Genomic DNA, 230,686 nt, shown 5'->3' on the forward strand with positions numbered 1-230,686 from the left:
ATCGCATCGGAGCTAAAGGTGGCGTCGAGGCCTTGATACTGCAGGCGCAGGGTGGGCTTGTGGCCGGCCGGGATCTCCGTCCACTCGGTGACGGCGACCACGGTGTCCTGGTATGGCAGGCTGGTCTGGCGCAACGTCCTGCCGTCGTGGGGGACGATGCTGGTACCGCCGACGACATCCTCCAGCGCTGCGGTCGGCAGATTGGCCCGCAGGTAGTTCGTCAGGGTGGTGGCATAGGCGGTCAGATTGGCGCGGATGACGTTACGGTTGAGCGCCTGGACCGACGACGCGGTCACGGTCGCGCCGCTCTTGGCCTGGGTCAGGTAGGTGGCGGCGTTGTAGCCGCTGGCCGCTGCCAGATCGATCCCGGCCTTGCTCGTGTGGGGTTTGAAGCTGGGGTCGAAATAGTAATTGGTGCCCCCGATGTTCGCCTTGACCCAGAGGTGATCGATCTTGATGCTGACCAGCGCCGCGGCCGAGCCTGGACAGCTACCCGCGGCGGTGGCCGTCACGGCTGCGATCGGCACCTGACCCTGGGCCAACAGGTTGATGACGGCGCAGACCTTGGCGGTATCGACCCCCAGCCAATCACGGACCTGGGCCGCGGTCAGGTTGATCCGCCCCTTGACATAGTTGGCGGTATAGCCCGCCTGGCGCAGCAGCGACACCATCAGGGCCGCCTGGTCGAAGGCGGTGCCCCGGTTGTCGAGCACCGCCCCCAAGGCGCCCTTCTGGGCGCCCCAGATGGGGTAGTAGTCGATCCCGTTGCGCACGTACTCGTAGATCAGGTCGGGGTCGTTGCGCAGTGCCCGCGCCAACTCGACGATGGACGCGGGGCCGGCGGGCGCCTCCTGGCCTGCCAGGCCCATCGGTCCCACGGCGGTCGCGGCACCTGGCACGGACCTTGCCGTGGGCACCGTGAGGTTCAGGTCAGCGGGGATCAGGCGGGCGGCGATAGCCTGCTCGGACTCAAAGGGCGTCACCGGCGCCAGGATGGCCCGGTTGACGCCCGGCACCGCCGCGACCGGGGACGTGAGGCCGCGCATCGCCTGGAGTGCGGCTGGACTCGCGGACGGACTGACGGACGACCCCGAGGTCACCACCGGCGTATCAGACCAAAAGGCGACATTGCCTTCCGCCCGGACGGTGGCCGAGAACCATGCGATGAGCAGCCCCAGGGCCGCACCAACCCACCCACGCTTTGAAGACATCGCTATCCCTTCCTCGAAATTAAGATGGGGACATCCAAGACCACCCGCACTGGCAGGTGGTCCGGCAGACCGCTCGCTTGCGCTTAGCGCCGGCCCTCGATACGCAAACCCCAGACATTGCGATTCGTCGAATTCCCGGCGTGTTCAACGGAGAGCACGGCGGGTAATCCGGCCGGCAATGGGATGGCCCAGGGCAGGCCCCAAGCGCCCGCGCCGGTAAGGGCGACCGGTGCCTGGAGGGCGCCGTCGAGCCGCACCCGGAGTTCATTGCCGTAGGTCACATCGAAAAAGCGCAAGTCCAACTCCGTCGGCACCTTGGTCGGCGGCAGCAGCACGCTCAGGGCATCGTGGCGCTGCCGAGCGGTCGCCTGGTCGGGCAGCCCATCGCCCAGGGCCGTGTCCCCGGGGAGCACCCGGTCGATCCGCAGGCCCCAGGGCTCCAGCGGGCCGAACCGATTGCCAATCAGCAAACGGTTGTCACCGGGCGCCAGTCGTTCCGGGGCGAGCCAGAGGTGGTAGGGCGCGCCCCAACTGCGATCACCGCCGCGCGGCAGGTCGACCAAAGGCTCATCATCAAGGGTGATGGCGATTTCCCCGTCACTATTGGCGTCCCAGCCCGCCAGTTCGATCAGGTACCCGGCCGCCTGGCCCCGTCCGTCACTGCCGAGGTGCAGTTCGATGCCATCGGGATGGGTCAGGTCGCCGCCGGGCAGTCCGTATTGATTGCCCCAGACGCTGCCAAAGGCGTAAAGCCCGAGGCGGGTAACGCCCCAGACGGCGCTCGCGTCGCGGGGCGCGAGCGTGACGGCGTTCTCCGCGGGAATCTGCAACGCGGCCGGGAGCAGCCACAGGCTCGGGGTGCCCCAGGTCCCATCGCGGGCTTCACTGAGATAGCCGAGCAGCGTGCCATTGAGCCAGAGGCCGACCTCGTCGGCCGCGTCAATGGCATAGCCCTGGACATGCAGCAGACGGTCGTGACCGTCACCGATAAAGGTCGCGGTGAGCGCGCGCTCCAAGTGCTCGCTGCGGTCGTTCCAGCCGTAGATGCCGGGGTCTTCGCCGACGGCGGGAAGGCGCACGGTGCCGGTCGCCGCCTCGACGATGCCCGTTGCCGTGGCGGTTGCGCTCGGGCTCGCCCGCTGAGTAGTCGCGGGTGCGGGCACTGCCGCCTTCATCGCGACGGCCGCCGCACCGGTCACCGCCATGCTGGAACGATTACCCGCGGCGTCATACACATACGCGATGACGGCACCGTTGGTATAGGCGACCCTGGTCAGGCGCCCCAGGGTGTCGTAGGTGTAGGCGGCAGACCCGGCCGACACCGGACCGGCGAGGGACACGAGGATCAACCCCATGGAGCGAAGCCCCCTGTTGCGCAAGGCGCCCGATGGAACCTGCTTTCGTTGCGTGTGCGGGGACAGCGAAGTTGATAAGCCCATTGTCATCCTCCGCTCGGTGCAGGCGTGCGCTTCGTCAGGTGCCGAGATCAGGGTCGGACTTGGGTGGCAGGCAAATGCGCCACAGCCGACGGACTTGCCGACGCTGCCGCAAGGAGGCCAGTCGCACTTTCACGACCTTTGAGGGATGTTATCGCGAGTCAACAGGCGTTGTAAAGTTCCCGCAGGTCTGGATAACGTTGATTGACGATTGTTTTTCCACCCCTTGGCGGAGTCCGACCGAATCCGGGCAGCGCGCGGCGGCGTGCGAGACCGGCAAGCAGAAAGCGATCCCGGCAGCCTGTCGGACCTTCCCGCTGCCGGGTGGCGCGGGTCCCGGTACAATTGGGCCATCACTCTTGAGGGCCGGTGCCGATGAGCCACGTCCGAGCGATCGACCGCGACCTGGACCTCCTGCGGCCGCCTTCGGTATAGGACTACTCCGCAACCGGGTAGGGTGCGCCGGCCGTCCCGGCCGTCATACAGGCGCCGCTGCCTTGAATGTAGTCCAGGCGCCGCTCCAATTCCGCCAGGCGCGCCCGCGCCACGATGAGATCGTTGGCAGCGTCCAGCGGGAGCCCCCCGAAGAGTTCCCGCACGATACGGGTCTGCAGGTCGCGCGCCGCGGCCACCTGACCGGGCAGACACCACTGCGCGCCCCGCAGTACCAGGGTCTCCAGGTGCCCCTGGGCCAGTTGGCGCTGGGTGTCGAGTTCCTGCCAGGTCGGGTCCGGGGGTCGCAGACACCCGGTGCATTTCGGCCGGTCGGGACGGTGCCGTTCCGCCATGCCGCCGCTGCCGGGCGGGGGCCACCAGGTGCAGCCCGACAGGATGCAGGCGGTCAGGGTCCAGGACAGCAGCACCTGGATCGGGACCCGCGCCCGGACCCGGACGCGGCCCCTCAAGCACGCTCCTCCGGCGGCTCCGGCCGGACCACCACCCGCTGGTTGACCGGTATGACATTGGTGATGCGCAGCAGCGCCAACAGGTCATGGGGTTGACCGGTCACGCCGATCAGCTCCAGCGTCCGCTTCAGGCCCACCAGCCGTTTGTGCAGGAACACCAGGGCCCCGGCGCCGGAGGAGTCCATGAAGGTCACGCCGCTCAAGTCGACGACCACGTCCCCGCCGCCTTCCGTCAGGACCCTCTCGAATTCAGTGCGGGTGACGGGGGCGCTTACCGCGTCGAACTCGCCCTCCAGCACCACCACCGCGACATCACCGGGTTGTTTGTATATGTTGATTTTCAATTCACTACTCCAAGTCGACCAGGGGCGGGGCCAGGGCCCCGGATCACCGAACGGGTCTCACCCAAGGACAGGCCCCGGATGACCCGACGCCGCCGCCCGGCGCACGCGCGCGGCCGCTTCGCACCCATCAGGCCCGCGTCCCGCACCTCAGGTCCCCGGCGTCTCGGGGGCCGGGGTGGCGAGCGCCAGGTTGGCCCGGCGCCAGCGCCCGCGCTCCAACCCCAACAGATAACGGACCGAGCCCACCAACCCCACCAGGTGGCCCTGTACGAGATAATGCAGCGCCTGCAGCGGCCAGACGACCCGGGCCGGGCCGATCCGTTGTACCACGAAGGCCGTCAGATAGACGACGGCCTGGACCAAAAACAACGCCAGGAAGACCCGCGAATGGACGGCCAGCACGGCACTGCCGCCCAGCAGCAGCAGCAGCAGGAAGGGCATCAGCGCGCGCAGGGCCTTGCCGGAGGCGAAGACGAAGGCCACCCCGCGCAGCGAGGGGCGCAGCAGGGCACCCAAGCGCACCAACTGCTGCATGTTGCCCGCCGCGATCCGGCGGCGGCGCGAACGATCGAGATCCAAGCCGGCGGACTCCAGTTCCAGGGCCAGGATGCGCGGCTCATAGAGGGCCCGATAGCCGCGGGCGACGATCCGCATGGGCAACATGAAGTCGTCATTGATGACATCCAGATCCAAGGGCTCGAACAGGTCCCGCCGGATCATATAGAAGGCCCCATGCACACCCATGGTGGAACCGAGTGCCCCCTCCTTCCGCTTGATCTCGCTCTGGTACTGCCAGTACAGGCTCTCCCCGCTCTGGTGCCCCACTTGCGGGTGATAGGAGCCGAACAGCCGGTAGGACCCGGTGATCACACCGACCTTGGGGTCCTGAAAACAGTCGGCGGCGACCAGGAGGGCATCGACCGAGACCAGGGCCGAGACATCGCTCAAGGCCAGCAGGTCGCAATCGATGTTGGGGATGACGTGGTTGAGCACCGCCACCTTGCCGCGATTCTGACGAAACTCCAGAATCTGCAGGGACAGGTCCCGGCACTCGGGCTCGCGGGCCACCCGCCAGGCGCGCTCCGCCGTGGCGTCGGTGCAGCCGTCGCAGGCCAGGACCACGCGCAGCCGATCGCTCGGGTAATCCAGCATCGCCAGATTACGCAGCTTGTCTGCCACATGATCTTCCTCGTTGTAGGCCGGTATCACGATGGCGACCACCGGGCGCTCGGCATCCGCCGCCGCCGGCCGGTAGGCCCGCTGGGGCAGTGCGACCGGCGGGGTCTCCTTCCGCCGGTCGGCGAGCCACTTGAGCAGGAGCGGATAGCCCAGGTGGTGATAGACCACCAGGACGCCGGCCAGCAGGGTCAGGATTGTAAGGATGGTGTGCGACATCGCGGATAGTTCTTCGGTCTGGGCGGTGCGGATGCGGGTGCGGAGTCATGACCGGCCCCCGCGGGTCTTAATTAACGCAACTTTACACAGATTCCGGCGCAACATCACTCATAGAGCGCAGTGTAGGCGTCGACCATGGCGCGCGCATCGCCGTGTTCCAGCACGAAGCGCCGCGGGTCCCCCCGGCCGCCCTGACCGAGTTGCCCGGCGAGCGCGGCGGCGAGCGCGGCGGCGTCCGCGGGCGGGACCAGGCGTCCGGTACGCGGGCACACCGTCTCCGGCGCCCCGCCCACCTCGGTCACCACCACCGGAACCCCGCAGGACTGGGCCTCCAGGGGCGACAAGGGCATCCCCTCGGCCAGCGAGGGCAGGCAGAAGAGATCCAGCGCCCGGTAGAAACCGATCATGTCATCGACCCGCCCCAGAAAATGGACCCGCGCCGCCAGCCCCAGGCCCTGCGCCTGGGCGCGCAGGGCCGCCTCCTCCTCGCCGCCGCCGGCCAGGACCAACGCGACCCCCGGGGGGAGCCGCGCCAGGGCCTCGAGCAGGAAGCGATGCCCCTTGACCGGATGCAGGCGGGCGGCGCAGCCGATGAGCGGCGCGGCGGGCGGCAGGGCCGACCCACACCCCAAGGCCGCCCGGGCGGCCGCCCGGTCACCGGGGGTGAAGCGGGTGGTATCGATCCCGTTGCGGATGACCTGGACCGGCCAGCCGGGCAGGTGTCCGCGCACCGCAACCGCCACCTGCGCCGAGTCGGCGACCAACCGGGGTCGCACCAGGGTCAGGATCAGCCGCTGGAGGCGTCGCCGCCGCGGGTCGCGCAGGTGCCAGGCGTCATGCTCGGTATGGACGATGCGCGGCACCCCGGCCAGCCGGGCCGCCAGGCCGCCGTAGATCAGCGGCCCCACATGGTGGGTGTGCACCGCGTGCGGCCGCACCCGGCGCAGGTACCGCCACAGGGCCCACCAGACCCCGACCCGCCACCCCGGACCCTTGGCGAAAAACTCCAGTGGCGCAGCGGTCTCGGCCAGTCGCGGCCAGGCGGCGCGGGACACCGCCGCACTGCCCTCCAGACTCAGGATGCGGGTATCCTGACCCGCCGGCGCCAGGCGCGCCAACTCCAGGACCAGCGTCTCGATACCGCCGGGCCGCAAATGCTGTACCACCTGACAGACCCGGGTCATGCGCTGGCCCTCCGCTTGAGTACCGGCACCGGTTTCAAGACCGGCGGCGCCGGTGTCTCCACCGCCGCCGGGGGCTTCAGGGGCGGGATCCGGGCCAGCATCGGGACGCCGTCCCCGGTCAAGGCCTCCAACGCGCGGCGACTGCGGATGGTGGAGTCCAGGAGCTCGAGCACGGTCGCCAGACTCACGCCCAAGGCCAGGCCGGCAAAGACACCGCCCAGCACGAACACGATGGTCGGCAGATTGGCCGACGCTTGGGGGGTGAAGGGCGCATCGACGACCTTGATGCGTTCGGACTGCTCGAACTGCCCGAGCTGGCTGGTCACGTTCGCCCGCTCCCGGCGCGCCTGAAGGTCCTCGTAGACATCGCGCTGGACCTTGATGTCGCGTTCCATCTCCTTCATTTTCTGCGCCACGGTCCCGGTGTCGCGGGACTTCAGCTCCCCCGCCTTCAAGTCCGAGCGCAGCCGGTCGAGCTCGCGCTCCAGCGTCTCGACCTGGGTCTTGGCGGTCGAGTAGCGGTCCAACTGGGAGACCAGCAGATTGTTGACCGAGCGGGCGTCATCCACCCCGGAGGTACCGACCGGGGTGTTGAGCATCCGCTCGATGTCGGCCGTCTGGTCGTTCTCCGCCATCAAACGCAGCCGTTCCGCCTCCAGCCGCTCCAACTGGCGCGTCACCCCCTGCACCTTGGAGTGCTTGGCGGTGTAGCGGGCACTGAGCAGGGCCAGTTCGCCGCGTAATTCGATGATCTGTTTCTCCAGTTGACCCACCACCGGGTTGTTGCGCGCGAGCTGCCGGCCGATGCTCGCCATGGTTTCCTGCGCGCCCGCCAGTTCCAACTCCTTCTTGGAGATGTCGAGCCGCAGTTGCGCCAGGCGCGCCATGTTTTGCGAGAAAAACTCGGGCAGCCCATCGCTGTTGGCGTCCCGGAACTGGGCCATCTTGCGCTCCAGGACCTCCAGCACGTCGCGTTGCCGTTTGATCTGCGCCTCCAGAAAGTCCACCGACGACTTCAGTGCGGAGCGTTCCGGGGCCATGATCTGTTCGACGAACTGGTCGCTGATCCCTTGCAGGATGGCCTTCATGTTCGTGGCGGCGCGGGCGTCGAAATTGATGCGCAGCATGTCTTTGCCGATGAACGACACCCCCAGGCCCCGATTCAGCTCACCGATCTTGCTCTCCCGTTTGCGTTCGTAGTCGGGACCCGGCTTGACCAACCCGAGTTTATCGACCACGGTGCCGATCACCTGACGGCTCTTGAGCAACTCGGCGAGACCCGCCTTGCGGTCCGACAGGGACACCGGTACCCCCAGGTCCTTCATGATCGGATTCTGCAAGGCGGTCTCCACGATGAGGAGCGAGGTGTGGCTCTGGAACTTGGGCGGCGTCTTGTAGCCGACGACGCCGCCCAGCATCGGCATCAACAACATCGGCACTATCACAACATAGCGCTGCCGCCAACCGGCCGCCAGGATATCGTAGAGCTTATGAGAGAGATCGGCTGCCACTTGAAGTCTTCGCCGACGGTTGATCGCTGATCCCGGCCAGGGTCCCGCGCGGCGCCTGGTGCCGCGGCCCGACCGGCACCGGGTTGTTTTCGCCCGCCGCCGCGACGGTCCCATAGAGTAACCGCCGCGACTCGACACGACACGACACCCATAGTATCGGACCCCGTGCGCGCCCTGTCCGTTCCCGCGGTCAGGTTTCCGGTGAATGATATCGTTTTTTTTTCGCGGATTGATGCCGACATCAGCCTAGGGCCGCGAGCAGCGCCGCCGCCTCGGCCGCGCGCGCCGCCCAGGACTCACCCGCCACCCGGGCGCGGCGCGGCGCCGCGCTCGCCGCGGGCTCCCGGTGGGCAGCCTCCAGGGCGGCGGCAAAGGCCGCCGGTCCGGCGGCCACGCCCACCAGGTCCCGGTAGCCGTCCAGCCACGGGAAGTCGGTGCTTACCACCGGCCGACCGGCCGCCAGATATTCCCTCAACTTAAGCGGATTGGCCGCACGCATCGTCTCGCCGTCACGAAATGGCAGGAGCGACACACTCCAATGCTGACAATAGCCCGGCAGGTCCCGATAGGGGCGCGGTCCGGCCAGGGTGACATTCCCCAGGGCCTTCAAGGCGGAGACCTCGGTCTTCACGGTCCCGATCAGGAAGAAGTGCCAGGCGGGCAGGAGCCGCGCCACCGCGGCGAGCAGGTCCGTATCCACCCAGTCCTCCAGCATGCCGAAAAAGCCCGCCACCGGACCGGCCCGCGGGAGATCGGGGGCCGGCGCGACCGGGGTACTGAACAGGTCGAAGTCCACCCCCTGGAGCAGCAGCCGCGTCTTGGCCGGGGGAAAGCGCGCGGCCAGGGGACCGCTCACGACGAACACCAGGTCCGCGAGCCCGACCAGTTCGCGCTCCATGGCCAGGACCGGGGCATGGTCGACCCCCGCCAGGGCACCGAAGTCGTCCCCGCAGAAATACACCACCGCGTGCTCGCCCAGCGTGCCCACCACCTCCACCGCGGTCGGCAGCGAGGTCCACAGGAGCGGCTCGCGCAGCCCATGGGCGGCGGCGGCACGCGCCACCTGGGACCCGAGCACACGGCGATTGAAGGCCCGGGCCAACGGGTTGCCCGGCCACGGCAGGGCGCGCGGCGCCAGGACCGGGAAGGGCGGCGGCTCGCCCGTCGTCCCCGGCGGCCGGGCACCGCCCCCCGCGCCGGCCAGCATGGCGCGGACCTTGCGCCACAGACGCCCCAGGTCATGGGCGCAGAGGCGCGGCCGGCGCATACCGATGGAGTTGACCCACAGCACCCGGCGATCCCGGGCCAGGTGGCGCACCAGGTGCTGGGTACTGCTGGGCAAACCGCCCCAGTCCTCGCCGAAGACGATCAGGTCACGCATCACGCTGCTTGGCTCCGGTGGAAAGTCCGTCGGGATTGTCAGTGATCGCCGACGGGCAAGCAACCACAACCGGCCGGGGCGCGCCTGGCGGGCGCCGGACGGGCGGGCCGCCCAGTTGTCGTTGTCGTCGTCGTTGTCGTTGTCGAAATCGAGGTTATCGTAGCCCCCGGATTCTCTCGATCGGTCCGATTACGATTACGACAACGACAACGACAACGATCGTGTTTGACTTGTTCCTGATCTGTTACTTAACAGGACAAATCCGGGACGACCCGGTTAATCCTGTCTACGTACTCGATCTCCCGCCGGTTCTCGCATCGTGTCGGGCCTTGCGCCCCGCGGCACCAGGACCGAGCGCCCGGTGACATAGGCCAGCGCGGTCATCAGGGCCAGCACCGCCGCGGCGGCCCCCACCAGCGCGACCGGGCCGACCCCCGTCAAGCGGGTCGCGAAGCCATAGGACGCCGCCAGATAGACCGCGAACAGGACCGCAACGGCGGACACCGGATAGGGCAAGGGCCGGCGGCGCTGGCTCAGGCGGTAGCTCAGCACCAGACGCAGGGCGGCCCCGGCCGTGAGGGCCAGGATCAGGCCGGGGAAGCCGAAGCGGGGGATCAGGGTGAAGAGCCCCGTCACCGTCACCGCGGCGGCGGCATACTGGATGATCATCTGCTCATGGCTGCGCTCCCCCAGGAACAGGCCCATGGACGTCAGGTCCGCGACGCTGCGCATCAAGAGGACCAGCAGCAGCGCGCTGGTCCACCAGGCCGGGACCGCGAAGGCCGCACCGAAGAGCACATCGAGCAGCAGCGGATTGAGCAGCGACACCGTGGTGCAGAGCAGAAACTGGAGCAGGATCCCCAGGGTCGCGTAGTAGACCAGCCGCCGCTCCCCGTCCGGGCCCGCCAGCAACCGGTAGCGCTGGGCGCCCCACCACAGGCCGAAGGGCTGGAAGGCGATCACGCACAGCACGAACAGCTTCACCGCCGCCGCATAGTGACCATAGTCCAGCGGGTCCAGGTGCGCGGCCAGCACCCAGCGCTCCATCCCGTTCATCATGAAGGCGGCCACCCCGCTGCCCAGGATGGGCAGGCCGAAGAGCAGCAGCGGGCGCACCGCCCGCGGCTCCAGGGCGATGCCGCTGTCGCGAATCTGCTGCACCACCGCCACGCAGGCCATCAGGCAGGCCGACCCGGCGCTCACCGCCATGATGCCGAAGATGCCGTAGCCCAGATAGACGGCGATGACGTTCCCGCCCGCCTGCAGGAGTGCGTAGACGACCATAAAGCTCGCATAGGCCGCCGCCCGGTCCTGCATCCGCAGGATCACGTTGGGCAGGGCGATCCAGGCCGAGGCCACCCCCGCGAGCATCGCCAGGCGGAGCAGGTCCGCCTCCTGAGCGCCCGGCAGCACCCGCGCGAGCCAGGGCGCCACGGCCAACAGGGCACCCAGGAACAGCAGACCACAGAGCAGGGTAAGCCCGAGCCCGTTGGCCTTGGCCGCCCGCGCGTCCAGCGGCGCCCCGGGGGCGGACCGCTCGTCGGTGCTGGCGTAGCGCAGCACCGCCTCCATGATCCCGAAACCGGCCAGCAGACCCACCGCCTGGGTGGCGGTCACCAGGAGATCGAGCCGCCCGAACTCCACGGGACCCAGGACCCGCGCCACATAGGGCAGGGTCAGGAAGGAGACGCTGCGCATCAGCACATAGCTGCCGGCGTAGATCAGGGTCGACTTGATCACGGGCGGCAGCGGCAGGGCGCGGTGGAGTTGCGGCCCATCATCCGGCGTTCAGTGCCGCGCCCGGGCATTGTTCGTCGGCGCCTTCATGCGCGGTGTGCGTCGCCTGATCCGCCCGGCGGGGGTGCGGCGGGCGCGAGCGGGCGAATCACCCGCGCCGGCACCCCGCCCGCCAGCACCAGCGGCGGCAGGTCCTTGGTGACCACGCTCCCGGCGGCCACCACCGTACCCCGGCCGATGCGCACCCCCGCCATGACCGTCACACCGGTCGTCAGCCACACGTCGTCCTCCAGGATGATGTCGCCGACCTGATCCTCGGTCTCCGCCAGGCCTTGGGCCCGCGCCGCGGGGTCCAGCGGATGGCCCGGATAGCCGGCCAGGAAGCACTGCCCGGCCAGGCGCACATTGTCACCCAGGACCACCCGGCGACCCACCGCGATCGTGTTCTGCCAGCCGATATCCACGTTCGACCCCACCTCCAGGCTGGGCGTGGCCGTCCCGCTGGTCCGCCCGGACAGGGTGGTGATGCCCGACACCCGGCAGTCCGCACCCAGACGGATGCGCAGAGCGCCGGTCACCAGCGGCATCCCGCTGTAGAGATAGAGCCGCGGTGCCGGCCCCTCCAGTTGGCTCTTGAACAGCGGCGTGTAATAGAACACGCGCAACAGATTGGCGAGCGCCGCGAGGCTGCCGCGATGCAAGTGATAGAGGGCGCGGTGCAGCCCGGGGATCACGGGGACCTCGAAGGTCCGCGCCGCCCTGGCGAGCCGATACAGCAGGCGCGAGACCGGATGGTCCCGGCGCTTGACCCAATGTTTGAGGGTTCCGACGGCCATGGGGTAGGGGTAGCGGGGCTCCGGTGGCGGCAAGACGGCGGGGATTGTCAGTGATTGTCGGCGGGCAAGCAACCGGCACGGGAGTCGGGGCGTCCCGACACGGGAGCCGGGGCGTCCCGGCACGGGAGCCGGGGCGTCCCGCCCCGGGCGGGCGCCATCAGAACTGATGTGGCGAGCGAGATCCCGGGTACCCTGTCGTTGTCGTAATCGAATAATCCGACCACGACAACGACAACGACGCCCGGTCCGTCAGGCATAATCTCGAATGGTCGCTTAAGCCAAAGGACTCGATCCACGACGGGGGCATTGCATGCGTATCCTCTATGTACTCTTCAACGCCCCGCCCCTGCACTCGGGTCGGGCGCGCCAGGCCCTGATGCTCGCGGCCGAGTTGAACACCCGCCCCGGGGTCCGGGTCCAGGCAATCTCACTGGACCAGGGACCGACGATCCCCCCGCCCTACCCGCCGCCCCTGCGCCGACGCCTGGACGTGTGGCAGGCCAAGCGGGTATGGCGGGCCGTGCTGCTCTGCTGCCTGCGCGAACGCATCCAGGCCGTACACTTCCATGGGCACAACTATGTCGTCCACCTGACCCCGCTACTGCGCCTCTTGGGCATCCGGGTCTTCCTGCACATGACGCAGAAGGGCCACGACGACCCGGCCACCCTGCTCGACGGGCGGGGCAGCCGGCTGCAGCGCCTGGCGCTGCGGCAACTCTCCGCCTGGATCGTCCAGAACCCGGACGACCTGGTGGCGCCCGCCCGCCCGCGCCTGGTCAACATCCCCAATGCCGTCGCCCCGCCCCGGCCCCGCCCGCCGGACACCGGGGGCCGGACCCTGGTCCTCTCCGGCGTGGTCTGTCCGCGCAAGGGCCAATTGGAGGTCCTGCGCCTCTTTGCCGCCTTACCGGAGGTGGTGCGTGCCGGCCTGCGCCTGCGTTTAGCGGGTTCGCTCACCGACGACTACTGGGAATACGACGCCGACTATGTGGCCCAGTGCCAGGCGGTCGCGGCGACCATTCCCCAGGCGGCGCTGCTCGGCCACCTCACTAAAGAACAACTGCTGGACGAACTGTCCGCGGCCCACTATTTCTTCGCCATCTCCGGCGTCGAGGGCCTCTCCAACGCCTATCTCGAGTGCCTGAACCAGGGGCTCCTGCCCATCGTCTACGCCCATCGGCACGACCCCCTGTTCGACACCCTGGGCCTGACCGGCGACCTGATCCGGATCCCCGCCGATGACCCGGCCGCCGGGGCCGCGGCCTTGGCCGCGGCACTCGCCCAAGGCCCCTGGTCGGAGCGGCTCGCGCTGGACCTGCAGGCGCGGGTGGCGGCCGGTTTCGGGCTCACGCGGATCGCCGATCGACTCTTGGCACTGTATCGGGACCCGGGGACGGCGCTCATGACGAGTCCCGGCTGAGCGCGCCCGCGCTTGCAGCCACAAGCCGCAAGGCACCAGTACCGCACGCTGGAAATGCTCGGACCATTGACCGCACCGCGACCCTGGGGTGCGCCGTGCGCCCCATGGTGCCAACCGAAACCCTGGCCGCGGCGATCGACCGCAGCCGCTCAAGGTGCGCACGGCGCACCCTGCGCCACTGGTCCGGGCACTTCCATCATGCGCGACTAATCACTGTCTCGTCGCCCGGTCTTGCCGCCGCGTTACCGCTTGGCACGGCCCGCCTTGAGCCGCGCCCGGAGCCGCTCCAGGCGACTGGGTTTCTTCGGCGCCGCCGGCACCGCCTTGCCGTCCTGCGCGCCGTAACTGTCCTCCAGGAACTGGGCGATGGAGATCACGAAGGCGGCGGCGATATAGATGGGCCAGGTAAAGCCCATGGTCAGGAAGGAACCCGAGACCGCGGTCCCCACCAGCCCCATCAGTGCCCCCTGGGTCGCCACGCTCACCGCCGGCGAGATGGTCGCGGCGTGACGGTCTACGGTCTTCATATTCCTGATGCCGGAGCGGATCAGGCCGACGAAAAGGGTGATGAAGAAGATGAATCCGATATAGCCGCTCTCGGCCAGGACGCCGAACCAGGTGCTGTGCACGGCATGGTTGAGGCCGTCCCACTTCGGGGTGAAGGCATAATAGTTGCTGTAATAGCTGTGCAGGCCGACGCCGAAGATGGGATAGGCGGTGGCCATGCCGATGGCCGCCTCCCAGGCGTGCAGACGCTGCTCCGAGGAGGTATCGAGGCCGCCGTCCGAGGACTGGGCGGTCTTGCGGCTCCCCACTCCCGCGGCCACGTACAGCACCATGGCCGCCAGCCCCCCGCCGCCGACGAACAAGAGCTTGTTCTTGACATAGCGCCAGCCGTAGAGCCCGAACACCGACATCACCCCCAACAAGGCCCCGCGGCTCTGGGTGGCGAGGATCGCGTACATCAGCATCACGATCCCCACGAGCCCCAGCAACCGGTTGAAGAACCCGGTACGCGCGGTGAGCACGAAGGCGACGGCAAAGCTCAAGGGGAACTGGAGCACCGAGGACAGGTCGTTCGGGTCGCCGAGCGAGGAGTCGATCTCGCGGCCGATCGTCACGCGCGTCTCCTCCACCAGCCCGATCCCGTTGAGTTTGTTGTAGATCGCGACATAGGCAATGGCGATACCGGAGATCACTATCATGCGCACCCCAAGCAGAAAGTCCTTTTCCTCACGCAGCAGCCAGGCGACGATGAAAAGCATCAGCACGATCTTGGAATAGACCTGGGTATAGTAGTTCTGGGCCTCCGCGACATTGGTTGCCAGGGGCACGCCGACGGTGATGAGGACGATGAAGATCGTCAGTGGGGTGAACTCGAAGCGCCAATAGGGCTTGATGGTCTCGGCGATGAAAATGTTCCAGAACAGAACGCTGATGGCCGCGAGCGACAGCAGCTTGGGGATCTTGAGCTGATAGAGCAGCGGGAAGGCCTCGTGCAGCCGGAAGAAGGAGAAGCACACGAACAGCAGCACCACCAGCACCGGGGCGCGAAAGACGCCGATGACCGCGAGCGGGACTATGGCGATGATAAAGGCCACCGCCGGGTTCGGCAGCCCCCGCCAGGCCAGCCAGACCAGCAGACAGGCCGCCACGGCGATGATGATCTGGCGCCACTTGGTGTCGGTCGGGATACGCATGGACGCCTCAGGCCGGGACGACAGGGATTGCTTTAAGCGCCATGGTCGTTGTCGTTGTCGTTGTCGTTGTCGTTGTCGTTGTCGTTGTCGTTGTCGAGATTATCGTAGAACCCTGGATTCTCTCGCACCCTAAATTGCATCGCTTGTCCGATTACGACTACGACAACGATTGCATTTGTGTTTTACTTGACCTGGACTCACTACTCAGCCACCGGCAGGCCGCCAGCCGGCCTCCCGATAGACCTCCAGGAGGCGCGGCAGGACCGCCTCCGGGGTATAGCGGGCAGCAATCGTGGCCTGCGCCGCGCGGCTGCACGCGACCCGGCCCGCCGCGTCCAGGTCCGCCCAGGCGCGGACCGCCGCGGCGAAGGCCGGCAGGTCGAGCGGCGGCACCAGCCAGCCGTTGCGCCCCGCGTCGATCAGGCCCGGCAGGCCGCCGACCGCGAAGGCGGCCACCGGCACCCCGTGGGCCATCGCCTCCAGCGCGGCCATCGGCAGGCCCTCGTGACGCGACGTCATGCACAGGAGCCCGATCTCATCCCAGACCCCTGCCATCGAAGGCTGCTGGCCGGCGAAGCGCACCCGCGGGTAGGCGGCCCGCAGCTCGGCACCCAGGGGACCGTCCCCGTAGAGCACGAACTCGACCCCCGGCACCTGCCCGCTCAGGCGACAGAAGAGATCCGGGCCCTTCTCATGGCTGAGGCGCCCGACGAAGGCGGCCGCCCGCGGCCACCGCGTCGGCCCCGCCGCCAGGGGTACGAAGTTGTCGATCACCCGGGTCCGGCGGGGCAGCCGGTCGGCGATCGGCCGACTCACCGCCACGATGCCGCCGGCAAGCCCGGCGGTCGCCCGGTCCAGGATGTTGTAGTAACGCACCATCCCCGGACCCGGCTCGCCGGCATGGTAGGTACTCACGCAGGGGAACCCCCCCAGGCGGGCCGCGACCCGGCCGAAGACCCCCACCTTATAGCCATGGGTGTGCAGCAGCCCGGGCGGCACCGCGGCCAGGGCGGCGCGCAGACCCCGCCAGCCGCCCGCGAGTACATCGCAGGCGATCCCCTGCCCGGCCAGGGCCGCCGCCATGGGGTGGGGGCCGTGGTCCTTGAGAAAGACCACCCGCACCGGCATATTGCGGGCGTGCAGGGCGGCGGCCAGGGTCAGCACATGGGACTCGACCCCGCCGAAACTGCGGCTGTCCAGCAGCAGCCAGATGGCCCCCGGGGCGGCCGGGCTCATGGCCGCACCAGCGCCGTCCGGTCGGACCGGTCGCTGCCCGCCGGGGCCATTGATAGGTTTAGGCGATCGTAACGATATTTATAATCCATTTTCCGAATCATTCCCCCTTCCGTATAGTGCACCACATGGGCGGGGTCATCCCGCGCCGAGACTTGACGAGCCGCGGCTCAGCAACCCCTTATCAACCCAGGAGACCTCAGAAATGTTAGAAGATCGTACCGGAAAGCGCGTCCCGCAGGTAGTGTTCCACACCCGTCAGGGGACCGAGTGGGTGGACGTGACCACCGACCAGGTGTTCGCCGGCAAGACCGTCGTGGTCTTCTCCCTGCCGGGGGCCTACACCCCCACCTGCTCCTCGTCCCATGTGCCGCGCTACAACCAGTTGGTCCCGGCCTTCAAGGCGGCGGGGGTCGACACGGTGGTCTGCCTCTCGGTCAATGACACCTTCGTGATGAACGAGTGGCAGAAGGCCCAGCACGCGAACGCCATCACCTTCCTCCCGGACGGCAACGGCGAATTTACCGCCGGCATGGGGCTCCTGGTCGACAAGGCGGACCTGGGCTTCGGCAAGCGCTCCTGGCGCTACTCCATGCTGGTGCGCGACGGGGTGGTCGAGCGCATGTTCATCGAGCCGGACCTGCCGGGCGACCCCTTCCAGGTCTCCGACGCCGACACCATGCTCGCCTATGTGGCACCCAAGGCACCCAAGCCCTTGGACGTGACGGTCTTCAGCCGCAACGGCTGCCCCTTCTGCGCCAAGGCCAAGGCCGCTCTGCAGGAGGCCGGCATCGTCTACGAGGAGCTGGTGCTCAACCGCGACTACACCGACGAGACCCTGCGCGCGGTCGCCGGGGCGTCCAGCGTGCCCCAGGTCTACATCAACGGCGAGTTGATCGGCGGGTCCGACAAGCTGGCCGAGTGGCTGGCCAAGCGCGCGGCCTGACGGAAGCAGGTTTCTCACCAAGACACAAAGACGCCAAGGGCATTGGGTTCGCTGTCAGCGGTGCGCCGTTCACCCCCGGGATCGACTGGCCCGCACCGCGACTTCGTTCTTGATGCTCCGCGTCTTTGCGTCTGCGCGTGAGCAAATCCCCAAATACCCCGGAGCACCACGCAATGAGCCAACACTTCGATCTGATCGCCATCGGCGGCGGCAGCGGCGGCCTGGCGGCGGCTGAGCAGGCCGCCCAACTGGGGCGGCGGGTCGCGGTCATCGACCCGGGCCCCCTGGGCGGGACCTGTGTCAACCGCGGCTGCGTGCCCAAGAAGGTCATGTGGTACGCGGCGCAATTGGCCCAGGCGGTGCGCGACGGCGCTGGTTTCGGCGTGCGCACCAAGGACCAGTATTTCGACTGGTCGACCCTGGTCGGCGGGCGCAACCAGTTCGTCGAGCGCATCAACGACTACTGGGACGGCTATGTGAAGCAGGAAGGCATCACCGACATCAGCGGTCATGCGCGCCTGGTCGATGCCCGCACCATCGAGGTCGAGGGCAACCGCTACAGCGCCGACCACATCGTGATCGCCACCGGCAGCCGCCCCCTGGTCCCGCGGATGCCCGGGGCCGAGCTTGGCATCACCTCGGACGGTTTTTTTGAACTCGCGCAGCAGCCGCGCCGCGTCGCGATCATCGGCGGCGGCTATGTCGGCGTCGAATTGGCCGGCGTGCTGCGCGCGCTGGGCTCGGAGGTGACCGTGGTCGCCCTGGAGGAGCGCGTGCTGTGGCTCTTCGACCCGATGGTCGGTGAGGCCCTGGCCCAGACCATGAGCCGGGACGGCATCCGCCTGGGTCTCCAGTTCGAGGTCTCGGCGCTGGAGCGGCGGGCCGACGGGCTGGCGCTGATCCCGCGCACCGGCGAGCCGCTGACCGGTTTCGACACCATCATCTGGGCCGTGGGCCGGGCGCCCAACAGCGCCGACCTGGGCCTGGAGGCGGCCGGGGTCGAGGTCGCGCCCAACCGACTGATCAAGGTCGACGCCTTCCAGAACACCAACGTGGCAGGCGTCTATGCCATCGGCGACGTCACCGGCCGCGAGCCGCTGACCCCGGTCGCCATCGCCGCCGGCCGCCGCCTGGCGCGGCGCCTGTTCAACGGCGAGACCGAGCTGAAACTCGACTACGACAACGTCCCCACCGTGGTCTTCTCCCACCCGCCGGTCGGCCGGGTCGGTCTCACCGAGCCGGAGGCCCGCGCCCGCTACGGCGACACCCTGACCGTCTACGAGACCCGCTTCACCCCCATGCGCTATGCGCTCAACGAGCACGGCCCCGAGACCGCCATGAAGCTCGTCTGCACCGGTCCCGAAGAGCGCGTGGTCGGCATCCATCTCATCGGCGACGGGGTCGACGAGATGCTCCAGGGCTTCGCCGTGGCGCTCAAGATGGGCGCCACCAAGGCGGATCTGGACGACACCGTCGCCATCCACCCGACCAGCGCGGAGGAACTGGTGACGCTGAAGGTCCCGGTGCGGCGGCCCGGCGATGCCTTACCCTGAGGGAGGCGAGGCGTCCCGCCCGTCGTTGTCGTTGTCGTAATCGTGGTCGGATTATTCGATTACGACAACGACAACGACAACGAAAGCGTACCCGGGCCCTCAGTCGCCACATCAGTTCCGATCGAACCCCCTGCCCGCATCCTTGACGAAATGAAAATCCAATTTTATTCTCGTCAGGATGTACATCCAACGCACCCTGAGCCCCACCCTGCGCGAGGCACTCGCCGCCTTCCCGGCGGTCCTTCTGACCGGTCCGCGCCAGTCCGGCAAGACCACCTTCCTGCGCCAGGAATACGGTGATCGGTGCGACTATGTCACCTTTGATGACCCCCTGGAGCGTGACTTCGCCCGCGGCGACCCGCTGGGCTTCCTGAACCGCTTCAAGGACCGGCCCCTGATCCTGGACGAGATCCAGTACCTGCCGGAGCTTCTTCCCTATCTCAAGATGCGCATCGACGCCGGGGCCTCACCAGACAGCCAGGCGCTCGGCCGCTGGCTGCTGACCGGCTCCCAGCAGTTCGAGCTGATGCGCCCTATTTCCGCAACTTCGGCAAGCGGCTGATCAAGAGCCCCAAACTCTACTTCCTGGACGCGGCGCTCGTGACCACCCTGACCCGCCAGCCCGACGGCGCGGCGGCCCTGGCCGGTCCCCTGGGCGGCGCCTTGTTCGAGGGCTGGGTGGTGACCGAGGCGATCAAGGCCTTCGCCGCCCGCGGGCGCAAGCCGGACCTCTTCTACTGGCGCACCCACGACGGACTGGAGGTCGACCTGCTGATCCAGGTCGGCACCCGACTGCACCCCGTCGAGATCAAGCTCACCGCGACCCCGACCGCGCGGCATCTGGACCCGCTGAACCGGCTCAAGGCCCTGATGGGCGCCGAGTCCGCGCCGGAGGGCCTGCTGGTCTGCACCACCGAGGAGGAACGCGCGCTGCCGGGCGGCAACCGGGCGATTCCCTGGCAGCGGTTCCCGGAGTGGATCGCGGGGTTGCTTGGCTGACCCAAAATCCGGGAATTGCTCACACAAAGACACAAAGAACACAAAGAAAAACAAATCATTGAAGGCGTTGGGCCGATCACCGCACGGGTGATCTCCTCGACCTACATATCGCGTTGAAGATCTTTGTGATCTTTGTGTCTCTGTGTGAGAAATGCTCTTCCTGGGCTGACTGGTTACTGCATCTGGCAAACGCGGTCGAAGATCGCCATCGCGACTTGAGCACAGACGGCCCTGACCGCCCCCCAATGGTGCCAGCGCGGATCGAGGTTCTTATATTCCGCAAGTGTGGGCTCGACCTCGTCCAGGTCATAGGGCAGCGGTCGGCATCGCGTGAAAAACGGTGCCCGACGTGGATGGCCGCGGCCGTGCCGCCGACCAGCACCGCATCCGGCAGGATACGCTGCAAGCGGGCGGCGGACGACAGCACGGTCTCCCACTCAGGCAAGGTGCGCGTCGGCATAGTGCATCCAGAAGTGATAACGCTGGGCATAGGGGTCAGCGGGCCTTGATCATAAATCCGCCCACCCCGTTCAGCCCCGAGGCATCCGACCCCTTGCAGAACATGGCCTTGTGCGCGAATACCCACATCAAGAGGACAGTCTTGGGCGGATTTATGATCAAGGCCGGGTCAGCGACCCGGGCCAGGCAGATGCGCCGGATTTGTTCCAGCACGTGCCGATCAGCGAGCGCGGCGCGGCGCAGTTCGGCCCAATCGTCCCAGCGCCCGCGGGCAATCACATCGTCGATCGCGGCGAGGGTCAGTGGCTCATGGGTCAGGTGGCGGTGGAGCATACTGATTGCCAGGTTGAGGTGGAGCACGGCACCGGCCTTGATCCAGGTTCCGGCCGCCGACGCCCACCGGAGGTCGAGGCTTCAGCCGGTGGGCGCGCAATTACAGACCTGTGCCGGGGTCGGGCACGGGTCCGGCTGAAGCCTCGACCTCCGATTGACTGGGCTGGCGCTATGTTGAGCGCAAGCATAGCGCGGCCGGGCGGGTCAGCCCAGGAGTCCAAGGCTTCAGCCTTGGAGGACCGGCAAGGCTGAAGCCTTGGACTCCTGGGGGCGCGGCCTGGGGCACCGCGGGGCCGGACCGCCCGCGCCTTGCGCTCGCCCTGCTCGCTCCCTGCGCGGGCAGTCAGGCCCCGCTCCCTAGCCGGCTGGCCTGGCCTGCCTTAGCTCGGGACCTAGGGCAAGCCGGAAACCGTCGAAGAGGTGGCGGAGGCCGGGGGCGAAGTGGGAGCGGTACGCGGAGCGCAGGTCCCGCGCCCCGTAGAACCAACTGCCGCCGCGCAGGACACGACACCCGCCTGAGGCAGGACCGCCAGGGTCGGCGATTGGCCCCGCCTCATAGTGCCCAAACCACCAATCCTGACACCACTCGCAGACGTTGCCGTGCATCTCGCACAGGCCCCAGGGGTTAGGCGGGAGGCTGCCTACCGGAACTGTCTTGTCAACGTAGTTGGCCTGGCCGGTCGAGAGGGTCTCGCCGAAGTGGAAGGGGGACGCAGTCCCGGCCCGGCAGGCGTATTCCCACTCTGCCTCCGTGGGCAAGCGATAGGGCCGACCGGTCTGCGCAAACAGCCATTGGCAGTAGGCCAGCGCGTCGTCCCAGGTCACATCGACGACGGGACGGCGACCGCGACCCCAGCCCTCATCGCCCTTGTCCCGCCCGGTGGCGGCACAAAAGGCGTCGTAATCGTCGAAGGTGACGGCATAGCGCCCGATGGCAAAGGGGCGGGAGATGGTCACCGGATGCTGGGGGCCTTCAAAGTCAAAGCGCTGCGCCTCCCCCGCCGGCGAACCCATGAGGAAGCGGCCGGCGGGGATGATAACCATCTCGGGACCCTGGTCGATCACCATCGCGGCCTTTCCTAAGACCCCGGCAAAGAAACTTCGTGGCAGTTTCACTGGCGAATTAAGGGGATCACGGAAGACGACGGGCCGCCCCAGGGCCTGGGCGACGGACCGTTGCAGCTCCTGGACCTTGGCGGCGGGCCAGCCGTGGATGTCCGGTAACTCGGGCGCCACCGGCGGGGGCGGTGTCTCCACCCGCCGCACCGGACCCGCACCCAGCATCTCCGCGGCGAATCGCTGTGCGGCGCGCAGATCGTCCGGCACCAGGATCGGGTAGACCTCAATGATCTGCGCGTCCGACTCGCCGGCCGCCTGGCGCTCCAGGATCGAGCGCACGGTGATCCGCGTCCCGGCGACAATCGGCTCGCCTTTCATAATGTTGGGGTCAGATACGATCTTCCGGCCAGTCATCGTGGGTCTCCCATGTTGCGTTCAAGTCGCGGGATGAAATGGTCCTTGAGGCATTTCACGGCCCCCGGCCATCGGTGAGCCCAGTGCCGATGATCCGCCTGACCGTCATGCCGATGTTCCCCTGCGCCTGCGGTTTTCGCGCGGCGATTTTACCGCCCCGGGGCAGGGCCGCGGCAAGTCATCCGCCTCGCGGGCGGTCAGGCGGCGACGCGCGTCGGCCTTGATCATAATCCCGGCCACTGCGCTGACCGCGAGGCCGCTGGTCCGCTATGCGGACCGATCACGGCCGGCCGGAACGATGATCCAGGCCGCCGCGTCCGGCTAACGGCCATGGCGCCCGCGCCACCCCGAAAGATGAAAGTTGCGGGCGCCATGGCCGTTCCCTCACCCCGCCCTCTCCCAGAGGGAGAGGGGGAATTGGAGCGCGCTCCCGGCGCGACTTTCACGGTAAAGCCTCGACCTCCGGTCCGTGGTATGTCCGCACTCAATTCCCCTCCCGCAACTCCTTGACCTGCGCCTCGCTCAAGCCGGTCTTCTCGGCCAGCAGCCGGTCATCGGTGATCAGCCCCAGGAGGCTGCGGGCAATGCGCAGTCGCTCCTGCTGCTGCCCTTCCTCTCGGCCCTCCTCCCGGCCCTCCTCCCGCCCCAATTTCAGCCCCTGGTGCATCCCCCAGCCATAGGATGACTGCACCATGCTCGCCTGCTGGTGCAGATCGTCCTGATAACGCTCATAGGCCTGCCGTTCGGCCTCCGGGAGCCGCAGGATATCCAACTGCTCCTTGGCCTCTTGCAGTCCCCGCGCCCGGAAGCCGTCCGGCACCTCCTCGTGCTTGAGGAAATAGATCCACTCGTCCAGGGAGTCGCGGGCCACGTCGTCGAACTGGTTGACCTTGATCAGATAGTATTCCGGGAACAGCGCATGGGGTTCCTGGCGCCGGTAAAGGTCCTGCTGCGCCTCGCTCAGTTGCAATTCATCGTGGCGATGCATCCCGATAAAGCGGGTGGCGCCGTGATAGACATAATCTTCGCCCTGCCCCAGGTCGAAATACAGAATACTGACCGAGATGACCTTGACGACCTCGCCATAGGGCTGGCCCTCCTGGAGGTTTTCCACCAAGGTGCGCGCCGTACTGTGCAGAATCCGCTGCAAATAGTCGAACTGCCGCTGGTACTGCACCTCAATGAGGATGATCTCGCCGCCGGCATTGCGCGCCTTCAGGTCCACCCGGTTCTGTTTGTCGAGCGCCGTATCCTTGTTGCTTTCGCCCTCCAGGACTTCGAGGATCTGAATGTCCTCGCGCAGCAGCTCGCTCAAGAACCCTTCAAGGATGCCGAAGTGGGCCTTGCTGCGCAGGAGGCGCTTCATCGCCCAGTCGAAGCTGATCAGGCGGCGGGGGCGGGTCATGGGCGTGGGCCCGCGTATGGCGCCGGCTGGTCGCGGCGGCGTCGTTGCGTGATAGTTGATGTCATCGTCGCTGCTGCCTTGGGTTGATGCTTGGGATCAAGAGGGGTGGGCGGACGGTAGGGTGTTCATTCTGCGCCTCTGGGAGCACAAGTCCGTCATGCGTTTTCTGTCGCGCCAAGAGGCATAAGTACCATTTGTAATCAGTTGCTTACGCCCAATGTGCGCACCGGAAGGCGGGGGACGAAAAACTGCATGAAATGGCTCAGATTGAACAGCCTAGGCGGACGGGGCCTTTGAATACCCAGGAAGATCAGTTTAGCCGCAAATTAACAAAAATAATCGAAGACTTAGCGTTTACAGCATGTTAACCGTCCGGATGACGCCCGCGATGATGCTAACCAGCAGATTTATTTGCGCCGCCGTGGAATCTCCGGCGGTGCCGCGGGCTCGTAGCCCTTCAAGCCCAGGTCACCAGTCAGAATCTCCACTCGGCAACTGGGTGCATGGTATTCCGCCACATCCTTGATGGTGATGTCCCCCATGGATATTTGCTTGGCGGCCAGCGCCGGCCAGGTATCAGCCAGGGTCTTGAGCCTTGCGGACGACCAAAGCTCCGACTGATGGGCGAAGGCGGCCCAGGGTGTCTCTTCATCCGCACTCTTGCGGATCAGATCAGCCAAGGCGTCCGCCCGCTCCTTGCGGCTACGGGGCGCTTGGGCGATGTGATTGCCGGTTTCGATGATCGAGGCCAAGGGCAGGACAAAAGTGGTGCCCGCTCGCGCCTCGGCGTGAATCTTCTCATCCACTCGCGGGCGGTCCCAGCGATCGTGGTCTGGACCGCAGGTCTCTTTCCCAGGGACATCCAGCCAGACGCAGAGAATGCTGGTATCGATGATCAGGACTTTGCGCATCAATCACCGCCCTGTTCAATAGCCGATTCAATACGCCCTGCCGTGGCCAGTTGGCCCAACGCTCCCCCGGCCATTAGTTTCGGCAACTGTTTGATATCTTCCAGTTGAGTCAGGCGGCTGGCCCCGGTGACGCTATCGCGGTGGGCTACGGTGATGAAGGGCAACATCCGGACTCCGGCGGCGTCCAACAGCGCCGGGTTGTGGGTCGTGACGATGACGTCGATGCCACGCTCCTTGCCCAGGGTCCGCAGCATCTCGATCAAGAGACCGGCGCGGGAGGGGTGAAGCCCGTTGTCCACGTCCTCGATGACCAGCAGGCTGCCGGGGGGGCGGATCAACATTGCCGTGACGATGGCAAGATAGCGCAGGGTGCCGTCGGACATGCCGCGGGCATCGATTTCGTGACTGGCGGCGCCTTCCCAGCCTTCCTCGCAATAGAGCATGGCGTCGGTACTGAGCCTGCCGACGGGCTCGGCCCAGACGCGTTTGATATCCCGCTCTGGAAGGGTCTTGAGATAGCGGGTCAGGGTTTGCTCAACCGCGGTATGGCGCTGCGGATCGAGGGCGGCGACGACACCCGCGAGGTTGGCACCGTCAGCCATCAAGCGCTCCGACAACGCCGAATAGTTCCGCATCTGACTTGGGATGGGATCGAAAACGAAGATCTGATTCAAGTGTTGCGCAACGAGCCTTGCCGCGTCAGCCGCTTCCATTTCTCGGATCAAACCGTCCACCACTGGCAGGATACTGGAGACACGGCCCAAAATAGCGAGTTGCGTCGGTGGACGAGCGCTACCCGCGTGGATCGCGTAACCTCCGACGGTAATCCCTTGCTCGCGCGCGGTCACTGCGGCTTTCGTTGGTTGCCGCCAAATCAGCGGCTTCTCGGCGGCCGCTGCCGCGCCCGACGCATACGCGATCTCGGTCAGCTCCTCGTCGACCGTTTCCGTCGTCACGCCCTCCGTTCGGACCCTGATCCGATAACGAAGGTCCTGGCGTTCGGAAACGCCGATCAGCACCTCCAGCGTGAACTCCAGCGCCGGCCTGCGGCAGATCCACTCCGCTCCACCCCGGAGCGGAGACAGGGCATCGTTGCCTTTGATCGCTTGATCGACGTCGATACCCGACGCGATCCGCTGCAGGAACGACAGCGCTTCCAACAGATTGGACTTACCACTGGCATTGGTGCCGATGACGATCGTAAGCGGGTCGATATAGAGGGTCGCGTGATCGAAACTCTTCCACTGTGCGACCCGAAGTTCTTTGATCATCGGCTTCTACCTTTGACAGGGGGCGAATGCGGTGGGCCTGACCACCCGCGCCTTAGGTTCCGGCATCCACGCCGGGACGCTGCTCGCCAAGCATCCGCAAGGCCGTCGGGAGCGGGGACTGGCCGGGCAGCGCCTCGTCCGCCCGCCCCCGCTGCCCCCGCGGCACCAGCCGCCGCAGCAGGCGCAGCAGGTCATCGACATAGGTGAAGACGACCGGGATGACCAGCAGGCTCAGGAAGGTCGAGGTAATGAGCCCGCCGATGACTGCAATCGCCATCGGGGAGCGGAAGCTCGGTTCGGCGCCGAGCCCGAGCGCCACCGGCAACATGCCGGCGCCCATGGCGATGGTGGTCATGACGATGGGGCGGGCGCGTTTGTGGCAGGCGTCCAGGATGGCGGGGCGGCGCTCCATCCCGCGTTCGCGCCGCGCCACGATGGCGTATTCCACCAACAGGATGGAGTTCTTGGTGACGATGCCCATCAGCATCAGGACGCCAATGATGGACGGCATGGAGAAGCTGTTGTGGGTCAGCAGCAGGGCGATGAAGGCCCCGCCCAATGAGAGCGGGAGCGCGGTCAGGATAGTGACGGGTTGCAGGAAGTCATGGAAGAGCAGGACCAGCACCACATAGATACAGAGCACGCCGATCAGCATGGCGGTGCCGAAGGAGGCGAAGAGCTCATTCATGCGCTGGGCGTCGCCCTGCGCGATCCGGGTCACGGCGGGCGGCAGGTCCTGGAGCGCGGGCAGGGCCTCGGCCTCGTCCAGGACTGAACCGAAGAGGCGCCCGCCGAGTTCCACATCAATGGTGACGGTCCGCATCCGGTCCACCCGGTCGATCTGGGCCGACCCGCTGCCGAGCGCGAGCGCCGCCACCGCGGAGAGCGGCACCGAACCGGTCGTGGCCGGGACGCGCAACTGGGCGATGGCGTCAAGGTCCGTACGCAGCGACCGGTCCAGGCGCACGCGGATGGGGATCTGGCGCTGCGGCAGGTTGAGCTTGGGCAGGTTGACCTTGAAGTCACCGGAGGTCGCGACCCGCACCGCGCCGGCCAGGGCGGAGGTGGTCACACCCAGGTCCGCGGCGCGGGCGAAATCGGGCCGGATCTGGATCTCCGGGCGCTGCAGGCTGGCCCCGGAGGTCACGTTGCCGATCCCCTGCAGGGTACGCAGGTCCCGCACCACCGCCTGCGCGGCGGTGGCGAGCGCGTTGGGGTCGTCGCTCGCCAGCGTAATCTGGAGCTTCTCCCCGCTCTGGCCGGCGCCGATGGAGACCCGGGTGCCGGGGAGTACCCGCAGGCGCTCGCGGACCTCGCGCTCGATCTGCGGCTGGGTACGGGCGCGGTCGTGCCGATAGATGAGCTTCAGGCTCAGGTTCGCCAGGCGCACGTCCTTGGCCGCGCCGTCCCCCATCGGACCGGCACCGGAGGCGCTGCCCACCGCTGTGAAGATGCCGGTGACCTCCGGGACGGGCGCGATCAGCCGCCGCGCCTGCTGCGCCGCGCGTCGCGTGTCGTCCAGTGAACTGCCGGGCGGCAACTCCAGCTTGACGCTGAAGAGTCCGCGGTCCGCCGCCGGTACGAAGCCCTTGGGCAGCAGCGGGATCAGTTGCATGGACCCGACGAAGAACGCGATGGCGACCAGCGCGGTCGTCTTGCGATGGTCCAGGCACCAGCCGGCGGCGGCCAGATAGCGGGTCATGATAAAGCTGTCGGTATTGCCCTCCGGATGGGGCTTCAGGAAATAGGCGGCCATCATGGGGGTCAGCAGGCGCGCCACCATGAGCGAGGCAACCACCGCCACCGCGGCGGTGATCCCGAACTGGACGAAGAACTTGCCCGGCACCCCGCCCATGAAGGCGGTCGGCAGAAAGACCGCGACCAGGGTGAAGGTGGTCGCGATGACCGCAAGCCCGATCTCGTCCGCCGCCTCCATCGCCGCCTGGAAGGGCGGTTTGCCCATGCGCAGGTGACGCACGATGTTCTCGATCTCGACGATGGCATCGTCCACCAGGATGCCGACCACCAGCGCCAGGGCGAGCAGGGTCAGGACGTTCAGGCTGAACCCCAGCACCAGCATGACGGCGAACGTAGGGATGATCGAGAGCGGCAGGGCGACGGCCGCGATCAGGGTGGCGCGCCAGTCACGCAGGAACCACCAGACCACCAGGATCGCCAGCAGCGCGCCCTCGTAGAGCAGTTCCATGGACCCCAGGTAGTTGTCATACACCGGGTCGACGGTGTTGTAGGCCTCCCGGATCTGTACCTGGGGGAACAGGACGCCCAGGTGATCCAGGGCCGCCTTGACCGCCCGCGCGACCGCCACCTCGCCGGCCCCCTTGATCCGGGTCACCTCGAAGGCGACCACCGGGGCCTCGTCCAGCAGGGCGTAGGAGCCGCGCTCGGCAAAGCTGTCGCTGATGGTGCCCAAGTCCTGCAGGCGCACCCGGCGACCGTCCGGCAGCGGAATCGTCAACTCCGCGATCCCGGCCACGGTGTCCACGGCGCCTAAGCTGCGCACCGACTGCACGGCCCCGCCGATGTCCCCGCGCCCGCCGGAGGCGTCCTGCTGGACGCGCTTCAACTGGGCGGAGATGGCCTCGGCCGTCACCCCCAGCGACTGCATCCTGGCGCTGTCGAGATCCACATGGACCTCCCGATCCACGCCCCCCACCCGTGCCACCCGGCCCACTCCCTTGACCGCCAGCAGCGCCTTGGCGACCTCGTTGTCGACGAACCAGGACAGGGCCGACTCGTCCATCCGCGGGGAGGCCACGGTATAGGTCGCGATGGGCGAGCCGGCGGTGGTGACCTTGGAGACGATCGGGTCCGTCATGTCCTGCGGCAGGTCGGCGCGCACACTGTCGACCGCGTTGCGCACCTCGTTCAGGGCCACCTCGGTGTCCTTGTCGATCTGGAACTCGACCCGGATGGTGGCGGAGCCGTCGGCAACGGTGGTGCGGATATGCTCGATGCCGCCCAGCGAGGCGATCTGGTCCTCGATCTTACGCGCGACCTCGGTCTCCAGTTGGGTCGGGTCCGACCCCTCCAGGCTCGCGTTGATGGTGATGGTGGGGAGTTCGACGTCCGGGAAGTTCTGAATCGGCAGGGCCCGGAACCCCATGATCCCGAAGATCGTCAGGAGCCCGAACAGGAGGATGGCGGGGACCGGGTGACGGATGGACCAGGCGGAGACGTTCATAGAAACCTATACGCCGCAAAGAGAGTGAAGAAAAGTATTAGCCGCAAATGAACGCAAATGGACGCAAATCAAGAAAAGAATTCGGCGGCATCGTTGATAGGACCACCCCTGCTCATTTTATTCCTCTTCATTTGCGTCCATTTGCGTTCATTCGCGGCTAACCTTCTTCTCTTCGACGCCCGCCGGCGCCGCAGCGGACTCCACCCGCACTAGGTCCCCATCGGCCAGGAAGGCCCCGCCGCTCTCCACCACCCGCGCCGCCGCGTCCAGGCCGGACAGGATCTCGACCTGGCCGGCGCTGCGGCGTCCGGTTTCGACCTTGCGCTGGGCGACCCGGTCGTCGGGCAGGACCTCGAAGACAAAGCTCGTGCCGTCGCGCAGGACCACCGCGGATTCGGGCAGGGTCAGGGCCGGGCTGGCCCCGAGCCGGATGGTCCCCTGGGCGAACATCCCGGGACGCGCCGGACCCGCGGCCGGCAGGTCGACATAGACCAGGCCGTAGCGGGTATTGGCGTCCAGGGTGGGGGCGGCGATACGCACCTTGCCGGTGACAGTCTCCCCGCCCGGCAACTGGATCAGGGCCTCCTGGCCGGGACGGACCTGGGCGAGTTGCTGAGCGGTGAGCTCGGCGCGCCACTCCACCCGCCCCTGGCGGACGATGCGGAAGAGTTCGGTCCCGGCCTGCACCACGGTCCCCAGGGTCGCGGCGCGGGCCGCGATGACCCCGTCGTCCACCGCCAGGACGCGCGTCTGACTAAGGCGAATCCGCTCCATCTCGAGGGCCGCCTCCGCCGCCGCCAGGTTGGCCTTGGCCGCCTCCTCCGCGATCAGGTATTGGGTCATCTGCTGCTCGGACATGGCCCCCTTGTCCTTGACGCTGCGCGCCCGATCGCCATTGGCCCGCGCCTCCGCCAGCGCCGCCCGCACCTGGGCCACGCGCGCCTCCTGTTGCGCCAGCGACGCCTTCACCGTGTCCTGATCCAGGCGCGCCAACACCTGACCGTGCCGGACCCGGTCGCCCACGTCCACCGCCACCTCCACCACGCGCAGGCCCCCGGTCTCGGCGGCGATCACGCCCTCCTGCCAGGCAAAGAGCCCGCCGCTCGCCTCGATCAGTCGCGGCCAATCCGCGGTGCGGGGCGCGACCAAGGTCACGGCCAGGGCCGGATGGGGCAGCGGCTTGGGCGCGGCCTTGGCGCCCGCGTGGTCGGCCCCGACCTTTCCGTAGGACACCAGGGCGGCCAGCAGGCCGATGGCGCCCACCGCGAGCAGGATCAAACCGGTCTTCGCCTTCATAGGGATACTCCAGTGTCGCGGCGTGGGACCCGCAACCGGTCCAGCCCGTCAGCACGGCAGTTAGGGGCGCCGGGCGGCGGCCCGGCACGGTCGGGGATCGTGAGGCCAATGGCGCGGCAGATGAGGTCGGTCACAGTGCCGGTGAGTTGGTCCAGACGCTCCGGCGTCGCCTGGTCCCACCCCAATTGGCGCCCGAGGATGGGGCGCGTGAACGCCAGGCTCACCATGTGTCCGTGCAGCACATTGGCCGTGAGCCGGACCAACTCGGACGCCGGTGCCAGCCCCCAGGCGGAGCCCACCACCTGCGCCAGGAGTTGCAGCACCGGCTCGACGCGACGGCGGTAGAGCAGGTCGAAGAGTTCGCCGGGAAAGGCAAGCTCCCGCGCCACCAGGACGCTGAACCAGCGCAGGTGCTCGAAGGCCGAGAGGCGCCCCAAGACCCCGCGGGCCAAGGACTCCACCGCCGCCGCCAGCAGGACCGGATCGGACCCGGCGCGCCCCAGCAGGGCGGTCACCTCCTCGATCTGCCGCGCGAAACACCCCTCGTCCTCGTCCAGCACGGTGGCGAAGATGGTGTGATAGAGCCCCTGCTTGCTGCCGAAGTGATAGTTGACGGCGGCGACGTTCACCTGCGCCGCGGCGCTCAGGTCGCGCACCGAAACACCCCGGAAGCCGTGCTCCGCGAAGAGCTTGAGCGCGGTCTCGATGATGCGGCGGCGGGTTTCGCCGGTGCGCGGGTCCAGGGGGCGACTGGCGAGGGCCTGTTCGAGTGGGGGCATGGACGGCGGCAGGTGCTGGATCAGCCGCTAAGTCTACTCCATCGCTGCGGTATTTCAAACGTTTGTTTGGTTACAGCGTGGAGGCCGGACCCCGGGCGGCCCTGATCAATCCTTGACCGCCTTCGCCAAGCCCCTGTTCGTCAAGCCACCTGACAGCTTCGGCACAGGTTATCCACAGAAGCGGCCACTGCACATGTGGACGACCTCGCGGCGAAGCCGTCTCCCCGCCCCAATCGTGGTCACCCGCTCAGGCGCGCGGTCGCCGGTCCGCACAGCGGACCCTACGGGGACGGAGCCACCGTAGGGTCCGCTGTGCGGACCATCCCCGCCGCCTGGAACGAAGATCAAGGGCCGCGCAGTTCTGCCAGCACCGCGGCGATCTCCCGCCCCTTCTGTTCGATGAAATCCAAGAGCTCGTCAGGTGTGCGCGCATCACTGGCGTCCGACCGATTGGGATTGACCGCCTTGAGGTCGTAGAGCTGGTTCTCGATGTCGTCGGCCTTGCCCTCCAGGGTGCGTGCCTCCTTGGTCAGGGCGCCAAACCGCGCCTGCGCCGCGGTGATGGCGGCCTCGTCCTGGTCCTTGCGCGCCGTCGCCTTGAGCTGTTGCAGGCGCTCACCGAACGGCGCCGCCTCGCGTCGTTTGACCTGTGCCTGGTCGCGGTAGGGCTGCGCCTGCGCCTTGAGCTGGTCGCGCCGGGCGGCGAGATCGAGCGTCCAACTGAAGGGGCTGTCGGCACGGGTTGCGAGCAGCTTCAGAAAGCCGCAATCGTCCTCGATCGCCGCTCCCTGGTCGTCCGTGACCGGCAGCCCCGCGCTGTCCAGGCGGGGCACCGGCCGGTGCTCGAAGGTCGCCCGGGTCAGGGGCCTGGTCTTCGACACCTTGATATCCGACAGGTCGTAGTACCAGATCCGCTCGCTCGGGCGCCCGCTCCGAAAGAATAGCAAATTGGTCTTGACCCCGGCGCCGGCCTGGGTGAAGACCCCGCCGGGCAGGCTCAGGATGCACCAGAGGTCGAACTCATCGAGCAGCTTGCGCTTGGTCTTGATGAAGGCGTCCTCGTTGGTACGGAACAGCAGTCCCTCGTCGACCACGATGCCGCAGCGCCCGTCCCGCGGGTCCAGGCTGTTCATCAGAAGGTCTGTTCCTTGAGTTGCTCGCGCTCATCGGGGCTGCCGGTGCCGGCATCCAAGGCGCGCAGCATGTATTGATAGGCCTCCGCCAGAAAGCCGCCGGTACCGCAGCCGGGGTCGTAGACGGTCTCGCCGATTTGCGGGTCCAGGACTTCGATCACCACCCGCACCACCACGCGCGGGGTGAAGAACTGACCGCCGTCGTTGTTCTTCTCCCCCATCTTGAGCAGCAGGCCCTCATAGACCTGTGACAGGGCGAAGACCTGGGTCTGATCGATGCGCTCGTTGCGCAGTTCATGGACCTTGTCGAGCACGTCGCGGAAGTTCTTCTCGGTGTCGATGCGGGTGCGTTCCACACCGCGCATGATCTCGCTGATCAGCTTTTGCCGCACGCTGGCCTCGGGTTGGGTTTCGAGGGCCTTGAGGTGCGGCAAAAGCTCCTGATTAACGAAAGCAAAGAAGGCACCTTGTGGCTTGTCCTGCAGTGCGCGACGCTGGGTGCCGTCCGGAGCGCCCCAATCGCGCCAGCGGTACGGCGCCGTGAGTGACGGCAGGAAGCTGCGCCCGAGGATGGCGCTCTCGCGCTGCTCGCGCTGCTCGGTCTCGTCCAGGACGCGCAGGAACAGGATCCAGGTCAGTTCCGGGACATACTGCACGGCGCTGGTGACATTGCCGCGGCGCATGATGTCACAGATGGCCTTGACCGCTTGGTCGACTGATTGACGGCTCGCCAGGGGCTTGCCGTTGGGGGCCTGCTTGGCCATGTCATTACCTATATCGCTTAAGATGTCTCACGCCAAGGCGCCGTAGGATGGGTAGAGCGCAGCGAAACCCATCGTTTGCGCTGGTCAACAGCAAGATCACACCAAGACGCGAGGAAGTATAAGAATTCTCTCACAAAGACACAAAGACGCAAAGAAGAAAAGGAATGATCACGCCAAGGCGCCAAGCTCGCCAAGAACGAGAAGGTGATCGCCGCTCCGGGGAACGAGAAGAACGGTGTCACGCGGAGGCGCGGAGACGCAGAGAGAATCAAGACACTCTCTTCTTTGCGTCTTTGCGTCTTTGCGTGAGACTCTTCTCTCTTGCAAAGTTGCGGATACCGCGAGGGTCACAGGGCACCGGAGAAGGCTTGGCGAAGGAGTACGGAGGGAATATCAGCGAACCCCAAGACCTCCTCGCTGACCAACTTCCGTAACGAGGCCGCGGAATCGATGCGCGCATCCAACAGGAGGCTGATTTGCTTTTGGCGGTTGATGTCGGGTAAGCGAACTTTCAGATTCCGCAAGTCGCTCGAGTTGATAGAAACCTGTCCAATCGCACGCTTGGCGACGCCCCGCAAGGCTTCTCTGACGCGGCGCGTCGCCAATTGCTGCACCATAAACAGCGGATCGACCTCCGGCACAAAGCGGAGCCGTATCAGCATATTCTCGAAGAAGTAGCTGCTTTCTGCATCCGACACGATCCCTGATTTACCGACTTGTTCGTAGCTGTTGACTCGACTTACCAGGAGATCGCGAGCCTGCAATCGGAACTTCTCCTTTTCGTCATCAGCGAGTATCACACTCGCCAGTTCCTTATGGTTGAGGCGCCAAGTCCCGTTATCGACGTTATACATCCGGATCAATGGCTCTCCTGAACCATAGAATTCAGCCTTCTTGTACAGGCCGTTCTGTACTATTAGTGCCAAGTCTCCGAGGCTGAACTCCTGCCACTCATCCGCCTCCTCAGTCTCAAACACCTCGCGCAGATAGGCGGCCGTCAGGGCACTGGCGGCCTGAAGACGTTCGGCGCTGACTTGCCGTCCTCGCTCGACCACCGCGAGTCGCGTCTTCAGGGCTTGGGCGATCCGCTGCTGCTGCGGCAGCGGGGGTAGCGGAATCTCAAAGGCTTCAAACTCTGGTTTGTTGATATGCTTCATCGTAGCGCCATGAGTTTGCTTCCTGATTTCCCCCATCACTTCCCGGAGAGCATAGTAGAGATATTGACGGTCGACTGACGACGTTTTTTCGACTACCTTGAATATATGCTGGTTCAAGATTGCTTCGCCCCTGTGCCAAATGAAGGCATCCAAAGAGGCGGACCAGGAAACAAGGAGATCTCCAGCGCGGATTAAATTTCTTTCGTCGACCGATCCCGTATAGAAATTGAAAGGCGCTGATGGGTCCGTCAGATTCTGTATTCTTATGATTGGCCGGCCGGTCGTTCCCCAATCGCTTGGCTTAAATGGTCTTCCGTTAATGTAGGTCGCCAGGTCTCCAAGCCGCGCCATGGGCCAATCACCCATAAGGTCTCTCCCAATATCAGGCACTGGTTCAGTTTAATTCCTGTTTACAAGACATTGAAATATATGTAATATATCTAGTTCGGCGCGGGTTTCCGTCACTTTTTGAATAAGTGAGAACTTCTTGAACGGACAATGGACATGCCCTCATTGCAATTCACAGAATTGTCGGCATCACAAGACGTATCAAACCGGTCATAACGGTACGCGTTTGCTGTGGCGATGTCAAAGTTGCAATAGGCTCTTTTCCGAGACCAAAGCCACCCTTATCGAGGGGCTCAGGAAACCGACCAGCTTCATCATTCAAGTGCTCAAAACGCGCACTGAGGGGATCGGCTTGAACGCCGCCTGCCGGGCCTTCGCGATTGCGAAGAATACGTTGCTCCTATGGGAGCGTCGCCTGGCCGATTGCAAGGATGTGCTGGTCATATATGCCCTGACGCACACCTTTATTGAGCAACTGATCGAAGGTGATGAGCTTTATACGAAAGTGAATAGGAATGTCCCCCCGGAGGATTGTGAAGGCTGGACGATCGTACTGATGGAAAGGGCAAGTCGATTTATCTGGGCGCTTCAGTGCGGGAAAAAGGATCGCAGCCTATTTTCATATGCCATACAAATACTTAGAGATGTCATCCTGCGTACTGGCGATGTCACTCTAGTCACCGACGGGGAACGTCGGTATGGCAATCTCCTGTTTGAAATTTGCCACGAAGTATTGCGAACCGGAAAACGCGGCCGCCCACCGAAAGTGCTTCGTCGCGGTGTGAAGGTGCGCCTTAAGAATAAAGGGAAAGGAACTGATAGAACGGGGCACTCGCGTCCCAAATACGAAACCCCTCATCCGGAGCATCCAGAAACCGATCAAGATGTGACGCCAGCCGATATTCATGCTAATCATTTGGAAGCATCGAACGCTTCATTTCGGCGAAAGAATTCTGCTTATCGCCGCCGAACGAATACGTACGCGAAGAGCATTTCTGGTTTGCAAAGAACATTGGATATGTTGTGGATTGTCCATAACTTTATTCGCAGCCACTTCACGACAAAACAGGTTCCTGCGGTGGCTCTGGGGATTCTCCAGCAGGGACTCTCGTGGGATGAGGTCCTTAGAGTTCGACAGCCCAGGTTATAAAAATACTACAAAAACATAAGGATAAGGAAGAACCAAACTGAACCAGTGCCCAATATCAACGCTCATGCCGAAAACATCCTCTCTTTCGCCTCCCGCACCAAAGCCGCCGGATCTCCCCCAGCCTCCAGCGCCGCAAACCCGCCCGCCGCCACGAAGGCCGGCGAGGCGAATACATGGGTCGATTCCAGCCCCTCGGTGCCGCTGTGCTCGAACTGCGCGACGATGGCGCGCACGGCCGCCGCGGTCTGGGGCGGCAGGCCGTCGAGCCAGTCCTCGTTCTTGATCAGGAAGGCCTGGACCCGGTTCTGGCGGGTGCGGGGCCTGATGTGGAAGCCGAGATCGCCCAGGACATCGTAAAGGTCATAGTCGGCCATCTGCTCGACGGCCCGCAGCGTGGCGGGGGGATGGCCGCCGCGGACCAGTTTGTCGATCAGGGCGCGGCGCTCCTGCGGTTCGGCCCAGCGGGCGCGGAAGTCGGCCAGGGTCGGGGCCTGCGCAAGCAATTGAGTCGCCAGGCGCTGCTTGTAGACCGTCAGCAGTATCGGCTGATCGCGGCCGTCCTCCTGCCCGAGCACGTAGCGGTTCTTGCCATCGACGCTGACGTCAAAGCCGTCGACCACGATCACCGGCTCTGGATCGGCCCCGCCATCCCCATCGCCATCGCCGGGCTCGCGCGGGTCGGTGAAGAACTCGGCGCCGAACAGGTCGGTGGCGTCGGTGTAGTCGTAGACATGGAACATGAGCTTGCCGCTCGCCTCATCGATGCGAGTGCCGCGGCCGACCATCTGATAGAAGCTGATGGGTGAGCGCACATAGCGGAAGAAGACGACATTGCGCAGCCGGGGCACGTCGACCCCGGTGCTGAGCAGGTCCACCGTGGCGGCGATGAAATAGCGGCTGTTGGCGCCGCGGAAGTCGGCCAGGAGCTTGCTGCCCTGGCTGGCGGCGGTGCACTTGAAGGCGTAGTCCTCGACCGGTTTACGGCCCAGCTCCTTGCACCACTGCACATAGCGGTTGCCGATCGCGGCCACTACGGCATCGGCATGGCTGTCGCGGGCGCAGAAGATGACGGTCTTTTGCTCGGGGCCGCCGGTGGCGAGCAGGTAATCGAACAGGTCCGCGCACATGGCGGTGACCCGGTCCGGGAGCATGACAAGGTCCTCGAAGCTGGGGGCCGCGTAGCGCTCGCGGACCTGGGCCTCGGAGACCCGCTGCCCCGTGAGTGCGTCACGGGGGTTGCGTGCCATGACCTCGGCGATGGTGAGGCCGGTCTGGTCCAGGTTGACCCGGCCTTTGTCGATCTGGCACACGGCCAGATAGCCGTCCTCCATGGCCTGGGCCATGTCGTACTCGTAGACCGGTTCGCCGAAGTACCTGCGGTTGTCGGCGGTGATCTGTTCGGCCTCGTCGATCTCGGCCGCGACGGCGGGCTCGATGGCATCGCGGGGCTTGCCGAGCCGCAGGCGGCGCGGGGTGGCGGTGAGGCCGATGTGCACGGCGTTGGGGTAGACGGCGATGAAGGTCTTGCCCACCCCGGTGGCCATGGTGAGCAGGGCGCGTATGGCATCATTGGTGTTGGCGCAGTGGGCGATCTTCTCCAGGATGGCGCGAATGGCCGCGTCCTGGTAGTAGCGGCGGCCGTCCTCACCACCCGGGTAGGGTTGCAGCAGGGGCTGGGCGGCGGCATCCGTCAAGGCGAAGCCCATGCCGGCCTCGTAGCGCTCGCGCAGTTCCTCTGGGGTGGGGAACTCGGCCATTGGCCGCGGCTGGCTGATCCGGCCGGTGAAGCGGTCGAACTCGACGAACAGGTGTCCGTTGGTCGCGTAGACGAAGGGGACGTTCAGGCGTTTGGCGCGGCTGTAGCCGCGGCTCTGCTGCATCCCGTGACCGGGGGGCAGTCCCTCGTGTTTGGCCTCGACCAGCGCCAGGGCCAGCGGTTGACCGGCGCCGCCGGCCAGGATGCGCAGCGTGTAGTCGACCCGGCCCTGGGCCCGGCGGCGGGGCTTGCCGGCGATGATCTCGATGGTGCCGGCGCAGACCTCGCGCTTGATCATGCCCTGCTCTTGCAGCCAGCCGCGCCGACGCAGGGCGGGATTGATGAGTTCGATGCGGGTGTCGGCCTCGCTGCGGCGGTTGGCGGGTGGGACCATGGCGTGAGGCGTCCTGCTGGGTGAGGTCGGTGGCGGGGTGACGACGGGGGTCGCGGTTCTTCGGTCAATATATCGCACGCGGCGGCAGACCGACATGGGATCGCACCGGGGTGCGGCGCTGACGGGCTCACGCGGCCTGCGCCGGCGGCCGTCCCGCCCGGTCTGCGGCCGCTACGTCCTTGGCAATGCCTGGCCAACTGTGCCATTGTTGGCACCCGGCGGAGACGACCATGACCACGATGAACCCATCGGAGATCATTGTAAGGTGGATCAAACACATGAAGACCAGTTGAGCGAGATCGTTCGCCGCATTGTGGCGGTCAGCGACCCGCGACGGATCATCTTGTTCGGTTCGCAGGCGCGCGGTGATGCCGCACCGGATAGCGATTTCGACCTCTTGGTCGTCAAGGACGAGGTTGAGTCGCCGCGGGCCGAGTCCGGACGGATTTATCGCGCACTGGCGGGCTTGAGCATCCCCGTGGATATCGTGGTAACGCGCTCGGACTATGTTCTGGCTCATCGCGATGTCGTCGGGACCGTCGTGCGCCCGGCGTTGCGTGAGGGTAAGGTGCTGTATGCCAGATGAACCTGACGAAGTCGTCGGCAATCTTGTAGCCGAGTGGCTGCGACGGGCACAGGCCGACATGTCCGTCGCGTCGCTGACCGATGACGAGCGTATCGCACCGGAAATCGTGGCATTTCATGCACAACAAGCCGTGGAAAAATTGCTCAAGGCGCTGTTGGTCCTGCGGCAGATAGATTTCCCGCACACACACGCGATCGGCGCCCTCCTGGCGCTCTGCGAAAAGGCCGGATTCTCCGATACGCAAGACGTGATCGAAGCCAGCAGCTTGACCCGCTATGCAGTCGCTGCCCGCTATCCAGGCGAGGACGAACCTGTAAGCCGTCAGGAGGCGAGAGAGGCGGCGACCCTGGCGGGTCGGGTCGTCGCTTGGGGTTTGGCGCAGATTCCGGCAGACGTCAAGGAGCGATAGGCTGATGCTGAGGTCGGGATCTGCGCCGGGATCATCAGGCGAAGACGCCGTGCTCGATGCGCCCCAGCGTATCCATCACACCCTCGGCGCCGATGTCTGTATCCAGCAAGCTCAGCGGGGTGACTCCGCCGAGCGAGGCATTAATCGACTTGAGCCACGCGATGTTCGCGTCCAGGTTCGCGAAGACCTCTTCACCGCGCGCCACCACGCGTGCCAGACGCAGCAGCCGGGACGACTCCTCGCTGTTGAGCCTGCCCTCGCGCTTGCGCCGCGCCAGGGTACGCTCGGGAATGCCCACGGCATTCGCCAACTCGGCCTGGGACAGGTGGGTCAGTCTGGTCAGGGCATCCACGGCGCCGGTGGGGATGCCGCGGCGAATGACCGCCACCCAGTCGAGCGCCGAGCGGGGGATGGCGGCCAGGACGCGCTGACCGCCGAGCAGGTCATCGACCGCGAGGGAAGGCGTAGCCGATAGTGCAACCGCGGGGGACATGGATCATCTCCGAAAAAGGCCAGATGGCAGCTAGTATAGTCATCAATAGCCGCGCGGGGAGCGCGGTATCGGAGTTGGCCGCGGCGCCGCATCGCGGCCGGAGGCCGCTCCCACAGGGTCCTTATACATGTTCCGGGGTAACGGACGAGTCTTCCTGGCCGTTAGCCGGTCGGGCGCGGGCACCGCGGATTCCAGTCGGACCGGTCGGGAACCCCCACCGGCTGAAGCCTCGACCTCCGGTTGCCGCTCGCCGGCTGCCGCTTGCCGGGCGACACCGCACTCACAGGTGCCATGACGGCGCAGGTCGGTTATGCTATCTGTCATTGAAAATTAACATGGAACCGGTCCGGCAACGGCACCGGCCTGACCACCGAACATGGCAACGGTACCGACCCCTGATCCCGTCTCCCCCGCCCTGATCACCACGCTGGGACCGAGCGCCCGCCGCCGGCTGCGGATCGGCGCCCGGGTCGCCCTGGCGGCGCCGCTGCTGGTGGCGCTCGGCGCCTGCACCCAGATGGCGGGCTTCGTCGCCAAGCCCGAGCCCAGACCCAAGGACGCCGCCGCGGCCGGACCCCAGGTCGCGGCCAAGCCCGCCGCGCCCGCGGAGGTGGAACCGGGACCGATCCCGCAGCCCCAGGAGAAGCCCAAACCCGGCAAGCTCTACGAGTGGGACGGCGGGGGCCGCAAGCTCACCCGGATCATCGTCAATACCGACGAGCAGAAGGCGCGCTTCTATGTCGGGGACGAGCAGGTCGGCTGGACCACGGTCGCCTCCGGGCTCAGCTCGCATCCGACCCCGGTGGGTCACTTCGAGGTCCTGGAGAAGTCCGCCAACAAGCGCTCCAACCTCTACGGCAAGGTGTTGGGCAAGGGCGGCCGGGTACTGAGCACCAATGCCAAGGCGGGCCGCGGTCAGTTCCCCTCGGGGGCACGCTTCGAGGGCGCCAGCATGCCCTACTACCTGCGCATCACCTACGACGGCGTGGGCCTGCACGCGGGTCCGATCCCGCGCCCGGGCCACCCCGCGTCCCACGGCTGCATCCGCCTGCCGGCCAAGTTGGCCCCGGTGCTCTTCGAGCACGTCGGCGTCGGCACCCAGGTGAGTGTGGTCGGCAGCGGTCCGGATTACGGCAATTACGCCGCCAAGCAACGCGCCTACGCCGCCGAACGGCTTGCCCAGGCGCAGGAGCGCAAGGAGGTCGAGGCGCGTGTGCGCGCCCAGGCCGCCGCGAGCGACGCGACGCTCCCCGCGCCCGGCCCCGCCGAACCGGTCATCGCCATGGCCGAGCCCGCCGAGCGCCCCGCGCTAAGCCCCATCGCCAAGCCCGAACCCGCCGCCGCGCCCCGCCCGGAACCGGCCAGCCCAGCACTGGAGACGCCGCGCGAGCGTGCACCCGCCGCCGCGCCGCGCCGCACCGCCGAGGCCACCGTCTCCCGGCCGCGACCGGTCGCGACCCGCATGCGGCCGGCGCGCGCCGCCCGCCCGGCGGTCGCCCTGGCCGCGAACACCCCGAGCCAGGCCAGCCCCGCCGTAGTCGCACCGGATCAGGACCAGCCGCAGGCCGCGGCGTCCGACGCCGCCCCGCCCCCGGTCGCCGCGGTCCCCGCAGCGACGGCGCCGACCGCGCAACCGGCCGCAGCCCCGGCCCCGGCCGAACCGCCGCCCACCAGTCCGCCCGCGGTCGCCCCAGTCGCCGCGGCCACCCCGCCCAGTCCCCCGCCGACCCCGGCGCCCGCGCCCGCCGCCCCCGCCCCCAAGGCACCGGAGCCGGTCGCCAAGGCACCGCAGGTCGCGGCCGAGCCGCCCGCCGCGCCCGCGGCGGCACCGGAACCCGCCCAGCCGTCGGCCGCAACCGCAGACAAGGCCGCCGGGGGTTGAGGCTGGCCGGCGGCGATCGGTGTCCATGACCAGTTCGCCCCAGACAAACCCGCACTGCCATTAGATCAAGCCGCACGGCTACCGGGAGCGCCGCACCCCAGTGCGGCGCGGCCTCTGCTCGATCCACACCGGCGGGATTAACCGCGAGATCGCGCCGCACTGGGGTGCGGCGCTCCCAGGGCCGGACCGGCAGTGAGGCTTAGCGCGATAGCAGTGACGCGGGAGCCTGGGAACGAGAAGATCGGTTCAATCGCCCTCGAACTCACAGAGTGCGAACACCTTCTGTCCGTGCTTTTCGAGCCGCGCGCGCCCGCCGAGATCGGGCAGATCGATGACGAAACAACACTCCACGAGCGTGCCGCCCATGTTCTCGATCAGCTTGCAGGCGGCCTCGGCCGTGCCGCCGGTGGCAATCAGGTCATCGACCAGCAGCACCCGCTCGCCTTGGGACACCGCATCGACATGCATCTCGATGCGGTCGGTGCCGTATTCGAGGTCATAGTCGTGGCCGACGGTCTCGGCCGGCAGCTTGCCCTTCTTGCGAATCGGCACGAAGCCGACCCCCAGTTGATAGGCCAGGGCCGCGCCGATGATGAACCCGCGCGCCTCGATACCGGCCACGCGGTCGATCTTCGCGCCGGTATAGCGGTTGACCAATTCATTGATGGTGACGCGAAAGCCGACGGGGTCCTTGAGCAAGGTCGTGATGTCGCGAAACATGACGCCCGGCTTGGGATAATGGGGAACGGTGCGAATACGCGACTTGATGGGCATAGGGGTCTTCCGGCAACGGTTGGGAACGGTTACTTAGCGAGGTGCAGCACCCGCCCGGCCACCGCCTCCAGGCGCCCGACCAGCTCGGGGTCGCGTGCCTCCGGCGGCGTGATCAGGGCGTGCTCCAGCGCGCTGCGGCAACCGCAGGCGGGCGCAGCGGCATCGTTGTGCAGCAGCGGGGCGACCTGCTTCACCAGGCCGCGGGCATTGTCGGCATTGGCCAGCAGGACCCGGACGATGGCCTCGACCGTGACGTCGTCATGGTTGGGGTGCCAGCAATCGAAATCGGTGACCATGGCCACCGTCGCGTAGCACAGCTCCGCCTCGCGCGCCAGCTTGGCCTCGGGCATGTTGGTCATGCCGATGACGTCGCAGTTCCAACTGCGGTAGAGCTCGGACTCGGCCAGGCTGGAGAACTGCGGACCCTCCATGACCAGATAGGTACCGCCGCGCGCCGCCTCGATCCCCGCCGCGCGCGCCGCGGTCTCGAGATGGTCGCCGAGCCGGCGGCACACCGGGTGCGCCATCGACACGTGCGCCACCAGCCCGGTGCCGAAAAAGCTCTTGACGCGGTCGAAGGTGCGGTCGATGAACTGATCCACGATGACGAACATGCCGGGACGCAGATGCTCGCGCAGCGAGCCCACGGCGCTGACCGAGATCACGTCGGTGGCCCCGGCGCGCTTGAGTGCGTCGATGTTGGCGCGGAAGTTGATTTCGGAGGGCGGGATCCGGTGGCCGCGGCCATGGCGCGGCAGGAACACCATCTGCTGTCCGTTCAGTTCGCCGCACAGCAGCTCGTCGGAGGGTGCACCGAAGGGCGAGTCGATGCGCCGCCAGCGCTTGTTGCTCAAGCCCTCGATGTCATAGACACCGCTGCCGCCGATGATCCCGAGCACCGGGGCGCTACTGTTGCCTGCCATTGACTCCTCCGAAACGTGATTGCCAACCGGCCCGAGAGGGTACACCATTTCGCCGATCCCGGTCATCAGCCGGGGGAGTCGCGGCACCGCGGGCCGCCGCCGGGGGTCCTGGACTCCCCCACCTTAAAGGACACTGGCGTTAAGTTGAGCGCCGCGGCCCAAGCGCCTGGAGTCCAAGGCTTCAGCCTTGGAGGGCGCCAAGGCTGAAGCCTTGGACTCCAGGCAGAGGCGCCGGGCTGGCGCCCCGGCGGGCGCGGTGGGCCGCCAAGCCCACGGCAGCGCCGAGGCAGCGGTACGATCCGCCGGCGATCGACACGAATTTTCGCGGAGAAATTGACCTGTATGAGCCCGGTCTGATATACATTCACGGTTTTTTCGGCCCTCAGCTGGCCGCGCCCGGGCGCGGCCGCGAACAACCTAGGCAGGCATTGGCAATGACGAACAACTGGCTCAAGGCGATTTCGGCGGCGGTCCTGGTGGCGGGCGGGGTCTCGGGGGCGGTCGCGTCGACCGCCGAGCCGACGCAGCCGGTCGGTGATCCCACGGCGGGCGAGGCCAAGGCGGGCGTGATCTGCGTCGCCTGCCACGGCCCCATGGGCAACAGCATCAACCCGGAGTGGCCCAAGCTGGCGGGTCAGCACCCGGAGTACATTTACAAGCAAATCATGGATTTCAAGGGCGGTAGGCGCGAGAACGTCCTGATGACGGCACAGGCCGCCGCGCTGAGCGAGCAGGACGCGCGCGACATGGCCGCCTACTATGCCAAGCAGACCCAGAGCGGCGGCGTCGCCGATCCCGCCGCGGCCGTGCTGGGCGAGCGCATCTACCGCGGCGGCAACCCGGAGTCCGGGGTACCGGCCTGCAGCGGCTGTCACGGCCCGGCCGGCCTGGGCGAGGGGCTCTCGAAGTTCCCGCGCATCTCCGGCCAGCAGGCCGCCTATGTGAAGCTGACCCTGGGCTATTTCCGCGCCGGTACCCGGGCCAACGACCCCAACGGGATGATGCGCGGGGTGGCCGCCCGGATGACGGAGCCGGAGATCGCCGCCGTGTCGCAGTACATTCAGGGACTCGGGCAATAACCCGGGAGCAATTCAGGCCGCGGTCGTCGGGGGGTGCCGGAGCGGCCCTGCGGTGGACCGCGCACGGGGGCGCCCGCGGGTCTTCGGGGGCCGTCGTTTCCCGCGCGTGGGAGGCCAGGCTCGCGCCGGGGCGGGAGGCCCCCGCGGGCCCGGCCCCCGGGCGGGGGCCGTGTTAGCCGGCCGCCCCGACCATGCACCGCCCGCACCGCCGGCCGCCATGCAGCAAATCAAACTGCTGAGCTACAACGTCCAGGGCGGGATCTACTCGCGCAAGTACAGCGACTATGTGACCAACAGTTGGAAGCACCTGCTGCCCCACCCGGAACGCCTGGTCAACCTGACCCGGATCGCCCAACTGATCCAGCAGTTCGACGTAGTCGGCGTCCAGGAGGTGGACGCTGGCAGCCTGCGCAGCGCCAATGTCGACCAGATCCAGTACCTGGCCCGTCAGGCGGCCTTCCCCTACTGGTACCACCAGGTCAACCGCGACCTGGGACCCTTTGCCCAGCACAGCAACGGGCTCCTGAGTCGGCTGCGCCCGGGTCCGGTGACCGAGCACAAGCTCCCCGGGCTCCCGGGGCGCGGTGCCGTGGTGGCCGAACTCCCGCTGGCCGACGGCGGCCACTTGGGTGTGGGCATCGTCCATCTGGCGCTCGGCTGGCGCGCCCGCAAGCGCCAGCTCGACTACCTGGCCGAGGTGGCGCAGGCGCATCCGCTGCTGGTCCTGATGGGCGATTTCAATTGCGATTGCGACTCCCGCAGCCTGCGCGCCATGGTCCGGCGCACCGGGATGCAGGGATTGAACCGCGAACTCAAGACCTTCCCGAGCTGGCGCCCGCGCCGCACCCTGGACCACATCCTGGTCTCGGCCCCGCTGCGCATCGTCAGCGCCCATGTGATCGACTACCCCCTGTCCGACCACCTCCCGCGCAGCATGACGCTCGCCCTGCCGGCCGGCCGCCACTTCGCGGAACCGGCGCAACTGCGCGGACAGGCGTTCAATCCTGTACGAAAAAGTGACGCCAGCCCGAGCCGCACGCGTCGGTGAGCAGGTCCAACAGCCGGCCGGTCGGCACCGCCTCCCCGGGGAAGACCTCCTCGACCATGACGAACAGGCGCCCGTAACCGCCCTGCTCCTTCCAATCCCAGCGCCAGGGCGGGCGGGTCTCGCCACAGGTGGTGCAGGTCAGCCCGGGCAGGGGGCGCTCCGGCGACTCCAGGATGCGCCGCCGCCACTCCAGCAGACGGGAGCGGCAGCCCGGGCAGCGCGGCGGCCGGGTATTGCGGCCCCAGCGCAGGCGCGGGGCCGCGGTGAGTGCCGAGAAATGCACATGGCAGAAGGCGGCGCCCGGGTCCGGCCCCGGGGCGGCGGCGATGGCCACCGCGCACCCGCTGAAGGCGAGCAGGCTCAGGAAATTGCGCCCGACGCTGAAGGCCCCGCGCCGGCCCGGCAGGGGCTCGCCGATAAAGCCGGACTGCGACAGGGCCGCCGCCAGCAGGGCCGCATCGGGACCGGCGACGGGATCGCTGGTCGTCAGGACCAGCCGTCCGGTATGGTTGGGCATGACTGCGTTCCCGTGTCGAATGGCATCAGGTATGCTAACAGATCGCTGCCCGGACGAACCCAACGCGGACCATCGCCATGCGCCTGCGCACCCATCGGCATCTCACCGGCCGCATCTTAAGCGGCTGCGCGCTCACCCTTGCGGCACTCGCCCTGGTGTCACTGGAGGCCGCCGCGGATGCGGCCTTCACCAAGGCCTATGCGACCGCGGACAAGCGCCAACTGACCGAGTGGGGGCGCCGCTTCCAGCACGGCGAGGGCGTCGCCGCCAGCCTCGACAACGCCATCCGGCTCTACTGCAAGGCCGCCAAACAGGGCGACATCAACGCCCAGTATTATCTGGGCTACCTCTATGCCAACGGCACCGGGGTGCAGCGCGACGAGGAACTGGCGGCGGCCTGGCTGCACCTGGCCGCGGCCCAAAACGACCCCCAGTCCAAGCGCATCCTGACCATGCTGGGCTATGCCAAGCGGCCCAAGCGCCAACCGATCTGTGCCCTGACCGACGGCCGCGACGCCCTGCGCCCGCCGTCGCCGCCCCTGGGGCCGCGGCCGGGCATGGGCCCCACGCGCACCCAACCGGCCACGGGGCCGATCGCCGACCTGGTCCGGGGACTGGCGCGGGAATACCAGCTCGACCCCAACCTGGTGCTCGCCGTGATCGAGACCGAGTCCAACTTCAACCCCCGCGCCCAGTCCCCCAAGAACGCCCAGGGCCTGATGCAACTGATCCCCGCCACCGCGCAGCGCTTCGGCGTGCGCGATGTCTGGGACCCGGAGCAGAACCTGCGCGGCGGCATGGCCTACCTGCGCTGGCTGCTCGCCCACTTCAACGGCGACGTGCGCCTGGCGCTCGCCGGCTACAACGCCGGCGAGGGGGCCGTGGCGCAGCACGGCGGCGTGCCGCCCTTCACCGAGACCCGCGACTATGTGGCGCGCATCATGCGCAAGCTCGGGCCCTGACCCGGTGCGCGGCCCCGGGCCCGGCAGGCGTCTCCTCACTGCCATTAAGTTAAGCGCCCCGCCACCCATGGAGTCCAAGGCTTCAGCCTTGGAGGAGAGCGCCAAGGCTGAAGCCTTGGACTCCAGTTGCAGGGAGCCGGCTCCGCGCGTGCGGCTTAACCTGATGGCAGTGAAGTTTCTCCTGGGGTGGGGGGGCCTGGCCCTGGTCGGCCTGGCGGCACCGGTCAGCGGCGCGCCCGAGGCCCCCGCGGCAATGCCGGCCCCCGCCGGCCCCGCCCTGGACGACCCAACCGCCAGCCCCCTGCTCGACCGCCACTACCAGGCCGGCGACCCGGGCCAGCCCCCCCGCCCACCCCGCCGCCCGGCCGCGAGGTCTTCACCCGGCGCTTCGAGATCGTCCACGCCGCCGCCGTCACGCCCGGCATGCGGGTCGCCGCCATCGGGGACGGCGACGGACTCATCGCCGCCCTGTTCGCCCGCGCGGTCGGCCCCGAGGGGGTGGTCTATGGAGTCGTCCAGGCGGGGGACGGCGCCGTGGAGCGCATCGCCGGGCTCAACCGGGTCGTGCGCGACTACCGGGTCCCCAACCTGATCCCCACCCTCGCCACCGCGGCCGACACCGGGCTGCCGGCCGCCGGCATCGACCTCGCCTTCATCGCCACCGACGGGCAGCGGTCCGCCGACCCGCGCCCACTGCTCGACTCCATCCACACGGCGCTCGTCCCCTACGGCACCCTGATCCTCGTCGCCGCCCGCCCCGCGGCCGGGTCCAGGCGCACCGGACCGCCCGCCGCCGCCGCCCGGGAGGCACTCATCGCCGCCGTGCGGGCCGCCGGGTTCCGCCTGGTGGAAGAACCCGGATTCCTGCGCGAGAACGAGTTCCTGCGCTTCGAGAGGATCGGGGAGGAGCCCGCCGCGGAGGCTGGCAGCAGTCCGGCGGCGGCCGGCACGCCAACAGGTCAGGTGCAACCGCACATGGAAAGATAAAGGCCGGAAGAATGGTTATCCACAGATGAACACAGATGAACACAGATGATCCAAGAAAGGACAGTCATCCACGGATGAACACAGATTAACACAGAGAATTCATTGACTTACGCTTGGTCTGCGGCTCGCCTCGCCGGCGATGACGACATCAGCGATAGGCGCACGACAATTCAAAGAAAAGCTGTGTTCATCTGTGGATTGTTCTTCTCGTTCCCACGCTCCCGCGTGGGAATGCCGTGCGGGCGCTCCGCGTCCGGTCTTCGCACTGGACGCGGAGCGCCCGCACTTGCTCCCACGCGGGAGCGCAGGAGCGTGGGAGCCAGCGGCCAGCAGCGAGGCCGCGGCGGCTTGCGCGGTCGCGTCGCTGCGCGACCGGCACGGTCTCGCCGCGGGCGGCGGTGTGACCGCAGTCGAACCGGAGGTCGAGGCTTCAGCCGGACGGGCGGCCGACGTGGAGCGCGCCACCCAGGGCCTCAGGCCGCCAGGTCCCGCACGGCCGCCTCCAGCACCTCCTGCGCAACCCCCCGCGCGCGCAGGGCCTCGAGCAAGCGTGCCGTCGGGTCCGCACCATAGAGCGCCTCGTCGCGGCGCAGCCCTTCGCTCAAATAGGACTTCAACAGCGTCTGGTACCCGGAAAACCCCTTGTGCGGGGCCAGGGCCTTCAGCGACTCCACCACGTCCACCGGGATGCGCAGCGTAATCGTGGTCATCGGCCGCTCTTTCGTCAGCCGTTTCTGCAAGCGTTCAGAGAGCATAGAGCGCCTCCTCTTCAGGTTCCGCGCGCCGCGCGGAGATGATGCGGATGTGCGAGGCGGTGACTTCGATGTGCACCACATACAGTAACCGACCGGTCGCGCCGAACCCGATGGCCGCGTCCCGCGCCTCATCGTTGCGGGCGGCATCCACCAGCACGAAGAGCGGATCGGCAAACACCGCCGCGGCGTCCTCGAAGCGCACCCGATGGGTTCGCCAGTTCGTCGCGGCCTTGGCCCGATTCCAGACGAACAGGTCGCCGTTGCGCTCGAACGCGATGTCCATTGATGGGAATCTAGCAGACGTATTTACTTTGTCAATATAAACCCCCGTGGGAGCCAGCGTATTCCTGATAACGCATCAGGGGATCAAGTCCTTTAGAGTCCATAAGGGGTCTCCGAGGTCGTCGTCAAGGTGGCAAGGATATCACCCTGCCCGCCCAGACTTAGCAATGCGCCTCGTCGCGCCCCGCGGGACCTTCTCGTTCCCACGCTCCCGCGTCACTGCCATCAAGTTAAGGCGCAGTGGCCACTGGGAGCGCCGCACCCCAGTGCGGCGCGGCCTCTGCTCAAGCCACACCGGCGGGGTTATCCGCGAGATCGCGCCGCACTGGGGTGCGGCGCTCCCAGGCCATGCCGCACCGGAGGTCGAGGCTTCAGCCGGACGGGGCGACGGCGGGGCCTGGGGTTGGGGTGGGACCGGCGCCTCCTCACGCCCCGCGGGACCTGACCGCCCGCGCCTTCCGCTCGCTACCGCTCGCTCCCTGCGCGGGCAGTCCGGCCCCGCTCCCTGCCTGGCTGCCCGGCCTGCCCTGCCGGCCTGGGCTCGGGACCTAGGGCAAGCCGGAAACCGTAGTCGCGGTTGCGGTTGCCGGGGCCGAGGCGGCCGCGGTACGCAGAGCGCAGGCCCTGCGCCACGTTGGCCCAACTGCCGCCGCGCAGCACACGCCACTCGCCAGAGTCAGGCCCAACCGGATCGGTAGCCGGACCGGACGGATAGTCGCCATACCAGTCACTGCACCACTCCCAGACGTTGCCGTGCATCTCATACAGACCCCAGGGGTTGGGGGGCAGGGAGGCGACGTCCAGGGTCTCTTCCCGATACAGCCCCTTGCGGTCGCCGCGGTAGGGGTAGTTGCCGTTGTAGTTGGCCTGCTCCGGGCTGAGGTCGTCGCCGAAGGAGAAGGGGCCGGTGGTGCCGGCGCGGCAGGCGTATTCCCACTGCGCCTCGGTCGGCAGTCGCAGGTGCTGGTCGGACGCTTGGTCAGCATCGACCCCGCCCAGGCGTCGGGTCGCACGCCGGCCCGCAAAGGCCGCAAGCTCGGCATCGAGCCGCTCGATGAAGCCCTGCACGTCATCCCAGGAGACGTTCTCCACCGGCCGCCGCTCGCCCTTGAAGTCGCTCGGATTCCCGCCCATCACCGCCTGCCAGAGGGCCTGGGTGCAGGCGGTGTCCGCCAGCCAGAAGCCGCGGGTCAGCAGCACCGGGTGCCGGCGCTCGTCACTGGAGCGCCCGTGCTCGCCTTCGGGCGAGCCCATCAGAAAGGGCTCAGGCGTCGGCGGTATCCACCGGAAACCCTGGCGCGCGCCCTTGTAGGTGAAGGCCTGCCAGAGGCCGAAGGGGTCCTCGCCCCAGTCGCTCGCCCAGGGGGCGGGGAACTGGTCGGGGGGCGGACCCGGGGGTGGCGAGGGGGGCGGACCGGTCACTGATCGGGCACCCGGCGCGCGGCGCGGCGCGGCCGCAGGCCGCTCCCACAGGGATCGGTGAGGCGGCGGCAACCCGCGCACCAACAAGAGGGCGGCCGGACGGCGAGCCTTCGGGGGGCATCCGCTACCCCTACCAACACACCGCCGGCCCTTTGCTTTTCGCCTGCGCCCCCCGCAATGGCAGGGCGGCAGGACCGGATGGCGGTCTGGTCCATGGGGCGGCATCCGCCGCCCGGTAGGGTCCGCTGTGCGGACCGGACACCCTCGCGGCCAACCGCAACGGCGGCGGTTCCGCGTTGCTGGTCCGCGCAGCGGACTACGGCAGCCGGAGCGACGGGCCACCCGTAGGGTCCGCTGTGCGGACCGAACACCTCCGCGGCCAACTGCAACGTCGGCGGTTTCGCGTTGCGGCTGGTCCGCGCAGCGGACCCTACGGGACCCGCCCGGACCGACGGGCCATCCGTAGGGTCCGCTGTGCGGACCGAAGACCGCATCAGGTCCCTCACCCCGGCTCCCCGAACTCATCCGCCAAGTCGCCGAATTCCAGCGCCGAGCAACCCCAATCCGCCGGATAGACACCGGCCCGCAGATACCGGTGAAACGAGGACCAGGGCCATTGCACCGCACGGGCCGCGTACCCGTGCTTCACCGGGTTGTAATGGAGGTAATCCAGGTGGTTGGCGAGGTCCTGCTCGCCCCGGATGCAGTGCTCCCAGCATTTGCGTTGCAACACCCCGCGGCGCCGATGGCGCCGCCGCGAGGCGGACACGGGCTGTTCCGCCCCGCCGCCGGCCAGCCACGCCTTGGTGAATTCCTTCTTGATCCAACCGATACGCCGCGGATAGGCGCAATCGCCCGCCGGCAGTCGCCACAGCGTATGCAGATGGTCCGGCAACAACACCATGGCGATGATCTCAAAGGGCCAGGTCTGCCGACAGTCGCGCAGCACCGGGCGCAGGATGGCCCGGCCCAACGGCGACGCCAGGATCGGCGCCCGCCCTTCGGTGACCAGGGTAAAGGCATAGGTCCCGCCGGGCACGAAGACACGCCGCCAATTGGACATCCGCGGGACCCTCGGGTGGGAGGATAGGTGCCATTAGTTTAGCCGCCCGGGGCTGCGTTGCGTGGGGCGATGCCGTCGATCGGCGGTTGCGGGGTGCTTTGCTCCCTGGGTCGGCCCACCGTAGGGTCCGCTGCGCGGACCGCTGCATCCAAGACGCCCGATAGCCGCCCTGGAGATGGTCCATACGGCGCAATCAAGGGCGGGGGCACCGCGAGGGGCGGTCCGCACAGCGGACCCTACGGCGCTGCACCCGCGATGCCCGATGACCGCCCTGGCGATGGTCCAGACGGCGCAATCAGGGGCGGGGGCACCGCGAGGGGGCGGTCCGCGCAGCGGACCCTACGGCGCTGCACCCACGACGGCGGATGACCGCCCTGGCGATGGTCCAGACGGCGCAATCAGGGGCGGGGGCGCCGCGAGGGGCGGTCCGCATAGCGGACCCTACGGGGCTGCACCCGCGACGCCGGATGACCGCCCTGGAGATGGTCCGCACGGCGCAATCAAGGGCGGGGGCACTGCGAGGGGTGGTCCGCACAGCGGACCCTACGGCCCGTAGGGTCCGCTGTGCGGACCGCTGCACCCGCCACGCCCGATGACCACCCGCGAAGATGGTCCGCGCGGCACCAGCAAAGGCGGGGCAGCGCGGGGGTGGTCCGCGCAGCGGACCCTACGGCGACCAGCGACCAGATGCCGGTCGACCGACAGGGTGCGGTATTGACCGAGCAGGCGATTGAGGTCCTCGGTCTGGGCATCCGGCTCCTGGACCGGGATCTGAAAGAATCGGTATTTCATGTCCGCGTGCCTCCTGAGGTCCCGCGTGGCCTGACCGCCCGCGCCTTCCGCTCGCTCGCGCTCGCTCCCTGCGCGGGCAGTCCGGCCCCGCTCCCTGCCTTTGTCCCATTTCCTGCCTGGCCGGGCTCGGGACCTAGGGCAAGCCGGAAACCGCAGTAATGGCCGCGGTCGCCGGGGACGCAGTGGAAGCGGGACGCGGAGCGCAGGCGCCGCGCCTCGTCGGCCCAACCGCCGCCGCGCAGCACACGCCCCTCGCCTGAATCAGCACCCTCAGGATCGACCACCGGACCGGTCGGGTAGTCCCCGAACCAGTCCTGACACCACTCATCGACATTACCGTGCATTTCGTAGAATCCCAAAGGGTTGGGAGGAAGGGAGCGGACAGCGACCGTTTCGCTGCCATTGTTTGCCAGCTTCGGATCGAAGTCGTCGCCGAATGAGTAGGCGGTCATCGTGCCCGCCCGGCAGGCATATTCCCACTCGGCCTCGGTCGGAAGGCGAAACCGTAGGGTCCGCTGTGCGGACCTTTCTGCGGCATCCGGCAACGCCGGATCGACCGGCGCACCCAGCGAGGCGGCCAGTTCGGCATTCAGGCGCTCGATGAAACCCTGGACTTGCTCCCAACTGACCTGCTCGACCGGCCGTTGCGGTCCCTTGGCATGGCTGGGATTCTCGCCCATCACCGCCTCCCACAGGGCCTGGGTGCAGGCGGTTTCGGCCAGCCAGAAGCCGCGGGTGAGGATCACCTCGTGCTGAGTTTCATCGTCGAATCGGCCCTTCTCGGTCGGCGGCGAGCCCATCTGAAAGACGCCGGGCCAGACCCGCCGCAGGCCGATGGGAACGCCCTTGATCGCGATCTCCAACCGCAGCCCATACCGATCGCGGGTCAGGGTCCGCCCAGTGCCCGCCGGGACCAGTCCAACCGACCGCAACGCCCTGAATTGCTGCACGTCGATAAAGGTGCCGTGGCGATTCAAGGGCAGGCCGTCATGATCGTTGCGGCCGACACGTCGGCGTCGCGCACCGGAGGTCGAGGCTTTAGCCGGACCAGGGCCGCGCAGACGCGCCGTCGACCGGCTAAAGCCTCGACCTCCGGTCTTCTTCTGGTGGCCGGAACGGCGATCAAGGTCCCAGGGCGCATCCAGCGCCGCGCGAACCGGCAATCCGGGCCAGCGCAGCCACTCCAGGGGCGCGCACCAGTAGGCGCGCCGCTCGCCGTGGCCGTCGGTGAACCCGACGAAGAGCCCGTCGCCGTCGCGCCCCAGGGTGTGGGCCCAGGCGGGCCTGTCCATGGGCGCGATCAGCAGTTCCTCGAAGTCGGTGCGCAGGCGCCAGCCGGCCGCGTTCAGCGGCAGTGCGCTGGCGCCCCCGTTGGCCGGGTCCAGCCCCAGACTCTGCCAGGGGGCGCCGCCGCGGTTCTCCTGCGCATCGACCACGGGCCAGCCGGTAGGCATCTGGGAAACCACCGGGCTGCCGCTGCCGAAGGTCTCGGCGGGCGCCGCCGTGGACTCCCATTCCAGCCAGTCGCCGCGCTGGACCAGGCGCCAGGAGTGGGGTCGCTTGGGGCGGCCCGCGGCGGCCTGCGCACGGTAGATGTCGAAACCGGCGGGGTTCACGGAGCCTGAACGTTCGGCCTCGGGGTGGGCCAACAGCCAGAGCCGATGGGAACTGGGGCTATGGTCCCAGGCGGCCCGGTCCAGGTGTCCGGCATGACTGGTGATCCAGGCCCCGAGCCAACGGGCGTGCTCGCCCTCGGCAGCGGCCTCGGTCAGGGCCGCCGCCACCTCCTGGTAGAAGGCCTCGGCCTCGGGGTCGGTGCGGCCGTGCGCCGCCGCCTGGAGCGCTCGCTCCTCCATGCGTTGTGAGCGCGTGCTGCCCTGTCCCTGCTGGGCGCGGATCAGGGCCCAGGCGAGGCGGCGCTCGTCCTCGTCGCCGGTAGTGGGAAAGGCCGCGCGCAGGCGCCCGAGTTCGGTGAGGTCGCCGGGGAGTAACGCGAAATCACCGGCGGTGAAGGCCGGATGCTGCCAGGCGGCGGCCTCACTGCCGGCGTCGGCCAGGTGCGCGGGCAGGCGGTGGCGCAGGTGCCGGAGCAGCGCCGGGCGGATGGCGACGCAGGCGCTGAGCAGGGTGAGCAGCAGGCGCGCCCCCGGGTCCTCTTGGATGGCCGCCGCCAGGTCCAGGGTTTGCGCAGGCCAGGGCCGCGGTCCGCCGGGCCGGGCGGGGATGCGGCTGCCCCGGTCCAGTGCCACCGGAAAGTAGAGCCCGGCCAGTTCCGGGTCCCACCAGCGGGGCGGACAGGGGGTCAGCACGACGGGGCGCCGACCGGTCCCGGCCAGTCGCCGGCCGAGCCGAACCCAGGCCTGGCGCTGGGCGGCGGTGCCCAGGCAGCCCAGGTCACCGGCGATCAGCACCGGGATGTCGGCGGCGGGCGGCACATAGGGGCGCGGCGGACCCCAGGCCCCGGCCTCCCAAGGTTGAACGGGGCCGTCCGGCCCCTGGTCCATCCGCAGAATCTCCAGGCCAGTCCCGCCGCGCAGTCGCGGCAGGGCGGTCTTGAGTGCGTTGAAGTCGCCCCAGAAGGGGTAGAGCCGCGGGTGCAGGTCGAGGATGAGCTGACCCGCGGGGGCCCAGCGTTGACCCTTGAGGCGCGGTAGCCGCCGCAGGGGTTGGATGCGGCAGCAGGCCGCCACCAGCCGCGGCAGGTCGATACGGTTGCGCTCGGCCAGGTCGCCCAGGGCGGCGCGCAGGAAGGGCCAGAGACGCGGCCAGGGGATCAGGGGGGGCGGCGGACCCAGGGGCGCGACCGGCGGCTCTGGTTCGAGTTCAGGCTGCGGATCGGGTACTGCCAGTGGCGGCGCGAGCGTGCGACACTCGACAACGCGGTACTGGCGGTGGCATGGCGCGGCGGTTGCGGTTAGCGTCTCGCCTACGTGTGCCATGGCACGCACTTCACCGATTGCCGCAGGACACGTTGCCATGCCTCGAGCGGGCGGCTGCTCCTGGTAGCCCAGCGTTTCAGCCAATCGCCCCAGACGGGCATCGTCCAGACCCAAGGCCCAGCAGATCAGATCGGCCCGACCCAGGGCGCCGCGTTTCATGGGTCCGGCCGCCGTGTCGGTCGCGGCAATGGGCTCACCCGCTCCGCGCCCCGGTCTTGTCGAGCGCGAAGCGGGCGATCCGCAAGAACAGGGCCTTCTGCTTGGCCTCGCTCGACCCGCGGGCATTCACCAGGGCGCGCAGGATGTCCAGGTACTCGGCCTGGCCCGGCGCCGGGCGGCCCAGGTCCAGGGCGCGGGCGCGGTCCTCGACGAGTTGCTCGGCCACCAGGGTGCGGACGGCCTTGGTGCACTGCGTGCCGAAGTGCTCACCGCCACGCTTGACCAAGCAGTCGATCAGGTCGCTCGGCTTGGTGGGCAGGTCGAGCCGCAGGACCATGCAGCGGCGCAGGAAGGCGGCGGGGAGTTCGCGTTCCTCGTTGGTGGTGATGACCACCAGCGGTGCCGGAACCCCGGGGCTGAGCCCCACCGGGGCCTCCAGCCAGGGCACCGGGAAGGCGCCGTTGCCAAGCGTCTCCAGCAGGCTGTTGGGCAGGTCCGCCTCGGCCTTGTCGATCTCGTCGATGAGGAGCACGGCCCCCTGCTCCGGGGTCCAGCCGGCGAGCCCCGCCGGGGGACTCGCCTTGCACAGGCAGTAGTCGCGGAGTTGGTCCTGGGCGGAGGTCCAGTTGAAGACCCACCACAGGGGGCCGGGGCTCAGATAGCGGCGGGGGTCGAGCCGTTCCCGATGGTCCAGGTCCGAGTGGACGGCGGCCAGGACCTGGGCCTCGCCCAGACGGGCGACGGCATCGTATTCCCACTGGAGGTCCTGGGCCTCGCTGCGCGCGTGGACTACGCTGGAGACGAAGACCCGTCCCAGCACCCGGGCGGCGGCCCGGGCCAGTTGGCTCTTGCCCGCGCCCGGTTCGCCGCGCACCAGGAGCGGGCGCTCGGCGGCCAGGGCGGCCAGGATGGCATCGGCGCTCGCCTCGTCGAACAGGTGGACGGATGCGGGCCAGGTACCGCAGGGCGGCAGTTCCACGCGGGTATCGACCGGGATGTCGGGGATCATGTCATCGCCTCGATGTCTTCCAGGCACTCCTTGATCTGACCGGAGAGCTTGGCGGCGGGCAGGAGGAAGACCTCCGGGTGGTCGGCGCCGGGGCCGACCAGCACGATCAGGTGGACCTCCGGGATGTCGGCGTGGATGGCCTTCAGGACGGCGGCGTAGTCAAAGGCGTTGGTCGCACCGCGGCCGTCGAGGACGATTCGCCGCTGCTCCCCCTTTTCATCGCGCCGGATTGTCACCCGTTCACGAAGCTCCTGCCAGGTATCGGGGTCGAGAACGGGCGGCGGCTCCTTGCCTTCGATGTGCTGATAGACCAGACGGCGCACATAGTTCAAGGCCGGTTCGAGGTCCATGTGCAGCAGCTCGTTCACCCCCGGGTCGGCCTTCGGGTGGGGCGAGATATCGTAGCGGCCATAGTCCCAGCGGTCGCGACCGGACTCGAAGTCGGCCGGGCGACCGGCCCAGCGCGCCGCGAGCACCTCGATACAGGCGTTGCGGCCCAGTGGGATGCGGAAGGCGGCGCCATCGAACCACCGGGCTGTGACCTTGGGCGCGTACGGCCAGGCGTAGTCGTCGAGGACGGTCAGCACCGACAGCCAGCCGAGGATGGCGCGGGCGCGCTCGCGCAGGGGCGTGAGATCGCCTTGGGCACGGCGCACCGCCAGGGTGGCGTCCCGGACCGCCTGGCGCAAGGCGCCCATGGCCGCGCGGACCCCGTCGGCGTCGCGGCGGCAGAGCCAGGCGGCCACTTCTTGAGCACCGGCGGGCGGCGCCACTTTGACGTGCGCCGCCAGGGCCGTCACCAGGGCGGGGACGGCGTCCAGGTTCGCGGCAATCTCCCGCGGCGCCGTCTGGTGGACAGGGTTCGGCGGGACGGGCTGCGCATCAGGCTGCACGCGGTCGGGGCGCGAGGGGTCGCCATTGAGTCTTCCGGCCTTGGAGCCGGCCCCCGGGGCCCCGGGCCTCCTGCCGGTGATCCCCCAGATCAACCGGTCAAGACCACCAGCGTCTCCAGTGTCTGGACTCGCGCGCAGGTCCACCCAGGTGCGATTGGCGAGGAACATGGGCAATTGCGGCACCCGTGGGGCATCGGACAGCAAGACCGGGATAACGGGGCGCTGGTCGCGGACCGCAAGCGCGAGTGCTGCCTGCTGCTCCTCGACCTCCCAGGGGCCGAGCCCGTCGGCACCCACCAGGACGGCAACGCTGCTGGAAGCGACGATGCCGAGCTCCAACTGGGGCTGCCAGGGGAGCCCCGGGCGCAATTCGTCCTCGTCGAGCCAAACCGAGACGCCGGCCGCGCGCAACGCCGCCGCCAGTGCACGCACTGCCGACTTGTCTTTGGTGTTGTGGCTCAGGAAGCAATCAAAGGCCGGGGAGTCTTCCTGGTTCCTCTGCGGTTGCGCTGGTGATGTGACCCTGGGTCCGTCGGGCGGCGCGACCTGATCGCCAACAATCGCCGGAACCTGCGTCGGTTGCGCAGACGCCGCCTGCGCATTCGCCGACCCCGTTGACCGGGTACCATGCCCGGCGTCCGCGGGTCCGACTTGGTTTACCCCGGCGGCAGCGACCCGATTGGCAATGGACGCCGAAGACTGTGTGGGTTGGGTATCTTCGGGCTGGTTGGGCACCGGCCCCGGTGACTCTGCGGCACGCCCCACATCGCCAGGCGTTCGCGGCCCCTTCCCGGCACCGCGCTCCACGGGCACCAGAATACTGTGGGTCCCTTCCGGACACCCATGCTGGTTGCGGTCCACCTGCCAATCGTCCTGATTCCAGCAGCGGAAATGGAACTCGACCCGGCGCGGCCGGGTAGAGAGTTCGATCCACTGGAAGGCGTTGGGATAGGGCTTGCCGGAGTAGCAGCAGCCGGCGGCGGCCTCGATGCAGGCGTAGCGGGGGTCGGCGGGGACGATGCGAAAGTGGTCGGGCTGGTGCAGATGGCCGCGCAGGATCAGGTCCCGGTGGCGGTGCAGCGTCCGCTGGGCGTCGTTGCGGTCGAACTCGGCGAGCGAGGCCCAGGGGTGGTGCAGCAGGGCGAGGCGCCAATCCCAGTCGCCCTCGCCGTCCGGGTGGAGCACGGTCTGGTTGATCTGGTAGGTGCTGAGCAGGAGGCGGCTGTCGTCGTCGCCGCCGGCCAGCCAGGCGGAGTCGAGCCCGGCGACGTGCAGGCGCTGGTCGCGAATGACAATGCTGCGCTGCCACCAGGGCCGGGCCTGGCGCGGGCCCAGCCAGTCGCTGTAGAACCTGAGGTAGGCGGCGTGGCGCTTGAGAAGCAGTTCGCGCGTCGCCTTGGTCTTCAGGCGGTCGGTGATCGCGTCCTGGGTCCGCGCCGCGAGCATGGCCCGGTGGGCATCGCGGGCGCCGGGCTCGATCAGGCCCCAGTCGACATCGTGATTCCCGGGTACCAACAGCAGGCGGTCCCGGGCCAGGGGCGTGGCCGGATCGCTGGTGAGACAGGACCAGAGTCCGTCCAGCCACTGCCGGGCGAGTTGGTACTCCTCGCGCCGGCCGGCGTTGGCGAGGTCGCCGGTGATGACCACCAGGTCCGGATAGAGCTGGTGCGCGGCGATATCCGCGGCGATGAACCGGGCCAGGGCGCGCAGGATCGGGTCGGCGTCCCACTGCGAGCGGGTGCTGAAGTGGAGATCCGACAGGTGCAGGAGACGAACGGGAAGATCGGTCGTGGGTGCGTCCACCGGACAGGCGCTCCATCGTCGTTGGCGTCTGCGTAGGCTAACCTTCAACATCCGTGGGTTGCAACCGCCTTTCCGGACCGGCAGCCCCCGGGACTATACTCACGCGCGTGACACCAGGAGCAAACCCATGTCGATTCAGCCGCAACCCTATTACAGCTTCGAGGACTATCTGGCCACCGAGCGGGCGTGCAGCGACGCGAAGCACGAATATGTCGCGGGCGAGGTCTTCGCCATGGCCGGGGCCTCGTACAACCACAACCTGATCAGCACTAACCTGGCCAGCGAGTTGCGCCAACAGCTCAAACCGCGCCCCTGCACGGTGCTGGCCAACGACATGCGCCTGCGCGTGGAGGTCGCCGACGCCTGCGCCTATCCGGATGTCGTGGTCCTGTGCGAACGGCCGATGTTTCACGACCGCCGCCGTGACGTGCTGACCGATGCGACGCTGGTGGCTGAGGTCCTGTCTCCTTCCACGGAGGGCTACGACCGCGGCGGCAAGTTCGCCCTCTACCGCGACCTGCCGAGCCTGCGTCAGTATGTCCTGATCGCCCAGGACCGGCCCGCCGTCGATCTGTTCACGCGTCAGGCCGATGGCCGCTGGCTGCTCGAGGCCTATACGGACCCCGCGGTGCCGATCCGCTTCGAGTCCATCGGCTGCACCCTGACCCTGGGTGAGGTCTATGACAAGGTGGAGTTTGAGGCCTGACCCGGACTTTGGGGTAAGGCCGCGGGCCAGGGGTCGAGGTCTGTAGGCTGGGTAGAGCGCAGCGAAACCCAGCATTCGGTGCCGTCGGTGGGCGCAATGGATGGGTTTCGCTGCGCTCTACCCATCCTACGGGGACACCGGAGACGCCGGGGACACCGGGGACACGGAGGGTCAGAGCAGGTCGCTCAAGGCCCGCGTCAGGTCGGGGTTGCCGGTGGCGGCAAGCCAGCGCCGCATCCAGGTGCGCAGATCGCTGACCAAGGACGCATCCGGGCAGGCGCGACTGTGTTCCAGGAGCCGGCGCAGGACCGGGGCACCGTGGGCGGCGAGGTGGCCGCCAACCGCGGCGGGGTCGGCGGCGAGGGCGGCGAGCAGGGCGGGAACGCGCTGGTCTTGGGGCAGGCCCACCAGGTCCAGGGTGTCGGGGTGCGGCAGGACGAAGAGCGCGGCGGCGCGCAGTTGATCGATCTTGAAGGCCCAGTCGGCGGCATCGGCGCCGGCGGGGCGGCGCTCTTGCAGGACAGCGATCCAGCGGATCAGTGGGTGCCCGGCGGGGTCTTCGTTAGGGGCCATGGGAGGCCAGGCGGCGGGGGCCGCCAGGTCCGCGGCCAGGCGCGCGAGGTCCAGGCGGCGCAGGTTGATGCTGTCCGCGAATTCATGCAGATAGCGCAGGGCGGGACGCTCGGGCGCGGTGGGCTCCAGGTGCAGCCGGGGGTGCGGGTGGAGGCCGGGCGCCTCTGGGAGCGCGGGCGTCCCGCCCGCGCGCGGGCGGGACGCCCGCGCTCCTGGCCCTTGCGCCGTGAGCAATCCCGGATCGCGCGCATAGAGGGCGGCGGCCAAGAGGGCGCCGAGCTCCTGGTGTTCGGGCGCGGGGTCCGGACCGGGACCGGCGTCTTGGGTGCCCGCCAGGTCCCAGTTGCGGCCCAGGTCGCGCGGGTCGATCAGGGTCGCGGGCACCCAGGCACACAGGGAGCGGCGCTCGGCCTGCGCCGGGGACAGGGGCAGCAGCAGCGCGGCCAGCGCGCCCGGCGGCAGGGGCCGTTGCAGACCGCGCGGCAGCACCGGGCGCGACCCGGCGAGCAGGCCGGCGTAAACGGCGGCCAGGCGCGGCTGGTCCAGGGCCGCCAGCAGGGACTCGATGCCGGCCGCGATGACCCTTTCCAGCCCGGCGCGATCGAGTCTGACGGGCGGGTAGAGGTCCAGCCCGAGCGCGTAGTCCGGCCGCTGCCAGTCGCCCTCCCCTACCCGGTCCCACCAGGGCCCATCATCGCCTTGGGCCACGACCGGCAGCAGCGCGGCGGCGGCCAGGGCGACCGGGAACCCGGGCTGGGGCCGCCGCCAGTGCAGCACCCACTTTTCCAGGACGGCGCCGCGCCCCGCGGCATCCAGGGCGCGGCTGGGATAGGTGCCGATGGCGAAATAGTCCGGTGCCGCCGCCCAGGGCACGCGCCAGGCGGTGGTGCGGACCGCCCGATCCTCGGCGCCGATGCGCAGGTACCGGTGCAGGTCCGGGCACCCGGCGCCGAAGCCGGGGCTGCGGGCGATCCAGCGGTAATCGGACGCCGCGCCGTGGACCTTGCCCCAGATACCCAGCGCGCAATGCAGGTCCTCACCCGCGAGGGCCGCGGCCCCGGCCAGCGCGGGCCAGCGCCATAGGCCATTCAACGAGTCGTCCGCAGCGTCGTCCAGGGAATCGCTCATCGCAAGATCCACAGATGAACACAGATGAACACAGATGTTCTTCGCATTGTCATACGGTTATCGCCACTGTCACAATCACCCGCACGGTGAGCCTCGGACCAAACGTAAGCCAGCAAATCATCTGTGTTCATCTGTGTTCATCTGTGGATGACTCCTCTTTCTGGGCTCATACCGCCACCTGCCTGATCAGCCAATCGATCGGTGCGAGCAGGTTGAATGGCTGGCCGCAGTTGATCCGCGGGCGCAGCAGTTCGTCGTAGAAGACCACCGGCTCGATGGCCCCGAAGCGCATCCGCACCCCGGCGGCGGAGACCGGGAACAGGGCGAAGCGGGCGAAGCGGGTCTCCAGATAATGGTGCAGGCGTTGGTCGATGTGCGCGGCGGCAAAGCCCGCGGGGTCGGTCAGGGCGCAGCGATAGTCGTCCGGGGTCTCGATCAGCTCATCGGCCTTGGTCACGCAGACGGCGACCGGCCGGGGGTCCTGCTGTGCCACCCGCCCGGCGGCGAGCAGCAGGCGCTCGAAGGTGTGCGAGACCTCGTTGAAGACCCGATCGTCCTGCCGCTTGGGGTCCAGCAGCAGGATGATGCCGTCGGCCGCCAGCAGCCGCTCCTGGACCTCCTGGTGCAGCCCCTCGTAGTCCGCGCCGGCGCGGTCCTCCAAGGCCAGCGTCACCCGCTCCCCGGTGTGGCGGTGGACCAGGTGGCAGACGATGGCGAGCGCACTGCCGAGCGTGGTGCCGGGCGGAAAGGCATTGCGCGAATACATGGTGTCGCGCATCAGTTCCAGGAAATCGAGCCCGGTCTCGCCCGGATAGACCACCCAGTCGTCCTGCCGGGAACCGCTCAACTGCCAGTAGAGTTGGCCGAGGAATACGGTCTTGCCGGAGCCGGAGGGACCCCACAGGGTCAACTTGGTCGGGATCGGAGTCGGGGCGCGGGCCGGCGCCGCCTGGGGCAAGGCGCGCGGGTCATTCCCGAGGATCGCCTGGGCCATGGACAGGGCGCGCGCCCGCAGCGCCGCGCCCGGCGCCGGCTCGCCCGAGGGCGGCGGCGCGGCGGCGTCGCCGCCGAGGATCAGGTCCCATTGGCGATCCAGTGGCCCCGGGTCCTGGGTGGTCGAGGGCAGCCAGCCGAGCAGCGAGAGGCGGTCGGCCAGGTCGCGCGGCAGGGGCAGCAGCAGGGCGGCCAGGGCGGCGGGGCCCAGCGGCTCGAGCTCGCGCGCCGGGTAGACCCCGCGGTGTCCGGCCAGCAGCCGGGCGTAGAGGTCCGCCAGCACGCCCTCCTCGCAGCGGCGGCGCAGTTCCGCGGTGCCCGTGCGGATGGTCTGTGCCAGTGCCGCCGGCGTCAGGGCCGCGGGCGGGATGGCCGTGGGCGCCAGAGTGAAGAACAGGCGCCCGGCGAAGGGGTCGAGCACGCCGTCCCGCCACGCCGAATCGTCGCGGTCCGCCGCCAGCGGCAGCAGGACCAGGGCGCCCAGGGCGGCGGGCAGGTCGGCCGGGCGCGCCCACTCCAGCACCTGCTTTTCCCGCTCCAGCACGGGGGGGCGCCCCTGGTGCTGCGGCGCCCAACAGCGCACGGCCTGGTGCAGCCCGGCGCGACTGTGCCACAGCAGGGTGTCGCGGACCACGTCCTCGGCCCCCAGCGCCAGCTCCCGGGCCAGGTCCGAGGTCGGGCCGGAGCAGCCGGGGCTGGCGGCGAGCCACTGGAACGCCGGCGCGCCCCCGGACTCCCTGCCGAGGACACCGTGCTCGCAGGTGAGCGGAGGGGGCCTGCGCGGCAGGCCGGCCAGGGCGGGCCAGGACCAAAGTTGTTCCAGATCAGTCATGATGCCTTGGACTCCTGGGGGCCGGTCATGGGCGCTCCAGGCCGAGCGTGCGCAGTTGCTCGGCCAACTGGCGGCGCAGGCGCGCCGGGGGTGGTTGCTCCAGTGGCAGCCCCTGGACCGTGGCGACCAGGGCCCGGACCTGCGGGTCCGCGCCGCGCCGGGCCTGCCGCTCCAGGACCTGCAGGGTCTCGCCGATCTCGCGCGCGGCCAGGCGTTGCGCCTGGCGCTCCAGCAATCGCAACAGCCGCTCGGCCTCCTGCAACTGCCCCGCCTCGGCGCCGCGCGGCCAGCGGGTCTGCGCCGGCGGGTGGACCAGGGCCTCGACCCGGCCATAGAGGTCCGGACAGTAGCCCTGGAGAAAGAGCCCATTGAAGCGGCGCAGCCGCTCGCCCAGGGCCTCGCGGCGCGCCTGCAATTGCCGGGCGGCGGCGGCGATCCGCTGCTCGATATGCCGCGCGTTCTCGATCAGTTCGCGCAGCGCGGTGAGTCGCTCCACCGGGTCGGCCGGGGCGTCCGGGCGCCACTGCTGCAACTGCCGCAGCATGGCCTCGCGGTCGTCGCGGTCGTGGCGGCCGAGCGGTGCGGCGGGGATCAGCTCCAGCACCTGCCGCAACTGCGCGGCACTGGCCGTCAGGGACTGCTCCTCGTCGGCCGCCAGCGACTCGAGTGCGACGAGCCGGGTGCGGACCTGCCCCAGGGTGTCGTCGATCCGGCCCAGGCCCTCGTCCGGCGCCGCGGGGATCGCCGCCAGGTCCAGTCCCGCCGCGGCGATACGCTCCGGGGTCAGCACCGCCAGCAGTTGGTCGATTCGCCGGTTGGCTGCCTCGATCGCCTCCCGACCGACCTGGGCGAAGCGGGCCTCGGCGCCGCTCAGCAGCCGCTCCTGCTGCGCCAGTTGGGCGTCGGCGGCGCCTGACGCCTGGTTGCCCACCGTCATCGTCGGAACCACGATCCCCAACCCGGGCGCGCGCTCCGCCAGCCAGCACCGACGCCGTTCCAGGTCCGCGTGTGCCGCTGCAAGCGCGGCGTCGTCCTCATGGAGCGCCGCCTCCAATGCCTCCAGGTCCGCCCGCAACCCGCGCGCCCCTTCCACTTGGTTGAGCAGGCTCAGCGGGTCGGCACCCGGGCCGGTGCGCGCGAGGCGCGCGAAGTCATCGCGCAGCCGGGCCAGCTCCGCGTCGCGCGCCGGCTGGCGCGGGGTCGCACCCAGGGCCTCCAGGCGCGTCCGGCAGTCCCCCAGGTCGGCGCTGAAGGTCGCCAACAGGGCCGTCTCGGAGCGCTTCACGCGGTTGCGGAAGGCCTCGTCGGCGTCCCGCAACTGCTCGCACCAGTCCTCGTGGTCGCGGGGATTGTCCGGTGTCTCGGCGCTGAGATCCTGGACCAGTTCGTCGAGGTCCGGATCGGCCCCCACCAATTGCGCAAACAGGGCGCAGCGCGCCCCCAGGTCCGCGAGCCCGGCGCGGCGGCGCTCGGCGGCGCGCCCCACCAGGTCCTGCTCCAGGGCGCGCGCCTGCTCGAACAGTTCCTCGAAGGTCCGATCATCCTCCCCGGGCCAGTCCTTGCGCCTGGCCGTGAAGCGCTCGGCCAGGGCGTCGCCGGCGTCGCAGTCCTCGCCCAGGGCCCGGGCCCAGCGCGGCAGGGCCTTGATGATCAACTGCGTTTGGGTGATCTCGCGCGGTTGCTCGCGGCTCGCCAACTGCTCCAGCGGGTCCACCAGGGCCTTGACCTCGGCCTGCCACTCCGGGGTCGGCCCGGTGCGGCAGAGCCGCTCGCCAAGCTCCGGCAGGGCCGCCTCCAGGGCCGCGGTGCGGCTGGAGGCGCGAATCCGGGTCAGCACTGTCTCGGCGCTGAGCCACAGGGCCAGGGCCTGCGTGAGCCGCGCGCTCGCGACCCCCGTCGTCTCGCAACGACGCTGATCGACCATCAGGTCGTCGTCGGTCCGCACCTGCCGGCCCAGGCGGCGCGTCTCCGCACCCAGGTGCCCCAGCATCGCGGGGATGCAGTCCGGCTCGCGCAGCCCCGGGGCCGCGATCCGCTCCAGGGATTGCGCGGCCGCGGCCAACTGCCCCTCGATCCGGGCGAGCCGGTCGAAGAGCCCGTGCAGCGCCTCGCCGCGCGCCGCCAGCGCCGCCACCCGGGGGGCCAGCCGTGGCGTGCTCTGACCCCGGCCCAGGACCCCGCGCCATGACAGGGCACCCTCGACCTCGGCCAGCAGCGCCGTGAGTTCACGGTGAAAGGACTCGGCGCGCGGCGGCACCGCCGCGGCGCAGGCCAGCAGGCGGTCGCGCAGGTCGATCAGAAGGGCTCGGTTGTTTGTTGCCACGCTGGTTACGTCGGTTGCCCACGAAGATGATTTGGCCGCAAATGAACGCAAATGGACGCAAATAAGAAAAAAACGATTGTAGGGTGGATAAGCGTAGCGCATCCACCACCAACACCGCTGACGGCACTCCGGCTTACTCGTCCCAGGGATTGACGACCCGTAGCGAGGGCAGCGTGAAGTCGGCCAGGTTGCGGGTCATCAGGGTGAGGCCATGCACCAGTGCGCTTTTCAACTCGGATAAGGCGTTGGTATCGATGAGCCAACTCACAGTTCGACCTCGCGCGTGAGGCTCTGATCGCGCACCAACTCCAGGTCATCCGCCCCGTATAGAGGAGAGCGCCGCATGAACTCCACCAGCGATTCGCGCGGTTTGGTCAACCGGTCGAACTCGACGCGAGACAACACCACCACCGCGGGCTCACCGCGTAAGGTGATCTCCTGCGGCTCATGCTCGCACGCCAGCCGTACCACCTCGCTGAAGCGGGCCTTGGCATCTTGTAACGCCCATTGACGCATGGAAAATCCTCCGGGACTGGTCAGTCTGATCAGTATACGGCAGGAACCAGGCAGCAGGGTCTGAGTCGCCGTCGGACAGGTGCGCAACCGGTGGGTGGAGGCGCCGCCCTCAACCCCCCAACACCCGCCGCAGGACCTCCACCGCCTCGCCGCGGCTCAGCCGGCGCTCGACCGAATGGCGGGTGGCGGCGATCGCGGGCGGGGATTGCAGGCACAGGGGACAACCGGCCGCGGCGGCACAGGGGCATTCGGCCAGCCAGTCGCGGGTGTACGCGAGCAGCCGGCGCAGCAGGTCGTCGTCGTCATTGAGCGCATCGATCAGCCCGAGGCCCTGGGGATGGAGGTCCAGGATCACCAGGCCGGACTCGCGGCGTCGGCCAACCTTGAGCCCCTGCGCGGCCATGACCAGGACCGCGTCTTCCTCCACCCCGACATGGACCGCCAACACCTGACCCAGGGCCGCGGCGATGGAGTGCAGGGCGGCGGGGGCCTCGTCCAGGTCCTCGGCGAGGAAGCGCAGCAGCAGCCCCTGGGTGGGGAAGGCCAGGCTCTCGATGGGCTCGCCCCACAGGGGCTCGCTGCGGCGCAAGGCACCGTGGCGCTCGGGCCGGACCTCGATGATGCCGGTCACCTCCTCCTCGTACCAGGTCTGGATCACGACCTTGTTCAGGCCGCCCTGGTCGAGGAAGACCTGGTTGTGGCGGGTGTCGACCTGGGTGCGGCGCAGGCGCGGCTCACTCACCCGCCAGGTCAGTGCCGGGTCATCGGTGCGGGTGCAATAGAGAACGCCTGCGCGCCTGATGGCCGCTGCGCTGGTCGCGGGCCAGGGGTTCATGCGGTAGGACTGACCCGCGACCTGGAAGACGCGCCGGGGATAGGCAACGATGGTGGCGCGTTCCGGGTCGATGCGCTGGAGCAGGGCCAGGGCCCCCCCGGCCTCGCGCAGGACCACCGAGACCAACTGATCGCCCACGGTGTCCAGGGGCCCCGGGCGATACTGCGCCGCCGAACTGCGATAGCCGGTATCGACCTTGAGAACAAGGTTGTCGTCCAGAAAACGGACGTCGCGCCGCGCGATCTCGTGGCGGTTGGCGAGTTCCTCCAAGACCGGGTCGAGGATCGCGTCGCGCCACTGGAAGGTATCGAGCAGCCCGCTCGCCACGGCCTCCATCTCGCGCAGGGCAAGCAGCAGATGGCGGCGCACGATCGCCGGCTGCGGCACCCCGGGGACCAACCGCCGCACGCGCCGGAAGAAGGCCTCGGGGTCCTGCGCCAACTGCGCCAGGAGGTGCCGCACATAGGGGTTGCCGGGCGCCGCGAGCAGGCCCACCTGGTGGGTCGGCAAGGCGGTCAGGGCGCGCCCGCCCTGGGCCAGCAGGTCGGCCAGCGCCAGCACCTGCGCGGCGCCGACCTCCAGGATCCGCGCCGCGGCGTCCGCCGGGTCGGGCGCCAGACGCTCGGCCAGGCGGTGCCCGCCGACCTGCTGCTGCAGGAAGTCGCCGGCCCGCACCAGGTCCAGGGTGGGCGGCGGGTCGAACCGGGTGCGCCACCCCGCCGCCACGCTGGCCCGCAGGGCCGCCAGGCTGGGGTCGCCAGGGTCCGGATTGGCGGGGTCTGGGGGCCTTGAGTCCGCGCCCGGTTCCAGCAGGTGGATCGCGATGGGATGGGGGCGCCGCCGGGCAACCAGCACCCGCTCCTCGGGCTGATAGTCGTAGGGCAGCAGTTGCGACCAAAAGGCGGCAAAGTTGGCCTCATGGCCGCGGTGATCGCGCGCGAAGGTGAGTGAGCGCGCCTCCTGGGCGCCGCGGGCACGCAGCAGCCGATCCAGACGGTGGGACAGGGCCCAGAAGTTGGCGGCCCGGACCCCGGAATAGGCGTCCAGGTCGAACCACACGGTCAGACCGATGCGCCCGAGCAGCACGGGGTTGTCGCCCAGGTCCGCCAGTTGCTCCGACAGGGTGCCGACATCCAGCACCCAGGCCATGGCGGTGCTGTCGATGGGCACAGCCGCCCGCGGCAGGTGGATCGCCTCGGGGCCTGGCAGCCAGGGCGCGAGCCGCGCGGCGAAGGCCGCGGGGGCTTGCGGGACCACGACCAGGGTCACCAGTTCCAGACGCAGGTGGGTCAGTTGGATCGCGACCGCCAGGGCCTCCAACTGACCGGCGTCGTCCGCCGCCAGGATCAGCCGGTTGCGCCCGCCGCGCCGCGTCGCGTCCGGACCGAACAGGTCGGCGACGGCCTCGATCAGTTCCGGGGCGACGCGGCGCTCCCGCAGGAAGGGCCACTGGTCGAGCAGGGCGCGTGCCCCGGGCTCGCGGCTTTCCGGCGCCGCCTCGGTGGCCGGGAGCCGACACAGGGTCTGGACGGCGAAGCCGGCACCGCGCAGCGCCGCCGCCCAGTCGCCGGGGGCCGCGGGCGGCGCCGCGCCCGCCTGGTCGGTCGCCGCCGCGGCGTCCGGGCCGCGGCTGAATGCGATGGCGATGAGGGTGATCGCAACGACCGCAAGCAGGCCCCAGGGCGCGGCCCGCTCCTGCGCCAGCCCCTCCCCCAGGTCGGGGGCGCTCCACAGGAGCAGCAGCAGCAACGGCGGGACCAGGGCCCACAGCACCCAGCGGCGGGAATTCTCGAAGCCCGCGGAGCCGGCCAGCCAGGCCCCGGGGCGCGCCTGATCGGGGGCACGCACCGGGGCCGGCAGTACGAGCCGCGTCAGGAGGACGGCCAGCCAGACCACGAAGGGGATGGCGAGCGCCCACCACTCGGGATGGGCCAGGCGCAGTCCATCCGGACCCACCGGCGAGGGGACCCGCAGGTCCAGGGGCGGCAGCCAGGGCAGCGCCAGCCGCAGGCCGGTCGCGTCGAACAGCGGGTGCCAGCCCCGGTGCCACCAGGCGGCATCCACCAGTTGCAGGGTCCAGGCATAGAGCACCAGCGCGGCCAGGGGGCCGGCGGTCCAGACCAGCACCGCGGTCCACAGGGCGGCGCTGTCGCGGGTCGGGCGCCGCGCGATGACCGCGGCATTGATCCCGAGCGCCAGCGCCAGGGCGACGGCGAAGACCACCAAGGGGACCAGCCAGGGGGCGGCGGCGATCACGCGTGCTCCAGGTCGACTTTGTCATAGATCTCAGCCACCGACAGGGTGCCGGCGTTGGCCGAACGGATACGGACCTTCATGTCGTTGGCATAGACGCGGCAGGGGCGACCCTTCATTTGCATCCACAATTGTCCGCTGATATTGGTTACCACCGCATTGTGCTGCTCCAGCGCCCCGGTCATGGCAAAGACCTCGCCGTCGCGGTACTCGCTGCGCGACTCGAGCGCGGCACGCTCGCCCGCCAGCCAGTCGTCGAAGGTCAGGATGGACTTGGGTTGCAGTGACATGGGGTACTCTCTTACGCAGAAAATGCAGTTTAGCCGCAAATGAACGCAAATTAACGGAAATAATCAGAAACTTGGTCTTTACTCCATGCTCACCGTCCGGATGACGCCCGCGACGCTGCTAACCAGCAGATTTATTTGCGCCTATTTGCGTTCATTTGCGGCCAAATACTCTTTCTTGAGTCTTAGCGTCATGCCTCGAACATGCCGACCGGCGCGCCCTCGTGCCTTAATGATATGGTGCCCGGCCTAGTCACGGTCGAGGGCGCTTGGGGTCCCGATCGCTGGCCCCTCAGAACCCGGCCCAGCCCTCCCCCCGCTCCAGATTGACCGCCGCCACCCCGGTCTGCAACACCAGCAGATAGACCCGCGAGCGGTCGGCGGCAGGCACGATATCCTCGTCGATGATACCGAGCCGGTTGTTGAGTTCATCGACCATCCCCGGGATGGCGCGCCAGCGCGGCGCGGCGATGCACCAGCGGCGCTCCTGCGCGACGCCGGTATCCTGCAGGAAGCGGCAGGCGGGGGCCAGCTTGCTGTCGTCGATGAAGTCGATCAACTCACGGCGGCGCTGCGGCCAGTCATCGGCCGCGGTGCGCCGCGCCTGCTCCTCCTCCTCGGCATCCGCGTAGCGCTTGCTCAGGATATCGATGAAGCGCAGCGGATCGAGAAAGGCGTCGCAGTAGTGCTCGCTCCAGCCCGCGAAGGGACGGGGCAGGTCGTCCTGCGGGTAGCAAATCCGCTCGAGCGGCCGCACCGCCATGATGGTCTCGAGGCCCGCCGCGCCCCGCACCCAGTGGCGTACCGCCATGGCCGGCTGACTGCTCAGGCGCAGGAATTCGGCTAGCTGGCGCCGCAGCCAGACCATCTCGCGCCCGCGCTCGGCCAGGCGCTCGCCGATGCGGGTGAGGGTCTTCTGCACCTCGTTGGTCAGGCTGGCGCGCAGGTTTCGGCGCACCCGCGCCAACAGCGACTCCCGCAAGGGGTCCACCAGGTCACGCAGGTGGTCGTGGAAGCGGCCCCGCTGGGCACTGCTGTAAAAGCGCTGGGCGCGCGCGATGCGCCCGGTGATCAGCGGCTGGACCCGCAGTGCCAGGACGGCCCAGAGCAGCACAAACCAGACCAGGGTCCAGGACAGTGGATGATTCATGGTGCGCAGCGCCTGCACCAACGCATCCAGCCAGTCCCGACCCGGCGGGTTGATCTCGTAGACGAGCCGCACCGAGAGAGCGGCCAGCCCCAGGGCGAGCACCAGGGCGAACAGGGGCCAGAACCATTGCAGGGCCCGGCCCTGGCTGGTCAACCACTCATCGAGTTGGGCGCGATACTGTCGGTGCAGCACCCCCAGGCGCTGCAGCGGGTCGGTGCTCTGCGCGACCGGCAGCCGACCGCGGTCCGCCCCGTCCGCAAGTCCCCGGCGAACCTCGTCCAGCGCGGCGCGCACCAGGGTCAGCGAGGCCGGCGCCCGGTCGTCGTGCAGGTCGGCGTCCACCGCGTCCACCACCCGCTGGTCCAGGTCCTTGAGGTGGGCCTCCTTGATGGCGGTGACGATCTCCCAGCCGGCCCGGTCCAGTGCCTGCCCCAGGGCCTGGCGCTCACGGGCGAAGACCTCCTGGACGCGCTCGGGCCAGTCGGCGGTCTGCGGCTCCGGCACGGCCGTCAGGGCGCTCACCAACTGCTCGGCACGGACGTCGAACAGGTCCTCCAGGCGGCCGTCATCGATGCGCCGCTCGATGGCCTCCCAGCGCAACGGCGCCAGGGTCTCGCGCACCCGCCGTGCCTGGCGGTCCGGGCACTGCTCCTGGTCGCCGATCAGGGCGTCGAGCCAGCGGCGCCCGAAGGTCGCCGCCGCCTCGCGGCTGCGCACCAGGGTGCTCTCCTCCAGCAGGCGGATGCCGAAGGTGGCGGTGACCGGCTGGGCGAGCGACGCCTGTTGATAGAGCGCCTGCCGGGTGGTGCGCAGACCCTCGAACAGCAGCAGTTCAAGAAACAGCACGGCCTCGTCGAGACGCACATGGGGCGGGCGGTAACCGACCGCGGTACGCCCATCCACCAGATAACAGCGCTCCACGCCCGCCTGGCGCTCCGAGCGCCGACGCTCCCAGCCCTGCATGGAGTTGCGCAGCGCCGCGCGCAGCGACCGCGCCGTCGCGACCGCCGCCGGGGCGCCGGCGCCCTGCCAGTAGTCGTCGAAGTCCAGGATCAGGATACAGTTGAGATTCGCGGCCCCCTGCACCGCGACCTTGAAGAAGCTGGAGTCGGCCAGGGACTCCAGACAGTGCTGGAGGAGGATATCGAGGTGCGGGATCGCGTCCGGCACGCCGGGGCGGGCCAGGACGATGAGGTCAAGCCCGACGGGGTCACGCCGATCGAAGCTGGTCTGGGCGACCAACGCATCGGCGATGCGCCGCACCAGCGCCGCCGCGGCCCCCGGCTCGGTCCTTTGGTCCGCCGCCGGCGCCTTGATCTGGCGATAGAGGTCGGTCAGGAATTGCGGCGCACCGGCGCCGCCCACCGCGGTGCCGACGGCCGAGCGCTCGAACGGGTCCGGGAGCGCCAGCAGGGCCAGGTCGCGCAAGTGACGCTGGGCCGAGGCGACCCCGCCGCTCTGGGTCTCCTGCCAGCGCAGCACGCCGCGCAGGGCCGATTGATGCAGTAGCCGCTGCAAGGCATCCAGGCCGTAGGCGCCGAAGCCGATCAGGAGGGTGGGTCTGGGCATGGTTCCTGAGCTGGAGTCCTTAAACCTAGAAAGAGAATTTGGCCGCAAATAAACGCAAATAAGCGCAAATAACCCTGCTGGTTAGCATCGTCGCGGGCGTCACCCGGACGGCGAACATTCAGTAGAGGCCAAGTCTTCCGATTATTTGCGTCAATTTGCGTTCATTTGCGGCTAAACTTCTTTTCCTGGGTTAATACCGCTTCTGCTCCCGCCGAACCTCCCGCGCGCCCTCCGGGTCGCGCGGCAGTTCTTTCAACCCGTGCAGCAGGGCGCGCATGACCGGGCCGTTGAGATAGTCGTAGGCGGAGCCCTCGATCCCCTGGACGCGCTTGACACTGATCTGGTCCAGGTCGGCCGTCAACTGGGCGATCAACTCCTGACGGCGCTCCTCCCGCGCCTCCCCCGACATCGCCGCCAACTGCTGCCGGACCTGGTCCTCCAGGGAGGCGCGCAGGTGCAGGTCGTCGTGGATGGCGCCGATCTTGGCCAGTGCCAGGACGAACTCGGCCCCGAGCACGAAGGGGGCGCCGCTCTGGCGCCGCCAGACGAAGAGGTCCAGATCCGTCCCCTCGACCGCCACCGCATCGATTCCGATCACCCGCGCGATCAGCCCCGTCGTCAGCGTCTTTAGCGCCCAGCCGGCGGACACCTCGGCGCGGCGCGGGTTGAGGTTCGGCAGGGCGTCCTCCCAATGACGGTCCGTGTGCAGGCGAAAGCCGCGCCGCTCGTCCCCGGCGAGCTTGAGATAGGACGGCTCGATCTCCTCGACCAAGGCCTCGAAATAATACAGCGGGATCGGCATCACCACGTCATGGACCACGATCAGACGCGGGTCGTGCCAGCGCGTGGTCTTGACCTGCCGGCCCCCGTCGCTCAGCACATCGATGAGCCCATCCTGGAACGCCTGGGCACCGCGCCCCGCTGACTCGGTATCCACGCCCAGGACCACCAGCCGGGTACGGTTGGTCACCACCCCGTCGGCGAGTGCGGCGGACTCGGCCGCGCTGACCCGTGCCATCACCCCCGCCAGTTGCCCGAGCGCCAGGACCTTGCGCTTGCGATAGGCCGCCACCTCGTCATCGGTCACCGGCTCGCCGGGTGCCTTACCGGGTTCCAGGATCAGTCGGGCCTCAAGGTCCAGACCGGAGATCACGTCGAGCCCCGACTGCCCGTCGCCGCCCCCGAAGATGCGCCCGCGCAGCCGCTCGCGCCCGAGTTGGGTCATGGCACGGCGCAGATCGGCGACGGTCTGGTCCACCCCCTTGGCGACCACGCGGCCGCCGTCCTGCACCACCGGTTTCAATTCCGTCGCAATGGCCTGGGCGAGCAACTGCCGATCGAAGGTGCTGACGAAGTGACCGTCTTCGATGAAGAGCCGGCTGTAGACACGCTGCCAGATACGACGACGCGGCTCGTCCAGGGTCTCGAAGACCTCCACGCGCATGCTGTAGGTTGGGAACACGGCCGTTTCACCGGCCATCAGCCGGGCCGCCTCCTTCTCCAATTCCTTGACCAGACCGTCCATGCGGGTCGCCAGGCGGACGTATTGGCGCGAGCGCCCCTGCAGGAATTCCAGCAGACCGCGCAATTGCATCAGGCGCACCCGTGCATCCAGATAGCGCAGGGCCGCGCCCTTGGCCTGGGTATAGACCGCCTGCGCCTCCTCCTTGGCCTGGATGAAGTCCTGATCGCGATTGAAGAGCCGCCGGCTAGCCGCCGCCTTGCGCAGGTTCTCATAGGTGAGATCGCGCAGTTCGGCGCGCTTCTTCTGGGACTTGACGATATCCTTCGCCTCGGTCGCCTGCTCCTCCTGGCGCGCCGCGGTGAGCCAGGTCTTGCCGCAGACCTCCAGCAGGCGCACGACCAGATAGCGCTCCTGGATCGGGTCGAGCTTGAGCCCGGTGACGGCCTCGCCCTCACGCGCGGCCGTCACCAGACCCGGCGCCTCGTTATCGACCAGTTGGTGCCCCTTGCGGACCTCCTCCTCCAGCTTCGAGACCATGTCGATATAGGCATTGGCCTGCTCCTTCTGGAAGAACATGGTGCGATCCTTGATCGTGATCCGGTTGATCAGCACCTCGCGCTGCTCCGCCAGCCGCCGCTCCACCTTCTGCACCAGGGTATCGGCCCGGACCTCCTCACCCTTCTCAGTGGTCCCGGTGACGGCGCCCGCGTCGGTGCCCTCCACCAGTCGGTACCAATAGCCGTCGAACAGTTCCTCGTTGGCATCCTGGCGCGCCAGTTCGCGCACGGAGGCGACGAAGGACGCATTGATCAGTTCCTCGCGGCCCTCGTCGGACATCTGCGCGAAGCGCGGACTGTTGTAATCCACCGCGAGCTTCGCCAGGGCGCGGGCGCGATCGTCGCCCGCGTCCGTATCCTCGACACCGAAGGTGATCTGGGACCGCAGTGCCTGGGCGGCGAAGCGCAGGGCACAGTATTCCAGCAGGTCGTGACCCGGCAGGACCAGGGCCACCGCCCCGTAGGTACCGTAGTTCTTCGCAAAGCCCTCGCCGACATCGCTCAGGTCACCGGGGAAGCGCGTCAGTGACTCCAGGTGCTGCTCATAGTTGTCGTATTCGCCTGCAAGCTCGTTGATGACCGGGGTGAAGACCTGCAGGAAGGCGGCATCGGCGATGACCTTCTCGGGGTCCCGGGTGCCGACATGGGGCGGGCGGTCGAGGATGAAGGAGACAAAGAAGGGCCGGGCCCCGACGCTGAGCGTCTCGTGCGAGCCCTCATTGCGAAAATACTGGAAGGGCTCTGCCGTGCGCCCGGACTGTTTGACCTGGGCATAATCGAGCTTGGTGAGGTTCTCCAGTTCCTTCAGCGCCGCATAGGTGTTGGCATGGATGTTGGTGTGCAGCTCGGGGCCAACCTTATCCGTCACCAGCGAGGACAGCAGCAGGTTCGCGATCACCCGCGGCTGCCAATTGGCGCGCTTGATGACATCATCGACCAGATAGGCCAGCGACAGGAAGCTGCCGGAACCGGTGCCGCCGGCCAGGGTGCAAAAGAGATAGACGTTGAACTTGCCCTGCTTACGCCAGGTCACGCCTGGGGTCAGGGCCTGATTCACCAGGTCCTTCAGCCGTTGCCGGATCATCGGTGAATGAAAGAAAAAGCCCAGCCGGGACTCGATCCGGATCTGTCCGGCCCCCGGCTTGACACCCTCCCGCGGGCTATAGGTGGACGGCAGCCATTGTTCCGTCTGGGGGTCATTGGAGCGGCGCAGATACTCGACCACCTTCTGCTTGTCGAAGGCGGCGATATTGATCCGGTTGCCCTTGGGGATGGATTTGAGCGAATCCTGATCCAGGTCATTGGTATCGATGGAGATGAAGGACGTCAGCGGGCGCAGTTGCGTCTCCCAATTCGGCAGGCTGGCCGCCCGCGCCGCGATGCGATCCACAATCCGCGAGCCCACCCCGCCGGCCCCGATGAAAAAGGTCGGGATGATGGTGCCCTGGTCGGCGCGATAGTCGTTATCAGCCATGATTGCTCCTCTGGATGTCGCATCAGGGGCGCGGCGCCGACCGTCGGCGCGCTGCCGCTGTCAGTTAAAGACCCATGCCGACACCGATCCGGCACCGGCGGCCTCGATCATCATCCCCGCCGCTGGGAGCGCCGCACCCGAGTCGCGGCGCGATCTCTCAAACGACTGTGATGGCACCGGTTACGGATCGGCCGGATCGCAACTTGGGTGCGGCACTCCCAGTCGGTCGGTCTGAAGGCCGACCTAAAGTGTCGGCCAACGACCGCTCGCGCCGCAGGTCCGATCCGTAGGCTGGGTAGAGCGCAGCGAAACCCAGCAATCAACGCCTTAGCCGCACGGTAACGATGGGTTTCGCTGCGCTCTACCCATCCTACAGCGACGCTTCCCCGGTCTGCACGCAGGGGCGGGCAGGCTTCTGCCAACGATGGCACAGTTTCCCGGTCGTTGCCAAGTCTGGACATGGAACATTTTGGATCGCGTGGAGTTTATGCCACGGCGACGACAAGCGCTGACGCGACAGCAACGCCGTCAAGCGGCTGACACAGGCAGCGGACGACTATTCCGGCCGCCCCCAGGCCGCGACGGGTTGCCGCAAGGGCGCGTGGCCGGAGTTATGATCAAGGCTGGCAGGCCGAGCCCGATACCTTGCTAAAATGGTCGGACCCCATCATCACCGCGTACAAGATCGATGCTGTCTTGCCCTGAGCGGGTGACAGGACCACGAACCAGTTCCGCACGGACAAATGCATGGACCACCGCCACCTGACCACCCTGTCCACCCGGCTCGCGGCCTTCCTCGCCGAGGTCTTGCCGCGCCTGTCCGATCACTGGTGGCAGACCCACGTCCTGGAAGAACTGACCTTCCAGCAGCGCAGCTACGTCGACACCGCGGGCTACACCCGGCTCGACCAACTCGACCTGGCCGCCCTGCTGCGGATCGCCGACCGCAACTGGTCCGAGATCGCCCACGCCGCCTCCTTGCCGCCGACCACAAGAAACTGGCTCAAAGAGGCCCAGACCATCCGCAACCGCTGGGCGCACGCCCCGGTCAGCGGTATCCCGGACGACGAGCGCTTCCGCGACCTCGACACCATCGAGCGGCTGATGCAGGCGATCGGCGCCGACCAGCCCACGCTGGCCGACATCCACGCCGAGCGAACCGCGCTCCTCGCGCAACTGGCCGGGTCCGCCAAACCTGCCGATCAACCGTCCGCAACGACATCGCAAGGGGCCTTCGACCCCGGCCAACTCGTCCGGCTCAAGGCCCAGCCCACCGTCACCGGCGCCGTGGTCTCCCGTGCCCCGGCCGACCCCGAGGACCGCTACCAGGTCTTCCACGACGGCGCGGTCACGACCTATTACGCCTCCCAGATCGAACCGGCCGCCGTTCCGGCCGCACGCCCCAGCGTCACCCCGGCCGCACTGCACGCCGCACTCACCGCCGCCCAACTGCGCCACCCGAGCATCGGCAACCTCTACTCGCTCTTCGCCTCGCGCATCCAGTTCGTCCCCTACCAGTTCCGGCCCGTGCTCAAGCTCATCCAGGCCGACCGGCCGCGGCTGCTCATCGCCGATGAGGTCGGTGTCGGCAAGACCATCGAGGCCGGGTTGATCCTCAAGGAGCTTCAGGCCCGCCGCGAACTGCGGACCGTGCTCGTCATCTGTCCCAAGCCCTTGGTCGCCGAACGCAAATGGCTCGAAGAGATGAAACGCTTCGACGAGCGTTTCGACCACCTGGACGGCCCGGCCCTGCGCTACTGCATCGAAGAGACCCACCTGGACGGCGTCTGGCCGCAGAAATACGCCCGCGCCATCCTGCCCTATTCGCTGCTGGACGAGGCCCTGCTCATGGGCGACACCGAGCGGCGGCGCCCCCGGCGCGGCTTGCTCGGTCTGGACCCACCGCCCGCCTTCGACCTGGTCATCGTCGACGAGGCCCACCACATCCGCAACACCGAGACCTGGGCCTACCGTGCGGTCCGCTGGTTCTGCGACAACGCCGAGGCCGTCGTCCTGCTCTCGGCCACCCCCATCCAACTCGGCGACCCCGATCTCTACACCTTGCTCCACCTCCTGCGCCCGGACCTGCTGCCCAGCCGCCGCGAGTACGAGCAAATGGCCGAGCCCAACCCGCACATCAACGCCGCCATCGAATCTGTCCGCGGCGCCGGCCCGGACTGGCGCGGGAACGCCCGCGCCGCCATCCAAGCCGCCATCGCCACCCCCTGGGGCCGCAACGTGCTCACCGCCGACCCGCGCACCCAAACCGCCCATGACCTGCTCGACGCCGCGGACCCCACCCCGGATGACCGCCTGAGTCTGGTCGGCCTACTCGAAGGGCTCTACACCTTCTCGCCGCTCATCAACCGCACCCGCCGCCGCGACATCGGCAGCTTCACCACCCGCAAGCCGGAGACCGTCGCGGTCGACTACACCCCGGAACAGCAGGCGCTGCACGCCGACCTGATCCAACTCATCGGCGCCATGCTCGCCCGCCGCCACGGCGACCGGAACCTTCGGTTCATGCTCACCACCGTGCACCGCCAACTCGCAAGCTGCGTCTTCGGCCTCGCGCCCTACCTGGAGGCCATCCTCGACCGCCACCTGTCCCAACTGGAACTGTGCGAAATGGGCGACGACGACAGCCCCGACGTACTCAGCGACACCTTCGACCAGTTCCGGGCCGAGGTTCAATCCATCGTCCAGCGCGCCCGCGCCCTGAACGGCCCGGACCCCAAGCTCGCCGCCTTCCTCAAGGTCATCCACGACAAGCAGGCGCTACTCAACAACAAGCTCCTGGTCTTCAGCAGCTTCCGGCACACCCTCGCCTATCTGATCGCCAAGCTCGCCGACCAGCCCGTCCGCACCGGCCTGATCCACGGCGACATCCCGGAAGAAGACCGCCGCGATCTGCGCAACCGCTTCAGCCTCCCCAAAGAGGATCCCGCGGCCCTCGACCTGCTCCTGTCCTCCGAGGTCGGCTGCGAGGGACTGGACTACCAATTCTGCGACGGCCTGGTGAACTACGATCTGCCCTGGAACCCCATGCGCGTCGAGCAGCGCATCGGCCGTATCGACCGCTACGGCCAGAAGAGCGAGACCGTCGCCATCTACAACTTCATCACCCCCGGCACCGTCGATGCCGAGATCTACGAACGCTGCCTGCTGCGCATCGGCGTCTTCCGCCAGGCACTCGGCGGCAGCGAAGAGATCCTCGGCCGACTGACCCGCGAGATCCGCGAGATCGCCGAGAACCTTACCCTGACCCCTGCCGAGCAGTCCGCCCGGCTGCAACAGATCTCGGACAACGAGATCCGTGTCATCCAGGAGCAGACCCGGCTCGAAGAGCACCAAGCCAAGCTCTTCGGCCTGGCACTGCCCAAGCGGGACGAGGAAATGGTCCGTCAGGCCGCGAGCTTCTGGCTGCGCCCGGCCATGCTCGCCAATCTGATCGCCCGCTACCTGGAATCGCGTGGGGCCGCCAGCCTGCCTAAGTCGCTCGGCTCAAAGGCCGTCACCACCCTGCAACTCGGACAAGAGGTCCGCGACAAGCTCCTTGCGGACTTCAAGGCGCTCAAACTCACCGGCACCGTCGCCCAGGCATGGGAACGCTGGCTCAAGGGTAACGATCCCCGCCTTGCCATCACCTTCGACCAGGCGACCGCGGACGAGCAGCGATTGATCGCTTTTATCACCCCGATGCACCCGCTTGCACGCCAGGCCGCGGAGGCGGAAGAGCCCGCTGCCGTCTTGACCTGTAACCTCACTGCCCAAACCAATGCGGTACCGCCGGGCCGATATCCCTTTGCCATCTACAAATGGCGCAGGATCGGGCTCAAGGATGACTTCACGTTTCAACCGGTTTGCCTCCATCCGCACATTGCCAAGTACCTTTTGGAATTGCTTGAATTCGCGACGCCCCGAGATTGCGATGTTGATCTGCTTGCGGCGGATGAGGAAGCCAGACTGGAACAAGTTCACTACCGACTATGGCTCGACGCCCGCGCTGCCCACATGGAACAGGTGCAAAGCGCCGCTGTGACACGCGTCGCCTCGCTTAGTACAACTCATGCGGCACGTCTCGCATTACTTGAAGAGCAACGCATCACCATAACGGAGTCACGCATAGTTCGGATGCGCGAGGCACAAATCACGGCCGCCCACCGGGATTATGAGCAGCGAGCAACAGACCTGCGACGGGCATGTCAGCAAAGCGATGTCATCGCCGCGTCTATAGCAATGGGGATGATTACTGTAACGGGAGACGGTGTACAATGAGCATTATCGCACAGGTCCGCTCCAAACGAGAGAGCCTCGCACAGACGTTTAGGGAATACCCGCGACTGAGAAGTCTGATCGTAGAGGATCTATATCCCGATGATGTTCACTTCATTTACGAATTACTGCAAAATGCCGAAGACGTCGGGGCGACTTACGCCAAATTCACTCTGTCCGAACATACGCTGACGTTTGAGCACGATGGCACACCCTTTGACGCTGATAACTTATTTGGCATCACCAATATCGGGGATGGTACAAAAGCGAGGGATTTAGACAAGATCGGCCAATTTGGAGTTGGATTCAAGGCCGTCTTTGCTTACACGGACACGCCGCATATTTGGTCTCCAACATTCTCATTTAAGATTTGCGACCTAGTGTTGCCTTACGAGATCCCCTCATCGCCAGCACTCGGAAAACTGACCCGTTTCGACTTTCCGTTTAACAACCTTAAGAAGCCACCTGCGGCAGCACACGCTGAGATCGCAAGGGGACTCAGTGATCTCTCGGAGACAAGCCTTCTGTTCTTAGTTGACCTACAATCGATTTCCTGGTCAGTGTCATCCGCGGACCCGGTGGAACTCAAAAGAATAAAGCACTCTGAACACCACGTCGAAACACTAAGAATAGTGAACGGACAGGTGGTGGCAACATCGCATTTTCTGGTATTCGATGAGGTGGTATCGGGATTACAGAAACAACGTGTCGCAGTTGCTTTTCAACTCTCACTGCTTCCGAACGTCGAAGCGTTCGACTCTAAGCAGCCTCTCGCAAAGCAAGCAAGAATAGAGTCGGCAGAGCCGGGACGAGTTGCTATATCCTTCCCCGCCGAGAAAGAACAATCGGGCCTTCGGTTTCACCTGCACGCACCCTTCGTGCCGGAGTTGAGCCGGGCGAGCGTCAAGGACACCACCGCGAACCAACCGCTGTTTGACCAACTCGCCGCGCGCGCAGCGAGCGCGCTTTATACCATTCGCGACGAAGGTTTACTGACAGCCGACTTCTTGTCCGTCCTTCCGAATCCGCAAGACGTGATACCTGTGCGGTACCAGGGTATTCGTGGTGCGATCATTCATGAGATGAATGCGTTTCCTCTAACGCCGACTTATGCGAAGACACACGCTCCCGCTATACATCTTTTACGAGCCCGTGCGCCTATCAAAGGATTTCTGACCGAGGAAGATCTTGAGTTCTTGGTTGACTATGAAGGCGAGCCACCCATTTGGGCCATCGGGGCGACTCAGAGGAATTCCAACGTAGACCGTTTCTTAACTGGACTCGCCGCGAAAGATTGGGATACCCAACAGTTTGTTGAGACACTCTGGAACAAATTGAGCAATAGGCAAGGTGACTTCGCACCCCCGGCAAACATAGAGCCTGGCGACGTTGAAAAATGGCTTGCCAACAAGTCGGCAGCATGGCATCGGCAGCTATACCGCTTGCTCTGGGAGTACTTGAACGGATCTGCCGCAAACAAAACCAAGGAACTCGAAAAGTTAAAGAATGTTCGGATCGTAAGGCTGGTGGACGGAACCTACACTATTGGCGGCAAGTGTTATTACCCTGAAACCAGCGCCCAAGACGATGTGGACTTCCCTCAGATCGACTCCGCTCTGTATCAGACAGAAGGAAATTCGATCGATGATCAGGCGCCTAGAAAGTTCCTTGACGAAATTGGTGTTCGCAGAATCGGCGAAAAAGAACGCGTCGAGAGAATCCTGAATCGCCGGTACGAACGTAACGCCTTCGCACCGGATATTTCTGACATTGATCTCTTTGTTTCCCTAGTCGAGAAGCAGCCAGAAGCTGCCGCCATCTTTCGAGACTTCCTTATCCTCAAGCGATCAGATGACAAATGGGGAAAACCGAGTCAGTGCTTTCTCGACACCCCATATTTGGAAACCGGAATCAAGGCATTTTATGACTCCTTCGGAGAAAAGGCCGCACGCTTTCCCTTGGCGGATGAGTACCAGAATGCCGGCATTGAGTCTGGTAGGCTCGCCAAGTTCTGTAAGGGAGTGGGTGTACAAACCGCTTTAGAGGTAGTCAAGATCTCCTGCGGGAGTAATCCGGAATGGGCATATCTACGATTGGCTAGCGGTCAATCGACTTATTCGGGGACTGATTGTGATTATATGATCCAAGGACTAAGGCAAGCCCTGAAACACCCGTCGCACGCATTAGCTATGCTGATTTGGGAGACCATGTGTAGCCTTCCCCGTAGTCCGGATTATCTGAGTGCCACGTACCGAATGAATAAGAGTAATGATCCTCGCTACGCACGTTCTCAGCTTGTTCACGACTTGATGGCTGCGGAATGGGTGCCGCAGGAAAATGACCGTCTCGTTAGGCCGTCAGCCGCGACCCGCGATCTTCTACCGGCGGGGTTTCCTTTCGATCCGGGTTCGGCGTGGCTGAAAGCGGTTGAATTCGGTCAGGACTCGGTAAGAAACTCACAATCTCATCAACAGAGGGAAGCCGATGCACGGAAAATGGGATTCGGATCGGCGGAGGAAGCAGAGAAATGGAAAATGATCCGAGACCTCGGGATATCTCCCGATGAGATTCTGGCTAACATAAATAGGAATAAGCCGGTTGCCAAGCCCAAGCAATCTGTTCCGAATCCATCGCGGCGGAAACAGGGTGTGCTGGACGAGGCCGAGGATGCCCCTGATGTCGAGAGCGTCCGCCGGGAACGCTCGATCCAGCAAGGAGTCTCGGAAGTGACGGCGCGAGCCAAGGCCTATCTGCGAGCAAAATACCTCAATTCTGATGAGCAACTCGTTTGTCAGTGTTGCCACGATGAAATGCCCTTCAAATTGCCATCCGGTGATCATTATTTCGGGGCGATCCAGTGCATTGCTGACCATGAGACGGAGGCGCGCCATTATCAGAATCGCCTGGCACTCTGCCCGACCTGTGCTGCGATGTATCAGTATGCGCGGGAAGTCGACGACGCGGAACTGCGCCGCAGTATAGTTGATCTCGGTGCTGACGACCAAATTTCAGCCGTGGAGATTCCGCTTCGTCTGGCCGGTCGCGACGTTGCCCTGTACTTCGTCGGCACCCACTGGTTCGACCTAAAGACTCTGCTTCACCCGTAGAGGGCTGATGAACGCCGAGCGCATCGTCATCATCGCCGGCCCCAACGGCGCGGGCAAGACCTCTTTCGCCCGCAAGTTCCTGCCAAACGAGGCGGACTGCCCGATTTTCGTTAATGCCAGGAAGCATCTACAATCACTTTCTGCTGATACTCTCTGACAGCGATACTCTAACTCAATTCCGGATCGCATCTATGCAATGGCAAGAAATCCGCGCCCATTATCCGCAACAGTGGCTTCTGCTGGAGGCAGTCAAGGCCCATTCCGAAAACGACCAACGTATTCTTGACCAATTGGCGGTGCTTGACGCCTTCCCCGATTCGGCGACAGCCCTGAGCGCCTACGCCAGGATTCATCGCGAAGTCCCGCATCGGGAGCTTTACGTCTTCCACACCAGCCGGGATACGCTGGACATCCGGGAGCGGCAGTGGCTTGGCATTCGGAGCGCGTGATGAATATCGAGCTGCGTCATGGCTTGCCTTATATCAGCGCAGAGATTGAATATCGCGGACAGCAGGTCAAGATCGAGAATGTCTTGCTGGATACGGGCTCGGCCGGATGCATTTTTGACGCAGACAGATTGTCGGCTATCGGGCTGCACTACGAGCCGTTTGATCTTGTACATATGTGACAGTTTTACGACAATGCCAGCGCGCCACCTGCCCTGATCGCCGAAGGAGGCAACCCATGAAGACCCCGGTTTCCCGACTCAATGACCCCGACATGCAGGCCGCACCGGTGGCGCTGATGCGTGCCTCCGAGAGGGCGCGTCGCCTGGCGGAGCAAACCGGTACGCGATTCGTGTTCCGCCCGCCCGCCACCTTGCTCAACGACGGGCTCGGCTCCGCTAGTGCAACCGAGCCTGACCGCGAAGGCAGCGCATCATGACGCCTGGTGGATCACTTCGGGAGAATGAATGATGACTGTTGCAGAGTTGGCCTACGAACAGATCAAGACACTCCCCGAGACCCAGGCTCGGGAGGTGCTGGATTTCATCGGCTATCTAAAGGAAAAGAGCGAGCGAGCGGAATGGGAGGATCTGATGGGTGCCCAAGCGGCTTCGCTCGCTGCCGTCGGGGATAACCCGGAAGATGAGGTGTGGAATGATCTATAGGCGCAGCATGTTCGTAGACCGAGTGGTAGGCGGCGTTTGCTCAACCGTTGGGATTAGCGCCGCCCCCGACGCTCCGAACGAACTGGCGTAGAGCGCAATCATATTCCGATTCAACCGCCTGCAACTCGAAAATTTTCGCTGCTTCGAGCAGTTGGACCTGGCGATCGAGCCTGATCTCACCGTGCTCTTCGCCGAAAACGGAGGTGGGAAGTCGGCGACCCTCGCCGCGCTGGCAATGGGCATCGCGGTGTTCCAACCTCAGAGCCCCAAGTCGCTCAAGTTCGACGCGATGCGGGACCTCCGCCGGATCCCGGTCGGCAAGGGCAGTCAGCGTGAGCCGGCAGGCCCCTGCTCCATGACCTGGACGGCGGGTGGACGCGGGACGCGAAGTCCAATGGGCGTTGGCGCGCAATCCGGCATCCAGTCGCCTGACCGACCGCACCGGCGAGATATTTGACGCCATTGAGGCGATTCGGGTGCCCGGTGCCCGGTGGCCGCTGTTCGCGTGGTACGGAACCGACCGCTTGCGTAGCCCCCGGCGCCCGGCAAGGTCCGCGCTCGACATCCGGGACCGCAGGGCTGGCTATGCGTCATCGCTCGACCCCACCGTCAACGAGACCCTGCTGCTCGATACGCTCCTGGCCTGGGGGATAGCGGGTTTTCCCATTCGTCCCACGGCCGTGAAGCGGGACTCACCGTTTTCCAACGCGGTCTGCGCGGCGATGGCGCGTGCGGCACCCGGCGTTACGAAGATCTGGCCCGGGCATCCGGGTATGGGCGGCCCAGTGGTCTGGTTCGAGAACGGGCAGGTCACACCCTGGGCCGAACTCTCCGACGGGTACCACGTCTTTCTGGCGCTGATCGGCGACATCGCCCGGCGCGCGGTCCTGCTCAACGAGACCGACGGACTGGAAGCGCCCGAGCGCATTGAGGGTGTGGTCCTGATCGACGAGATTGATCTACACCTCCACCCCCGCTGGCAACGCGTGGTCATCGATGGACTCCGCAACGCCTTTCCACGGCTTCAATTCGTGCTCACCACCCATTCGCCGCAGGTCTTGAGCAGCGTCGAGAATCGCCAGGTACGCCGACTCGCGGGCTGGGGACTGGCAGAGCAAGATGTCTTGGTCGAGGGTAGGGACAGTAACGCGATCCTGCGCGAACTGATGAACACTGACGACCGCGATGACGCTGGTGTCGTGGCCTTACGCGAACTCTACAACGCCATTGACAGCGGACGACGCGATGACGCCGCGCGGATCTACCGGGACCTGCACGGGCGCTGGGGAGACCTGGACCCCGAGCTGATTCGGGCGCAAGGTTTAATGATGGAGCAGGACTAAATGCGCGGGGTCTCGAAGCCATGGCCACCGGCGGATATTTCGCCGGACGGCCAGACTCCGCGCCGCCTCGCCGATGCGGAGCGCGCTTTGCTCGCGGACTTACCAGCGGCAACCAACCGAGCGGTCTTTGCTCGCAGCACATTCGATGGGTTGGAAAAGAGCAAACTGCGCGCGGTGTTGTACCGTGAGCAGCGCGCCCTCTGCGTTTATTGCGAGCGACGGGTCCAGGAGCGCTATCCGTTTCCTCCTATTGATCTTCGCAAGGCGATCCTGAATTTGAATCATCCGGCATTGGTCGCCGCACGCAAGGCGGCGATAGACGCCGAACGAGCCAGGATGGAGCGGGAGTTCAAGGGAAAGACTGCAACTCGCGAGGCGCGTGAGGCTCGGGCCGAGGCGCTGTTGGCGCGCAACCCCTTCGAGTCATTCGTGAGTGTCCGGACTTGCTGGATTCGCAAAGAGCTCGGGAAGGGACGATGCGAGCCCCTTACAACCAAAGGCCATTCGCCGAGGCAGTAGCCGGTGACTCAATGAAGACCCGCGAAGTGGAAGCAAAACCAACGAGCACCGCGCGGAATCGGCACCGCCCCCCGGCGTCGGCAGCGCCGCCCCGCCCCAAAGGCGAACGCGGCCGGAGGGAGACTGCACCGGTGTCGGCCTACCAGCGCGCTCGCCTCAGGCCCGATCGGTCGGCTGGCACGGCGCAACGACACTCAGCAATCAACGCCTTACCGAGGCGCAGACCATGGGCTTCGCGGCCGGGCCGCGGCATGATTGGTTTCCACGGGGGCAACGGGTAGGATGATGACGGTTACCGTCGCCGATTCGCACCCGCTGCCATAGGCCCCGACCCATGCATGCCGACTTCCTGATCTTCCCCCAGTGGCTGCTCCCCGTGGACGCGCAGGACCGCGAGTTGCGGGACCATGCGGTGGCAGTGGCGGACGGTCGTATCCTCGCCGTCCTGCCCGCCCCGGAGGCCCGCCGGTCGATCACCGCCGCACGGGTGCACGAGCTGCCCGGTCATGTGCTGATCCCGGGCCTGGTCAATGCCCACACCCATGCGGCCATGACCCTGATGCGCGGGCTGGCCGATGACCTGCCCCTCATGACCTGGCTCCACGACTATATCTGGCCCACCGAGACGCGCCGGGTGGACCCGCGCTTCGTGGGTGACGGCAGTCGGCTGGCGGTGTTGGAGATGCTGCGCGGCGGCGTCACCTGCTTCAACGACATGTACTTTTACCCGGAGGTGACCGCACAGGTGGCGGCGGACGCCGGGATGCGGGCGCTGATCGGCATGATCGTAGTGGATCTGCCCACCGGCTATGCGGACGGCGCCGACGCCTATATCGCCAAGGGTCTGGCCCTGCACGCACACTACCGCGGCCACCCCCTGATCCGCATCGGCTTCGCCCCCCACTCGCCCTATGCGGTGTCCGACGCGCCCCTGGAGCGGATCCGCACCCTGGCCGACGAGTTGGAGGTGCCGGTCCATATCCACCTGCACGAGACCCGCGACGAGGTGGTCGCGTCGCTGCGCGACCACGGGGCGCGCCCGCTGGCGCGCCTGGAGGCCCTGGGCCTGGTCGGACCCGGGCTGGTGGCGGCGCATATGACCCAACTGGACGACGCGGAGATCGAGCGTCTGGCCGCCGCCGGGGCCCATGTGGTGCACTGCCCGGAGTCCAACCTCAAGCTCGCCAGCGGGTTCTGCCCGGTCGCCCGGCTGCTCGCGGCCGGCGTGAACGTGGCCTTGGGCACCGATGGGGCCGCCAGCAACAACGACCTCGATCTGCTCGCTGAGATGCGCACCGCGGCCCTGCTCGCCAAGGGGGTCGCGGGCTCGGCCGCGGCGCTCCCGGCGGCGGCGGCCCTGCGCATGGCGACCCTCAATGGCGCGCACGCCCTGGGCCTGGAGCGCGAGATCGGGTCCATCGAGCCCGGCAAGGCGGCCGACCTGGTGGCGCTCGATCTGCGTGACGCCAACACCCAGCCGCTCTATCGCGCCGTCTCGCACCTGGTCTATGCGGCCGGGCGCCATCAGGTCCGCCAGGTGTGGGTGCAGGGGCGTCAGGTGATCCGCGACGGCGCACCAACCAGTCTCGACCAGGACGCCGTCATCGCCGCGGCCCAGGGCTGGGCGCAACGACTCGCCCCGGCGTAGCGGCCCGCATTCCAGAAAATCCTCTCACGGAGACACGGAAGAACCAATAAGAAACAATTACTTACCTAGGTTCTAGGTGTCACCGTGAGGTGACGTGGATTTTCGGGCCAGCGGTCAGGGCATGGCCTGAGAACCGCCTCACCGCGGCCGCGATTAGGGACCGTCGTCGCTGCCGGCGACTACCCGCCGACCGTTCTCCTCGACGCTCGGAAGGGTCCCGGCAAGGGGCACGCGCTGCACATGGACAGCATAGAAATTCATGGAGATGTCGATCACCTTGCGGTCATCGCGCTCACAGACATTGCGCACCACCCCGTCGGCCGGTAAGCCGCCGGCCTGCATCGCCGCCCGCGCGCCCCGCGTATCGTTTACCCGATCGACCCAGAGGACCGGTGCGACCGTCGGCGTCATTTGCCCGATCGGCCGACCCACCAAGTCCAGGTAGGCGGCATAGGGGATATTGAGCCCATTCGCCAGCGCTGCCCCGGGATCAAGGGGCGCAGGTTGCCCGGCCGGCACCCGATCTCCAGCAGTCGATCCAGGATTGCCTCGCTGCACTCGTCGGGGGTCAGCAGGACGCGGCAAAACCGCGAACGGGCGGTGGGTTTCCGCGGCGCGGATGTCAGACCCAGCACCGGTACCCCGGCTCGGCCCAGGGCTCGAACCACCCCCAATCCGTTGGTCTCGAGGCCAACGACAACGGCCTCGGTGTTCACAGAACAGTCAATCTCCTGCTCGACGCTGATAGACTCTGGCCCGACGAAGGGCCGATTTGCCGGATTTCCGGGGGGGCACTGCCTGCCGCCAGGTACCATTGTACGGGAATTGTCGGACGCCCGGCCGGGGTTCGCTAGGTGGCTCCGGCGCTGGCTCGACCCGCGCGGCCGCCGGTACCCTGACTGGCAGCGCCTCGCACCGCGCGCATGACGATAGACGCCACGCTGGACGTTGCCAGTCAGGAGGGTCAATATATCGCCGTCGTGCCCACCGGCGCCGGCCGCACCGCCTGCCGCAGCAGCGCGGTGCGGCCGCAGAGGATGCGGGGACGGCGTCGCCAACCGACCCGCGAGAATGACGATAAAGAATCCTTCATTATGCCGCGCAAGCCCCGCAAAGACTCTCAGATCGTCTTGCACTACCTTGAGGATGCCACCGTCGTCGGCGGCCCGGTCCGTCCGCCGTTGCGGGCCGGCCCGGGGCGGTAGCTGACGATGAAGTGTCTCATGTTCGCAAGCATCTTTCCGCCGATCAATGGCGGTTCAGCGGTCGTTTATGAGGGCCTGTGTCAATTCAGCCCAAAGGACAGCGTCCATGTCCTGGCGCCGTGGCGCCACTATGTCACCGGCGAAGAGATCGAGGGCTGGCGCGAGTATGACGCCAAGGCCGGGTTTCCGATCACCCGTATCGAATTGCTGCGCGCACCGGTAGTCAGTTCGCGCTCCCTGCCGCAGTCCCTGTGGCTGCATCTGGCCGTCGACCTGCCGCTCAAGCTGCGCGTACTATGGACCGCCGTGAAGCTGGTGCGCAAGGAAAAAATCGACTGCGTCTGTATCTGTGAACTAAACTCCGGCACCTGGCTGGGACTCGCCCTGCGCCGCCTGCTCGGTATTCCCTTCATCATCTACATCCACGGTGAGGAGATCACCACCGAATCCTCCTACCGTATCTTCGGACGCCGCCGCCGCCATTACCTGCACTGGGCCGACGCGCTGGTCGCGGTCAGCCAGTTCACGAGCCGCCAACTCATCGACCTGTACGGCATCGCCCGCGAGAAGATTACCCTGATAATCAATGGTGTCGATGTGTCTTACTTCCGCCCGGGACCCACCGACCCAGCCCTCATCGAGCGCTACGGGCTCACCGGAAAGCGGATCATTCTCACCGTCGGGCGGCTGGTCGAGCGCAAGGGGATCGACATGACCCTGCGCGCCCTGCCGTCCATCCTGGAACGGGTCCCCAATGCCCACTACCTCATCGTGGGCACCGGTGAATTCGAGCCCGAGCTGCGGCGCCTGGTCGAGGACCTGAGCCTCACACCCCATGTCACCTTTACCGGCCGTATCCCGGTGACCGAATTGGTCGCCCACTATCGGCTCTGTGATCTGTTTGTGATGCCCAATCGCGAGCTTGACAATCACGATACCGAAGGCTTCGGCCTGGTCTTCCTGGAGGCCAACGCCTGCGCCAAGGCCGTCATTGCGGGCGTAGCCGGGGGCGCCGTGGAGGCGGTACGTCATGGCGAGACCGGACTGAGCGTCGATGGCACCAGGGTACCGGCAATCGCGGCCGCCATCGTCGATCTGCTCACTGATGACGCAAAACGCGAGGCGATGGGGCAGCGCGGCTTGGAGGTGGCACAGCAGTGCAAGTCCGCCGACCGGGCGCCGGTTTTCCATGCACTGTGCGCGCGGGTTGCGAAGACCCGCAGGAGACGTTGGTGGTGAGCCCGCATCCGGCCGACAAGACGGTGTTGTTGGTCGCCGACGAGTTCCCGCCGATCAAGACCATTGGGCGTCTGCGTGCAACCAGGTTGATCGAGCATCTGCGCGATGACGGCTGGAGCCCCAGCGTTCTCACCATTGAGGCAGATAGAGGCAGATAGCGTTTCGTCCCCTCGCCCGCAAGCGGGGAGAGACGGGGGCGGCCTGCCGCCGGCCCCGGAACCGCGATCCCGGCGAGACCGAAGCGAGCGGCAGTCCAGCGACGAGGCCGCTCACCCCGGGAAAAATCCGGGTCGCCGACCCACGCAAGTTGGTCGATTCGACCGGGCCGACAGCGGTACCGGCCCGCTGGTCGGAAAATTCCGACAGGCTTCCGGGAAATTTCGCCGGGTGCCACGAGAAGCTCTTCCCTATCGGGCAGGCGCGCTGGCGCCTATCCTTACTCTCGAAAGGACAGATACAGGGTCGGAAACTGGACGCCGGGCGCCGCATGGGAGCAACGGGAGGTGCTGGACAGGGACAGGGAGCTTGGTCCGGGGCAGTTCCAGGGATGCGAGGCCCCAGGATTGGCGCAGGGACCAAAGGGATTGGACGGGGTGGACCGAATTCACTGCAGGGACGCGGTTTGGATAAGGATTTCAGCCAGGGAGGGCATTCTTGCGACCCGTCGACAGTCGGACCAGCGCCGACCGTCGGCGGGTTTTTGGGCCTGCAGAGGGGGCCTTGGACGCGGCCACCAAGGGTCGAGAATGCGCTTGATCTTGGCGCGGCCAGCCACCCTAAATCACCGCCAGCACCAGGATCAGCAGGGCCTCGGTCAATTCCACCAAGGCGCCCGCGGTGTCCCCGGTGAACCCGCCCAGACGCCTCATCAGGGCCCGTCGCAGCAGCCAGTACAGGAGCGCCGCCACGCCCACGAGCAGCAGGCCCACCCACCCCAGGACCACCACCCCGGCACCGGCGCTCAGCGCAACGATCAGGCGCACGGCCCCCGCGGGGGCGTGGCGCGCCGGGTCGGCGGCCATGCCGCCTGGGCGGGCGTAGGGCGTGGTCAGCAGGAGCAGGGGCAACTGCGCACGCGCCAGCACGGGCACCCACAGGAGCGGCCATGCGTCCCCCGCCCCGATCAGGGCCTCCAGGGCGGCGAACTTGGCGATCAGGATCAGGATCAGGGCACTGACCCCGGCGGGTCCGCTGCTGGGGTCCTTCATAATGGCGAGCGTGCGCTCGCGATTGCCCAGCCCGCCGACCCAGGCGTCCACGGTGTCCGCCAGACCATCGAGGTGGAGCCCGCCGGTCGACCAGACCCACAGGCCCAGCACCAGGGCCGCCGCGACCCCGGCCGGCCGCGCCAGGACCGTCGGCCCCAGCAGGAAGGCGACGGCTGCGAGCACGAGCCCCAGTACCAGCCCAATCACCGGATACCAGGGGACCGCCAGACCGCGTTCGGCCGGTGTAACCGCGCCCGGATCCGGAAAGGAGTAGCGGGTCAGGAAGCGGCCGGCGATCCAGAGCGGGCGAAGGCTCGGCTGATCCGCGAGCCGCTCGGTAATCCCTCTTCTCATCACGGCTCAGGACGCTGACGCGGCGTGGGAGACGAGGCTCGGCCGACCCGGCGGCGCGGGCAGTCGCAACCGGGTCACGCAGGCGGGCGGGACTTCAACCTGGATGCCTGAGCCGTCGCCCATCCCCAACACCTGCGCGAGGATGACCCGCAAAGTACCGCCATGGGTCAGGACCAGGGTGTGCGCCGCGCCGGCCGCGAGGAGCGCCTGCCAGCCATCGAGCACCCGTTGCCGGAAGGCGGCGAAGGGCTCGGCCCCGGGCGGGGTGTAGCCCACCGGGTCGTCCCAGAAACGGGTGAGTTCAGCGGCGGGGATCTGGTCGGCGGCGAGCCCCTCCCAGTCTCCGAAGCGGCGTTCACTGAAGGCCGCGGACAGGTCCACGGACAGGCCCCGTTCGGCGGCCAGGGCGCGGGCAAAGTCCGCACAACGGCGCGCCGGGGAACTGACGATGTGACCGATGGCCGGCTCCCGAGTCGCGGCCCGGCGCAACTGCGCCCAGCCCGCGGCGCTCAGGGCATCGTCGCAAGCCCCGCGAAACCGTGGTCCACCGGCGACCTCGCCATGCCGCATCAGAACGATAAAGCGATCAGACATCTGCGGTCATCCGCAACATCAGGCGGCGACCCCGGGCGGTGCAGCGACGACTCGCCCGCCGGCAAAACAATGTTCTTGATCAGGATTAGAGGGCTCAGTGCTTCGCATCGGTCCCGTCATCCTCGCGATGGCTGGCAAAGGCGATGCGATCCAGCACCCCCATCAACAGCGCCGATACGACGAAGGTCAGGTGTAGGATCACGTACCACATAAGCTTGTCGTTGGGGGTATTTTCGATATTGACGAACTTCTGCAACAGGTGGATGGAGGAGATCGCCACGATGGACGCCGCCACCTTGAGCTTCAGGGTCCCTGCATCGAGCTTGCCCAGCCACCCGAGCTTGTCGTCCCCCTCCCCGATATCCAGGCGCGAGACGAAATTCTCGTAGCCCGAGAACATCACCATCACCACCAGGCTGGCGACCAGGGACAGGTCGATCAGGGCGAGTACACCCAGGATCATGTCGGACTCGCTCACCTGCCAGACATGGGCCAGGTGCCAGACCTCCTCAAAAAACTTGATGCCGAGCAACAAGAGGGTCAGAGAGAGACCAAGATAGACAGGGGCCAGCAGCCAGCGGCTCGCAAACAACAGGCGTTCGATCAGACGTTCCACAACCAATCACTCCACAGGCATCTCCAGGGCCACTAGTGTCGGCGCACCCGTCAGCGCCGTCAACGCGAACCGCACCGCCAACCTCACCGCACCTTGCGGATCAGCGGTGACAAACCCACCGCCTTCGTGCAGAATCGGGCGCCGGACCGGGACTGGTCCTGACCCACGACCCCCAAAAAAAACCGGACATAAGCCCTGCAACCCCGGAGGACAACAACCATGCGTACCCTGCTCGGCATCGTGCTTGCCCTGGCACTGATACCACTCACCCCCGCCCAGGCGCGGAGCAACTGGCCGACCCCGCCGATCGAGGGCGATGCCGCCGCCCAGGTCTCAGGCCCCCTGACCGGCGGCAGCGCCGACCATAGCAAGTTCAAGGTCTTAAAGGGGCCTTTCGCCTCGGGTCCGGAGGTCACCCAGGCCTGTCTCACCTGCCACACCGAGACCGGCCGGCACTTCATGAAGAATATCCACTGGACCTGGGACTTCACCGACCCCGACTCCCACCAGCAACTCGGCAAGAAGCACCTGGTCAACAACTTCTGCACCAATGCCCGGGGCAATGAGGGGATGTGCGCCCAGTGTCACGCCGGCTATGGCTGGAAGGACGAGACCTTCGATTTCACCAACCAGGACAACATCGATTGCCTGGTCTGTCACGACCACACCGGCACCTATTACAAGACCCCCAACAGCGGCGGCAGCAAGGCCTGCGCCGTGATGTTCGAGGGACTGCCCGCCATGAATCTGGTCGAGATCGCCCAGAGCGTCGGCCTGCCGCAGCGCGCCAACTGCGGCGCCTGTCACTTCAACGGCGGCGGCGGGGACAACGTCAAGCATGGCGACCTGTCCTCGGCCCTCAAGCACCCGCCCCGGGATCTCGACGTGCACATGTCCCCGAACGGGCAGAATTTCTCCTGCACCGCCTGCCATGTCACGCGCGACCACGTCTGGGCCGGCAGCCGCTATGCCATCATCGCCAAGGACAAGGTCGGCGCCGGCCGGCCCGGTCAGCGCCGCGACGTGGCCACCTGCGAGTCGTGCCACGGCACGGCGCCCCACCAGTCCGGCTCGGTCGAGCACCGCAAGCTCAACCATCACGTCGCCTCAGTCGCCTGCCAGACCTGCCATATCCCCGCGCTCGCCCGCGGCGGGGTCGCCACCGTGATGGATTGGGACTGGCGCACCGCCGGCAAGACCAAGAACGGCGAGGGCTACCACGAACACGGGTACACCCAGGGCAATGGGGAGGAGCGTTATACCTATAAGTCCATCAAGGGCACCTTCACCTACGGTGAGAACGTCATCCCCCAATACGGCTGGTTCGACGGCCAGATGCGCTATACCACCGTCGACACCCATTTCGACATCGAGCAGCAGCCCATCGCCATCAACGCCTACGAGGGCTCGCGCGAAGACGGGCGCTCGCGCATCTGGCCCTTCAAGCGGATGCGGACCTGGCAGCCCTTCGACACCGGCAACGGCACCCTGGTCTATACCCATCTATGGGGCGAGGACACCGACGCCTACTGGGGCAACTACGACATGGGCAAGGCCATTGCGCACGGCATGAAACAGTTCGACCTCCCCTACTCCGGCTCCTGGGGCTTCCTGGAGACCGTCTCCTACTGGCCCATCACCCACATGGTCGCCCCCAAGGAGGGCGCCTTGGGCTGCCGCGAGTGCCACAGCAAGGACGGACGCCTGGGCCAGATCACGGGCGTCTACCTGCCCGGGCGGGACCGCAGCCGCTGGCTGGATCTCGCGGGGATCTTCCTTGTCTCCGGCACCCTCGGCGGGGCCCTGGCCCACGGCCTGCTCCGCCGGATTCTGCGCCGCAAGAACCGCCCCGAGGGGAGTCAGTGATGAGTACGCGTGAGGTCCTGATCTATTCGCACTTCGAACGCTTCTGGCACTGGACCCAGATGGCCCTGATTGTTACCATGTTAATTACAGGGTTCGCCATCCACGGGCTCCATGACTGGATCAGCTTCGATCGGGCCGTGACCCTGCACACCCTGGCCGCCCTGGCGCTCCTGGGCCTGTGGGTCCTCGCCACCTTCTGGCTCTTCACCACCGGCAACTGGAAGCACTACCTGCCCACCGCCCGCGGGCTTGGACAGGTGGTGCGCTTCTATTCCTACGGGATCTTCCTGGGCGAACGCCACCCCTACCGCAAGGCATTCTGGCGCAAGCACAATCCGCTCCAGGCCATCGCCTACCTGGCGCTCAAGGGCGTGCTCTTCCCGCTCATCTGGGCCTCCGGGATCGCCTATCTGCTGTACTTCGCCTGGGGCGACAACCCCGGCGCCGCCGCCTGGCTGCAATGGGTCGCCCTGGTCCACACCGCCACCGCCTATGCGATCCTCGCCTTCGTCGTCATGCATGTGTACATGCTGACCATCGGTGGCTCCTTCGCACACCACGTCAAGCCCATGCTCACCGGATTCGACAAGGTCGAACTCAGTCCGGAGGAAGAGGCCTATCTGATCCAGGACGAACCGAGCCACATCCGCTGACCCCCCCGGTGCGCCCCCCGGGGCGCACCGAGACTGTCGAACCCGCCGCGGTCCCCCACCGCAACGCGAGTGCCGACGACCGCACCGGCGATCGGACCGCGCGCCGGTCACTAGCCCTGAGCGCCGCGGCGTGCGATCCTGTCGGCCCCGGCCCCGCGCAACCCGCGTCGGCGGGCCGCCGCCCCGAGCCCCCTCGCCCATGCACATTTCGACCTTCACCAAGATCGCTGTCGGCTACTGCCTGATGGAAATCGCGACCTATATGGTCTTTCTGTCGACCAACCGCCTGCCCTCCCTGAGCGCGATGTTCACCGAATCGCCGATCCTGTTCTGGATCTACGTCACCACGGTGATCATGGCGGCCACCTACGGTCGGCGGGCGCACCATCGGATCGCGCGCGTGGCCCGCCGTGCGCTGCCCGACACCCCCGGGAGCGACCGCCTGGCGGTCATGTTTCCGGCCATCCGCGTTTTCTCCGATCCGATCCGCTATACCAATCGCCACCCGCACTACCTGAACCGGCTCGCCTGGCTGATGATTGGGTTCGCGTCGCTGATCCTGCTCCGGACGCTGTTCTTTCCCGCGACCATCCCCGCCGATGGCGGTCACGCCATGGAGTTGCTGACCCTGCTCACCATCCCGGCCTTCTGCTCGATCGTGCTGGGCGAGGAGTATTACCGCGGCTATCTGTTTCAACTGCGGTATCTGCGCCGCCTGCACGCCAAGACCGAGTTGGCCGAACGTGCCATCTATGACGCCGAGGTGCTGCGCGTCAAGAACAAGGAGCAGGAGGACGTGATGGCCCTGGTGGCCCACAAATTCCGCGGGTCGCTCGATCGCATCATCTATAACACCGAGCATGAGAACAGCCCCTGGGTGCACCGCGAGGCGGTCAACACCATGCGCGGCCTGCTTGATATTTTCGGCCTGATCTCCACCGATACGCAGGTCCTGCGCCATAAATTGCAGGACGATCAGGCCGGCCCCGCGACCCTGGAGCAGGTCGTCGTCCGCTCCCTGGGGCTCGCCCTGGGGCAACTCCTGTCCCAGCGCGGCAGCGAGCGCATTCAGCAGCATTTTCTGTGCTACGCCCGCCGCACCGGATTGGTCCCGAGCGCGTTGCGGCTGCGCGCCTGGCATGAGCAGCACGGAGCGCTGGCCGAACGCCTGCGCGGCGAATGGGAGGAGTCGCTCATGGCACTGCTCCCGCAGGCGGGGCTCGGCACCCTGTGCGACTGGGTCGGCGAGCGCTTCTTCCCGTTTCAGACCATCGGCTTTGCGCAGTCCCCCATCTGCTTCACACCCTTTGGGACGACCGGCTCTTTCCTCACGATCCTGTGCACCGAGTCCTTTACCAACCTCTTCAAGTACTACGCCGCCGACGACTGCACCCCGGCCCGCGCCTGGTGGCACGCCGCAGGCCCTCAGGTCGAGTTCGGGGTATGCAACCCCACGACCCCGAGCGCGGCGGCCATGGTCAAGGGCAGCGGCCGCGGCCATGATTTTCTGCATCTGCTGATCGAGAAACTCGCGGGCCGCGTCAGCACCGTCGCCGACGGGCGAACTTTCACGTTAGCCATGCAATTGCCCGCGAACCTGTTTCTGGAGTACCCCCAATGAGCGATTTTCTGTGGATCGAGGACTTTGAAGGCGACCTCCGGGCGACCGTGGACCAGGTCTTCGGGCTGGCCGGGTGTCCGACTGCCATGCCCGACCTCAAAGCCTGGCTGGGCGCGCACGGAATCACGCTCAAGACCACCTTCTTCGATGCCTACCGCCTGGTGCGCGACCCCTCGCAGTTGGCTGCCATCGATTATGTGGTGATCGATATCGACCTCAAGCCCTATGAGGATTACGACCTGGACGACCCGCAAGCGGTGGCGGAGATCGATCGGTTCCTGCGCGAGAAGCGGTATCTCAAGGACAGCGCCGGCCACACCGAGCCCCTGGGTCCCGCCTGGCGCGCCGCGGTCAGCGAGCTCAAGAAGGTCGCCGGCTATCACATCTTCACCGAACTGCTGATCGAGGCCGGGTTTCCGAAGCGGCATATCCTCTTCTGCTCCAATCACGGCGATCAACTGACATCCATCGCCAGCGCCTTCGAGGCGGCCAAGCTCGCCGCGCCCGTCATCTATACCAAGCGCGACGAGACAGTGCGCCGCTGGATCGCCGACAAGCAGGCCGACGCCTACTCAGTCCTGCGCCGCGGCATCCTGATGGGCTGCGCCGCGGCCGAGGACCTGATGGATCGGCGGGGCGATGACGGGCTGGTGTTCTCGCTCTTCTTTAAGCGCGAAGATGAACCGGAGTGGCCCCCGGGGCCGGCCTCTCCGGACTATGTGCGGGACTATCTGGCAAGCATGACCGCGCTCCTGCCACTGTGTGCCCCGACCTCCACGGAGCAGCGCAAACAGCGCTACCGCATCCTCCTGCACGCGCTCAGCCGCGAATGGGACAACCGCGCCAAGGTCAACCACCTGCCCGACAAGTCAACCTATATGGCGAGCTACGGAACCATCCTGAAAGAGGTGCGTAACTGGGCCTCCCACACCCAATTGCTCGATGATCTGAGCGAGGCCGACGTCGCCTTCATCTTCATGGCCGACCTGCGCGCCATGTTCGCCTTCCCGCGTGAGTGCCAGCCCCACGAACGCCTGCTGCTGGGGCTGCTCGGGCGCACCTTTGGGGAGTTGGCCGAGGGCGTGACCGCCGACCTCATCGGCGCCGATGCCGAGGGGCGCCGCCTGCCGCTGGATCGGATCTATTTCGAGACCAAACGTATGCTCGGGGAACGCCGTAGCGCGGACGACAACGACCCCTACTACGATCAACTGATCCGGGAATTGGAAAAGGACACCCCGAACCGGGTCGACGAGCGCGACCGGCAATTCTTCCTGCAAAGCCTCTATCGCATGTTCTGGTTCTACCCGAGCCGCATGCGCCGGGTAAAGTACGGCTGGACGCCGGTCAGCGACACCGGTGAGGCGACGCTCTTTCGCCATTGTGACTTCTCCCGCACCCAGCGCGAGAGCTTCGCCTTCCAACTGGCCCGGCGTATCCTGATCCGCGCCTTTCCCGAGTCGTTCGCATCCCTGGCCAACCCTGCTTAGATCCTCTCACGGAGACACAGAGACACCAAGAAGAAAAATGCCGGACTGGACGGGATATGCCGCGGGCCGGACGGGGCATGCGCCCCGTCCGGAACGTTTCGGACGGCGCCGCAGACCGCTGGCGATGCGCTCGGCGTAAGGCCGTAAACAGTCGGGTCGGGGTGAATACCCCGTCCCGCCGAAAGCATGCGCCCCGTCCGGAAATACCACGTCCCGCCAGGAAATCTCTTTCTTTGTGTCTCCGTGTCTCCGTGAGAGAAAACCTTCTTTCCGAGAATGATCACCACACGCCGCATCCTCATCGACCTCGCGACCCAGACGCTCACCCTGTTCGAGGGCGAGCGCATGCGCGCGCGCTATCGCGTCTCCACCGGCTTGAACGGCGCGGGCGAGTTCAACGGGAGCGGTTGCACCCCCCGCGGGCAGCACCGGGTGCGCCTGCGCATCGGTGCCGGCTGCCCGGCCAACACCGTGTTTCGCGCCCGGCGCCCGACCGGCGAGGTCTACGGCCCCGAACTGGCCGCCGCCTACCCGGACCGGGACTGGGTCCTGACCCGCATCCTCTGGCTCACCGGCTGCGAGCCCGGCCGCAATCGCGGCGGCCCGCTCGACACCCTGCGCCGCTTCATCTACATCCACGGCTGCCCGGACCATGTGCCCCTGGGCGAACCCCGCTCCCACGGCTGTGTGCGGATGCACAACGCGGACCTGGTGGAACTGTTCGACCTCACCCCGGTGGGGACCCCGGTCGCGATCCTGGAGGGAGACGAAGGCGTGGGTGACAGGCCCCGCACACCGTCAGCCCGCTCCGATGACCCTGCGTATCGGGCACCGCAGCAACCTGGGTCAAGGCCCCGGACCCCAGACGACAGCGGACCAGCGGGCGCCGTCATATGAGTCGCGTTTCCCGTTTGGTTCCATCATCGCTCAGGTCCCGGGCAGGATCGGCGTCGTTGCCCCCTGGTGCGGGTCCGTGAAGGTGCGGAACCAGGACAGCTTGTCACGCAGGCGCACGACTTCGCCGACGATGACGAGCGTCGGCGGCTGGGGCGGGTTGGCCGCGATGAGGTCCAGGATGGTCGCCAGGGTGCCGACCAGGACCCGCTGCATGTGGGTGGTGCCCTGCTGGATCAGGGCCACCGGCATCGTCGCCGGGACCCCGTGGCCGATCAACTCCCGCACGATGATCGGCAGCCCGATCAGGCCCATGTAGAAAACTACAGTTTGACCGGGGTAGGCGAGTTGGGGCCAGTTGAGGTTGATGGTGCCGTCCTTGAGGTGCCCGGTGACGAAGGTGACGGACTGGGCATAGTCGCGATGGGTCAACGGAATGCCGGCATAGGCGGCGCACCCGGAGGCGGCAGTGATCCCGGGGATCACCTGAAAGGGGATGCCCTGCGCCGCCAGGGTATCGATCTCCTCGCCGCCGCGCCCGAAGATGAAGGGGTCTCCGCCCTTCAGGCGCAGCACCCGGTGCCCGTCGCGGGCCAGGTCCGCGAGCAGACGGTTGATCTCCTCCTGGCGCACGGTATGGTGGTTGCGCTCCTTGCCGACATAGATGCGGCGGGCGTCGCGCCTGGTCATGTTCAGGATCGGCTCGGCCACCAGCCGGTCATAGACCACCACGTCCGCCTGCTGCATCAGGCGCAGCGCCCGGAAGGTCAGCAGATCCGGGTCGCCGGGCCCGGCACCGACCAGATAGACCTCGCCCAAATCGCGGTCCAGGGCCCCCGGGGCCAGTTCGCGCTCGATGGCCGCCTGCGCCTCGTCGAGCTGGCCCGCGAAGATGCGCTCGGCGACGGCACCTTGCAGGACCCGGTCCCAGAAGCGGCGGCGGTCGCGTTGGTCGCTGAAGCGTTCCTTGACCCGGTCGCGGTAGCGGGCGCACAGGGCCGCCAGGCGCCCGTAACCCGCGGGGATCAGGGACTCGAGCCGGGTGCGCAGCAGGCGCGCCAGCACCGGCGAGGCGCGGCCGGTGGAGATGGCCACCACCACCGGGTCGCGGTCGATGATGGACGGCAGGAGGAAGGTGCAGGCGTCCGGATCATCGACGACGTTGACCGGGATGTCCGCGGCACCCGCCAAGGCCGCGACCCGCCGGTTCACCAGCCGGTCGTCGGTGGAGGCGATCACCAGCTTCATGCCGGTGAGGTCCGTCGACTCGAAGCCGCGGGCCAGGTGACGGAATTCACCCGCCGCCGCCATCCGCGCCAGGTCCTCCGTGAGCCGGGGAGCGACCAGGGTCACCGCCGCACCGGCGCGCAACAGGCTGCCGATCTTGCGGCGGGCCGTGGTGCCGCCGCCGACCACCAGGCAGGGGCGGCCCCTGACGGATTGAAAGATCGGTAAAAATTCCATAGATGTCCGGTTGGATCGGGCGTTGAGTTAAGATGCAAAACATCTTAATATACTTAATTACTAAAGCGTTTGGAAGGCGGACAGCGTGGTCAACGAGATCGATTCGGAGTCCCTGCATGGGCGGCTGACGGCCGGCGAGGACCTTCTGCTGGTGGATATCCGCACCGCGGGGGAGATCGCCGGGGGGGCGCTGCCCGCGGCGCTGGTCCTGCCCATGCACCTGCTGCCGCTGCGTCTGGACGAACTGCCCAGGGACCGGGACCTGGTGCTCTACTGTCGCAGCGGCGCCCGCTCCTACCAGGCCTGCGCCTACCTGATGCAGCAGGGTTTTGCACGGGCCTTGAACCTGCGCGGCGGGATCATCGCCTGGGCCAGGCACGGCTACGCGATCAGCTTCCCGGGGCACTGACGCGAAAGTCCGGGGACAGGGCCCGGTCGCGGCCTTTCCTGCCTTGCCTTTTTAGCGGATTTGGCCTAAAAATAGCCACTCGCGTATTTTCACATATTCTAAAACAGCGAAACTCCGGAGGTACCCCATGGCCCATGACCAAGAACTCGACGCGAGCGGTCTGAACTGTCCCCTGCCGATCCTGCGTGCCAAGAAGACCCTGAACGCGATGGCCGCCGGGCAGGTGCTGCACGTCATCGCCACCGATCCGGGCTCGGTCCGGGACTTCGACGCCTTCGCCAAGCAGACCGGCAACGAACTGACCGAGTCGCGGGAGGAAGGCGGCAAGTTCCATTTTCTGATCACGAAAGGCTGAACCCGGCGACTCACCCCGCCGCCCCCATCATCGTTTGAACCACAGACACGCCGGAGGACCCGATGGCCCAGAAAAAGCTTGCCATCATTGCTACCAAGGGCTCACTGGATTGGGCCTATCCGCCCTTCATCCTTGCCTCGACCGCCGCCGCGCTCGGCTATGAAGTCCAGATCTTCTTTACCTTCTACGGGCTGCAGCTCCTGAAGAAAGACCCGGATCTGAAGGTCACCCCACTGGGCAACCCCGGCATGCCGATGCCCGGCGGCATGGAACGCTTCATGCCGGTGCTGCTCACCACCCTGCCCTTCATGCAGCGCATCATGACCATCATGATGAAGGCCAAGATGAAGAAAAAGGGCGTGGCCAGCATCGAGGAATTGCGCGAGCTGTGCCAGGAGGCCGAGGTCAAGTTGATCGCCTGCCAGATGACCGTGGACCTTTTCGATATGGACCCCACCGCCTTCATTCCCGGGGTGGAGTTCGCGGGCGCCGCCGCCTTCTTTGAGTTCGCCGGCACCAGCGACATTTGTCTGTACATCTGAACGCCGGCCTCGCGGCAACCCGGCGCGGCCGGGGGGCCGCTCCTACGGCGTAGGAGCGGCCCCCGGCCGCGACGGCTATCACCCGCGGCGGTGGCCGGAAAAAACGGGCCGCGCCGCGGACCCGTCCTTAGAAGGTCATCACGAGTTCGATGCCGATCAGGTTGGCGCTCATCTCATATTGGCCGTTGAGCGCATTGGTGCCGTTGACACCGCTGGTGCTGGTGTAGGGCACGGCGCTGCGAACGTTGCGCTTCTCGCCCATGACATACATGTAGCCGGCCTCCACCGAGAAGCCGCGGCCTAAGTCTTGGGCGACGCCGATCCCGAAGGTCTGGCGGTTGTTGTCCGGCACCCGGGCACTGAAGTAGTTGTCGCCCTGGCCGGTCTCGTCGTAGGCATAGCCCAGGCGCAACTGGGTCGTCGGGCGCACCTGCCAGGTCAGGCCCAAGCGATAGGCACCGGAGTTCTTCCAGGCGTTGGTCTCGGTCGAGATCCGGGCGCCGGTGCGATCACCGGTCACGACCAACTGCTGGAATTTGCTCCAACCGGTGTAGCTCCAATCGAATTCGGCCGCCAGTTCCTTGGTGAATTCATAACGGGCGCCGAGTTGCAGGCGCCAGGGCAGGTCCAGATCCAGGCTGGCCGATTGGCCTTGCGGCAAGCGCCCGAGCGCCACCAAGGTCGTGTTGGAGGGGGTGAAATTGCCGCTCAGACCCAGCGTCGAGGCCGAATGGAAGCTGGCACCCAGGCCTAGGGCCCCGACGCGATACAGCAGGCCAAGATTGAAGCCGACCCCGGTCCCGTCCCCGCTCATGGAGCCCAGGTTGGAGTTCAGTTCGGCGGACTTGGCCCAATAGATGTCCAGTCCCGCCGCCAGGCTCAGATCCTCGTTGACCCGAAAGGCCACCGACGGCGCCAAGTCCAGGATCTCGAGCTTGCTGTTGGTCGGGTGACTAGCGGTGGGGATGCTGACGCGCCCGACCGGGGCCGGTAACCGCACCGTCGCGCTCTGACTCAGCGCCGGGAAGGTGCCGTAGGGCCAGCGGGTCTCCAGGCCGAAGGGCGCGGTCAGCCCGAGACCCACCCGCCAGCGGTCGGCGACCTTGATCGCCGCCTGGATCATGGGGACGCCGACCCAATCCGCCCCGTTGCTGTCGTGGCTGCCGCTCGCCGTGGTGACCGAGAACGAGGGGCCGATCATGAGCGCGCCCAGGGCGACACTGGACTTATCGTGGAACCCCATGGCCGCCGCGTTATAGGGGATGGCGCCGAGGTCCTTGGGGTTGGCGACCATGGCATTGGCGGTGCCGATGCCCGCGGTCGAGGCCTCGGGCAGCGAGAACCCGGCGGCGCGCGCGCTGCCGACAGCGGCGAGCGTGCCGATGGCGCCGACGGCCAGGGCCGCGGCCACCGAGCGGGCGATTCTTGAGTACATTACTGGTCCCCCCATGATGATGTCGTTGTCTGTTGTCGATATGCAGCGATCGTCGCATCCACCGGTCCGCGTGAGCCCAGGCTCGCACTGCAGGTTGCTCGCCGAACACAATGAGATAGGTCCCGACGAAGCCCCTGCCGGACCCGGGCCGCAGCCTGGAATCCTTAGTTAATCCGTATATTTAAGAGGAGCGTCTGCGATTCACAACTGTAGGCGAAGCGACGGGGGATTTCCACCATCTTGTTGCGATCAGATGTCAGTAGCAAAAAAACGACAGCAGTCCCGGGGGTCGGAACCGTCGCAAATCACGAAAAGGCCCTTGAAATCACAGTAACACGCGCTCTGGATCAGGTTTTGTTGTGCTATGATGGTCGTCTATCGTCGGAAACCCGCAAACGGGACCATGCCCACCTCCAACCCCGCGCCCACCCCAGCACCCGAGCAACGCCTGGCACAGATCTTCGCCCAACTCGGCACCCCGCAGCAGCGAAGCCTGCTCGCCTTTGCCGAGTTCCTCGCCGCGGGCGGGGCGCCCGCTCCTGATCAGGTCCCACCTCAGGCCCAGTCCCGGACCCAAATTCAGGAACCGACCCCCTTGCCCCGCCCGGACCGAGAGACGGTCATCGCCGCCATCCGCCGCCTTGGCCTGACCTACGCGATGCTCGATCGCGAGCCGATGCTCCACGAGACCGCCGGCCTGATGTCCGCCCATGTCCTGCATGGCCGGACGGCGGCGGCGGTCATCGACGACCTGGAGGCGCTGTTCCGGCGCCGCTACCAGGACTATCGCACGCACCAGGGCCACGCGTCTGGGGAACTGGAAGCCGACGCGCCGGAGGGCGACTGACCGACCATCATGGGCATCGTCACCGACTGGTTCCGCCGCTACCTCTCCGATCCCCAACTGGTCTTCCTGACGCTGCTCCTGCTGATCCTGTTCGCGGTGGTCCTGACCATGGGCAACATGCTGGCCCCGGTGCTGGCGAGCATGGTCATCGCCTACCTGCTGGAGGGTCCGGTGGGTTTCTGCGAGCGCCGGGACCTGGGGCGCACGGCCAGCGTCCTGGTGGTCTATCTGGGCTTCCTGCTGTTCGTCGCCCTGTTCCTGTTCGGGGTATTACCGCTCGTCTCGCGGCAGGTGACCGACCTGGTCCAACAGCTCCCGACCATGATCAACGAGGGGACCCGGGCCCTGGCGGAACTGCCCGGCCGTCACCCCGACCTGGTGACCGCCGAACAGATCGACGAGGTCATCGGCTCACTGCGCGCCGAGACCGTGGCCTTCGGGCAGCGGGTACTGTCCTGGTCCCTCGCCGGCGTGGTCGGGTTCATCACCGTTCTGGTCTATCTGGTCCTGATGCCGCTCCTGGTGTTTTTCTTCCTCAAAGACAAGGACCTGATCCTGGGTTGGTTCAGGCAATACCTGCCCGAATACCGCCGCATCGCGGACTGCGTCTGGGCGGAGGTGGACCGCCAGGTCTCCAACTATATCCGCGGCAAATTCTGGGAAATCCTGATCGTCTGGGCGGCCAACTACATCACCTTTCTGGTCTTCGGTCTGGACTATGCGATGCTGCTGGCCCTGCTGGTAGGGCTCTCGGTCATCGTGCCCTATATCGGGGCCGTGGTGGTCACGGTCCCGGTCGTCCTGATCGCCTGGTTTCAGTGGGGCTGGTCCGGGGAGTTCATCTGGTTCGGTGCGGTCTACACCGTGGTCCAGGCCCTGGACGCCAATATCCTGGTGCCCCTGCTGTTTTCGGAGGTAGTGGACCTGCACCCGGTGGCGATCATCGTCGCCATCCTGGTCTTCGGCGGCCTCTGGGGGTTCTGGGGCGTGTTCTTCGCCATCCCGCTCGCGACCCTGGTCCACGCGATCCTGACCGCCTGGCCCCGCTGGCCCGCGGGGGGAGGTCAAGACCCGTCCTGAGCCCAAACCAGGTGAGTTCGCGCACAGCGCGGACCGCCTTGTGGCCGCCAGTCGACCGGAGGTCGAGGCTTTACCGTGAAAGTCGCGCAGCGACGCTGCGGGAGCGGCTTCCGCCGCGACGAGATTTCGCGGGTTACCCGAGCGTCGTGGGTCACCGCCCCTGCGTCTCTGCGCCTCTGCGTGAGACCTCTTAAAGAATCTCACGCAGAGACGCGGAGACGCAGAGAAGAATCGCGTCAGTCGGGTTACCGTGAAAGCCGCTCCCGCCCGGGGCTTTCATGTTTCGGGGGTGACGGACAACCCCTCATGGCCGTTAGCCGGTCGACCTCGCATCGCAACGGCCCGATCCGGCTAAAGCCTCGACCTCCAGTGCGCAATTGCGGGTTCCGGGATGGACATCAATGACGCAGCGGCACACTTGCGGGTGCCCGCAGCAAGACGTGTCTAAGCTATGATCGGTTTCTACACACCTTCGGACCCCTACCATGCACCTGCACCTGCACCGTCTTGCCTTTGCCCGACCCCGACACCGCCAGTGCCTGAGCGCCGCCGCCCTGCTGACCCTCTCGCTGTCGGCCGCGTCCGCCGGCCTGCCGGAGACGGCGGCCACCGTCAAACGCAGCGTGGTCGCGGTCGGGACCTTCCAGGTAGTGCGCGCCCAACAGCACGAATTGCGTGGGACCGGCTTTGCGGTGGCCGGCAACCACATCGTGACCAATGCCCATGTGGTGTCCGCCAAGCTGGATGCGGACCGGCGCGAGACCTATGCCATCTTCATACCGGCCGGTCGCGATCGGGCCGAGGTGCGCGAGGCCACCCTGGTGCGCAGCGACGGCGCCCATGATCTGGCCCTGCTGCGCTTCAGCGGCGCCCCCCTGCCGGCCCTGCGCCTGGGCAAGAGCACCGAGGCGCGCGAGGGGGAGCCGATCGCCTTCACCGGGTACCCGATCCTCAATGCCCTGGGGCTCTTTCCCGCAACCCATCAGGGGATCATCTCCGCCATCACCCCGGTGGTCATCCCGGTGGGCTCAGGCCGGGACCTGACCACCGAGGTCTTGAAGCGCCTGGACAAGCCTTTCGACATCTTTCAGTTGGATGCCACCGCCTACCCGGGCAATTCCGGCAGCCCACTCTACGCGGTCGGCAGCGCCCGGGTGCTGGGGGTGATCAACAGCGTCTTCGTCAAGGGTACCAAGGAGGTCGCCCTGACCAACCCGAGCGGCATCACCTACGCGATCCCGGTGGACCATGTACGCACCCTGCTTGAGGAGGCCGGGGTCAAGCTCTCGCCCTGACGAGCCGGCCAGCCGACGCCGGACCGGACCGACGCCGCTTCAAGCGGAGGCTCGCGGCGCAGGCGCAGGCGCGCGCGGGCCTCGCCGCCTGCCGGCAGGAGGCCGCCGCCCTGCTCGTCGCCGCTCAGGAGGGCGCGCACGGCATCACGCAGCGCACGGACCGGCGCCTGCGCCGCGCCCACGACAAGGCCGAAGCCTTGGACTCCGGCCCGGGGTTGCCCGGCGGCGGGTGCCTCATCCTGTGCGCCGCTTGCGTCGGCGCTGACTGTAGGCATTTTCTGATTCATTTTCTGATTGTGAGTAAGTACGTCGGATTATTTGATCTGGATCACATTCCAACCGGGCTCGTTAACTACACTCTCTTTGCAGTCGAGGGTTGTGACCCAACCACAACCAGGACGGTTTAGGGGGTTGCGCTTCCGCAATTTCAGGACAATTCAACCAGCAGGCACCCACGTGCCGCGACCCATCGACAACCAGACTTGTCAGCTGAAGAAACAGCGTGCGGACCGACGCTGGGACACCACAGCCGGAACACCTTGGATTACCCACTGCCATGCCGTACTCACGCACCGGGCGCGTGCCGCTTGTTGATGGCCTGTTGTTAACGGCGCTCCTCGTCCTGTTGGTCGGCCCCTGCGCCGCAGCGCCGCAGGCCGCGTCGCCGGTGACGCCCGGTGAACAAGGCAAGACCATGACAATCGATGAGATTTATGCCCGGTGCGGGGTGCCCGGCGACTGCTCGACGCCCGGCCCGTGCGAGCAGACGCGGTGTCGCATTCAGGGGGTGGTCAGCCGTATCAACATCTGGGATCAGCGGCTGCACCCGTGGCTGCCGGAAAGCAAATTCCTGCTTTACAACGCCGCCCAAACACTCAACCTCGAGGTGCGTGTCGTACCCGCCGCGGCCCCGCGCATCCTCGACACGCTGGCCGCGCAGAGCGCGGACTGGGATGGCACGGTCACCCTCAGCGGTACGCTCGTCGGCATTGACCTGCCGATCATGACCGGCTGTCGTCGCGCGCTGATCGTCCTGCTGTCGCCGACCGATTCGCTCGTCATCGGGCAAGGAGGTGCAACGGCCGTCGCTACAGATTAGCCGGGGAGCGGTCGTCCCCTTCTGCCTGCAGCGAACCGATCACGTCAGTCGGGCAGCAGCATCGTCCTTGAGTCCTTTCCCATATGGAGAAGCGCAATGAAATCGCGTATGAATACTCGATCACGGATTATCGCAGGTCTCGCTGTCATTGCCTGCCTGCAATTGACTGCCGTCAGTACCCTGGCCGCGCCGGTCGCACCAGAGCGTGCGCAGATCGTGGCCACCAATTGGATGTTGGATCAAACCGGCATCGCGCATGAAGCATTGCCGGATTTTGACCGCAGCGTCGCAGTCGCCGCCGCGGCTCAGGTCCCGGCCTACTATGTCCTGAACATGAATCCGGGTGGCTGGGCGATCGTCGCGGCCGACGATGCCGCTTATCCGATCATTGCGTACTCGCCAGACGGCACGGCGCAGCGCGACGATGCGCCGCCCGCTTACCTCGAATGGATGAGTAAAGTCAATGATAGTATCCGTGCGGCGGCCCAAGCCGGCGCCCGCCGAACCTCGTCAGGCAGCCTCGCGTCGGACGGCGTAACCGCGGTGATTGCCGACGCCTGGCAGCGCCTGGATGATCCAAGCTTGCAGCCCCAGATACGGACCGGGAATGCCCTGGGCAGCACGGTACTCACAGCGGTCGCACCGCTCCTGGCTACCACCTGGTCACAGGGTACCTACTACAACCAGTTTTGTCCCGCCGATAATGCGGGGCCGGACCGCCACGCACTGGTCGGGTGCTGTGCGACGGCCTTCGGGCAGATCCTGAGATATCACAGCCACCCGGCGACCGGTAATGGCTCACACGCCTATACTCACGCAACCTACGGCACCCTGTCGGCAAATTTCGGCGCCACCACCTACAATTGGGCGGCCATCCCGACAACGGGCAGCCTGTCGACCTACAACAGCGCCGCGGCGACGGTGTTGAGCCAGGCCGGGATCGCACTCGATATGGATTATGGGCCAAGTGGTTCGGGCTGCTACCCGTCAGCCGTCGCACCGGCATTCAGAAATTACTTCCGCTACCTGGCGGACAACATCGTCAATCGCTCAGCCTACAGCGACACCGCGTGGATCGCGAAGATCAAGACGGACCTCGATGCGAGACGACCGGTTTTTTATGTCGGATATGGCAGCGGGGGTCACGCCTTCGTGCTGGATGGCTACGACGCCTCCGACTATTTCCACTTCAATTGGGGCTGGAATGGTGCATACGACGGATACTTCCTGATCAGCAACCTGAACCCGGCCGGCTACAACTTCAACAGCAGCCAGGCGGCCGTGTTCAACATTCGCCCCGCGACTGCGCCGCCCACGGCGCCCACGGCGCTGACCGCGACGGCATCGTCAACCTCACAGATCAACCTGACCTGGACGGACAACAGCAGCAACGAAACCGGGTTCAGGATCGAACGCAAGACGGGGGTGTCCGGGACCTATGCGGAAATCGCCCTGCCGGCCACCAATGTCTCCAGCTTCAGCAACACCGGGCTGACCGCGGGCACCACCTATTACTATCGGGTGCGGGCCTACAACGCCGGCGGGGACTCGGTCAACTCGAACGAGGCGCCCGCCGTGACCTTCACGACAGCCTGCACGTCCGCGAAGACGGCGATCAGCGCGGGCAGCACCTTGGGCGGGACCCTGGCGACGACCGACTGTCGGTCAACGGTGCGCTCGCCGAGCTATTACGATAACTTCACCTTCGCGGTAGCGGCCGGCACGACCTACACGATCACCATGAACTCGAAGTCCTTCGACGCCTTCCTGTACCTGCTCAACGGCGCTTCCGTGCTTGCCGACAATGACAGCGGCAATGGCTCGTGGAATTCCAAGATCGTCTACACCGCAACGACCTCCGGGACCCTGACGATCCACGCGACGTCCCTTAGTGGCGGCGCGACGGGCGCCTACACGGTATCCCTCGCCGGCGGTGCCGGCTGCACGACGACACCGATCAGTGTGGGAAGCACCAGCGGGACCTTGGCGACGACCGATTGTCGCTCCACGGTGCGCGCGGGCAGCTACTACGACAACACCACCTTCGCCGCGACAGCGGGCACGACCTACACGATCACGTTGAGTTCGGCGGCCTTTGACGCCTATCTGTTCCTGCTCAACAGCGCCGGGGGCGTGCTGGCGTCCAACGATGATTACAGTGGGTTCAACTCCCGGATCGTCTACCGAGCGACGACCTCGGGGACCCTGACGATCCACGCGACGGCCTATCATGTCGGCGCGACCGGGGCCTACCTGGTGACGAGAAACTAGCGCCGACAGGGGGCAACGGCGCACCGTCACGCGCGGCGGCGCGCCGCCAAGCCCCTGTGGCGCATCCGATCCCGGCGGCGCAGACCTGGTCTCCCGGTCTTCGCCGCCGCTTTGTTTGCCGTTGCCCTTCATCATGCTGCACTCCGCTTCGACCCGCTGGTTCGAGGTCTTGAGCCCCAAGACCGAGACCGTGCGGGTCGGGGCGCAGGCCTGCTCGGGGAGGTAGGTCATGCACATCGCACGCGACCGTATCAGGGTCCAGATCTGCAAGGACATCAGCGGGCTGCGCCCGGGGGTCGCGGTGCTGGGCAGCGGCCGCTTGCGGTCCATTTCGGCCGCTTCGTCGAGGCGACCGAGCGGCTCCTGAAGGCCGGTCCGCGCAGCGGACCCTACCTAGCCGCCCCGCGGTTGGTTATGCTGCACGCCTGCACCACCCCGCAGGAGGACCTGAGGCGATGAATCCACTGCCGCACTACGACCCCGACGACCCCTACCCGGAGAGCGACGGTCAGCCCATGGCGGAGAACACCGAACAGTATGAATGGCTGGTCAAGATCAAGGAGAACCTGGAGATCCTGTTTACCCAAAACCCGGATGTCTTTGTTGCCGGCGATCTCTTCTGGTATCCGACCAAGGATCGGCAGATCACCGGCCCGGTGGCCCCGGACGTGATGGTCGCCATCGGCCGACCCAAGGGCCGCCGCGGCTGCTACAAGCAGTGGGAAGAGGGTGGCATAGCCCCGCAGGTCGTCTTCGAGATCCTGTCGCCGGCCAACAGCCTCAAAGAGATGGCCGACAAGCGCTCCTTCTATGACAGCTTCGGGGTGGAGGAATACTACGTCTACGACCCCGCGGCCAACCGGCTCGAGGTGTGGCTGCGCCAACAGGGGCGGCTGCACCGGATGTCGCATCTGAAGGGCTGGACCAGCCCGCGGCTCGGTATCCGCTTCGCCCTGAGCGGGGCGACCCTGGAGATCTTCGACCCCGCGGGCCAGCCCTTCCTGACCTCCGTGGAACTGGCCGAGCGCCTCCAGCGTGCGGATGAGCGGGCGGAGTATGAGGCCGCTCGGGCCGAGCACGAGGCCGCGCAAGCGCGACAGGAGCGTGAACGCGCCGCGCGCGAGGGCCTGCGTGCACAGGAGGAGCACGCCCGCGCCGAGCGGCTGGCCGAGCGGCTGCGCGCACTGGGGATCGAGCCCTGAGCCCAGGTCCGCGCGGCAAGCCTCAGAAGTCCCCGAAGGTAGCGAAGTCCCCGCCGTCGTCGAGCAGCGTGTCGTCCTGCGGGTCCGCCTGATCGGGCGCGGCCGGCTCCGGCTCGTTCGCCGGCGGCTCGGCGGCCTTCGCCTCCTGGCCGCCGAAGAGACCGCCCAAGGCGCTGGCGAGCATGACACCGCCCGCCACCCCGGCCGCGGTCGTCAGGGCCGAGGACATGAAACCGCCGCCGCCCGGCTGGCCCTGCCCGAAGGGGCCGCGGCCGGCGGCTGCCGGCACCGCCGGATTGCCCCAGCCCCGACTCTGGGGGGGCTGGGTCCCGTAAGGGGTGCCGGGCGCCATGACCGGCGCGCGCTCAGCCCCCGGCAGCACCGTGCCGACCGACTGGCCCGAACCGCCGCCGAAGAGTCCGCCCAGGAAGCTCCCGCCGCCGGCCGCCGGCGCCGGGCGCTCGGCCAGTTCCTGCTCCAGCTCCTGAATGCGCTGGTACTGCGCCTGCATCGCGTGATCCTGGACGAGGATTACCTGCGCCATGTAATAGGGTGCCGCCGGCTGGGCCCGCAGGGCCTCCGCGATCACTTGCTCCGCGCCGGGATCGCGGGGACCGGACTGCTGCTGCGCCTGCTTCAGCTTGGCGAAGAGCCCGTCGATCAGTTGGCGTTCGTTTTGTTCCATCGTGTCACCTTGAGTGTTGGTTGAAAGTGTTCGCAAGACAGACGCCATATGGGTCCGCCGGCCCGCATTCCCACGCTGCCGGAGCGTGCAAATCGTCGCCGCGGCGAGGCCCCGCGGGCGGGTGCGGGACCAACTGAAGCCTCGACCGCGGTTGCGGACGGACCGCTACCGGCCGTAACGAGGTAAACTGGGGAGATGGATCACCGCTCCGACCCGAATGAGCCAACACCGAGAACCGCCGGATGCACCCGTCGCGCCCACTGCTCCCACTGCTCCCACTGCTCCTGTGTCTCTGGCCGCTGGCCGCGGCGGCGGAGCCCTTCGCGGGCAGCCTGATCGCGGAGAAGGACTGTCCGGCGGGCACCTCGACCAAGCATCAGAAGAATCCGGGGCAGATCCGTCTGGTGCCGGGGCAAAGCTATAGGGTCGTCGCCCGCAACCAGCCGCAGCCGACGCATTACCAAGTGCGCATCGAGTCCGCAGAGCCCAAGGACCGGTGGGTGGAGGCCTCCTGCGGCCGGTTCGCTGCGCCCCTGGCGGCCGCACCCCAGGCGCCGGACCAACCGTCGGCGCCACCCGCGGTAACCCGGGCGGCAACCCCGACCACGGCCCCTGCTGCCGCCGCGCCGGGCGGGATGGACGCCCAGTACGTCCTCGCCGCCACTTGGCAGCCGGCCTTCTGCGAGCCGCGCCCACATCGCCCGGAGTGCCAGGGTCTGACCCCGGAACGGGCCGACGCCCGCCGGTTCTCGCTCCACGGGCTCTGGCCGCAACCGATCGGGCGTGCCTACTGCGGGATCGCACAGCCGGACCGCACCGCCGCCGAGTCGGGTGACTGGAAGCGCCTGCCGCGGCCTGACCTCAGCACAGCCACCCGCGCACAGCTCGAGCAGCAGATGCCTGGGACGGCCGGCAACCTGGAGCGCCACGAGTGGGCCAAGCACGGGAGCTGTTACGGCACGGATGCGGAGACCTACTTCCGGCACGCGCTGGCGCTGCTCGCGCAACTCAACGACTCGCAGGTGCAGCGGCTGTTTGAGTCCAACATCGGCAAACGGCTGCGCGCGGAGGAGGTACGGGCCGCCGTCGCGCGCACCTTCGGTCCGGGCAGCGGGGAGCGGGTGCGGCTGGAGTGCGACCAGGACGGCCTGATCACTGAACTGCGCATCGGGCTCAAGGGGGCGATCACGGACCAGTCGCCCCTGGCCGAGCTGATCCGGGCGGCACCGACGCGCACGGTCGGCTGCCGCGGCGGCTGGGTGGATCGGGCCGGCCCCGGTCGCTAGATCGGAGCGCCAACGCAGGCCCCAGGGGCCCCGGCCACGGCCGGGGCCGCGACTCGATCAGAAATCAACCACCTGCCACCCGTCCGCGGTCTTGGTCAACGCGATTTTTTCGTTCCGGGTAAACAGTTTGACGGCAACGGTAGCGTGCCGATCGTCCTTGATTTGCTCATCGGTGACAGTCGCGCCCTGGAACAGGGTTGCCAGGTCGTCCAGATCTTTCTGCGACGCGGTCTGGCTTCGCAGCGAAGTGAATTCCTCCGCCGCGCTGTCGGCGAAACAGTGGCTCAGCAGTTCACCATTGCGCGCGGTCGCGGCGGCGATCAAAGTTTGCACCGCGGCCCCGGGGGTCGAGAAATTGCCCGCGGCCGGCGCTACGCCGGGGCTGCTCGACGCCGCGGCTGGCGCGCCCGCTCCGCTATCCGGAATCATCGCCACTTTATTGCGGAAAAAAAAGTGCCAACCCGCGCCGCCATTTCTTGTTGTGATCGCAGCCAGTTGCCAGCCGTCGTTCTCCAACTTGATCAGACCGTCGGCGAAGCTGTTGAGGCCCAGATCAGTAATGCCCTGATCGTCGATCAGTTTATATTCAATCGGCGGCTGCGGCAGCGGCCGGTGCCATGGCGATTGCCTGAAATACAGCCAACCAGCAGCACCTTGATCGTTCGCCGTGGTGACGATGAACAGCTCAAATCCCACCTCGCCGAGCTTGTTCATCCCCGCGACCATGTCGCCACCGCCAAGCCGCGCAAGGCTGTCGGGGTCGTGGCGCAAGAATCGCCAATGTGATGAAGGCCCCGCGTCGGTCGGCGTCGCGGCCGGCGGCTGGGCGAGCGCGACCTCAGCACCGCACGCAAGCAGATTGATCAGAATGACAACTGCAACGTAATGACGGACGTTCATTGCGCTATTGCCTCTTGTAGACTGCCTTCGTCTGCTCGTCGCGGAGCCGGTCGGCGTCGAGGAAGGTGAACTGGGTCGCGGCGGCGGGATAATTCAGCTGCGTGCACACGTTGTCGCGGACGCACCACTCCTGGGGCTCCCACCCGGTCGGCTTCTGGCTGAGTTGAAACAGCGTCGAGGAGATGGGCGAGACGGTATAGGTACCCCACACCTGCACGGTCAAACCGAAGTCCCAGCGCTCGAATCGGTTGAAGTTCCCGTTAGCCTCGAGGATCGCAATGCCCTCGACCCGGGCGCCGCCCAGGACCAGGCTGGTATGCCAGGTGCCGACGACCGGCGCGATCAGCGTTGCCGACGGTGGCTGGGGCGATGGCGGTCCGACCCCCGGCGCGGGGGCTGGAGTGGCGAAGGTCGGCGGCAACGGCCTCGGGCCGGGCGGGGGAGCAGGCGATGGCACGGGCCTCAGGTCACCGAACGCGGGGGGCTGCGGACCGGGCGCCGGGGCGGGCGGCGGCGCAACAGGCCGTGGCTCGGCAACGGGCGGCGAGGGCTGAGGGGCCGGCGGCGCTGCGACAGGCAAGGCCGCAACGAGCGATGCCGGGTCAGCGATGCCTTTCAAGGTTCCCTTGAAGGTGCGGTTGGCGATCACGACCTTGGTTTCGCCCGTGGTCGGGTGCTTGAGGATCGACACGTCCGCCATGAACTCGGCCGAAATCGCGCCATCGTCCTCGCAGACAAAGGTCTGGCCGTTGGCGAGCGGGATCTCCTTTCCGGTCTCACAGCCCTCAAACAAGATAAAATCATAGCCTTCAGCCACTTCGACCTCAGTCGTGCTGACCAGGACGAAACCCTTCCCTTGATAGAACGCGACGGTGTCGTCCTCGACTCGGTCGGAGTCCTCGGCGTCGGCAGGGCTGGCACCGGCGACGACGAGTAGTACGGACAGCCAGAGTACATGCCGGGCAGCGACGCAATGGGTATTCATAGGGGGAGCGCCATGACGCAATGGAAAATCGGCTCGCAGGGGCGATTCATACGCATGAGTGTAGCCAAGGCAGGGGAGGTCGGCAAGGGACCCGCGGTGCCGGACCAGGGTCCCGTCAAAGTCCGGGGGCTTGACGTAGCGGCGGGGGCCTCGGGCGATGCGAAGCGCGCGGGTGACGGTCGGGCGGTAGATCTGGCGAAGACGATCGCGGGGTTGGGCGAGGCGCGCGAAGGGGAAGTGCGCGGGCGCAGGCGAGCGCCAGCCTCCGCCGGAGCGGCCGTGCGTCAGCGTCAGCGGCGTCGGGTGTCAGACGCCGATGGCGGCCAGGGCCCGGCGCGGTTGGTGAGCGAAGGCGCGCAGGGCGCTGGCGATATTGGTAAAGCCGTGCAGACGAGCCAAGGCGATGGCGAAGTTGCGCAGGCTGGCCATGATGGCCGGTCCGTGGCCGACGCGCACGCGCGAGCGATCCTCGTCGAAGGTGACGTCGCGGACATAATGGGAGCGGTTCTCGATGCCCCAGTGGCCGCGGTTGAGTTGCAGGAGTCGCGGCGGGTCGGCCAACTGCGGTGGCAGGCTGGTCACGGCGAACACCGTCTCGTCGCGTTGCTTGCCCGACGTGAGTTCGGTGACGGCGCGTTCGATGCGACAGACCTGGGCGACGTGGGGGAAGTTGACGTAGTCGTTGAGGGCCGTGGAGGCCATCAAGCGGCGCTGCTCCAGGCGCCCATGGCCCTTATCGAGGGTCGTGGTGCAGAGGGGGGAAATGCGCCTCGGTCAGGGCGCTGAGGTCGGCATAGAGGGTGGGCTGATTTTCTTTGACCGTGAAAAAATAGTGGGCCTGTTTCTCCTCGACCAGGAAGCGCGCGGTCTCGCGTTGGGTATGCAGCGCATCGGCGGTGACCACCCGTCCCGTGAGGTCCAAGGGTGCGAGCAGCGGTTTGAGCTCCGGGATCTCGTTGGTCTTGGCCGGGATCTCGCGCTGCGCCACGGTCACGCCCTGATCTTGGAGGAACGCGCTGAGCAGATGCACCTGGGTGCCGTCGGGGCGCACCGCCCCGCGCAGGGCCTTACCATCGACGGCCACGGCATCGTCGGCAGCGACGAGGCCGAGCAGCCAGTCACTCAAGGTGGCATCAATGGCGGCAACGTCGCTGGCTTGCAGGACGCGGCGCAAGGTCGGCTCGGAGGGTGGCTCGAAGCGCTCGGTGCGGGGATTGTAGCGGGCGTGTAGACGCTTGAGTTGGGCCTGGGTCAGGCGCGCTGCCCACTCGGCGAGCGCGGTATAGCCGCGGTTGCCGGCGAGTACGGCGGCGAGGCCGATGCTCAACACCGTGGCCTGGGGATGGCGTTTACCGCGCGGACGGCGCCGATCGGGCAGCGCGCGCAGACGCTGCTGCAGGTCCTGCATCTGGGCCGTGGTCAGGGTGACGGATTGCATTGGCGTGCTCCAAGGGGCGGGTAGCACGGGGGCGCACAACAGCGCCCGGGCGCGTGGGTGCAACGGATAGACGAGTGCCTGCTTGGGTTCGCCATGGGGGGTATAGCGGCCGTTGCAGCGCGCAAAGCCGCGCGTGGTGCCGACCACCTGCCAGTTGGCGGCGCGGTAACAGGCACCGGTAAAACGCGTTGGATCGACGAAGGTCTCGGCCAGCAACAGGCGGTGACCATGGACGCGCAGCCAATCGTCGGACAGGCGCCGCAGGTTCAGCGCCAGGATGCGCGAGGCCAGATTAGGGACGCGCCCGGTGGCGGGGAGGATCAAGAACCGGGCGTTGTTGGCCAGCAGATGCAGGCGTTGATAGTGCAGCACCCGCGGCCAACCGATCCAGGCATCGCGGGCCGCGCACTTGAGCGCCGCCGCCTGCCAGCCGAGCAGCGCCAGCCAGCACCCATCAAGCGTGGCAACGTAGCGTAAGGTCTTGCCGAATAACGAGCGTAGGCCCAGGTAATGATGCGCCTCGACCAGCGCATCCCACGCGTCCCGCTCCCCGGGCAGGATCAGGCGGACCTCCAGACGCCGGAGTAACTCCGACGCGGGGCGGCAGGACTGGCAAGGAATTTCGGCCATGCCGACTGTTGTAAGACATTTCGGGCCGAAAATCCAGTTCTGCGAACATCGGTCACAAGCTCAAGGGGCTACGGGTGAACTCGACGGAGCCCTGGGTGCCGGACAGCACGCGCCCCTGGTCCCGGCCAGCACCCCATCCGCCAGTGGACTGCACTAGTGTCGCAGGCCAAGGTCCTCCACCGGCTTGCCGGTGCGTGCGGCGATCAGCGCCATGATCTGCCGCGGCCTGGAGCAGAGGTTCCGGGTGAGCATAAAATCGCCCTGCACCGTATGCAGTGTGTATTCATCGACGACCATGGGCAGCAGCATCGGATAGTAGCAGCGGTACGCGTGAGTCAGCCGCTCGATCTCACTCCAGCCCAGTTGCACCGCCCGCTCGCCACGCAGCCAGCCACCAGCCCAAACCGGTAGCCGCAAGGTGATCCCGAATTCGTCTACGACAACGCGGGTGCGCAGCAGGCGCGGCACGCGGGTCAGCAGCCAGAGACCGGTCCCGCCCGCCGGGACGCTGACGCAAGCAAGGGCGCAGAGTGTGTCCTTTGCCACCACGGCAAACACCATCGCCAGGGCCAGCAACGCCGCACCGAGCAGGCCGAAGATCAGGATGACCCAACGGCTGGTTCGGAAGTGGTGGCAGTCGGCCATCTGCTGCGCCGCGGTCCTTGCGGCCTTGCCTGAGACAGTGGGGCTAGACCCGCCGCGCGGCCATCATCCGCTCGATGATGGGCTGGAGGATGATCTCCATCGCCATCCCCATCTTGCCGCCGGGCACTACCATGCTGTTGCGCCGGGACATGAAGGAGTCCTTGATCATGGACAGCAGGTAGGGGAAATCGATTTCCAGCTTATCGGGCTCGCGGAAGCGGATGATGACGAAGCTCTCGTCCGGGGTGGGGATGTCCCGGGCGATGAAGGGGTTGGAGGTGTCCACCGTCGGCACCCGCTGGAAGTTGATGTCGGTCAGCGAGAACTGGGGCGTGATATGCAGGATATAGTCCGGCATCCGCCGCATGATGGTGTCGACGATGGCCTCGGCCGAGTAGCCGCGCTCCAGGTTGTCCCGGTGGATCTTCTGGATCCACTCCAGGTTGACGATCGGCACCACACCCACGCCCAGGTCCACATGTTGGGCGACGTTGTCCTCGTCGGTGACGACCAGTCCGTGCAGACCCTCGTAGAACAGCAGATCGGTGCCCTCCGACAGGCCCTCCCAGGGAGTGAACTGACCGGCCTTCAGCGTCGTGCCAAGCCGGGCGTTCTGCTCCGTCGCCTCCTCGTCGCTGTGGATGTAGTAGCGTTTCTTGCCGGTGCCGGTCTCCCCGTAGGCGTGGAACAGTTCCGCCAACAGCTTGAAGTGATTGGCGTCCGGTCCGAAATGGCTGAGATTGCGGCCTTCCGCCGCGAACGTGGCCATCGCGGTCTTCATGGCCACACGGTCGTAGCGGTGGAAGCTGTCACCCTCGACGACGGCGGCACTGATGCCGTCGCGGTAAAAGATGTGCTCGAAGGCGCGCTTGACGGTAGTAGTACCGGCCCCGGAGGACCCGGTAACGGCGACGATCGGGTGCTTTCTTGACATTGCGGTCTCCCCTCTTCTCTCTCTCTGCGGTCCGGCACTTCGCAGCGCCCAGGGGCCCGGCGCGGCCGGCTTCCGGGGTGGAGGCCATGGGCGGCACGCACAAGCGCTTCATGATTGGCTAATATACCATGGGTCGCGGGACGGGGCGCCAGCGGAGATTGCCCGGCTGGGCGGCTTCGGGATCGCCGGTGGTCTTCTTCGATGACGGCAAAGCGGGGGTTGAACTGTCGCGTTGAAAGCTCTATATTACATATTTAAGTGGTCAATAATCTACACATGTTCCGAATCGGAGAAGCTGCCAGGCGTTTGGCGTCTCGTCGGAAACCGTGCGCCGCTGGGAGATCAGCGGCAAGATTAGCTCGAACGCACCCCCGGCGGACAACGGCGGTGGAGGTTGTCGTTCTCAACCAAGGCCAGGACACCACATGTGAGGAGGACCTTGCGACCGACGTGCTTGAACTCATCACTGTCTTTTCCGCCCGCTGATATAGCAGTCGTTCGCCCAAGAATAGAAAACTGCTTGATGACATCACACAGGCCGTAGCGGATTCCCAACCATGATCCTGTCGCACAAGATCGCGCTTGATCCCAACAACACCCAGCGCACCTATTTGGCGCGGGCCGCCGGGACCGCGAGCTTCGCCTACAACTGGGCGCTGGCGCAATGGCAGGAGCAGTACCAGGCGTGCCAGGACAACCCGCTGTTAGCCAAGCCCAGTGAGGGCGCCTTGCGCCGACAGTTGAACGCCATCAAGCGCGAGCAATTCCCCTGGATGCTCGAAGTAACCAAGTGCGCGCCCCAGCACGCCATCATGCAGTTGGGCGAGGCCTTCAAGAACTTCTTTGCCGGGCGCGCCAAGTACCCGCGCTTCCACAAGAAAGGTCGCAACGACAGCTTCGCCCTGGACAATGGGCAATTCGTTCTCGACCGTTCGCGTATCCGCCTCCCCCATCTGGGTTGGGTGCGGGTACGCGAGACGTTGCGTTTTCCCGGCAAGATTTTGTCGGCAACGATTTCTCGCACGGCTCACCGCTGGTTCGTCGCCGTCGTCGTGGATACCGATCAGACCCTCACCCGTCCCGCCGAAAACCAAGGCGTGGTGGGTGTCGATCTGGGTGTCACGACCCTGGTGACCCTTTCCAACGGCGAGCAAGTCATCGGCCCCAAGGCCCACAAGGCCGTTTTGAAGCGGATGGCGAGGCTCAATCGCCGTCTCGCGCGCAAGGTGAAATTTTCGCGCAACTGGCGCCAGGCCAAAGCCAGGCTGGCCCGTCTTCATGCCCGCATCGCCAACGTGCGTCTGGACGCCCTGCACAAACTCACCTCTGATCTGGCGCGGCGCTTCCATACCATCGGCATCGAAGACCTGAACGTCAGCGGCATGGTGCAGAATCGGCACCTGGCGCGCGCCGTCTCGGACATGAGCTTCTTCGAGTTCCGGCGGCAGTTGGACTACAAGATCGCCATGCGCGGCGGTGTCGTGGTGTCCGCTGATCGCTGGTATCCCAGCAGCAAGATCTGCTCGGGATGCGGTCATAAGATGGATTCCCTGCCGTTGTCCATACGGCACTGGGACTGCCCGGCCTGTGGCGCCCGCCACGACCGGGATCTGAATGCGGCGATTAACCTCGCCAAGTACGCCGCGAGTTCCGCGGTGTCTGCCTGTGGAGGGGAAGGCGCTGGCGCGGGCCGCAAGGCGCGCACGAAACCGGCCCCGGTGAAGCAGGAAGTCAACTTTGTTCATGTTTGCGCATGAATGTGTCAGTTTGACAGAACGGCAACGATGACATCCAAGCGGGGGTTTGCGGGACTGCCGAAGGACCTGACGGCGAACGCCGAGTTCCAGTCCACGGTGGTCCGGCTGGGGGTCTGGTGCTTCGGCACCCTGTATATCTCGCTCGCGGCCTGGAACAACTATTACAAGGTCGATGTCCCCTACTTCCTCACCCTGTTCGCGATCCTCCTGGCCGTCATCCTGGGGATCTTCGTCAGCGTCCTGATCCGCCCTGACTGGCCGGCCCGGCGCTATCTGTCCCTGAGTGTGGATATCGTGGCCATCAGCCTGGCGATCTTCATCACGCGGGAGGCGATCAGCCCCTTTTACCTGCTTTACATCTGGATCTTCATCTCCGCGGGGACCCGCTACAGCGCCCGCCATCTGCTGGTGGCGTCAGCGGAGGCGGTGATCGCCTACAGCCTGGTACTGAGCGCCCTGGACGTGTGGTCCAGACACACCTATGAGGCGGTGTTCTTTCTCCTGCTCCTGGTGCTCCTGCCGCTCTACCAGTATGCCCTGCTGCGGCGGGTACAACGGGCCAAGGACGAGGCGGAGCGGGCCAACAAGGCCAAGGGCGACTTTCTCGCCTTCATGACCCACGAGCTGCGCACCCCGCTGACCGGCGTGATCGGCATGATCGAGTTGCTCAAGACGACGCCACTGGACGCCGAGCAGCGCGACTATGTGGCCGCGGTCGCCAACTCCACCCAGGTGTTGAGCGCCCTGATCGGCGACATCCTGGACTTCTCCAAGATCGATGCCGCCAAGCTCAGGCTGGAGCAGTTGCCCTTCAACCCGCGCTTGCTGGTACGCGAGGTCTGCGGGGTGCTGGAGGGTCTGGCCCTGGCCGCGGAGGTGGAGTTGATCTGCGACGTGGCGGCGCAGGTACCCCGGACCATCATCGGCGACCCGCTGCGGGTGCGCCAGATCCTGTTCAATCTGGTCGGCAACGCGGTCAAGTTCACCACGCAGGGCGAGGTCCGGGTACGAATGACCGTGCGGCCCCCGGAGGCGGAAATCGGTGCACCCCACCTGCTGCTGGAGGTGGAGGATACCGGGGTCGGCATCCCGACCGATAAGATCGCGCATATCTTCGAGAGCTTCAGCCAGGCGGACACCTCCACCACCCGCCGCTTCGGCGGCTCCGGCCTGGGCACCACCATCGCGTTGGAACTGTCGCGCCTGATGGGCGGCACCATCGGCGTGGTCAGCGAGGAGGGCCAAGGCAGCCGCTTCTGGGTGCGGCTGCCGCTGCTGGACGGCGCGGCGGCGGCGCCCTCCCCCTGCGCTGACCTGACCGGGCGGCGCGCCCTGGTGCTGGAGGCCAACCAGACCCAGCGCGAACTGGTCTGCGCGGCCTTGCGCGGCGCGGGGGCGACCTGTCACGCGGTCGCCGAGCCCGACGCGGTTGCAAGGCTCGGAATCGGCCCCGGGGACCTGGACTTGCTGGTGATTGCCGATCGTCTGGAGGGGCGCAACCTGGCGGCGACCCGCGCCCAGGTGAGCGAGTCCCTGGGCTGCGGCAGGGGGGGCGGCGAACTGCCCTGCCTCTTCCTTACCTACGCGGCACGGCGGCCCGCGGGGCGCGCCGAGGGGACCTGCTGCCTGGGCAAGCCCTTCCTCGCCGAGGACCTGGTCGGCGCAGTCGCGGGACTGCTGGGCCTCCTGCCCGAGTCCGCACCCTGCTGCGAGCCGCAGCAACCGGGCTTTGCCGGCGCCACCGCGGCCTCGGTCGCCGGCATTCGGGTCCTGGTCGCCGAGGACAACGAGATCGCCGCCCGCGTGGTCACGACCTTCCTGACCAAGATGGGCATCGCCTTCACCCGCGTGGTGGACGGCGAGCAGGCCCTGCGCGAGGCCCTCGCCGGGACCTACGGCATCGCCATCGTCGATCTGCGGATGCCCAAGCTCGACGGCATCACCTTCGCACGCCGCTACCGCATCCTGGCCCCGGAGCGACCACTGCCCATCGTCGCCCTCACCGCCAACGCCTCGCAGGAGATCAGGCAGGACTGTCTGGACGCCGGCATGGTCGACTTCCTGGCCAAGCCGGTCAGCCCGGAACTGCTGCGCGAGACTATCGAGCGGCTGGCGGTGCGCAGTTAGCCCGGATATCTCACCCTCGCTTCACGCCGTCGTTATCCAGCCCTTCTCTTGACTGGCGGTCGAGTATTTAGTTTGCAGCAGGCGCGTCAATTCTTCGGCGGGCATCGGGCGCCCGAACCAATAACCCTGGGCCTGATCGCAACCCGCGGCCAGCAGAAAATCGCGTTGCGCCTCGGTTTCCACGCCCTCAGCCAGCACCGCAAACCGCATGGTGGCGCCCAAGGCGATGATCGAGCGGGCGATAGCGGCACCGTTCTCGTCATCCGGCAGGTACTGCACAAAGCTCTGGTCGATCTTCAACTTGTCCGCGGGCAGACCCTGGAGACGCGCCAATGAGGAATAGCCCGTGCCGAAATCATCGATACTGATCATCACGCCCCGCCGGCGCAATGTATTGAGCAACTGGACGATCTCCGGATCCACCTGCATCAACGCCGTTTCGGTGATTTCCAGTTCCAGGCACCCCGCCGGGAGGCCCGTCTCCGCGAGCGCCCGGTCTACCTGCGCCGGCAGGTCCCCACGCTGCAATTGCAGGCCGGAGACATTGACTGCAATCCGATCGATCGCGTAACCGGCATCCAGCCAGGCGCGCCCCTGCCGACAGGCCACCTGCAGTACCCAGGCGCCCACTTCGTCAATCAGCCCGGTGTCCTCGGCGACGGGAATGAATCGCGCCGGTGGGATCATACCTTGTTCGGGGTGCCGCCAGCGTGCCAGCGCCTCGACCCCGGCGATCCGGCCCGTGCGCAGGTCGATTTGCGGTTGGTAATGCAACAGCAACTGGCCTTGTTCGATCGCCTTTCTCAGTTGGACTTCCAGCGTCATGCGCTCGACCGCGACAGCGGTCAGATCATCGGAATAGAATTGATAGTTGTGGCGCCCCTTCTCCTTGGCGCGGTACATGGCGGTATCGGCGTTCTGCAACAGCGTGTCGACCGCTTGGCCATCGCGTGGATAAACGCTCACGCCGATACTGGCGGAGAGCTGCAACTCATGCGTGCCCAGCGCAATCGGGGCGTCGAGCGTCGTGATCAAGCGATGCGCGAACACGGCGGCTTCCTCCCAGGAATCCAGGTGCTCGGCCAAGACCACGAACTCGTCGCCGCCCAGTCGGGCGAGCGTGTCTTCGGCGCGGATCGCCGTCTGAAAACGTTCGGCCGCCGACCGCAGCAAGGCGTCGCCCAGGGCGTGGCCGAGGCTATCATTGATCCGCTTAAAGCGGTCCAGATCGATGAACAACACCGCCACGAGCGCAGACTGGCGTGCGGCGATTTGCAGGGCATGTTCCAGCCGCGCACACAACAGCAGACGGTTGGATAAGCCGGTCAGGGAATCGTGATGGGCCAGAAACTCCAGTTGCGTCTGGTAATCCTTTATCTGGGCAATGTCGGTAAACACCCCGACGCATTGGGTCAAACGCCCGGCGGCATCCCGTACCGCGCTGAGCGTCAGCCACACCGGATAGAGTTCCCCGTTGTACCGGCGATTCCACACCTCACCCCGCCAGGTGCCCGTCGCGATCATGGCCTCCCAGCTGCTACGATAGAAGGCCGGGGTCTGGCGTTCGGAGCCCAGTTGATCGAATGGTTGACCGATGATTTCCTGATCCGGGTAGCCGGTGATGTCGGTGAAGGCCCGGTTGACCGCCTGAATCCGGCCCCCGGCGTCGGTGATCATCACGCCCTCCTGGGCATTGTCGAATACCACATCACGCACCCGAAGAGCGCGTAACAGCCGGGAGCGATCATTCTGAACCTTAAGTAGTACGCCTAACAGCAGGGTTGTAAATAACTGCAGCAGGCCCAGCGCCGGACCGGCCTCCCGGAACAATTGCAAGCCCACTGCCGGGGGCGGGATCAGCAGCAACGACCAGGGCTCCAGGATCGTAACCACCACGCTACCGGCCAGCAGCGACCGATACGACTGAAGCGGCAGGAAGCGGGCCAGGGGTGGCGCGCTCAGCGCCAGCAATGCACCATACTCAAGCGCCAGTCCGATGGCGCCGGGCAGGGCGCCGCTACCGCCCAGCCACAGGCGATAACCGATCATCGCCAGGGTAGTTGTCATGCCCACGACCCATCCCCCGAACAGGGTCGCACAGACCACGATAGCGCCCCGGGGATCAGCGATGACCCCTGCCATCAGGATAACAGGAGCGTACAGCGTATAGAGACCGACCAGGGCGAACAGGAACGACTTGGCGACCAGATTAAGCCGGGGTCGGTCGCCGCCGGAGAGATAACCGTCAATGAAACTGTAGGCCGCGAAAATAATAAATATTTTGCCGCTCAGCGTCGCCGCGTTAAATAGGAGATCGGACACTCGTATACTCGATGACCATGGATCGGAATCCGCACCTGGTAGCCGAAACGTCAGTCAGGCCGGGACCTCCCGGACCTGATCCGACTCGGACGGGACGGGCACCGCGAACGGCGGCGCAGGCCCGGTCCGAGCAAGCATGACCAACAGGGCGCCGAGGTCGGCGTCCAGGCGGCGATGCCGGCCTTGATGTCGGCCCCTGGAACCTGCGCACCGCGGGCCGTTGCAAGCCCCTGCGCCCGCAGACGCACAGTCCCGCCCCCGAGCGTGGCGGCCGAATCCTGTGTCAGCTAACCGCCGCGCTTCGGTGAGCGCGGGCCGCCGGGGAGTCGCGGCAGTCGGGCCAGGTCGACAGCAGGCCCCTGCGCGAACAGGATCGGCAGTCTAAGAGGCTGTCAAGGAATCTGCAAATGACCGAACTAGACCGTCATCATGGTGCGGCTGGGGGCGCTCGGGCTGACGCGCCGCCGCTGGGTCTTGATCGGCAACGGCAGCTATTCCTGCGTGCGCCTGGGCTGGGAATGCCTCAGCGCCCAGGCGAGCTTGATCTCGTGCCTGCACCTGTATGCACGCCTGTTCGCACCCCCGTCGCCGGTGCCTCCGGGACGGCGCGGCCCCAAACCGCAGAAGGGCCAAAGTCAAGATAAGGCCGGATGCCCTTCAGAATCGATGATCCAGGGACTGACTGCGGTCATGGGCCCGACAGCGATGCCCCCCGCAAGAGTTCCGCCATGGCGTCGACCGCAAGGGGTTTGCTGTACAGGTAACCCTGCATCTCATCGCAGTGCCGGTCGCGCAGGAAGGCCAATTGCTCCTGCGTCTCCACGCCCTCGGCGATGACCTTGAGGTTCAGCGCGTGGGCCAGTCCGATGATGGCGGTGACGATCTTGTCACCATCGTCGTCGGGTATATCGTGGATGAAGGACTGATCGATCTTCAGCTTGTCGATGGCAAAACGCTTGAGATAGGACAGTGACGAATAGCCGGTACCGAAGTCGTCGATGGCCAAGCTCGTGCCGATCTCTTTCAAGCCGTGCAGACTCGCGATGGTATACTCGGCATCCTGCATGATCACGCTCTCGGTCAGCTCCAGTTCCAGCCACCGTGCCGCCAGCCCACTCGCCTGCAGGGCGCTTCGCACGATTTCCGGCAGATTGCTCTGCCCGAACTGAAGCGCCGACAGATTGACCGCGACCACCACCGCCGGGAGCCCTTGCCGCTGCCATTGCGCGTTTTGCCGACAGGCCTCGTGCAGTGCCCATTCGCCGATCGCAATGATCAGGCCGGTCGCCTCCGCGAGCGGGATAAAGGTCCCCGGCGCCACCGGCCCCAGTTCCGCGCATTTCCAGCGCAGCAGGGCCTCCATGCCGATGATGCGCCCGCTCCCGATGGCCACCTGCGGTTGATAATGCAGCATAAATTCATTGAGCTTCAGGGCCCGGCGCAGCGCGTGTTCCAGCTCCCGTTCGCGTGCCATACCGCTGTTCATACTCGCCGCGAAGAACATGAAGCGGTCACGCCCGGCCTTTTTGGCGCTGTACATGGCGGCATCGGCATTCTTCAGCAGGGTTTCGTAGTCGACGCCATCACTGGGATACAGACTGATGCCGATGCTGGCAGTGACGGTCAGCAAATGCCCCGCCACCGGTATCGGATCGTCCAGCACGGCGATCAGCCGGCGTGCCGCGGCATGGACGTCAGGGGGCCCGCCGACATCGTGCAGCACGCAGACGAATTCGTCCCCACCCAGCCGCGCCAGGCAATCCACCTCACGCGCCGTCGCCCGCAGGCGTTGCGCCACGGTCTCCAGGACCAGGTCGCCCGCGGCGTGGCCCAGCGAATCGTTGACCACCTTGAAGCGGTCCAGGTCGATGAACAGCAGGGCCAACTGCTTCTTATTCCGCGCGGCCAGCGCGATCAGGTAGTCCACCTGCTGTTCGAGCAGGCGGCGATTGGCCAACCGGGTCAGGTGATCGTAATGGGCCAGGAACTCGATTTGCTGCGTCGCCGCCTTGGCCTCCGAGATGTCGGAAAAGATGGCGATATAGTTGAGTACCTGACCCTGGGTGTCGCGTACCACGGTGATCGACAGCCATTCCGGGTAGATCTCGCCGGTCTTGCGGCGATTCCAGATCTCGCCTTGCCAGTGTCCGGTGCCCAGCAGACGGTCCCACATCTGCTGATAAAACGCCGGCTCATGCCGACCGGACTTCAGTAGCCTCGGGTTCTGGCCGATCGCCTCGTCCTGACTGTAACCGGTGAGCTTGGAGAAGGCGCGATTGACGGACAGGATGCTATTGTCTTGATCGGTGATGACGATCGCCTCGCCGCTGCTCTCGAACACGCGCGCGGCCAACCGCAAGGAGTGCTCCGCACGACGCTGTTCGGAAATATCACGCATCACCGCCCAGGTCTCGGTCGCCCGTCCGTCGGCGTCGCGGCGCAGGATCAGTTGGGCGATGACCGGGACCGCGTGCCCGTCGCGATGCCGCAGTTCCACTTCACATTCAGATGTGAAGCCGCGGACGAGCAACTCGTCGCGGATCAGTCGATTGATGGGATCGAGCCACTCCGGCACCAACAGATCACTGAACCGAAAAGACTGCACCTCGTCCTGGCGGGCATAGCCGAGCAGGTCGGTGAAGGCCGTGTTGCAGTCCACGATGTGCCCGTCCGTCATCAGCACGCTGGGTCGTTGCGCGGCACCGTCGGCCGCGGCGACCGAGATGGCGATATGGGAGAGTTGGAATAACAGACGGTAACGCTCATCCACCTCGCGCAGCGCCGCCTCCGCGCGGATCAGGCGCGCACACTTGTCCAGCGCCGCGGCGAGGATATCCAGATTGAGCGGCTTGGTAACGTACTTGTCCACCCCGATGTCGATCGCCTTCTTGAAGTAGCTGGTCTCCTCGAAAGCGGTGGTAATGATGATCGGGGTCGCCGGGTTCACGGCACGGATGCGCTCGGCCATCTCCAGACCATTCATCACCGGCATGCGGATGTCGGTGATCACGAGATCCGGCTGGTATTGGGTAAAGGCATCCAGTCCCGCCTGACCATTCGCCGCAAGATGCACCATCGCCACGCGCCGACGCAAGAACACGGCCAGTTCCTCGCGGATCTCGTCCTCGTCTTCGACATACAGGACCGACAGGGTCCGCAGATGGGCTTGATCGTCTTGGTCGCGATGACTGTTCATCACTGCTCCGGCGGCGCCAGCGGCGTCGCTATGGTGAATTCCGCCCCGGTCTCCCGATTGCACGCGCAGAGCCGCCCGCCCATCCCCTTTTCGATGATCATCCTGGACATGTACAGGCCGATCCCCGTACCATCCGGTTTGGTGGAAAAATAGGGTTCGAACAGCCGCTCTCGCGCCGCTTCGGCAATCCCGCCGCCATTATCGCTGATCCTGACCCGCGCCCGATCGTCGGCGCGGTCCACCCGCACGAGGATCTGCCCGCCGTCCGGGTGGTGGGCAAGGATCGCGTCCTTGGCATTGCTGAGCAGGTTCAGGATCACCTGTGAATATTCGTTCAGGCGGCCCCTGGTGCGCGCCTCCTCGCAGAAGTCCGTCACGACCGCGATGCCGTGCGTCTTGAGGCTCGCCTCCATCAGGGTCAGGGCGGCGCCGACGGCTTGGCTCAGGTCGAAGGTCTCGGGTGGCTTGTCGGGACGGAAGAAGTCGCGGAAATCGCTGATGGTGGTCGACATCTTGTCGATCAGGCGGTGGGCGTCGGCGATCTTTCGCGCCAGGTATTGCGGCGTCAACTCCTGATGGCGCTCGGCATCCTGGAGGTTGCCCAGCACCAGGGCCAGGGCGCTCAAGGGTTGGCGCCACTGATGGGCGATGTTGCCGAGCATCTCGCCCATCGCCGCGAGGCGCGCCTGATGGATAAGCAGATGTTCCTGTTCACGCACCCGCGCCAGTTGCTCGTTCAGCGCCTGGGTCCGGGTTTCCACCAGGACTTCGAGACGATCGCGATAGCTCGCCAGCTCGTCCTCGGCCACCTTGCGCGCGGTGATATCCTGGAAGACGCCGGTGAGCGCGACGATTCGCTCGTGCTCCCGCACCGCCCGGCCGATGGTATGTATCCAACGGCGATTACCCTTGGCGGTGACGAACTCCACCTCCAGGTCGAATGGCTCGCCCAGGTTGACGGCACGCTCGACGGCTTGCATGACGATCGGCGCCGCGCTTGGCGGATAGAACCCGATGGCATTGTCCAGGTTCGGCTCAAAGGTCGTGTCGAGTTCATGGACCAAGTACACCGCCTCCGTCCAGACCTGTTTACCCGTGGCGAGGTCGAGCTGCCAGCCGCCGATCCTGGCCATCCGCCCCATCTCGTTGAGCAATGCCTCGCTTTTCTTGAGCGAGTCGACGGCGCGCTGTCGCTCGGTGATATCGAAGAAGGTCACCACGATCTGCTGGAGCTGCCCCTGGTCGTCGTGGACTGGATGTGCCTCACATTGCACCCGGTCGGGGCGTCGCGGTCGGACCTGAGTATCCCCAGGATCAGGTTCTGCAGCGGCGCGCCGGACGCGGCGACGCGCTCGACCGGGAACTCCACCTGCGGCATCGGGGTACCGTCTTCCCGGATGAACCGCCAGGCCGGATCGACGGCCGCAATGCCTCGCAACTGCTGCGCGCCGAGCCCCAGGAGTTGCGACGCCATGGGATTGGCGAAGCGGATCCGGGTGTCAGGTGCGTGCACCACCACCCCGGCGTGCAGGTTGTCCATCAGGCCCCGGTAATTGCGCTCGCTGTCGCGCAGGGCCGCCTGGGTCTCCAGGCGCTCAATGGCATCGGCCGCGGTATCGGCGACGGTGCGCAGCAGTTCGACCGCCCAGGCGGCATCCGGCCGACGGCGCGTATCCGCCAGCGCCAGGGTCCCCAGCACCCGGGTCCTGATCGTCATCGGCGCACATACGAAGGTGACGACGCCGAGCGCCCGCAGGGCCGCGAACGCATATTCGGGCCGCGCGTCGGCGGCGGTCTCGACCAGCGCCTCGCCGCTGGTGGCGACCTGGCCGGACAGGGTCTCCCCGATGGGGACGCGCAGACGGCCGTCGGCGGCGGCGGGGATGCCCACGGCGCCGGCAAAGGTCATGTCGCCACGCACCGCGTCATAGGTCTCCACGGCGACCATCGGGTAGCCGAGCCGGGTCGACAGGAGCGCGGGGAGTGCCTGGCGGAACCCATCGGCCGAATCCGACAAGACCGCCAAGCGTGCCACGGCACTCACCGTGTCGCGCGCCAGGGTGCCGCGCACCCGCTCGGTGATGTCGGTCATGGCCCCTTGGTAGACGACGATGATCCCGTCGGTGTCCCGCACGGCGTTCACGTCGGCGGAGATCCAGACGGGCAGTCCGTCCCGCCGCTTGGCCTCGCTCTCGAAGCCCGCGACCTGCCCGCGCTCGGCCAGCAGTCCGGCGAGGACCTCCCGCTCCCGGGGATGCGCATAGAGTTGGGTGGCGATGTCGGAGACATCCGCAATCAGCTCGTGCGCAGTCTCGTAGCCGAGGATGCGGGCGAAGGCCGCATTGACATCCAGGTAGCGCCCCTGGGGAGTCGACCGATAGAGGCCCACCGGGGATGACTCGAACAGGTCCCGGTACCGGCGTTCCGCCTCGCGCAGCATCCCCTCGGCGGCCCTGCGCTCGGAGATATCCCGGGTGACCCCGAGCACCGTGACCTCCCCGTCCGCGTTCCAGAGATAGCGGGAGTCGACCTCGGTCCAGACGGTCGACCCGTCGCGCCGAAGCTGCTCGATTTCGTCGCGGTAGGCATGGGCTCCGGGCTCCCCGCGCCGGAACCGTTGGGTACGCTCCGCGACCCGCGGCTGCAGGGCGTCCCAGGATTGCGCCGTCATGACGTCCTCGACCCGCTGCTCCATGACCTGCGCAACGCTAAAGCCCCGCAGCCGCTCCACCGATGGGCTCACGTAGAGCCACTTGCCCGTATCCTGATTCAAGTGCCAGAGTACATCGGTGGTGTTGTCCGCCAGCAGGCGCGCGCTCGCTTTTGAGACAAAGGTTAGGCTCTTGTTCATTTGCCGGAAAAAACCACGAGCCTGGCCCAGTATCCTCTTATCCTTGGCCCCTTATCCTTCTTTACTTGGGGATAATTATCACGACTATCATTGCGGGTGCGGCGGCAGCGGCAGGGCCGAGGGCCGCAGCAACTAATCCTAATGTGAGCCACAGAACCACATAGGCGGGGGTACAAGGTTGAAATAACAGAGCGAAGTACGTGAATACAAGTGCGACGACAAGGATAATCACGGACAACGGAACAAGGATCGCTGCAAGGACGCCGGAAATAAGGTGACTCCAGTTTGCTGTAAAAATCCCACTAAACAACGCAACAACAGCCAGAATAGCTACAACAATTGGTACCAAAACACCCATCGCAAATACTGAAAAAATAAAGAAAACATTTCGGAAAGCATGAGTTCCATCGGTCTGCTCAACGCGGATTGGCCCAAAGTCGCTTATTCCTGGCAAATTCCAGGTGATGACTTCTTTATAGAAGTCCCAAAGCGGAAATCCATCCGTATCTTCAAGTATAGATGACAGCCCTCCAGAAACGTAGACATGACTGCCGCCGAGTACAATCAAATACACTAAGAGCGCAAATGCGCTCAGGACTAACGCGATGGCTGCGGTTGTAGCTAAGAGTCTGATAAATCCGTGGCTGCGCAAGCTGGTCTCCTTAGAAGACCCAGAGATCTTCCGCTTCATTCCGCAGGTTGTTTAGTCCGAGCCTAACGTGGAGCCCAAGGCGACGCGCGCCACCCACGAACCCTGCAAACCAATTCAAACCCCGATGGCGCGCGCTCGCTCTTTGGGCGTTCGTTAGGCAACTTTGTTCGTCGGGGCTGCGCGAATTAAGTAAACTGTCACAGGAATCCCAATATATTCTTCATGGTCGAGCGGAACTCGCCATTTATCTTTCATACAACACTCGTTTCCATTCAGGGTTGTTAGATAAATTGAGGCGAAGAACTCTGGCTGTTTGGCCATCCTTTATTCTGGAAGCGCTGGGCAGTTCTGCATGCTTATAGATCCACTCATTGTCCTGGTAAGAAAAATAAAGTATTACGTCTCCGATACACCGCTCCTCTTCGTCGTATTCAGGACTACCAGCGCATGATGAGAAACGTCTTACTTTGAGGGCATCAAGAGGTTTCTGAAAGCCATAATGTTCATATTCCTTAAGAATATCAGTAGAACTGAAAGAATGAAGCACCCTATATTTTCTTACAGGGTTTTCAATATCTCCATATTGCGCATTTGACCAAGCCCTTAGTCTTAATAAAATACTCCCTATATATGGACTTACCAATGAGTTTGATTTAATGACATCGAAAGATACTCCAGCACTCTTAAATTGTAGCAGATAGTTTATTTTACCTGAAGGTGAGTACGAGGCACTGGTTCAGTTTGGTTCTTCCTTATCCTTATGTTTTTGTAGTATTTTTATAACCTGGGCTGTCGAACTCTAAGGACCTCATCCCACGAGAGTCCCTGCTGGAGAATCCCCAGAGCCACCGCAGGAACCTGTTTTGTCGTGAAGTGGCTGCGAATAAAGTTATGGACAATCCACAACATATCCAATGTTCTTTGCAAACCAGAAATGCTCTTCGCGTACGTATTCGTTCGGCGGCGATAAGCGGCACTGGTTCAGTTTAATTTCTGTTTACAAGACATTGAAATATATGTAATATATCTAGTTCGGCGCGGGTTTCCGTCACTTTTTGAATAAGTGAGAACTTCTTGAACGGACAATGGACATGCCCTCATTGCAATTCACAGAATTGTCGGCATCACAAGACGTATCAAACCGGTCATAACGGTACGCGTTTGCTGTGGCGATGTCAAAGTTGCAATAGGCTCTTTTCCGAGACCAAAGCCACCCTTATCGAGGGGCTCAGGAAACCGACCAGCTTCATCATTCAAGTGCTCAAAACGCGCACTGAGGGGATCGGCTTGAACGCCGCCTGCCGGGCCTTCGCGATTGCGAAGAATACGTTGCTCCTATGGGAGCGTCGCCTGGCCGATTGCAAGGATGTGCTGGTCATATATGCCCTGACGCACACCTTTATTGAGCAACTGATCGAAGGTGATGAGCTTTATACGAAAGTGAATAGGAATGTCCCCCCGGAGGATTGTGAAGGCTGGACGATCGTACTGATGGAAAGGGCAAGTCGATTTATCTGGGCGCTTCAGTGCGGGAAAAAGGATCGCAGCCTATTTTCATATGCCATACAAATACTTAGAGATGTCATCCTGCGTACTGGCGATGTCACTCTAGTCACCGACGGGGAACGTCGGTATGGCAATCTCCTGTTTGAAATTTGCCACGAAGTATTGCGAACCGGAAAACGCGGCCGCCCACCGAAAGTGCTTCGTCGCGGTGTGAAGGTGCGCCTTAAGAATAAAGGGAAAGGAACTGATAGAACGGGGCACTCGCGTCCCAAATACGAAACCCCTCATCCGGAGCATCCAGAAACCGATCAAGATGTGACGCCAGCCGATATTCATGCTAATCATTTGGAAGCATCGAACGCTTCATTTCGGCGAAAGAATTCTGCTTATCGCCGCCGAACGAATACGTACGCGAAGAGCATTTCTGGTTTGCAAAGAACATTGGATATGTTGTGGATTGTCCATAACTTTATTCGCAGCCACTTCACGACAAAACAGGTTCCTGCGGTGGCTCTGGGGATTCTCCAGCAGGGACTCTCGTGGGATGAGGTCCTTAGAGTTCGACAGCCCAGGTTATAAAAATACTACAAAAACATAAGGATAAGGAAGAACCAAACTGAACCAGTGCCGCATGGTCACCGCAAACGCGCCGTCAGTTCTCATTGCGCAAGTGACGGATAAACTCCGATCCGCACCAGTCACCCTTCTGGATCAAGGCGATGGGGCTGCTCCTCTGGGGAGTAGACACCCGGCCCCTGGTTCTTACGAACCCCAGAAAATCGTCGGTGCCCTCCCCGGGTCCAAGTGGGCCGCGCAGGCCGGGGTGGGGGCGGGCCGGGTGCGCGGACCCCAAAAAGTCCGGCGCATCCGGCCCGCCCCCACCCCGGCCCAACCGCGGGTTCACAGAACTGTGGCTCGGCACCCGACAGGCGCCGTCCAACCTCTTCGTGGCTCGCGGGCAGGGGCGTTTCGGTCACAGGCAGTCCTCCGTGGCGTTGGCGGGGAGGCGTCGGTGTCCAATCAGATCTGGCGGCTTATGGCCAACCCCGTGTCCTGGATCGCCGACGACTCCCTACGCATAAGTTTAGCCAAAGGCGCGACTGACCGCGAAGTCGGTGCCGTCGCGCAGGATGTAATAGCAGGCTCGCGCCAGCTTGTGCGCGACCGTCTTGATCGCGACGACGCCGTTGGTCTTGGCCCGCTTGCGCTGGTAGTAGCGCTTGACCGTGGCGTTGTAGCGCACCGCGAAGTTGGCCGCTTCCAGATAGGCCCATGCGAGGTACTTGTTGCCGCTCTTGGTATTGCCGTGACCCTTGCGCTTGCCGTTGGACAGGTGTTCGCTGCCGACGCAGCGGCAGTAGGAAGCGTAGTGGCCAACTTGGCTGAAGCGCGCCACCGGCCCGGTTTCCAGCATGATGGTCAACCCCAGCACGGTGCCGATCCCGTTGACAGTGAGCAGGTGCCGGTAGGCTAGACGCAGTTTGACCTGCGCCAGCGCCTCGCGCTCCAGCAGATCGATGGCCACGTCTTGAGCCCGCATCACCAGCAGGTTGCTCTGCACCGCCAGGGCTTGGTTGGGGTCAGGCAGCAAGCCACTCACCGCCTCCGGCGTGAGGCGCCTGACCTCATTGGCGCTCAGTGATTTGCCACGATTGCGCGCAAACAGGTTCTGCACCGCCAGCAGGTTCGCCGTATGCTGTTGCACCAGGCGCATGCGTCGCCGCAGCAGGTCGCGGACCGCGCGATCTTCCTTGGGATAGATGTAGCCCTCGGGCAACAGTCCCAGGCGCAGCAACTTCGCCAGCCAGCGGGCGTCCGAATCGTCGTCGCTGTACTTGAGCCCACTGTACTGCACGATGGCGGCCGTGTTGGCCAGGTGGACCCGGTAGCCGGCTTCCATCAGGGCATCGACAAGCCAGTACCAGTTGTAGGTGGACTCCACCACCAGGCCTACGATGGCCTCACGGTAGGGCGCCAGGGCCGCCAAAACGCCCGCCGCCTCGTTGGCCAGGCGGGCGCGCAGCACCACCCGGTCTTCTTCGTCCAACAGGGCCACGACGTTGTTGTTTGAGTGCAGGTCGATTCCGCCGTAAAGTTTCATGGTCGACTCCTCCTGTCCGGTCTTCAGTTCGGGTTGATCCCTACCTAAACTGTAGGCCAACGGGCGGGGTCGGCTAGATGATCATCAGGTCTTGCAATCATGCATTCTCAGCCCCTTAAGGCGCATGCTTGATTGCAAGACCTGACCCCATAACCTGACCCCGTAACCCCATGATCGAGTTCCTTTTCAATCGCAATGTAGTTTGGATCCGTACGAATTGCATATGTCATTGCCTAGCCTTCCTCTCATGATTGGTTGGTACTTATCCGACTTGTTTGGCGCTAAGCTATAGCCTAACGTACCTACAAGCTGCGGAGGCGCGCTAACTCTCTTTCCAACTCAACTTCAATTGTCAAATTTCGGATGAGAAATCCATTTCCTGGACCGCCTGTTGTTGGTCGCATACGGACTAAGGCGGTAGAAGGAAATCTCCCTGTTGCGAGCATTTCCAAAAATTTGTTCGGACTCACCCCCTCAAGCTCGGCGCTTTTCCCGGACATGGAAACATCAAAACACTTCTCTAGGATATTTTTCTTCTTTACCAGGCTGGGATAGATCTTCTTTGGAGGTGAATCATTATTCCATTGCCACGCTCCCAGCAGGAATCCGTTTGGAGAGATAAAACTACTCATTTATTGCCTCAAACCATGCTCTCTATGACTGTGTAGCCTCCGCCGTAGGAACGCCGGTTACCCGGCGCCCCCGGCGCAATCCCGGACGTGCAGTTTTCCCGCATCCGGTTCCTCGGTTGTACTCACATTCGCGCGGACCTTCACAGTTACCCGTTACAAGGCCCAGTTGTTATTGCCCTACAGTGAGGTTGGCTCGTGTGCTCCGATCCTGCATGTCCGGCACGAGTTTCCTTTGTGGGCTGCGTACTTCCGTCGGGTCCTTCGCAATGTGGCTGGCTTTCCCAACCTCCGACTACTATGCCCGATAAGACACCTCGTCAGCATACGGCTGTAGCCAGCCTGCCTGGATGCTCCATGTACGATGACTCCACCCGTGCCCACGCCGTTTCCGGGCTCATCACCCTCCCGTGTCCCAACACTGACGGCTTCATCATCTTATTTCATCCAGGAGCCTACGGGGCTTCCCGAGTTCTCGAACGTCTCTCTTCTTAGGTTAGGCATTTATTTGCCCGCTGCGAAGTATGCGCGACAATGTTCGCAACGCCTCATTAACCGCCCTCGCGTCTGGAAATACTTCAGCTACATCAGCGTCTAGAAGTATTGTAGTAACAGTTCCTTCAAACGCCTTTGCATATTTCCCGCGAACTCCGCCTTTCATATTTTCAAAATCATATTCTTCGCGCATTTCTTCGGGGTCTTTAATTTCTCGCTTGATTCTCATAGAATGAACGCTCTCTTTTTGTGGCTTTCCGGGCGCTGATTATCCGAACGACCTCGCGACGGAAGGTATGAGCGACGACTAAAATTCGACCTAATGCTGACTGGCCGATTATAAGAAAACGATTCTCGTCGGTTGAATGATCAGAATCAGGGTAAGTAACAGACAGAGTATCGCTAAATACGGTAACCGCGTCACTAAATGTGACCTTGTGGTCCTTTTCGTTGCTGGCGGCTTTCTGTATGTTCCACTCAAAATTCATGTGTGGGTCCGGTTCTCTTTTTTCTTCGCCTGATGCGTCCCTGGTACCTGCGCCGGGTCGAGGCGTTCCTGAAGGCCCTAAGCCGACAGTCCCCTGTCGCGGCTGACGGTCGCGCCGGTCACGGGCTAACTGCAAGTGCTGTCAAGCCAATCGTAACCCGCCAACGGGCAGTTTCGTCAACTGGTTTTCGTTTTCCAATCGCTGTTATGTGATGTCGATCACGTTTCAGGCGGAAAAAGGGGTCGCTAAGAAAGGGCTCAACGACAGCGCCGCTGCGGGCGAAGGCCGGGTCGTACTGAAAGGCGGCATAGTCGCGCCCTGCCTCCAGCGACACGGCCCCGATGGTCCGTCCCCACAGCAGCACCCGCGCGATCACTCGGGTTCACCCCAGGTCCAGGTCCCGGGCCTATCGGCCGCGCCCCGCGTGCCCGCGGCCCGCTTGCCCGAGGCCCGTTGGCGCTGTCGCCCTTGAAGCTTCATCTGCGCCAGCGGACTGGGTACCGGCTCCGGGACCAGCAGGTCCAGCCGTTCGGTCAGGCCCAGTGCCCGACACACCCGCACGAAGCCCGACGACTGGGTCGCCACCTCGCCGGATTCGAGTCGTTCCAAGGTGCGCTTGGAGACCCCGGCCTGGCCCGCCAGGGCGGCCTGGGTCAGGTTGCGCTCCAACCGGGTCGCCGCCAGGCGGGCGCCCAACTCCCGCAAGATGGCAGTGTCCGTCAACTGTGCTGTGATGTTCATAAAACGCCTTTTATGGCGATTTATCACCCCTGACGCGAGTTTTTCGCCGGATATGACGAGTTTACCCCACCTTGCCGAACGCGGCGAGTTGCCGCGAAGACTTGCAGTTTGTGCAGCTTAGACCCAGTCCGTTCTGAACGGCGTCGGCCTGCCGCAGGCATCCCGGTTCCGCCGGGTCGGCTTGATCGTCGGTGGTAGTCAGTTATGGACAAAGGCAAAGGCGTGCCGTGAGTGCTTCCCCGGCGCCGGAATCCCGACATTGGGGGCGGGAAAAACAAAGGGGACCCTCATGATTCGGCCCGCGAGTGCTTGACTTGCAGGTACAACCCGAAGTGTCGGAGGTGTCCCCATGAGTAAGGGTAGATATCGTACGGTGGAGGTCAAGAGGGTGAACTGGGAGGCATGGGCCAGCCAGGCGGCCGGCGAGGTCGTGGTCTTTGCCGTGGACGTGGCGAAGGAGGACTTCGTGGGCCGCGTGGACCTGCGCGACGGAGCGCACTTGGGACGCGTGAAGTGGCGCCATCCCGAGCAGAGCGCAGAGTTGCTCGCCGGGATCGGGCGCTTGGCGGCGGTGGCGCCGGTTGAGGCTGTCATGGAGTCCAGCGGCACCTACGGCGACGCGTTGCGCTGGCAGTTGCGGAGGCTGGGCGTGACGGTGTACCAGGTGAGCGCCAAGCGGGTGCACGATGAGGCGGAGGTCTACGACGGCGTACCGAGTTCGCACGACGCCAAGGCCACCGACATCATCGCCGAGTTGCATGGCAACGGGCACACCCAGGTCTGGGTGGAGAACGACGCGCAGCGGCGTGGGCTCAACGCTCAATTGCAGATGCTGTACCAGTGCAAGGGGCTCTACCAACAGCAACTCAACCGCTTGGAGGCGTTGTTGGCGCGGCACTGGCCGGAGGCAATGGCGCTGCTGGGGCTCGACAGCGCGACGCTGCATCGTTTGATCGCCGACTTCGGCGGACCCGCCCAGGTGCACGAGTTGGAGCGTCAGGCCCGTGCGCTGATGTGTAAGACCGGACGCGGCGGGTTGCGCGCGGAGAAGATCGAGGCGGTGTTACAGAGCGCTGCCACCACGCTGGGGCTGCCGTGTGTGCTCGAAGAGCGCCAACTGCTGCGGTGGGAGGCCAAACGCTTGATCGCCACGGGCGAGGAACTGCGCCGCATTGAGCGACTGGTCGAACAGGCGGTGGGTAGGGTGTTCAATCTGACCTAAAAAGGCGCCGAAAAGTCGATGCAAGAAGCGTGTTGCCTGGAAGGCCCGGCGGTCGGTTCTGTGCTTGGGGGAGTACGATGACGCGTGCGACACTTTCTCATGCCAAGCCGTTGACAAACGACGAACGCTTGATCAGTCTACTGGCGCGGTGATCTGACCGCCTTGCCGGAGCACGCACGACGTGATGAATGCATTCAAGAGCCCAGCGAGCCGTCTGGCCAACCTGTTCCAGCGATCACGTGATGCCTGGAAGGCGAAAGCGTTGGAGCGGCAGCAGCGCCTGCGGGCCGCGGAGGTCAAGATTCGGGATCTGGAGCACAGCCGCGCGCAGTGGAAGGCGCGTGCGCTAAAGGCGGAGCGTGCGCGAACGGGAGCCGAAGAGGCCGCGGCGCCGGCGGATGACGAACCAGCGGATGAGCCACCACACCTTGCGCTGTCCCCGCCGGTCGGCCATCACTATTCGGTCATGGTCATGCAGTTAACCATGCGGCTGTATCTGCACGCGGGGCTCGGCAGCCGCGGGGTGGCGCGGGTATTGAATCTGTTCGGCGCGTCACTCCCGGTGGCGGCGCCAGCCCACACCACCGTGCTCAACTGGGTCTATCGCTGCGGTCTCGCGATTCTCAATCGCCAACCGCAATGGCGCACGGATTGGATCTACGTCGCCGACCATACGATCGCCTTGGGGGCGTCCAAGTGCCTCGTCATCCTGGGTATTCCGGTGAGTGCACTGGCCCAGAGCGGTTACAGCCCGTGTCACGGCGCCATGCAGGTGCTGGCCGTGGAGATCACAACACACAGCACGGGAGCGTGGGTCGCACAAGTGCTCAGGCGCGTTGCGCAACGCACCGGTCCACCAGTCCAGATCGTTGCCGACCACGGCAGCGACCTGCACAAGGGCATCGCCTTGTTTCAGGAGCACGCCACTGCCTGCGTCTATACTTATGATATATCGCATCTTATTGCGACGCGGCTCAAGGCCGAGATGGGCCGAGATGCGCGCTGGGAGTCCTTGCTGGCGCACTGTCGCCGCGCGTGGTCGTCCTTGCAGCAGACCGATCTCGCCTTCTTGCTGCCGCCTCGGCAGCGCATCAAGGCGCGTTTTATGAATCTGGATGTCCATGTGCGGTGGGCACAACGCGTCCTCGCCTACCATGATCGCGGCGACTTCAGCGCGATCCGCGCGCAATACATCCTGAAGTGGCCGGCATGGGAGCACCTGTGCGCGCGGTTCGGCGCCGCCCGGGCGCACCCATTGCGGGCCATCGTCGGCATTCGCTATCCCGACCGGGCGGCTTTTTGCCAGGCACTGCAGACACACTCAGACCTCGAGAGTGATACGCTCGACGATGTGTTCTGGCAGCAAGCGGACGCCGGGTACAGCCGCTTCCTTGACGGCTTTGCCTGGCTACTGTCCTACCGGGATGACCTGGTGGATTACGCGCAAATGATGGCGCAATCCAAGCTGATTCAGTCGCATCTCAAATCCACGGGTCTTCAGCAGGGCTCCCAAGAATCACTCCAGGCCACGCTGCCACCGCCGTCAACGCTCACCCCACGGGCGGCGGCCTTTACCCAACAGACTCTCGCGAAGGTCGCATTGGAATCCGCCAAGATCCCGACTGATAGTGTCTGGCTGGCCTCCTCCGATATCATCGAATCGGTCTTCGGGAAATACAAATGCTTCACCACCAGGGGGCCGCTCAAGGAGATCGGTAAGCTGGTGCTTGCGATTCCTGCCTTCATCGCCGACCTGGCGACTCCGTTGATTCAGGAGGCGATGGAATCGGTGCGTACTATTGATGTCGAGCAGTGGGCGACAACGCACCTCGGTGCGTCGATGCTGGCCCGGCGTCGGCGTGCTCTCATTGATTTTGTGTCAAACACGAAAACTGCATGAATTTAATTTGCGATATAGGTGAGATATTGAACACCCTAGGCGGTGGGTGAGGACGCGCTGCTCAAGGTCATGGCCCCGGTGGTCGGACAGGTCACCAGCGCCGTGTTGGTCGCCGCCGTCGGCAGTCCGTTGAGCTACCCCGATACGGCGAGCTACTGCAAGGCGTTTGGACTCAACCTCAAAGAGCGCAGCAGCGGCAAGCACAAGGGTAAGCTCAAGATCACCAAGCGCGGCCCGTCGGTGGCGCGTTTCTACCTCTACTTCGCCGCGTTACGCCTGATCGGCCACGAGCCGAGCGTCGCGCGCTGGTTCGCGGCCAAGACCGAGCGCCCCGGCGCGATGGCCGGTAAACAGGTGGTCGAACTCATGCGCAAGCTTGCCAGAGCCCTCTGGCACCACGCCCACGGCCGCACCTTCCAGGCCGAGAAACTGTTTAACTTAAGTGCGGTCGCCGGCGCCTGAGGGTACCTGCGACCACCGCTGCGGAGCGTGCCGTGATGATTTGATCATGCAGCGAAAACGGGCCATGACGATGGTTCCCCGGCGTCGACCTCCAACCCATCCTCGGGCTGCTTGCAGGTCCCATCGTAGTCATGAGGCGACGCCCGGGACGGCCCATGGGCTGGCATACCCAATGAAACTGATCTGATGCTGCACACGGCCCCAGTGGCCCTTTGCGGACATCCCATGCGAGAGGTTTGGCCGACCCCATGGCGGACCGTCCGCGAGCACCGCCCTGGCCCGCGATGATTGCCGCGCGAGTGCCAAAGGCGCTTTGCGATAGCGGGAGTCTATCGGAATCGGCCGAAGGTTTTCGCGCGGACCTAAGGTGCTGAAAGACCAATTTTTTTATGCTTGAATAGCCTATGAGAGGATGGGCAAAGCGCAGCGTGCCCATCCTCCAGACCTTGACGCGCCCCCGGATGGGCACGCCCGATCGACGCCGCGACAGGTCCGGACCTTCGCGCGCGGGGACGGCAACGAGGCTAGCGACGCGCCTCACGGAACATGCCGATCTCGACCATCTTGGGGAAGAGGACCTGTTCCTCGCCATCCAGGCGGTGCGCGACCAGGTCGAAGACTTTGTCGGTGTCGACCAGAAATTGATCGGTGACGTTGATGTCGCAGTTCTGGAGCCAGCGCGCGCGATAATCAGCGAAGATCTTGCGCATGGGCATCTCCCCGATGATGAAGCCCCAGGCAATGGAGTTGACCCTGGGGTCCTCATGAATCAGCAGGCTGGGGTACAGGTCGTGATCCTCCTGCGCCAGATGCCGGTCGACCCGCTCGCCCAGGTCACACAGCAGTTCGTACGCGGTCCTGGCGTTGGGGCGGATACTCAGTTGCTCCATGGTGAGGAGCTCGCGCAGGTCATCGATCATCCGGCGCAGGTCCGAGTGGATACCGCGGTACTCTCCCAAGGTTTGCATGAATTGTCCCCCTTCATTGTGAATGTGTCGGCAACGGCGGCAGCGATCACGTCGTTGCAGAAATGGCGATCGCGTGTCATGGATGTCCCCCTCGTCCCGCTCTTCGCCCTGTCTGCCGCGCTGCACCAACACTCAAGGATCCTACCCCTTGGGTCGGGTCCCGGCGTCCGGGAAAATACCTAGTACCCGGTTCCACCTTATGTTACGTACCGACCCCAACGGGGTCGAACATACCAGCCCAGGGCAACGCCCTGGGATAGCGTGGTTTATCCGGCCCAGCCCTGAAAGGGCGTGACATAATGGTGGGGCTCCTTATGTCACGCCCTTTCAGGGCTGGGGGGATCCTTATATCTCATACCCAGGGCGTTGCCCTGGGCTGGTATGTCACGCCCCTTCGGGGCTTGAGCGGCGCAAGATTAGGCGAAATAGGGTACTAAACCGCGTCCAGAGCGGAACGTGTAGTTTTTGTGCTAAGGTTGAGCCCCGCACCAGGAATTTCGTCAGGCGGTGAGGCCACCTACAAAGCCAGGCGTTAAGTGTATGCTGAAATTGGATCTCGCCAAGTGGAATCAAACCCCTGAGGACCTGCGGGTTGAAGCGTTGATGGCGGCCCATGCGCGCACCCGTGAACGGTTCCTGGCCTTGTACGAACTGACCCAGCAGGGACATGGCATCACGGCAGTTGCGCGGGGCACGACGCACCATGCGCAAACGCTGATGCGTTGGGTGCACTGGTATAACGACGCCGGTCCCGAAGGGCTGGTCTTTCAACACACGGGTGGTCTCACCCCCTTTTTTTGCCAGGTGAAAGAGCAGGCGCTTGACGCGCTGCTCCGGGCGGGGCTCGCCGCCGCCGCCGCGCCCACGGTGGACAAGGACCTGGAGACCGGGCGACTGGCACCAAGCCGCGCGCTTGATCAACACACGGCGCCGCCGCGCTGGACCCTCAAGCGACTGGTGACGTGGATCGGGACGCAGTTTGGGCATCAAATCAGTCGGGAAACGCTCCGCCAGGCGCTCAAACGCCTCGGATTTTCCTGGAAAAAGGCCAAGGCGCTGCTCAACCGTGCCACGACCGCCGCGCGCGAGGCTTTCGTCGTGCAACTGCAAGCGCTGTTGGCACGCACCCTGAAGGACGAACCGCCGTTAATCGTCTATGTGGATGAAGCCCACATCCATCAAGAAGCCGATCTGGGGTATGGCTGGGCGCCGGTCGGGGAGCGTCTGTGGGTCGGCTCCCACACCCCTGGCCTGTCGGCCAAGGTGAGCTTCTACGGCCTGTATTTCTACAACCACGGCCAGGTGGCGATCTGGGATTTCCCCCGCGGCAACACCGATCACACGCTGACGGTCTTGCACCGGCTGCGTGAATGCGAGCCGACCCGCGAGATCGTCCTGAGCTGGGATGGGGCGTCTTATCACCGCGCTGGCGCCGTGGTGGCGCTGGCCGCGGAACTGGCCATCACGCTGCTGCCGCTACCCAGTTATAGCCCTGATTTCATGCCGGTCGAAGCCCTGTGGCGCTGGTTGCGCGAGGATGTCACCTATCATCACTGTCACGCCACCGCCGAGGAACTGATCACGCGCGTGCGCGACTTTGCGAAGACGATCAACCTCGAGCCGTTTGCGATCGCCGACCGGCTTTGGACCCGAACGAGCCTCGATCCGGAAGAGGAAAAACTACGCATCCCATGCTAGGCGGGGTTTAGGGGCGCGAAGAAATCTCACGCCAAGACGCTGCGGCCGCAGAGAAGAAGATTCTCTGCGCCTCTGCGGCTCTGCGTGAGTAAGATGCACCGACACGCAATATCCTACCGATTGGGTCGGGTCCCGACGTCCGTGGAAATACCTAGCGCGGGCCTCTGGCTAAAACTGCAACGCCGGTCAAGGCTCCTTGGGTGCCGGTGGGTCCTGCGCGTCGCCGACCGCGGTGAGCGCCCGCGCCAGCAGCTGTGCGGCACGCTCGACCTGCGCGTCGATCCGGCCCAGTACCTGCACCAACTCGTGCGTCGGCAACGCGCCGGACGCGACGAGGTGGGCAGCGGCATTGCTGTACATGGCGATGGCGGCCAGTGGTTGGCGCAGCTCGTGGGTCAGGGTCTGGACCAAGGCCGCGTGCGGCGGCGCCGGCTGGGGGGAGGCAGGTACCGGCCAGGGCTCTGGCGGTACCGCTGCTGCACCGGCGTACGACGCGCTGCCGGACGGCGGCAGGGTCGGCTCGAGCGCCGCGATCCGGCGCAGCAGGTCCCGACAGGTCTGCGGGTCGTCCGCCTCCGCCAGGGCACGGCCCAGGTCGCGAAATTGCTGGATCGACGGGGGTGTCGTCATGCTAAGAAGACTGCCGTGCGACGCCAAGGCGGCGTCTGCATCCCTAAGGACAACGCCCGAGCACGGCGATCAGGGTCTTCAAATCGACCGGCTTGCGCAAGTGTTCGTCGAACCCGGCCTCCAAGGCGCGCTGCCGGTCACCTTCCTGGCCGTACCCGGTGAGTGCGACCAGGCGCGCGGCGCGCCCCGCCACGGTGGCGCGCAGCCGGTGTGCCACCTCATAGCCGAGCATGTCGGGCAGCCCGATATCCAACAGGATCAGATCGGGCTGGAACCGCTCGACGGCCTCCAGCCCGGTCAGGCCATCGTGCGCGGTGTGCACCTGCTGCCCTACGCAGCCCAGCAGCATGGCGCAGGCCGCCGCCACATCCCGATCGTCATCGATCACCAGGATGACGCGCCCCTTGATGGGCCGCTCGGGATGAGCCGCCGCCAGGGCCGGCACGCTCGGCGCAAGCGGCAGTTGCACGGTGAAGGTACTGCCCGCGCCCAGACCCGGGCTCGCCGCACGCACCCGTCCGGCGTGCAGTTCCACCAGACCCTTGACGAGCGCCAGCCCCAGGCCCAGACCGCCGCGGGGCCGGTCCAGGGTCTGTTCGCCCTGGGTGAAGGCGGTGAACACCTGTGGCAGCAGGGACGCCGCCAGGCCGGCGCCCTGGTCGCGCACGACGATGCGCGCCTCGCCGTTCACAGTGTCCAGGGCCAGGAAGACCGTCATCTCCCGTGCGCTGAACTTGGCGGCGTTACCGAGCAGGTTGACGACGACCTGGGTCAGACGTTCCGGATCGCCGTCCACGGTGACGGGCGTGGGCACCAGCGCGACATCCAGGTGCTGACCATGGGCGTCGAGCATCGGACGCACTTGCTCGATGGCATGCTCCACCGCCTCGCGCAGATCGAAGCGTTTGCGATGAAGTGTCAACTTCCCCCGGTTGATACGGGCGACATCGAGCAGATCGTCCACCAGCCGGACGAGGTGGCTGACCTGCCGCGTGAGGATGCTGGCCGCCCAGGGCAACTGTTCCGGCATCGGATGCAGCGTCAGCACATCGGCCACATGACGGATGGGGGCGAGCGGATTACGCAGTTCGTGCCCCAGCATGGCCAGGAATTCGTCCTTGCGCTGGTCGGCATCACGCAAGACCTGCTCGGAGCGCTTCCGAGCGGTGATGTCCTCATGCGCGATCAACACCCCCGCCCGGGATTCGCGCAGCGGCAGGACGCGCATCTCAAACCATCGCTCCTCGCTCGGGGAATCACAGGGGTATTGCAGCGTGAAGGCGCTTTGCAGTCCGCGGAGCACCTGTTGGATACCATGCAGTGCCGCCTGTGCCTGCGCACCATCACCATCCTCACCCGCTGCCGCCCGCTCGCACACCGCGAGATAGTCCGTTCCAGGCAGACAGGCCGCCCCGCCGCCATTCTGTTCGGCAAAGCGCCGCCACGCGGCGTTGACCAGGGCAATCCCCCCGCGCCCGTCCAGCACGGCGAGATGGGCCGTCAGGGAGTCCAGGACGTCGCTCAAGAGGGCTTCGCTGGCACGCAAGGCGTCCTCGGCGACTTTGCGCCACTCGATCTCGATCAGCACGCCGAGTTTTCGGACCGATTCCAACTCGTCCGGGGCCCAGCGTTTGCTGCGCAGCCGCACGTTCTGGGTCCAGGCGGCGAAGGACTGGCGCGGACTCAAGCGGACATTCGCCGCGACCTCCACCGGTTTTTCGGGATTGCCGCCCCAGGTGACGGTCCGCACGTATTCGCCGCGAAACCAGATCAGCTTGATCGACTGCGCCTGATCGAGCGGGATCAGGGTCACCCCCGCTGCGGTGGCGGCCAGGTCGGCCGTCCCGGCCAAATGATCGCTCAAACACTCGGTGGCAAAGAGGTGGTAAGGGTCCTTGGCGTGCAGGGCGCTCAAGCCGGCGACGAGGTCGCCGATGCGCGCGGGCGCGGGCGTCACGCCGCCGGTGGTGATCTCGGCACCGGCAATCAGCGCCACGCCGTCAGCGCCGATCGCGCCGAGGACATCGGCCAGTTCCGGCCCCTGCAGCAGGGACGCCAGCCGTGCACCCTGACGCATGGCGGTCATGATGCGCCCGCGGCACGCCTCCAGCGCCGTGGCGGCGTGCCGGCGACTGATCTCTTCCTTGAGCCCGATCTGGGTTGCCAGGTCCTGCCCCAGCCAGTCCGCAATCTGGCGAATCGCATTGGAGACCCGGCGTGGGCTGTCGTGATGGCAGGCAATCAGACCCCAGAGCCGGCCCTCCCGGCACAGCGAGGTGGTAAGCGTGGCCCGGACCCCCATGTTGCGGAGATACTCCAGATGTACCGGCGAGACGCTGCGCAACAGGCTGCGGGACAGGTCGAGGGCAAGCCCGGTAACCGGATCGAGCGTCGGCACCAGCGGGGACGGGCAATAGTCGACATCGACGATGACCCGCGTGGGGTTGATCAGATACAGGCGGCGGGCCTGGACCGGGATGTCCGAGGCGGGAAAGTGCAGGCCGAGATAGGGCTCCAGATCGTCCCGGCGGGCCTCGGCGACCACCTCACCGTGCCAGTCCGGGTCGAAGCGATAGATCATCACCCGGTCGTAACCGGTCAGGCGCCGGAACAGCGCCGCGGCGATCCGCAGCTTCTCGAGCAAGACGGGCTCGTCGTGCACCGCACTGAAACCCAGTACGGCCTGGGTCAAGGCATCGCTCGCGTCGGCGGGGGCCGCCTCCAACTCCAGGATGGTGAATGGATCGCTGCGGTGGACATAACCGACGAAGGCCTGGCCGCCCAGCGGCGGCTGCCAGTCGAACGAGGACGGGGCGTGCGGCAACTCCCGGTAGCGCTCGAGCGCCTGACCAACCGCGTCGGCGAGCGCCGGACCAAGCACCGTCGCCAGGTCACGCCCCAGCAGCTCGGCCGCGGCGATCCCAAGTAGGCTCTGACAGGTCGGGCTGGTCTGGGTAATGCGCAGTCGCGGGCCCTGCAACACCAGCAGGACGCCGTGCGGCTGAATCGAACCGGGGATATGAATCGGTTCGGCATCGCACTGACTGAGGTCTGCAAGCGGGGCCGCGGTGTCGCTGGTTGGTGTCATGCGGTTGACCGATAGTTTGAACAGGTCCATTGGAGAATGCTTTTGGCGTCGTTGTCGTTGTCGTTGTCGTAATCGAAGTTATCGTCGTACCCCGGATTCGCTCGCAGCCCACGTTGCATCGCTTTTACGATTACGAATGCGAATACGATTACGACAACGACAACGACAACGACAACGACAACGATGGTGGTTGTGTTTAACTTGTTCCTGACTCGTTACCAAGCGGAGGCCTCGCCCAGTGAGCGAACAAGCAACAGTCTTTATTGTGGATGACGACGAGGGGATGCGCGAGGCACTGGACTGGTCACTGCGCAAAGAGGGATTGCGCGTCGAGTCATTCCCATCGGCCGAGGCCTTCCTGGGGGCTGGCCGCGCGGCACGTCCGGGTTGTCTGGTCCTCGATGTCCGGATGCAGGGCATGAGCGGCCTGGACCTGCAGGAGGCATTGACGGCGCAAGGCTGTGAAATCCCGATCATCTTCATTACCGGTCACGCGGATATCCCCACCTCGGTCAAGGCCATCAAGGCCGGGGCGGTGGACTTCGTGGAAAAGCCCGTCATCCGAGCGGTTCTGATCGAGCGCATTTATGAGGCATTCAGCAAGGATGAAATAGGCCGCCGGCAGCGCGCCGTGCGTGCCGCCACCCTCGCCCGCTACCAGACACTGACCGCGCGGGAGCGTCAGGTGCTGGAGTTGGTGACCAAGGGATTGTCCAACAAAGAAACCGCCCGGGCGCTTGCCATCAGTCCGCGCACGGTCGAGAATCATCGCGCCCGCATCATGACCGCCATGCAGGCGGACAGCCTCGTCGATCTCTGTCAAATGACCAGTCTAATCCTTAATTGACGCGCGGGGGCGAAATATCTGAACGTTGGCGGGCGCGCGGGACGGCCGGGGTCTGACCCGCGGCAAGGCCGGACACTTGGACGGCGCCCGCCGCACCATTTCCCTACTACGGATGCGCCGATCGCTCCTGACTGAGTAGATCCCCGGATAGACCTTTGGCGCCTGAGGCGCGTACAGTGGATTCCTGACCAAGATGCTTGGTCAGGGGTGTGGATTGCAACCGGCGGCCGAGCGGCCGTCGGCGACGCGGTGCACGCCAATCCCACTCACCAACTCCACTCACAGAGGAATACTCCAATGGGTTCATTGCAGATGGTCGAGCGGACGCCACGGCGCCGCGGCAACAGCGGGCATGTGCCTTTGCGGACAATCCAAGAGCCGCATGCGGCTTCCCAGCGGCCGCCGATGGATGAACTGTTGCCGGTCATCAGCCAAGCTGCCTATTTTCGGGCGCAGCGGCGCGGCTTCGCGCCGGGACATGAGGTCGACGACTGGATCGCGGCCGAGCAGGAGGTCATTGCGTGGCACCACTCGGCAGGCGCCGCCGCCCGCGTGTGACATCACAGGTTCGGACGTTGCCTGGTCGGTTCCCCATCCGTTTGCACCGGCGGCGGCCCGGCCAACCGGACCTCAGGGCCGAGACGACGATACGACTTCACGCTCACCACCCCTTGGGAGCTGATGCGCGACCCGCAAGCGGATTCGGCCACCGCATTGCGGGTGTGCGCCTTCGTGCGCGTCCAGTTGCGACACCGGATGACCCGCTTCCAGCCTGCGCCCGCCAAAGACGTTAGCAAAGATCTTCATCTAAAGATTTTCATCTGTGTGCCAACGGACAGACGAGCCTGTCGCCCGCCCTTAGACTGCTGATTGGGAAGGCACTATGGCGCTTGTCCTGGTCGGCCTTAATCGTGATGCTTCAACTGTATCGCGCCGCCGCGGCGCCTTGCGCCCTGCCCGGCCTTGATCATAACTCCGGCCATAGGCCCTTGCGGCAACCCGTCGCGGCCTGGGGGCCGCTCCTACGCCGTAGCCCCCAGGCCGCGACGGATGTCACCCTCAGAGGTGGCCGGAATAATGATCAAGGCCGCCCTGCCCTGATCCCCGCCGCCGGCCTTAGTCTGGCGCCCCCACTCCCATACCCGCAATGAGGAACGACCCGCGATGTACGGATTTTCCACGACCCTGCATATTCCCTTCGACCAAGCCGTCTCCCGCGTCACCGAGGCGCTGAAAGGCGAGGGTTTCGGCATCCTGACCGACATCGACATCCAGGCCACACTCAAGGCCAAGCTGGGGGTCGAGCGGCGGCCCTACCGCATCCTCGGCGCCTGCAATCCGCCGCTGGCCAACCGGGCCCTGGAGGCGGAACCCGACATCGGGTTGCTGTTGCCCTGCAACGTCATCGTGCGGGAAGCGCCGGACGGCACCATCGTCGTCGCCTTCATGGACCCGCAAGCGGTCTTGCAACTCGTGGACAAGCCGGAGATTACCGAACTCGCCTCCGAGGTGCGCGGGCGGTTGGAGCGGGTGCGCGACCTCCTCACGGTCGTTTGAGGCAATGGCTACCGGGCCTCGATCATAACACCGGCCACGTTGTCGACTGAGATGCCGCTGGTCCGCACAGCGGACCCTACGACGCGGGGCCGTAGGGTCCGCTGTGCGGACCAGTGACCTCAACCCCAGCACGGTGGCCGGAATAATGATGAAGGCCGACTCCCGCGTACGTTCGCGCAGATCGCACCATGACCAACCCAAGCACTGCCGTCGCCCAACGCGGCGCCGTCGCGCCCCACCCGGCAGTCGATAGCCCCGAGCCGGTGCGGGTCTGGGACCCCTTCGTGCGGTTTTTCCACTGGAGTCTGACCATCGCCGTGCTGATCGCCTTCCTGACAGAACGCTGACGATTGCGTATAGGCTTTCGTCAGGCACACTCCGTTACCCTGGTCCCCGGTCGCACACGCGACCCATCCAAACCCAGCCGCCTCGCCTGCCGGGTCCTGAGCCGCAAGCACCGCGGACGGGTGGCGGCGACGGCGCTGGGTTCGCCAACCAAGCCGTCGGCAGAACTGAATCGGGGTGCAAGCCCCGCGGGACACACATCATGTCAAACACCACCCTCGTGCTCCTGATCACCGCGGCGATCCTGGCCCAGGTGGCCGTCCTTGGGCTGTTCGGGTGGCGGCGCAAGCGCGCGCAACTGCGGCTGCTGGAACGGCCGATCTGACCCTGGCGTTGTAGAGGTCCCGATGAATCGCTCAATCGTTCGTAGAGAAGTCGTTCCGTTCCTGGTGCTGTTCGGGTCCCTGATCGTCGCGACCGCGATCACCGATGCCCTGCTGCACGCCTTCGGTCTCTATTGGATCGCAACGGCAAGGCCGAGGAAGACGGGCATGAGGGTCGGGGCGGGGACGGCCGGCACGGGTCCGCCGCGCAACCCGACGGCGAGGGTGACAAGGAGTCCGAAGAGCACGATGATTAGCGCGGCGGCGCCGGCGACCGCCGCCGGCGGCGGTCATTCGCACTGACGCGGTGACGCCCACCGCCGCGTCAGCGACAGGTCCCAGGGCGCCCCCGGTTCGCCCCGGAGCCTTCCATCCTTATCCAACCGGATTGAGTCATCAGGAGTTTCGTCACGATGAGATCCAAAGCGACCCTACTGCTCGGCAGCGCCCTGACCCTTGGCGTCGCCTTGCCGTCGCTGGCGGCGGACTGGCAGGCCCTGCCCGATCAGGCCCCGTCCCCGGCAGACAACCCGACGACCAAGGCCAAGGTCCAACTCGGCAAGACCCTCTTTTTCGACCCGCGCTTCTCGGAGCACGGGACCCTGTCCTGCAATTCCTGCCACAACGTCATGGCCGGGGGCGACGACAACCGTCCCAACTCCATCGGGATGCATGACGCCCGCGGCGGGCGCAGTGCCCCGACGGTGTGGAATGCCGCCTTCTACTCAGTGCAGTTCTGGGATGGACGCGCCGCAACCCTGGAAGACCAGGCCAAGGGGCCGCTGGTCAACCCCATCGAGATGGGCATGGGGAGCCTGCAGGACGTGCTGGGGCGGATCGACAAAATTCCGGGATATAAGCCGCTGTTCGAGGCGGCCTTCCCGGGCGAGGCCCAGCCGATCAGCGCCGACAATGCCGCCAAAGCGGTCGCCGCCTTCGAGCGGACCCTGATCACCCCCAACTCACCCTATGACCGCTATGTCAAGGGCAATAAAAAGGCCCTCACCGAGCAGCAGGTGCGTGGGATGAAAACCTTCGACTCGTTAGGCTGTACCTCCTGCCACTCCGGCGCCAACTTCAGCGGCCCGACGCTTCCGATCGGCACCGGCTTTTACATGAAGTTCCCCACCTACCCGGGCAGCGACTATGACGCCAAGTATCAGCTGACCGCGGACCAGGGCCGTTTCGAGGCGACCAAGCAGGAGGCCGATCGGAATCTGTGGCGGGTCCCCACCCTGCGCAACATCGCGCTGACCGCGCCCTATATCAGCAACGGCCAGGTGCCGACCCTGGACGAGGCGGTGCGGGTCATGGCCAAGACCCAGTTGAACAAGGACCTGACCGACGCCCAGGCGGCGGACCTGGTGGCCTTCCTCAACGCCCTGACCGGTGAGTTCCCCGTAATTACGATGCCGCGTCTGCCGGCCAGCCCCAATATGAGCGTGATCCCGCCCGTCGATCCGCATCTGAAGGAAAAGCCGCACGGCTGATCGCCATCGGCCTTGATCATCACTCCGGCCACGCGCCCTTGCGGCAACCCGTCGCGGCCGGGGGGCCGCTCCTACGCCGTAGGAGCGGCCCCCCGGCCGCGACGGCTGTCACCCTCGAGGTGGCCGGAGTTATGATCGAGGCCCCCGTCATCCGCAGCGCCGAGGATGGGTAGAGCGAAGCGAAACCCATCCAACCACGCCCGGGGAGGAGTTGAACGGTCACTTGTCGCACCGTTGTCGTTGTCGTTGTCGAAATCGGAGGAGCGATGCAATAGCCCCGATTACGACAACGACAACGATAGTATTCGTGTTCAGCTTGTCCTTGACTCGTTACTCCGGCGCATGATCACCCCCCGGCAACCGCCCGATAAAGACGTAATAGGGCACCCGCAACCCGGGCAGATAGGGAACCGGGGCCCGGTGCTGCGTCAATCGATGCGCCGGCAGCAACCGGCGCAGCAGGCGCAGGTGGGCCGGGTCGGGGCGCACCCCGTCATGGGCGAACCAGCGCGGCCAGAACCAGCGGGTCAGGGCCCCGTGGTAGACCAACCCCGGCACGGGGATGGGGTCTGACACATAAAAGTCCACCACACCCAGTGCGCCGCCCGGCTTGAGCATGGTCAAGGCATTGCGCAGCGCGCCCTCCCAGTCCGGGATCATGGTGAGCGAGTAGGAGAAATAGACCAGATCCACCGGGCGGGCCGGACTGTAGGTCACCGCATCGGCCTCCACCACCCGGACATTGGGCAACCGGCGGGTCCGTCGCCGCGCCTGCTCCAACAGGGCCGGGCACAGGTCGACCAGCTCGACCGACTCCAGGGTGCTCAGGCGCTCCCCCAGAAACCCCAGGTTGCGCCCGGTGCCGGCGCCCAGTTCGACCACGCTGGCCCCGGGGCGCGGGGCCAACTGCCACAGCAGTTCCGCGCGACCGTGCAGCAATCGCTCGCGGAAGGCGTCGTAGTGCTCGGCCTGGGGACCGTAGAAGGCCTGCAGGCGCGCGGCCAGGGCGCCGTGCCGGGGCTGCCCGCGCATCAGGCTCAGCAGGACCTGGGCATCGCTGCGGCCCATGGTCAGGCCCCCGCCAGGTCGGCGACATGAAAGCCGGCATAGGTGTGGACCCGGTCCCGCCGCTGGAGGTCATGCGCCAGCCGCGGGTGGAAGACGAGGCGTTCGCGCAGACGCTCGCGGCCGGCCCCGACCTCGATGGCGTCGAGATAGGCGGGGGCGGCGTGGGCACTGCGGAAGATGACCCGGGCCCGTGGGGTCGCCCGCGCCAGAATGGCCGTCCACTCCTCCGCCAGTGCCTCGGGATAGTAGGAGCTCATCCAGTCCATGTGATCGAGCAGCACGAACTTGGAGATGCGCTCCTGCGTCTGTTGCAGGAAGGCGGTCACGGTGCAGGTGTACGGCACCACGCGGTCCGCCAGCCCCGCCTTGAGGGCCGCGAAGTTCTTTGGCTTCAGATACTCGGGGCAGCAGGCCGGGGTATAGCGCCCGTTGAGATAGACCATCCAGAAATAGTTGGTCCAGACCGGCAGTTCGCGGAAGACGTACTCGACCGCCTCGCGGATGAAGCCCGCCACCCCGCGGTGGTGCTGCGCCTGGACCTGGCGGCGCTGGGCATAGGGCACGCCGAGCAGGCTCATGGTGAGTTGGCGCGACAGGGTCCAGTTCATGCCCGCGCCCCACATCAGGGGCGCGACCTGGGTATCGTAGACGGCCCGCTGGCCCCTGAGCGAGTCCGCCTGGAGCAACTCATCGATGCCGGCCGCCAGACGCGGGCGGACCCGCAGGTAGGCGCGGAAGGCGCGCGCCACGGTCCCGGCGAGCCCCTGAAAGTAGAAGCTGCCGTGCCCCGGGTCGAACCAGTGCAGCCGCTCGTCCCAGAAGCGCTGCGCGAAGGGCGAGAGGTCGGCGCGCAGGGCCTCGTGATAGAGGGCGCGGTGGTGCTGATGAACACCGCCGCCGAACAGGGCGAAGAAGTCCTCGAAGGCGAGGTGCCGGATGCCGGCCAGCTTCAGTTCCAGGAGCGCCGTCTGGCGCGGATTGGCGTCCACCGCGTGGATACGCCGCGGCCCGGCCAGCGCATAGTCCAGCACGTTACACCCGGCGCTCGTGATGACCAGCAGGGTATCGTCCGGCCTCAGGGCCAGGGCCAGGCGGTCGACCGCCGGGTCCTCCCAGCAGGTGTTGTAGACCAGTGAGCGGGAATAGATGGCGTTGAAGACGGCGTGGTCGATGCGGTCGCGCAGGGTCAGGGCAGCTTTCACGGCAGGGCTCTTGAGGCTCGTGGCGATGACAGATCCGCGAGTCTAGGGGCCGATCATGACCTCACGGTGACCGGCGTGCGACCGCCGTGTTGCGGACCGGCGCCGTTCGACCTCGATCCAGACCTTCGCCGGACGCTGGACCCGCAGGACCGCCTCCTGCGGGTCACTGCCGTCAAGCCAAGCGCCGCGGCCCAGGCGTCTGGAGTCCAAGGCTTCAGCCTTGGAGCCCGCCAAGGCTGAAGCCTTGGACTCCATGCAGAGGCGACGCGCTCGGCGGGTGGGTGCGTTGCGGCGGCGGCCGGACCTGGCGCGGCGGGGGCTCGACCTGTTTCACATCCATAGCCCCTGAGTCGCCCACGACCGCGGGCCGCTGCCCGGTGTCGGATCGCCGATCAGCAAACCGTCAACTTTTTCGCTAAGGTAGAGACTAATGTCCGTCCGTTCTCAGGCGGACGATCCCTGACACAGAACCGGAGGAAGCACCTTGCCCCAGTCACCGCTGTTGGTCGAAAAGAAGCGCGAGGCGTTGAAAGAGGCGCTGTTGGTCATGGGTGGCCAAGTGGAACAGGCCCTTCGCAAGTCACTGGAGGCCTTGCGTGGGCAGGACCTCGGCCTGGCCCGGGAGATCGTTTCCGGCGACGCGGCCATCAACCGGCAGCGCCGTCTGCTGGAGCAAGAGGCCCTGCTGGTGCTCGCCGCCTACAAGCCCGCGGGCCTGGATCTGCGCCTGATCGGCGCCTCCATGGAACTGGTTGCGGAATTGGAGCGGATCGGGGACTACGCGGCCGACGTGGCCCGGATTCTGCTGCGCCACGCGCAGCCGCCGCTGCCGGCGCCGCTCCTCGCTCGGGTCGCGGACATGGGCGACGCGGCCGTGGACATGCTGCGCGATGCGCTGGTGGCCTACGGCCAGGCGGGCGGCGACGCGCCGCTGGCGCGACTGGTGGCCAGCCGCGACGATCAGATTGACGCCCTCCAGTCGGAACTGATCGACGCCATCGCCGTGCTGATTGGCGATGATCCGCGGCAGGCGGCGCCGGGGATCGCCCTGTCTTGGGTGACGCACCTCTACGAGCGCGTCGCCGACCGGGCGACGAACATCGCCGAGCGGGTGGTCTACATCGCCACCGGCGAGACCCCCGATCTGGATTGAGGGGCGCCCGGCGCGCACCGACCGGGGTCACTCGGCGACGATCGGCCCCTTGGTTCCGGCATCGAAATCCGTCCAGGAGTCCTCGCCCTGCAAACGCCGGTCCCCCTGGATGGTATAGGTGATCTTGCCGTCGCGGAATACCAGCGCGCCGTCGCTGCGTTTGGCCTTCACGCGCTTGCCGCTCACCCAGACCTGCTCTTTGGCGTTGATGCGGATGGTCGCCACCGTCGCTCCCGACGCGGCCTTGGCAACCCATTGCCCGGCATAAGGGGTCTGGCCGGCGGCTGCCGCCTTGTTGGCGGGGGCGTCCGCCACGAAACCGGCCTTGGCGTTTTCCTTCCTGGTCTTGTTGATGTCGCAGCCCTGCGCTTCGGAGACTTGCGTGCAGCCGGAGCGTTCGAGCAGCCGGCGGTAGTGCGCGTCGATGGCCTGGGCGGAGCTTGATGCCAGGAGCACAATGCCGGCGGCGAGGAGCGATGGCGTCTTCATAGGTATTGACCTCATTCGGAGCGGTTGGATGAGCGCAGCGGAGTGAATGGGAGTGGTCGGCCGCCGGGTGGCCGCGATGATGACGAAGGCCGCGCCCCACTGCCGGCCATGACCGGCGCGGCGGCGGTTATCGGGAGTCCTCGCCGGCCTGGGCGCCGACCGGCTGCGGGGGCAGCGCAAAGGTCGGGGTCAAACCGGCCACGCAGGACTTGTCCAGCGGCACCGTGGGATTCTCGATGAAGGCCACGCCCAGGTCCCGGGCGCATTGGGAGAAGGCCAGCGCGCCGTGCCCGGCCTCGGGGAAGACGATGGCCTGGCCGCGGGGCAGGTGGCGCGCCGTCTCCGGTCCCCAGCTCGTGGCGGTCTGGGTGTCCATCTTGCCGGAGAAGACCAGGGTCGGGATGTCCGCGGTCACCGGGTCGTGGAAGCCGGGCCGGTAGTGCTTGGGGAATAGTTCGCAACTGGCGTAGAAGCCACCGATCAAGTCATCCGCCGCCTGCGTGGCCTCTGCTGGCCAGAGATAGTCCTGGTGCAGCCGTGCGCTCATGGCCGCGGCCCCGGCGGGGGAGTTGAAGTCCATGTCCTCCTGACAGGCGTACATCAGGGTCTGGAAGCCGTTCTCTTAGACTTACACAAACCTACACATAGGCAGATTCAGTGCTAAGTTCCTGCTTCAACGAGGCTTGTGCCGAACCCGGTAGTCGCCGACGCAATCACAACGGGACCTGCTTTTCTTTGCCTTTACATGACCCGTGCCCGTGACCCCTTCCCGCGCGCCCCCAGACCTGACCCGATCCGCTCCATCGCTCGCTAATGCGACCCCGCCGCTTCAGGCAAAAACGCATCGTCGAATAATTGCTGACAGGTAAACGGAGGCACTGGTTCAGTTTAATTCCTGTTTACAAGACATTGAAATATATGTAATATATCTAGTTCGGCGCGGGTTTCCGTCACTTTTTGAATAAGTGAGAACTTCTTGAACGGACAATGGACATGCCCTCATTGCAATTCACAGAATTGTCGGCATCACAAGACGTATCAAACCGGTCATAACGGTACGCGTTTGCTGTGGCGATGTCAAAGTTGCAATAGGCTCTTTTCCGAGACCAAAGCCACCCTTATCGAGGGGCTCAGGAAACCGACCAGCTTCATCATTCAAGTGCTCAAAACGCGCACTGAGGGGATCGGCTTGAACGCCGCCTGCCGGGCCTTCGCGATTGCGAAGAATACGTTGCTCCTATGGGAGCGTCGCCTGGCCGATTGCAAGGATGTGCTGGTCATATATGCCCTGACGCACACCTTTATTGAGCAACTGATCGAAGGTGATGAGCTTTATACGAAAGTGAATAGGAATGTCCCCCCGGAGGATTGTGAAGGCTGGACGATCGTACTGATGGAAAGGGCAAGTCGATTTATCTGGGCGCTTCAGTGCGGGAAAAAGGATCGCAGCCTATTTTCATATGCCATACAAATACTTAGAGATGTCATCCTGCGTACTGGCGATGTCACTCTAGTCACCGACGGGGAACGTCGGTATGGCAATCTCCTGTTTGAAATTTGCCACGAAGTATTGCGAACCGGAAAACGCGGCCGCCCACCGAAAGTGCTTCGTCGCGGTGTGAAGGTGCGCCTTAAGAATAAAGGGAAAGGAACTGATAGAACGGGGCACTCGCGTCCCAAATACGAAACCCCTCATCCGGAGCATCCAGAAACCGATCAAGATGTGACGCCAGCCGATATTCATGCTAATCATTTGGAAGCATCGAACGCTTCATTTCGGCGAAAGAATTCTGCTTATCGCCGCCGAACGAATACGTACGCGAAGAGCATTTCTGGTTTGCAAAGAACATTGGATATGTTGTGGATTGTCCATAACTTTATTCGCAGCCACTTCACGACAAAACAGGTTCCTGCGGTGGCTCTGGGGATTCTCCAGCAGGGACTCTCGTGGGATGAGGTCCTTAGAGTTCGACAGCCCAGGTTATAAAAATACTACAAAAACATAAGGATAAGGAAGAACCAAACTGAACCAGTGCCTAAACGGACAGATGACGGGAAAAGTTGACTCTGGCAGACCGGTTTCGCGCTCCGCCTCAATCACCGCCAACTGATAGGCTTGGGTGATCGCCCAATCAAGATGCGATTTCAGACTTGGATTGTCTTCGAGGTGCAACTTCAAACGAATTCGCTGCTCCTTGATCGACAGCCGCCAGGAGTTCCCCTGGCGACCGGTCTGGAAACGCCATTTCAGCAGATGCGGAAGTAACACGACCAGGCGGTTAACGAGCTCTCGTCGTTCACTGCGGCCCATACTCTCGATCTCCTCGGCGACGTGGGCAAGATCGACCGCAGCCAGTTGCCCGGCTCGCAACAGGCCGGCCTGTTCGCTTGCCCAAGCGTAAAAGTCGCGCTCGTATAGATCCGCTACCGATCGTTCAATCATATCAGCGCCCATTGTTAATGGAGTTCCCACCCAGGCTTCACTTTCTCCAAGACCGCGTTGACGCCGTTGATAGCCTGTATCGCCGGGCCCGTCGCGCGATGCAGTGTGACGGTCAGCGTCAGCGACAGTTCATGGCCGGCGGTCGCGGCGATCAACTCGTCGATGGCGTCGGCAAGATCGACGATCTGGTGCGTCTCCAACACCGCGGTTGCGACCTTGCTCCCGTCAGCTGGTGGTGGCGGCGGCGGCAGCACCACGTCCTTAACCGTGCTTACCTTCACCGCGGCGGCGCCGCCCAAGTCGCAGGGCCAGGGACCGCAATCGAGCGTGCGCTCGAAGAGGCCCAACCGGAACCCCAGTTCCAAGGCCTTGCGCAGGGTCGCCCAGGGCAAGGGCCGGCCAAGACCGGCGGACAGCACAGCGCGCATGTGCTCGGCCGTTGCTATATCGCCGTTCCAGGCGGCCGGGAGTTGCTCCGGCAGCAGGTCCGTGGCGGCGAGCGGTGCGGGCGGCGGTAACAGCAGCGCGTGCTCGTTCACGAAGCCGGCCGGCACCTCCTCTTCGAGCAGGCTCGCGGTGCCGTTGATGAGCCAAACCGTGCCCTTCTTCACCGCCGCCGCAACGGCCGCCTTGAGCGCGTCCGGCGCGGCGGCCGGCACGAGCAGACTCTCGGTCCAGCCCCCTTTGTCCTCACGGACCAGATGCGTGGCGGAGAAGTAGTCGGTCAAGGCCTGCCAGGGGACTTCGTTGCTGTCCCAGAGTCCAGGCAGGACCTTGGGCGCCAGCGTGGCCGGGTCGATGTCGGTCAGGAGCGCCGCCTCCGGCAGTACCACTTCGAGCGTCGGCTCCGCGGTCGCGGTCGCATCCGGCCGCGCCCGCCAGAAGGTGCGCTGCGAGTGGTCCGCACGGGTGATGCGCAGGACGAACTGCCCCGCCGCGCAGCCCGCCAGCAGCGTCTCCAGGATCGCCTCGCGGTTGAGCATCTTGGGCAGGCTCGCCGTGGCCGCAAAGGCGCCGACCAGGTCCTTGACGAAACGCGCCGTGTCACCGGCGGCCCACAGGTCATAGGGACCACCAGGCAGCAGAGCCTCGGCGTTGACGGCGCTGGTCTCGATCCGCAGCCGCCTGTCCGCGAGCAACTTGATGAACAGCGGTTCGTTATCGACGTTGATGCGGTAGGCGGCGACGGTGTTGGTGTCGGTGACTGTCACCGCAATGCAGTAGGCCAGCACCACCGCCGACACCACCTCCGCACGCGCGCTCTTGAGATTGGCGCCAAGCCGCGTCGTGGTGACCGTGTCGAGGTCATCGCGCTCCTTGAGCAGGCGCTGAACCTCCTCCCAGCCGAACAGATCGCGCACCTTGTCGCGGGCCGCCGCCAAGGCGTCGCGCGCCGGTACCGCGAGCACGACCGCATTGCGGTTCTGTGCGCGCGGCTTGTCCGGCCCGGTGGTCTCGTCGAGGAAGCGCCGCGCATAGGCGCTCGGCTTGCCGGCATCCGACGCCGCCGCCGGACCCAGCACGGCGTAGTGAAACAGCCCGTCGTCGTCGATGTCGGCGGGCTTCGCGGGCAGCTTGTGCACCTTCGCCCCGGCCGCGCGCGCCCCGTCCGTGAGCTTGGCAGCGTCCTGGATCGTCTTCTCCAGCACCACGTCCACCAGGGAGTCGCTGACGCCGGCCCGCGCCGCCGCGTGCATCTGCTTCAGATTCGGCTTGGAGCCCAAGCGCCAAACCTTGGGCAACCCGCCCTCGCGCTCGCCGGTGAAGAGGTCGTCTAAGTACCAGGAGTTGTCGGCCCAGGCGGCGAGCCCCTGATCGAGATTGATCGGGTCGGGCGCAGCGAGACCGACCAGGAGCTTCACCTCGCGCGTCTTCGCCTGCTGGCCGATCGGCTGGGAATGCAGGAAGGTCGCCATCACCGCCTGCTCGATCTCACGTCCCGCCACCCCCAGTAGTCCCTCCTGCGCCTTGGCCGCGTGCGCCAGTTCCGCGCTCAGGATGGCCGGCCAGTTCTGCTTGCGGCCGTCGTACTGCTCCACTTGGGCGATGTTGGCGAGTTCGTTCGCCGCAGTGCTCAACCCCTCGGCCCCGACGGCGCCCAGGAAGACCTGTGCGCCGATGAGCGGCTGCTTGTCCCAGGCCGCCGCATCACGCAGCGCCGAGGCCAGGGTCTTTAAGATACCGCGGGTTTGCTGGAAGCCCTCCAACTGAGTCCACTTCCCGTAGAGCGCCTCCAGCAGGTCCGGGTGGAAGGGGTAGGTGGCGAGATAGCGCTGCTCTTCGGTCGAGCGGTGCTGCTTGGTTTGGGCATCGACGGCCTCGAGGCTATTGAGCGCCGCATAGACCTGGGACGGCCAGGCCGAGCGATCTTGGTAGCTGGCCAGGGTGAACAGCCTCCGGCGCAGGATCTCCGGCACGTCGTGGCTCTCCACCGGCCGCACGCCCTCGTCCGATACGCGTTTGATCTCGTCGAAGAGTTCCTTGCTGATCTGCCGGCCGAGCGCGTCCATCTTGTTGGTGTCCGAGGCCAAGAGCGACACCACCAGGGCGCACTGCGGCACCTTGGCGACGGCTTGGGTCAGGCTGTGCAGGAAGTCCTTCAGGCGCCCGGTCCAGGCCGCGTCCTTATCCACCATGGTGCGGGCGAACCACAGCACCTCGTCGAACAGGATCAGCACCGCCGGGATCTCGGTGCGGGCCAGCTCCAGCAATTGGGTCATCACGTTGGTCGCCGGCGGGCTCACCCGCTCGCTGCCGTCCGCCTTCAGCACCTTGAGCCCGGCGTCGCCGGCCAATTGCCAGGCGAGCACGCTCCATGGCATCAGCAGACGGCGCCGACTGCCGTCCGGCGCGCACACCTCCATGCCCTGTTCCGCATCGAGATGGTCGAACACGACCGCCGCCACCCGCGCCCGCGGCAGTCCCTCGGGGAGCCCGCAATGGCTGCGAAACTGCTGCACCGACGGGATGTCGGGCAGGGACTCGGGGGCACGCACCAACTGGACCAGGGTCACCAACGCGTGCGTCTTGCCGCCGCCGAAGGTCAGGTACAACTGCCGGACCGCCTTCTCGGACTTGCCGGCCAGCCGCCAGAGCACATCGCGCACCAGATCGCGCAGCCGCGCGGTCGGATAGGTGAGCGCGAAGAACTCCTGCGGATCATGATAGATGCCGGGGTTGTCCCCCAGCATCACGTCGTGCAGATCGGCGGCGAACTGCTTCTGCGACAGTTCGGCGCTCAAGATCTCGGCGCGGAGCGCCATCACCTGGTGCCAAGCGTGCGTCGTCGTTTTTGCCATGTTATCCCCCAGACAACTCAAATCCTAAATCCGGCAATTGCTCTCACCAAGACACAAAGACACGAAGGCTTTCCTTTCTTCTCCGTGCCTTCGTGTCTCCGTGAGAGAACAAGTCTCTGCGTACGCCCTGCCGGTTGTGGCCGGAACCATGATCGAGGCCACCTCGCCTCTCGTTCCCACGCTCCAGCGTGGGAATGCCGTGCGGGCGCTCCGCGTCCGGTCTGGGCACTGGACGCGGAGCGCCCGCACGTGCTCCCACGCAGGAGCGTGGGAGCCAGACCACAGAGTATCTGCGACGCTAACGTCATTCGGTCAGTCCCCCAGCGCCAAGGCCCCTTGCGCCGCGCTGCCGGAGCCCCTCACGTGATTGGTCAGGCGCTCCAGGGCCGCGCACTCGTCCGCGACCCCCTCGGCGCGGCTCTGCTCGATCAAGGCCTGGAGCAACTGGGCGAACAACGGGCTGCGCCGCAGCCCGTGGCCGTCGAGGTGGGCGTTCACCTTCACCACGTCGGCCGCGTCCCACAGCTGCAGCAGCCGATGCACGTGGTCAATCAGCGGGATGGCCCGGCCGCGCAGCGGCTCCTCACCCAACCCCCGCTGGGTGCGCGTCTTCCACGGCTTCAACTTCAGCTTGCCGCCGCCGCCCCCGGTGTCCGTCGGTTCGTCGTCGGCGTCTGCATCGTCCTGCGCATCGGCCGCCCCGCCTGACTTGCCGCGCGCCAACAGGCCGCATTGGTCCACCAGCTCCCGCTCCGAGAGCCCGCACGAAACCGCGTAGAGGATGCAAGGTCCGGCCGGCGCCTCCTTCAGACCGAAGTCGCTGCGGTGCAGCAGGTAGTAGGTCGTGATGTCATCGAGCGGATGCTCGCCGACCGCGGGCGCCCCCGCGCCGTGGGTCAGCACCCGCCCGACCACGAAGTCCACCACCATGCGCCGGACATGGCCCAGGAACTCACCGACCTCCATCAGGCCACCGCTCGCCGCGGCCTTCTTCACCACCGGATAGCGGCTGTAGGCTTCGAGCGCCGGCCCGGTGGCCGCCCACACGAAGTCCGGCCCGCGGATGCCGGCGTCCCAGAAGTCCCGCAGCCGCAGAATGATGTTCGCCTCCATCTCCTTGAGCACCGCCGAATCCCAACCAGGGCGCGCGGCCGGGTCGCGCTTGCGGCAGACGAGCCAGACGGAGGAGGACAAGGCCGCAGACGCTAAGGCGCGGGTCCGGTTGCCCATCTCGGTCTGGATCGGCCAACTGCCGTCTACCACGAAGCCGGCCTTGATGATCGCGGCGACCAGGGTCTCCCAAGCGTCCGGGTGCTTGTGCGCGAACACGACCACCAGGCGCCCGTCGGGCTTGAGCGCCGCATGGCAGGCACCGAAGGCCCGCGCCATGCCGGCCTCGTAGTTCTGCTTGGAGGCGGCCTTATTGCCATCGAAGCGTGATGCGTCGTCGATCAGCTCGCCATCGTTGGCCGCGTGGTTCCACTTGGGAGACAGGGGCTCAGTAAAGGCTCGGTCCAACTCCGGAGTCAGGCCATGTAAGGTGCGCCGCAGCCACACATAAAAAAAGTCCATCAGGTCTGAGTACGGAATGGCATCATAATATGGTGGGTCCGTGAGAATGAGATCATATTCTTCGCTCGGAGCAGATATCGCACTTTGCCGTTCAATAGACGGTCGGGACGTATGCTGAAAGGCGGAGAGCGCATGGGCGACGAACATCGCGATCCATTCTAGTTGGCCTGTCAGCGAGCCGGTGCTGTCACCGGTTGCGCTCGACTCGGAAAAATCCCAACTAATGGGAAGGCGGAAACCTGAGAAGGTGTTTGCAATCTTCTCGTAACCCATGTCCCAGTGGCAGATCGAACTACCTCTATCGGCAATTCGATCAAACATGATTGCCAAATACGAGGCCACGGCTTCAGTCCATAGGCTAGGATATCCGCCACGCTCTAGTGCGCCAAAGGCGTTTCGCGTCTCGATGAGAAGTTTTCCAAGGCAGAATATCTGTCTTCCCGTATACAGTTTCCACCATTTATCAAGACCGTAAAGTGGCGTCGTGAACGGCGACCCGCCGCCGCTTCGGCTCGCACCTACCGGGACCGCCTCATCTGGCAAACCAAACGGCACTCCAGCGAACAGATGTTTCGTTTCATCAGTCGCAGCAATGGCCATCTTGCTTTCCAACGCCATCGGCAGACGGTACTCCTTGCTCTCGGGGCTGACGACCACCACTGCGGTGATGACCTCACCTAAACGGCCAGCCTGGCCTTCAAGGCGCAAGTCTTGCGAAGTCATGATGGTTGGGCAGCACGGGCAATGGGCGCCAGCCCGGCTCATGGTGCCGGCACCAATCTGCTTGTCGTACTCGCGCCGCTGGGCGGCATTGCCGCGGTGTGCGGGGACCTTGGCGTCGATGCCGAACACCACGCCGGTGCGGTCGTCGTTCGGTCGGATCGTCAGAAGTACGCGCTTGTTGTCCTTTTTCGCCAACCAGCGGGTTTTGAGCAACGGCATGGTGGCCCGGCAGGACTTACACCGCACCGTGCGCGCCCAGAGATAGGCGACGGTCGGCTTGGCGATCCAGCGCGGTTGGGTCGGGTTGTCCAGGTAGTCGGCGGCGAAGCCGGCGTTGAGCAGGTCGATCTGCGGTTCGCCAGCGTCGTTGAGCGGCACCAGTCGCAGCGGTTCGTCGCAGTCGAGCGGCACCACGCGATAGGGCTTGAGCGCGCAGTATTCGGCGTAGGTGGGATAGAAGCGGGCGAGGTCGCGGCGCGCCTCCTTCAGCACCCACTGGCCCCAGGCGCGCACATGCCAGGCGAGATCGGCATCGAGCAGCGCCGGATCGACTTCCGGGTCCCGGAACAGCGAGAGGTTCTCGCCCACCGCGATGCCGGCGGTTCCCGCGGCGCGCGGCGCCCCGGCCGCCGTGAGGGCGCGGACCTGGCGCTTCACCTCGCCCGGCGTCAGGCCCTTGGCCTTCAGATACGCGGCCATGAACACCGGGTCGTGCAGCGCGAAGTCCGGCAGCCGCCGCGTCTGCCCGGCGAGCCGCTGGGGGTACTCCAGCGTGCACTTGAGGATGAACCAGGCCACCGGGTTGATGTCCGCGGCGGTCACCTCGCAGCCGAGCCGCATCGCCTCCAGCGGGATGGCCCCGCCGCCGGCAAAGGGGTCGAGCACGCGCGGCGCCCGGCCGCCATAAGCCTTGCGGATCTCGGCACGGAACCAATCCATGTCCGGCCCGGACTCGCGGCCCCAGTGCAACACGCCGCCCTCGGTTTCCCACGCCTTGATGTCCTCGACGCGGCCGTTCGGCATCGTCTTCTTCTTCGTGGTCCGGCGCAGCGTGCCGCCGAGCCGCTTCAACAGCGCCTTGCGCGCCTCATCGTCGCCGGGGTCCGGCAGCAGGGTGGCAATCAGGGCCGCCCGACAAGCGGCCAGCGGCCGACGCGCCGGCCAGATGTGCAGCGTGGAGATGTGGCCATGGCGGACGTTCTTCTCGTGCACCGAGTCGAGCGAGGTCTCGCGCAGGGGGAAGGCGACCTCGATCAGGCGTTTGTCGGTCATGGGCAAAGACTCCGCAGGGCCGCGCGCAGGTCGTCGAGGAAGTGCTTCAGGGAGGCATCGTCGCGGGCCGCACGCTCCAGGTCCATCGCGCGGACGATGTCCTCGGCGAATTCGATGCCGCCGAGACTTGGCGTGATGCCGGCATCCAGCACGGCCCGCATCAGGGCTTCCTTGTAGCGGTCGCGCGCGCACTTGCGGTCGGGCGCCCGGCAGCCCTGGCCCAGTGCGGCCTTGAAGGCGGCGATCCGCCGCGGCGGCGCCTCAGTCATCGAAATCTCCCCGCAACAGACGCTCCGAGACCGACAGCCCCGCGTCGTCTCCATCCATCAGCGCATCATCGATGTGTCCGCGGCGCGCCAGTGGGCCCCAGGTCGAGAACGGTTCGATCTGGGTGCCGGCGTTGGTCTTGCGCGTGATGTAGAGCGCGGTGTCCGCAATGAGGTCAGGCAGGATCGGCGAGTGGGTGGTGACGATGTACTGCGTATTGCCGCAGCCCGCGCGCGTCTTCAGCAACTCCGCGATCAATTGAATGCGGCGGGGGTGAATGCCGTTCTCGGGCTCTTCGAATCCGATCAGCGACGGCGGTTCCCGGGCGCCGGTGAGGGCGAGCATGCCGAGGATGCGCAGCGTGCCCTCGGACAGCACGCGCGCCGGCACCAGGATGCCGTTCTCGCGCAACCGCAATTCCACTTCGCCTAAGTCGCTGACACCGACATCGATGCCGTCGATCTGCGGCAGGATGGTCTTGAGTGCCTTCTCGACCGCGGCGAATTGCCGCGGCTCCAAGGCCCGCAAGGTATTGAGATAGGCGGGCAGTTCCTCACCCATCAGGCCGATGTGGCGGACCTCCTTGACGGGATTCGCGGCGCGCATGCGCTCGCGGGGCTCGAAGTAGAAGAAGAGCCAACTACCGAGTTCCATCCGCGCTGCAACCACGTGCGGATGATGGGCTGGGTAGTTGGGAAACGACAGGATGCTGTGGTCGAGATACAGATCCCGATAGGACGGAGATTCCTGGCCTTCCAGACGCAACTGCAACCGGTCGTCATGCCGGACTAGATAGGGCTTGCAGGCACCGCTGGGCTCGCCGTTGTGGTCCAGGGCCGCGAGATATTCGTCGCTGACCCGCAGGATGCCGGAACGCGGCAGCATCTCGATTGCGATGCGGTAGCGCAGGTTGCGCTCTTGAATCACGCTGGGCGCCGGCTCGTCATCGGATGACTCAGCTTTGGGATCGAGCGCACTCTTCAGCTCCCGTACCCCGCGATTGACCGTCTCAACCACTGCGTCCGAGAGGGTGAAATCGACCTCGATTGCGAATGACAGCGAATCCTGGGCCAGCAGACCTTTGAGCCCGTCGGCGCCGAACGAGAAGGACTCCAGCGGCTTGCCCCGGTACGGGGGCTCGAAGGCGTCCCTCAGCGTGCGGCTCCCGACGATCTTGGACAGCAGTTGCAGCGCATCGAGGAAGTTGCTCTTGCCGGCCGCGTTGGGTCCCAACAGCACCGACAGCGGCTCCAGCCGCACCTCGACGTCGCGCAACGACTTGTAGCCCTTGATCCTGATGCGGTTCAGCATAGCGATGACCTGTTGTTGGAATCTCGCCGGGCGCTCTTGCTAGAGCGCCTCGGCAACCCGCGCGATATCGCCATAGCCGAGCACCACGGTGCCCTTGGCGTTGGCGATGAGTTTCTGAAACGGGTCCTGAACCCGCAATAGCCGCGGCTGCGGCGTGCCGCAGTCGAAGACGACATACAACCAGTAGCGCCCGCGTAGGTTGCACGCCTTCGCCCATTCGTTTTCAGTCATTTCGATCTCGCCGGTGCCGACGCGCCCCTTCACCTCGATACCGCGTTCATCACCCGGCCGCTTGGAGAACAGATCAAAGCCGGGGTAATCGTTCAGACCGGCCAGGCGCGCCTTCGCCGGGGTCGAGACATCGCGCACGTCGGCGCCCTGGGCGGCCTCGGCGGCGGTAGCGATCTCCATCGCGATGCGCTCGACTTCGAGGTCGCGCGCCTGGATGTCCGCGGGGTCCTGCGACGGCTGCACCAAGGCGGTGGCGAGGATCTCCACCGTACCGGGTTGGATCAGTGCAACCTCGCGCCGGGCCTGGGTGAGGGTCTGCCGGCGGCGCTCCTTGAGCGCCCCTTGCCGGGCGCGGATGCGCTCGACCTCGGGCTCGGCCTTACGGTCACCGGCGCGGGCCTTCCTGGTGTACTCCTTGCGGGCGACCGCCAGTTCCAATTCCTGGTAGTCGTAGGCGAGGCCGAGCAGCGTTTCGGTTTCGCCCAGGCGCGCCTGGGCGGCAAGTTCCTGCACCTGTGCCAGCCGTCGGAGTACCTCCGTCTGCAGGTACTGCGCGGCGGCCAGGCGCCAGGTGTCGCTGTGGACCAAGAAGGCGACGCTGGTCGGGGCGTGCTTGCGGCCCGGCCGCAGCAGCAGCAACTGCTCGACTGGCGCCTCCTCACAGCGGTTGTCGGCGAACTGCTTGATGCCGACCAGACGCTGCTCGATGACCTCGGCGCGGCCCAAGCCCGGCACGCCTGGATCGGCCGCCCGCACCACGGACAGCCGGGCGACGTGGAACAGATAGGGGGCATGGCTTCCCGGGTCGGTGAAGATGGCCCCGCGGCGGCCTGCCACGCTCGCCTGTTCGGCGGCGAGCGCGGTCAGGCGCTCGAAGACCGGCTCGCCGGGGTGCAGGTAGATGGCCTCGTGCTCGTCGGCGGTCGGGTAGACGCTGAAGCGATTGCGCGCGGCGGCCGGGTAGCTGTCGAGCACCGGCAACAGCCGTTCGAGTACGCCGGGGCGGCGCGTCCGCAGCATGAAGTCGGCCTCCAGGTCGCCGACCAGGTCGACGCCGATCAGCGGTGCCGCATGCTCCAGATAGCGGCGCACATAACCGGGCAGCAGCCGGCGCAGTTCCTCGATGGCGAGTGCTTCGCGCAGGCGCGGCAGCTCGGCGGTGATCTCCCCGCCGCGGCCGTAGAGGCTTTCCTCGCGCGCGGCGAGCGCCCGGATCTGCTCGGCGGTGAGCTTGCCGGCAACCGCCATCGCCTCGCGATCGGCGGTCTCGTCCGAGTCCACCGCGCGGCGCACATAGTCGGCCAGCGAGACGTCCTCAAACATCCGCCCGACCACGTCGAAGACCTTGTCCGAGCCGAGCTCGTTGCGGATCTCCTCCAGCTTGTCGAGCAGGGTCTTGACGACCCGGCCCTCGCGGGTCGCGCCGGCCACCAGGTTGAGGATGGCGACGCGATCGCGCTTCTGGCCGTAGCGATGAATGCGGCCCATGCGCTGTTCCAGTCGCGCCGGGTTCCAGGGAATATCGTAGTTGATCAGGATCCAGCAGAACTGGAGGTTGATGCCTTCGGCCGCGGCATCGGTGCCGACGAAGAAGCGCGCGCCTTCACCCCCGTGCTGGTGCGGGGCGCGGAAGCGCTCGACCTCGGCATCGCGGCTCACGAAGCCCATGCCGCCGTGGACGCAGGCGACCTGGCCGGCGAAGCCCAGCCCTTCGAGGCCGCGCTTTAGGAAATCCAGCGTGTCCTTGTGCTCGGTGTAGATGATGACTTTTTCATCCCGGTACTCGGGGTCGGCGAGCAGCTCGCGCAGGCGCTGAAACTTGGAGTCCTGCCCTTGCGCGTGGACCGCCTCGGCCAGCCCGAGAAGCCCGCGCACCTCGTCGCGCTCGGTCTGCAACTCGGCGAGGTTGGTCGCGAGGAATGCCCCGAGCGCTTCGTCCTCATTCGCTTCGTGCGTTTCCTGCCCGTGCACGGTGCCTTCTTCGTCGGCGGTCTGGTCGGCGAGCGCGTCGACCAGCTTGCCCTTGGCGGCCTTCTGTTCAAGCAGCATCTGCTGCGCGCGCCATTCGTCCTCGGGGATGCGGCCGGAGCGGATGGCCTCGATCATGGCCTCGAGCTTCGCCAGCCGCTTGCGCAACGAGCACAACAGTGCCCAGGTGCTGCTCGCCAGCCGACGCTGGAAGATCATGACCGCGAAGCGTGCCGCCTGGCGGTTGAGGACGCGCGCCAGGTTGTAGTAGTTGTTGATGTAGGCAGTGGTGCGGTTGTAGAGCGTCTGCTCGCTGATCTCGCCCTGGCCGAGGTCGTAGCTGTGGGTGTCGCACCAACGCGCCGGGTACAGCGGGTCGCCGTGCAGGTTGACCATCTCCTCTTTGACCCGACGGATGAAGCAGCGCTGCCGGGACGCGGCCGGAAAGTGCTCGAAGGCGGTTGGTGTGCTGAGTAATTCGGGCTCCAGCAGCCGCCACAGCGCGTAGTACGGGTAGGGCTTGCCCATGTGCGGGGTCGCCGTCAGCAACAGCAGGTGTTGCGCGGACCAGGGGAGACGGTAGGCGTCCGGGAGGTCGCGCACGCCGGCCAGCGCCTCGGCCAGGCGGTAGCGTTCGGTAGGGCGAATCGTGCCGTCGGGATCACGGTGGCACGCGAGTTTGTGCGCCTCGTCGAAGACCACCAGGTCGTAGGCGGTCACCGCCGGGTCGCGCAGGGCGGCGAACAGCCGGGGACTGCGCAGGCTGTCGATGCTGACCACGACCAGGTCACTATCATCGCCGACGAAGGGGTTGCCCTGTTTGGCATCGGCGCTGGCCACGATGCGCAGCTCAAGGCGAAAGAGCCGATGCAACTCGCGCTGCCAGTTACCGACCAGGCCGGCCGGCGCCACGATCAGCACGCGCCGCAAGGTGCGACGGGTCAGGCACTCGCGCACGTACAGGCCGGTCATGATGGTCTTGCCGGCACCGGCATCGTCGGCCAGCAGGAAGCGCAGCCGCGGTTGCGGCAGCATCCGGTCGTAAACCGCGATCCGTTGGTGCGGGAGGGGATCGATGCGACTGACCTCAGTCGCGAAGGCCGGGTTGAACAGGTGCCCGTAGGACAACCGCTCGCCCTCGACCAGTACGCGCAACGCGTTGGCGTCCCCAAGGAAGTCCAGGGACTCCTGTCCCGCAGGGGCGGGCGCTGTGGTGCGATCCGGCGTGGCAGCGTCGGTGGCGCCGGCCAACGCTTCCGCCGCTGCTTGACGCAGCTTCTCCAGCCCCAAGGCTGACGGGCGCGTCTGCCCGTTCTCCCAGCGGTTCAGGGTGACGAACGAAACTCCGAGCCGATCAGCGAACTGCTGTTGCGTGAGGTGCAACGACTGGCGCAATTTGAGGATGTCGCCGGGGCTCATAATCGGTGTCGCGTGAGTGCCTGAGCGCTTTATAACAGATGATATAAAGCGATTCAAGAACCACACACCAGGTAAGGCACTCCAGGAACCCTAAACCGCAGACACCACAGGCGCTTGTGGTTCGTGTTGAGCGACGGGGCGTGCGCGTTGTCGCCCTCGCCAAGTGCGTTTGCTTCCGGCACTGGCCGCGGACGGGCGTCGCGCACGACGGCGTCGATCATCGTTCCGGCCACCGCGGTGTGTCGGTCGGCCTTCAGGCCGACCGACTGGGAGCGCCGCACCCCAGTGCGGCCCGGCCTGTCCGCAGCACGCAACGCAGCGGTCGCCAGCGAGATCGCGCCGCACTGGGGTGCGGCGCTCCCAGTGGCCGGGATTATGATCGAGGCCCGCACGACCTTGCCGCCCTCATGCCGACGCAATGATCCGAAACCAGCCGCGCACGGGTGCCGCACAGCGGGACCGGCGGGCCGCACGGGAGCAAGCGCCCGACCTTAGAAGGACGCAACACCTGGGCTGGCGAGAATGTACCCACCCATTCGGGGCTCAACACCTGCCAGCCAAGAATGCTACTCCCTTTTCGCCAATTTCATTACCGACACAATAGAATTATCGCTGGTAACATGATGGTAGTGAAAAACGATCTCGTCCTTTCCGACCAATTGACCGTCAAACATCCCGTTTTCATCGGTGCAGTATAACCATTTATTATCGTAGTCGATGACGCAAACCAGTCTTTCAGACCACTTCTCAGTTGTCTTAGTGCCCTTCAGCAGCCTGCCCTTTTGCGTTGTGAACTCGACGTCAACATTTACCTTACCAAATTCCTCATGCGGCGTGTGGCTCCTGCCAACGGGACTTTCCGTCTTCAGAATTTTTGCGAATTCTTTTTCGCCGGTCCACTTCCCAACGAGGTTGGGAATATCGGATTCGGCAAGACAGTTCGTCGCTGCGAAAGCAATCAGGGCAAAAGAGGTACGGAGCAGCATTTTGTTCATGGTTGCGGCCTGTTGTCGGTTCAGGTGAAGATCTTAATTTTCGGCTTCTTGGGTCCAAGCATATGTCTGTGGTGGACGCGCTACACGGACTCCGCGTCCACGCCACTCGACCAATCCAGTCCGGTATCTTTGTCCGTTGCCACATGCCGCGCTTCCCGGCAATACCGGGGCGCTGGAAAATAGCACTGACAGAAATTAAAGTAGACGCTCGGTGATCGCTCGGTACTTGTTAAGATCAATGTTTTGCATTGTGGCGCGCCAGCCACACCTGATTTCGGAAATTTCCGACAGGCGCGGACGGCAATGTCTGACGCGCCGCCACCGTCGGCCCATTCACCAGCCTGCCAGGATTCCTGCCAGCCGACCAGCAGCGGGCGCGTGCTTGCGGAACGCAGGGCCAGCCAAGAATAGGGGTCCGCGGGCCCCAGACGACGCCCGGCTGATGACTCGGCTGGTCTACTCCAGGTAGGTGGTGGCCGCGTCGCTCGACAAGTCGCGCACGGTGCGCCGCGACACTTCGCGCTCGGCCAAGGCCCCGGCCAGCATCTGCTCGACCGCGGCCGGGAGGCCGCCGGCATCGCGCAGCACCGCGGCGATGAAGGCGTCGCGAATCCGCGGGCTCTCGAATTCCGCCGGTGTGGTGGCGAGCCAGGCGTCGAGCCAGGCGCGCACCCCGGCGCGGACAGAGTGCAACGACGCGTGGCGCGGAACCGGTTATTCGCCGCCGAGCAGCTCGCGACGGTGGGCGAAGGCGCGCTCTAATGCCGGAGAGGGTGGCGGCGGGGACAGGAGTGCCTCGGCGAAGCGCTCCGAGCACGGCGCCGTCGCGGGATGGCAAAGGCACCGAGGCCGAGCAGCAGCAAGGTCGCGGGCTCCGGGACCGCGGCATCCGCCGCAATGACATTGCCGGACGAGACCAGATCCGTATCAGGATCGAAGTCGGCAGCATCGATGCTGCGCGAATAAAGGTCGAAGGTGAGCAGGAGACGCCCCGACACCACGGTGCCGGACGAGGCGAAGGACGGGATCGCATAGCTCCCGATACCCAATTGATTACCCAGGTCGAAGGCCTGGACCACGGTTGTCAGGGGGGCGACCTCGAGGGACTGAAGCCCCAAAAAATCGCTGAAGGTTCCGGATGCCGCGGAATCGGTCTGAAAGGTGGCGCTGCTCACGAGCAGATAGTTCAGCGGGTCGTCGTTGTGTAAACTGAACCCCCAGCCCACGATGGTTCCGGGAGCGCCGACGAGTGCCCCGTTGGCCGGATCGGGCGTCAGTATGGAGGCCTGGGCCGCCGGGGCGCTGAGCATCGTCAGCGCCAGCGCAAGGCCCGCAAAGGGCTTGATGATTTTATTCATGATATGGTCTTCCTGCCGCTGCGGCTAACGAAACTGGTTATACAGGGTCTTGGTCCCGCTCACCCCGCCATCGGCGCTGTAATCGATGGTGGCGGTGAAACGTGCCGTGGCGGCGCAGGTGCTGAAATCGAGCTGGACCGAGTTCAGCGCCGAGTCGCTCGGTCCGATGTCGCCGACCGGACGAACATAGGGCGTGAGGACCTCGACACTGCTGCTGGCAGTGGGCCTGCCGAGCACCGGTGTGCAGGCGGTGCCGCGGGTCTGGGTGAGGGTCAGGTCGTCGATCCTGGCACCCCTGACCGGCTCACGCCCATTGACGAGTTTCAGGGTCCAGACGCGGGCGCCGGCCGGACCGGCTTTGCTTGCGATCAGGGCATAGAGTTGCGGCGAGCCCTTGGCAAAATCGGCCACCGCAAAGGGGTGCGGCCTCCGAATAATGTGCCTAACCGTAGCACTCAGCCCCAAACTGGTCGATCTTCTGCCAGAACTGTGCCCATCGTCCGGTGGTCTGCGTCAGTGCGCGTAGGCTGAGCACAATCTTGGCCCCTTTGTTCTTCCAGCGCATCCCGGAGGCACATAGCCGTTGCTTGACCAAGGTCTTGCAGGCGGCCTCGGTGACGCCCGATCCGATCGGCAGTCCCGCGGCGACGAAGCCCGGGTAGTCCATTTGATGGCGATGGTTGGTGAAGTAGGTCCAAGCGCTGAGAACGTCGTCGCGCAGCGTCTGCGAGAGGGTGTGCCGCTGCGACAGGCGCGCGGCCTCGCCGATGAGCAGGTCAAGGGCGGCGGGGTCGTGCTTGAGCGTCGTGCAGTGCGCGCTCTGCCACTGCGCGCGCGGGCCCTCGGCGTGGCGCTGCGGATGGGTCGCTTGGGCGATTTTGCCCACGTATTCCGTTGCATGGAAAAAATCGATCAACTGGCGGTCGGTGTGTTGCTCGAGGAACCGCCAGTTGCTTGCCGCCCCGTCGGCGATGCCCAGGTACAGTGCCTCGGGGAGGTGCCGCTTGACGCGTTGGATCTCGCGCTCCATGCGTTGCCGGAACTCCTGCTTGCCGTACTCGGGTGCCGCAGCGAGGTAGATGGTGTGCTGGCGCTCGCCCTCGCCGTCGTAAAGCGAGAGGGTTCCGACCATGGCTTCGCGCCAGCCCGCACTGTCGGCCATGGGGATCATGGCGCCGTCGAGGCTGACCACGACGGTCGCGATGGGCGTCTCAAGCGCCGGCATCGCGTACTCCCAGTCCTCCTCTTTGGCCGTGGCGATGGTGCCTACCCACTCCGCAACATTTTGAATATACGAGGTAGCGATCGTCCGACCGTGGTTCTGCTCAAGGTCAGTCTGCACCGCGCGCACGTTGAGCTGCGCATACTTGTGGCTGAGTTGACTGGCGAATCGGGGGGTCGCCCCGCGCACGATCCGCGCCTGGTGCTCGAGCGGACAGTAGATCCGCCCGCCGCGCGAGCTTTGGTAGACATAACGCTCGACCTCGACCGGCCCGTAAGGCGTCTGGTACTCCTTCGGATCGCGCCCGCGCGCGGTCAGCTTGATCGCGCCGACACGGATCGCACTGCCGTCGGTGTCGAAACGCTGCAGCGCCTCCTCGGTGGCGCAGCGCCCCACCGCGTTGGTGGCCTCCTGGATGGCTCCTTCCATGTCCAGCAGGCTACCGCTGAGCCGCACCGTTACCTCGACCGTCACCTCGTCACCCGAGATCCTGACTACCTTCGCCACGACTGCACCTTCTCGTCTAGTCACAGAAGGTTACGAAATACTCCTCAAAGGCACATCATGTCAAGGCCGCACCCCCGCAAAGTCGCCTTGGTGATTGACCACCGCCCAGGCGGTCTGCGTGGCGGTGTCGATGCCGTAGGTCCCGAGCGTATCGCCGTGGACATAGGGCCCCTGAACGAAGCTCCCCGCGCCGCCGTCGTTCGCCGCCACCGCGTTGACCCAATTGCCCTCGGCGTCGCGGGTGGCGAGACCGAACAGACCGCTCGCGAACTGCTGGGCGCTGATGCCCGTTGGTTGGTAGCTCAGCGAGAGCACGTAGGTGTCGGTCCGATCGCTCTTCAGTTTGAACTGATATCCGGAAGGCGCGGCCGTCGCGGTCGCGGGGACCGCGAAGTCAGTGGCTAGACTGTCGTGCAGGCCCCAGAGGGTCAGGATATCGCTGGCCGTGCCGCCGGCCCGCGGCGCCCAGCCGGTATCCACGGTCTTCGCCAGGGCACGGTTGCTGTAGTCCTTGCCCGTGGCGGCGTTGGTGCCCTCCACAATGGCCATCCGAGTCCCGACGTAACCGGTTTCGCCATTGCGGACGGCCGTGGTGGTGTCGTCGGTCAGCGCGAGGCTCGCGCCCTGCTCAACGACGACCTCCTTGCCGTTCAGGCTGTACCCGAAGCTTTCCCGCTTGGTGAAGGTATAGGGGATGACATCGTCCGTCAGGTTGCAGTCACCGTCGCAGCCATTAGGGGAGGCATAGGCGTCGACGTTGACCCGCGGACCATCCACGGTGACGATGTAGTAACCGACGGTGAAGAGTTCCTGGGCGATCTGCCGCTCACGCGAACGCCACGCCTGGGCCGCAAGCCCGGTCGCGATGGGTGGGATGTAGAACTTGTAGCTGTTGGAGGCGGCAATGATGTTCTGCACCTTCGAGAGGCCGTCCGGGCTGGTGACGATGGCCCGGTTGTGCAGGTGGTCGTGGCCCCCAGTGTGATAGCGTACCCCGTTATTCTGGAGATAGGCCATGTAACTGTTGGTCAAGGGCCAAGTGGTCGCGGCAGCGGCATCGGGATTGGTGCTGTTGAACAGGTTATCGTTGTGGTTCGCGGTGATCAGCCCCTTGTGGGCAAACACAAAGGCATGAGACAGACGCGGCTGGGCGGCGAGCCGCGCGCCGACCCAGTCGACGTCCGTTTGGTTCAGATTCGAGTGCGCCGTGCCGCTGGGTTTGGTGAACTGGTCGACCAGGACGAACCGCGCGTTGTTGTAGTCGAAGGAATAGGTGAGCCCTTCGAGGGTCGGTTCGGTGGCGAAATTCGACCCGACGGTGAAGTTCGTCCCGGTATTGACCGGTGCCGCACCGTAATAGGTCGTCGCGATGCGCGCGTTATCCGGCGTCTGATTATTCACGCCGGTCTGGGTCTGGGGAAAGACCCGCTGGAACTCGCCGGCCGCGCTCGCCGAACTCTCGTGGTTGCCGCGCAACGGATAGAAGCCGATGCCGGCGTTGTACAGGGCCTGGGCAAAGGCGGCCCGGACATCCAGGTTGACGTTGTTGGTACCGGGGGTGTCGGTCAGGTCCCCGACCTGCACCACGAACTTCACGCCGTGTCCGATAAACTGCTGATTCAAGTGATTGATCACATTGACCGCGACGTTCGGGTTCTTGACGGGCGCGGGCGAGTTCGGCCACTGGGTGTCGCCCATGATGCCGAAGCTCCAGGGCGCCGCCGGGACTGTCGGTGCCCAGACGATGATGACCAGCGCCGCCGCGCCGGCCGTGTTGAACCACGTCGGTGTCTTCATTTCTTCTGCTCGGTGGGTGACATTCAAGGATTGCGCCCGCTCACCGGACACCTTTGCGGGCCCTGGGGGCTGCCACGGACCCGGCGTTACTCAAGCCGCAGCAGCCTAAGCGCCCAACGTTACACGGTGGTTCCGGAATGGTGACAGGATGGTGACAACCACTGCCCCCAGGTTGGTTGAGAGCCCGGCCGCGCACGACGCCGATGGTAACCAAGGTGTCATCAAGATCATCGATAATGCCGTTAGTCCTGTCCGTTGGCTCCCAGTCATTTGGAACCTCGCTTTGTGACTCCTCTGGTAACTCTTCGCGCCCCTGCTGCACACGAACGCCCGTGGCGCCCGCCGGCGCCGCGTGCGACGACGCCGGCCATAAGAACCGTCGATTTGATCTGGTTCAACGCCGGCGGCGGACACCGTGCTGCGGCGCAGGCGCTGGAGCAGGCGATCCGTGATCAGCGGCGGCCCTGGCAGGTGCGCAAGATCAACCTGATGCAGGTGCTGGACCCGAACAAGCGCTTTCTACGTGTGACCGGGATGGAGCCCGAGGACCTCTACAACATGCGCCTGGCGACCGGCTTCACGCTGGGTCTGGCCCAGGAACTCAAGCTGTTTCAAGGTCTGATCCGCTTGGGCCATGCCCGCCTGGTGCGGCGCCTGGCGCGCCATTGGCAGACGACCAGGCCCGATCTGGTCGTGTCCCTGATCCCCAACTTCAACCGCGCCTTGCACGACAGCCTGGCGCTCGCGTGCCCGGGCGTACCCTTCGTGACGGTGCTCACCGACATGGCCGATCATCCGCCCCACTTCTGGATCGAGCCGGACCTGGCGCAGCACCTGGTGTGCGGTACCGACCATGCAGTCGCGCAGGCGCTGGCCGCCGGCTGCAAGCCGCAGCGCGTGCATCGCAGCAGCGGCATGATCCTACGCCCCGACTTCTATGCCCAGAGGCCCATCGAGCGGACCGCCGAGCGGCGGCGACTGGGGCTCGACGCGGACACGCCGACCGGCCTGGTGTTGTTCGGCGGCACCGGTTCCGGGGCAATGTTGGCGATCGCCAGGCGCCTGCCCGACACCCCCTTGATCCTGCTGTGCGGTCGCAATACCAAGCTCGCCAAGGCGTTGCGGGACCAGCCGGCCCGGGCGCCGCGCGTCGTGGTCGGTTTTACGACCGAGGTGGCACGCTGGATGCGTCTGGCCGATTTCTTCATCGGCAAGCCCGGGCCGGGCAGCCTGAGCGAGGCGGTGCAGCAAGGGCTACCGGTGATCGTGACCCGCAACCCCTGGACCATGCCGCAGGAGCGCTGGAACACGCAGTGGGTGCGCGAGCATGGCCTGGGCGTGGTTCATCGCAGTTTCTGGACCGTGCAGGCGGCGGTCGAGGAAATCACGCGGCACCTGCCCGACTACCAGGCGCGCGTGCGCCGGATCGACAATAGCGCCGTCTTCGAGGTGCCGCGGATTCTCGCCGGCATCCTTGCGCAAGCCCCGACCGCAACCCGCGGCGAGCGTCCGGTCGCGATGCGGGCGGCGAGCGGGTGAGCAAATCGATACCCTGTTCGCCGCCTCCGGCGCGAAGGCACAAGGCCCCATCCGGCGCGGCCGCCTCACCCTCATCAAGCATGGAGCGCGCCCATTACGTGCCCGCCGCCGGCCTCCCGCGGGTCAGCCGCCACCAGACCAGGGCGATCACCCCGACGACCAGGGCGGCCAGGGTCGCCGCGGCCGTCCAGGGGCTGATCCTGCGGATCAAGCCGATCATGGCATACAGGTGCTCGTCCAGGTAGTAGACCCCGAACCCCCAGACACCCACCCACAGGGCCGCCCCCACCAGGGTGAAGAGGGCGAAGCGCGGCCAGGGCATCTCAAGGACCCCGGCGGCGATGCTGAGCAACTGCCGCGGCCCGTCGATGAAGCGGCCGAAGACGACCAGCCAGCCGCCCCAGCGGGCGAAGCCGGCATCGACCCGTGCCAGCCGCTCCGCGTTGAACCCCCAGCGAGCCAGCAGCACCCGCCCGCCCCGGCGGCCAATCACATAGCCCAGGGCATTGCCGAGCACCGAGGCCAGATAGGTGACCAGCAGCAGCCACCCGATCCGCAGCCGCGGGTGCGCGGCTGCATCCAGGGCCGCGACCACCAGCAGCGTCTGTCCGGGCGTCGGCACCCCGGCCCCCTCTGCGCCCACGACCAGCGCGACCGCCGCGTAGCCGTAACGGTCGAGCCACGGCTGGACGCGGGCGATATCGTGTTGCAGGTCCCGCTCGAGGCGGCGGTGGAACGTCGCGTCCGCTGCCGTGCCCGCGGGGGGCGCGGCGGCAGGGGCTGGCGCCGTGTCGGCCGCCTGGTCCGCCAGGGCCGCCGGGCTCAGCCAGGACCCCAGCAGCAGGGGTAACAGCAAGGCCAGGCGGATCGGGAGTCGCTGATTACGCGTCATTGGGGTCACCTTGGGGCGGGGCCGCCGGGCTGAGCGCGGCTGGGGTCGGGGTCCGATCGTGAAACAGGATCTTACCCCGGCGGCTGGTTAAGATGCCGAAGTCATCGGGCAGGTAGCCCATCCACCATGAGAATAAGGGGTCCCGCAACCCCGGCAGGTACCGCGCGCGGTGCTTGATGCGCAGGAGGGCGGCGCGGATCTCCGGTTCCTCGACCGCGGCCGTATCCACCCAGCGCTTCACCAGTCCCGACGTACCGCAGGTGATGACTCCGACGGATGATGCGACCGTGATCGCCTTGCGGTCATCGGTGGCAAGCGTCCAGCCGCGCGACTGGGCGATGGCCAGGGCCATGGCCTCGCCGTCATCGAGTTGTCGGGCATGGGCCACGAATGCGCCGATCTCCTGCGCACCAACCGGCGCAACGACGTCAAACAGCCGGCTCGCGATGTGCGGCTTGAGGTCAATGGCTTCATAGGGAGAGTTGCTCCGGAATCTGCACGGCGCACGCCTGTCCCTGGGCGTCCAGGTCCCGCGAGGTCAGGGTCGCCTCCACGATCTCCCGTGCCGTTACCCGATCGGTGCGAAGAAATCGAGCCAGGACGCCCTCGCTGATCAACTCCCGAACGCAGGCCTGGACCGCCAGATGGCGATAACGCTCGGGGTAGGCGTCCTCATGGCTCGGTGGGGGCGCCAGACCCAATAGTCGGCGCGCGGCACCCGCCTTGAACCCGCGCTCGGCCAGGGCCTCCCAGGTACCGTCCGGAAGCAGTCCGAGTTGCTCCAGACGCAAGGCCGCCGCCTGGGCGGAGACATGGAACTGGTGCGCCAGTCGGCTGAGGTCAGCGGTCTGAAAATCACCGGTCTGTTCGGTGACCGCGAGGAAGCCCCGTCGAATTGCGGTCTCCGGCATCAGGAAGCCGGCGGCAAAGGCATCCGCAAACCGCTCCGACAGCGGCTTGCGTCGTGCATCGTCGATGTAATCCACGCCCGGCTGGTGCCGGTCGGCGAGGAAGTGGGCATACTCGTGGGCCAGGGTCCAACGGCGCCGCTCCGGCGGATGTTTGCGGTTGATCACCATGCAATAGCCCAAGCGCGGCACGAAGGCATAGAGCCCGGCGATGGCCGAGGCAAGGTCGCCAAAGAAGCAATGGACCCCGGCCTGCTCAACCAGCACCCGCAGGTCGAAGATGGGTTGATCCCCCAGATGCAGCCGGGCGCGCTCGCGGATGGCCACATCCTCCGCGAAGGTGCGCAGCGCCATGCGGCGCGGCAGCCGCACCTCCGGCGGAAAGTCACGGAAGGGCTCCGCCTGCACCAGTTCTTCGAGCGCCTGGTAATCGTTTGCGAAGGCTTGCAGGGTCGCAATGGCCGCCTCGACCCCGGGCGCGCTTCCGGCCGCAAGGGCCGCGCGCAGATGGGGTTCCAGCGGGGGTGCATCATTGCCGGCCCGCATCAGGTCATGGACCGGGCGCCGGTAAAGCCCCGCCAGGGCGACGATCTCCTCGGGCTTGGCCTTGCGGGTACCTTTCTCGACCCCGATCAGGGTCGGGCGACTGACACCGAGTTGTTCGGCGGCCTGCTGCTGGGTCAATCCCGACGCCTTGCGCGCCTCGGTCAGGCGTTGGCCCAGCGCTACGGGGTCGAGGTCAACAGCCTGAGGCATAAGGTGCAAAGTCTCGTTTTCGGCCACGTTGAGGAGATCCCCTCCAGATTCCGCCTGTGTCAGGAGCATTCCACGCTAGAATTTTCGCAAGAAATTTTACTGTGCCGTTCGAATCAGCGGTCAGGCTGCCTCACCGAGCATCCGATCTCCCAGGTCGGCTTCCCCGCGGATGGCCTCGGTGAGGAGCCCTTGCAGGTAAGGGTCGCCGGGGTCGATGCGGCCGTCCTGATCCCGGTGGGCCTTGAGCCGGGCACGCAGGTAGTCATCGCCCTGGCCGCCATTGATCCAGTGTTCAATCCGTCCTGCCGCAGCCTCGTCGGCGCCGGTGCGCAGTAGTCGGGTGAGATCAATGAGTCCCATCCGCTCTGGGAAGGTCTCACCCAGCAGTTCCCAATGGGCGGCAGGCGTCGCCTGATCCGCCGCGGCCAAGTGGGGGGACAGCGTACCCAGGGCCTCGCGGTAGCGTTCGGCCAAGAGGGGCCGACGGTGCGGGACATGCAGGGCCCAGACGACCTGGGGATAGAGGTCGTCGGGATCATCGGCGAGCAGGTTCGACAGGTTAAGCTCAGCAGACGCGGGGTCATTGACGCAAAACAGGAGATCGGCGTGGCTCGCGTCCGCGGCGCGGCGTAGCGGTGCAGCCGTTGCCTGCTCGTGGGCGAGCGCGCGGCTTGCGGGCTCGGCATCGGCCGCGATTGGGGGCTCGGCGGGCTCGCCATGCAGGTCACGGTCGGCGAGGCGGTCCCGGGCCTCCGCCATGCCCTCGGTACCGGTCGCGATCAGGCGGTCCAGGGTGGCACTTCTCCAATCCGCGCCGAACCTGTGCTCGTAACGATTGCGCAGTCTGCCCGCCTCGTCAGGTTGACCACAGGCAATCAGCAGCAGGGAGAGGGTGTAGGGGGCGACTTGGTTATCCGGAAGATCCTCCAATGTCCTGCGCAGCAGTTTCTCTGCCTCCGCCTCACGGCGGGTGCGCGCCAGCAGGCGGGCCAATTCAGCGCGTGCATGCCCGCTACTGGGGTCTCGTTTGTGCGCCTCGCGCAACAGGGACTCTGCCTCAGCGTCGCGGTGCTGGTCTATCAGGAGCACGGCAAGCTGGGTGCGGACCACGGCGTTGTCTGGCAGACGGCGTGCCGCCTCCCAATAGACGGCTTGGGCTAAGTCGGGACGGCCGAAGCGGTTCAAGGCGCGGGCACGCAGGTCCCAGGCATGTCCATTGCCGGGGGACCAGCGTAGGGCGTCTCTCGCCCAGCCGAGGACGTGGCCGGGCGCCCAACTCAGGACATCCTTGCCCAGGTTACAGGCCGACCGGACGAAAAACTCATCGGCATCACCGGTGTTCTCGGCATACCGCTCCAGGGTGTCGAGCAGGTTCTCCGCCTCCATGAGCACCATTGACCGTTCCTCCGGCTGCTGGGCGCGGAAAATCAGTCCATCGACGACTTTCTGCACGCTTGATGGAAGGGCGACTTGGTTGCGCCCATTCCATTCAGTTCTCAGAACTGGCTCTGTCTGAGTCAACCAACCGACGAAGGGCCGGTCCCGGAACTGCCGATCCTTCAGAACCCCGTGCCACAATCGGTGCCAGGTGTTGCCGGTCCGCGGAAAGCGGGCCTTGAGCGCCCGCCAGCGCCGCAGAAAATCGCGCTGGTCCCTGGGGTTCGGCTCCAACTCCGCACCGAACCGGGCGAGACCGGCAATCAACTGCGGGCTCACACCCTGCCCGGCCGTGTTCGGAAGGCGACTCAGGCCATTGAGGGCCGGATCAATCATGGCCCGCCGCGACGGCTGCGCCGCCTCCTTGCAGAGCCGCAGCCAGTAAAACTGCAAGCGCTGGTCGACTTGCGTGAGCGCCCCCGCCTGGGCCAGGGCGCGGGGCAGGTCCCAAGCCTCGGAAAGCCGCAACGGGGCCGCCCACTGGTCCAGTTCAAGGTAATGGTCCTGAACCCAGGCCCCGCTCTGGGGCAGACGCAGGAACCAGACCGCGGACAGTGCGTCCATGGTCTCGGTAACGAAGCGCGACAGCCCGTAGGCGGCACGCTCATCCGGGGTCATACAGGTGCGGCGGGCGGCGAGCCAGTCGCGCAGGGTCACGTCGAGCCGTTGTCGGTCGGGATCGTCCGCGGGCAGGGTGCCGAAGAGCCGGTCCAAGATGTCCGGCGGGGTGGCACGCTCATAAGGCGGCATCCGGACCAAACCGCGCAGCAGGTCATCCAGGGCCGCCTGGGGCGCGCCGCGGAAGCGCTCCAGCCAGTCGTAAGTAATTGGTCTCGCTGTGGATGTGCTCATGGGTTCGACCATCCTGGGGGCAATACGCCGAAGTCGTTGCGGTCACTCTCGTACTGTAGACAAAAGATGTGGTCCGCGCGCAGCCGCTCGAGCCCCGGAGCGGCCAGCGTCTCGACGGGTTTCGTGATGGCGCCGACCCGGAAAATGTGCTCCACACGATAGCTCAGCCGCAGATGCAGGACCTCGGCGATTTTGTACTCGCAGTCCTGGTCGCCCGCAAGCTGAAGCGTGCGGCCATAGGGCAATTGCCGCGGCGCAGGGACAAAATAAGACGTGAATTCATGATCCAAGACGGTCGGCACGCAGATGGGATGCACCGCATCCGTCGCCTTGCGCGCCGCCGCCAACACGTCTCGCACCGGATAGCGCATCAGGGCCACCAGGATGGTCTCCCCGGGCGCAGGGTTCAAGTGCGCCTAGTCCGAACCGATCACGGACCAGATCCGGCCAATCCGTGGCCGCCAGGGTATCCTCCAACCCTTGGTAGAAGCCGGCGAAACGTGGCCGGATCGAATGGGGGTTGCTGTTCAAATAATCGCAGACATCCTCCAGGACCGCCTCCGCGTCGAGGACATCGTACTTGGGGTCCGGGCGCCCACCCTGCACGACGGCCAGGAGTTCGTGGAGCCGCGCGATGGCCAGACCGATCTCACGCACGGCATACCGCAGGTCTTCGACCCGCACCAGCCACTGATCGTCACCGAGTGCCGCAGAGTGCGCTGCTTCCACGTTCAGGGCCGTGAAGGTCTCGGGCACGGCGCGGCGGATCGCACGGGGGAGATACTGGTCTCGATGCCAGCGGTCCCAGGCAGCGAAATCGGCGGAGTTGCCCTGCTGGGCCGACTCATAGGCCGCCTGCCGTAGTCCGGAGACGTGTTCTTCAAATGGGTAGTTTTCGCCGTAGGCTCCGAGGTTTGGATCGCTGCTGCGGCAGGTAGAGCGGAGCAGTTCTTCCAGGTCCTTGAACGCGGGTGTCACAACTTCCTCTGCAGGGGTGGGGCCAAGGCTGACTCAATGTTCAGGGTAGCCGTGACATGAGGCGTCCGCAAGCGGTCAGACGATTGACGGCACAGGGCTCAGCGAAGGCGCCTGGCTCGAAGCTGCCAGCCGGGCTTCCGGCCCCGGATCCCTACAACCCCAACTCCCGCCACCTGGCCTCGACCCGCTTGACCGAGACCGGATAGGCGGTCCCCAGCGACTGGGCGAAGAATGAAACTCGCAGTTCCTCCAGCATCCAGCGGATCTCATCGAGCCGCGGGTCTTCGCGGCCGGCGCGCTCAGCGGCCGTGGTGCGTTCGCGCCAGCGGGTCTCGATGGGGGCGAGTTCGGCCAGGCGCTGCTGGTCGCGGGCGGCGGCGTGCAGGAGGCGCTCGCAGCGCTGGTCGGCGGCCTTCAGATAGCGCGGGTAGTCCTTCAGGTGGGCATAGGGGATGGCCTGCAGGAAGCCGCGGAAGACCAGGCGGTCGAGTTGAGCGCGCAGGTCGTCGGTCGAGGGCTTCCAGTTGATCTGGGTGATGGCGGCGAGGCGTTGGCGCAGGGCCTGGTAGGCGTCCAGGATGGCGGCGGCCAGGGTGCAGACCTCTTGGGCGGTCTTGGCCAGGCCGGGCTTGCGGCTGCCCAGGCGCGCCTCGAAGGCGGCCTGGGTGCGGATGGGGTCCAGGCCTTCGAGGAAGGTCAGGTCCAGGATCAGGGCGAGGAGTTCGTCGGCCAGGTCGGGGGGCAAGGGCTGCTTGGCGGCGGGGGCCTTGGTCGACGCGGGCCTCACGGGGGCGGCGGGGCCGGGCCGCACTGGGGTGCGGCGCTCCCAGGTGGGGGCCTTGGCGTACTGCAGGGACAATCGCGGGAGGCCGGGGAGGCCTTTCTTGAGGGGACGCAGGTCCGCGGCCAGGTGGAGCATGAAGAGTCGGCGCAGGCCCGCGCGCATGGCCTGCCCGGCGCCCTCGGCGGAGTCGAGCACGCGGATGGCGACGGCGTCACCGGCGTCCACCAGGGCGGGGAAGCCGCGCAGGCGGATGCCGGCGCGGGTGAGATCCACCTGTTCGGGCAGGTCGCCGAAGGTCCAGCGGGTCAGGCCCTCGCGCTCCAGGCCGCTTGCCGGGATCTGGGCGAAGCTCTGCTGGCCCTGGCCGCCGTGCTCGCGCTTGAGTTCGGCCGGGTCGGCGCCGGTGGCGATCTCCCGGCCCGTGTCGTCGACCAGCCGGACCTTGATGCGCAGGTGTTCGGGGATGGCGGCCGGGTCCCAGGCGCCTTCCGGGACCGCCACGCCGGTCAGTTCGCGGATCGCCTCGCCCAGGGCCTGGACCAGGGGCCGGTCGCTGGGCTTGAGATAGGCGGCGAGGCGCGCGGCGGTGTCCGGGATCGGTACCAGGGTCTTGCGCAGCGCCTTGGGCAGGCCGCGCAGGAGTTCGGTGATGCGCTCGGTCAGGAGCCCCGGGACCAGCCATTCCAGGCGCTCGCCGGAGACCTGGTTGATGAGCGGGAGCGGGACCACCAGGGTGAGACCGTCGGCGGTGGTGCCGGGGTCGAAATGGTATTCGAGCGGCAGGCGGGTGGCGCCGACCTGCAGGCCGTCCGGGAAGGCCTCGGCGGTGACGGCCGCGGCCTCGTGGCGCATGAGGTCGGCCATGCGCAAGTGCAGCACCTTGGGGTCCCGGCGGGTCGCCTCGCGCAGCCATTTCTCGAACTGGGCGGTGGAGTAGATGCCGGGGGGGACGCGCTGGTCGTAGAAGGCGACGATGGCCTCCTCATCGACCAGGATGTCACGGCGGCGCGACTTGGCCTCCAGGTGCTCGACGTATTCGATCAGTTCCCGGTTGTGACGCCAGAAGGGGGCGCGGGTCTCGAAGTCGCCCCCGGCGAGCGCGAAACGGATGAAGATCTCGCGCGCCTCGGCCGGGTTGATGGGGCCGTAGTTGACCCGGCGGTGCGGCACCAGGGTGACGCCGAACAGCGTCACCTTCTCGTGGGCGGCGACCTGGCCCGAGTCCGCCTGCCAGTGGGGCTCGGCGTAGGTGCGCTGCAACAGGTGGGCGCCGGCCGCCTCGATCCAGGCGGGCTGGACGCGGGCGACGATGCGCCCGTAGTGGCGGGTGGTCTCGATCCGCTCGGCGGCGACGATCCACTTGGGGCCCTCTTTGTGCAGGCCGCTGCTGGGGTGGATGAGGAAGCGGCTGTTGCGGGCGCCCTGGTATTCGCGGTTGTCGTCCTTGAAGCCGATGTTGGCGAGCAGGCCGGTCAGGAGCGCGCGGTGGATCTCCTCGGGGGTGCCGGGGGCTTCGATCGCGGTTACCGCGAGGTCGCTGGTCCGCATAGCGGACCCTACGGGGTCGCCGCGGGGGGCGGTCCGCGTAGCGGACCCTACGGGGGCGGCGCCATCGCGTAGGGTCCGCTGTGCGGACCGCTCACCGCGCCACTCGGGCGATGGCTTCCCCGTCCCGCGGGACTGCTTCAGCGCCTGGATCTCGTGCAGTTGCTCGTGCAACTGGGCGTGGATGTCGTGCCACTCCAGGACGCGGTTCCAGTTCAGGAAATGCTGTTGGCAGAGCTTGCGGAACTGGTTCTTGGACAGGGCCTTGCGCTCCTTCTCGACGAAGCGCCAGAGGTTGAGGAGGGTGAGAAAGTCCGAGTCCGGGTGGCTGAAGGTGGCGTGGATCTGGTCCGCCGCCTGCTGCCGGTCGAGCGGGCGCTCGCGCGGGTCCTGGATGCTGAGCGCGCTGGCGATGACCAGGATCTCGGCCAGGCAGTGGTGGTCGGCGGCGGCGAGCAGCAGGCGCCCGATGCGCGGGTCCACCGGCAGGCGCGCGAGTTCCAGCCCGAGCGGAGTCAGTTCGCCGTGCGGGTCGATGGCGCAGAGTTCCTCCAGGGTGCGGTAGCCGTCGGCGATGAGGCGCCCGTCCGGCGGGTCCAGGAAGGGAAAGGACTCGATACCGCCGAAACCCAGGAGCTTCATCTGCAGGATGACGGCGGCCAGATTGGTGCGCTGGATCTCGGGTTCGGTGTAGGCGGCACGGGCCGCGAAGTTGTCCGGCGTGTAGAGGCGGATACAGACACCGGCGGCGACCCGCCCGCAGCGCCCCTGGCGCTGGTTGGCCGAGGCCTGGGAGATGCGCTCCACCGGCAGGCGCTGGACCCGGGCGCGATGGCTGTAGCGGCTGATGCGGGCGAACCCCGGGTCCACCACATAGTGGATGCCGGGGACCGTGAGCGAGGTCTCGGCCACGTTGGTGGCCAACACCACCCGCCGGGTGCCGTGGGGCTTGAAGACCCGCGCCTGCTCCTCGTAGCCCTGGCGGGCGAAGAGCGGCAGGACCTCGGTCGATGGCGGGTGCTGCTTGCGCAGGGTCTCGGCGGTCTCGCGGATCTCGCGTTCGCCGGACAGGAAGACCAGCACGTCCCCCCTGCCCTCCCGGGCCAGCTCGGCCACGGCGTCCGAGATCGCCTGCTGCATGGCGTCGTCGCGCTCGCCGGCGCTCTCGTCGTCCGCGGGCGGGCGGTAGCGGACCTCCACCGGATAGGTGCGGCCGGAGACCTCGATGATGGGCGCCGGGGTGCCGTCGGGCCCGGCAAAGTGCCGCGCGAAGCGCCCGGGATCGATGGTGGCGGACGTGACGATCAGCTTCAATTCCGGGCGGCGCGGCAGCAGGCCCTTGAGATAGCCCAGCAGAAAGTCGATGTTGAGGCTGCGCTCGTGAGCCTCGTCGATGATCAGGGTGTCGTATTCGCGCAGGTCCCGATCGTGCTGGACCTCGGCCAGCAACATGCCGTCGGTCATGAGCTTGATGCAGGTCTGGGGGCTTACCCGGTCGTGGAAGCGCACCTTGTAACCGACCAGAGCGCCCAGCTCCGCGCCCAACTCCTGGGCGACGCGGCTCGCCAGGCTGCGGGCGGCGATACGCCGCGGCTGGGTGTGGCCGATGCGCCCGAAGACACCGCGCCCCAGTTCCAGACAGAGCTTGGGCAACTGGGTCGACTTGCCGGAACCGGTCTCACCGCAGAGCACCAGCACCTGATGGGCCTGGATCAGTTCGGCGATCTCGGCGCGTCGCTCGCTCACCGGCAGTTCCGGAGGATAGGCGATGACCGGTACCAGGGCGCCGCGACGCTGCGCGAGCGCCTGGGAGGCGTGCACCGCCTGCCAGAGTTTGATGGGGCCCGCCCCGAGCGGCTGCCCCGCGCGGGCCCGGCGCCGTAAACCCTGCCGACGCGCCCGCAGGGTCGGGCGGTCGGCGATCAGACAGCGATCGAGGTCTTGGTCGGTGGGCAGCGGATCGGCATTTGAACTGGGGGGAACGGGCAAGGCTGGCTCTGGCGACATTCGGCGGCCATGGTCGGCGAATGGATGTCAGCATTCGCGCTGGAAAGCGGGTATGTTACCGCGCCAACGGCAACCGCGAGAACGGCCCGCCCGGCAACCAAGAAGCAAAGAGGATACGGATTCGTGAATGTGCACCCGCTGCCGCACGCCCGGTGGCCCCTGGCTACCCCACCCAAGCACCCGCGCGGCCTGATGACGCGCGCCGTCGGCTGCGCCGCCCTGCTCCTGGCGGTGCTCGCGGCGGGGCCGTCCCCGGCCGTTGCCGCCGAGCCGGCCGCCGGCCAGTCGGCGGCGGGGACGGCCCCCGCCAAGTCCAAGCCGAAGGCCGCGGCCGCCAAGCCCAAGCCCAAGGCGGACGCGGCCAAGACCAAGACCAAGACCGAGACCGCCAAGTCGAAGGCAAGATCCAAGACCAAGTCCGAGAACGGTAAGTCCAAAGCGCCGGCGGAGCCCGCCAAGACCACGACGACCGAAGCCGCCAAACGCCGGGCGCGGCGCCCGAGCGTCGGCCACGCCGCCAACCCCACGCCGGTGGCACCCGTGCTGCCCGCACCGGCCGCGGGCCAGCCCGCTGCGGCCGCCCCCCCGACCGTCTTCGAGCACGGGCCGGGCGTGCTGGGCATCAGCCTGCGCACCCTGCGGCAACAACAGATTAAAGAATATGTGACCGAGCCGGTCGCCCTGGTCGCCCTGGCCCTGGACGACCTGCGCCTGGCGCCCATCAACAAGGGCACCCATGTCGAGATCAACCTGGGCCAGCGTATCCCCTTCGAGGGCAAGTCTGACAAGGTCCCGCCCAAGTCGCGGCGCCTGCTCGACGTCATCGCCCGCATACTCAACGACAACCCCCAGACCCACCTCCAGGTCCTGGTCCACACGGACAACAGCGGCGACGCAGTCTCCAACCTGCAGCAGTCACAGCGGGCCGCGGAGGCCGTCAGGGCCTACCTGATGACCAAAGGCGTCGTCGGCGAGCGGATCACCGCCATCGGCCGCGGTGGTGAGGCACCCCTGCCCGCCGCCGCGGGCAAGCGTAAGCAGGCACGGCCGGAGCGCAATCGGCGGGTCGAGCTGATCGTCGAGCCCTTGCGACCCGCACCAACGACCCCGATCGACACCTTCCCGCCACCCGGACCGGCGAACCCGACCGACCAGCCACCGCCGCCCGGATCGACGAGCCCGACCGACCAGCCGCCGCCAGGACCGACAAACCCGACCGATCAGCCCCCGCCGCTCGCACCGGCCACGTCGACCGCAGGACCGGTCGGCGAGTTCAGGCCCACGGAGGGCCCACGCTGACGACCGCAGCGGCCGCGACTGAGGAAAGGCCCCGGGCGCCGCGATACCCTGTAACCCAACCCTCTGAGACACTGCAATGAAACGCCTCACCATCACCACGTCGGTACTCGTCATCACCCTGGCCGCCGTGTCGGCTTGCAGCACCACCGGGCAGCGCGTCGGCACCGGCGCCGCCATCGGCGCCGCCTCTGGGGCCGCGATCGGCTCCCTGAGCGGCAACGCGGGCAAGGGTGCCGCGATCGGCGCCGGTGTCGGCGCCGTCGGCGGCGCGATCTACGACCAGAACCAGCGCAACAACAATCGCAACCGGTACTACAACAACCGCAATTACAACAACCGCAATTACAACAACTATTGAGCACCGACCAGATCGCCGGTCGTCAGGCGTGCCGGCGCCTCCGACCCGGCCGCCACCCAGGCGTCCCACACGGGAGGTCGAGGCTCTAGCGTAAACGTCGCGCAGCGACGCGGTGGGAGCGGCTTCAGCCGCGACGGGCCACGCGGGGGAACGCGGCTTGTGATCGCGCTTCCTCGGCTGCCCGCACGCCGCGCAGGCAGCGTTTGCGACGCACCGGCGGTCGGATCTTGAAAGAAATTGCGCATCTTGCGTCATGCGCCCCACAGCCCTGCTCCATGGTACGCAGGCACAAAAAAACCGCCCGAGCCGGTCCCGATAGTCGGAAAAGCTTCGGACGGTTGGCGCGGTCGCTGGGAAATCCCGAGCTAACCGACTGATCTAATTGGCGCTCCCTAGGGGTTTTGAACCCCTGTTACCGACGTGAGAGGCCGGTGTCCTAGGCCACTAGACGAAGGGAGCGGTACGGGCGTCAAGGAAGGGCGTATTATACGGAGACTTCGCCGCACGACAAGCGGCGGTTACACTATTGCGATCCCCGGCCGCCTCAAGGGGCGGCCCAAGCCCTCAAGGAACCTCCCGGTCACGTGATGCAGGCAACCCACCCCGAGGCACCGCGCAACGCGCCGGTCCCGTTGATCGTGCCCCGCGCCGAGCACAGTATCTCGCGCGCCAACATCAGCGAGTACGCCCTCAAGGTCCTCTACAAGCTGAAACAGGAGGGCTTCGCGGCCCATCTGGTGGGGGGCGGGGTGCGCGACCTGCTGCTCGGCCACGAGCCCAAGGACTTCGACGTCGCCACCGATGCCACGCCGGAACAGGTGCGCGGGGTGTTCCGCAACTGCCGCCTGATCGGTCGGCGCTTTCGTCTCGCCCATGTCCACTTCGGCCGCGAGATCATCGAGGTTGCCACCTTCCGCGGGACCGGGGCGGACGACGACGACGCGGACCGCCACGTCGAGAACGGCATGATCGTGCGCGACAATTCCTACGGCAGCATCGCCGAGGATGCCCTGCGCCGGGACTTCACGATCAACGCGCTCTACTACGACATCAGCAATTTCTCGCTGATCGACTACACCGGCGGGCTCGACGATATCCGCACCGGGCAACTGCGCCTGATCGGCGACCCCGAGCAGCGCTATCGGGAGGACCCGGTGCGGATGCTGCGAGCGATACGCTTCGCCTGCAAGCTCGGCTTCCGGGTGGAGCCGCGGACCGAGCGGCCCCTGTTTGAGTTGGGCGCGCTACTCGGCGACATCGCCGCCGCCCGCCTGTTCGACGAGCTGATCAAGATGTTCCACGCGGGCTATGGGCTCGACACCTTCGAGAAGCTGCGCCACTACGGGCTCTTCGGTCACCTGTTCCCCGACACCGAGGCCTGTCTGGCGCAGGAGGAGCAGTCCTTTCCCATCACCTTCGTGAGCCGCGGTCTGGCCAACACCGACCAGCGCATCCTGGGGGACAAGCCGGTCGCGCCCTTCTTCCTGTATGCGGTCCTGCTGTGGGAACCGGTGCGCCGCCGCTACGAGCAACTCCTGGCCAAGGGGGTCGAGGAGGCGGACGCCATGGAACAGGCCGCCAGCGAGGTCTGCGCGCGCGAGCAGCCCCTGGTCTGCATCCCCAAGCGCTATTCACTGCCGATGCGCGAGATCTGGGCGCTCCAGCCGCGCCTGCTCCAGTGCGACGGCAAGCGCCCGGCACGCCTGATCGGCCACCCCCGGTTTCGCGCCGCCTATGACTTCCTGGTGCTGCGGGCCGAGGCGGGCGAGGCGGACCAGGATCTGGCCGACTGGTGGACACGTTTCCAGGAGGCCGACGGGACCCAGCGCACGACCATGGCCGAGGGCGGGACCAAGCGGCGGCGTCCCCGGCGACGGCGGCGTGGGCCCGGTGCCGGGTCGGGGTCGGACGCCGGCGACCGCAGCGGTGTCAGTGCCGCCGAGGTGTTCGATGACGGCGCCTGAGCAACCGGCATCGGTCGTGGCCTATATCGGGCTCGGCAGCAACCTGGCCGACCCGCGCGCCCAGGTCCGCCGCGCCATGGACGAACTCGCCGCGCTCCCCGGCTGCACCCTGTGTCTGCGCTCATCGCTCTATGCGACGCCCCCCCTGGGTCCGGTGGCGCAGCCGGAGTTCGTGAATGCCGTGGTGTCGCTCGCCACCACCCTGACGCCGCTCGAACTGCTCGCGGCCTTGCAGGGGCTCGAGCGCGAGCACGGCCGGGTGCGCGACGGGACCCGCTGGGGACCCCGGACCCTGGATCTGGACCTGTTGATCTTCGATGAGTTGCAGCTTCAGTTGCCGGGGCTGATCGTCCCCCACCCGGAGTTGGCCAAGCGCTCCTTCGTCCTGGTGCCCCTAGCCGAGATTGCGCCCGCGCGGCTCCTGATCCCCGGTCACGGGCATCTGCAAGACCTCCTTGCCGCCCTGGTGGACCGGGACGCGCCCCGGCGCCTGCCTGAGAGCGCGGGGACGGCCGCCGCGGTGTCGGGGCCTCAGGCTCCCGCCTAGACCTGTAACTGCCTACGTTGAAACAAGAAAGAGTATAGGTCCGCAAAATGAACGCAAAGAGGAAAAGAGCTTTGATGGCTTGGTCATCATCCTGAGGACAGCGTGATCAAGGCCCTGATCCACCAGGTCCCTGTCTTATTCGCGTTCATTTGCGTTCATTTGCGGACGAATCCTCTTTTTGCGTTCACCAACCTCCGGAGTATCCATGTCCGCCGCGCCGATCTCAGTCGCGACCCTCGCCGCCATGAAGGCCCGGGGGGAGCGTATCACCTGCCTGACCTGTTACGACGCCAGTTTCGCGCGGCTGCTGGAGGCCGCCGGGGTGGACATGATGCTGGTGGGCGACTCACTCGGTATGGTCGTGCAGGGGCATGACACCACGGTGCCGGTCACGCTCGAGCAGATGGCCTATCACTGCGCCTGCGTCGCCCGCGGTCGCAGTCGCGCGCTGTTGATCGCAGACTTCCCATTCCTGGTCGGCGCCACCCCCGAGCGGGCACTCGTCGGGGCCGCCCGTCTGATGCAGGAGGGCGGTGCCCAGGTGGTCAAACTGGAGGGCGGGGCCGGCGTGCTGGAGACGGTGCGGTGCCTGACGACACAGGGCGTACCGGTCTGCGGCCACCTGGGGCTGATGCCCCAATCGGTCAACCTCATCGGCGGCTACCGGTTTCAGGGACGCGATACGGACTCCGCCGAGACCATCGCCCGCGACGCACTGGCACTCCAGGAGGCCGGCGCCAGCCTGCTGGTACTGGAATGCGTGCCGGCGGCCCTGGCGCAGCAGATCAGCCGGTCATTGCGGATCCCGGTTATCGGCATCGGCGCCGGGGCCGGGTGCGACGGCCAGGTGTTGGTCGTCTACGACATGCTGGGCCTCAACCGCGGGCGGCCGCCGCGCTTCAGCCGTGACTTCCTGGCTGGCCGCGACTCGGTGCCCGCGGCCCTGGCCGCTTATGTCGCAGCGGTCAGGGACGGGAGTTTCCCCGGTCCGGCGGAAACTGCTTACTGAGCAAGGACCCTTACCGAGAAATCAAGATGCATATCGTCGAAGATCTCAACGGGCTGCGCGGCCAGGTCCGCACCTGGCGCGCGGCCGGCGAGCGCATCGGCTGCGTGCCCACCATGGGGAACCTCCATGAGGGACACCTCACCCTGGTGCGCGAGGCGCGGCGTCTGGCCCCCCGGGTGGTGGCGACCATCTTCGTCAATCCACTGCAATTCGGCCCCACCGAGGACCTGGCCGCCTATCCCCGCACCCCGGAGCAGGATCAGGCGGGCCTCGCCGCGGCCGGCTGCGACCTGCTGTTCGCCCCGACGGTCGCGACCATGTACCCCGGTGGACAGCAGACCCAGACGCGGGTGGAGGTGCCGGGGGTTTCCGACATCCTGTGCGGGGCCAGCCGCCCGGGACACTTCATCGGCGTGGCGACGGTGGTGTGCAAGCTGTTCAACATGGTCCAGCCGGATCTCGCCCTGTTCGGGGAAAAGGACTTCCAGCAACTCCTCATCATCCGCCGGATGGCCGCCGACCTGGCCATGCCGGTCGAGGTCATCGGGGTCCCTACCGTCCGTGAGCCGGATGGGTTGGCAATGAGTTCGCGCAATGGTTACCTGACCAGCGGCGAGCGGGGCCAGGCGCCGGCACTCTACCGCGCCCTGAGCGTCGTCGCCCAGGCGCTGGCGGCGGGACTACCGGTGGCCCAGGTCGAAACCGAGGCCGCCGCGGCCCTTGCCGTGGCCGGGTTGCGACCCGATTATGTGAGCGTGCGCCGGGCCGCGGACCTGGGCGAGCCGACGGCGGCAGACCGGGAACTGGTGGTCCTGGCAGCCGCCTATCTCGGGCGGGCGCGGCTGATCGACAACCTGCGCGTCAGCCGGCCGGTCGGCTGATCGGAGACGCCCCGCGGCACCAGCAAAATCTTTGATGCAGCGCAGCAATGTCTGCGCTAGAATCCGCAACCAACCAAAATCATACGGGTTTTCTCGAGGTTTCCCAGACCCGAGCGACCCCAGGCCCAAGCGGCCATTTAGAGGATTGACCTGATGCAACTGACCTTGTTGAAGTGCAAGCTGCACCGTGCCTGCGTGACGCATGCCGAGGTGGACTACGAGGGCTCCTGCGCCATCGACGAGGAATTGCTGCGGCGCTCCGGGATCCGCGAGTACGAGCAGATCCAGATCTACAACGTAACCAATGGCGAGCGCTTCACCACCTACGCCATCCGCGCCCAGGCGGGCTCACGGGTGATCTCGGTCAACGGCGCTGCCGCGCACAAGGCGGCCCCGGGGGATCGGGTCATCATCTGTGCCTATGCCGGCATGAGCGAGGCCGAGGCGCGGGTCTTCCGACCCAGCCTGGTCTATCTGGACGAGTGCAACCACATTGTGCGCACCGGCGAGTCCATTCCGGCACAGGCTGCCTGAGGAACGCGCCGACGGCTTCGCCCCCAGGCGGCGCGGGTCGATCAAGCCTCCAGACGCCAGAAACGATCACTGGGGTTTGAGGTCGGCCCGCGCAGAGGAAGATGGTGGCGGTGGATGCCCTGCGCTTATCCACCCTAGGTTTGGGCCTGACCCGAATGGCACTGACTTAAGGCGTAAATATCAGAAAAAAGGGGAAACAGGGGGCGACCGCCGCAGGTGGTAGGCTGTCGGTTGCGATCGAACAACCCGCCACCCGTGGGACAGCCACGATGCATTGCGGACCACAGACCGGCGCCGTTCAACGGCATGTCCAGAACTGCAGGCAGCAAGCCGATGGCGACGTGTTCTTCAACCTGCTGACCGGTCAGCGGTTGCTGGAGCGCGCCGCCGCGTTGGCGCCACCGCACCGCAACCGATTGTTTCCGCCTATCAAGGTATGTTGTTAGGCTCACTGGCCATGAAGCAAGCGATCATATTCTTCGTGGGTACCAATCCAGACCCAAACGTAGCCGCCTTCGTCTTCCATAGCGAGCGCCCGATGATCGCGGCCGACCCGAGCTGACCAAAGTTTTCCAACTTTCTTGAAGCGTAATGAAGGGTGACGCGGGTTCTCTCTGAGAATCCGATAGTTCTTGCGAGCGGTTTCCTGGACTGGTGCCGGTAACGCATGAAAGTGATTCCAGAAGCGCGCCGTCGTCTTGTGCTTCACAGGTTGCGAAGACTCCCGGCCCTTTTCTCATCAAGGGCTTCTTCGATCAAGAAATCAAGTCTTCCTGCGGCGGAATCTCTTTCGATTTCTTCATCCCAAGCTTGCCAATCCCGCTCGGATAACCAGTGCGTTAGCTTCATATACTCGCGGTGCGGCAGGGCCTCAATATCTGATTTCAGTTCTTCAAATGTTTTCATGCGTGAGACCTCTTTTCCTGTGCATTAACGACTGGCAGCAACGCTGATTGGGTTACACCAGATCTTTTCTTTGCTACCGGGGCAGGAGAATTTGGGATACTGTGGTCTGTCCTCCATTCTCGCCAACTTACGGCCCTGCGTATCTCCGAAGCGCATTATTCACCGGTTCAGCGTCCGGAAACAGTCTATGCAACTCGGGCTCTATCGGAGCTGCATTCGTCCCTTCACGATACCGAGCAGCATATTTTCCGCGTTCTCCAGACTTGATCAGATCGGCGGGGTATTCTGGTCGCAACGTGTCATCGTTGTTCATAGGCTTTGCGCTCTGGAGGCGTCATGTGGCGGGCCGAAACTATTCGGATTGCGTCTTCTGTCTCGGTGAACGAGATAACGAGGAATCTCCCTGATTCCTTTCCACCTATTTCTGCGCCGTTGCTTCCTTGTTTGCGAGGTCCAGCAGTAAACGCAAGGCTCTGTTCACAGAATTTGAGTCGCGAAATACACGAGCTACGTCAGAGTCCAGCAACACGACGTTTGTGCCTTCGCGATACGCCTCATAATGTTTGCCGCGCACGCCTGCCGAAAAATCATACTCGGGTCTCATGTCGGATTTTTCAAATTCGTGGAACCATTCCCGCAGGCAGGCAAAGTCCTGAGGTGGTAGATCACGAATACGCGCTTCAATAGATTCGACTTCGCTCATAACAGCACATCTAATTAAGCCAGGCCCCTTTCCCGCTGTATTTCCTTTGTCTTGGATTCCGGACGAGAATTCGACAGTTGCTCTTCCATCACAAGAGCATAAGCATCCCTGATATTATCTTCCAGTTCATCAAGTGTCTCGCCCTGACTGAAAACGCCAGGCACTTCCTGCAACTTGCCGACATACCAGTCGACATCAATCCAATACTCAAGCGTGAACTGCTGCTGCATTGTACTCACCATTTTGTGGTGGCTACGTAATCGGATCTCTGGCTTACGAAGGGGTATAGGGGGCAGCACCCTTAATCAGCAGGTTTCGTCGTAAAGGGTACTGACCAAAATGGCGGACCCGACCCTATTGCCCCGACGGCGAGGTTCTTTCAGGCTGCCCGCTTCAAAGTCGCAGAATTTTGAATCAGAATTGTAGGGTCGAGGTTTGTTGGAGGTACCGGCCGATTGGTCTCGCGCAAAAGATCCAATAGCCGAACCAACTCGCCGAATTTCATGGGAGGTAAAGGGGCCAGGAGGAAAAGGGGCTTTGACCCTTTTTCCCTTAGGCTTTTTTCAATTGCTTAAGTAAGCCGCTATATTCCGCATGAGTTCCCGCCCAGAACCAAACGATTTTCTCACCGTTCAGAGTTCCGACTGCTCTGTAATCTTTGGTGATTCGCACGGAGTAAACTGGTAGGCTTGAATGGACTCTCTTGAAGTTCAAACTTGGGTACCAGGGATCGTCACGAAATAAAGTATAGGCATCCTTCGCTTTGTCTTGAATATCCCGCGGCAATGCATGAAAGCATTTCCAGAACTTTTCGGTGGCTCTTGAAATCACAGCTTATTCGGGTCGAGTTCGGTTGTCATACCTTGCGCTTCCTCCCGCAAAGCCTCGGCAGCCATCTGGGCCAAAACGTCCTCTGATTCAGAGAAAAGTTCATCCCATTTTCTTTCTGATTCGAACTCGTCAAGAAGTGTTCTGGCAAGAATGTTTTGCTCTAAGGCAGGGAGCTTTGAGGCGACTTCAAAAGCTTTCTCAAGCAAGCTAGTCATGGCACTCTTCTCTTACTTCACATTTCGATGATGAAAGAAAAGGGCTCTGACCCGAATGGCACTGACTTAAGCCGCAAGCATCGCAGAAACAATCGGTTACGACGCGGCGAAGCGAGCGAAAAACCGTTGCGGACCAGGCAGGAGCCAGGAAACACCCAGGAAAATGCCGCTTCCACTCAGGTGACTGCTTGTCGATCCGCCTGTAAGTCATTGCTTTATAGATGCCGCACCTTAAGTCAGTGCCATTCGGCTCTGACCCCTTTTTCTCTTAGACGGATGGCGGTGTTGGGCGTGCCAGACAGATTCTGTCTACCTCAAGATCTCCCGGCCTCCCCGAGCCCGATCTCCCCCCGCTCCCCGCCTCAGTCCCCAAGAGCCTAGCGCACGCCCCCCAACCCGTCAACCCACGCGGAAAAATTCGTGTCTCTCCGTAACAATAGCTTAACAAATCAAGTATAAAGGCACCCGCTGTCCACGACGCCGCAGGCCCTCCGGGCGGCCCGCAATCGTCGTTCGGGCAGGATCGAACCGGCACCTGCCGCAGGCCGACGCATGACGGGGGGCCGGCGCTCGAAAAGGAAACAATCGGTTGCGATGCCGGGAATCGCGCGAAAAACCGTTCCGGACCGGCCAAGAGCCGGGAAACACGGCACTGGTTCAGTTTGGTTCTTCCTTATCCTTATGTTTTTGTAGTATTTTTATAACCTGGGCTGTCGAACTCTAAGGACCTCATCCCACGAGAGTCCCTGCTGGAGAATCCCCAGAGCCACCGCAGGAACCTGTTTTGTCGTGAAGTGGCTGCGAATAAAGTTATGGACAATCCACAACATATCCAATGTTCTTTGCAAACCAGAAATGCTCTTCGCGTACGTATTCGTTCGGCGGCGATAAGCAGAATTCTTTCGCCGAAATGAAGCGTTCGATGCTTCCAAATGATTAGCATGAATATCGGCTGGCGTCACATCTTGATCGGTTTCTGGATGCTCCGGATGAGGGGTTTCGTATTTGGGACGCGAGTGCCCCGTTCTATCAGTTCCTTTCCCTTTATTCTTAAGGCGCACCTTCACACCGCGACGAAGCACTTTCGGTGGGCGGCCGCGTTTTCCGGTTCGCAATACTTCGTGGCAAATTTCAAACAGGAGATTGCCATACCGACGTTCCCCGTCGGTGACTAGAGTGACATCGCCAGTACGCAGGATGACATCTCTAAGTATTTGTATGGCATATGAAAATAGGCTGCGATCCTTTTTCCCGCACTGAAGCGCCCAGATAAATCGACTTGCCCTTTCCATCAGTACGATCGTCCAGCCTTCACAATCCTCCGGGGGGACATTCCTATTCACTTTCGTATAAAGCTCATCACCTTCGATCAGTTGCTCAATAAAGGTGTGCGTCAGGGCATATATGACCAGCACATCCTTGCAATCGGCCAGGCGACGCTCCCATAGGAGCAACGTATTCTTCGCAATCGCGAAGGCCCGGCAGGCGGCGTTCAAGCCGATCCCCTCAGTGCGCGTTTTGAGCACTTGAATGATGAAGCTGGTCGGTTTCCTGAGCCCCTCGATAAGGGTGGCTTTGGTCTCGGAAAAGAGCCTATTGCAACTTTGACATCGCCACAGCAAACGCGTACCGTTATGACCGGTTTGATACGTCTTGTGATGCCGACAATTCTGTGAATTGCAATGAGGGCATGTCCATTGTCCGTTCAAGAAGTTCTCACTTATTCAAAAAGTGACGGAAACCCGCGCCGAACTAGATATATTACATATATTTCAATGTCTTGTAAACAGGAATTAAACTGAACCAGTGCCGGAAACACCGCGGAAAATGTCGCATCCACTCAACTGACTGCTTGTCGATCCGCCTGTAACTGGCTGATTCGTCAGTGCCGCGGCTTAAGTCAGTGCCATTCGGGCCTGATCCCAAGACTGGAAGTGATGGACCCAACATTCGACAACGAATCTCTCCATACCAGGAGGGATCACGGGCTGGTTCCATTGTGCGCCGGCAAATGCAATCAATGCCGCCTCGTCCTCCCACTGAGAAATCATTGCATACTCATCGGGCGTCCATTTCGATGGCTGAAGAATAGCGACCGAAATAAAGCCCGGAGCCGCATCAACCGCGTGAACGGAAATCGACGAAAACTTTTCCTCGAACTCCCGGCGGAGATTTGCATCGATGCGAACGCGAAATACTCTTGTGATAGGCACAGCCGTTGAACCCTTGAGCGTTGGGCTTCACAAGCGCCCGAGCGAGCGGCCTCGATCATCGTTCCGGCCACTTCGGTCACGACGAGGTCGCTGGTCCGCACAGCGGACCCTACGGGCGCGACGCCTTCCCGTAGGGTCCGCTGTGCGGACCGCGTACGCGCCGGCCGGAACGCCGATCAAGGCCGAGCGAGCAACAACACTAATCCGGCGTGCGCGCGCACAAACGCCGATCACCGCACTGCGGTCGACGCGCACGCCGGATAGAGATCAACCCTCGCGCGCCTTGACCGTCTTGCGCTCGATCTTGGCCCGCTGCAGCATATCCTTGATCACGGCATCGTAGGCCTGGCGGCCCATCAACTGACCAAGCATGGCGGCCGGGTCGGGGGTGCCGGGCTTGGGGGCGGGCTCGACCTTTCCATCCTCAACCTTGGTAATGCGCACGATGGCGGCGTCGCCGTCCTCCAGGGTGGCGGTCCCGACGCTGGCCCCGCCCGCGGGCGGGACCGGGAGTGTGAAGGCGAGGGTGCGCACCTGGGCTGGGACCTTGGGGTCGGTCCGGCCGATCAGCCCGCCCTCCTCCACCTTGGTATCGCCCGCCACTGCCGCCCAGTCCGCACCGCCGCGCAGTTTCTCCGCCCCGCTGGCCGCCTCGGCCGCCGCGGCCTTTTTCGCACGCTCTTTGCGCAAATCGGCCGCGATCTCGTCGCGCACCTCCGCCAGCGGGCGGGCGGACGCCTCGCGGTGGTCCACCACCCGCAGTACCACGGTCTGCAAGACCTCCTTTTCGGGCTCGATCAGGTCGCTGTTGCGGCGTTCGGTCAGAACCTCTTCGCTGAAGGCGGCGGCGGTCACCTTCGGGTGTCCGAGGATACCCTCGCCACCCTTGCGCCCCACCCAGTCGCTCTGCTGAACCTCCAGACCCAGTTCCTTGGCGGCCGGTGCCAGGCTGTCGGACGTTTCATAGACCAGATTCGGCAGGCGCTCCCCCAGGTCGTAGAAGAGTGCCTCGGCCTTCTGTTTTGCCACTTCGCCGCGCAGTTGCTCCTGGACCTCGGCGAAGGGTTTGACTGCCGCGGGCGTGATGGATTCCACCTCGATCAGGTGGTAGCCGAAGCGCGAGCGCACCGGTTCGCTGACCTCACCGACCGGCAGGGCAAAGGCGGACTGCTCGAAGGCGGGGTCCATGATGCCCTTTTCGATCTCGCCCAGAGACCCGCCTTGGCTCGCGCTCCCCGGGTCCTTGGAGACGGCCTTGGCGACCACGTCGAAGGCCTCCCCGTCCGCGAGGCGTTTGCGCACCCCCTCAATCTCCGCCAGCACCGCCGCGGCGGCCGCCGCATCGGCGTCCGGGGGCACCGTGAGCAGGATGTGCCTGACGCGGCGCCGCTCGGGCTGACCGAAACGGGCCTGATTGGCGTCGTAGACCCGGCGGATGTCCTCCTCGGCGACCGTGGTCCGACCCGCGAGGGCGGCGGCGTCAAGGACCAGATAGTCGAGCTTGACCTGTTCCGGGACCTCGAAGCGCGCGGCGTTGGCCTCGTAGTAGGCGCTGATCGCCTGATCGTCGATGGGCTCATCGGTCAGAAAGCGGCTGACCGGGACCCGCAGCCAGGCCAGTTCGCGTTGTTGCCCGACGAGGCGCTGATACTGTTCCCGCTCCGTCTGAGTGACCAGCTCACTGCCGGCGACGGCCCGTATGAGCTGCGTGCCGACGATCTCCCGGCGCTGTTGCGCCTCGAACATCGCGGGCGAAAGCCCTTGATATTTAAGGACCTGCTCATAGGACGCGGCGTCGAAGCGTCCGTCGCGCTGGAACGCCGGTTCGGCCAAGATGCGCCCGCGCAGTTCCTGGTCCGAGACCCGCAGACCCATGCGCGCGGCGACATCGGTGAGCAAGGTCTCACGAATCATCTCGTCCAGGACCTCCAGGCGCAGGCGCTTGTCATCGAACTGGGCCGGGTCATAGGTGGCCCCCAGGCGTTCGCGCAGTTGGATGCGCGCGTTCTGGACGCGCTGATCCAGGTCCCGCTCGGTGATCTCCTGCCCGTTGACCAGGGCCGCCACCGGTTCGGCCCCACCCCCCACATAGGATTGAATCCCCCAGAGGGCGAACGGAATACTGATCAGGATGATGATGACCCAGGCGAACCAGCCCTTGGCGCGATCATGGATTTGCTGCAGCATGTCTCGATACTCGAACGGGGCCAGGAAGGAACGACTTGGGCACAAATGAAAACGGGGTATCCGTGACGGATACCCCGCTTTTTCGGGTTGGCGGAGCGGACGGGGCTCGAACCCGCGACCCCCGGCGTGACAGGCCGGTATTCTAACCAACTGAACTACCGCTCCAAAACTATCCGTCACACGACGCCTCCCGCTTGGGTGACGCAGGGCTTGGTGGGTGCTGCAGGGATCGAACCTGCGACCCTCGCCTTGTAAGGGCGATGCTCTCCCAGCTGAGCTAAGCACCCCGCATGGGTACCCTGAGAGTGACCTGGTGAGAGCTACCTGGTGGGGCACCTCAACAACGGAAGACTATTGTATCGCATCCTTGAGGGCCTTTCCAGCCTTGAAACCTGGGGTCTTGGAGGCCGCGATCTCGATGGCTGCGCCGGTCTGGGGATTGCGCCCCGTGCGCGCCGCCCGCTCCTTGACGGAGAAGGTGCCGAAACCGATCAGGGACACCGTGTCTCCGTTCTTCAGGGCCAGCGCAATTTCTTCAGTCAAGGCATCCAAGGCCCGGCCGGCGGCCGCCTTCGGGATATCACCCGCCTCAGCCATCTTCTCGATCAGATCCGACTTATTCATTTTTCCCCCAATCTCATGGCTACTGTTCCGCAATTACACATTGCCCACGGCTGCTGTCCGTTACCCCGGCCCCTGCCGGGACGCTCCGGTAACCGCAACCGGGGGCGCTGTGCCCACCCCCGAATGCTAAGGCGGAAGTCCGTGGCGGAGCAACCGGGTTTTGACCGACAGCAGCGAAAATGGGCAAAAAAACCCTCAATGACGCGTACGCACCGGTTGCTCGCGGGTCGCATCGGACACCGTCTCCGGTGGCTCATCCTTAGGACTGGCACCGTCGCCGCCCTCCGCGGCAACATCGATCAGTTCAGGCCTGCGGGTCAGGGCGATGTCCAGGACCTCGTCGATCCACCGCACCGGACGAATGTCCAGATGCTGCTGGATGTTTTTCGGGATCTCGGTGAGGTCGCGCTCGTTCTCCCGCGGGATGATAACCGTATCGATGCCGCCCCGGTGGGCCGCCAGCAACTTTTCCTTGAGGCCCCCGATCGGCAACACCTCGCCGCGCAGGGTAATCTCACCGGTCATGGCAACGTTGGACCGGACCGGGATCTTGGTCAGGGCCGACACCAGGGCCGTGCACATCGCAACGCCGGCACTGGGACCGTCCTTGGGTGTCGCCCCCTCCGGGACATGGATATGCACATCGAAGACGTTGTGGAAATCGGGGGCGATACCCAGGGCGTCGGCGCGCGCCCGCACGACGGTCATGGCGGCCTGGATGGACTCCTGCATCACGTCCCCGAGCTGCCCGGTGTAGGTGAACTTGCCCTTGCCGGGGACCAGGGCGGACTCGATGCGCAGGAGTTCCCCGCCCACCTCGGTCCACGCGAGCCCGGTCACCTGCCCGACCTGGTCGAACTCGTCCGCGCGGCCGAACCGGAAGCGCTGCACGCCCAGGTACTTTTCCAGCGACTTGGCCGTGACGACGGTCGCCGTGTCGCGCTTCTTCAGAAGGACCTCTTTGACCACCTTGCGGCAGATCTTGGACAGTTCGCGCTCCAGATTGCGGACCCCGGCCTCGCGGGTGTAGTAGCGGACGATGTCGCGCACGGCCGACTCCCGAATGACCAGCTCCCCGGACTTCAGCCCGTTGTGCCTGGTCTGCTTGGGGATCAGGTAACGCTCGGCGATGGCGATCTTCTCGTCCTCCGTATAGCCGGAGAGGCGGATCACCTCCATGCGGTCCAGGAGCGCCGGGGGGATATTGAGCGTGTTGGCGGTCGCGACGAACATCACCTCGGAGAGGTCGAAGTCCACCTCCAGATAATGATCGTTGAAGGTATGGTTCTGTTCCGGGTCCAGCACCTCCAACAGGGCAGAGGCCGGATCACCCCGGAAGTCCATCGCCATCTTGTCGATCTCATCGAGCAGGAAGAAGGCGTTGCGCGACGCGACCTTGGAGAGGTTCTGAATGATCTTGCCCGGCAGCGCGCCGATGTAGGTACGCCGGTGCCCGCGGATCTCGGCCTCGTCGCGCACCCCGCCCAGGGACATGCGCACGAACTTGCGGTTGGTGGCGCGCGCGATGGATTGCCCGAGCGAGGTCTTACCCACGCCCGGCGGGCCGACCAGACACAGGATGGGCCCCTTGAGCTTACGCACCCGCTGCTGCACGGCCAGGTATTCCAGGATTCGTTCCTTCACCCGCTCCAACCCGTAGTGGTCCTTGTCGAGCACCTGCTCGGCGACCCGGATATCATTACGGATGCGCGTGCGCGCCTTCCAGGGCACGCTGACCAGGGTGTCGACATAGTTGCGCACCACCGTCGCCTCGGCCGACATGGGCGACATCAGCTTCAACTTGGCCAGTTCCGCCAGGGCCTTGGTTTTGACCTCCTTGGGCATCCCGGCCTGTTCGATCCGCTTGGCCAACTCCTCGATCTCGTTGGGCGCCTCGTCGAGTTCCCCCAATTCCTTCTGGATCGCCTTCATCTGTTCGTTGAGGTAATACTCGCGCTGGTTCTTCTCCATCTGGCGCTTGACCCGGCCGCGGATGCGCTTCTCCATCTGCAGGACGTCGTTCTCCGCCTCCATGAGGCCCATCAGGTGCTCGATCCGCGCCTGGATATCGGTCATCTCCAGGACCCGCTGCTTCTCGTCGAGCTTCAGCGACATGTGCGCCGCCATGGTGTCGGCCAGTCGTCCGGCCTCGTCGATGCCGGCGAGCGAGGTCAAGACCTCGGGCGGGACCTTCTTGTTGAGCTTTACATACTGGTCGAACAGCGCGACCGCGGAACGGATCAGTACCTCCTGTTCGCGCTCATCGGCATCCAGGGTCTCCGGCAAGGGCTCGAACAGGGCCGAGAAGGACTTGTCGGTGGTCAGAAAACGCGTGATGCGCGCCCGCCGGTTACCCTCCACCAGGACCTTGACCGTGCCATCCGGGAGCTTCAGGAGCTGCAGGATATTGGCCAGGGTACCGATTTGCTGGAGGTCATTAGGCCCCGGGTCATCCACGTCCGCGCTCTTTTGTGCGACCAGCAGGATCTGCTTGTCGTTGGCCATGGCCCCATCGAGCGCCCGAATCGACTTGTCGCGGCCGACGAACAAGGGGATGACCATGTGCGGATAGACCACGACATCGCGCAGCGGCAGGACCGGTACCTCCGGGGAGGCGAGGGAGGGGGATCGCGAAGATTCTTGCTGTGCCATTGACACTCTCGGTGCTGATGCGCTCGTGGGACGGCGGCTGACCGGTGCGGCGGCCTGAAACCGGACCCTGATGATGAGGTCCGGAGCGAGGCGCCGCCGGTGCGACCGACTTATGACGTGATGGTTAAAGAATCAGGGCAAACCGGGCCCAGTTCAACACGGTGGCGTCAAAGGCGTCAGGGCGTCCCGCCCCGCGACCTTGGTCAGCGGGAGCGGCAGGCCCCGCCCGCGACTGGCGGGCACTAAGGATCAATCTCCGGAAGCGGCCTGCTTTTCGACCAGGCCTTCATAGATCAGATAGGGCTTGTTCTCGCCCATGATGACCGAGCCGTCCAGGACCACCTTGCACACGCTTTTCATCGACGGCAGGTCATACATGGTGTCGAGCAACACCTGCTCCATGATGGTCCGCAGGCCCCGGGCGCCGGTCTTGCGGTCCATGGCCTTCTTGGCGATGCAGCGCATGGCGTCATCGCGCAGTTCCAGTTCCACCCCTTCCATCTCGAACAGACGCGCATACTGCTTGACCAAGGCGTTCTTGGGCTCGGTGAGGATGCGCATCAGGGCCGCCTCATCGAGTTCCTCCAGGGTCGCCATGACCGGCAGACGGCCGACGAATTCCGGGATCAGCCCGTAGCGGATCAGGTCCTCGGGCTCCACCGCGGCCAGCAGTTCACCGATCTGGCGCTTGTCGTCCTTGCTGTGGACGTCGGCATTGAAGCCGATACCGCCCTTGCGGGAGCGTTGCTGTATGACCTTATCCAGACCCGCGAAGGCCCCGCCGACGATGAACAGGATGTTGGAGGTATCGACCTGGAGGAACTCCTGCTGCGGGTGCTTGCGACCGCCTTGGGGCGGCACCGAGGCGACGGTCCCCTCGATCAGCTTGAGCAGGGCCTGCTGGACACCCTCACCGGAGACATCGCGGGTGATCGACGGGTTGTCGGACTTGCGCGAGATCTTGTCGATCTCGTCGATATAGACGATGCCGGTCTGGGCCTTCTCAACGTCGTAGTCGCACTTCTGGAGCAGCTTCTGAATGATGTTCTCGACGTCCTCCCCCACGTACCCGGCCTCGGTCAGCGTGGTCGCGTCGGCGATCGTGAAGGGGACATTGAGCAGCCGCGCCAGGGTCTCCGCCAGGAGGGTCTTGCCCGACCCCGTGGGACCGATCAGCAGGATGTTGCTCTTGGCGATCTCGATCTCTTCCTTGGCCTCCGAGACCTCTAAGCGCTTGTAATGGTTGTACACGGCGACCGAGAGCACCCGCTTGGCATACTCCTGGCCGATGACGAACTCGTCCAGGCTCTCCTTGATTTCGCGCGGCTTGGGCAGTTTGCTGGTGGCGTCCCCGACACCCTCCTGCATCTCCTCGCGGATGATGTCGTTGCACAGCTCGACACATTCGTCGCAGATGAACACGGAGGGGCCGGCGATGAGCTTACGAACTTCGTGCTGACTCTTGCCGCAGAACGAACAGTAGAGGAGTTTGCCCTCGTCGCTCTTACCGTGGTTGCTTCCACTCATCGGGGATGACACTCCGTCAGTCGGTTGGCGATCGGACCCCGGGGGGGCCAATCGATGCTGCGTCAATCATAACGCTTTGAGTCCGTATGGCAAGACGGTAATATGGCCGGGATTGTGGGCGGGTTGGCGAAAACCGCACAAGCGACCCGCGACCCCGCGCGCGCCGGGCAGGCAAGCCGACGCGCTCAGAGCTTGCCGAGCGACGGACCCCGCTCGGTCAGTACCTTGTCGATCAGACCATAGGCCTGGGCCTCGTCGCCGCCCAGGAAGCGGTCGCGCTCCGTGTCGTCGGCGATCTTCTCGATCGGCTGGCCGGTGTGGTGGGCAAGGATGCCGTTGAGCCGATCGCGCAGCAGGAGGATCTCGCGGGCATGGATGTCGATGTCGGTCGCCTGGCCCTGAAAACCGCCCAGCGGCTGATGGATCATCATCCGCGAGTTGGGCAGGCAGTAGCGTTTGCCCGCGGCCCCGCCGGCCAACAGGAGCGCGCCCATGCTCGCCGCCTGACCGACACACAGGGTGCTGACGTCCGGGCGGACGAAACACATGGTGTCGTAGATGGCCAGTCCCGCGGTCACCGAACCGCCGGGGGAGTTGATGTAGATATGGATATCCTTATCCGGATTCTCCGACTCCAGAAAGAGCATCTGGGCGACCACCAGGTTGGCCATGTAGTCCTCCACCGGCCCGACCAGAAAGATGACCCGCTCCTTGAGCAGTCGCGAATAGATGTCGAACGAACGCTCGCCGCGCGCCGTCTGCTCGATGACGATCGGCACCAGCCCCAGGCCTTCCGGCCTCCACTGCGTGCGACTCACGGGCTTGATCATGCTGTTACTCGTCTCTCATCTACGCAATCGATCCGTCCACGCGGCGTCTGGACGGGGATCGTCCGCGCCGCCGCGGGGAGCGGGCTAGGTCCCCGCGGTGCCGACCGACGCCGGGTCGGTCAACTGCGCGAAGCTCATTTCTTCGTCCTCGACCGTCACCTGACTCAGGACCCACTCCACCACCTGATCCTCCAGGACCAGGGACTCCACGGGGGCCAGGCGCTTGCGATCGGCATAGTAATAGTCCACCACCTCCTTGGGGTCTTCGTAGGTGGACGCGAGTTCCTCGATCGCGGCACGGACCCGGCTCGGTTCGGCCCTGATCCCGTTGTGCTTGATCAATTCGCCGATGAGCAGCCCCAGGACGACCCGGCGCCGTGCCGGCTCCTCGAACAGATTATCGGGCAGGTCCATCGTGGGCGCACCGATGGTCTCACGCATCTGCCCCTTGAGGGCGCGGACCTCCTCGGCCAACAGGACCTTGGGGATCTCCACCTGGTGTGACGCCACCAGCAGGTTCATCACCCCCTCCTTGGTGCGGGCCTGGATGCGGGTCTTCAATTCGCGCGCCATGTTGGCGCGCACATCGGCGCGGAACCGCTCGACCTCACCGTCCGCCACCCCGAAGGCGCGTGCGAAGGCCTCGTCCACCGCGGGCAGTTCCGGGGCCGCGACGGCATCGACGGTGACCTCGAAGCGCACCGCCCGGCCGGACAGCTCGGCACGCTGGTAGCCGTCCGGAAAGCGCAGGTCGAGGGTGCGCGTCTCACCCGTGCCGGCCCCGATGAGCCCGTCCTCGAAGCCGGGGAGCATGCGTGCGGAACCGATCTCCACCGGCACCGCGGCGGCCGTGCCGCCCGCGAAGGGCTCGGACTCACCCTCCAGGGTCCCGGTAAAGGAGACGGTCAGCCGGTCCCCGCTCTGCGCCGGACGCTCGACCGGGACCCAGGTCTTGCGCTGCACGCGCAGCCGCTCGATCATCGCCTCCAGGTCCGCGTCGGTGATCTCGCTCACCGGCCGCTTGACGACCTGCCCCGTCAGGGGCGCCAGTTCAACCTGGGGCAGGACCTCGAAGGTCGCGGTGAATCCGTAGCGCTGCGCGGCCGGATGCACCTCGGGCTCGATATGGGGCGCTCCGGCGAGGCGCAGCGAGCGCTCGGCGACCGCCGAGGCGAAGCTCGACTGCATCAGGTCACCAAAGACCTCGCGCTCCACCTGGTTCGCAAACCGTTGGCGCAGCAGCTTCAGCGGCACCTTGCCCGGGCGGAATCCCGGAAGACGAACGCTGCGGACGAGCTCGTGAAGCCGCTTTTCGACCTGCTCCTGAATCGCTTCGCTTGGGAGGTCGACGCGCATCCGCCGCTCCAGACCCTCTCCCGTCTCCACCGTTACTTGCATACGTCTCGTCTCCCACCGTCACGGCCATCGTCGGCAAAACCGGCTGGAACCCAGCGCCTGTCCCACGCACCATGGGCCATGCGGGCGACTGACCGACCGGCTTCAAAAGCCCGATAGTATAGCCCGGCCAGCGCCCAGGGTCCAAACTCCGTGCTATACCAGGGTGCCATCAGAACTGATGTGTTAACGCACATGCCGTAGGGTACGCATCGCGTACCCTACGGCTGCCGGGCGTTCTCACGAACCGGGCGTCGTTGTCGTTGTCGTTGTCGTTGTCGTAATCGTGTTCGGATTATTCGATTTACGACAACGACAACGACAGCGTACCCGGGATCTCGGTCACCACGTCAGTTCTGGTCGCACCCGCTGTGCCAAGCCCTAGATAACCTTGGAGAACCCAATGGGGCCGGATTTGTTCGCCAGATAGGCATCGAAGGCCATACAGATGTTGCGCACCAGGAGGCGTCCGCGCGGCAGGATGCGGATGGTGCCGTCCTCGATCTGGAGCAGTCCATCGCCGACCATGACCTCCAGGCGTTTCAAGGCATCCGCGAAATAGTCCGCGAACACGATGTCCCAGGCGGTCTCCACGGCCGGCATGGAGAGTTGGAAGTTGCAGATCAGCCGGGTGATGACATCGCGGCGGATCAGGTCGTCGCGATTGAGCGTCAGTCCGCGGAAGACCGGCAGGCGGTCGGCGTCGAGGTCGGCGTAATACTCGTCGAGTTCGCGCCGGTTCTGCCCGTAGGTGTTGTCCACCTTGCCGATGGAGGTGACCCCGAGCCCGATGAGGTCGCAGTCGGCGTGGGTGGAGTAGCCCTGGAAGTTGCGATAGAGGGTACCGGCGCGCTGGGCCTGGGCCAACTCGTCGTCCGGGCGGGCGAAGTGGTCCATGCCGATATAGACATAGCCGGCCTCACCCAGGCGCGCGATGGTGCTCTGAAGGATCTCAAGCTTCACCTCCGGGGCCGGCAGGTCGGTCTCGTTGATGCGGCGCTGGGCCTTGAAGCGCGTCGGCAGGTGGGCGTAGTTGAAGACCGAGATACGGTCCGGGGTCAGCTCGATGATGCGGTCCAGGGTGCTAAGAAAGCTCGCCGCGGTCTGCAGCGGCAGGCCGTAGATCAGGTCGAGGCTGATGGAGCGGAAGCCCTGGGCGCGCGCCGCATCCAGGACCTCGAGCGTCTCCGCCTCGGTCTGGATGCGGTTGACCGCCGCCTGGACACGCGGGTCGAAGTCCTGCACCCCCAGGCTCATGCGATTGAAGCCGATGCGCCGCAACAGGGCGACGGTCGCGGCATCCGCCTCGCGCGGGTCGATCTCGATGGAGAATTCGCCGACGGCATCGTCCGCCAGGGTGAAGTGGCGGCGGGTCTGATCCATCAGCCCCTGCATCTGGTCGTGGCTCAGGAAGGTCGGGGTGCCGCCGCCCCAGTGGAGTTGCTCGACGACCCGATGGCGGTCGAAGAGCGCCGACTGCATCGCGATCTCCTTGTGCAAGCGCTCCAGATAGGGCGGGGCCAGGCTGCGGTCCTTGGTGGCGATCTTGTTGCAGGCACAGTAAAAGCAGACCGTATCGCAAAACGGCAGGTGAAAATACAGCGACAAGGGCCGCCCGCTCAGGTTACTGCGCGCACAGGCAGCCTTATAGGCGGCTTCGTCGAAGCGCTCGTCGAACTCCACCGCCGTCGGGTAGGAGGTGTAACGGGGGCCGCTCTGGTCATAGCGGCGGATCAGGCCCAGGTCAAAGGAGATACCCTGTTCCATCGATTCTACCCTCAAGTGTCTGAAATGGTTGCGAGGCCCGCGGATCGAGCGGACGCGGCGGCGGGGCCCGGGACCGCCGGATCGCACCGATCGGCCGGGGCACTGAAGTGACCACGCTGCTGTGCATGATCAGGTTGTGGTGCAATGGTGGCGGACTGCGGCCTGGCCACGGCGTCCCTGGGGGCCCTTCGTGGACTCAAGGCCTGGACTCAAGCCTCCTCGAACGCGCTCTGGTGCAGGGTAAGTTGCTCGCGGGTCAACAATAAGACGCCCTCCCCGCCGCGCTCGAACTCGAGCCAGGTCCAGGGCACCCGCGGCAGGCGCCGTTCCAGTTCCTGGGCCGCGTTGCCGACCTCCAGGATCAGGATGCCCCCCTCGCTCAAGTGGCGGCCGGCCTCCTGCAGGATCAGCAGCACCAGGTCCAGTCCGTCCTCACCCCCCAGCAGGCCCAGTGCCGGCTCGCGGTGATATTCGGGGGGGAGCGCCGCGAGTTCCGCACGCGCGACATAGGGCGGATTGGAGACGATGACGTCATAGCGCTGACCCGCCAGCGCGTCGAACAGGTTCGACTCCAGGACCCGCACCCGATCCCCTACCCCGTGGCGCGCCACGTTGCGGCGGGCGACCTCCAGGGCCGCGGGCGAGATATCGACCAGATCGACGTCCGCATCCGGCAGAAAGAGCGCCGCGGCGATCCCGATACAACCGCTGCCGGCACAGAGATCCAGCACCCGCCCCACCCGTGCCGAGTCGATCCAGGGATCGAAGCCGGCCTCGACCAGTTCGGCGATCGGGGAGCGGGGCACCAGCACCTGGTCGTTGACCTCGAACGCCAGCCCGGCAAACCAGGCGCGCCCGGTGAGATAGGCGGCCGGCACCCGCTCGGTGATCCGCCGCTCGATCAGGTCGGCCACGCTCACGCGCTCAGCCGGGGTCAGGCGGCACTCCCGAAAGGCGGTCGGCAGCCCGGGCTCAAGTTCCAGGCAACTCAAAACCAGTTGCGCCGCTTCGTCCAGGGCATTGTCCGTCCCGTGTCCGAACCAGAGCCCGGCCCGGTTGAACCGGGTCGCCCCCCAGCGGATGTAGTCTTGGATCGTAATCAACCCGTCAGGCTGTTCGGCCATCGCGATGCGCTTCCCGGTAAGTGCGGTTACCCGGCTGGCTGGCCGGTCCCGCGACGCCCGCGGGAAGCCGTCAAGCATATCACCGCAGCGCGCTCGGCACCCGCCCGGCTGCAGGTGCGGGGTGCGATCAGAACTGATGTGTTAACGCACATGTCGTAGGGTACTGCGACCGGACGTTCTCACCGATCGGGCGTCGTTGTCGTTGTCGTAATCGTGGTCGGATTATTCGATTACGACAACGACAACGACAACGGACCCGCGATCTCGGTCACCACATCAATTCTGATCGCACCCGCCCTTTGGCCGGACGGTGCGGGAGGCGCTGACCCGGCCGGGCGCAATCCCCCAGCGGCGCGACCACGTCAGGCGGCGCGACGCTTCCCGGGGGGCGCCTCGGCCACTTCGGGGCGCGCCGCCTTGGCGCGTTCGATACGTCCCCGCTCGACCAGGTCCGCCAGGGTGATACCACTCAGAAAATGAAAGATTTCATCGCTGAGCTGGTCCCACAGCTGGTGGGTCAGGCACGGCTGCCCCGCCCGGCAGTTCTCACGCCCGCCGCAGCGGGTGAACTCAACCCACTCGTCGACGGCACAGATGATGTCGGCGATGGACACCTCGGTGGCGGGCCGCCCGAGGTAGTAGCCGCCGCCGGGACCGCGGACCCCGCGTACCAACTGCTTGGCGCGCAAGGCGGCAAACAGTTGCTCGAGGTAGGACAGGGAGATCCCTTGATTGACCGAAATATCCGCCAGGGTCACCGGGCCGTTGCCGGAATGCAGCGCCAGGTCGAGCATGGCGGTCACCGCGTATCTACCTTTCGTCGAAAGTCTCATCGTTGCGTACCTGTCAAGTGTGGGTTAAGCCCAGGGGTCGCGGCGAGGGCGGACGCGACTCTGAGTAAAGTAGTCAACAAAGCCGGAATTTCAATATGCCGTCAGTGTAAATCCGCCTAACGGTCCTTCGCACCGGCGCGGCGCGGCCGCCTAACGTACCGGGAAGGGGGTGGACACCACGTCCGCCCGGTGGTCGCAGGCGCGAAAAAAGGCCGACTGCTCCGCCTGGCCGGCATAGACCCAGGGCCGCAGCCGATGGGCGGCGGCGAACTCGACCGCCTGACCCAGCAGCCGTCGGCCGAGCCCACGGCGCCGCCAGTCCGGGTCCACAAAGACGCTGATATGGGCATTACGCGGCGCCTGCGCAAAGGGCGCGAACCAGCGCGCCAGGCTCCAGGCGACGATCTCCTCGCCCTCCCAGGCCAGGAAACACCGGGCACAGGCGGGACGCTCGCGCAGTACCGCCAATAGATGTGACTGCTTGCCCCCCGCGGTCAGGACCCGCAGCCGTCTGAGTTCGGGCAGGCTCAGACGCCGCAACAGCTTGGATTCAAATCGGATGGCGGACTGGTCGGTCATGGCGCGTCCGGCCGCGACGACCGGGGTTGCGGGCCCTCGGCCCTAATCTGAGTCAGGTATTTTGCCACAGTGAACGCTTGGGTTCACCCCTTAATGGTGCACTGGGGGTGCGATCAGAACTGATGTGTTAACGCATATTTCATATGGTAAGCATCGCGTACCCGCCAAGCTGCCACGACCGCCGGAACCTTGTACACGATACGCACCCTAACAGCTACAGCTACCCGACGTTCTCTCGGACCGGGCGTCGTTGTCGTTGTCGTAATCGTGGTCGGATTATTCGATTACGACAACGACAACGACAACGACAGCGTACCCGGGATCTCGGTCACCACATCAGTTCTGATCGCACCCGTTCACCGACCCAGCCGTGCCAGCGGGTCCTGCCGATAGAAGGCGCGCAGTTGGGCGTAGACCGCCGGGTACTGCGCGTCCAACAGGGCCGGAGTCTCGAAAAAGGCCTCGCTGGCGACCGCAAAAAACTCACCCGGCGACTCGGCGCCGTAGGGGTCGAGCGGGGTGTCCCCCCCCGTATCCAGGCGCCGCCCCAGGTCCGCGAAGGCGGCGGACAGGGCCTGCGACCAGGCCCCGCCCGACATGTCGGCGTGCAGCGGCGGGCGGCCATTGGCGACCCCGTCGCGCAGGTCGAGCTTGTGGGCCATCTCATGCACCACGACGTTGTAGCCGTCCAGTTCCAGGCCCGCCGCCACGTCCGCCCAGGACAGGATGACCGGCCCCCGCTCCCAGGCCTCCCCGCTCTTGACCTGATCGTCCACCCAGACCAGCCCGTCGGCGTCCATGTATTCTTGACCGGACACGAACTGCTCCGGATAGACGATCACCGCATACCAGCCGCGATACCAGTCGAGCCCCAACTCCAGGATCGGCAGACAGGCCTGCAGGGCGATGATCAGGCGCATCCGCGCGGTCAGGACCAGCCCTTGCACCGGCTCGAAGGTCTTGTCGCGCAGGAACAGCAGCGCCAGTTCGGCCAGCCGGGCGGCCTGCTCCGGGGGCAGCCCGGCCAGCAGCGGGAGCGCCGCCCAGGCCGCCGCCCGCTCGGCCGGGGCATAGCGCCGCCGCTGCCGCGCCAGGATGCGCCGCCGCCACCAGCCGCTCAGACAACCCATGACAGCCTCCGTCCTCTACAGGAACCTGGAAGCGGAGAATACACAATTACGCGGCCAAGCCCGCTCAGGTATGATCCGCACACGATGAAACGCACCCTGCTCACCCTGGCCGTCCTCGCCCTCGCGGCGGGCCTCGCCTGGCTCCTGTGGTTCTGGGAGCCGGTCCCCGCGCCCGGCTACCAACATCGCCCCCTGGCACTGGCCGCCCCGCCCACCGGCGGCGATTTCCGGCTCACGGCCGGCGGCGAAACCCTGGATCTGAAAGACCTGCGCGGCCAGGTGGTACTGATCTATTTCGGCTACACCTGGTGCCCGGACATCTGCCCCACCAATCTGGCCTTCATTGCCGCCGCTCTCAAGGCCCTGACCCCCGAAGAACTGGCCCGCGTCCAGGTCCTGTTCATCAGTGTCGACCCGCAACGCGACGACCCCCGGCGGCTGGCCCAGTACGCCGGCTATTTCCACCCCAGGATCCGCGGCGTCACCGGCAGCGCGGACCAGGTCGCTGCTGCCGCGCGGCGCTACGGGGCGGCCTACCGGCGGGTCGAACAATCCGACTCGGCGATGGGGTATCTGGTCGACCACTCGGCCTACACCTATCTGGTCGACCCCCGCGGCACCCTGGTGCAGACCCTCGACCACGCCACCCCGCCCCCGGTCATCACCGCGGCTATCCGTAAACTACTCGACGCCGGCTAGGAACCGTTGTCGTTGTCGAGGTTATCGTAGCGTCCCCGATTACGATTACGACAACGACAACGACAACGCTCGTGTTTGTGTCTAACCTGTTCTTGACTCTCTGCTTAGCGTCACTCACCCGACAGGAGCCCAGTGCCATGTCCCGTTCCCGCGTCCGTTCCCTGTTCACCGTCGCCCTGCTCGCCCTGGCCCCCGTGGTCTGGGCCGCGGGCCCCGCCGCCGTCACCGTCAGCGACCCCTATGCCCGCGCCGTCCCGCCCGGCCAGCCCAACAGCGGCGTGTTCATGACACTACGCAATGCCTCCGACCAGCCCCGCGCCCTGGTCGCGGCCAAGAGCCCGGCGGCCAAGACGGTGGAGTTGCATACCCACACCAACGACGGCGGCGTCATGCGCATGCGCAAGATCGAGCGCATCGAGATCCCCGCCGGGGCGAGCGTGCAACTCAAACCGGGCGGCCTGCACGTCATGCTGATCGGCCTGAACGGCGACCTCACACCCGGCGGCACCGTGGCGCTCGACCTGTCATTCGACGACGGCAGCCAGGCCCAGGTCCAGGCCCCGGTACGCACCATCGAGACCGCGCCGATGGCGCCCATGGCCCACTGAGCCGGACGCGGACTCATTGTGGGAGCGGCTTCAGCCGCGACCGGCCTCGCCAACAGCCGCGGCGTCGCAGGTCACCGCGGCGTCGCGGCGCGACCACCGAAAACCCTCCGGGCGAGGCGAATGCCCCGCCCGGCACGGGAGATTCAAGCGCGGATGACCTCCGCTACGGGAACGTGTTGACCACGGTCGCGCTGGTCCCGCCGCCGGGGTGCCCCATCCAGAAGGGCGGGTAATCGCCGGGGAAGGGGCGAGCCAGGGTGCTGGAGGGCGGTTCGCCGAAGACACTGCGATAGTGGGCAGCCAGGCGCCCAAGCTGGGTGAACCCGAGGTGATAGGCGAGCTCGGTGACCGTCGATTCCCCCGCGGCGCTTGCGAGCAGGGCTCGGCGCAGGGCATGCAGGCGCAGTTGCCGGATGAAGGTCCCCGGGGAGACGCCCAGATTCTCGCGAAAGGCATACTCCAGAGCGCGGGCGCCCACCCCCGCCGCGGCGCACAAACCGCCCAGGTCCAAAGTCGTCAGGTCCGCGTAGCGAATCGCCTCGATTGCGCGGTCGTAGCCGCGCCGCCGGCGGGACTTCCGTCTAGGCAAGGCACGGCACTCCGGCGGCAGGACGCGCGCCGCAAATCCCAGCACCAGTTCCCGCTCCAGGGCCACCACGGCTGCGGGGTATCGGAGCATCTCCGGCGACCCATGAACGCGAGCCAGGATCCCGTTCAGCCAACGACCCAGGCCCCGGACGGTCTCGGCACAGGCGGGCAGCACGCGTGCCGCAGCCCCGGCCTCCAGCAGTTCTACCTGCTCCGGGGGCAGGTGCCGGCACAGCAGCGACCGCTGCACCAGGAACAGCAGATGCTCTTGGCCCTGGTCAAGCATCGCCTCCAGCCCCGTGGGCAGGGTGGCGGGCAACCCGCGCTCGTGCAAGGGCCGTCTGAAGTACGAGGTCTGACTGCCCGGCTTGACGGGTACCGCGCAGGCGAGCATCCCCTCGGGCGAGAGCGCCTGAACCCGAAACCGGGTCGCGCACGACTCGCGGTAAAGCATGCAGTTGGGCGTGGCGAGGAAGACCTTGCGGATCCGAAAGGACCCGCTGCCGAGCGGGGTGCCGATGACCTCCCAGGGCTGGCCGCTGCGCTCCCAGCAGCAGGGATCGTCGGTGTCCTGGATGCCGGCCAACGCCAACGGGGTGCCCCGCCCGCCCGTCGAATCGATCCCGGTCGAAGCTGCGCCCGAAAACACTGTGCCCACCTCCGTCTCTTTTCGCAAACTGAATAGCACCCTAGTGAAACGATAGGTATTCTCCGCCTCGGTGTCCTGCGGCGGCTACCCGGTGCCGCGTCGGACGGGTAAGACGCGCCCGCAACCGCAACCCTGGCGCACGCTGCCCAGCAGGCCCCGACAGCCGAGATGGAACAAGACGATGCCGAAACCGACGGCATCGCAGCCCCGGCATCGGCACCGGTGTCAACGCTGAGCGGAAAGCGCGCCTGGCCCAGGCGTGACCGCACCTGTTCTCAACCTGAACCTAGAGAGGACTCACATGATGCAACAAGAAGATTCGCGGCGACACCGCCGTCGCCGCTTACTCGGCGCCCTCGGCCTGACCCTGACCGCGCTGGGAGCCCTGTCCGGCGCCGTGGCGGCCGACAAACCCAACATCCTGGTCGTCTGGGGCGACGACGTCGGCCAGTCGAACATCAGCACCTACACCCATGGGCTGATGGGCTATCAGACCCCCAACATCGACCGCATCGCCTCTGAAGGCATGACCTTCACCGACTACTACGGCGAGCAGTCCTGCACCGCCGGCCGCTCCTCCTTCATCACGGGTCAGAGCGTCTTCCGCACGGGGCTCTCCAAGGTCGGCATGCCCGGGGCTGACGAGGGGATGCAGATCCAGGACCCGACCATCGCCGGCCTCTTGAAGGCACAAGGCTATGCGACCGGGCAGTTCGGCAAGAATCACCTGGGCGACAAGGACCCAATGCTGCCGACCAACAACGGCTTCGACGAGTTCTTCGGCAATCTCTATCACCTCAACGCCGAGGAGGAGCCGGAGAACGCGGACTATCCGAAGGACCCCGAGTTCCGCAAACGCTTCGGCCCGCGCGGCGTCATCCATTCCTGGGCACTGCCGGACGGCACCCAGAAGATCGAGGACACCGGCCCCCTGACCAGGAAGCGCATGGAGACGGTGGACGACGAGACCTCGGAGCGCGCGCTCGGCTTCATCGAGGAACAGACCAAGGCCGGCAAGCCCTGGTTCGTCTGGTGGAACGGCACCCGCATGCACTTCCGTACGCACGTCAAGCAGGAGCTGCGCGGCATCTCGGGGCAGGACGAATACTCTGACGGCATGGTCGAGCATGACCTGCACATCGGCAAGTTCCTCAAAAAACTCGACGCGCTGGGGATCGCCGACAACACCATCGTCTTCTACTCCACCGATAACGGCCCGCACATGAACACCTGGCCGGATGCGGCCATGACGCCCTTCCGCGGCGAGAAGAACACCAACTGGGAAGGCGGCTGGCGCGTCCCCGCGATGGTGCGTTGGCCGGGGCACATCAAGGCCGGGACCTGGAGCAACCAGATCGTCCATCACATGGACTGGCTGCCGACCTTCCTGGCCATCGCCGGCGCGCCCGACGTAAAGGCGAAGCTCCTCACCGGCTATCAGGCGAACGGCCGCGACTACCGGGTCCACCTCGACGGCTACAACATCCTGCCGATGTTGACCGGTGCGGTGAAGGACAGCCCGCGCAAGGAGATTTTCTACTTCTCCGACGACGGCGATATGACCGCCCTGCGCTACAACGACTGGAAGGCGATCTTCCTGGAGCAGCGCGCGGAGGCAACCTTCCAGTCCTGGCGCGAGCCCTTCGTGCATCTGCGCGTACCGCTGCTCGTGAACCTGCGCCGCGACCCCTACGAGCGCGGCATGGTGACCTCCAACACCTATGACGACTGGTTCCTGGAACGGTCCTTCCTGCTGATCGCGGCAAAGGATTACGTCGGCAAGTTCATGATGACCTTCAAGGAGTACCCGCCCAGGCAGAAGGCCGGGAGCTTCAATCTGGACAAGGTGATGGAGCAGTTGACCCGTCCACGCGCGGACTGATCCCGGGTGCAAGCTGACCCCGGGCTGGATCGGCAGACAGGGATGTCGCACGATCCGGCGACGGGATCGCCAACGGTCTTCGCCACCCGTGACCGGTTCGGTAGCCGACCAACGACTTCACCCAAGGAGCCACCATGCGCCATCTTCTGACCCTCGTCGCCCTGCTGGCCTTCAGTGCACTCGCGAGCGCCGAGCCGCTCCCATCCTGGACGGACGGACCGACCAGGACCACGATCACCGCATTCGTCGAAGACGTGACGACCGCAAGCAGCCCAAGCTTCGTGCCCCCGGCCGAGCGCATTGCCGTCTTCGACAACGACGGCACCCTCTGGGTCGAGCAGCCCATGTACACCCAACTCGCCTTCATCATCGACCGCGTCAAGGCACTCGCCCCCGAACATCCGGAGTGGAAGCAAGAACAGCCGTTCAAGGCGCTGCTGGAGGGTGATCTGAAGGCACTGCAGGCAAGCGGCATGAATGGCGTGACGAAGCTGCTGGCCGCCACCCACGCGAACATGACCACCACGGAATTCGAGCGGATCGTCAGCGACTGGATCGCCTCCGCGCGCCACCCCCGCTTCGACCGGCTCTACACCCAGGTCGTCTACCAGCCCATGCTGGAACTGCTGGACTACCTGCGCGCCAACGGCTTCAAGACCTTCATCGTCTCCGGCGGCGGGATCGATTTCATGCGGGCCTGGACCGAGCCGGTCTACGGCATCCCGCCGGAACAGGTTGTCGGGTCGCAGATCGCCATGCAATACAAGGTGCAAGACGGCATGCCCGTGCTGATGCGTCAGCCGGAGGTCGCCTTCATCGACGATAACGCGGGCAAGCCCGTCGGCATCCAGCGCCACATTGGACGCCGGCCCATTCTGGCCTTCGGTAACTCGGACGGCGATTACCAAATGCTCGAGTGGACGACTGCCGGTGCCGGCAAGCGGCTGGGACTCATCCTCCACCACGACGACGGCGAGCGGGAGTACGCCTACGACCGCGAAAGCCATGTCGGACGCCTCTCTAAAGGCCTCGACGACGCCGTTTCCAAGGGCTGGACCCTGGTCTCTATGAAACGCGACTGGAGCCGGGTCTTCCCGGTCGCACCCGAGGTCTCGCCGAGCACACCTGGCGGTGGTCATGAGTGAGATTTCGTCTTGAATTACTCGAAACTCGTCCGTCGGCACTGGCACCTGCCCGGAATGACTCCGCAGGTGGGTCGGATGGCTCGGAATCTGTGATCTAAAGAGGTACCAAATGAGACCGATACAAACGCGGATCGCCTTGGCCACCGGTCTCCTGCTGGGACTTCCTGCTGCCGACGCCGACGATGCGGCGGCCCTCGCCAAGGAGCTATCCAATCCCGTGGCTGCGCTGATCAGCGTGCCCTTGCAGTCGAATTGGGAGCAGAACATCGGGCCGGACGACCGGGGCAGCCATTACACGCTCAACCTCCAACCGGTGATTCCGATCTCGATCGGCGAGGATTGGAACCTGATCTCCCGCACCATCCTGCCGGTCGTCGATCAGTGGGGCATCGTTCCGGGCGCCGACAGTCAGTTCGGCCTCTCGGATACGGTGCAGAGCCTCTTCTTCTCGCCCAAGGCGCCGACCGCCAGCGGGCTGATCTGGGGTGCCGGTCCGGTATTCCTGCTGCCAACCGCCACCGATGAACTGTTGGGAAGCGAGAAATGGGGCGCCGGCCCGACCGCCGTCGGACTGGTCCAGAAAGGCCCCTGGACCTTGGGCCTGTTGGCAAATCACATCTGGTCTTTCGCCGGGCCGCGCGACCGCGCCGACATCAACGCGACTTTCATCCAGCCCTTTGTCACCTACACCACACCCACCGCCTGGACCTTCACGCTCCAGAGCGAGTCCACCTACGACTGGGAGGGCGAGCAATGGAGCGTGCCCATCGCCGCCCAGGTCGCCAAGTTGACCAAGATCGGCGGGCAACTGGTGCAGTTCCAGGGCGGCCCGCGCTATTACGCGGCAAGTACGGACACGGGACCCGCGGGCTGGGCCTTGCGATTCAATGTCGTGCTGTTGTTTCCGAAATAGGGATGCTTAGGCGACTGTTCATGCCGAGTGGCGCCCGAGGGCCTTGATCATCGTTCCGGCCCCGAGCGCCGCCGCCAACTGCGAGCCGCTGCCGCTTGCGCCGAGCAGGGTCGAAGTTCCTGCCGGTGGCCGGAACGATGATCGACGCCCGCCCGAGGACCGGGCGCTCTTGCCACCCCACTTTGCCACCCCCTTTGCCAACCATAGAGGCGCTTCCCCATGAGATGGCTGATCGGAGCCCGCACGATTCAAAGAAGCACGTTCCTCGGCCATGCGGCAGGCGGCCTCGGCCTCGTCTTCTGCGCGCTCGTCCCCTTGAGCGGGGCAGCCACGGAAGGCGGTACCAGCCACTACCTGCCCGGGGGGTGGCAACGCTGATCGACTTGGCGCCGACCCAGCCTGGCTGGGTGGTCGAGCCGGTCTACCTCCATTACCAGGGCGACGCTGGGACCAAGAGAACCCTTCCGGTCGCCGGCCTCGACGCCCTCGGCCTCAAGGCGACCCTCGACGCCCTGTTGATCGGCGGCTTCTATACCCTCGATCACAAGGTTCTGGGTGCGTATTACAGCGTCGGCGCCATGCTGCCCTACACCTGGATCACGGCTCAACTACTGGAGCATCAATCCCATCGTCGGCGCCGCCTACAGCAACCCCAAGACCGGCTTCAACGCGGCCCTGCATGGCGGAGTCTTGTTCAACACGCAGAACCCGGACACCGACTACCGAAGCGGCACGCTGGTGCATCTGGAGGGCAGCGTCCAGCAGCTCTTCCCCGCGGGGAAAGGCTTTCTCAGCCTGGGCCTCGAAGGCTTCTGGGTGGAGCAGGTGACCGCAGACAGCGGACAGCGGACAGCGTCCGATCCTCGGCGACTTCAAGGGCCGCACGGCCGGCCTCGGGCCAGTGCTTGGATATGTGCTCCCTTTGGGTAAGCAGAATTTCGTCACCGAACTGCGATGGCTCCGGGAGTTGGATACCAGGAACCGGCTCGCGGGGGACTACGTCTGGCTCAAGCTCGTCTATCAGTCTTAGCCCGTAGGCACACCCCTAACCCGCTGATTACTTGGTTTCACCACGCCCTGCCCAACCTATGAATCGCGCGCGGGGCGCCGCCCCGGGCTGGCAGGTCGCGCCCCTGCGGAGTTCAGTCGGGTCGCAAGGCAATAAGCAGAACGGCCTGCCGACCCGCCCCGCCCACCCCTGGCGGTCGTCATGAGTGAGATTTCGGTTGCTTGGCTGCTCGCCCTCGGACTCTTAATCGGCATCCTGACCCTGCTACGGCATGGCCGGGGGTGCAAACCCGTCAATGCGATCAAGTCGCGAAAGCGTTGCTCGGCCTGGAGCGCGCGGATCGCGCGGGCGGCGGGCCGCGGCGGGTGGTCGGAGACCAGAAAGGGCTTAACCCACTCGGGCGTGGTCGACTGACAGGTACCGCCATAGTTGTTGATCGTGACCGGCGAGAGCACGACGGGCACCGCCGACGAGGCGGCCGCGGCGCGGGAGAGCCGGACCGCATTAAGATCCGAGCACAGGACGTCGAAGACGCGCTGGCTGAAGACGAAACGGGAGCCGGTGGAGATGTCGGTAGCGGACGCAACGATCAGAGGGCCTTGGCCACGGTCGAGATCGCCGAAGGTGGCACCGTTGAACAGGACCTCGTCGTAAAGCTCGGCCGCCAATTCGGAACGACCCCAAGCGGTCGACCCGAGCCGGGCCCAATTCGACGGACTGAGCGTGCGTGCGACGATCTCGCCCTGCACATCGCGCTTGAGGAAGCGTTGCTCGTAGTCATCGAACAGCCGGTCGCCGTAGAGACCATAGGCGAGCGCCGTGAAGCTCCCACCCGAAACGCCGGTAATGGCGTCCACCGCGTCGAGCAGGCGGACCTTGTTGCCCTGCGGTCCGACCACCTCGGTCCGCCGCAGGGACTCCAGGACGCCGTACGAGAAGGCGGCGGCGCGGGTACCCCCTCCCGAAAAGGCGAGGATGACCAGATTCTCTTTGTTCCTGTCCCGCGGCTGGCGCGTCTCCCAGCGGTAGCCGGCGCTCGAGTCCGTCTGGGTGATCGGCGGATTGATCGGGCGGGTTGCGCAACCGCCAAGCAGCAACAGCGACACCAGCAGCCACAATGATGGCATTCTTGAGCCAGACATGATTTCTTCCGACCAGACCGCGCGCGGCTGGATCATTTGACGGTGTTCGCGCAACCCTCAAGGCACAGGTCGCGCACCTTACTGAAGGCATCCTGTTGTTGCTAGCCGTACGGGGCGGACGCTGCGTTCTGCCGTCGGCGTGGCGAGCGTGGGGCAAACGTGGGATTACCCCCAGGCAACGTTCACTCGGCCAAATCTTGAGAACGGGCCAACGCGCGCAGAATACTCCGGTTTGATATCAGATCGGGCATCGACGGTCCGGTCTTGGGTCATCGGAGTCCTTGGCGCGCCGACATGTCATTCTGATTATACCCCAGCCTGACGTTAGGCTCGCGGCCGAAAATGCGCCAGGTTAGGGTCGATTTTCCCCTCTATCTGACAGGTGCGACATGCCCTCTCAGACTTCAACCGGTAGATGCCAAGGCAGTTGTCGCATTGGTCATCTTCATGGGCGAACCGTGGCGCAACGGCCTACCCGCCCGCCCCTGACACCAAACCGCCGCACGCCGCCAACCCCGCCTTGCGCAACCCGTCGGCAAAGACCTCCGCGAGGTCCCCGAGCGGAAACCAGAACCCGAGAATCGCGTCGATGCGCCCCGCGGATTCGGGCCACAGCGCCATCATCCGCTCCCACGCCAGGCGCGCCGGCGCCCGCTGACCGAGCTGGCCATGGATGACCGCAAGGTTGATCTGAAACGGAAAAAAACCCAACTGCGCGAAGCGCCCGAGCACCGCCAGGGCCTCGCGATACCGGCCCTGGTGCAGGTGGGCGAGCGAGAAGACCAGGTGATACCAGGCGGTCGGTGTCGGTGTCCTGCGTGGTCTTCATAGCGATCGAGCCTTCTGATCCCGAACCAATCAGCGCCAGTGTAACGGCATTTAACGGTCAAGTCCGACAGGGCGGGGCCTTCGTCGGCTATTCTGCCACCGATTATCACCCGAGCGGCCATCGTCGGCCGCGGGCCGCAACGTCCCTGTCCCCGTTCGCCGAAGGCCGTCGCCAGCCGCGCTGAGCGCGGCATCCCGGACCCCTCCCCATCCACACCGCCGGCCTGTTGCTGAAGGTCATCCGGTGCGCGCCCAACGATGGTCTCTGGTGCCAGGTGCAGGCCGACCCTGACCCCAGCCCTGATCAGGGCGCGGCACCGCGCGGCTGGGTCCTGGCGAAGGACCTGCGGGCGCAGTGAATCGCCGTGCGCCTGGCTTGGCGATACCGGCGGCGGCGGATGGGCAGGCGGCGGGTGGCCCATGCGAGGAACCCGGGGCGCACGGCGCCCAACACCCGCGCTACACCGCTGGAGCGGTATCGCGCGGCACGAGACGAACCCTTTTCTTCACATATCGACGTCCTTGCCCCGGGCTGGTATGCCGCGCCCCCGCGGGGCTCAGCGACTCATACGGGGTGCCTGGACCAGCGCCCCCGCTTCGCTTACCCTCCGACAGGGGCGGACCCGCCTCCTTCGACACTGGAGACCCACCATGCACACGCGCGCACCGCAACTGCTCACCGCCGGCCTCCTGGCCGTCGCCGCGACCTCGGCCCAGGCCGCGAGCCTGACCCAACGATCCGAACAACCGGATCGCATCCATCACCTTCAGCGAGACGCCGGGCTCGCAAAGCGCATTTGAGAGCGACAATCACACCGTGGTCGCCAGCTATATCGATTCCGGCGATCACACCGGCCAGGATATCCCGCTCCCCGGCACCGCGCTGCTGTTCGGCCCGGGCCTTGCGCTCCTGGGCTGGGCGCGGGCCCGCCGGTCCAAGGCACGGACCTGAACGCGGCCCCGGGACCATCGCGACCATGACACAGCTTCCAGCGACCCCTTGGCGCCCGTCCATCGCGGCACTCATCCTGGCCGTCCTGCTGAGCCCGCCGCCGCTGGCGGCGCAGACCGGTGCGGCGGCGCCCGACCCTAAGGGTGCCGCGCCTGCTGTCGGCGCCGCGGACGCAGACCTGGATGACGAGGATGCAGAGCCCGCCAAGGACAGCAGTCGGCTGCTCGGCGAGACGCGCGCGCTCCTCGCCCAGGGCAATGTCACCGGGGCCAAGGTTGCCCTGAAGCTGCTGTTGCGCAATGCGCCGAACAACCCCGAGGCCCTGTCGCTCCTGGCGGACATCGACCTGCTGCTGCGCCGCGGCGGACCCGCCGAGGTGGTCCTGCAACGGGCCATCACCCTGGGCCTGCCGCGGGAGGAGGCACTCGCCCGACTCGGCCAGGCCTATCTGCAGCAACGCCAGCCCCAGCAAGTTCTCGCTGAACTCGCGCCGCCCGGCGATGACCCGGCGGTCGCCGCCGCGGTATTGGCTGTGCAGGCGCAGGCCCAGGTACAGCTCGGCAACCGGGCGGCGGCAGCGGCCCTGCTCGCCGAGGCCCTGGGGCGCGACCCCGACAACCTCGCGGCACTGACCGGCACCGGGCTGCTTGCGCTCGCCAATGGCGAGCGCGACGGCGCCCGCGCCGCCCTGGAGCGCGCCGTCGCCGCCCACGCCGACGCCCACGAGGCGCTGGCCGTGCTCGCCGAGATGGACCAGCAGGACGGCCGCCTGGCGGAGGCGCAATGCCGCTACACGGCCGCCCTGCAGCTTTCCGGGCGGCAGTGGCTCTATCGCTTCAAGCGGGCCCTGGTGCGCATCGATCTGGGCGATCTCGAGGGCGCCGGCACGGATCTCGATGGGGTCGAGAGCGCCTTCCCGGAGTTCGTCGGCTTGAACCTGGGGCGCGGCAGTCTGGCCCTGGCCCAGGGGCGGCCCGACGCGGCACTCGACGCGCTGGAGTCGTACCTCACGATCGTCCCCCGGGATCAGACGGCCTTCCGCCTGGCGATCCGCGCCGCGGGGCAGTCGGGCAACCGCCCGCGCATCTACGCGCTGGCCAAACGCCTCCAGCGTGAGGCGCCGGGGAGCGCCGGTCCCGCGCTGGTTACCGCGGAGGCCCTGCTGGCGGCCGGTGACGGCCCGGGGGCATTGGAGGTGCTGGCACCGGTGGCGGCCATGGCCCAGCAGGACCCGGATGTGGCCCTGCTGCGGGTGCGCGTCCTGCTCGCCGCGAACCAGGGCGACGAAGCGCAACGGGCGCTCCAGGACGCCGTCGGCCGATTCCCGGGACATTCCGGGCTGGCGGTGCAGCGGGCGCGCGGGTTGTACGGACAGGGCTCGAAGGCGCCTGCCCTGGCGGCCGTCGACACCGTGCTGAAACAGGCCCCCGCCGACCTGGATGCACGCGCACTGCGGGCCCAGGTCCTGCTGGACTTGAAGCGTCCCCAAGAGGCGCTGGCGGACGGCCAGGCCTTGGTGGACGCCGCCCCCAACCGCAGTCTGGGCTACCGGGTGGTCGCGGCGGCGAGTCTCGCCGTCGGCGACCAGCAGGGGGCTCGTACGGCCCTGACTCAGGCCGTGCAGCGGGCCCCCGACGAGGCCGACCTGCGGGTTTCGCTGGCGCGCCTGGAGATCGAGGCGGGCAATCTGGAGCAGGGGGTCGCGCGCTACCGCGAGGCCCTGGCGCTGGACCCCAACGAGCGGGACGCCCTGGCGGGTCTGGCACGCTGGGATAAGAGCGCGGGCGAGGACCCGCTGGCGCCTTTGCAGCAAACACTGGCGCGGGAACCGAACAATCCCGCGCTGCGGGCCGACCTGATCGCCGGCCTGCTGGCACGCGGCCAGGTGGATGAGGCGCAGCGGCTCGCCGATGCCACGCCCACCGACCTGACCCAGGGCGGGCCGCCCCGCCTCGCCCGCGTGCGGGCGGTCGCCTACCTGGACGCGAAACGCCCGGCGGACGCCCTGGACCTGCTGCTGCCCCTGCTCGCCGCTGCCCCCCAGGACGCGGAGCTCGCCTATCTCGTGGCCCGCGGCTATGCCGCCCAGGGCGACAGCCGGGCCCGCCGGTATTTCCTCGACGGCTGGCGACTCGACCCGCGCACCCCGCTCGCGGGCGCCGTGCTCACCCAGGTGCTCACCACCCTGCCGGACCAGACCCAGCAGGAGGCGCTGGCCAAAGATCTCGCGCGGCTTCAACCCGACAGCACGACCCCGGAGCGGCTGCGGGCCCTGATCGCCGCCGACCGCGGCGACCTGAAACAGGCCGTCACGCGCTGGCGCGGGCTCCACACCAAGGCGCCGGATGATCCGCAGACCTTTCAGGCCTATCTGCGGGCGCTCCTGGCCGCGGATCAGGGCGCCGAAGCGCAGGCCTTGGCCACGAACTGGAGCGAGCGGCACCCGCAGGACTGGGGCGTCAGTCTGTTGGTCGCAAACTTCCTGGCCGGGAAGAACCGCCCCGCCGACGCGGCGCTCTGGTATCGGCGCGTGCTTGCGGCTGCACCGGACAACGTCTACGCGCTGAACAACCTGGCCCTGCACCTGGCGTCCAGCGATCCGCAGACCGCCCTGGGCTATGCGGAGCAGGCCCTGCGGCGCTATCCGGACCGGCCGCCGATCATGGACACCGTCGGCACAGTGCGCCGCGCGGCCGGCGACGCCACCGGTGCCGTCGAGATACTGACCCGCGCCCACGAGGCCGCCCCCACCGACCCGGGCATCGCCTTTCATCTCGCCCAGGCCCTGGCCGCGACGGGCGAGACGCAGCGGGCCGCCGGGCTGCTGCGCGAGGTCGTCTCAGTGCGCTTCGCCGAGCAGTCGGAGGCGCAGGGGCTGCTGGCGCGCTTGGGAAACCATTAAGCAGGGCCAATGATGGGTTTCGCCGATGGGTTTCGCTGCGCTCTACCCATCCTACGGGGGGACCCGCGCCGCCTGGGAGCGAGTCGCTCGAGCAGGCGCAACCGCCGAGGGTGCGAGCATGGCTTGGTCATTATTCCGGCCACTTCCGAGGGTGACGGGTTGCCGCAAGGGCGTGTGGCCGGAGTTTTGATCAAGGCTGGCGAACACCTGCCATCGTGCATCCATTCCAATCAATAATCTCACCGCGGAGTCAATCGAAGTTGAACCAGATCAAACCTCTCCATGTCCAGATTGGTGCCCTGCTGGCCTTGGCGCTCGCTGCCCCCACCGCCGCCCTTGCCTACGGCGAACGCGATGCCATCCGCGACTGCGAGAGGCGTCTCCGCAGCGATTATCAGATCAGCGACCTGCGCGATGCCACGGCCGAGCGTCTGCAAGACCGGCTGCATCATTACAAGGTCCAGGGGCTCGCCAAGGTCGATGGGGAAAAGTACCCCTGGACCTGTGAGATCGTGAACCGGCGCGTCGCCGCTATCCAGTACCAGGGACGCCGGTCCTCCCAGGGCGGGGGCGGGACGCCCGAGGTGGTGCCGCGTCGTTCCGGCGAGATCGAGGTACGGATGCCGAGCGGCTGTACCGCGCTGTACGATCGCGACGGCCAACTGATCAACCGCGGCAGCAGTTGCAGCCACAGCGACCGTCGCCGCGCCGCCGATGCCGCGGATTCTTACTTCCGTGAGCAGGGACGCGATCACGGCCGCGGCCGCTACGAAGGGGGCGGCGCGCCGCCCCAGCTCATCGCCGGCAGCAATGGCGAGGCCGAGGTCGTGTTCAAGAACGATTGTGTCGTCTACTACGATCGTCGCGGCCGGCGGACGAACGTATCGCCGAAATGCCAAGGCAGCCAGGTAACCAAGGCCGATCAGGCGCTGCGCGCCTATCGCCGCGAGCAGGGTCTGTAGCCGCTATGAAATACGTGCTTTCTATCACCGCCCTGCTGCTCGTTTCGACCACCGCGGTCGCCATGACGCCCGGCAACATGCCCGCCTATTGCCGCGGCCAAGCCGCGAGCGCCTTCGCCACCCCTGATCCCAACCGAGGCCTGAGTTCCACTATGAAATCACTCCCTTTCATCTTTCTCGTCTGGCTCGTTGCGGCGGTGCCGGTCCTGGCCGCCGATGGCATCCGCGAGGAGGCGGTGCACTTCAAGGCCGGGACCTCGGGCACCACGCTCAAGGGCCGCCTGCACGGCGACCAGGATGTCGACTATGTGCTCGGGGCCAAGGCCGGGCAGCGGATGACGGTGGACCTGCACACCGACAATCCGCAAGCCTATTTCAATGTTCTGCCCCCGGGGACCGACGAGGCCATCTTCGTCGGCAGCAGCGCCGGCAATCGCTTCGTCGGCACCCTGCCCGCCGACGGCAACTACCGCATCCGGGTCTATCTGATGCGGCCCGCCGCCCGCCGTGGCGAGACGGCGAACTATCGGCTCGGTATCAAGATCGGCGGCGGCGCCCACGCGGGTGCGCCCGCCCCGAAGGGCGACTTCGCGGACGGCCTGGCCGGCGGCCCGGACTTCTGGCAGGTCACCGGCGTCGCCGCGAATGACCAACTCAAGGTCCGGCGCAGCCCCTCGGCGAAGGCCGCGACCATCGTCGGTCTGCCCAACGGCGCCGTCCTGCGCAATCACGGCTGCGCGATCCACGGCGGCCAGCGGTGGTGTCAGGTCTCCATGCAGGACGACCCCGGCCGCCGCGGCTGGGTCGCCGGCCGCTATCTGCGCGAGTCGTCCAACTAGTACCACCAGACGCAATTGCTCGGACCATTGGCGTCGGGTGTGCCGTGCGCACCTTGAGAGGCTGCGGTTGATCGCGGGGCCAGGGTCTCGGTTGGCGCCATGGTGCGCACGGCGCACCCTACGGGTCGCGGTGCGGTCAATGGTCCGAGCATTTGTGCGGTACTAGTTGCCCCCCGGAGAGCCTCACTGCCATTAAGTTAAGCGCCGCAGCCCAACCGCCTGGAGTCCAAGGCTTCAGCCTTGGAGCGCGCCAAGGCTGAAGCCTTGGACTCCAGGCGGAGGCCACGCGGTCGGCGAGTGAGCCGTAACTGAATGGCAGTGCCCTGAAAGCCTGCGTAGGCGTGCGCCGGACCTGCCGCCTTGGCCCAGGTCCAACCGTCGCGGCAGTGCGCCGCGACGCCGTGAAAGTCGCGGGGCGACGTTGCAAGCCGCCCACCACGCATGCCTTTCACCTTGCGGGGTGGCTGCTGTTGCTCACGAACATGCCTTCGTCGAGATGATCTGCTGCACGGGGCGGGTATCCACATCGACCCGGCCATCGCGTTCAGGGCTGAAACCCCCGCAGCCGCAGGCTGTTGCTGACGACGAACAGGCTGGAGACGCTCATCGCCGCCGCCGCGATCATGGGGCTTAAGAGCCACCCGGTCAGCGGGTAGAAGACGCCGGCCGCCAATGGAATGAGGGCGACGTTATAGGCATAGGCCCAGAAGAAGTTGAGCCGGATGGTGCGCAGTGTGCGCCGTGCCAGGGCGACGGCCGCGGCGACCGCGGTCAGGTCGCCGGTCATCAGGATGACCTCGCCGGCCTCCACGGCGATCTCGGTGCCGGTACCGATGGCGATGCCGACATCCGACTGCACGAGGGCCGGGGCGTCGTTGATACCGTCGCCGACGAAGGCGACCCGGTGGCCCTGCGCCTGGAGACGCTTGACCTCGGCCGCCTTGTCGCCCGGCAGGACCTCACTGATGACGCGCGCGATGCCGACCTGCCGGGCGACCGCCTCGGCGGTGCGGCGACCGTCGCCGGTCAGCATGGTCAGGGTCAGTCCCAGCGCGTGCAGTCGGGCGAGCGCCATGCGGCTGCTCGCCTTGATGGGATCGGCCACCGCCAGCACCGCCAGCAGTTGCCCGTCGGCCGCGAGATAGATCGGGGTCTTGCCGTCGGCGGCCAGGTGCCCCGCCAGGTCGGCTGCGGTTGCGCATTCGACCCCCAGTCGCTCCATGAAGCGGCCGGCCCCGACCGCGACCCGACGGCCCGCGACCTGTGCCTGGATGCCGAACCCGGGGACGGCTTCCAGGTCGGTCGCCGGTGCCGGCACCAGCCCCCGCGCCCGTGCGGCCGCAACGATAGCCGCGCCGATCGGGTGCTCGCTGTGGACTTCCACGGCGGCGGCCAGGCCCAGGGCGGCGTCCTCGCCCATACCGAAGGCGGTGAGATCGGTCAGGGCCGGTCGCCCCTCGGTCAGGGTCCCGGTCTTGTCCAGCGCCACCTGGTCCACCCGCGCCAGGGTCTCCAGGGCGGCACCGCGTCGGAACAGAATCCCCAGGGCCGCGCCGCGGCCCGTGCCGACCAGGATGGCCGTGGGCGTGGCGAGCCCCATGGCGCAGGGGCAGGCGATCAGCAGGACGCTCACGGCGGTGACGAAGGCGTAGCTCAGGGCGGGCGCCGGCCCCAGCCACAGCCAGCCCAGGAAGGTCAGCAGGGCCGCCCCCATGACCAGGGGGACGAAGACCGCCGCGATGCGGTCGGCCACCCGCTGGATCGGC

The 230,686-nt window shown here is 66.0% G+C and carries 193 protein-coding genes, 3 tRNA genes and 4 pseudogenes (2 of these 200 only partly in view); 80 read left to right on the top strand and 120 right to left on the bottom strand.

From position 1 onward, the window contains the following. The 10 genes from THSYN_RS17030 to THSYN_RS17075 form a co-directional block, all read right to left on the bottom strand. Positions 1 to 1,211: the beginning of an RHS repeat-associated core domain-containing protein gene (locus THSYN_RS17030; RefSeq protein WP_100920185.1), read on the bottom strand. It extends 4,966 nt beyond the left edge of the window; the window shows 1,211 of its 6,177 coding nt (coding positions 1–1,211); it begins with the start codon at positions 1,209 to 1,211; its stop codon lies off the left edge, out of view. An 83-nt stretch (positions 1,212 to 1,294) separates the two neighbouring features. Further along, positions 1,295 to 2,566, bottom strand: a complete 1,272-nt coding sequence (locus tag THSYN_RS35395; RefSeq protein ID WP_216644561.1) for an RHS repeat domain-containing protein — start codon at positions 2,564 to 2,566, stop codon at positions 1,295 to 1,297. Positions 2,567 to 3,084: 518 nt separating this feature from the next. Further along, on the bottom strand, positions 3,085 to 3,552 hold the full coding sequence (locus THSYN_RS17040) for a hypothetical protein (protein ID WP_100920186.1): 468 nt from the start codon (positions 3,550 to 3,552) through the stop codon (positions 3,085 to 3,087). Further along, positions 3,549 to 3,896 (bottom strand): STAS domain-containing protein, encoded by a 348-nt coding sequence (locus THSYN_RS17045; RefSeq protein WP_216644562.1) that lies wholly within the window; start codon positions 3,894 to 3,896, stop codon positions 3,549 to 3,551. Before THSYN_RS17045 ends, THSYN_RS17040 begins: the two co-directional genes overlap by 4 nt. 147 nt (positions 3,897 to 4,043) lie before the next feature. Continuing rightward, entirely contained in the window at positions 4,044 to 5,291 is a 1,248-nt protein-coding gene (locus tag THSYN_RS17050) for a glycosyltransferase family 2 protein (protein ID WP_100920187.1), read from the bottom strand. Positions 5,292 to 5,395: 104 nt separating this feature from the next. Continuing rightward, positions 5,396 to 6,475: a glycosyltransferase gene (locus THSYN_RS17055; protein WP_172965301.1), complete on the bottom strand. Its 1,080-nt coding sequence runs from the start codon at positions 6,473 to 6,475 to the stop codon at positions 5,396 to 5,398. Continuing rightward, complete coding sequence (locus tag THSYN_RS17060) at positions 6,472 to 7,986, bottom strand: GumC family protein (RefSeq protein ID WP_157817748.1); 1,515 nt, start codon at positions 7,984 to 7,986, stop codon at positions 6,472 to 6,474. Before THSYN_RS17060 ends, THSYN_RS17055 begins: the two co-directional genes overlap by 4 nt. 241 nt (positions 7,987 to 8,227) lie before the next feature. After that, positions 8,228 to 9,367, bottom strand: coding sequence for a glycosyltransferase (locus tag THSYN_RS17065; protein ID WP_100920189.1), 1,140 nt, complete (start codon positions 9,365 to 9,367; stop codon positions 8,228 to 8,230). Positions 9,368 to 9,643: 276 nt separating this feature from the next. Beyond that, on the bottom strand, positions 9,644 to 11,107 hold the full coding sequence (locus THSYN_RS17070; RefSeq protein ID WP_100920190.1) for a lipopolysaccharide biosynthesis protein: 1,464 nt from the start codon (positions 11,105 to 11,107) through the stop codon (positions 9,644 to 9,646). Between the two features lie 83 nt (positions 11,108 to 11,190). Then, positions 11,191 to 11,940 (bottom strand): acyltransferase, encoded by a 750-nt coding sequence (locus tag THSYN_RS17075; RefSeq protein WP_100920191.1) that lies wholly within the window; start codon positions 11,938 to 11,940, stop codon positions 11,191 to 11,193. 310 nt (positions 11,941 to 12,250) lie between these two features. On the opposite strand from THSYN_RS17075, the gene THSYN_RS17080 reads away from it, so the two are divergent. Beyond that, complete coding sequence (locus THSYN_RS17080; RefSeq protein WP_100920192.1) at positions 12,251 to 13,360, top strand: glycosyltransferase family protein; 1,110 nt, start codon at positions 12,251 to 12,253, stop codon at positions 13,358 to 13,360. 242 nt (positions 13,361 to 13,602) lie between these two features. Here THSYN_RS17080 and THSYN_RS17085 read toward each other — a convergent pair whose 3' ends face one another. Together THSYN_RS17085 and THSYN_RS17090 are read right to left on the bottom strand one after the other, a co-directional pair. Then, entirely contained in the window at positions 13,603 to 15,060 is a 1,458-nt protein-coding gene (locus tag THSYN_RS17085) for an O-antigen ligase family protein (protein WP_236848591.1), read from the bottom strand. A gap of 204 nt (positions 15,061 to 15,264) precedes the next feature. Then, positions 15,265 to 16,296: a glycosyltransferase family 4 protein gene (locus THSYN_RS17090; protein ID WP_100920193.1), complete on the bottom strand. Its 1,032-nt coding sequence runs from the start codon at positions 16,294 to 16,296 to the stop codon at positions 15,265 to 15,267. A 202-nt stretch (positions 16,297 to 16,498) separates the two neighbouring features. Here THSYN_RS17090 and THSYN_RS17095 point away from each other — a divergent pair, with 202 nt between their 5' ends. The 4 genes from THSYN_RS17095 (at position 16,499) to THSYN_RS17110 (ending at position 19,791) form a co-directional block, all read left to right on the top strand. Next, positions 16,499 to 17,239 carry a glutathione peroxidase gene (locus tag THSYN_RS17095; RefSeq protein WP_100920194.1) on the top strand — a complete coding sequence of 247 codons (741 nt, stop codon included), beginning with the start codon at positions 16,499 to 16,501 and terminating at the stop codon, positions 17,237 to 17,239. A 173-nt stretch (positions 17,240 to 17,412) separates the two neighbouring features. Further along, on the top strand, positions 17,413 to 18,792 hold the full coding sequence (gene gorA, locus THSYN_RS17100) for a glutathione-disulfide reductase (RefSeq protein ID WP_100920195.1): 1,380 nt from the start codon (positions 17,413 to 17,415) through the stop codon (positions 18,790 to 18,792). A gap of 178 nt (positions 18,793 to 18,970) precedes the next feature. Then, on the top strand, positions 18,971 to 19,354 hold the full coding sequence (locus THSYN_RS17105; protein ID WP_100920196.1) for an AAA family ATPase: 384 nt from the start codon (positions 18,971 to 18,973) through the stop codon (positions 19,352 to 19,354). 23 nt (positions 19,355 to 19,377) lie between these two features. Next, positions 19,378 to 19,791: a DUF4143 domain-containing protein gene (locus THSYN_RS17110; protein WP_236848958.1), complete on the top strand. Its 414-nt coding sequence runs from the start codon at positions 19,378 to 19,380 to the stop codon at positions 19,789 to 19,791. A 495-nt stretch (positions 19,792 to 20,286) separates the two neighbouring features. Here the strand turns inward: THSYN_RS17110 and THSYN_RS17120 are convergent, their stop codons facing one another. The 11 genes from THSYN_RS17120 to THSYN_RS17165 all read right to left on the bottom strand — a co-directional run bounded on the left by THSYN_RS17120 (position 20,287) and on the right by THSYN_RS17165 (position 34,340). Continuing rightward, positions 20,287 to 20,610 (bottom strand): hypothetical protein, encoded by a 324-nt coding sequence (locus THSYN_RS17120; RefSeq protein WP_100920199.1) that lies wholly within the window; start codon positions 20,608 to 20,610, stop codon positions 20,287 to 20,289. A gap of 330 nt (positions 20,611 to 20,940) precedes the next feature. Beyond that, the gene (locus THSYN_RS17125; protein WP_100920200.1) at positions 20,941 to 22,056 is read right to left on the bottom strand and encodes an SUMF1/EgtB/PvdO family nonheme iron enzyme; all 1,116 of its coding nucleotides are present in this window, start codon (positions 22,054 to 22,056) and stop codon (positions 20,941 to 20,943) included. Positions 22,057 to 22,540: 484 nt separating this feature from the next. Further along, positions 22,541 to 23,461, bottom strand: a complete 921-nt coding sequence (locus THSYN_RS17130) for an Rpn family recombination-promoting nuclease/putative transposase (protein ID WP_100920201.1) — start codon at positions 23,459 to 23,461, stop codon at positions 22,541 to 22,543. 407 nt (positions 23,462 to 23,868) lie between these two features. Further along, positions 23,869 to 24,372, bottom strand: coding sequence for a hypothetical protein (locus THSYN_RS17135; RefSeq protein ID WP_100920202.1), 504 nt, complete (start codon positions 24,370 to 24,372; stop codon positions 23,869 to 23,871). Beyond that, positions 24,372 to 25,643, bottom strand: coding sequence for an AAA family ATPase (locus THSYN_RS17140; protein ID WP_100920203.1), 1,272 nt, complete (start codon positions 25,641 to 25,643; stop codon positions 24,372 to 24,374). Before THSYN_RS17140 ends, THSYN_RS17135 begins: the two co-directional genes overlap by 1 nt. Before the next feature lie 52 nt (positions 25,644 to 25,695). Further along, positions 25,696 to 28,845 carry an efflux RND transporter permease subunit gene (locus THSYN_RS17145; RefSeq protein ID WP_100920204.1) on the bottom strand — a complete coding sequence of 1,050 codons (3,150 nt, stop codon included), beginning with the start codon at positions 28,843 to 28,845 and terminating at the stop codon, positions 25,696 to 25,698. Between the two features lie 147 nt (positions 28,846 to 28,992). Continuing rightward, on the bottom strand, positions 28,993 to 30,141 hold the full coding sequence (locus THSYN_RS17150) for an efflux RND transporter periplasmic adaptor subunit (RefSeq protein WP_100920205.1): 1,149 nt from the start codon (positions 30,139 to 30,141) through the stop codon (positions 28,993 to 28,995). Then, a complete protein-coding gene (locus tag THSYN_RS17155) occupies positions 30,138 to 30,920 on the bottom strand; it encodes a TetR/AcrR family transcriptional regulator (protein ID WP_100920206.1) in 783 nt (260 codons plus the stop codon). The genes THSYN_RS17150 and THSYN_RS17155 overlap by 4 nt, the downstream gene beginning before the upstream one ends. Positions 30,921 to 31,264: 344 nt before the next feature. After that, the gene (locus THSYN_RS35400) at positions 31,265 to 32,053 is read right to left on the bottom strand and encodes an N-6 DNA methylase (protein ID WP_216644563.1); all 789 of its coding nucleotides are present in this window, start codon (positions 32,051 to 32,053) and stop codon (positions 31,265 to 31,267) included. After that, the gene (locus tag THSYN_RS35405) at positions 32,053 to 32,817 is read right to left on the bottom strand and encodes an N-6 DNA methylase (RefSeq protein ID WP_216644564.1); all 765 of its coding nucleotides are present in this window, start codon (positions 32,815 to 32,817) and stop codon (positions 32,053 to 32,055) included. Before THSYN_RS35405 ends, THSYN_RS35400 begins: the two co-directional genes overlap by 1 nt. Positions 32,818 to 33,164: 347 nt before the next feature. Next, positions 33,165 to 34,340: a restriction endonuclease subunit S gene (locus THSYN_RS17165; RefSeq protein ID WP_100920207.1), complete on the bottom strand. Its 1,176-nt coding sequence runs from the start codon at positions 34,338 to 34,340 to the stop codon at positions 33,165 to 33,167. A gap of 121 nt (positions 34,341 to 34,461) precedes the next feature. On the opposite strand from THSYN_RS17165, the gene THSYN_RS17170 reads away from it, so the two are divergent. Next, positions 34,462 to 35,472: an IS1 family transposase gene (locus tag THSYN_RS17170; protein ID WP_100917404.1), complete on the top strand. Its 1,011-nt coding sequence runs from the start codon at positions 34,462 to 34,464 to the stop codon at positions 35,470 to 35,472. Positions 35,473 to 35,534: 62 nt separating this feature from the next. Here THSYN_RS17170 and THSYN_RS17175 read toward each other — a convergent pair whose 3' ends face one another. Next, positions 35,535 to 37,622 carry a helicase-related protein gene (locus THSYN_RS17175; protein WP_172965302.1) on the bottom strand — a complete coding sequence of 696 codons (2,088 nt, stop codon included), beginning with the start codon at positions 37,620 to 37,622 and terminating at the stop codon, positions 35,535 to 35,537. A gap of 94 nt (positions 37,623 to 37,716) precedes the next feature. Between THSYN_RS17175 and THSYN_RS17180 the strand changes: the two genes are divergently transcribed. Then, positions 37,717 to 38,208: a nucleotidyltransferase domain-containing protein gene (locus THSYN_RS17180; RefSeq protein ID WP_100920209.1), complete on the top strand. Its 492-nt coding sequence runs from the start codon at positions 37,717 to 37,719 to the stop codon at positions 38,206 to 38,208. Next, positions 38,198 to 38,617, top strand: coding sequence for a HEPN domain-containing protein (locus tag THSYN_RS17185; RefSeq protein WP_157817749.1), 420 nt, complete (start codon positions 38,198 to 38,200; stop codon positions 38,615 to 38,617). The genes THSYN_RS17180 and THSYN_RS17185 overlap by 11 nt, the downstream gene beginning before the upstream one ends. 34 nt (positions 38,618 to 38,651) lie before the next feature. Here the strand turns inward: THSYN_RS17185 and parS are convergent, their stop codons facing one another. Next, entirely contained in the window at positions 38,652 to 39,110 is a 459-nt protein-coding gene (gene parS / locus THSYN_RS17190) for a type II RES/Xre toxin-antitoxin system antitoxin (RefSeq protein WP_100920211.1), read from the bottom strand. A 376-nt stretch (positions 39,111 to 39,486) separates the two neighbouring features. On the opposite strand from parS, the gene THSYN_RS17195 reads away from it, so the two are divergent. Then, positions 39,487 to 40,992: a L,D-transpeptidase family protein gene (locus THSYN_RS17195; RefSeq protein WP_100920212.1), complete on the top strand. Its 1,506-nt coding sequence runs from the start codon at positions 39,487 to 39,489 to the stop codon at positions 40,990 to 40,992. A 246-nt stretch (positions 40,993 to 41,238) separates the two neighbouring features. Here THSYN_RS17195 and THSYN_RS17200 read toward each other — a convergent pair whose 3' ends face one another. Beyond that, a complete protein-coding gene (locus tag THSYN_RS17200) occupies positions 41,239 to 41,766 on the bottom strand; it encodes an adenine phosphoribosyltransferase (protein ID WP_100920213.1) in 528 nt (175 codons plus the stop codon). A gap of 29 nt (positions 41,767 to 41,795) precedes the next feature. After that, positions 41,796 to 42,689, bottom strand: coding sequence for an S-methyl-5'-thioadenosine phosphorylase (locus tag THSYN_RS17205; protein ID WP_100920214.1), 894 nt, complete (start codon positions 42,687 to 42,689; stop codon positions 41,796 to 41,798). A gap of 434 nt (positions 42,690 to 43,123) precedes the next feature. Between THSYN_RS17205 and THSYN_RS17210 the strand changes: the two genes are divergently transcribed. Next, positions 43,124 to 43,768, top strand: coding sequence for a c-type cytochrome (locus THSYN_RS17210; RefSeq protein ID WP_100920215.1), 645 nt, complete (start codon positions 43,124 to 43,126; stop codon positions 43,766 to 43,768). 217 nt (positions 43,769 to 43,985) lie between these two features. Beyond that, entirely contained in the window at positions 43,986 to 44,816 is an 831-nt protein-coding gene (locus THSYN_RS17215) for an endonuclease/exonuclease/phosphatase family protein (protein ID WP_100920216.1), read from the top strand. On the opposite strand, the gene THSYN_RS17220 is transcribed toward THSYN_RS17215, so the two are convergent. Continuing rightward, positions 44,767 to 45,333, bottom strand: a complete 567-nt coding sequence (locus THSYN_RS17220) for a hypothetical protein (protein WP_100920217.1) — start codon at positions 45,331 to 45,333, stop codon at positions 44,767 to 44,769. The genes THSYN_RS17215 and THSYN_RS17220 overlap by 50 nt on opposite strands. A gap of 77 nt (positions 45,334 to 45,410) precedes the next feature. Between THSYN_RS17220 and THSYN_RS17225 the strand changes: the two genes are divergently transcribed. Both THSYN_RS17225 and THSYN_RS17230 read left to right on the top strand, forming a co-directional pair. Then, positions 45,411 to 46,295: a transglycosylase SLT domain-containing protein gene (locus THSYN_RS17225; RefSeq protein WP_100920218.1), complete on the top strand. Its 885-nt coding sequence runs from the start codon at positions 45,411 to 45,413 to the stop codon at positions 46,293 to 46,295. Between the two features lie 423 nt (positions 46,296 to 46,718). Continuing rightward, a complete protein-coding gene (locus THSYN_RS17230) occupies positions 46,719 to 47,282 on the top strand; it encodes a protein-L-isoaspartate O-methyltransferase family protein (protein ID WP_100920219.1) in 564 nt (187 codons plus the stop codon). A gap of 473 nt (positions 47,283 to 47,755) precedes the next feature. On the opposite strand, the gene THSYN_RS17235 is transcribed toward THSYN_RS17230, so the two are convergent. From THSYN_RS17235 to THSYN_RS17270, 8 genes are all read right to left on the bottom strand, one after another. Continuing rightward, positions 47,756 to 48,037, bottom strand: a complete 282-nt coding sequence (locus THSYN_RS17235; RefSeq protein WP_100920220.1) for a hypothetical protein — start codon at positions 48,035 to 48,037, stop codon at positions 47,756 to 47,758. Continuing rightward, entirely contained in the window at positions 48,027 to 48,320 is a 294-nt protein-coding gene (locus THSYN_RS17240; RefSeq protein WP_100920221.1) for a BrnT family toxin, read from the bottom strand. Before THSYN_RS17240 ends, THSYN_RS17235 begins: the two co-directional genes overlap by 11 nt. 464 nt (positions 48,321 to 48,784) lie before the next feature. Further along, a complete protein-coding gene (locus THSYN_RS17245) occupies positions 48,785 to 49,741 on the bottom strand; it encodes a formylglycine-generating enzyme family protein (protein ID WP_236848592.1) in 957 nt (318 codons plus the stop codon). A 502-nt stretch (positions 49,742 to 50,243) separates the two neighbouring features. Further along, complete coding sequence (locus tag THSYN_RS17250) at positions 50,244 to 50,804, bottom strand: REP-associated tyrosine transposase (RefSeq protein WP_100920223.1); 561 nt, start codon at positions 50,802 to 50,804, stop codon at positions 50,244 to 50,246. 543 nt (positions 50,805 to 51,347) lie between these two features. After that, positions 51,348 to 51,596 carry a hypothetical protein gene (locus tag THSYN_RS17255; RefSeq protein WP_100920224.1) on the bottom strand — a complete coding sequence of 83 codons (249 nt, stop codon included), beginning with the start codon at positions 51,594 to 51,596 and terminating at the stop codon, positions 51,348 to 51,350. Continuing rightward, the gene (locus THSYN_RS36005; protein ID WP_236848593.1) at positions 51,593 to 54,694 is read right to left on the bottom strand and encodes a formylglycine-generating enzyme family protein; all 3,102 of its coding nucleotides are present in this window, start codon (positions 54,692 to 54,694) and stop codon (positions 51,593 to 51,595) included. Before THSYN_RS36005 ends, THSYN_RS17255 begins: the two co-directional genes overlap by 4 nt. Before the next feature lie 34 nt (positions 54,695 to 54,728). Beyond that, positions 54,729 to 55,703: an AAA family ATPase gene (locus THSYN_RS17265; RefSeq protein WP_100920225.1), complete on the bottom strand. Its 975-nt coding sequence runs from the start codon at positions 55,701 to 55,703 to the stop codon at positions 54,729 to 54,731. After that, the gene (locus THSYN_RS17270; protein ID WP_236848594.1) at positions 55,700 to 58,399 is read right to left on the bottom strand and encodes a TIR domain-containing protein; all 2,700 of its coding nucleotides are present in this window, start codon (positions 58,397 to 58,399) and stop codon (positions 55,700 to 55,702) included. The genes THSYN_RS17265 and THSYN_RS17270 overlap by 4 nt, the downstream gene beginning before the upstream one ends. A 127-nt stretch (positions 58,400 to 58,526) precedes the next feature. On the opposite strand from THSYN_RS17270, the gene THSYN_RS17275 reads away from it, so the two are divergent. Further along, on the top strand, positions 58,527 to 59,105 hold the full coding sequence (locus THSYN_RS17275; RefSeq protein ID WP_100920227.1) for a Uma2 family endonuclease: 579 nt from the start codon (positions 58,527 to 58,529) through the stop codon (positions 59,103 to 59,105). 171 nt (positions 59,106 to 59,276) lie between these two features. Here THSYN_RS17275 and THSYN_RS17280 read toward each other — a convergent pair whose 3' ends face one another. From THSYN_RS17280 to THSYN_RS17320, 9 genes are all read right to left on the bottom strand, one after another. Next, complete coding sequence (locus tag THSYN_RS17280) at positions 59,277 to 60,806, bottom strand: hypothetical protein (RefSeq protein ID WP_100920228.1); 1,530 nt, start codon at positions 60,804 to 60,806, stop codon at positions 59,277 to 59,279. A 166-nt stretch (positions 60,807 to 60,972) separates the two neighbouring features. After that, the gene (locus THSYN_RS17285) at positions 60,973 to 62,631 is read right to left on the bottom strand and encodes a TRAFAC clade GTPase domain-containing protein (protein ID WP_100920229.1); all 1,659 of its coding nucleotides are present in this window, start codon (positions 62,629 to 62,631) and stop codon (positions 60,973 to 60,975) included. A 25-nt stretch (positions 62,632 to 62,656) separates the two neighbouring features. After that, entirely contained in the window at positions 62,657 to 64,954 is a 2,298-nt protein-coding gene (locus THSYN_RS17290) for a hypothetical protein (RefSeq protein WP_100920230.1), read from the bottom strand. 133 nt (positions 64,955 to 65,087) lie between these two features. Then, positions 65,088 to 65,222 (bottom strand): PIN domain-containing protein, encoded by a 135-nt coding sequence (locus tag THSYN_RS36710; protein ID WP_257791187.1) that lies wholly within the window; start codon positions 65,220 to 65,222, stop codon positions 65,088 to 65,090. Beyond that, positions 65,219 to 65,470: a type II toxin-antitoxin system Phd/YefM family antitoxin gene (locus THSYN_RS17300; protein ID WP_100920231.1), complete on the bottom strand. Its 252-nt coding sequence runs from the start codon at positions 65,468 to 65,470 to the stop codon at positions 65,219 to 65,221. The genes THSYN_RS36710 and THSYN_RS17300 overlap by 4 nt, the downstream gene beginning before the upstream one ends. 109 nt (positions 65,471 to 65,579) lie before the next feature. After that, the gene (locus THSYN_RS17305) at positions 65,580 to 68,561 is read right to left on the bottom strand and encodes a Zn-binding domain-containing protein (RefSeq protein WP_100920232.1); all 2,982 of its coding nucleotides are present in this window, start codon (positions 68,559 to 68,561) and stop codon (positions 65,580 to 65,582) included. Next, on the bottom strand, positions 68,558 to 68,848 hold the full coding sequence (locus THSYN_RS17310) for a Uma2 family endonuclease (RefSeq protein ID WP_100920233.1): 291 nt from the start codon (positions 68,846 to 68,848) through the stop codon (positions 68,558 to 68,560). Before THSYN_RS17310 ends, THSYN_RS17305 begins: the two co-directional genes overlap by 4 nt. Before the next feature lie 289 nt (positions 68,849 to 69,137). Further along, on the bottom strand, positions 69,138 to 71,564 hold the full coding sequence (locus tag THSYN_RS17315) for a hypothetical protein (protein WP_100920234.1): 2,427 nt from the start codon (positions 71,562 to 71,564) through the stop codon (positions 69,138 to 69,140). Positions 71,565 to 71,754: 190 nt separating this feature from the next. Beyond that, positions 71,755 to 75,060: a tubulin-like doman-containing protein gene (locus tag THSYN_RS17320; protein ID WP_100920235.1), complete on the bottom strand. Its 3,306-nt coding sequence runs from the start codon at positions 75,058 to 75,060 to the stop codon at positions 71,755 to 71,757. Positions 75,061 to 75,807: 747 nt separating this feature from the next. Between THSYN_RS17320 and THSYN_RS17325 the strand changes: the two genes are divergently transcribed. The 11 genes and pseudogenes from THSYN_RS17325 (at position 75,808) to THSYN_RS17370 (ending at position 87,063) form a co-directional block, all read left to right on the top strand. Continuing rightward, a complete protein-coding gene (locus tag THSYN_RS17325; RefSeq protein ID WP_100920236.1) occupies positions 75,808 to 79,338 on the top strand; it encodes a DEAD/DEAH box helicase in 3,531 nt (1,176 codons plus the stop codon). After that, a complete protein-coding gene (locus THSYN_RS17330) occupies positions 79,335 to 82,442 on the top strand; it encodes a sacsin N-terminal ATP-binding-like domain-containing protein (protein WP_100920237.1) in 3,108 nt (1,035 codons plus the stop codon). The genes THSYN_RS17325 and THSYN_RS17330 overlap by 4 nt, the downstream gene beginning before the upstream one ends. A gap of 7 nt (positions 82,443 to 82,449) precedes the next feature. Beyond that, positions 82,450 to 82,560: pseudogene (locus THSYN_RS17335) on the top strand (Zeta toxin family protein); the annotation flags it as partial. A gap of 73 nt (positions 82,561 to 82,633) precedes the next feature. After that, on the top strand, positions 82,634 to 82,891 hold the full coding sequence (locus tag THSYN_RS17340) for a hypothetical protein (protein ID WP_100920238.1): 258 nt from the start codon (positions 82,634 to 82,636) through the stop codon (positions 82,889 to 82,891). Further along, a complete protein-coding gene (locus THSYN_RS17345) occupies positions 82,891 to 83,070 on the top strand; it encodes a hypothetical protein (protein ID WP_100920239.1) in 180 nt (59 codons plus the stop codon). Before THSYN_RS17340 ends, THSYN_RS17345 begins: the two co-directional genes overlap by 1 nt. Before the next feature lie 56 nt (positions 83,071 to 83,126). Next, positions 83,127 to 83,327 carry a hypothetical protein gene (locus THSYN_RS17350; protein WP_100920240.1) on the top strand — a complete coding sequence of 67 codons (201 nt, stop codon included), beginning with the start codon at positions 83,127 to 83,129 and terminating at the stop codon, positions 83,325 to 83,327. 28 nt (positions 83,328 to 83,355) lie between these two features. Further along, positions 83,356 to 83,553: a DUF2281 domain-containing protein gene (locus THSYN_RS17355; protein WP_236848596.1), complete on the top strand. Its 198-nt coding sequence runs from the start codon at positions 83,356 to 83,358 to the stop codon at positions 83,551 to 83,553. 151 nt (positions 83,554 to 83,704) lie between these two features. After that, complete coding sequence (locus THSYN_RS35410) at positions 83,705 to 84,010, top strand: hypothetical protein (RefSeq protein WP_216644565.1); 306 nt, start codon at positions 83,705 to 83,707, stop codon at positions 84,008 to 84,010. A gap of 67 nt (positions 84,011 to 84,077) precedes the next feature. Then, on the top strand, positions 84,078 to 84,896 hold the full coding sequence (locus THSYN_RS17360; RefSeq protein WP_216644566.1) for an AAA family ATPase: 819 nt from the start codon (positions 84,078 to 84,080) through the stop codon (positions 84,894 to 84,896). Further along, positions 84,897 to 85,415: a hypothetical protein gene (locus THSYN_RS17365; protein WP_100920241.1), complete on the top strand. Its 519-nt coding sequence runs from the start codon at positions 84,897 to 84,899 to the stop codon at positions 85,413 to 85,415. It begins immediately after the preceding gene. Between the two features lie 334 nt (positions 85,416 to 85,749). After that, positions 85,750 to 87,063 carry a TRZ/ATZ family hydrolase gene (locus tag THSYN_RS17370; RefSeq protein WP_100920242.1) on the top strand — a complete coding sequence of 438 codons (1,314 nt, stop codon included), beginning with the start codon at positions 85,750 to 85,752 and terminating at the stop codon, positions 87,061 to 87,063. Between the two features lie 153 nt (positions 87,064 to 87,216). Here THSYN_RS17370 and THSYN_RS17375 read toward each other — a convergent pair whose 3' ends face one another. Beyond that, positions 87,217 to 87,582, bottom strand: a complete 366-nt coding sequence (locus THSYN_RS17375) for a hypothetical protein (RefSeq protein ID WP_100920243.1) — start codon at positions 87,580 to 87,582, stop codon at positions 87,217 to 87,219. A gap of 704 nt (positions 87,583 to 88,286) precedes the next feature. Here THSYN_RS17375 and THSYN_RS17385 point away from each other — a divergent pair. Next, positions 88,287 to 89,507: a glycosyltransferase family 4 protein gene (locus THSYN_RS17385; RefSeq protein ID WP_172965303.1), complete on the top strand. Its 1,221-nt coding sequence runs from the start codon at positions 88,287 to 88,289 to the stop codon at positions 89,505 to 89,507. Continuing rightward, positions 89,504 to 89,665 (top strand): hypothetical protein, encoded by a 162-nt coding sequence (locus tag THSYN_RS34025; protein ID WP_157817750.1) that lies wholly within the window; start codon positions 89,504 to 89,506, stop codon positions 89,663 to 89,665. Before THSYN_RS17385 ends, THSYN_RS34025 begins: the two co-directional genes overlap by 4 nt. 618 nt (positions 89,666 to 90,283) lie before the next feature. On the opposite strand, the gene THSYN_RS17390 is transcribed toward THSYN_RS34025, so the two are convergent. The 3 genes from THSYN_RS17390 to THSYN_RS17400 all read right to left on the bottom strand — a co-directional run bounded on the left by THSYN_RS17390 (position 90,284) and on the right by THSYN_RS17400 (position 92,279). Beyond that, positions 90,284 to 91,069: an adenosylcobinamide-GDP ribazoletransferase gene (locus THSYN_RS17390; protein WP_100920246.1), complete on the bottom strand. Its 786-nt coding sequence runs from the start codon at positions 91,067 to 91,069 to the stop codon at positions 90,284 to 90,286. A gap of 6 nt (positions 91,070 to 91,075) precedes the next feature. Continuing rightward, positions 91,076 to 91,663, bottom strand: coding sequence for a histidine phosphatase family protein (locus tag THSYN_RS17395; RefSeq protein ID WP_100920247.1), 588 nt, complete (start codon positions 91,661 to 91,663; stop codon positions 91,076 to 91,078). Positions 91,664 to 91,757: 94 nt separating this feature from the next. Continuing rightward, positions 91,758 to 92,279, bottom strand: coding sequence for a TIGR00645 family protein (locus THSYN_RS17400; RefSeq protein WP_100920248.1), 522 nt, complete (start codon positions 92,277 to 92,279; stop codon positions 91,758 to 91,760). Positions 92,280 to 92,498: 219 nt separating this feature from the next. Here THSYN_RS17400 and THSYN_RS17405 point away from each other — a divergent pair, with 219 nt between their 5' ends. From THSYN_RS17405 to THSYN_RS17425, 5 genes and pseudogenes are all read left to right on the top strand, one after another. After that, complete coding sequence (locus tag THSYN_RS17405) at positions 92,499 to 94,145, top strand: tetrathionate reductase family octaheme c-type cytochrome (protein WP_100920249.1); 1,647 nt, start codon at positions 92,499 to 92,501, stop codon at positions 94,143 to 94,145. Further along, positions 94,145 to 94,798, top strand: coding sequence for a cytochrome b/b6 domain-containing protein (locus tag THSYN_RS17410; protein WP_100920250.1), 654 nt, complete (start codon positions 94,145 to 94,147; stop codon positions 94,796 to 94,798). Before THSYN_RS17405 ends, THSYN_RS17410 begins: the two co-directional genes overlap by 1 nt. 199 nt (positions 94,799 to 94,997) lie before the next feature. Then, positions 94,998 to 96,419, top strand: a complete 1,422-nt coding sequence (locus THSYN_RS17415; protein WP_100920251.1) for a hypothetical protein — start codon at positions 94,998 to 95,000, stop codon at positions 96,417 to 96,419. Continuing rightward, positions 96,416 to 97,909, top strand: a complete 1,494-nt coding sequence (locus THSYN_RS17420) for a hypothetical protein (protein WP_100920252.1) — start codon at positions 96,416 to 96,418, stop codon at positions 97,907 to 97,909. Before THSYN_RS17415 ends, THSYN_RS17420 begins: the two co-directional genes overlap by 4 nt. A gap of 276 nt (positions 97,910 to 98,185) precedes the next feature. Further along, positions 98,186 to 98,674 (top strand): annotated as a pseudogene (locus tag THSYN_RS17425) (L,D-transpeptidase family protein); the annotation flags it as partial. Between the two features lie 162 nt (positions 98,675 to 98,836). On the opposite strand, the gene cysG reads toward THSYN_RS17425, so the two are convergent. After that, positions 98,837 to 100,267, bottom strand: a complete 1,431-nt coding sequence (gene cysG / locus THSYN_RS17430; protein WP_100920253.1) for a siroheme synthase CysG — start codon at positions 100,265 to 100,267, stop codon at positions 98,837 to 98,839. 85 nt (positions 100,268 to 100,352) lie between these two features. Here cysG and THSYN_RS17435 point away from each other — a divergent pair, with 85 nt between their 5' ends. The 3 genes from THSYN_RS17435 to dsrE2 all read left to right on the top strand — a co-directional run bounded on the left by THSYN_RS17435 (position 100,353) and on the right by dsrE2 (position 101,573). Next, positions 100,353 to 100,676, top strand: coding sequence for a rhodanese-like domain-containing protein (locus tag THSYN_RS17435; protein WP_100920254.1), 324 nt, complete (start codon positions 100,353 to 100,355; stop codon positions 100,674 to 100,676). Between the two features lie 127 nt (positions 100,677 to 100,803). Beyond that, positions 100,804 to 101,031, top strand: a complete 228-nt coding sequence (locus THSYN_RS17440; RefSeq protein ID WP_100920255.1) for a sulfurtransferase TusA family protein — start codon at positions 100,804 to 100,806, stop codon at positions 101,029 to 101,031. A gap of 62 nt (positions 101,032 to 101,093) precedes the next feature. Beyond that, complete coding sequence (gene dsrE2, locus THSYN_RS17445) at positions 101,094 to 101,573, top strand: sulfur carrier protein DsrE2 (protein WP_100920256.1); 480 nt, start codon at positions 101,094 to 101,096, stop codon at positions 101,571 to 101,573. A gap of 127 nt (positions 101,574 to 101,700) precedes the next feature. Here the strand turns inward: dsrE2 and THSYN_RS17450 are convergent, their stop codons facing one another. Then, positions 101,701 to 103,008, bottom strand: a complete 1,308-nt coding sequence (locus THSYN_RS17450; RefSeq protein ID WP_100920257.1) for an OmpP1/FadL family transporter — start codon at positions 103,006 to 103,008, stop codon at positions 101,701 to 101,703. A gap of 403 nt (positions 103,009 to 103,411) precedes the next feature. Between THSYN_RS17450 and THSYN_RS17455 the strand changes: the two genes are divergently transcribed. The 7 genes from THSYN_RS17455 to THSYN_RS17480 all read left to right on the top strand — a co-directional run bounded on the left by THSYN_RS17455 (position 103,412) and on the right by THSYN_RS17480 (position 110,802). Beyond that, entirely contained in the window at positions 103,412 to 103,855 is a 444-nt protein-coding gene (locus tag THSYN_RS17455) for a hypothetical protein (RefSeq protein WP_100922478.1), read from the top strand. Positions 103,856 to 103,864: 9 nt separating this feature from the next. Next, positions 103,865 to 104,935 carry an AI-2E family transporter gene (locus THSYN_RS17460; protein ID WP_100920258.1) on the top strand — a complete coding sequence of 357 codons (1,071 nt, stop codon included), beginning with the start codon at positions 103,865 to 103,867 and terminating at the stop codon, positions 104,933 to 104,935. A 485-nt stretch (positions 104,936 to 105,420) separates the two neighbouring features. Next, positions 105,421 to 106,230 (top strand): S1C family serine protease, encoded by an 810-nt coding sequence (locus THSYN_RS17465; protein ID WP_100920259.1) that lies wholly within the window; start codon positions 105,421 to 105,423, stop codon positions 106,228 to 106,230. A 556-nt stretch (positions 106,231 to 106,786) separates the two neighbouring features. Then, positions 106,787 to 107,329, top strand: a complete 543-nt coding sequence (locus THSYN_RS17470; protein WP_100920260.1) for a hypothetical protein — start codon at positions 106,787 to 106,789, stop codon at positions 107,327 to 107,329. A gap of 96 nt (positions 107,330 to 107,425) precedes the next feature. Further along, positions 107,426 to 109,600, top strand: coding sequence for a C10 family peptidase (locus tag THSYN_RS17475; protein ID WP_100920261.1), 2,175 nt, complete (start codon positions 107,426 to 107,428; stop codon positions 109,598 to 109,600). A gap of 229 nt (positions 109,601 to 109,829) precedes the next feature. After that, entirely contained in the window at positions 109,830 to 109,967 is a 138-nt protein-coding gene (locus THSYN_RS34030; protein WP_157817751.1) for a hypothetical protein, read from the top strand. Positions 109,968 to 110,055: 88 nt separating this feature from the next. Continuing rightward, a complete protein-coding gene (locus THSYN_RS17480; protein WP_100920262.1) occupies positions 110,056 to 110,802 on the top strand; it encodes a Uma2 family endonuclease in 747 nt (248 codons plus the stop codon). Positions 110,803 to 110,824: 22 nt separating this feature from the next. Here the strand turns inward: THSYN_RS17480 and THSYN_RS17485 are convergent, their stop codons facing one another. After that, positions 110,825 to 111,487: a DUF2076 domain-containing protein gene (locus THSYN_RS17485; RefSeq protein ID WP_100920263.1), complete on the bottom strand. Its 663-nt coding sequence runs from the start codon at positions 111,485 to 111,487 to the stop codon at positions 110,825 to 110,827. Between the two features lie 242 nt (positions 111,488 to 111,729). Between THSYN_RS17485 and THSYN_RS17490 the strand changes: the two genes are divergently transcribed. Then, positions 111,730 to 112,773, top strand: coding sequence for a ribonuclease T2 family protein (locus THSYN_RS17490; protein ID WP_100920264.1), 1,044 nt, complete (start codon positions 111,730 to 111,732; stop codon positions 112,771 to 112,773). A gap of 57 nt (positions 112,774 to 112,830) precedes the next feature. Here the strand turns inward: THSYN_RS17490 and THSYN_RS17495 are convergent, their stop codons facing one another. The 6 genes from THSYN_RS17495 to THSYN_RS17520 all read right to left on the bottom strand — a co-directional run bounded on the left by THSYN_RS17495 (position 112,831) and on the right by THSYN_RS17520 (position 118,305). Continuing rightward, complete coding sequence (locus THSYN_RS17495) at positions 112,831 to 113,673, bottom strand: hypothetical protein (RefSeq protein WP_100920265.1); 843 nt, start codon at positions 113,671 to 113,673, stop codon at positions 112,831 to 112,833. A 4-nt stretch (positions 113,674 to 113,677) separates the two neighbouring features. Continuing rightward, positions 113,678 to 114,658, bottom strand: a complete 981-nt coding sequence (locus THSYN_RS17500; RefSeq protein ID WP_100920266.1) for a hypothetical protein — start codon at positions 114,656 to 114,658, stop codon at positions 113,678 to 113,680. A gap of 306 nt (positions 114,659 to 114,964) precedes the next feature. Beyond that, positions 114,965 to 115,360 (bottom strand): hypothetical protein, encoded by a 396-nt coding sequence (locus THSYN_RS36570; RefSeq protein ID WP_100917962.1) that lies wholly within the window; start codon positions 115,358 to 115,360, stop codon positions 114,965 to 114,967. Between the two features lie 31 nt (positions 115,361 to 115,391). Next, entirely contained in the window at positions 115,392 to 116,726 is a 1,335-nt protein-coding gene (locus tag THSYN_RS17510) for an ISAs1 family transposase (protein WP_216644545.1), read from the bottom strand. A 153-nt stretch (positions 116,727 to 116,879) separates the two neighbouring features. After that, positions 116,880 to 117,371 carry a hypothetical protein gene (locus tag THSYN_RS17515; RefSeq protein WP_100920267.1) on the bottom strand — a complete coding sequence of 164 codons (492 nt, stop codon included), beginning with the start codon at positions 117,369 to 117,371 and terminating at the stop codon, positions 116,880 to 116,882. Positions 117,372 to 117,414: 43 nt separating this feature from the next. Then, positions 117,415 to 118,305, bottom strand: coding sequence for a phosphoribulokinase (locus THSYN_RS17520; RefSeq protein ID WP_100920268.1), 891 nt, complete (start codon positions 118,303 to 118,305; stop codon positions 117,415 to 117,417). A gap of 387 nt (positions 118,306 to 118,692) precedes the next feature. Between THSYN_RS17520 and THSYN_RS37340 the strand changes: the two are divergent. The 3 genes and pseudogenes from THSYN_RS37340 to THSYN_RS17535 all read left to right on the top strand — a co-directional run. Next, a pseudogene (locus tag THSYN_RS37340) lies at positions 118,693 to 118,866 on the top strand (IS607 family transposase); the annotation flags it as partial. Continuing rightward, positions 118,863 to 120,062 carry an RNA-guided endonuclease InsQ/TnpB family protein gene (locus THSYN_RS17530; protein ID WP_100920269.1) on the top strand — a complete coding sequence of 400 codons (1,200 nt, stop codon included), beginning with the start codon at positions 118,863 to 118,865 and terminating at the stop codon, positions 120,060 to 120,062. The pseudogene THSYN_RS37340 and the gene THSYN_RS17530, both read left to right, overlap by 4 nt. 27 nt (positions 120,063 to 120,089) lie before the next feature. Then, on the top strand, positions 120,090 to 122,189 hold the full coding sequence (locus THSYN_RS17535; protein WP_172965305.1) for an ATP-binding protein: 2,100 nt from the start codon (positions 120,090 to 120,092) through the stop codon (positions 122,187 to 122,189). 21 nt (positions 122,190 to 122,210) lie between these two features. On the opposite strand, the gene THSYN_RS17540 is transcribed toward THSYN_RS17535, so the two are convergent. The 6 genes and pseudogenes from THSYN_RS17540 to THSYN_RS34040 all read right to left on the bottom strand — a co-directional run bounded on the left by THSYN_RS17540 (position 122,211) and on the right by THSYN_RS34040 (position 132,137). Further along, positions 122,211 to 124,511 carry a putative bifunctional diguanylate cyclase/phosphodiesterase gene (locus THSYN_RS17540; RefSeq protein WP_100920270.1) on the bottom strand — a complete coding sequence of 767 codons (2,301 nt, stop codon included), beginning with the start codon at positions 124,509 to 124,511 and terminating at the stop codon, positions 122,211 to 122,213. Positions 124,512 to 125,199: 688 nt separating this feature from the next. Beyond that, positions 125,200 to 127,707, bottom strand: coding sequence for an EAL domain-containing protein (locus THSYN_RS17545; RefSeq protein WP_100920271.1), 2,508 nt, complete (start codon positions 127,705 to 127,707; stop codon positions 125,200 to 125,202). Further along, on the bottom strand, positions 127,707 to 129,116 hold the full coding sequence (locus tag THSYN_RS17550; protein WP_236848959.1) for a sensor histidine kinase: 1,410 nt from the start codon (positions 129,114 to 129,116) through the stop codon (positions 127,707 to 127,709). The genes THSYN_RS17545 and THSYN_RS17550 overlap by 1 nt, the downstream gene beginning before the upstream one ends. A 77-nt stretch (positions 129,117 to 129,193) precedes the next feature. Further along, positions 129,194 to 130,558: pseudogene (locus THSYN_RS17555) on the bottom strand (PAS domain S-box protein); the annotation flags it as partial. 61 nt (positions 130,559 to 130,619) lie between these two features. Continuing rightward, positions 130,620 to 131,210 carry a hypothetical protein gene (locus tag THSYN_RS34035; RefSeq protein ID WP_157817752.1) on the bottom strand — a complete coding sequence of 197 codons (591 nt, stop codon included), beginning with the start codon at positions 131,208 to 131,210 and terminating at the stop codon, positions 130,620 to 130,622. A 777-nt stretch (positions 131,211 to 131,987) separates the two neighbouring features. After that, complete coding sequence (locus tag THSYN_RS34040; RefSeq protein ID WP_157817753.1) at positions 131,988 to 132,137, bottom strand: hypothetical protein; 150 nt, start codon at positions 132,135 to 132,137, stop codon at positions 131,988 to 131,990. Between the two features lie 147 nt (positions 132,138 to 132,284). On the opposite strand from THSYN_RS34040, the gene THSYN_RS17560 reads away from it, so the two are divergent. Further along, positions 132,285 to 133,295, top strand: coding sequence for an IS1 family transposase (locus THSYN_RS17560; protein WP_100917404.1), 1,011 nt, complete (start codon positions 132,285 to 132,287; stop codon positions 133,293 to 133,295). Positions 133,296 to 133,800: 505 nt separating this feature from the next. Here THSYN_RS17560 and THSYN_RS17565 read toward each other — a convergent pair. From THSYN_RS17565 to THSYN_RS17585, 5 genes are all read right to left on the bottom strand, one after another. Continuing rightward, positions 133,801 to 134,817 carry an IS110 family RNA-guided transposase gene (locus THSYN_RS17565; RefSeq protein ID WP_100920274.1) on the bottom strand — a complete coding sequence of 339 codons (1,017 nt, stop codon included), beginning with the start codon at positions 134,815 to 134,817 and terminating at the stop codon, positions 133,801 to 133,803. A gap of 302 nt (positions 134,818 to 135,119) precedes the next feature. Further along, a complete protein-coding gene (locus tag THSYN_RS34045; RefSeq protein ID WP_157817754.1) occupies positions 135,120 to 135,449 on the bottom strand; it encodes a hypothetical protein in 330 nt (109 codons plus the stop codon). Between the two features lie 493 nt (positions 135,450 to 135,942). Then, positions 135,943 to 136,170, bottom strand: coding sequence for a hypothetical protein (locus tag THSYN_RS17570; RefSeq protein ID WP_236848597.1), 228 nt, complete (start codon positions 136,168 to 136,170; stop codon positions 135,943 to 135,945). Then, positions 136,148 to 136,429 (bottom strand): BrnT family toxin, encoded by a 282-nt coding sequence (locus THSYN_RS17575; protein WP_100920276.1) that lies wholly within the window; start codon positions 136,427 to 136,429, stop codon positions 136,148 to 136,150. The genes THSYN_RS17570 and THSYN_RS17575 overlap by 23 nt, the downstream gene beginning before the upstream one ends. Positions 136,430 to 136,801: 372 nt before the next feature. After that, the gene (locus tag THSYN_RS17585; protein ID WP_100920278.1) at positions 136,802 to 137,170 is read right to left on the bottom strand and encodes a helix-turn-helix domain-containing protein; all 369 of its coding nucleotides are present in this window, start codon (positions 137,168 to 137,170) and stop codon (positions 136,802 to 136,804) included. Positions 137,171 to 137,519: 349 nt separating this feature from the next. Between THSYN_RS17585 and THSYN_RS17590 the strand changes: the two genes are divergently transcribed. The 3 genes from THSYN_RS17590 (at position 137,520) to THSYN_RS17600 (ending at position 140,754) form a co-directional block, all read left to right on the top strand. After that, positions 137,520 to 138,392 carry an IS110 family transposase gene (locus tag THSYN_RS17590; RefSeq protein ID WP_157817755.1) on the top strand — a complete coding sequence of 291 codons (873 nt, stop codon included), beginning with the start codon at positions 137,520 to 137,522 and terminating at the stop codon, positions 138,390 to 138,392. A gap of 184 nt (positions 138,393 to 138,576) precedes the next feature. Continuing rightward, the gene (locus THSYN_RS17595) at positions 138,577 to 140,292 is read left to right on the top strand and encodes a hypothetical protein (RefSeq protein WP_100918731.1); all 1,716 of its coding nucleotides are present in this window, start codon (positions 138,577 to 138,579) and stop codon (positions 140,290 to 140,292) included. 42 nt (positions 140,293 to 140,334) lie between these two features. Then, entirely contained in the window at positions 140,335 to 140,754 is a 420-nt protein-coding gene (locus THSYN_RS17600; protein WP_100920280.1) for a transposase, read from the top strand. 524 nt (positions 140,755 to 141,278) lie between these two features. On the opposite strand, the gene THSYN_RS17605 is transcribed toward THSYN_RS17600, so the two are convergent. Next, entirely contained in the window at positions 141,279 to 141,722 is a 444-nt protein-coding gene (locus THSYN_RS17605; protein ID WP_100920281.1) for a hemerythrin domain-containing protein, read from the bottom strand. Between the two features lie 540 nt (positions 141,723 to 142,262). On the opposite strand from THSYN_RS17605, the gene THSYN_RS17610 reads away from it, so the two are divergent. After that, positions 142,263 to 143,420, top strand: a complete 1,158-nt coding sequence (locus THSYN_RS17610; protein WP_100918548.1) for an IS630 family transposase — start codon at positions 142,263 to 142,265, stop codon at positions 143,418 to 143,420. 186 nt (positions 143,421 to 143,606) lie between these two features. On the opposite strand, the gene THSYN_RS17615 is transcribed toward THSYN_RS17610, so the two are convergent. Both THSYN_RS17615 and THSYN_RS17620 read right to left on the bottom strand, forming a co-directional pair. Continuing rightward, positions 143,607 to 144,050: a histidine kinase dimerization/phospho-acceptor domain-containing protein gene (locus THSYN_RS17615; RefSeq protein WP_100920282.1), complete on the bottom strand. Its 444-nt coding sequence runs from the start codon at positions 144,048 to 144,050 to the stop codon at positions 143,607 to 143,609. A gap of 43 nt (positions 144,051 to 144,093) precedes the next feature. Beyond that, a complete protein-coding gene (locus tag THSYN_RS17620; RefSeq protein WP_172965306.1) occupies positions 144,094 to 147,138 on the bottom strand; it encodes an ATP-binding protein in 3,045 nt (1,014 codons plus the stop codon). Between the two features lie 238 nt (positions 147,139 to 147,376). Here THSYN_RS17620 and THSYN_RS17625 point away from each other — a divergent pair, with 238 nt between their 5' ends. From THSYN_RS17625 to THSYN_RS17650, 7 genes are all read left to right on the top strand, one after another. Beyond that, positions 147,377 to 147,985 carry a response regulator transcription factor gene (locus THSYN_RS17625; RefSeq protein ID WP_100920284.1) on the top strand — a complete coding sequence of 203 codons (609 nt, stop codon included), beginning with the start codon at positions 147,377 to 147,379 and terminating at the stop codon, positions 147,983 to 147,985. 297 nt (positions 147,986 to 148,282) lie between these two features. Further along, complete coding sequence (locus THSYN_RS17630) at positions 148,283 to 148,543, top strand: DUF2934 domain-containing protein (RefSeq protein ID WP_100920285.1); 261 nt, start codon at positions 148,283 to 148,285, stop codon at positions 148,541 to 148,543. A 606-nt stretch (positions 148,544 to 149,149) separates the two neighbouring features. After that, a complete protein-coding gene (locus THSYN_RS17635; protein ID WP_100920286.1) occupies positions 149,150 to 149,542 on the top strand; it encodes a DUF302 domain-containing protein in 393 nt (130 codons plus the stop codon). Positions 149,543 to 149,730: 188 nt separating this feature from the next. Next, positions 149,731 to 149,889 carry a hypothetical protein gene (locus tag THSYN_RS35415; RefSeq protein WP_216644567.1) on the top strand — a complete coding sequence of 53 codons (159 nt, stop codon included), beginning with the start codon at positions 149,731 to 149,733 and terminating at the stop codon, positions 149,887 to 149,889. 200 nt (positions 149,890 to 150,089) lie between these two features. Then, complete coding sequence (locus tag THSYN_RS36715) at positions 150,090 to 150,212, top strand: hypothetical protein (protein WP_257791188.1); 123 nt, start codon at positions 150,090 to 150,092, stop codon at positions 150,210 to 150,212. Between the two features lie 22 nt (positions 150,213 to 150,234). Next, on the top strand, positions 150,235 to 150,513 hold the full coding sequence (locus THSYN_RS17645) for a hypothetical protein (RefSeq protein ID WP_100920287.1): 279 nt from the start codon (positions 150,235 to 150,237) through the stop codon (positions 150,511 to 150,513). Positions 150,514 to 150,623: 110 nt separating this feature from the next. Beyond that, entirely contained in the window at positions 150,624 to 151,700 is a 1,077-nt protein-coding gene (locus THSYN_RS17650; protein WP_100920288.1) for a cytochrome-c peroxidase, read from the top strand. A gap of 330 nt (positions 151,701 to 152,030) precedes the next feature. On the opposite strand, the gene THSYN_RS17655 is transcribed toward THSYN_RS17650, so the two are convergent. Together THSYN_RS17655 and THSYN_RS17660 are read right to left on the bottom strand one after the other, a co-directional pair. Next, the gene (locus THSYN_RS17655) at positions 152,031 to 152,768 is read right to left on the bottom strand and encodes a class I SAM-dependent methyltransferase (RefSeq protein WP_100920289.1); all 738 of its coding nucleotides are present in this window, start codon (positions 152,766 to 152,768) and stop codon (positions 152,031 to 152,033) included. A gap of 2 nt (positions 152,769 to 152,770) precedes the next feature. Continuing rightward, a complete protein-coding gene (locus THSYN_RS17660) occupies positions 152,771 to 153,970 on the bottom strand; it encodes a BtaA family protein (RefSeq protein ID WP_100920290.1) in 1,200 nt (399 codons plus the stop codon). Positions 153,971 to 154,454: 484 nt separating this feature from the next. Between THSYN_RS17660 and phoU the strand changes: the two genes are divergently transcribed. Then, entirely contained in the window at positions 154,455 to 155,123 is a 669-nt protein-coding gene (gene phoU, locus THSYN_RS17670) for a phosphate signaling complex protein PhoU (RefSeq protein WP_172965307.1), read from the top strand. Positions 155,124 to 155,150: 27 nt separating this feature from the next. Here phoU and THSYN_RS17675 read toward each other — a convergent pair whose 3' ends face one another. Together THSYN_RS17675 and THSYN_RS17680 are read right to left on the bottom strand one after the other, a co-directional pair. Continuing rightward, complete coding sequence (locus THSYN_RS17675) at positions 155,151 to 155,612, bottom strand: hypothetical protein (RefSeq protein ID WP_100920292.1); 462 nt, start codon at positions 155,610 to 155,612, stop codon at positions 155,151 to 155,153. 127 nt (positions 155,613 to 155,739) lie between these two features. Continuing rightward, a complete protein-coding gene (locus THSYN_RS17680; RefSeq protein ID WP_100920293.1) occupies positions 155,740 to 156,213 on the bottom strand; it encodes an alpha/beta hydrolase in 474 nt (157 codons plus the stop codon). Between the two features lie 375 nt (positions 156,214 to 156,588). Between THSYN_RS17680 and THSYN_RS17685 the strand changes: the two genes are divergently transcribed. Then, a complete protein-coding gene (locus THSYN_RS17685) occupies positions 156,589 to 157,599 on the top strand; it encodes an IS1 family transposase (protein WP_100917404.1) in 1,011 nt (336 codons plus the stop codon). Here the strand turns inward: THSYN_RS17685 and THSYN_RS17690 are convergent. From THSYN_RS17690 to THSYN_RS17750, 12 genes are all read right to left on the bottom strand, one after another. Beyond that, positions 157,594 to 158,067, bottom strand: a complete 474-nt coding sequence (locus THSYN_RS17690; RefSeq protein ID WP_236848598.1) for a DUF29 domain-containing protein — start codon at positions 158,065 to 158,067, stop codon at positions 157,594 to 157,596. The genes THSYN_RS17685 and THSYN_RS17690 overlap by 6 nt on opposite strands. 2 nt (positions 158,068 to 158,069) lie before the next feature. Next, on the bottom strand, positions 158,070 to 161,354 hold the full coding sequence (locus tag THSYN_RS17695; RefSeq protein WP_157817756.1) for a DUF499 domain-containing protein: 3,285 nt from the start codon (positions 161,352 to 161,354) through the stop codon (positions 158,070 to 158,072). A 312-nt stretch (positions 161,355 to 161,666) separates the two neighbouring features. Then, positions 161,667 to 164,921, bottom strand: a complete 3,255-nt coding sequence (locus THSYN_RS17700) for a DUF1156 domain-containing protein (protein WP_100920295.1) — start codon at positions 164,919 to 164,921, stop codon at positions 161,667 to 161,669. Further along, entirely contained in the window at positions 164,918 to 165,190 is a 273-nt protein-coding gene (locus THSYN_RS17705; RefSeq protein WP_100920296.1) for a hypothetical protein, read from the bottom strand. Before THSYN_RS17705 ends, THSYN_RS17700 begins: the two co-directional genes overlap by 4 nt. Continuing rightward, the gene (locus tag THSYN_RS17710; RefSeq protein WP_100920297.1) at positions 165,183 to 166,499 is read right to left on the bottom strand and encodes an AAA family ATPase; all 1,317 of its coding nucleotides are present in this window, start codon (positions 166,497 to 166,499) and stop codon (positions 165,183 to 165,185) included. Before THSYN_RS17710 ends, THSYN_RS17705 begins: the two co-directional genes overlap by 8 nt. A gap of 39 nt (positions 166,500 to 166,538) precedes the next feature. After that, entirely contained in the window at positions 166,539 to 170,117 is a 3,579-nt protein-coding gene (locus THSYN_RS17715; RefSeq protein WP_100920298.1) for a helicase-related protein, read from the bottom strand. Positions 170,118 to 170,683: 566 nt separating this feature from the next. Beyond that, the gene (locus THSYN_RS17720; RefSeq protein WP_100920299.1) at positions 170,684 to 171,112 is read right to left on the bottom strand and encodes a hypothetical protein; all 429 of its coding nucleotides are present in this window, start codon (positions 171,110 to 171,112) and stop codon (positions 170,684 to 170,686) included. Between the two features lie 456 nt (positions 171,113 to 171,568). Then, positions 171,569 to 171,805 (bottom strand): hypothetical protein, encoded by a 237-nt coding sequence (locus THSYN_RS17725; RefSeq protein ID WP_100920300.1) that lies wholly within the window; start codon positions 171,803 to 171,805, stop codon positions 171,569 to 171,571. Positions 171,806 to 171,870: 65 nt separating this feature from the next. Beyond that, positions 171,871 to 172,470, bottom strand: a complete 600-nt coding sequence (locus THSYN_RS17735) for a PEP-CTERM sorting domain-containing protein (RefSeq protein WP_100920301.1) — start codon at positions 172,468 to 172,470, stop codon at positions 171,871 to 171,873. 24 nt (positions 172,471 to 172,494) lie between these two features. After that, positions 172,495 to 172,881: a hypothetical protein gene (locus THSYN_RS17740; protein ID WP_100920302.1), complete on the bottom strand. Its 387-nt coding sequence runs from the start codon at positions 172,879 to 172,881 to the stop codon at positions 172,495 to 172,497. Between the two features lie 31 nt (positions 172,882 to 172,912). Next, the gene (locus THSYN_RS17745) at positions 172,913 to 174,199 is read right to left on the bottom strand and encodes an ISKra4 family transposase (protein ID WP_100917720.1); all 1,287 of its coding nucleotides are present in this window, start codon (positions 174,197 to 174,199) and stop codon (positions 172,913 to 172,915) included. Between the two features lie 60 nt (positions 174,200 to 174,259). Further along, the gene (locus THSYN_RS17750) at positions 174,260 to 175,996 is read right to left on the bottom strand and encodes a metallophosphoesterase family protein (RefSeq protein WP_100920303.1); all 1,737 of its coding nucleotides are present in this window, start codon (positions 175,994 to 175,996) and stop codon (positions 174,260 to 174,262) included. A gap of 384 nt (positions 175,997 to 176,380) precedes the next feature. On the opposite strand from THSYN_RS17750, the gene THSYN_RS17755 reads away from it, so the two are divergent. Next, entirely contained in the window at positions 176,381 to 177,535 is a 1,155-nt protein-coding gene (locus THSYN_RS17755) for an MGDG synthase family glycosyltransferase (protein ID WP_236848599.1), read from the top strand. Between the two features lie 94 nt (positions 177,536 to 177,629). Here the strand turns inward: THSYN_RS17755 and THSYN_RS17760 are convergent, their stop codons facing one another. The 6 genes from THSYN_RS17760 to hrpA form a co-directional block, all read right to left on the bottom strand. Continuing rightward, positions 177,630 to 178,427 (bottom strand): DedA family protein, encoded by a 798-nt coding sequence (locus tag THSYN_RS17760; protein WP_100920304.1) that lies wholly within the window; start codon positions 178,425 to 178,427, stop codon positions 177,630 to 177,632. Further along, the gene (locus THSYN_RS17765; protein ID WP_100920305.1) at positions 178,417 to 178,815 is read right to left on the bottom strand and encodes a PIN domain-containing protein; all 399 of its coding nucleotides are present in this window, start codon (positions 178,813 to 178,815) and stop codon (positions 178,417 to 178,419) included. Before THSYN_RS17765 ends, THSYN_RS17760 begins: the two co-directional genes overlap by 11 nt. 82 nt (positions 178,816 to 178,897) lie before the next feature. Beyond that, positions 178,898 to 180,091: a helix-turn-helix domain-containing protein gene (locus tag THSYN_RS17770; protein WP_172965308.1), complete on the bottom strand. Its 1,194-nt coding sequence runs from the start codon at positions 180,089 to 180,091 to the stop codon at positions 178,898 to 178,900. Between the two features lie 120 nt (positions 180,092 to 180,211). Continuing rightward, positions 180,212 to 182,380, bottom strand: coding sequence for a tetratricopeptide repeat protein (locus THSYN_RS17775; RefSeq protein ID WP_157817757.1), 2,169 nt, complete (start codon positions 182,378 to 182,380; stop codon positions 180,212 to 180,214). Positions 182,381 to 182,659: 279 nt separating this feature from the next. Next, positions 182,660 to 183,358, bottom strand: coding sequence for a hypothetical protein (locus tag THSYN_RS34050; protein ID WP_157817759.1), 699 nt, complete (start codon positions 183,356 to 183,358; stop codon positions 182,660 to 182,662). Positions 183,359 to 183,509: 151 nt separating this feature from the next. Next, the gene (gene hrpA, locus THSYN_RS17790; protein WP_100920310.1) at positions 183,510 to 187,694 is read right to left on the bottom strand and encodes an ATP-dependent RNA helicase HrpA; all 4,185 of its coding nucleotides are present in this window, start codon (positions 187,692 to 187,694) and stop codon (positions 183,510 to 183,512) included. Positions 187,695 to 187,817: 123 nt separating this feature from the next. Here hrpA and THSYN_RS17795 point away from each other — a divergent pair, with 123 nt between their 5' ends. Then, positions 187,818 to 188,993 carry an OmpA family protein gene (locus THSYN_RS17795; protein WP_100920311.1) on the top strand — a complete coding sequence of 392 codons (1,176 nt, stop codon included), beginning with the start codon at positions 187,818 to 187,820 and terminating at the stop codon, positions 188,991 to 188,993. Positions 188,994 to 189,069: 76 nt separating this feature from the next. Beyond that, entirely contained in the window at positions 189,070 to 189,351 is a 282-nt protein-coding gene (locus THSYN_RS17800; RefSeq protein ID WP_100920312.1) for a YMGG-like glycine zipper-containing protein, read from the top strand. A gap of 383 nt (positions 189,352 to 189,734) precedes the next feature. Here the strand turns inward: THSYN_RS17800 and THSYN_RS17805 are convergent. Then, positions 189,735 to 189,810 (bottom strand) — tRNA-Glu (locus THSYN_RS17805). Between the two features lie 128 nt (positions 189,811 to 189,938). Here THSYN_RS17805 and pcnB point away from each other — a divergent pair. The 5 genes from pcnB (at position 189,939) to panD (ending at position 194,286) form a co-directional block, all read left to right on the top strand. After that, the gene (pcnB, locus tag THSYN_RS17810; protein ID WP_100920313.1) at positions 189,939 to 191,315 is read left to right on the top strand and encodes a polynucleotide adenylyltransferase PcnB; all 1,377 of its coding nucleotides are present in this window, start codon (positions 189,939 to 189,941) and stop codon (positions 191,313 to 191,315) included. Then, on the top strand, positions 191,302 to 191,862 hold the full coding sequence (gene folK / locus THSYN_RS17815; protein ID WP_100920314.1) for a 2-amino-4-hydroxy-6-hydroxymethyldihydropteridine diphosphokinase: 561 nt from the start codon (positions 191,302 to 191,304) through the stop codon (positions 191,860 to 191,862). Before pcnB ends, folK begins: the two co-directional genes overlap by 14 nt. Positions 191,863 to 192,067: 205 nt before the next feature. Beyond that, positions 192,068 to 192,871: a 3-methyl-2-oxobutanoate hydroxymethyltransferase gene (gene panB, locus THSYN_RS17820; RefSeq protein WP_100920315.1), complete on the top strand. Its 804-nt coding sequence runs from the start codon at positions 192,068 to 192,070 to the stop codon at positions 192,869 to 192,871. A 26-nt stretch (positions 192,872 to 192,897) separates the two neighbouring features. Beyond that, the gene (gene panC / locus THSYN_RS17825) at positions 192,898 to 193,752 is read left to right on the top strand and encodes a pantoate--beta-alanine ligase (protein WP_100920316.1); all 855 of its coding nucleotides are present in this window, start codon (positions 192,898 to 192,900) and stop codon (positions 193,750 to 193,752) included. A gap of 153 nt (positions 193,753 to 193,905) precedes the next feature. Beyond that, entirely contained in the window at positions 193,906 to 194,286 is a 381-nt protein-coding gene (panD, locus tag THSYN_RS17830) for an aspartate 1-decarboxylase (protein ID WP_100920317.1), read from the top strand. A gap of 448 nt (positions 194,287 to 194,734) precedes the next feature. On the opposite strand, the gene THSYN_RS17835 is transcribed toward panD, so the two are convergent. The 21 genes from THSYN_RS17835 to THSYN_RS17945 all read right to left on the bottom strand — a co-directional run bounded on the left by THSYN_RS17835 (position 194,735) and on the right by THSYN_RS17945 (position 213,802). Beyond that, positions 194,735 to 194,995 carry a ParE family toxin-like protein gene (locus THSYN_RS17835; RefSeq protein ID WP_100920318.1) on the bottom strand — a complete coding sequence of 87 codons (261 nt, stop codon included), beginning with the start codon at positions 194,993 to 194,995 and terminating at the stop codon, positions 194,735 to 194,737. Next, a complete protein-coding gene (locus THSYN_RS17840) occupies positions 194,992 to 195,192 on the bottom strand; it encodes a hypothetical protein (protein WP_100920319.1) in 201 nt (66 codons plus the stop codon). The genes THSYN_RS17835 and THSYN_RS17840 overlap by 4 nt, the downstream gene beginning before the upstream one ends. 418 nt (positions 195,193 to 195,610) lie before the next feature. Beyond that, positions 195,611 to 195,895: a hypothetical protein gene (locus tag THSYN_RS17855; RefSeq protein WP_236848601.1), complete on the bottom strand. Its 285-nt coding sequence runs from the start codon at positions 195,893 to 195,895 to the stop codon at positions 195,611 to 195,613. A 14-nt stretch (positions 195,896 to 195,909) separates the two neighbouring features. After that, positions 195,910 to 196,125 carry a type II toxin-antitoxin system HicB family antitoxin gene (locus THSYN_RS17860; RefSeq protein ID WP_100920322.1) on the bottom strand — a complete coding sequence of 72 codons (216 nt, stop codon included), beginning with the start codon at positions 196,123 to 196,125 and terminating at the stop codon, positions 195,910 to 195,912. A 322-nt stretch (positions 196,126 to 196,447) separates the two neighbouring features. Continuing rightward, positions 196,448 to 196,726, bottom strand: a complete 279-nt coding sequence (locus THSYN_RS37345; protein ID WP_100920323.1) for a type II toxin-antitoxin system RelE family toxin — start codon at positions 196,724 to 196,726, stop codon at positions 196,448 to 196,450. Continuing rightward, positions 196,723 to 196,941 (bottom strand): hypothetical protein, encoded by a 219-nt coding sequence (locus THSYN_RS17870; protein ID WP_100920324.1) that lies wholly within the window; start codon positions 196,939 to 196,941, stop codon positions 196,723 to 196,725. The genes THSYN_RS37345 and THSYN_RS17870 overlap by 4 nt, the downstream gene beginning before the upstream one ends. A gap of 698 nt (positions 196,942 to 197,639) precedes the next feature. Beyond that, positions 197,640 to 198,650 (bottom strand): IS1 family transposase, encoded by a 1,011-nt coding sequence (locus THSYN_RS17875; protein WP_100917404.1) that lies wholly within the window; start codon positions 198,648 to 198,650, stop codon positions 197,640 to 197,642. Between the two features lie 186 nt (positions 198,651 to 198,836). Continuing rightward, a complete protein-coding gene (locus THSYN_RS17880) occupies positions 198,837 to 199,154 on the bottom strand; it encodes an antibiotic biosynthesis monooxygenase family protein (RefSeq protein ID WP_100920325.1) in 318 nt (105 codons plus the stop codon). 267 nt (positions 199,155 to 199,421) lie between these two features. Further along, a complete protein-coding gene (locus THSYN_RS17885; RefSeq protein WP_100920326.1) occupies positions 199,422 to 201,341 on the bottom strand; it encodes a SurA N-terminal domain-containing protein in 1,920 nt (639 codons plus the stop codon). An 88-nt stretch (positions 201,342 to 201,429) separates the two neighbouring features. Then, positions 201,430 to 201,506, bottom strand: a tRNA-Asp gene (locus THSYN_RS17890). 46 nt (positions 201,507 to 201,552) lie between these two features. Next, a tRNA-Val gene (locus THSYN_RS17895) sits at positions 201,553 to 201,628 on the bottom strand. Positions 201,629 to 201,692: 64 nt separating this feature from the next. Next, positions 201,693 to 201,965: an HU family DNA-binding protein gene (locus tag THSYN_RS17900; protein WP_100920327.1), complete on the bottom strand. Its 273-nt coding sequence runs from the start codon at positions 201,963 to 201,965 to the stop codon at positions 201,693 to 201,695. Positions 201,966 to 202,160: 195 nt separating this feature from the next. Then, positions 202,161 to 204,617: an endopeptidase La gene (lon, locus tag THSYN_RS17905; protein WP_100920328.1), complete on the bottom strand. Its 2,457-nt coding sequence runs from the start codon at positions 204,615 to 204,617 to the stop codon at positions 202,161 to 202,163. A 249-nt stretch (positions 204,618 to 204,866) separates the two neighbouring features. Then, positions 204,867 to 206,144, bottom strand: a complete 1,278-nt coding sequence (clpX, locus tag THSYN_RS17910; protein ID WP_100920329.1) for an ATP-dependent Clp protease ATP-binding subunit ClpX — start codon at positions 206,142 to 206,144, stop codon at positions 204,867 to 204,869. 185 nt (positions 206,145 to 206,329) lie between these two features. Further along, entirely contained in the window at positions 206,330 to 206,974 is a 645-nt protein-coding gene (gene clpP / locus THSYN_RS17915; RefSeq protein ID WP_100920330.1) for an ATP-dependent Clp endopeptidase proteolytic subunit ClpP, read from the bottom strand. A gap of 84 nt (positions 206,975 to 207,058) precedes the next feature. Next, positions 207,059 to 208,372, bottom strand: coding sequence for a trigger factor (gene tig / locus THSYN_RS17920; protein ID WP_100920331.1), 1,314 nt, complete (start codon positions 208,370 to 208,372; stop codon positions 207,059 to 207,061). A gap of 378 nt (positions 208,373 to 208,750) precedes the next feature. After that, positions 208,751 to 210,136, bottom strand: coding sequence for an oxygen-independent coproporphyrinogen III oxidase (gene hemN, locus THSYN_RS17925; protein ID WP_100920332.1), 1,386 nt, complete (start codon positions 210,134 to 210,136; stop codon positions 208,751 to 208,753). A 209-nt stretch (positions 210,137 to 210,345) separates the two neighbouring features. Then, a complete protein-coding gene (prmB, locus tag THSYN_RS17930; RefSeq protein ID WP_100920333.1) occupies positions 210,346 to 211,260 on the bottom strand; it encodes a 50S ribosomal protein L3 N(5)-glutamine methyltransferase in 915 nt (304 codons plus the stop codon). 362 nt (positions 211,261 to 211,622) lie between these two features. Further along, entirely contained in the window at positions 211,623 to 212,093 is a 471-nt protein-coding gene (locus THSYN_RS17935) for an Rrf2 family transcriptional regulator (RefSeq protein WP_100920334.1), read from the bottom strand. Positions 212,094 to 212,243: 150 nt separating this feature from the next. Continuing rightward, on the bottom strand, positions 212,244 to 212,672 hold the full coding sequence (locus tag THSYN_RS17940; RefSeq protein ID WP_100920335.1) for a GNAT family N-acetyltransferase: 429 nt from the start codon (positions 212,670 to 212,672) through the stop codon (positions 212,244 to 212,246). 356 nt (positions 212,673 to 213,028) lie between these two features. Continuing rightward, entirely contained in the window at positions 213,029 to 213,802 is a 774-nt protein-coding gene (locus THSYN_RS17945) for a M90 family metallopeptidase (RefSeq protein WP_100920336.1), read from the bottom strand. 84 nt (positions 213,803 to 213,886) lie between these two features. Between THSYN_RS17945 and THSYN_RS17950 the strand changes: the two genes are divergently transcribed. After that, positions 213,887 to 214,501: an SCO family protein gene (locus THSYN_RS17950; RefSeq protein ID WP_100920337.1), complete on the top strand. Its 615-nt coding sequence runs from the start codon at positions 213,887 to 213,889 to the stop codon at positions 214,499 to 214,501. Positions 214,502 to 214,638: 137 nt separating this feature from the next. Next, complete coding sequence (locus THSYN_RS17955) at positions 214,639 to 215,109, top strand: copper chaperone PCu(A)C (RefSeq protein ID WP_100920338.1); 471 nt, start codon at positions 214,639 to 214,641, stop codon at positions 215,107 to 215,109. Between the two features lie 163 nt (positions 215,110 to 215,272). Here THSYN_RS17955 and THSYN_RS17960 read toward each other — a convergent pair whose 3' ends face one another. Beyond that, a complete protein-coding gene (locus tag THSYN_RS17960) occupies positions 215,273 to 216,346 on the bottom strand; it encodes an AraC family transcriptional regulator (protein ID WP_236848602.1) in 1,074 nt (357 codons plus the stop codon). 301 nt (positions 216,347 to 216,647) lie between these two features. Here THSYN_RS17960 and THSYN_RS17965 point away from each other — a divergent pair, with 301 nt between their 5' ends. From THSYN_RS17965 to THSYN_RS36575, 5 genes are all read left to right on the top strand, one after another. After that, on the top strand, positions 216,648 to 218,228 hold the full coding sequence (locus THSYN_RS17965; protein WP_100920340.1) for an arylsulfatase: 1,581 nt from the start codon (positions 216,648 to 216,650) through the stop codon (positions 218,226 to 218,228). 134 nt (positions 218,229 to 218,362) lie between these two features. Beyond that, positions 218,363 to 219,373 (top strand): HAD family hydrolase, encoded by a 1,011-nt coding sequence (locus tag THSYN_RS17970; protein WP_100920341.1) that lies wholly within the window; start codon positions 218,363 to 218,365, stop codon positions 219,371 to 219,373. Between the two features lie 109 nt (positions 219,374 to 219,482). Continuing rightward, positions 219,483 to 220,286 (top strand): hypothetical protein, encoded by an 804-nt coding sequence (locus THSYN_RS17975; protein ID WP_100920342.1) that lies wholly within the window; start codon positions 219,483 to 219,485, stop codon positions 220,284 to 220,286. 555 nt (positions 220,287 to 220,841) lie between these two features. Then, positions 220,842 to 221,216, top strand: a complete 375-nt coding sequence (locus THSYN_RS36015; RefSeq protein ID WP_250645189.1) for a transporter — start codon at positions 220,842 to 220,844, stop codon at positions 221,214 to 221,216. Further along, a complete protein-coding gene (locus THSYN_RS36575) occupies positions 221,146 to 221,316 on the top strand; it encodes a transporter (protein WP_250645190.1) in 171 nt (56 codons plus the stop codon). The genes THSYN_RS36015 and THSYN_RS36575 overlap by 71 nt, the downstream gene beginning before the upstream one ends. A gap of 56 nt (positions 221,317 to 221,372) precedes the next feature. Here the strand turns inward: THSYN_RS36575 and THSYN_RS17990 are convergent, their stop codons facing one another. After that, positions 221,373 to 222,437 carry a patatin-like phospholipase family protein gene (locus THSYN_RS17990; RefSeq protein WP_236848603.1) on the bottom strand — a complete coding sequence of 355 codons (1,065 nt, stop codon included), beginning with the start codon at positions 222,435 to 222,437 and terminating at the stop codon, positions 221,373 to 221,375. Between the two features lie 471 nt (positions 222,438 to 222,908). Continuing rightward, positions 222,909 to 223,169, bottom strand: a complete 261-nt coding sequence (locus THSYN_RS17995) for a hypothetical protein (RefSeq protein ID WP_100920343.1) — start codon at positions 223,167 to 223,169, stop codon at positions 222,909 to 222,911. Between the two features lie 747 nt (positions 223,170 to 223,916). On the opposite strand from THSYN_RS17995, the gene THSYN_RS34055 reads away from it, so the two are divergent. The 5 genes from THSYN_RS34055 (at position 223,917) to THSYN_RS35420 (ending at position 228,920) form a co-directional block, all read left to right on the top strand. Beyond that, positions 223,917 to 224,066: a hypothetical protein gene (locus tag THSYN_RS34055; RefSeq protein WP_157817760.1), complete on the top strand. Its 150-nt coding sequence runs from the start codon at positions 223,917 to 223,919 to the stop codon at positions 224,064 to 224,066. Between the two features lie 16 nt (positions 224,067 to 224,082). Further along, positions 224,083 to 224,217 (top strand): hypothetical protein, encoded by a 135-nt coding sequence (locus tag THSYN_RS36720; protein WP_257791189.1) that lies wholly within the window; start codon positions 224,083 to 224,085, stop codon positions 224,215 to 224,217. A gap of 25 nt (positions 224,218 to 224,242) precedes the next feature. Further along, positions 224,243 to 227,119 carry an XrtA/PEP-CTERM system TPR-repeat protein PrsT gene (gene prsT / locus THSYN_RS18000; RefSeq protein ID WP_157817761.1) on the top strand — a complete coding sequence of 959 codons (2,877 nt, stop codon included), beginning with the start codon at positions 224,243 to 224,245 and terminating at the stop codon, positions 227,117 to 227,119. Positions 227,120 to 227,379: 260 nt separating this feature from the next. Then, complete coding sequence (locus tag THSYN_RS18005; protein WP_100920345.1) at positions 227,380 to 228,081, top strand: hypothetical protein; 702 nt, start codon at positions 227,380 to 227,382, stop codon at positions 228,079 to 228,081. Between the two features lie 5 nt (positions 228,082 to 228,086). Next, positions 228,087 to 228,920 (top strand): SH3 domain-containing protein, encoded by an 834-nt coding sequence (locus THSYN_RS35420; RefSeq protein WP_216644568.1) that lies wholly within the window; start codon positions 228,087 to 228,089, stop codon positions 228,918 to 228,920. Positions 228,921 to 229,464: 544 nt separating this feature from the next. On the opposite strand, the gene THSYN_RS18015 is transcribed toward THSYN_RS35420, so the two are convergent. Next, on the bottom strand, positions 229,465 to 230,686 hold the final stretch of the coding sequence (locus THSYN_RS18015) for a heavy metal translocating P-type ATPase (RefSeq protein WP_100920346.1). Its footprint extends 1,238 nt past the window's final position; only the last 1,222 of its 2,460 coding nucleotides appear in the window; the start codon falls outside the window, past its right edge; its stop codon occupies positions 229,465 to 229,467.

It is taken from the genome of Candidatus Thiodictyon syntrophicum (genome assembly GCF_002813775.1).
Taxonomy (GTDB): Bacteria; Pseudomonadota; Gammaproteobacteria; order Chromatiales; family Chromatiaceae; genus Thiodictyon; species Thiodictyon syntrophicum.

What these genes read in the sequence shown, in the direction of transcription:
- THSYN_RS35395 (WP_216644561.1), bottom strand. Translation starts at nt 2,566, where the DNA reads ATGGGGTTGATCCTCGTGTCCCTCGCCGGTCCGGTGTCGGCCGGGTCT.
- THSYN_RS17050 (WP_100920187.1), bottom strand. Translation starts at nt 5,291, where the DNA reads ATGTCGCACACCATCCTTACAATCCTGACCCTGCTGGCCGGCGTCCTG.
- THSYN_RS17055 (WP_172965301.1), bottom strand. Translation starts at nt 6,475, where the DNA reads ATGACCCGGGTCTGTCAGGTGGTACAGCATTTGCGGCCCGGCGGTATC.
- THSYN_RS17065 (WP_100920189.1), bottom strand. Translation starts at nt 9,367, where the DNA reads ATGCGTGACCTGATCGTCTTCGGCGAGGACTGGGGCGGTTTGCCCAGC.
- THSYN_RS17075 (WP_100920191.1), bottom strand. Translation starts at nt 11,940, where the DNA reads ATGGCCGTCGGAACCCTCAAACATTGGGTCAAGCGCCGGGACCATCCG.
- THSYN_RS17080 (WP_100920192.1), top strand. Translation starts at nt 12,251, where the DNA reads ATGCGTATCCTCTATGTACTCTTCAACGCCCCGCCCCTGCACTCGGGT.
- THSYN_RS17085 (WP_236848591.1), bottom strand. Translation starts at nt 15,060, where the DNA reads ATGCGTATCCCGACCGACACCAAGTGGCGCCAGATCATCATCGCCGTG.
- THSYN_RS17090 (WP_100920193.1), bottom strand. Translation starts at nt 16,296, where the DNA reads ATGAGCCCGGCCGCCCCGGGGGCCATCTGGCTGCTGCTGGACAGCCGC.
- THSYN_RS17095 (WP_100920194.1), top strand. Translation starts at nt 16,499, where the DNA reads ATGTTAGAAGATCGTACCGGAAAGCGCGTCCCGCAGGTAGTGTTCCAC.
- gorA (WP_100920195.1), top strand. Translation starts at nt 17,413, where the DNA reads ATGAGCCAACACTTCGATCTGATCGCCATCGGCGGCGGCAGCGGCGGC.
- THSYN_RS17105 (WP_100920196.1), top strand. Translation starts at nt 18,971, where the DNA reads ATGTACATCCAACGCACCCTGAGCCCCACCCTGCGCGAGGCACTCGCC.
- THSYN_RS17125 (WP_100920200.1), bottom strand. Translation starts at nt 22,056, where the DNA reads ATGACTGGCCGGAAGATCGTATCTGACCCCAACATTATGAAAGGCGAG.
- THSYN_RS17130 (WP_100920201.1), bottom strand. Translation starts at nt 23,461, where the DNA reads ATGACCCGCCCCCGCCGCCTGATCAGCTTCGACTGGGCGATGAAGCGC.
- THSYN_RS17135 (WP_100920202.1), bottom strand. Translation starts at nt 24,372, where the DNA reads ATGCGCAAAGTCCTGATCATCGATACCAGCATTCTCTGCGTCTGGCTG.
- THSYN_RS17140 (WP_100920203.1), bottom strand. Translation starts at nt 25,643, where the DNA reads ATGATCAAAGAACTTCGGGTCGCACAGTGGAAGAGTTTCGATCACGCG.
- THSYN_RS17145 (WP_100920204.1), bottom strand. Translation starts at nt 28,845, where the DNA reads ATGAACGTCTCCGCCTGGTCCATCCGTCACCCGGTCCCCGCCATCCTC.
- THSYN_RS17150 (WP_100920205.1), bottom strand. Translation starts at nt 30,141, where the DNA reads ATGAAGGCGAAGACCGGTTTGATCCTGCTCGCGGTGGGCGCCATCGGC.
- THSYN_RS17155 (WP_100920206.1), bottom strand. Translation starts at nt 30,920, where the DNA reads ATGCCCCCACTCGAACAGGCCCTCGCCAGTCGCCCCCTGGACCCGCGC.
- THSYN_RS35400 (WP_216644563.1), bottom strand. Translation starts at nt 32,053, where the DNA reads ATGAACAGCCTGGACCCGCGGGACGGGCGCTGCGGCATCGTGGTCGAC.
- THSYN_RS35405 (WP_216644564.1), bottom strand. Translation starts at nt 32,817, where the DNA reads ATGGCCAAGCAGGCCCCCAACGGCAAGCCCCTGGCGAGCCGTCAATCA.
- THSYN_RS17165 (WP_100920207.1), bottom strand. Translation starts at nt 34,340, where the DNA reads ATGGGTGATTGGCCCATGGCGCGGCTTGGAGACCTGGCGACCTACATT.
- THSYN_RS17175 (WP_172965302.1), bottom strand. Translation starts at nt 37,622, where the DNA reads ATGGTCCCACCCGCCAACCGCCGCAGCGAGGCCGACACCCGCATCGAA.
- THSYN_RS17180 (WP_100920209.1), top strand. Translation starts at nt 37,717, where the DNA reads ATGGGATCGCACCGGGGTGCGGCGCTGACGGGCTCACGCGGCCTGCGC.
- THSYN_RS17185 (WP_157817749.1), top strand. Translation starts at nt 38,198, where the DNA reads ATGCCAGATGAACCTGACGAAGTCGTCGGCAATCTTGTAGCCGAGTGG.
- parS (WP_100920211.1), bottom strand. Translation starts at nt 39,110, where the DNA reads ATGTCCCCCGCGGTTGCACTATCGGCTACGCCTTCCCTCGCGGTCGAT.
- THSYN_RS17195 (WP_100920212.1), top strand. Translation starts at nt 39,487, where the DNA reads ATGGCAACGGTACCGACCCCTGATCCCGTCTCCCCCGCCCTGATCACC.
- THSYN_RS17200 (WP_100920213.1), bottom strand. Translation starts at nt 41,766, where the DNA reads ATGCCCATCAAGTCGCGTATTCGCACCGTTCCCCATTATCCCAAGCCG.
- THSYN_RS17205 (WP_100920214.1), bottom strand. Translation starts at nt 42,689, where the DNA reads ATGGCAGGCAACAGTAGCGCCCCGGTGCTCGGGATCATCGGCGGCAGC.
- THSYN_RS17210 (WP_100920215.1), top strand. Translation starts at nt 43,124, where the DNA reads ATGACGAACAACTGGCTCAAGGCGATTTCGGCGGCGGTCCTGGTGGCG.
- THSYN_RS17215 (WP_100920216.1), top strand. Translation starts at nt 43,986, where the DNA reads ATGCAGCAAATCAAACTGCTGAGCTACAACGTCCAGGGCGGGATCTAC.
- THSYN_RS17220 (WP_100920217.1), bottom strand. Translation starts at nt 45,333, where the DNA reads ATGCCCAACCATACCGGACGGCTGGTCCTGACGACCAGCGATCCCGTC.
- THSYN_RS17225 (WP_100920218.1), top strand. Translation starts at nt 45,411, where the DNA reads ATGCGCCTGCGCACCCATCGGCATCTCACCGGCCGCATCTTAAGCGGC.
- THSYN_RS17230 (WP_100920219.1), top strand. Translation starts at nt 46,719, where the DNA reads ATGCGGGTCGCCGCCATCGGGGACGGCGACGGACTCATCGCCGCCCTG.
- THSYN_RS17235 (WP_100920220.1), bottom strand. Translation starts at nt 48,037, where the DNA reads ATGCTCTCTGAACGCTTGCAGAAACGGCTGACGAAAGAGCGGCCGATG.
- THSYN_RS17240 (WP_100920221.1), bottom strand. Translation starts at nt 48,320, where the DNA reads ATGGACATCGCGTTCGAGCGCAACGGCGACCTGTTCGTCTGGAATCGG.
- THSYN_RS17250 (WP_100920223.1), bottom strand. Translation starts at nt 50,804, where the DNA reads ATGTCCAATTGGCGGCGTGTCTTCGTGCCCGGCGGGACCTATGCCTTT.
- THSYN_RS17255 (WP_100920224.1), bottom strand. Translation starts at nt 51,596, where the DNA reads ATGAAATACCGATTCTTTCAGATCCCGGTCCAGGAGCCGGATGCCCAG.
- THSYN_RS36005 (WP_236848593.1), bottom strand. Translation starts at nt 54,694, where the DNA reads ATGAAACGCGGCGCCCTGGGTCGGGCCGATCTGATCTGCTGGGCCTTG.
- THSYN_RS17265 (WP_100920225.1), bottom strand. Translation starts at nt 55,703, where the DNA reads ATGATCCCCGACATCCCGGTCGATACCCGCGTGGAACTGCCGCCCTGC.
- THSYN_RS17275 (WP_100920227.1), top strand. Translation starts at nt 58,527, where the DNA reads ATGTCGATTCAGCCGCAACCCTATTACAGCTTCGAGGACTATCTGGCC.
- THSYN_RS17280 (WP_100920228.1), bottom strand. Translation starts at nt 60,806, where the DNA reads ATGAGCGATTCCCTGGACGACGCTGCGGACGACTCGTTGAATGGCCTA.
- THSYN_RS17285 (WP_100920229.1), bottom strand. Translation starts at nt 62,631, where the DNA reads ATGACTGATCTGGAACAACTTTGGTCCTGGCCCGCCCTGGCCGGCCTG.
- THSYN_RS17300 (WP_100920231.1), bottom strand. Translation starts at nt 65,470, where the DNA reads ATGCGTCAATGGGCGTTACAAGATGCCAAGGCCCGCTTCAGCGAGGTG.
- THSYN_RS17310 (WP_100920233.1), bottom strand. Translation starts at nt 68,848, where the DNA reads ATGTCACTGCAACCCAAGTCCATCCTGACCTTCGACGACTGGCTGGCG.
- THSYN_RS17315 (WP_100920234.1), bottom strand. Translation starts at nt 71,564, where the DNA reads ATGCCCAGACCCACCCTCCTGATCGGCTTCGGCGCCTACGGCCTGGAT.
- THSYN_RS17320 (WP_100920235.1), bottom strand. Translation starts at nt 75,060, where the DNA reads ATGGCTGATAACGACTATCGCGCCGACCAGGGCACCATCATCCCGACC.
- THSYN_RS17325 (WP_100920236.1), top strand. Translation starts at nt 75,808, where the DNA reads ATGGACCACCGCCACCTGACCACCCTGTCCACCCGGCTCGCGGCCTTC.
- THSYN_RS17330 (WP_100920237.1), top strand. Translation starts at nt 79,335, where the DNA reads ATGAGCATTATCGCACAGGTCCGCTCCAAACGAGAGAGCCTCGCACAG.
- THSYN_RS17340 (WP_100920238.1), top strand. Translation starts at nt 82,634, where the DNA reads ATGCAATGGCAAGAAATCCGCGCCCATTATCCGCAACAGTGGCTTCTG.
- THSYN_RS17345 (WP_100920239.1), top strand. Translation starts at nt 82,891, where the DNA reads ATGAATATCGAGCTGCGTCATGGCTTGCCTTATATCAGCGCAGAGATT.
- THSYN_RS17350 (WP_100920240.1), top strand. Translation starts at nt 83,127, where the DNA reads ATGAAGACCCCGGTTTCCCGACTCAATGACCCCGACATGCAGGCCGCA.
- THSYN_RS17355 (WP_236848596.1), top strand. Translation starts at nt 83,356, where the DNA reads ATGATGACTGTTGCAGAGTTGGCCTACGAACAGATCAAGACACTCCCC.
- THSYN_RS17365 (WP_100920241.1), top strand. Translation starts at nt 84,897, where the DNA reads ATGCGCGGGGTCTCGAAGCCATGGCCACCGGCGGATATTTCGCCGGAC.
- THSYN_RS17370 (WP_100920242.1), top strand. Translation starts at nt 85,750, where the DNA reads ATGCATGCCGACTTCCTGATCTTCCCCCAGTGGCTGCTCCCCGTGGAC.
- THSYN_RS17385 (WP_172965303.1), top strand. Translation starts at nt 88,287, where the DNA reads ATGTTCGCAAGCATCTTTCCGCCGATCAATGGCGGTTCAGCGGTCGTT.
- THSYN_RS17390 (WP_100920246.1), bottom strand. Translation starts at nt 91,069, where the DNA reads ATGAGAAGAGGGATTACCGAGCGGCTCGCGGATCAGCCGAGCCTTCGC.
- THSYN_RS17395 (WP_100920247.1), bottom strand. Translation starts at nt 91,663, where the DNA reads ATGTCTGATCGCTTTATCGTTCTGATGCGGCATGGCGAGGTCGCCGGT.
- THSYN_RS17405 (WP_100920249.1), top strand. Translation starts at nt 92,499, where the DNA reads ATGCGTACCCTGCTCGGCATCGTGCTTGCCCTGGCACTGATACCACTC.
- THSYN_RS17410 (WP_100920250.1), top strand. Translation starts at nt 94,145, where the DNA reads ATGAGTACGCGTGAGGTCCTGATCTATTCGCACTTCGAACGCTTCTGG.
- THSYN_RS17415 (WP_100920251.1), top strand. Translation starts at nt 94,998, where the DNA reads ATGCACATTTCGACCTTCACCAAGATCGCTGTCGGCTACTGCCTGATG.
- THSYN_RS17420 (WP_100920252.1), top strand. Translation starts at nt 96,416, where the DNA reads ATGAGCGATTTTCTGTGGATCGAGGACTTTGAAGGCGACCTCCGGGCG.
- cysG (WP_100920253.1), bottom strand. Translation starts at nt 100,267, where the DNA reads ATGGAATTTTTACCGATCTTTCAATCCGTCAGGGGCCGCCCCTGCCTG.
- THSYN_RS17440 (WP_100920255.1), top strand. Translation starts at nt 100,804, where the DNA reads ATGGCCCATGACCAAGAACTCGACGCGAGCGGTCTGAACTGTCCCCTG.
- dsrE2 (WP_100920256.1), top strand. Translation starts at nt 101,094, where the DNA reads ATGGCCCAGAAAAAGCTTGCCATCATTGCTACCAAGGGCTCACTGGAT.
- THSYN_RS17450 (WP_100920257.1), bottom strand. Translation starts at nt 103,008, where the DNA reads ATGTACTCAAGAATCGCCCGCTCGGTGGCCGCGGCCCTGGCCGTCGGC.
- THSYN_RS17455 (WP_100922478.1), top strand. Translation starts at nt 103,412, where the DNA reads ATGCCCACCTCCAACCCCGCGCCCACCCCAGCACCCGAGCAACGCCTG.
- THSYN_RS17460 (WP_100920258.1), top strand. Translation starts at nt 103,865, where the DNA reads ATGGGCATCGTCACCGACTGGTTCCGCCGCTACCTCTCCGATCCCCAA.
- THSYN_RS17465 (WP_100920259.1), top strand. Translation starts at nt 105,421, where the DNA reads ATGCACCTGCACCTGCACCGTCTTGCCTTTGCCCGACCCCGACACCGC.
- THSYN_RS17470 (WP_100920260.1), top strand. Translation starts at nt 106,787, where the DNA reads ATGCCGTACTCACGCACCGGGCGCGTGCCGCTTGTTGATGGCCTGTTG.
- THSYN_RS17475 (WP_100920261.1), top strand. Translation starts at nt 107,426, where the DNA reads ATGAAATCGCGTATGAATACTCGATCACGGATTATCGCAGGTCTCGCT.
- THSYN_RS34030 (WP_157817751.1), top strand. Translation starts at nt 109,830, where the DNA reads ATGCACATCGCACGCGACCGTATCAGGGTCCAGATCTGCAAGGACATC.
- THSYN_RS17480 (WP_100920262.1), top strand. Translation starts at nt 110,056, where the DNA reads ATGAATCCACTGCCGCACTACGACCCCGACGACCCCTACCCGGAGAGC.
- THSYN_RS17485 (WP_100920263.1), bottom strand. Translation starts at nt 111,487, where the DNA reads ATGGAACAAAACGAACGCCAACTGATCGACGGGCTCTTCGCCAAGCTG.
- THSYN_RS17490 (WP_100920264.1), top strand. Translation starts at nt 111,730, where the DNA reads ATGCACCCGTCGCGCCCACTGCTCCCACTGCTCCCACTGCTCCTGTGT.
- THSYN_RS17495 (WP_100920265.1), bottom strand. Translation starts at nt 113,673, where the DNA reads ATGAACGTCCGTCATTACGTTGCAGTTGTCATTCTGATCAATCTGCTT.
- THSYN_RS17500 (WP_100920266.1), bottom strand. Translation starts at nt 114,658, where the DNA reads ATGAATACCCATTGCGTCGCTGCCCGGCATGTACTCTGGCTGTCCGTA.
- THSYN_RS36570 (WP_100917962.1), bottom strand. Translation starts at nt 115,360, where the DNA reads ATGGCCTCCACGGCCCTCAACGACTACGTCAACTTCCCCCACGTCGCC.
- THSYN_RS17510 (WP_216644545.1), bottom strand. Translation starts at nt 116,726, where the DNA reads ATGGCCGAAATTCCTTGCCAGTCCTGCCGCCCCGCGTCGGAGTTACTC.
- THSYN_RS17515 (WP_100920267.1), bottom strand. Translation starts at nt 117,371, where the DNA reads ATGGCCGACTGCCACCACTTCCGAACCAGCCGTTGGGTCATCCTGATC.
- THSYN_RS17520 (WP_100920268.1), bottom strand. Translation starts at nt 118,305, where the DNA reads ATGTCAAGAAAGCACCCGATCGTCGCCGTTACCGGGTCCTCCGGGGCC.
- THSYN_RS17530 (WP_100920269.1), top strand. Translation starts at nt 118,863, where the DNA reads ATGATCCTGTCGCACAAGATCGCGCTTGATCCCAACAACACCCAGCGC.
- THSYN_RS17535 (WP_172965305.1), top strand. Translation starts at nt 120,090, where the DNA reads ATGACATCCAAGCGGGGGTTTGCGGGACTGCCGAAGGACCTGACGGCG.
- THSYN_RS17545 (WP_100920271.1), bottom strand. Translation starts at nt 127,707, where the DNA reads ATGAACAGTCATCGCGACCAAGACGATCAAGCCCATCTGCGGACCCTG.
- THSYN_RS17565 (WP_100920274.1), bottom strand. Translation starts at nt 134,817, where the DNA reads ATGAAACTTTACGGCGGAATCGACCTGCACTCAAACAACAACGTCGTG.
- THSYN_RS34045 (WP_157817754.1), bottom strand. Translation starts at nt 135,449, where the DNA reads ATGAGTAGTTTTATCTCTCCAAACGGATTCCTGCTGGGAGCGTGGCAA.
- THSYN_RS17570 (WP_236848597.1), bottom strand. Translation starts at nt 136,170, where the DNA reads ATGAGAATCAAGCGAGAAATTAAAGACCCCGAAGAAATGCGCGAAGAA.
- THSYN_RS17575 (WP_100920276.1), bottom strand. Translation starts at nt 136,429, where the DNA reads ATGAATTTTGAGTGGAACATACAGAAAGCCGCCAGCAACGAAAAGGAC.
- THSYN_RS17585 (WP_100920278.1), bottom strand. Translation starts at nt 137,170, where the DNA reads ATGAACATCACAGCACAGTTGACGGACACTGCCATCTTGCGGGAGTTG.
- THSYN_RS17590 (WP_157817755.1), top strand. Translation starts at nt 137,520, where the DNA reads ATGAGTAAGGGTAGATATCGTACGGTGGAGGTCAAGAGGGTGAACTGG.
- THSYN_RS17595 (WP_100918731.1), top strand. Translation starts at nt 138,577, where the DNA reads ATGAATGCATTCAAGAGCCCAGCGAGCCGTCTGGCCAACCTGTTCCAG.
- THSYN_RS17605 (WP_100920281.1), bottom strand. Translation starts at nt 141,722, where the DNA reads ATGCAAACCTTGGGAGAGTACCGCGGTATCCACTCGGACCTGCGCCGG.
- THSYN_RS17610 (WP_100918548.1), top strand. Translation starts at nt 142,263, where the DNA reads ATGCTGAAATTGGATCTCGCCAAGTGGAATCAAACCCCTGAGGACCTG.
- THSYN_RS17615 (WP_100920282.1), bottom strand. Translation starts at nt 144,050, where the DNA reads ATGACGACACCCCCGTCGATCCAGCAATTTCGCGACCTGGGCCGTGCC.
- THSYN_RS17620 (WP_172965306.1), bottom strand. Translation starts at nt 147,138, where the DNA reads ATGACACCAACCAGCGACACCGCGGCCCCGCTTGCAGACCTCAGTCAG.
- THSYN_RS17630 (WP_100920285.1), top strand. Translation starts at nt 148,283, where the DNA reads ATGGGTTCATTGCAGATGGTCGAGCGGACGCCACGGCGCCGCGGCAAC.
- THSYN_RS17635 (WP_100920286.1), top strand. Translation starts at nt 149,150, where the DNA reads ATGTACGGATTTTCCACGACCCTGCATATTCCCTTCGACCAAGCCGTC.
- THSYN_RS35415 (WP_216644567.1), top strand. Translation starts at nt 149,731, where the DNA reads ATGACCAACCCAAGCACTGCCGTCGCCCAACGCGGCGCCGTCGCGCCC.
- THSYN_RS36715 (WP_257791188.1), top strand. Translation starts at nt 150,090, where the DNA reads ATGTCAAACACCACCCTCGTGCTCCTGATCACCGCGGCGATCCTGGCC.
- THSYN_RS17645 (WP_100920287.1), top strand. Translation starts at nt 150,235, where the DNA reads ATGAATCGCTCAATCGTTCGTAGAGAAGTCGTTCCGTTCCTGGTGCTG.
- THSYN_RS17650 (WP_100920288.1), top strand. Translation starts at nt 150,624, where the DNA reads ATGAGATCCAAAGCGACCCTACTGCTCGGCAGCGCCCTGACCCTTGGC.
- THSYN_RS17655 (WP_100920289.1), bottom strand. Translation starts at nt 152,768, where the DNA reads ATGGGCCGCAGCGATGCCCAGGTCCTGCTGAGCCTGATGCGCGGGCAG.
- THSYN_RS17675 (WP_100920292.1), bottom strand. Translation starts at nt 155,612, where the DNA reads ATGAAGACGCCATCGCTCCTCGCCGCCGGCATTGTGCTCCTGGCATCA.
- THSYN_RS17680 (WP_100920293.1), bottom strand. Translation starts at nt 156,213, where the DNA reads ATGTACGCCTGTCAGGAGGACATGGACTTCAACTCCCCCGCCGGGGCC.
- THSYN_RS17690 (WP_236848598.1), bottom strand. Translation starts at nt 158,067, where the DNA reads ATGGGCGCTGATATGATTGAACGATCGGTAGCGGATCTATACGAGCGC.
- THSYN_RS17695 (WP_157817756.1), bottom strand. Translation starts at nt 161,354, where the DNA reads ATGGCAAAAACGACGACGCACGCTTGGCACCAGGTGATGGCGCTCCGC.
- THSYN_RS17700 (WP_100920295.1), bottom strand. Translation starts at nt 164,921, where the DNA reads ATGACCGACAAACGCCTGATCGAGGTCGCCTTCCCCCTGCGCGAGACC.
- THSYN_RS17705 (WP_100920296.1), bottom strand. Translation starts at nt 165,190, where the DNA reads ATGACTGAGGCGCCGCCGCGGCGGATCGCCGCCTTCAAGGCCGCACTG.
- THSYN_RS17710 (WP_100920297.1), bottom strand. Translation starts at nt 166,499, where the DNA reads ATGCTGAACCGCATCAGGATCAAGGGCTACAAGTCGTTGCGCGACGTC.
- THSYN_RS17715 (WP_100920298.1), bottom strand. Translation starts at nt 170,117, where the DNA reads ATGAGCCCCGGCGACATCCTCAAATTGCGCCAGTCGTTGCACCTCACG.
- THSYN_RS17720 (WP_100920299.1), bottom strand. Translation starts at nt 171,112, where the DNA reads ATGAACAAAATGCTGCTCCGTACCTCTTTTGCCCTGATTGCTTTCGCA.
- THSYN_RS17735 (WP_100920301.1), bottom strand. Translation starts at nt 172,470, where the DNA reads ATGAATAAAATCATCAAGCCCTTTGCGGGCCTTGCGCTGGCGCTGACG.
- THSYN_RS17750 (WP_100920303.1), bottom strand. Translation starts at nt 175,996, where the DNA reads ATGAAGACACCGACGTGGTTCAACACGGCCGGCGCGGCGGCGCTGGTC.
- THSYN_RS17760 (WP_100920304.1), bottom strand. Translation starts at nt 178,427, where the DNA reads ATGACGCGTAATCAGCGACTCCCGATCCGCCTGGCCTTGCTGTTACCC.
- THSYN_RS17770 (WP_172965308.1), bottom strand. Translation starts at nt 180,091, where the DNA reads ATGCCTCAGGCTGTTGACCTCGACCCCGTAGCGCTGGGCCAACGCCTG.
- THSYN_RS17775 (WP_157817757.1), bottom strand. Translation starts at nt 182,380, where the DNA reads ATGAGCACATCCACAGCGAGACCAATTACTTACGACTGGCTGGAGCGC.
- hrpA (WP_100920310.1), bottom strand. Translation starts at nt 187,694, where the DNA reads ATGTCGCCAGAGCCAGCCTTGCCCGTTCCCCCCAGTTCAAATGCCGAT.
- THSYN_RS17800 (WP_100920312.1), top strand. Translation starts at nt 189,070, where the DNA reads ATGAAACGCCTCACCATCACCACGTCGGTACTCGTCATCACCCTGGCC.
- pcnB (WP_100920313.1), top strand. Translation starts at nt 189,939, where the DNA reads ATGCAGGCAACCCACCCCGAGGCACCGCGCAACGCGCCGGTCCCGTTG.
- folK (WP_100920314.1), top strand. Translation starts at nt 191,302, where the DNA reads ATGACGGCGCCTGAGCAACCGGCATCGGTCGTGGCCTATATCGGGCTC.
- panB (WP_100920315.1), top strand. Translation starts at nt 192,068, where the DNA reads ATGTCCGCCGCGCCGATCTCAGTCGCGACCCTCGCCGCCATGAAGGCC.
- panC (WP_100920316.1), top strand. Translation starts at nt 192,898, where the DNA reads ATGCATATCGTCGAAGATCTCAACGGGCTGCGCGGCCAGGTCCGCACC.
- panD (WP_100920317.1), top strand. Translation starts at nt 193,906, where the DNA reads ATGCAACTGACCTTGTTGAAGTGCAAGCTGCACCGTGCCTGCGTGACG.
- THSYN_RS17840 (WP_100920319.1), bottom strand. Translation starts at nt 195,192, where the DNA reads ATGAAAACATTTGAAGAACTGAAATCAGATATTGAGGCCCTGCCGCAC.
- THSYN_RS17855 (WP_236848601.1), bottom strand. Translation starts at nt 195,895, where the DNA reads ATGAGCGAAGTCGAATCTATTGAAGCGCGTATTCGTGATCTACCACCT.
- THSYN_RS17860 (WP_100920322.1), bottom strand. Translation starts at nt 196,125, where the DNA reads ATGCAGCAGCAGTTCACGCTTGAGTATTGGATTGATGTCGACTGGTAT.
- THSYN_RS17870 (WP_100920324.1), bottom strand. Translation starts at nt 196,941, where the DNA reads ATGACTAGCTTGCTTGAGAAAGCTTTTGAAGTCGCCTCAAAGCTCCCT.
- THSYN_RS17885 (WP_100920326.1), bottom strand. Translation starts at nt 201,341, where the DNA reads ATGCTGCAGCAAATCCATGATCGCGCCAAGGGCTGGTTCGCCTGGGTC.
- THSYN_RS17900 (WP_100920327.1), bottom strand. Translation starts at nt 201,965, where the DNA reads ATGAATAAGTCGGATCTGATCGAGAAGATGGCTGAGGCGGGTGATATC.
- lon (WP_100920328.1), bottom strand. Translation starts at nt 204,617, where the DNA reads ATGGCACAGCAAGAATCTTCGCGATCCCCCTCCCTCGCCTCCCCGGAG.
- clpX (WP_100920329.1), bottom strand. Translation starts at nt 206,144, where the DNA reads ATGAGTGGAAGCAACCACGGTAAGAGCGACGAGGGCAAACTCCTCTAC.
- clpP (WP_100920330.1), bottom strand. Translation starts at nt 206,974, where the DNA reads ATGATCAAGCCCGTGAGTCGCACGCAGTGGAGGCCGGAAGGCCTGGGG.
- tig (WP_100920331.1), bottom strand. Translation starts at nt 208,372, where the DNA reads ATGCAAGTAACGGTGGAGACGGGAGAGGGTCTGGAGCGGCGGATGCGC.
- hemN (WP_100920332.1), bottom strand. Translation starts at nt 210,136, where the DNA reads ATGGAACAGGGTATCTCCTTTGACCTGGGCCTGATCCGCCGCTATGAC.
- prmB (WP_100920333.1), bottom strand. Translation starts at nt 211,260, where the DNA reads ATGGCCGAACAGCCTGACGGGTTGATTACGATCCAAGACTACATCCGC.
- THSYN_RS17935 (WP_100920334.1), bottom strand. Translation starts at nt 212,093, where the DNA reads ATGAGACTTTCGACGAAAGGTAGATACGCGGTGACCGCCATGCTCGAC.
- THSYN_RS17940 (WP_100920335.1), bottom strand. Translation starts at nt 212,672, where the DNA reads ATGACCGACCAGTCCGCCATCCGATTTGAATCCAAGCTGTTGCGGCGT.
- THSYN_RS17945 (WP_100920336.1), bottom strand. Translation starts at nt 213,802, where the DNA reads ATGGGTTGTCTGAGCGGCTGGTGGCGGCGGCGCATCCTGGCGCGGCAG.
- THSYN_RS17950 (WP_100920337.1), top strand. Translation starts at nt 213,887, where the DNA reads ATGAAACGCACCCTGCTCACCCTGGCCGTCCTCGCCCTCGCGGCGGGC.
- THSYN_RS17955 (WP_100920338.1), top strand. Translation starts at nt 214,639, where the DNA reads ATGTCCCGTTCCCGCGTCCGTTCCCTGTTCACCGTCGCCCTGCTCGCC.
- THSYN_RS17965 (WP_100920340.1), top strand. Translation starts at nt 216,648, where the DNA reads ATGATGCAACAAGAAGATTCGCGGCGACACCGCCGTCGCCGCTTACTC.
- THSYN_RS17970 (WP_100920341.1), top strand. Translation starts at nt 218,363, where the DNA reads ATGCGCCATCTTCTGACCCTCGTCGCCCTGCTGGCCTTCAGTGCACTC.
- THSYN_RS17975 (WP_100920342.1), top strand. Translation starts at nt 219,483, where the DNA reads ATGAGACCGATACAAACGCGGATCGCCTTGGCCACCGGTCTCCTGCTG.
- THSYN_RS17990 (WP_236848603.1), bottom strand. Translation starts at nt 222,437, where the DNA reads ATGTCTGGCTCAAGAATGCCATCATTGTGGCTGCTGGTGTCGCTGTTG.
- THSYN_RS34055 (WP_157817760.1), top strand. Translation starts at nt 223,917, where the DNA reads ATGCACACGCGCGCACCGCAACTGCTCACCGCCGGCCTCCTGGCCGTC.
- prsT (WP_157817761.1), top strand. Translation starts at nt 224,243, where the DNA reads ATGACACAGCTTCCAGCGACCCCTTGGCGCCCGTCCATCGCGGCACTC.
- THSYN_RS35420 (WP_216644568.1), top strand. Translation starts at nt 228,087, where the DNA reads ATGAAATACGTGCTTTCTATCACCGCCCTGCTGCTCGTTTCGACCACC.